The organism is Streptomyces sp. ALB3 (genome assembly GCF_044385685.1).
GTDB lineage: Bacteria > Actinomycetota > Actinomycetes > Streptomycetales > Streptomycetaceae > Streptomyces.
This window is the reverse complement of the sequence record NZ_JBISCE010000034.1, coordinates 1-169,549: the sequence shown is the minus strand read 5'-3', so window position 1 is coordinate 169,549 and position 169,549 is coordinate 1. Positions and strand designations below refer to the sequence as shown.

Genomic DNA, 169,549 nt, shown 5'->3' with positions numbered 1-169,549 from the left:
TGGCAGCTCCGGTGGCGGCTTCCGCCGCGATGACAGCCGGGGTGGCAGCTCCGGTGGCGGCTTCCGCCGTGACGACCGGGACCGTGGGCCGCGTCGTGACAACGACCGGGGCAACGACCGCGGTGGATACCGGGGCCGCGACGACCGTGGCGGCTACCAGGGACGCGACGAGCGTGACCGTGAGCCCATCAAGCGGCTTCCGATCCCCGACGACGTCACCGGCGACGAGATCGACAAGGACGTCCGGCAGGAGCTGATGAGCCTGCCGAAGACCCTCGCTGAGGACGTCGCACGGAACCTCGTCATGGTCGCCCGACTGATCGACGAGGACCCTGAGCAGGCCTACGCCTACTCGCGCATCGCTCTGCGCCTGGCTTCGAGGGTCGCCGCCGTGCGCGAGGCGGCCGGCTTCGCCGCGTACGCCACCCAGAGGTACGCCGAGGCGCTGGCGGAGTTCCGGGCGTCGCGTCGTATGACCGGCTCCGTGGAACTGTGGCCCGTCATGGCTGACTGCGAGCGCGGACTGGGCCGGCCCGAGCGGGCCATGGCCATGGCCGGCGAGCCCGAGGTGCAGAAGCTGGACAAGGCCGGGCAGGTCGAGATGCGCCTGGTCGCCGCCGGCGCACGCAGGGACATGGGGCAGATCGACGCCGCCATCGTCACGCTGCAGAGCCCGGAGCTCGCGTCCAGCGCCGTCCACTCGTGGACGCCGCGCCTGCGGTACGCCTACGCCGACGCGCTTCTGGAAGCAGGACGCGAGGACGAGGCCCGTGAGTGGTTCGGGAAGGCCATGGAGGCCGACAAGGACGGTGCGACCGACGCGTCCGACCGGCTGGCCGAACTCGACGGTGTCGAGTTCGTCGACGTGCTCGGCGACGACGAAGAGCACATCGGCGCACCGGCCGACGTCGCAAGCCACGGGACGGACGGCCATGACGTGGACGGTCATGACGTGGACGGTCATGACGAGGACGACTCGGACGACCAGGACGTGGACGGGCTGGACGGCGAGGACGGCGACGAGGACGCGGGCGACGCGGGCGGTTCCGCGAGGGCCTGAGCTTCGCTGAGTCAAGGAACGTGAAAAGGGGCGGCACCCTCATCGGGTGCCGCCCCTTTCTGCGTCGTGCGTCCCGGGCGGAACCCGGGTCAGCCGGTGCCCAGGCTCCGCAGGACCAGGCCGGTGGCCGGCTTGGGGCCGAACGACGTCGACTTGCGGGGCATCGTGACGCCCTGCCTGGCGAGTTCACGGACGACTTCCTCGCGCACCGGACGCATCAGGACCGCCGTGGCGCCGTGTCGCTCGGCCTGTTCGACCGCCGCCGCGGTGTCGTGGATGTAGGCGATGTGCGCGGGGTCGTCGGGGATGCGCCACACGTCGTCGAGGAGCGTGGAGTGCAGCACGGTCGCGTCCAGGGAGCGCCAGGCGGCCGGGCGGTCGGCGCGGACCGTCCGGGACAGCAGGTGCTCGTCGGGCCGGTCGACCAGATGGAAGCGGCCGTCACCGGCGAGGAGGAAGGCGTTGCCTTCCGTGGTGGTGTTCCCGAGGACGTCCAGTGCCTGCTGGAGGGGGCCGTCGAGGGTGCGGACGCGGAACAGGCCGTCCAGGGCGCGGAGCGCGTCGCCGGCCGGCAGGCGGTGCAGCAGGCGATGGATGCCACGCACCCGCAGCGGATAGCGCGCGGTGTCGACGAGGAGGACCAGACCGAAGTCCCAGGGGCCGGGTCCTGACTGCTCCTGCTGGAGCCTGAGGTAGGTGGCCCAGCGGTGGTGGCCGTCCGCGATCAGAGCCTGGCGGTGGGACAGGTCCGACTCGATCTCCGCCCGCTCCGCGGGATCGGTGACGGCCCACAGACGGTGGCCGACACCGTCCTCGGTCGTCGTGGTGAGAAGAGGGAGCCTTTCCACCGTCCGCTCGATGACGGCCGTCGCACCGCGCGGCCCGCCGTCCCCCGCGTAGCTGAGGAGCAGGGGTTCGAAGTGCGCGGCGGCGGTGCGCATCAGGTCGGCGCGGTCCTCCACGACATCGGCCATCACGTCCTCGTGGGGCAGCACGACGCCCTCCGACGCGGGTGTGAGCGCCAGGGCCCCGATCACACCGCGCTGCAGGGCGTCGCCGGCCCGTTGCTCGTAGACGTAGAGGACGGGCTCCGGATCCGGGGCGAGCACGCCCTCGGCGAGCCAGCGCCGCAGGGTCTCGGCCGCCTGCTGGTGGCGCGCGGCGGCCGTGGCCCCCTGCGGCAGGATCAGCCGGACGATGTTGTGCGGGTCCGCGGACTCGAGGTGGTGCAGGCCGTCGGGCCGGACCACGACGTCGTACGGGGGTGAGGTCACCGCCGCCAGGCTGCCGACCCGGTCGGGGACATAGCGCAGTCCGCGGAAGGGGATCAGTCGCAGTCCCCCGCCGGCGGCGGGCCCGGAAGTGTTCATCGGGGCATGGTATGCGGGCTGTCGCGATGCGCGATGATCGGGGGAGAGGCATGGAAAGAGGAGCGCAGGCATATGAGTCAGCAGTACAGGTCCCGGCCGCTCGGGAGCAGCGAGGCGCTGAGCGAGGCGTACGACACGGCGCTGCTCGATCTCGACGGGGTGGTGTACGCGGGCGGGCATGCGATCGTCCACGCCGTCGAGTCGCTGGGCAGCGCACGCGCGGGCGGCATGCGTCTGGCGTACGTGACGAACAACGCGTTGCGGACCCCGGACGCGGTGGCCGAGCACCTGACGGAGCTGGGGGTGCCGGCCGATCCTGCTGATGTGATCACGTCGGCGCAGGCGGTGGCCCGGCTGATGGCCGATCAGCTTCCCTCCGGGGCGAGGGTGCTCGTGGTCGGCGGGGAGGGTCTGCGGGTCGCGCTGCGCGAGCGCGGACTGGTGCCGGTGGAGTCGGCGGACGACGAACCCGTCGCCGTGGCGCAGGGGTTCGGCGGACCCGATCTCCCATGGGGCCGGTTCGCCGAGGCGGCGTACGCGATCTCGCGGGGGGCGGTGTGGTTCGCGTCGAACACGGACCTGACGATTCCGGGCGCCCGGGGCATCGCGCCGGGCAACGGCGCGGCCGTGGAGGTCGTACGGATCGCGACCGGTGCCGAGCCCCAGGTCGCGGGCAAGCCACTGCCGCCGATGCACCGCGAGACCGTTCTGCGGACCGGGGCGAAGCGGCCGCTGGTCGTCGGGGACCGGCTGGACACGGACATCGAGGGCGCGTTCAACGGGGGCGTGGACTCGCTGCTGGTCCTCACCGGGGTGACCGACGCCGAGCAGCTGATCGCGGCGGAACCGAAGTACCGCCCGACGTATGTGGACCGGGACCTGAGGGGGCTGCTCACCGGTCAGCCCGAGGTGCCGGAGGAGGACGGCGGGGTCCGCTGCGGCGGCTGGACGGCCGTGGTCCGTGGGGACGCACTCGTGCTGGAGGGCGGCGGCGACGGGATCGACGGGCTGCGTGCTCTGTGCGGGGCGGCGTGGACGTACGCCGGTGAGGGCTCCTGCCGGCTCGACGCCAGGAAGGCCGTGGCCGGCCTGGAGCTGTGAGGGGGCGAGGCGGGTGCGCAGGGGGCCGGATCACCGGCGGTACGCGGAAGTTGAGAAGATAGGAGGATAGGCTAACCTAACCAGGTGTTGACAGAGAGTCCTCCCTCATCGAGTTCCGGCCCCCCCGCCGCGCCGGAGACGGGCACGCGCTCCGGGCGCCACGCGGTGCGAGCCGCGGGCCTGGCCCTCGCGGTCGGTGCGTTGGTGCTGGTGTGCCTCGCGAGTATCGCGATCGGTGCCAAGGCCCTCCCGCTCTCCGAGGTGTGGCACGGACTGTTCCACCACTCGGGCACCGGCGGCGACGTCCTCGTACGGGAGGTGCGTGTACCTCGCACCGTGCTCGGGCTCATCGTCGGGTCCGCCCTGGGGCTGGCAGGTGCCGTGATGCAGGCGCTGACCCGCAACCCGCTCGCCGAGCCCGGACTGCTGGGCGTCAACGCGGGCGCGGCGGCGGCCGTCGTGTCGGCCATCACCTTCCTGGGAGTCACCTCGCTGACCGGGTACGTGTGGTTCGCGTTCGGCGGCGCGGCGATCGTGTCCGTGGCGGTCTACCTGCTCGGCGGCAGCCGGTCCGCGAATCCCGTCCGGCTCGCGCTCGCGGGCACGGCGGTCACCGCCGCGCTGTTCGGCTACGTCAACGCCGTCCAGCTGCTCGACTCGGCGGCGCTGGACCGGCTGCGCTTCTGGACCGTGGGATCGCTGGCCTCGGCGACCCCGGAGACCGTCGGCAAGGTGTGGCCGTTCATCGCTCTCGGTGTGCTGCTGGCCCTGTGCATCGCCCGGCCGCTCAACGCGCTGGAGATGGGCGACGACACGGCCAGGGCCCTCGGCGCACACCTGACCCGCACCCGTGTCCTCGCGATGGTCGCCGTCACCCTGCTCTGCGGGGCGGCGACCGCCGCCTGCGGACCGATCGTCTTCATCGGGCTGATGATCCCGCACCTGGTCCGCACCATCACGGGCCCGGACCTGCGCTGGATCCTGCCGTACGCGGCCGTGCTCGCGCCCGTGCTGCTGCTGGGGGCCGACGTGGTGGGCAGGGTCGTCGCCCGCCCCTCCGAGCTCCAGGTCGGCATCGTCACGGCGCTGCTCGGCGGACCCGTCTTCATCCATCTCGTACGCCGGAAGAGGATGGCCCAGCTGTGAAGGCCGCACAGGACACCACGAGGACCGTCCGCGCCGTACGGACGGCGGGCGGACTGTCGTTCCGCGTGGACGCGCGGGCGTTCGCCGTGATCGCGCTGCTCCTCGCCGCGGCGGCCTTCGCCGCAGTGGTGCTGATCGGCAGCGGCGACTACTCGATGTCACCCCGCCAGGTCGTCAGCACCCTGCTCGGTGACGGAACCTTCCAGCAGGAGTTCATCGTCACGGACCTTCGGCTGCCCAGGGTCCTGGTCGGACTGCTCGTCGGCGCGGCGCTCGGGGTCGGCGGCGCCGTCTTCCAGAGCGTCTCACGCAACCCGCTCGGCAGCCCCGACGTCCTCGGCTTCGGCCAGGGCTCCGCGGTCGGCGCCCTCACCGTGATCGTGCTCTTCGGCGGGGGACCCACCGAGGTCGCGGCGGGCGCCGTCGGCGGCGGTCTGCTCACGGGGGCGGCGGTCTACCTGCTGGCGTGGAAGCGCGGGGTGCACGGCTACCGGCTCGTCCTCGTCGGCATCGGCGCCGCGGCCATGCTCACCGCCGCGATCCACTACCTGATCACCAAGGCCGACCTCGTCGACGCGACGCGCGCCGTCGTCTGGATGACCGGCTCGCTCGACGGCCGGGACTGGGCCCAGGTCTGGCCTCTCCTCGCGGTCTGCTGCGTGCTGGTCCCGCTGATCCTCGGCCACGGGCGGGCGCTGCGCATGATCGAGATGGGCGACGACGCCGCCCACGCCCTGGGCGTGCAGGTGGAACGCACCCGGCTCGTCCTGCTGAGCTGTGCGGTGCTGCTCGTCGCCGTCGCCACCGCCGCCGCGGGCCCCATCGTCTTCGTCTCCCTCAGCGCGCCCCAGGTCGCCCGCCGCCTCACCCGCGCACCCGGCCCCAACCTGGCCGCCGCGGCCGGCACGGGCGCGGTCCTGCTGCTCGTCGCCGACTGGACCGCCATGAACGCCTTCGGCGACCGCCAGCTGCCGGTGGGCGTCGTCACCGGCGTGCTCGGCGGCTGCTACCTGCTGTGGCTCCTCGTGTCCGAGCGCAGGGCAGGACGCATATGAGGCCGGGCACGCAGGGCACCTCGCAGACCATCTCCACAGACTCCGGGAGTACGACCATGCAGCGCCTCACCGCGGACTCGGTGACCCTCGGCTACGACCAGCGGATCATCGCCGAGGACCTGTCGGTGGAGATCCCCGACAACTCCTTCACGGTCATCGTCGGCCCCAACGCCTGCGGCAAGTCGACCCTGCTGCGCGCCCTCTCCCGGATGCTGAAGCCGAACGCCGGGGACGTCCTGCTGGACGGGCAGTCCATCCACCGGATGCCCGCCAAGAAGGTCGCGCGGACGCTGGGGCTGCTGCCCCAGTCCTCCACGGCTCCCGACGGCATCACCGTCGCCGATCTCGTCTCACGCGGCCGCTACCCCCATCAGGGACTCCTGCGCCAGTGGTCACCCGAGGACGAGCGGATCGTGCAGGAGTCCATGGAGTCGACCGGCGTCGCGAGGCTGGGCGACCGCTACGTCGACGAACTGTCCGGGGGCCAGCGCCAGCGCGTGTGGATCGCGATGGCCCTCGCCCAGCAGACCCCGCTGCTGCTGCTGGACGAGCCGACGACGTACCTCGACATCCAGCACCAGATCGACGTGCTCGACCTCTGCGCGGAACTGCACGAGACGCAGGGCCGCACGCTGGTCGCCGTACTGCACGACCTCAATCACGCCGCCCGGTACGCCACGCACCTCATCGCCATGCGCGACGGCGCGGTCATCGCCGAGGGCGCGCCCGGCGACATCGTCACCGCGCAGCTCGTCGAGGACGTCTTCGGCATGCGGTGCCAGGTCATCGACGACCCCGAGACGGGAACGCCGCTCGTCGTCCCCGCCGCCCGCAGGAAGCGCGTGGAGGCCTCCGCCTGAGGCCGCCGGTCACAGGAGTGACTTGAGCTTCATGAGATCGCGGAAGCCCGCCTCCAGCCGCACCCGGCCCGATGCCCAGGCCTTCGCGAACTTCAGCTCGCCGTCGACCATGGCCACCAGGTCGTCCCCGGTCATCGCCAGCCGGATCTCGGCCTTCTCCCGGGGCGGGCCCTCGTGCGTGTCCAGCACCTGGATCCGGCCGTTCGCCAGCCGCCCGGTGAACGTCACGTCGAGATCCCTGATGTGGCAGCTCAACGAGCGGTCGAGGTCGGCGGCGCGGCGCACGTCGCCGTCCGCCCCCGCCAGATTGTCGGAAAGTGTGTCGAGTGCGCTGCGGCACTCCGCCATGGTCGCCATCGTCACCGACGGTACACCGGCCCTTCGGGGTAGCGTTCCCGCATGAGCGACTGGATGCCGGAGCCGGAGCCGGCGCGGCGGGACGAGGCGGACGAGGCCGCAGCAGCGCCCGCCGTGCCTCCCGCGCCCTCCTTCGACCCCGTACCGCCGGCGCCCCTCGGCGTCGCGCGCACCCCCACCGGGCACGCCGGTGTCGACACGCGTCTCGAGCGGCTGGCCGACGCGGACCACCTCGCGACGGACGGCCACACCGAGGTGTACGAGGATGTACACCGTGGGCTGCGCGAGGAACTGACCTCGCTGGACGCGCGGCCCGCACCCGCACCGACGCCCGCGCACGACCACAGGAGCTGAACCGAACGTGGCAGGAGTGGCACGTCGCCGCCTCGACGCCGAGCTGGTACGCCGCAAGCTCGCCCGCTCGCGCGAGCACGCGAGCCAGCTGATCGCAGCGGGGCGGGTGACCGTCGGGGGGAACACCGCGACGAAGTCCGCCACCCAGGTCGAGACCAGCGCCGCCGTCGTCGTCGTCGAGGACGACAGCGATCCCGAGTACGTCTCGCGCGGCGGGCACAAACTCGCGGGCGCCCTCGCCGCCTTCGGACCCCTGGGGCTGAAGGTCGAGGGGCGGCGGGCGCTGGACGCCGGGGCCTCGACCGGTGGCTTCACCGACGTGCTGCTGCGCGCCGGCGCCGGCCACGTCGTGGCCGTGGACGTCGGCTACGGACAGCTCGCCTGGTCCCTGCAGTCCGATGAACGCGTCACCGTCAAGGACCGTACCAACGTACGGGAGCTGACGCCGGAGCAGATTGACGGCAAGGAGGTGGACCTGGTGGTGGGCGACCTGTCGTTCATCCCGCTCGGCCTGGTGCTGCCGGCCCTGGCGCGCTGCGCGGCCCCCGACGCCGACCTGGTGCTGATGGTCAAACCGCAGTTCGAGGTGGGCAAGGAGCGCCTCGGCAGCGGTGGAGTGGTCCGCAGTCCCGAGTTGAGGGCCGAAGCGGTACGGGAGGTGGCGCGCCGGGCCGGTCTGCTGGGCCTGGGCGTCCAAGGGGTCACGGCGAGCCCGCTGCCCGGTCCGTCGGGGAACGTCGAGTACTTTCTGTGGCTGCGGGCCGGCGCACCTGAGCTGGATCCCGCCGATGTCGACCGTGCAGTGGCGGAGGGGCCCCGTTGACGACGCATGCGGTACAACCCGGGAACGCGGAACGCATCGTCTTCCTGCTGGCACACACCGGCCGGCCTGCCGCGATCCGCAGCGCCGAGCTCGTCGTCCAGGGCCTGCTGCGCAACGGCCTCGGCGTCCGGGTGCTCGCCGTGGAGGCGGAGGACCTTCCGCTGCCGCCGTCCGTCGTGACGGTCACCGACGCGACCCCCGCGGCCGTGGACGGCTGCGAACTGCTGATCGTCCTCGGAGGGGACGGGACGCTGCTGCGCGGCGCAGAGATCTCCCGGGCCTCCGGCGTCCCGATGCTCGGCGTCAACCTCGGACGGGTCGGCTTCCTCGCCGAGGCCGAGCGCGACGACCTGGACCAGGTCGTGGACCGGGTCGTCACCCGGGCGTACCAGGTCGAGGAGCGGATGACGCTCGACGTCATCGTGCACAGCAACGGTGACATCGTGCACACCGACTGGGCGCTCAACGAGGCCGCCGTCCAGAAGGTGTCGCCCGAGCGGATGCTCGAGGTCGTCCTGGAGATCGACGGCCGCCCGGTGACCGGCTTCGGGTGCGACGGGATCGTGTGCGCCACCCCGACCGGTTCGACCGCGTACGCCTTCTCGGCGGGCGGACCCGTCGTCTGGCCTGAGGTCGAGGCACTGCTCATGGTGCCGATCAGCGCCCACGCGCTCTTCGCGAAGCCGCTGGTGACCTCGCCCGACTCCGTCCTGGCCGTGGAGGTCCAGCCGCACACCCCGCACGGGGTGCTGTGGTGCGACGGGCGCCGGACCGTGGAGCTGCCCGCAGGGGCCAGGGTCGAGGTGCGGCGCGGCGCCGTGCCCGTCCGGCTCGCGCGGCTGCACCAGGCGTCGTTCACCGACCGGCTGGTGGCCAAGTTCGCGCTGCCCGTACAGGGCTGGCGGGGCGCTCCGCACTGAGTCCGGGGCCGCTGCGCACACCCGCGCGGGTGAACCCGGCACCGGGGTCCGTCGCACACCGGGTCCGGGACCTCGTAAGGTCATGTCCGTGTTGGAGGAGATGCGGATACGGTCGCTCGGAGTCATCGACGACGCGGTGGTGGAGCTGTCACCCGGTTTCACCGCGGTGACGGGTGAGACCGGCGCGGGGAAGACCATGGTCGTCACCAGCCTCGGGCTGCTGCTCGGCGGGCGCGCCGATCCCGCCCTGGTGCGGGTCGGCGCCAAGGCCGCGGTCGTCGAGGGGCGGATCACCGTGTCCCCCGGTGACCCGGCCGCGGTACGCGCCGAGGAGGCCGGGGGCGAGATCGAGGACGGCGCGCTGATCATCAGCCGTACCGTCTCGGCGGAAGGGCGGTCGCGCGCCCACCTCGGGGGCAGATCCGTGCCCGTGGGAGTGCTCACCGAGCTCGCCGACGAACTCGTCGCCGTGCACGGCCAGACCGACCAGCAGGGACTGCTCAAGCCCGCACGTCAGCGCCAGGCCCTCGACCGCTACGCCGGTGACGGCGTCGAGGTCCCGCATGCCAAGTACGCGGCGGCCTACCGGCGGCTGCGCGCCGTCGTCACGGAGCTCGACGAGCTGACCACCCGGGCCAGGGAGCGCGCCCAGGAAGCGGATCTGCTGCGCTTCGGCCTCGAAGAGGTCGCCGCCGTGGAGCCGCTGCCCGGGGAGGACACCGAACTCGCCGCGGAGGCCGAGCGGCTCGGTCACGCCGAGGCGCTCGCCTCCGCGGCCGCCCTCGCCCACGCGGCGCTCGCGGGCGATCCGGAGGACCAGGAGGGCGTGGACGCCACCACGGTCGTCGCGGCCGCCGGACGCTCCCTGGACGCCGTACGGGCGCACGACCCCGCGCTGGCCGCGCTCGCCGACCGGATCGGCGAGATCTCGATCCTGCTCGCCGACGTCGCCGGGGAGCTCGCCGGTTACGCCGACCAGCTGGACGCCGACCCGCTGCGGCTCGCCGCCGTGGAGGAGCGGCGCGCCGCACTCACCGCGCTCACCCGCAAGTACGGCGAGGACATCACCTCCGTGCTCGCCTGGGCCGAGGAGGGTGCCTCCCGGCTGACCGAGCTGGAGGGTGACGACGACCGCATCGGCGAGCTCACGGCGGAACGCGACGCGCTGCGCGCCGAGCTCTCCGTCCTCGGGCAGGAGCTGACCGACGCGCGCACCGAGGCGGCCGCGCGCTTCGCCGCGGCCGTCACCGAGGAGCTGGCGTCGCTCGCCATGCCCCACGCCCGGGTCTCCTTCGCCATCAGGCAGAGCGAGGCGCCGGACGAGGCGTCCGGTATCGACATCGGCGGCCGGAGCGTGCTCTACGGGCCGTCCGGCGCCGACGAGGTGGAGCTGCTGCTGGCGCCGCACCCGGGCGCCCAGCCCCGGCCGATCGCCAAGGGCGCCTCCGGCGGTGAGCTGTCCCGGGTGATGCTCGCCGTCGAGGTCGTCTTCGCCGGGTCCGACCCCGTACCGACGTACCTCTTCGACGAGGTCGACGCGGGGGTCGGCGGCAAGGCGGCCGTGGAGGTCGGCCGGCGGCTGGCGAAGCTCGCCAGGTCCGCCCAGGTCGTCGTGGTCACCCACCTGCCGCAGGTCGCCGCCTTCGCGGACCGGCAACTGCTGGTCGAGAAGACCGTGGACGGATCGGTGACCAGGAGCGGTGTCACGGTCCTGGAGGGCGAGGACAGGGTCCGGGAACTCTCCCGGATGCTCGCCGGGCAGGAGGACTCCGAGACCGCACGCGCCCACGCCGAGGAGCTGCTGGCGACGGCGCGGGCCGACGGATAGCGGTCGGCGGCGTCAATTTCGGACCGCCCGCTTCACTCGTACGGGTGGGCGGGCCGTCCCGCTGCCGACGCGGGGAGGGGAACAACGTTTCGTCAGTCCCGGAACGTGCGTACGGACTGGCATCCTTGGCGTTGTTCATACCGCCGACTCGGGAGCCCCGGGAGCCGATCAACGTGTCACAGCTGCGTACGGTCCAAGTGCTCGGCGGCGGTGCCGGAAGCAGCGCTCATGTCAGCTCGCTCGCCGCGGGCCTGGTCGCCCGAGGCGTACAGGTCACCGTCTGCGCCCCGGCCGGCACCGGCCGCGCCCACGGCCTTCCCGCCACGGGGGCCCGCTTCGTCGCGGTGCCCCGGCGCAGTGACCCGGCGGCCGTCGCCGCGCTCCGTACCGCCTGCGCCGGGGCGGACATCGTCCACGCCCACGGACTGCACGCCGCCGTACGCGCCGGCATCGCGCTCAGCGGCCGGGGCACCCCGCTGGTCGTGACCTGGCACACCCGCGCCCACGCCGAGGGAGCCCGCGGCCGGCTGCTGCGCGTGCTGGAGCGCAGGGCCGCCCGCGCGGCCGCCGTCCTGCTGGGCACGTCGTGGGACCTGGTCGACAGGGCCCGCCGCCGGGGCGCCAGGGATGCCCGGCTCGCGCCGGCCGCGATCCCGGCGAGCCGCTTCCCCCGGGGCCCGGGCGACGGCAAGGTGCGCGCCGAACTGGGTGCGGTCGGAAGGCCGTTGCTGGTCTCGGTGGCTCAGCAGGGCCACGACACGCTGCTGGACGCGGCGCGTGAGTGGCGGGGGCTCGAACCGCTGCCCCTGCTGGCCGTCGTGGGGGAGGGGCCCCGGGCAGGTGCCCTGCGGCGCCGGATCTCCGCGGAAGGGCTGCCCGTCGTCCTCACCGGCGGCTCGGACGACGTCGGCGAACTCCTCGCCGCCGCCGACATCGCCGTGCTGTCCGGACGCGGGGAGGGCGGGCCGCTGCTGGCCCAGGAGGCCCTGCGGCTCGGCGTCCCACTGGTCGCCGCCCGGGCCGACGGGCTGCCCGAACTGGTCGGCGACGCGGCCGAGCTCGTCCCGTACGGCGACGCGGAGGCGCTGGCCGGCGCCGTCGCACGGCTCCTCGGCGACCCCGCGCGCCGGGAACGGCTCACCCGCTCCGGGCGCGCGCAGGCGGCGGGCTGGCCGACGGAGGACGACACGATCGCCCATGTGCTCTCCGTCTACGACGAGTTGGCGCAGCCCCTGGCGGCCGCCGGCGCGTGAGCGCTCACCGCGTGTGGCGGCGGGCCCGCAGGGCCAGACTCAGCGCCAGTACCGACTGCGGGTCGTCCAGGTCGGTGCCGAGCAGCTCACCGATGCGTGCCAGCCGGTTGTAGAGCGTCTGCCTGTTCAGATGAAGGTCGCGTGCGGCCTCCGCCTTGCGGCCCGCGTGAGCCAGATAGGCCTCCAGCGTGGGCAGCAGGGCGGGGCGCGACGTCCGGTCGTGCTCCCGCAGCGGCCCGATCGCCCGGTCCACGAAGGACGCCAGATCCGCATGGTCCCGCAGCCGCCACAGCAGCAGATCGATGTCCAGGCGGCGCGCGTCGTACCAGGGCTGCTCCCCCAGCCCCTGTGCGGCCGTCGCCGCGTCCGCCGCGTGCTTCAGCCCCGTACCGGCCGTGGCCCAGCCGCCCGTGGCCCCGACCACCACCACGACCGGCGCCCGGTCTCCCGCCCGCTCCAGGCCCGCCCGTCCGGCCCCCGCTCGCAGAGCCGCCGCCACCCGGTCCGCGAGTACCGTGCGGGTGGTCCCGGGGCGCAGGGCCAGCAGCAGCGGGACCCGCCCCTCCACCGGGCGGACCCCCACGAGCACCGGCGCGCCCACCGCCGCGACCTCCTCCGTCACGGCCCTGGCCAGGAGGGCCCAGCTGCCCGGGGGCGCCGACTCGGGGGCGAGCCGCATCACCACCGGCAGCAGCGGATCCCCGCCCGGCCTGAACCCGAGCACCCCGGCCTGCGCGGGAGCGTCCCCGGGAGCGATCCGGCCCTCGGCGAGATCCGTGAGGAAGTCACCGCGCCCCCGTGCCGCGACCTCCTCCTCCTGGCGGGCCTGCATCAGCACGACCGCCAGGATGCCCGCCGCCCGCTCGGCCGCCATCCTGTGCACCGTGACCAACGGGCCGGACACCGCGAGCAGCACCAGCCTGGCCCGCACGGACCCGGCCCCGGGCCCTCCTCCCGGCACCTCCACCAGGACCGCTCCGGCCGGGGGCGCCTCACGGGCCGCGCGTGCCCCGCGCAGCCCCTCCCAGACCTGCAGCGGATCCGCGCCCACCGGTCCGGTCCCGGTCCCCGCGGCGAACAGCAGCCGGCCGTCCGGAGTCTCCAGGAACACCGGGTTCGCGGCGAAGTCGGCCAGGATCCCGAGGACCTGCGGCACCCCGCCGCCGCCGAGCACCGCCTGCGTGCACCGGCGGTGGACCTCCTCCGCACGCTGGAGCAGGGCGTAGTGGCCGTTCACGATCTCGGTGTGGATCTCCTCGGTCACCGCGACGAACGGCACCTCGCGGTGCAGCTGCACGAGCGGCAGCCCCGCGGTCCGCGCCGCCTCCACGATGGCGGCGGGCAGCCGGCTGAAACGGGGGCCGAGCTCCACCACGAGGGCGGCGATCCCGCGGTCGGCCAGCCTGCGGACGAAGGCCCGCTGGTCGGCGGGCCGGGACCCCAGGCCGAGACCCGTCGTCAGCAACAGTTCCCCGCCCTTGAGGAGGGCGGGGATGTTCGGCGCCTCCCCGGCGTGCACCCAGCGCACGGTACGGTCCAGCCGGTTCTCACAGGTCAGCACCTCCGGAACTCCGCCGCGCAGCCCGGGCAGCTCCAGCGCCCGCCGCACGGTGATCCCGCCCTCTGTCTCCACTGGCTCCGGCCTCGTGCTTCCACTCGTGCGCTCGCGCGCTCGTGTACGTGAGGCGCGAACGCCCCGGTCAGGAAGCTACCGGGCCCCGCCGTGGCTCGTCACACCACGGCCACCGCGGGCTTGACGTTGTGATTGAGGTGGAAGACGTTGTCCGGGTCGTAACGGGCCTTGACGCGCGACAACCGTTCATAGGCCCGCTCGCCGAACCCGGCGACGACCCGCTCCTGCCCCTCGCGCCCGATGAAGTTGAGGTAGACCGCGCCGCTCGCCCACGGGTTCATCGCCGCGCGCACCCCGCGCACCCACCGCCTGGCCCGTTCGTCGTCCGCCTCGCTCTCCCAGACACCGAACGGGTGCACCGCCCAGGGGGAGGCGCGCCAGGGCAGCGGATAGTCGTCCGGCCCCCTCGCCACCGCCCCGCCCATCGGGAACAGCACGTGCTGCGAGTTCGAGGGGACGGGCAACGTGGCCGCGCCCGCGCAGAACGCCGCCGCGGCCTCGTCGGGGAATCCGTCCAGGTACTCCGCCGACCAGTAGTTCCGCATACCGGGCGGGTCGTCGAGCATGCACTGCAGGTCCGCGTACGGGATCGCGGTGACGACCTCCGCCTCGCGCTCCAGCGCCAGCACGGGCGCCGCCACGTCACGGAGCTCCGCCTCCGACCCGGCGTAGGTGACCAGCACCGCGCACACGAGCCGGTCCACCAGGGCTTCGGGCACCCACTCCTCGGGCGGCCCGGTGATGTAGAGGCAGGCGCCGCCCGCCGCGTCCGGGGCGGACTCCATGACGTCCCGGTACGTACGGACCGCTTCCGGGCCGTTCTCCGGGCGGAACAGCAGCAGCGCCATGCTCATCGCCGGCAGGTCGTGCAGGCGCAGCGTCAGGGCGGTCACCACGCCGAAGTTGCCACCGCCGCCGTGCAGGGCCCAGAAGAGCTCCGGGTTCTCCTCCGCACTCGCGTGCACGGTGCCGCCGTCCGCCGTCACCAGGTCGGCGGCCAGAAGGTTGTCGCAGGCCAGCCCGAACCTGCGCTCCAGCCACCCCGAGCCCCCGCCCAGGGTGAACCCGCCGACGCCGGTGGTGGAGACGCGCCCGCCCGTGGTCGCCAGGGCGTACGGCTGGGCGGCCCGGTCCAGGTCGCTCATGACCGCGCCGCCGCCGACCCGGACGGACGGGGCGTCCCGGTCGACCTCCACCGCGCGCAGACGGCGCAGGTCGACCACCAGACCGCCCTCGCTCAGGGCCATGCCCGCCACGCTGTGGCCGCCTCCGCGAACGGCGACCTCCAGGCCCTCGTCGCGTGCGAAACGCAGGGCCCGCGCGACGTCCTCCTCGCAGGCGCACTGCGCCACCACCGCGGGTCTGCGGTCGATCATGCTGTTGAAGACGGTGCGGGCCTCGTCGTAGCCGGGATCGCCCGGTACGTGGATCCCGCCGGTGAAACCAGGGCGGAGGCCGGCCGGAACGGCGTCCGGAGGGGAGGTGCGGGGCGTCATGCTGTGCCCCCTTCGCAGGGCGTGACAGGACCCTTCCATCGTAGGTCCGGCCGCGGACTCCGGCCGTTCCGCGGGAGTCCCGCCACGCCCTCCGGGTCAGCCGACGTACGCCCCGCTGGCCGTCAGCCGCAGCGCCGTGTCGATCAGCGGCACATGGCTGAACGCCTGGGGGAAGTTCCCCACCTGGCGCTGGAGCCCCGAGTCCCATTCCTCCGCCAGCAGACCGAGGTCGTTGCGGAGGGACAGCAGCTTCTCGAAGAGCCGGCGGGCCTCGTCGACGCGGCCGATCATCGCCAGGTCGTCCGCCAGCCAGAACGAGCACGCCAGGAACGCGCCCTCGTCCCCCTCCAGGCCGTCGACACCGGCGTCGTCGCCCTCGGTGGGGTAACGCAGGACGAAGCCGTCCTCCGTGGACAGTTCCCGCTGGATCGCCTCGATCGTGCCGATGACGCGCTTGTCGTCCGGGGGGAGGAAGCCCATCTGAGGGATCAGCAGCAGGGACGCGTCCAGCTCCCGGGAACCGTAGGACTGGGTGAACGTGTTGCGTTCCGGGTCGTAGCCCCGCTCGCAGACGTCGCGGTGGATGTCGTCACGCAGCTGGAGCCACCGCTCCAGCGGGCCCTCCGCGTCCCCAGACTCGATCAGCTTGATCGTCCGGTCGACGGCGACCCAGGCCATCACCTTGGAGTGCACGAAGTGCCGGCGCGGCCCGCGCACCTCCCAGATGCCCTCGTCCGGTTCCTCCCAGTGCTTCTCCAGGTAGGTGATCAGCTTGAGCTGGAGCCCCATCGCGTAGTCGTTGCGGGTCAGACCCGTCATGTGCGCCAGGTGCAACGCCTCGGTGACCTCGCCGTACACGTCGAGCTGGAGCTGGTTCGCCGCGCCGTTGCCGACCCGGACCGGGCCGGAGTTCTCGTAACCGGGCAGCCAGTCCAGCTCCGCCTCGCCGAGCTCCCGCTCGCCCGCGATGCCGTACATGATCTGCAGGTTCTCCGGGTCGCCCGCGACGGCCCGCAGCAGCCACTCGCGCCAGGCGCGGGCCTCCTCGCGGTACCCCGTGCGCAGGAGGGACGAGAGCGTGATCGCCGCGTCCCGCAGCCAGGTGTAGCGGTAGTCCCAGTTCCGCGAGCCGCCGATGTCCTCCGGCAGCGACGTGGTCGGAGCCGCGACGATGCCGCCGGTGGGCGCGTAGGTGAGCGCCTTCAGCGTGATCAGGGAACGGACGACCGCCTCCCTGTAGGGACCGTGGTACGTGCACTGCTCGACCCACTCGCGCCAGAAGTTCTCCGTCGCCTCCAGGGAGGCCTCCGGTTCCGGGACACCGGGCGGCTCGTGGTGGGAGGGCTGCCAGCTGATCGTGAAGGCGATCCGGTCACCCGGGGCCACGGTGAAGTCCGAGTACGTCGTCAGATTCTGGCCGTACGTCTCCGCGTCCGTGTCCAGCCAGACCGAGTCGGGCCCGGCGACGGCGACCGTACGGCCGTCGACCTTGTGGACCCAGGGGGTGACCCGTCCGTAACTGAAACGCATCCGCAGTTCGGAGCGCATCGGCACGCGGCCGCTCACGCCCTCCACGATGCGGATCAGCTGCGGGGCACCTTCACGCGGCGGCATGAAATCGGTCACGCGGACCGTGCCGCGGGGGGTGTCCCACTCCGATTCGAGGACGAGGGAGTCGCCCCGGTAGCGGCGCCGGTCCGCCGCCGCGGGTTCCGCCCCCTCGGGGCGGGCGGGGCCAAGCCGCCAGAAGCCGTTCTCCTCGGTGCCGAGAAGTCCGGCGAAAATTGCGTGTGAATCGAAACGGGGCAGGCACAGCCAGTCCGCCGTGCCGTCCCGGCAGACCAGGGCTGCGGTCTGCATGTCTCCGATGAGTGCGTAATCCTCGATGCGCCCGGCCACGTGCGTCTCCAGTCGAACGGCCATGTCGCCCCGGAGGGCGCTTACTGCTGGTCAAGGGGTCGTTGTAGTAGAACCGACGAGCTCTTGCGCGGGTGAGCGGGCTGGGGTGGAGCCGCTGGGCCGGCCAACTCGGCAGCGAGTGTCCGAGCAGGATACGACGCACCCGGGAGATCCGCGCGACTGTCCACAAGTTGTCCGCCCCTGTCCCCGGCGAATGGGTGGGACCTGAAACGGACGTGGCGATCCCGTGCCCACACCCGTGCCCACGGCGGCGTCCCGGCGACGGGGGCATGGCCGGAAGCGGCCTCCCTCCGTCGCTGATACCCTGGTAGCCCGTGGACCGGTGGTCGTCCCGACAGTGGACGAGGCCCCCGAACCGCAGCGACGGCACCTCCGGAAATCTCCGTACGGACGCCGGCACGCACCTCACTATCGCGACCACGGGAGCCCCCTTTGGCTATGCAGCCCACATCCACGACGACCAAGCACATCTTCGTCACCGGGGGTGTCGCCTCCTCCCTCGGCAAGGGTCTGACTGCCTCCAGCCTGGGTGCCCTGCTCAAGGCTCGTGGCCTGCGGGTCACCATGCAGAAGCTCGACCCTTATCTCAACGTCGACCCCGGCACGATGAATCCCTTCCAGCACGGTGAGGTGTTCGTCACCAACGACGGCGCCGAGACCGACCTGGACATCGGCCACTACGAGCGCTTCCTCGACGTCGACCTCGACGGCTCGGCCAACGTCACCACGGGCCAGGTCTACAACACGGTGATCGCCAAGGAGCGGCGCGGCGAGTACCTCGGCGACACCGTCCAGGTCATCCCGCACATCACCAACGAGATCAAGCACCGTATCCGCCGCATGGCGACCGACGACGTGGACGTCGTCATCACCGAGGTCGGCGGCACGGTCGGCGACATCGAGTCCCTGCCCTTCCTGGAGACCGTCCGCCAGGTACGCCACGAGGTCGGCCGCGACAACGTCTTCGTCGTGCACATCTCGCTGCTGCCCTACATCGGCCCGTCAGGAGAGCTGAAGACCAAGCCCACCCAGCACTCCGTCGCCGCCCTGCGCAACATCGGCATCCAGCCGGACGCCATCGTGCTGCGCGCCGACCGCGACGTCCCGACCGCCATCAAGCGCAAGATCTCGCTGATGTGCGACGTCGACGAGACCGCCGTGGTGGCCTGCAAGGACGCCCGGTCGATCTACGACATCCCCAAGGTGCTGCACACCGAGGGCCTGGACGCCTACGTGGTCCGCAAGCTGGACCTGCCGTTCCGCGACGTCGACTGGACCACCTGGGACGACCTGCTGGACCGCGTCCACAACCCCGACCACGAGGTCACCGTCGCCCTGGTCGGCAAGTACATCGACCTGCCGGACGCCTACCTCTCGGTCACCGAGGCCATCCGGGCCGGAGGATTCGCCAACAAGGCCCGCGTCAAGGTCAAGTGGGTCGCGTCCGACGACTGCAAGACCCCGGCCGGCGCCCAGAAGCAGCTCGGTGACGTCGACGCCGTCTGCATCCCCGGCGGCTTCGGCGAGCGCGGTGTCGTCGGCAAGGTCGGCGCCATCCAGTACGCGCGCGAGAACAAGGTGCCGCTGCTCGGCCTCTGCCTCGGCCTCCAGTGCATCGTGATCGAGGCCGCGCGGAACCTCGCCGGCATCCCGGACGCCAACTCCACCGAGTTCGACGCCGCCACCGCCCACCCCGTCATCTCGACGATGGAGGAGCAGCTGGCCTACGTCGAGGGCGCGGGCGACCTGGGGGGCACCATGCGGCTCGGCCTGTACCCGGCCAAGCTCGCCGAGGGCTCCCTGGTCCGCGAGGCCTACGCCGGCGAGCCGTACGTCGAGGAGCGCCACCGCCACCGCTACGAGGTCAACAACGGCTACCGCGCCGAGCTGGAGAAGAAGGCCGGACTGGCCTTCTCCGGCACCTCCCCGGACAACAAGCTCGTCGAGTACGTCGAATACCCGCGTGAGGTCCACCCCTACCTGGTCGCCACCCAGGCGCACCCGGAGCTGCGCTCCCGCCCGACCCGCCCCCACCCGCTCTTCGCCGGTCTGGTGAAGGCCGCGGTGGAGCGCAAGGTCGCGGCGCGGGGGACGGGCACCGACGCGTAAGGCGATACGGTTGACCGGGGTACGGATCCTTGAGGGGATGCGTGCCCCGGTTTCTGTTTGTTCGTGGGAGGACGTACATGGGTTTCCAGGACACGCCCGAGGAATGGCAGGTCACCGCGACGGTGACCCCCTTCACCGGTAGCAAGACCAGCGTCCGCACCGACAACGTCGTGATGCCCGACGGCAGCGTCCACAGCCGCGACTACCAGGTCCACCCCGGTTCCGTGGCCGTGCTCGCCCTCGACTCGGAGGGCCGGGTACTCGTCCTGCGGCAGTACCGGCATCCGGTGCGCCACAAGCTGTGGGAGATCCCGGCGGGGCTGCTCGACGTCCCCGGGGAGAACCCGCTGCACGCCGCGCAGCGCGAGCTGTACGAGGAGGCACACGTCAAGGCCGGGGACTGGCGGGTGCTGACCGACGTCTACACCACGCCCGGTGGCTGTGACGAGGCCGTGCGCATCTTCCTCGCCCAGGACCTCTCGGAGGCGGAGGGCGCGCGCTTCGAGGTCTCCGAGGAGGAGGCCGACATGGAGCAGGCGCGGGTTCCGCTCCAGGAGCTCGTGCGAGGTGTCCTGGCCGGGGATCTTCACAACAACTGCCTGGTCGTGGGAGTCCTGTCGCTCACCGCGGTACTGGCGGGCGACGGCGTGGACTCGCTGCGCCCGGCCGAGGCGCCCTGGCCGGCCCGGCCGTTCGAGGCCTGACCCGGCCGGTCCGGCCCGGCCGTCCGGCGTTCACCGGGCCGGTCCGGCGCCGGACCGGCCGAAGGCTGATCGTATGAAACGTTGATCCGGTCGAGGGATGTGTCCGCCGCGCTCGGCCGTGATCGCCCGCACCACTGAACTACGCTCGAAAGGCCCCGACCGGACTTCCGGCGGGCAACCGCGTGCAGCGAAGTGGAGCGTGGCCCGTGACCGATCAGGCGGTGGACACCAACGGCCCGGCCGAAGCGGCGGGGACGGCGGGAGCCAAGGAACCGCCGGATGTCACGACGCGTCAGTTCTTCGGCCGCGAACGTGAGTTGAGGGCCCTTCAGGAGGACATCGAGCGCGCGGGCCTGGACACACTGGCGGGCCGCAAAGCGGCCCGCGCCCGGGTGCTGCTGATCGCCGGACGCCCCGGATCCGGACGCACCGCCCTCGCCGCCGAACTGGCCCGACGGCTCGCGGAACCAGGTGACTACCCCGACGGGGTGTTCCGGGTCTCGCTCACCGAACCGGAGGGTGAGCGCGTCCCCGGCGAACGCACCGCGCGCGCGCTCCTGGACCTGCTCTCCGTCAGCGCCCCGCCCGGAGCCGGCGAGGACCAACTCGCCGAGATGGTACGCGCGGCGTTCGCCGACCGCCGGGCCCTGATCCTGCTCGACGACGCCGTGGACGCCGAGCAGGTCGATCCACTGCTGCCGGACAACCCGGAGTGCCTGGTCGTCGCCACCGCCACCGGCCCCCTCACCGGAATCCCCGGCGTCCGCCCCTGCACCCTCGGAGGGCTGGACGCGGGCTCCGCGGTGCAGCTTCTCGCCCGCACCATCGGCCAGGTCCGCATCACGGTCGACCCGCGGACCGCCGAGACGCTCACGGAGGAGTGCGGGGGACAGCCCGCCGCCCTCACCCTGATCGCCGGCTGGCTCGCCGCCCGCCCCGGCGCCTCGGTCGCCGATGTGGCCAGGCAGCTGCGTGACCAGCCGGACGACCCGGAACAGCCCGCCGGGGCGCAGCCGCTGGCCCGTGCCCTCCGGCTGGTCCACGACTCGCTGCCACCGGCGGCCGCCCGGGTGCTGCGGCTGCTCGCCCTCGCGCCCGCCGGTCTGGCCGACGCCCACACCGCCTCCGCGCTGGCGGGGTGCTCGGTGTCGGCCGCCCAGGCGGTCCTGGAGGACTTCGTCCGCTACGGGCTGCTCAGGACCAACGGCGCCGACCTGCCGCAGTACGAGGTGCCCGGCTGCGTCGCGCCGCTGCTGCGCTCGGTGCTGGAGGAGCGGGAGCGGCCCGCCGAGATCCAGCTGGCCAGGGCCAGGATGCTGGAGCGGACCGTGCGCCGGCTCCAGGCCTGCCGTGCGGTCACCGACCCCGAGGACTCCCCGGCCCGCCGCAGGCTCGCCGGACTGCCGCGCTCGCTGCGTTTCCCGAATCCGGAGTCCGCCGCCGAGTGGCTGCGGATCCGCCAGCCGGCACTGCTGGCCTCCGCCCGTGCCGCCGTGCGCGACGGGGAACTGGACACCCTCGCCCGCCGGCTGGTGGCCGCGCTCGTCCGCGCCCTCGCCGCGCACCGGGGTACGGAAGAGGCCGCGCCCGTGCTGTACGGGCTGCACGGGCTGGTCCTCGATGTGGCGGAGCGCCGTGGCCTGCACCGGGAGAAGGCCGCCGCACTGCTCAACCTCGCCGACCTGGACGCCAGGACAGGCCGTACGACGGAGGCGCTGGCCCGCTACCGGGCCGCGCTGGACGCCGGACGCGCGGCGAACGACCTCTACGCGACCGGCAGGGCGATGGAATCCGCAGGCGGCGCGTACGCGGAGCTGGGGGACTTCAACCGGGCCTCCGACTGGTACGGCAGGGCGCTCGCGCAGAGGCTCTCCCAGGGGGAGCGGGCCGACGAGGCCCGGTTGTACGGGCGGCTCGCAGCGGTCCACACGTACGCCGGGCGCTACGGCGAGGCCCTGCGCAACTGGCGGGCGGCGGCCGCGGGCCACCGCAGGCTCGGGGACCTCCCGGCCCAGGCGCGGGCTCTCAGCGAGGCCGCGCGGGTGCAGGAGTACGCGGGCAGGCCGCAGGAGTCGCTGCACACCTGCCGGGAGGCGGTCGGACTGGCCCGCCGGGCGGGGGATGTCCGCCTTCAGGCCGCGCTGGAGCTCAGGCTGGCCGACACCCTGGACCGGCTCGGGGATCCCGCCGCCGCCCGGCTGCACCGTGCGACGGCCGACAAGCTGCTGGGCGAGGACGGCCAGGCCGATGGTCAGGACGGGCTGGGCCTACGAAATCCGTAGTGCTTCGATCAAAACTTAATGCTTTGTAAGGCTGGACAGCGAGAAGCCCTTCATTAATGATGGCTCTGCCGCACATCTCTGCGGTGTCTCCCTCTATGCTTGGTTCATGCGGGTACGTCCCGCTATGCCCGAGCTACTCTCCGAGCCAAGGACCGTGATCGACGTGAAGGTCGGCATCCCCCGCGAAGTCAAGAACAACGAGTTCCGGGTGGCGATCACCCCTGCCGGAGTGCATGAGCTCGTCCGTCACGGCCACCAGGTCCTCGTCGAGCAGCACGCCGGCGAGGGGTCCTCCATCCCGGACGCCGAGTACGTCGCCGCGGGTGCGCGGATCCTGCCCACCGCGGACGAGGTCTGGGCCGCCGCCGACCTGCTGCTCAAGGTGAAGGAGCCGGTCGCCGAGGAGTACCACCGCCTGCGCAAGGGTCAGACGCTCTTCACGTACCTGCACCTCGCCGCATCCCGCGCGTGCACGGACGCCCTGCTCGAGTCGGGCACGACCGCCATCGCCTACGAGACCGTCGAGACCGCCAACCGGGCGCTGCCGCTGCTCGCCCCGATGTCGGAGGTCGCGGGCCGCCTCGCCCCGCAGGTCGGCGCGTACCACCTGATGCGTTCGGTCGGCGGGCGCGGTGTGCTCCCCGGCGGTGTCCCCGGCACCGGGTCGGCCAGGGCCGTCGTCATCGGCGGCGGGGTCTCCGGGTGGAACGCCACCCAGATCGCCGTCGGGCTCGGCTTCCAGGTCACGCTGCTCGACAGGGACATCAACAAGCTGCGCGAGGCCGACAAGATCTTCGGCACCAAGGTGCGGACCGTCGTCTCCAACGCCTTCGAGCTCGAGAAGGCCGTCGTGGAGGCCGACCTCGTCGTGGGCGCCGTGCTGATCCCCGGGGCCAAGGCGCCGAAGCTGGTCACCAACGAGCTCGTCGCCAAGATGAAGCCCGGAAGTGTTCTTGTCGACATCGCGATCGACCAGGGCGGCTGCTTCGAGGACTCGCATCCGACCACGCACGCCGAGCCGACCTTCACGGTCCACGACTCCGTCTTCTACTGCGTGGCCAACATGCCGGGGGCGGTGCCCAACACCTCCACCTACGCGCTCACGAACGCCACGCTTCCCTACATCCTGGAGCTCGCGAACCGGGGCTGGGCCGACGCGCTGCGCCGGGACGCCGCGCTGGCCAAGGGTCTCAACACCCATGACGGCCAGGTGGTTTACCGGGAGGTGGCCGAGGCGCACGGCCTCGACCACGTCGAACTGAGCACGCTTCTCGGCTGAGCGGGTCAACCCGCCCCGTCAACCTCACACGTCCGGCCGGACCTTGCCCAGCAAGGTCCGGCCGGACGTGTGAGAGGCCCCGGCCCAACTGGCCGGAGACGTGACCCTCTACCCTTTTTGCACCCCCGCGAAAGGTGTGTCCCGGGCGCTCCGCGCTCTTGACAGCGGGGTGTTCGATTGCCGACACATCGGGCCGGGTCCGGCGGATTGTGTTGCTGCGAACCGGTGACACGCCATAGAGTCGCCAATCGTCGGCATGGTGCCACGCTGACCTATCGATAAGTTTCCTGGTCACATCCAAGGAGGTAAGACGACTTGTGAATGAGTCGACAATTACTCCCGGGGGTGGTCAACCAGGGATGCCTGCACGGGGTCTGAGCCCGATCGGGCTCGAAGCTGTCGGCTCCGTCGCTGTCCGCACCTTCGCCACCCACCAGCACATGACGACAGCCCCCCAGATGATGGACGGCCTACACGTGAACGCCATGGCCGGCAACGAGAGTGGCCGGGAGACCGCCCACTTCGCCGACTTCGCCGAGGTGCCCGAGGGGCACTTCTACGACCCCGATGCCGAATACGAGCCCGACCCGGAGTACGCGGCCACGCTCGCGCCCGACGCCGCCCGTCAGCGCCGTGAGCGGATCGGCCCGACCGGCCGGCCCCTGCCGTACTTCCCGATTCCCGGTCCGCTGACCGATCACGGTCCCGCGAAGATCATCGCGATGTGCAACCAGAAGGGCGGCGTCGGCAAGACCACGTCGACCATCAACCTGGGTGCCGCACTCGCGGAGTACGGCCGGCGCGTCCTGCTCGTCGACTTCGACCCGCAGGGAGCCCTGTCCGTCGGCCTCGGGGTCAACCCGATGGAGCTCGACCTCACCGTCTACAACCTGCTCATGGAGCGGGGCATGGCAGCCGACGAGGTCCTGCTGAAGACGGCCGTGCCCAACATGGACCTGCTCCCCAGCAACATCGACCTCTCCGCCGCCGAGGTGCAGTTGGTGAGCGAGGTGGCCCGGGAGTCGACGCTGCAGCGCGCCCTCAAGCCGCTGATGGCCGACTACGACTACATCGTGATCGACTGTCAGCCCTCGCTCGGCCTGCTCACCGTGAACGCCCTGACGGCGGCTCACAAGGTGATAGTCCCGCTCGAGTGCGAATTCTTCGCGCTGCGCGGTGTGGCGCTGCTCACCGAGACCATCGAGAAGGTCCAGGAGAGGCTCAACCCCGAGCTGGAGCTCGACGGCATCCTCGCCACCATGTACGACTCCCGCACGGTGCACAGCCGTGAGGTGCTCGCGCGCGTCGTCGAGGCCTTCGACGACCACGTCTACCACACCGTGATCGGGCGCACGGTGCGCTTCCCGGAGACCACCGTCGCCGGCGAGCCCATCACCACGTACGCGTCGAACTCGGTCGGTGCCGCCGCCTATCGCCAGCTCGCCAGGGAGGTGCTCGCCCGGTGTCCCGCCGAGTGAGTCTGCCGGGGGCCGACGAGCTGTTCCGTACCACCGGGGGCATGGGCCTGCAGGCCTCGTCCCCCGCCGAGCGGCGACGCAAGGCGAACGGCGAGGCGCGGGTCCCCGCACCCGCCGGAGGAAGCGACGCGGCGGCGGACGCCGGCCAGGGCGGCGCCGGCACGCCCGCGGGGCCGTCCCGCGAGGAGCACTCCGCGGCGGACGCCGACGGCGGCGGCTCGCGCGGCCGCACCGACGTGGACGCCCGTGGGGCGGCCGCCCCGCCCAAGGCCCGTACCGCGCCCGCCCAGGAGGCGGGGGCTCCCGCCGTCCAGCCGCAGCGCGGACGCGGCGGCGGCGGGCGGGGGGCGAACCGCAGGCCCAGCGGCCGGGAGCGCCACGACGAGAAGATCACCGTCTACGTGTCGGCCGAGGAACTGATGGACCTCGAGCACGCGCGCCTCGTGCTGCGCGGCGAGCACGGGCTGGCCGTCGACCGCGGGCGCATCGTCCGGGAGGCGGTCGCCGTGGTGCTGGCCGACCTGGAGTCCCGCGGCGACGCGAGCATCCTGGTACGCAGGCTGCGGGGCCGCTGAGCGGTGCGGCGCCGGTAGCCTGCCGGGGGAGGGCCGCCGCACGGGCGGCCCCGCCCCGGGGCCACCGCCCGCCTCCCGCCGCACCCCTGGACCCCAGCACATGCCGACTGCCGACGACACGCCACGCCCGACCCGCCGTGCCCTCGGCCGCGGACCGGGCGTACGGCCTGCGGCGGCCCCTGCGACTCCTGCGGCCCCCGCAGGCCCGCCCCGGGCCCAGGCGGCACCGCCCGGCCCCTCGGCGCCCACGGAGGCCGTGGGGGCCCTGCCGGACACCGCCGGGCCCGTCGGGAGCCCTTCCGTCGCGGCCCCGGTCCCCGAGGTGCCGGGACCCCGCGAGGCCGCCGTCGCGTCCGGGACCGGGGCCGGGGCGCCTGCCCGGCCCGCGGCGGCCGGGGAGGCGGCCGGCGACGACCGGCGGTTCACCGTGCGGCTGGTCAACTTCGAGGGCCCCTTCGATCTGCTCCTCCAGCTGATCTCCAAGCACAAGCTCGATGTGACCGAGGTCGCGCTGTCCAGGGTCACCGACGAGTTCATGGCACACATCCGGGCCATGGGACCGGACTGGGACCTCGACCAGACCACCGAGTTCCTCGTCGTCGCGGCGACCCTCCTCGACCTGAAGGCCGCCCGGCTCCTGCCCACCGCCGAGGTGGAGGACGAGGCGGACCTCGCCCTCCTCGAGGCGCGGGACCTGCTCTTCGCCCGGCTGCTGCAGTACCGCGCGTACAAACGGATCGCGGAGATCTTCAGCGACCGGCTGGAGTCCGAGTCCCGGCGGTACCCCCGTACCGTCGGGCTCGAACCCCGGCACGCGGAGCTGCTGCCCGAGGTCGTGATCAGCATCGGCCCCGAGGGGTTCGCCCGGCTCGCGGTGAAGGCGATGCGGCCCAGGCCCGAGCCGCAGGTGTACGTCGACCACATCCACGCGCCGCTGGTCAGTGTGCGCGAGCAGGCCGAGATCGTCGTGGCCCGGCTGCGGGCGGAGGGCGAGATCAGCTTCCGGGCGCTCACCGAGGACGCGGAGGACACCCTCACGGTGGTCGCCCGCTTCCTGGCGCTCCTGGAGCTCTACCGGGAGAAAGCGGTCGCCCTCGACCAGGAGGAGGCGCTCGGTGACCTCCTCGTGCGCTGGGCCGGAGGCGAAGGCGCCGGACCGGTGGTCACGGACGAGTTCGACCAAGAGGTGCACGAGCCGCAGGAGGACGTACAGGCATGAGCACGGACGACGGGCGTGGATCCCGGATCGCCGGCCTCGACCTCAGGCCCGCGCTGGAGGCGGTCCTCATGGTCGTCGACGAACCCGCCACCGAGGAACACCTCGCCAAGGTCCTCCAGCGCCCCCGCAGGGCCGTCGCGGACGCCCTGCGGGAGCTGGCCGACGAGTACACCGTCCAGCGCCGGGGATTCGACCTGAGGCTCGTCGCGGGGGGCTGGCGCTTCTACACCCGCCCGGAGTACGCGGAGGCCGTCGAGGGCTTCGTCCTGGACGGCCAGCATGCCCGGCTCACCCAGGCGGCGCTGGAGACGCTCGCGGTGGTCGCGTACCGCCAGCCGGTCAGCCGGTCGAGGGTCTCCGCCGTACGCGGAGTGAACTGCGACGGCGTCATGCGGACCCTGCTCCAGAGGGGTCTCGTGGAGGAGGCGGGCGCGGAACCCGAAACAGGTGCGATCCTGTACAGGACGACGAACTACTTTCTGGAGCGCATGGGCCTGCGAGGCCTGGACGAGCTCCCGGAGCTCGCGCCCTTCCTCCCGGAGGCGGACGCGATCGAGGCTGAGACGCTAGAGGGTGTGCCGTCGTTCGATCCGGACGCACCGGACACCCCGGAAACTCACGCAGACGACAAGACGGAATTTTGATGCGAAGCAGTGGCAGGAACAGCGGCAGCGGCGGCAGCGGCAGCGGCGGCGGCAGGAACAGCAGCGGCGGCGGCAGGAACAGCAGCGGCGGCAGGAGCGGCGGCGCAGGCGGCAGGAGTGGCGGCGCGGGAAGCAGGAACAACAGCGGCAGCGGCAGGAGCAGCAACCCGAACCCCCGGGTCTCCGGCTCCGGACGCGACGACAAGCAGGAGCAGCGCCCCCGCCGGCCCCGTCCCGAGGAGCGCCGCTACGACGTGGGCTCCGACAAGCCGGGCGGCGACGGCGGCCCCCGCAAGGGCCGCGGCGCCGCGGCCCGCGGCGGAGCCAAGGGCGGCCCCAAGCCCGCGCAGAACGTGAGCAAGGGCGGCCGGCGCCAGGGCGCGCCCGCCCGTCCCCGCGAGCTCGACGCCAAGATCGAGCAGCGCAACCGCGACCGTTACGCGGAGAAGCCCGAGATCAGGACGCCGAAGACGCACCCCGGAGCCGAGCAGGAGGGCGAGCGTCTGCAGAAGATCCTCGCCAGGGCCGGCATGGGCTCGCGCCGGGCGTGCGAGGAGCTGATCGAGCAGGCCCGTGTGGAGGTCAACGGCGAGATCGTCCTCGAGCAGGGCAAGCGCGTCGACCCGCAGAAGGACGAGATCAAGGTCGACGGCCTGACCGTCGCCACCCAGTCGTACCTCTTCTTCGCGCTGAACAAGCCCGTCGGCGTCGTCTCCACCATGGGCGACCCGGACGGCCGCCAGAACCTCGGTGACTACGTCAACAACCGGGAGACGCGGCTGTTCCACGTCGGCCGGCTCGACACCGAGACCGAGGGCATCATCCTCCTCACCAACCACGGTGAGCTGGCCCACCGCCTGACGCACCCCAAGTACGGCGTGAAGAAGACCTACCTCGCCGCCATCCAGGGGCCCCTGCCGCGCGACCTCGGCAAGCGGCTCAAAGACGGCATCCAGCTGGAGGACGGGTACGCCCGCGCCGACCACTTCCGGGTCGTCGAGAACACCGGCAAGAACTACCTGGTCGAGGTCACCCTCCACGAGGGCCGCAAGCACATCGTCCGCCGGATGCTGGCCGAGGCCGGCTTCCCGGTCGACCGCCTCGTGCGGACGTCCTTCGGGCCGATCCCGCTGGGCGACCAGAAGTCGGGCTGGCTGCGCCGCCTGACCAACACCGAGGTGGGCATGCTGATGCGCGAGGTCGGCCTGTAGCCCGGCCCCACCCCCGATCGGCCCGCGGCCGCCGTTTCTTCTTTATAGTCATGGTGACCATAAAAGAAGGAGTGCGGCGTGACGCTCGCGGACATACTCGATCCCCTGCAGCAGCCCCTGGTGACGGTCCTCGACACCCCGGTCAGCTGGACCGAGGTGCTGGGCTTCGGCAGCGGTGCGCTGTGCGTCTGGCTCGTGGCCCGCCAGCACCTCGCCAACTGGCCGATCGGCATCGCCAACAACCTGTTCTTCGTCCTGCTGTTCGCCCAGTCCGGTCTGTACGCCGACGCCGGCCTGCAGATCGTCTTCATCTCCCTCGCCGCGTACGGCTGGTGGACCTGGACCCACGGGGGTGGACCGGGTACTTCCGTCCTGCCGGTGCGGAGCACCACCCGCACCGAATGGACCTGGCTGCTCGCGGCGGGGGCGGCGGGAACCCTCGGCCTCACCCTGCTGCTCTCCCGGGCCACGGATTCGACCGTGCCGTTCTGGGACGCCCTGACCACCTCGCTTTCGCTGATGGCCACGTACGGGCAGTGCCGCAAGCGCGTCGAGTCCTGGTGGCTGTGGATCGCCGCCGACGTCGTCTACATCCCGCTGTACGCCTACAAGGAGCTCTACCTGACCTCGCTGCTGTACGCGGGGTTCCTCGCGCTCTGCGTCGCCGGGCTCCGCAACTGGAAGCGCGACCTCGTCCCGGCGCGGCGCCAGGACGTGGTGGTACCGGCATGAAGCGCCACGGGCACGGTCTGGTCCTCGGCAAGTTCTATCCGCCGCACGCCGGCCACCACCACCTCGTCCGCACCGCGCGGGACCGCTGCGAACGGCTCACCGTCCTGGTCTGCGCCGCGTCCGTCGAATCGGTGCCGCTCGCCGACCGGGTCGCCTGGATGCGGGAGGCCCATCCCGACGTCCGGGTGGTGGGAACCGTCGACGACATCCCCATGGACGTCACCGACGCGGCCGTCTGGGACGCCCACATGGAGGTGTTCACCACGGCGGTGCCCGAACAGGTCGACGCCGTCTTCACCTCGGAGGAGTACGGCGAGGAACTGGCCCGCCGCTTCGGCGCGGAATCCGTCCTCGTCGACCCGGGGCGCAGCCTCTTCCCCGTGTCGGGCACCGCGGTCCGCGCCGACCCCGTCCGCTGCTGGGACTACCTGGAGCCGCCCGTCCGCGCCGCGCTCGCCCGCCGGGTCGTCGTCCTGGGCGCCGAATCCACCGGCACCACGACCCTGGCCCGCGCCCTGGCCGACCACTACCGCGGGCGCGGAGGCGTATGGGCGCGGACACGGTACGTCGCCGAGTACGGCCGGGAGTTCAGCGAGGCCAAACTCGCCGCCCTGCGCGACCGGTGGCCGGGCGCCCAGTGGGAGGACGTCACCTTCACGACCGACGACTTCCCCCACATCGCGGAGACCCAGAACGCCAGGGAGGAGGCCGCCGCCCGGGTGGGAGCCCCGGTCCTCTTCTGCGACACCGACTCGTTCGCCACCACCGTCTGGCACGAGCGCTACGTCGGCGGACGCAACCCGCTCGTCGAGAAGACCGCCGACCGGGCCGTCCACCACCTGTGGCTGCTCACGGACCACGAAGGTGTCGCCTTCGAGGACGACGGGCTGCGCGACGGCGAGGAGCTGCGGCCCTGGATGACGGACCGCTTCCGCGCCGAACTCACCCGCACCGGGCGGCCGTTCATCGAAGTCACCGGCACTCGCGCCGAGCGGCTGCGCACCGCGGTCGCCGCCGTGGACGAGCTGCTCGCCGCAGGCTGGAACTTCACCGCGCCCCTCCCGGAGCGCCGATGAGCAGCGCCCCCGACGGGTACGACCCCCACGCCTTCTTCCCGTTCGCCGTCACCGTCGATCTCGCCGTCTTCACGGTCCGCGAGGCACGGCTCCACGTGCTGCTCGTGGAACGCGGCCAGGAACCCTTCAAAGGCCGGTGGGCCCTGCCCGGCGGCTTCGTCCTGCCCCGCGAATCCGCCGAGACGGCGGCCCGCCGTGAGCTCGCCGAGGAGACCGGCCTCACCCAGAAGTCCGTGTGCGCCTTCCACCTCGAACAGCTGCGGACCTACAGCGATCCGGACCGCGATCCCAGGATGCGGGTCGTCTCCGTCGCCTACGCGGCTCTCGTGCCCGACCTCCCCGAACCACGGGGCGGCGGGGACGCGGCTCACGCCCGCTGGTGGGACACGGGCGCCACCGGGCCGCTCGCCTTCGACCACGACCGCATCCTGGCCGACGCGCACGACCGGATCGGCGCGAGGCTCGAGTACTCCTGCCTGGCCACCGCGTTCTGCCCCGCCGAGTTCACCCTCGGCGAGCTCCAGCAGGTCTACGAGACCGTCTGGGGCGTCGAGCTGGACCGGCCCAACTTCCGGCGCAAGGTCCTCACCACGCCCGGCTTCGTCCAGGCCGTGGACGGACCGCCGCGCCGCACCGGCGGACGGGGAAAACCGGCCGCCCTCTACCGCGCGGGTGCCGCCACCGCTCTGCACCCTCCACTGCTGCGCCCGGAAGGACGCCCCGAAGGACGGACATCATGATCCCCACAAGGATTCTCACCAAGCAGGCGGCCACGGGCACGCTGACCGGGCTCGCCCTCGGTGACGCGCTGGGCTACCCCACCGAGTTCGACGACGTCCCCTCGATCCTCGCCACGTGCGGGCCCTGGCGCCGGATGCGACTGCCGAAGCCCGCGTTCGTGACCGACGACACCCAGATGACGATCGCGCTCGGGCGCGGCGTCCGCACCGCCATGGACCAGGGACTGCTCACCCCGGAACGGATGGTGGCCCGGTCCGGGAGGAGTTCGTCCGGTGGAACCGCTCGCCCGACAACAACCGCGCCCCGGGCCGCACCTGTCTGGAGGCGTGTGAGCTGCTGGAGGGCGACCGCCTCTGGCAGGAGGCCAGCCGGACCGGCTCCAAGGGCTGCGGTGCCAACATGCGCGTCGCCCCCATCGGCCTCGTGCCGGGGCTCAGTGACGAACAGCGTGCCGGGGCCGCCCAGCTCCAGGCCGCACTCACCCACGGCCACCCCACCGCCCTCGCCGCCTCCGACCTGACGGCCCGTGCGGTGTTCCTCCTCGCCCAGGGGGCCGAACCGCTCGGCCTGGTCGGCCAGTTGCGCTCGTACGCCTACGAGAACCGCGGCCGCTACCTCACCCGGTGGCTCGGAGACCTGTGGCGGTACACCCACGACGCCTCACCCGAGGCGTTCATCAACCGGGGCTGGGACGAGTGCCTGACCGCGCTGGGCAACGTCCAGGACGCCCTGCGCGCCCCGTCGCCGGAGACCGACCCCTGCGAACGGACCGGCGACGGCTGGGTGGCGGAGGAGGCCCTCGCGACGGCGCTGCACTGCTTCCTGCTGTTCCCCGACGAACCCGTCACCGCCCTGCGCCGGGCCGCCTGCACACGCGGCGACTCCGACTCCCTGGGATGCCTCACGGGCGCGTTCGCGGGGGCGCACCTGGGGGCGGAGGCCTGGCCGAAGGAGTGGTCGGAACGCATCGAGTACCGCAGCGACCTGCTGTCGCTGGCCGCGCTCTGGGACGCGTGATCCATCTGCGTCGAGGGGGTGCGACGCCCGCCCGGTCCCGTCGTCCGCGCGGCCGGGGCGGACCGTCCGGCCCCTGAGAGCGCTCAGCCGCCCGCCGACGCCCGCCGGGTCCGCACCAGGAACGCCTCCACGCGCTCCCGGTCGGGCTCCGGCGGCAGCGGGGACCGGGAAAGGGCCTCGTCGTTCTCCTCGGCCAGGCGCGTGATCCGGCGTTCCACCTCGATCCACGGGACCTCGCCCCGCTTCACCGCGAGCAGGTCCTCGCGGGCGTCCCCCACATCGACCCGCAGCTCACCCGTCCTCAGCAGGTCCCGGCAGGACGCCAGCAGCCGCAGCAGGTGCATGGCGTGCTTCCAGCGCGGAGCGCCGTGCACGCGGACATCGGCCTCCAGCTTCCGCCGCTGGCTCAGCGCATAGCGTACGAACGTCCCGTGGGCCTGCCGGGACAGGAAGGCCCCGCGCAGGGCGAGAAGCTCCCGGCCCGTGGCGTCGATCCGCTCCACGAGGGGGGAGTGCAGGCACTCCAGCACATTGGGGTTCGCCCGCAGTGCCAGCTCGCAGAAGCGCTCCAGCTCCCAGGAGAACTGCTCGTCGGCCGGACCCTCGACATGGGTCGGCGGTTTCGTGAAGCCCCAGAACAGGGGAGTGGGCGCCAGGAACACCCCGCGCCGGTCCGTGTCGCTGCCGGCGGTGGCCAGCCCGAAGGCGCGGGAGCCCGTCACACAGGAGTAGACGGTGTGCTCCCGCACGAGCCGCGTGCCTTCAGGGGTGATCATGCGCGCGAGGGTACGCGCTCTACGCGAGCCGGATGCTCTCGCCTTCGACAGTGATCCGCTCGGCGGGCAGCGGGCGCGTCGCGGGACCCCGCTCGACCGCCCCGTCCTCGATGCTGAAACGGCTGCCGTGACACGCGCAGTCGATGGTGCCGTCGGCGACCGCGGAGACGACGCAGCCCGCGTGGGTGCACACCGCGGAAAAGGCCCTGAACTCGCCGGCGGCGGGCTGGGTCACCACGATCCTCCGGTCCTTGAAGATCGTTCCGCCGCCTTCCGGGATGTCCGGGGTCCTGGTCAGCTCCGTGTTCCCGGAGGCCGGCGGGGAGCTCTCTCCGCCCCCGCCCCCCTCGGAGGAGCCACAGCCGGCCGCGAGTGCCGCGGCCCCCGCCGTCAGGACCGTCCTTCGCCGTACGTTCATGGCTCTCCTCGCAGGGTGACCGGTACACGGGCCGATGACAGGCATCGTGACCCCGCCGGCCTCCCGCGCCGCGCAACCCGGCGGTGCGTGCGCCCGGCCGGGTGCCCCGGGAGGCCGGACGGCGCGCGCCGCCGCGTCTCACGGACAGAGCACCGTGACCGGTGCCCGCGCCGCACCTCTAGGCTGAAAGGGCACACAGCACGAGGCGAGGGGTACGACGTGGCGGTACGAGCAGTCCGGGGAGCCGTCCAGCTGGAGCGGGACGAGGCCGGTCACATGGACGAGCGGGTGAGCGAACTCCTCACCGCGGTCCTCGAGCGCAACCAGCTCGTCGCCGACGACCTGATCAGCGTCTGGTTCACCGCGACCCCCGACCTGCACAGCGACTTCCCCGCAGCCGCCGCCCGCGGTCTCGGCATCGTCGACGTACCGCTGATCTGCGCCCAGGAGCTCGACGTCGAGGGGGCCATGCCCCGGGTGGTCCGCATCCTCGCGCACGTGGAGTCCTACCTCTCCAAGTCCGAGATCAGTCACGTCTACCTCGGCGCCACCGGCGCCCTCCGCAAGGACATCGCCCAGTGAGAACAGCCCTCGTCATCGGAACCGGCCTGGTCGGCACCTCCGCCGCCCTCGCCCTCGCGGGGCGCGGCGTCCAGGTGCACCTCGTCGACCGGGACCCGGCCTCCGCGCAGACCGCGGCCGCCCTGGGCGCCGGTACGGACGAGCCGCCCGGCGGACCCGTCGACCTGGCCGTCATCGCCGTACCGCCCGCTCACACGGCGTCCGTGCTCGCCACGGCCATGCGTGACGGCGTCGCCCGCGCCTACCTCGACGTCGCCAGCGTCAAGGGCGGCCCGCGCCGCGAGCTGGAGGCGCTCGGCGTCGACCTCACCCCGTACATCGGCACGCACCCCATGGCCGGCAAGGAACGCTCGGGGCCGCTCGCGGCCACCGCCGACCTCTTCGAGGGCCGTCCCTGGGTCCTCACCCCGACCCGGGAGACCGACACCGAGGTCCTGAACCTCGCCCTGGAACTGGTGGCGCTCTGCCGCGCCGTCCCCGTCGTCATGGACGCCGACGCACATGACCGTGCCGTCGCCCTGGTCTCCCACACCCCGCAGCTGATCTCCTCGATGGTCGCGGCCCGCCTGGAGCAGGCCGACGAGACCGCCGTGCGTCTGTGCGGACAGGGGATCAGGGACGTCACCCGCATCGCGGCCTCCGACCCCCGGATGTGGGTCGAGATCCTCTCCGCCAACCCCGGCCCCGTGGCCGACGTGCTGGCGGGCGTCGCCGCCGACCTGGACGAGACGGTCCGGGCGCTGCGGGGCCTGCAGTCCGCCGACGAGGACAAGCGCCGCACGGGCACCGAGGGCATCGAGGACGTCCTTCGCCGCGGCAACGCGGGCCGGGTGAGGGTCCCCGGCAAGCACGGGGCCGCCCCGGCCTCGTACGAGGTCGTCGCCGTGCTCATCAGCGACCGGCCCGGTGAGCTGGCGGCGATCTTCGCCGACGCGGGGCGGGCCGGCGTCAACATCGAGGACGTCCGGATCGAGCACGCCACCGGCCAGCAGGCCGGACTGGTCCAGCTGATGGTCGAGCCGAGCGCCGCGGCCGCGCTGAGCGCCGCTCTCGGCGAACGCGGCTGGTCGATCCGGCCGTAGCGGGCCCGGCCGGGCCCGGAGGCAGGGGTGCGAAGCCGCTTCGCGCACTCGGTAACCTTGGGGGAGGCCGTCCCGTGGCCACGCTCCGCCCACCCCGCGTACCAGGAAGGTGTCCACCACCGTGGAAACCGTAAGCGCCGCCGCCCGGACCGCCCCGGCCGCAGTGATCGTCGCCATCGACGGCCCCTCCGGCACGGGCAAGTCGAGCGCCTCCAAGGCGGTCGCCGCCCAGCTCGGCCTCAGCTACCTGGACACCGGCGCCCAGTACCGGGCGATCACGTGGTGGATGCTCAACAACGGCATCGACGTGCAGAACCCCGCCGAGATCGCCACGGCAGCCGCCAAGCCGGTCATCGTCTCCGGCACGGACCCGTCCGCCCCGACGATCACCGTCGACGGCGAGGACGCGTCCGGCCCGATCCGCACCCAGGAGGTCACCTCCGCGGTCAGCGCGGTCAGCGCCGTCCCCGAGGTCCGCTCCCTCATCACCGAGCTGCAGCGCTCGATCGCCGAGGAGGCGGAGCGGGGGATCGTCGTCGAGGGCCGTGACATCGGCACGACCGTGCTGCCCGACGCCGACATCAAGATCTTCCTGACCGCCTCCCCGGAGGCGCGTGCCGCCCGCCGCAGCGGTGAGCTCAAGGGCTCCGACCTCGCCGCCACCAAGGAGGCGCTGATCAAGCGGGACGCCGCCGACTCCGGCCGCAGGACCTCGCCGCTGGCCAAGGCCGCCGACGCCGTCGAGGTGGACACCACCGACCTGACCCTCACACAGGTCATCGAGTGCGTCGTCACCCTCGTCGGGGAGAAGCAGGCCGCGAAGTGACCGAAGCCACCGCCGCGCCGGCACCGCGCGGAGCGGCCGTGGGGCGCGGCATCGGCATCGGGCTCATGTACGGCCTGTTCAGGCCCCGCGTGCTCGGCGCGTGGCGCGTTCCCACCAAGGGACCCGTCATACTCGCGGTGAACCACGCGCACAATCTCGACGGACCGATGCTGATGGGCACCGCGCCCCGGCCCGTCCACTTCCTGATCAAGAAAGAGGCGTTCGTCGGCCCCCTCGACCCGTTCCTGCGTGGGATCGGGCAGCTGAAGGTGGACCGTACGACCGTCGACCGCAACGCCATCACGCAGGCACTCGGCGTGCTGGACGACGGCGGGGTACTCGGGATCTTCCCCGAGGGCACCAGGGGCGAAGGCGATTTCGCCTCCCTGCGTGCCGGGCTCGCGTACTTCGCGGTGCGCGGCGGGGCGCCGATCGTCCCCGTCGCGGTCCTGGGAAGCACCGAGCGCCGCGGACGGCTGATATCGGCGCTGCCTCCACTGCGCAGCCGGGTCGACGTCGTCTTCGGGGAGGCCTTCCAGGCCGGTGACGGCAGCGGGCGGCGGACCAGGAAGGCGCTGGACGAGGCGACGCTGCGGATCCAGGGCAAGCTGACCGCGCACCTGGAGAACGCCAGGCGTCTCACCGGACGCCTGTGACACTTGAGTAGTGGGCCGCGCGACTCGTGGCCCATCGATGATGATGCAAAGAGGAACGGACTTCATGAACGACCAGATTCACTCCGGCGGCTCGGACCACGAGCACGGAGCACTTGGCGATGCCGAGTACGCGGAGTTCATGGAGCTCGCCGCGCAGGAGGGGTTCGACCCCGAGGACGTCGAGGGCGCGATCGGTGAGGCCGGTCACGGACCGCTTCCCGTGCTCGCCGTCGTCGGCCGCCCGAACGTCGGCAAGTCGACCCTGGTGAACCGGATCATCGGCCGCCGTGAGGCCGTCGTCCAGGACAAGCCCGGTGTCACCCGCGACCGCGTCAGCTACGAGGCCGAGTGGGCCGGACGCCGTTTCAAGGTCGTCGACACCGGAGGCTGGGAGCAGGACGTGCTGGGCCTCGACGCGTCCGTCGCCGCCCAGGCCGAATACGCCATCGAGACGGCCGACGCGGTCGTCTTCGTGGTCGACGCCACCGTCGGCGCCACCGACACCGACGAGGCAGTCGTCAAGCTGCTGCGCCGGGCCGGCAAGCCCGTGGTCCTCTGCGCCAACAAGGTCGACGGACAGAGCGGCGAGGCCGACGCCACCGCGCTGTGGTCACTCGGACTCGGCGAGCCCCACCCGGTCTCCTCCCTGCACGGCCGTGGCACCGGTGACATGCTGGACGCCGTCCTGGAGGCCCTGCCCGAGGCCCCGGCCCAGACCTTCGGCACCACGCTCGGCGGCCCCCGCCGCATCGCGCTCATCGGCCGCCCCAACGTCGGCAAGTCCTCCCTCCTGAACAAGGTCGCCGGTGAGGACCGCGTCGTCGTCAACGCCCTGGCGGGCACCACCCGCGACCCGGTCGACGAGCTGATCCAGCTCGGCGGCACCACCTGGAAGTTCATCGACACGGCGGGCATCAGGCGCAAGGTCCACCTTCAGGAAGGCGCCGACTACTACGCGTCGCTGCGTACGGCCGCCGCCGTCGAGAAGGCCGAGGTCGCCGTCATCCTGATCGACGCCAGCGAGTCGATCAGCGTGCAGGACCAGCGCATCGTCACCATGGCCGTGGAAGCGGGCCGTGCCATCGTGGTGGCCTTCAACAAGTGGGACACGCTCGACGAGGAGCGCCGCTACTACCTCGAGCGCGAGATCGAGACGGAGCTCGCCCAGGTGGCGTGGGCTCCGCGCGTCAACGTCTCGGCCGTCACCGGCCGCCACATGGAGAAGCTGGTCCCGGCGATCGAGACAGCGATCGAGGGCTGGGAGACCCGCGTCCCCACCGGCAGGCTGAACGCCTTCCTCGGTGAGATCGTCGCCTCCCACCCGCACCCGGTGCGCGGCGGCAAGCAGCCCCGCATCCTCTTCGGCACCCAGGCGGGCATCAAGCCGCCGCGGTTCGTGCTCTTCGCCTCCGGCTTCCTGGAGCACGGCTACCGCCGCTTCGTCGAGCGCCGCCTGCGCGAGGAGTTCGGCTTCGAGGGCACGCCGCTGCACATCTCGGTGCGCGTGCGCGAGAAGCGCGGACGCAAGAAGTGAGCTAGCGACACGGCGAAGCCCCGGACCACCCGCACGGAGCGGGGGGCCCGGGGCTCCGTCGTGTCCCTCAGGCGTCCGTGGACCCGGGCGGCAGCGCCGCGGGCCGCGCGCGCCCGGCGTGCCGTCCCACCCGCTGCCAGGAACCGGGATTGCCACCGGCCGCGCTGTGGCTGCCCTGGGCGTTCGCCGCAGGACGGCCGCCCAGCGGTGCACGGCTGCCGAACATCCCGATCCCGAACGTCTTGAAGCCGAGGTTCTCCTCACCGGTGCGGTCCCCGGGAAGTGCCCTGAACGACCGCCTGTACTCGGAATACAGCGCGTCGTAGATGGGGGTGGGGGACGTGCCGCCCGGGGGGTCCTGCGACGGGCGCATGGCCGGGATGGGGGTCTGCTGCTGGCGAGGAGGGTCGTATGAGTGCACGTAGGTGCCAACGACCTCACCGCCCGTCGGATGCGGGCCGGACGGAGGAAACGCTGTCCGACGGGCAGGGGAGGGCGGTACGGACATGCTCAGGTCCCGGCGAGCGGCATCGTCGCGGCGACCAGGAGGCCGTTGACGGCGGCCTTGTCCAGCGCGTCCCGGAGCAGGTCCTCACGCGGCTGCTGGCCGATGGAACCGGCGGGCGCCGCGAAGACCAGCACGCTCTGCGACTTGTTGGCGGCCGTGCGCCAGCCCTCGGTGACCTGGAGCGGCTGATGGGCCTGCCACCACGCCACCGGGTTGCCGCCGCCCGCTCCCGGCTGCAGGACCGCGTGGAGCTGGCCCATGGCGAGGAGCACCGACCAGCCGGGGAGGACACCGGGCAGCCGGCTCAGGTGGGGCGTGGGCATGAAGCCCTGTTCGAGCAGGAGCTGGAGGAACTGGTCACCGCCGCTGCCGTCCGTGCCGGGCCGGGCGATCGGCCCGGTCGGTTCGACGACCAGGGCCGGGCGGAGGTCGTCCTCGATCAGGACGAGACCGCTGGTGATGCCGAGGACGGCCTGTTCGGGCATGAGGCCCTCCGGGTTCTGTGGCTCGCTGCCGGTGATGGACCGCACGGCGCCCTGGAGCTGGTCCTCCGCGACCTGGACGACCTGCGAGGGGATGCAGGTCGCGTGGGCGAAGGCGAGCACGGCGGTCTCCTCGCCCACGAACAGCACCGTGCTGGTGCGTTCCTGGTCGGAGTCGCCGGGGGTGCGGCACGAGGTGCAGTCGTAACTGCCTGGTGCACTGTCGCCGATGAGCAGCCGGTCGGCTTCGGCATCGCCGATCTCGGCGCGTACGTCCTCGCTGACGTCGAGCATGCGCGGCACGGGTGGCTCCTCGAACTCGGTGCGTGGGCCGGGCGGTTCCCGGCTCATGAAGAGACAACGGAAGACCCGGGGCCGGGGTCACGCGTGAATACGCAGATTCGGACCGGCCTGCGTCCTGGGGACGGCCGGTCTTCAGTGCCGGGGCCCACCGGCCGATGAGGAACGAGAGCGCACGGAAGATCCGGAGCTGAATGTTCCGCGTATTTCCCTACGCCGCGCGGGTGTCCGTTCGAAACGTCACGGCTGTGTGCGACTCCTGTGCGAATGCTGTGCCCGTACCTGACGCCACGTAAGGTCCGTTGCAGACCAGTCGAACAGGGGAAACGACTACGTAATGCACATTTCATTTCTGCTTCACAACGCGTACGGCATCGGGGGAACGATCCGTACCACCTTCACCCTCGCCAGGACCCTGGCGGAGCAGCACGACGTCGAGATCGTCTCCGTCTTCCGGCACCGCGACGACCCGAAGCTCGGCGCGCCGGCCGGGGTCCGGATGAGCCACCTCGTGGACCTGCGCAAGTCGGGCCCCGGGTACGAGGGGGAGGACGCCGACCACGCCCGTCCCGCGTCCGTGTTCCCGCGGGGCGACACCCGGCACGGGCAGTACAGCAGGCTCACCGACAGCCGTATCGCCTCCCACCTGGGCGCGCTGGAGGCCGATGTCGTCGTCGGTACCCGCCCCGGCCTCAACGTGCACATCAGCAGGCAGGCGCGGCGCGGCCCCGTGCGGGTCGGCCAGGAGCACCTCACCCTGGAGAGCCACGGCTACCGGCTCCGCCGGGAGATAAGCCACCGGTACGGGCTGCTCGACGCCGTCACGACCGTCACCGAGGCCGACGCCCGGGACTACCGGACCAGGCTGCGGCTGCCCGGTGTGCGGATCGAGGCCATCCCGAACAGCGTGCCCGAGCCCGCCGGGCCGCCCGCGGACTGCGACGCCAAGTGGATCGTGGCGGCAGGGCGGCTGCACCGGGTCAAGCGCTACGACGTACTGATCCGGGCCTTCGCCGAGATCGCGGCGGTACGCCCGGAGTGGCGGCTGCGGATCTACGGGGCCGGTGACGCCTCGGGCAACGAGCAGCGGCCGCTCCGGGCGCTGGTCGACGAGCTCGGACTGCGAGAGCGGGTCCTCCTCATGGGCTCGGTCGACCCGATGGAGGCGGAGTGGCCGAAGAGCTCCATCGCCGCCGTCACCTCCGAGCGGGAGTCGTTCGGCATGACCATCGTGGAGGCGATGCGCTGCGGAGTGCCGGTCGTGGCGACCGACTGCCCGCACGGCCCCGCCGAGATCATCGACGACGGGACGGACGGGCGGCTGGTGCCGCTCGGCGACACCGGCGCGTTCGCCAAGGCCCTGCTCGGCCTGATCGACGACGACGGGCTGCGGCACCGTATGGGCCGTGCGGCGCGGGCCTCGGCCGCGCGGTTCGATCCGGCACCGATCGCGGAGCGGCACGAGAAGCTGTTCACCGAACTCGCGGCGCGGGGTGGAGGGCTGAGGTCGCAGGGCGCGCTGCGCGACGCGGTCCAGCGTTCCAGGGGCGGTGTGCTGGACGGAGCGTACGCGCTGCGCTACAAGGCCGCGGAGGTGATCCGCAGGGGGCGGAGCTGAGACGGGGCGCCCGGACCGCGTCGTCACGGGCCCCTATCCCGGACCGTTGCATTCCGGATGGAGTGGCGGTCCGGGACTCTTCGGCCACGCCCCGGAGGCGGCGGGCCGTGGGAAAGTAAGGCCGGCGTAAGGGCGGGTGAATTGCAGGTGGCGTGCTCGTGCATTCCCCTTTCCGGGACCGGCGGAAAAGAGGCCCGCCCGCTTCCCCGGCCCTTCCGAATTCACCCCTGCAGTACCTGGAAGGGGCTTTGCGCGGGCGGCGTCCAATTCCGTCCCCACGCACTCCGGCTGCCCGTTCGGGTGAAGTGGCCCGGAGTGCACGCCTGTGGGGATCCTGTGACACAAGCGTGACCGCCGGGGTACACGGGGACGCGTCGGCGCCCGCGCCCGCCACGGCTTCCGCCACGGCGCGGGGAGGCCTACGGTGAGGGGTATGGCACCTGTACCCACCCCTCCCGCCCAGCCGGACGACACCCCCGACTCCTACGTGGGCCTCGACGCCGAGGCCGCCGAACGGCGGGCCAGAGAGCGGGGCTGGAGCACGGTCCGGGCCCTCCCGCCGGGCACCGTCATCACCATGGAGTTCCGTGGCGGGCGGATCAACTTCGAGGTGGACGCCTCGACGGTGACCCGCTGCTGGGTCGGCTGAACCCGCCCGGCCGGCGGACGTGCGGACGCCCCGACGTGCGAAGGCCCCGACCGGAATCGGTCGGGGCCTTCGCACGTCACGCCACAGCGGGGATGCGTACCGTCCCCGCGGGTCAGGGGAGGGCGGGCTCAGGGAGCGACCGGACCGCCCGTCACCGGGCGGGACGGGCCCGCGCTGCTCCGCGGCGAGCGGTCGGGATGAGACGGGCGGCGTGCACCGGCCGGGGTCAGCGGCGTCCGCTCCGCACGCACGGGATGCGCCCGTGCCCTGGCCGTCGCGCCCGGATGACCTGCGGTTCCCGCCGTCCCGGGTACGGAGCTCCTGCTCGCGGCCTCCTGCGCGCCGTCGGCCGCCGCCCCGCCGCCGAGTGTCTGCGGCAGCAGGACCGGCTCGGGCGCCATGGGAACGGCGGGAACGGGCTCCCGGCGCCTGCGGCGTTCCCGCCACTGCTCACGCACCGAGAGGATCCAGACCTCGGTCCGCGTGACCAGGGGCTCGAACCAGGGCAGTGCGAGCAGGATCAGCAGGCCGGCCGCCCAGCCCAGCAGGACGTCGCTGAGCCAGTGCGTGCCGATGTAGACGGTGGTGAGCCCCACGCCCAGGGAGACGAACGCCGACAGGGCCGACAGGTAGCGCCTGGCGCGGGGCGTGGTAGCCAGGTAGGCGAGGATTCCCCAGGTCACGACGGCGTTGGCGGTGTGTCCTGAAGGAAATATATCGCCGCCGGCGTAGAGCTCGGCCGAGCCGATCTGGGTGGCGTAGTGCGGGCCGAGCCGCCCCAGGCCGAGCTTGACCGCGCCCACCGACAGGTTGAGGAGCAGCAGCGAGGCACCCAGGGTGAGCAGCGGACGCAGCGTGTGCTGGCGCCAGGAGCGCCAGCCCAGCCAGGAGGCGACCATCACGGCCGTGGGGCCACGCTGGCCGAGCACGACGTAGTAGTCGAGGAAGGCGTGGAGTTCCGGCCACTGCTGATACGGCCGGAACAGCATGACCTTCCAGTCGAGAGCCACCAGCCAGGACGAGACGAGCACGGCAACGACGATGGCGAGATAGAACGCCAAAGTCCCGCCGAAGAGAGCGATGCGGTGACGGCTCATCCGCGGGGTCTCTATCTTCGGCGGTTCCGGCTCCCGGTCCAGGCGGGCGAAGATGTCGGTACGCACGCAATGGACGTTACAGCGAGTGAGTGTGTGATCCGGCCGATCCCGCGTCTTTGTGATGACGATGTGATGTGGACTTTGTCTCAGTCCGGTATCCATTACCGACACCGCGGGGAATCGCTTCCGCCGGGACCGCTATTCGTTCCGTGCGTTATTCGCGGAAATGTTTGAGTGTCGATCGAATGGGCGCGACTCGATCCCGGGGTGCGCGCGCGGAGCCATTCGGAGCAGCCGCCCGGGCGTCGCCCGAAGGCGTCCCGGCGCGCCGTGGCCGTCGCGTTGCGGCAGCCGGAGCGGTGTCCGGCACGTCCGATGTCATGTGGTGTACGCCACACTCGGTGGCCGACGAACGTATGAGCTGCACCACGCGTGACCACGCGGAACTCGCGTACGCTGACGGCTCACTCGCCCGTCGATGCCGGGCCCGGGGGCTTCCGTGAGCCGGATCCCCAGCAGGTCTGCCGAGCGCGAGGGACTCATTGTGGGAGGTACTGCATGACTGGGACGTCCACGACCGTGAGCAGACTGCGCGCTGCGGCCGGCGATGCCGACCGCTGGGTCGTCCTGGTCGTCCTCTGCCTCAGTCTGCTGGTGGTCGCTCTCGACGCCACCGTGCTGCACGTCGCCGTTCCCGCCGTCACCGAGGACCTGCGTCCCAGTGCCGTCGGTCTGCTGTGGATCGTGGACTCCTACCCGCTGGTCTGCGCCTCGCTGCTGATCCTCTTCGGCACGCTCGGTGACCGGATCGGCAGACGGCGCGTCCTCCTCTTCGGTTACGCGCTCTTCGGGATCGCCTCGGCGCTCGCGGCGACGGCCGACTCGGCAGGCATGCTGATCGCGGCGCGCGCGCTGCTCGGTGTGGGCGGCGCGATGATCATGCCCGCGACGCTCTCGATACTCCGGCAGGTCTTTCCCGACCGCCGTGAGCGCGCGCTGGCCATCGGCGTGTGGACGGCCGTCGCCGCGGTGGGTGCCGCGACGGGACCGGTCATCGGCGGCTTCCTCGTCGAGCACTACTGGTGGGGCTCCGTCTTCCTGATCAACATCCCGCTCATGGCACTGATCCTCCCCGCCGGGCGGTGGCTGCTGCCCGAGTCCCGTGGCGGGGACGACGGCCCCTGGGACGTGCTCGGTGCCCTGACGGCCGCCGCCGGGGTGCTCGGCGTCGTGCTGGGGATCAAGCGGATCGGGGGCGGCGAGGGGCTGCTGGACCCCGCGACCCTCGTCCCGCTGCTCGCCGGTGCCGGGCTGCTCGTCCTCTTCGTGCGCAGGCAGAAACGGCGTACGCATCCGCTGATCGACATCGCGATGTTCTCCCGGCCCGCCTTCACCACCGCGGTCGGCTGCATCGTGCTCGCCATGCTGGCTCTCGTCGGCCTCGAACTGATCGCGGTCCAGTACCTCCAGCTGGTCCTGGACCTGAGCCCGCTGGAGACCGGCCTCCGGCTGCTTCCGCTGACCTTCGCGGCGATGGCGGCCGGTGCCACGGGATCCTGGACCCTGAGCCGTCTCGGCCCCCGCCGGATGGTCGGCTGGGGCTTCGTGCTCACGGCCGCCGCGGTGCTCCTGCTGACCCTGATGGGCCAGCACGACCGGCCCGTGCTGCTCACCGCCGGCTTCGTGCTGCTGGGCTTCGGGCTGCAGTCCACGCTGTTCGGGGCCTACGAGTCGATGCTGAGCGAGGTGCCCGCCGAGCGCGCCGGCGGCGCGGCCGCGATCGGTGAGACCTCGTACCAGCTGGGCGCGGGCATGGGAATCGCCCTGCTCGGCAGCGTCATGAACGCGGCCTACGCGCCCGGGCTGTCCCGGCTGCACGAGGAGGGCGTGCCCGCCGCCGCCGGATCGGCGGCGTCGCATTCGCTGGGCGAGGCCTACCAGGTGGCCGGCCGGCTGGGCGGCCCCCTGGGCGACCTGCTGCGGGACACGGCCCGGCGGGCCTTCGTCGACGGTCTTCACGTCACGCTCCTGGTGAGTGCGGGCCTGCTGCTGCTCGGGGCGCTGGCGGCGCTGCGGCTGCCGCGCGCCATGGACTGTCCTGCGGTCGAGGCCGCCTGCCGGGAGGCGGTGGCCACCGTGCCGGAGCAGGTGGCAGGGTGGGAGTCGTCCGGTTCCGCCGCCCGTCGTGCCCCCCGTGAGCTCCCGCCGCCGGGCGGTCAGGGGCGCCCGGTTCCCCGCCCCGCCCGGCGGCAACCCGCCGAGGCCACGGGCTCTGGACGGGCGGCGCGCTGAGCCGTAACGTCGGCACGGCGTCCTGACTACCACTGCTAGTTTCAGTACCGTGGCGCGTTTCTGTACGTGCGAGCCGCCGGAGGCACCGATGTCCACCACCGAGTCCGCGAAGCCGTCGGGGCCGTCGAAGGGGCAGCGGTTCGATCCGGGTGACCCCCTGGGCATCGACGACCTCCTCGGTCCGGAGGACCTCGCGATCCGCGACACGGTACGGACCTGGGCCGCCGACCGGGTCCTCCCGTACATCGCCGAGTGGTACGAGAAGGGAGAGCTCCCGGGAATCCGGGAGCTGGCCCGCGAGCTGGGCTCGCTCGGCGCCCTGGGCATGTCCCTGAACGGGTACGGCTGCGCCGGGGCGAGCGCCGTCCAGTACGGCCTGGCCTGCCTGGAGCTGGAGGCCGCCGACTCCGGCATCCGCTCCCTGGTCTCCGTCCAGGGTTCCCTCGCCATGTACGCCATCCACCGCTTCGGCTCCGAGGAGCAGAAGCAGCGGTGGCTGCCCGGCATGGCGGCCGGCGAGACCATCGGCTGTTTCGGCCTCACCGAACCGGACCACGGATCGGATCCCGCCGGTATGCGGACGTACGCCGGGCGTGACGGTTCCGACTGGGTCCTCACCGGCCGCAAGATGTGGATCACCAACGGATCGGTGGCCGGGGTCGCCGTCGTATGGGCGCAGACCGACGAGGCGGGCGGTGGCCAGGGGATCCGCGGCTTCGTCGTCCCGACGGACACCCCCGGCTTCTCGGCGCCCGAGATCACGCACAAGTGGTCCCTGCGCGCCTCGGTCACCAGCGAGCTCGTCCTGGACGGTGTGCGGCTGCCCGCCGACGCCGTCCTGCCCGGGGCGACCGGGCTGCGCGGCCCGCTCAGCTGCCTCAGCCATGCCCGCTACGGGATCGTCTGGGGAGCTATGGGCGCCGCGCGGGCGTGCTTCGAGGCGGCTCTGGACTACGCGAAGTCCCGCGAGCAGTTCGGCAGGCCCATCGGCGGGTTCCAGCTCACCCAGGCCAAGCTCGCGGACATGGCGCTGGAGCTCCACAAGGGCATCCTGCTCGCCCACCACCTGGGCCGCCGTATGGACGCGGGCAGGATCCGTCCGGAGCAGATCAGCTTCGGGAAGCTCAACAACGTGCGGGAGGCGATCGAGATCTGCCGCACCTCGCGCACCGTCCTCGGGGCCAACGGGATCTCGCTGGAGTACCCGGTGATGCGGCACGCGACGAACCTGGAATCGGTGCTCACCTACGAGGGCACCGTGGAGATGCACCAGTTGGTGCTGGGCAAGGCGCTCACCGGCCTGGACGCTTTCCGGTAGGACCCTCCGGCGAGCGCCCCGCTCAGCTCTGGTTGAAGAAGCCGTCGGCCGGCCGGCCGACGGCTTCGCCGTTGACCACCCGGGTGTGGGCGGGCGTCAGCAGGAAGACCCGGGTCGCCACGCGCTCGATCGATCCGCGCAGCCCGAAGGTCAGTCCCGCGGCGAAGTCGACGACGCGCTTCGCGTCGGCGGGGTCCATCGCCGTGAGATTGACGATCACCGGCACACCGTCCCGGAAGAGCTCACCGATCCCGCGTGCGTCCCGGAAGCTGTCCGGGGTGACGGTGGCGATCCGGCGTCCCGTGTCCTCGGCCTTCTCGGAGGCCACCTGGACGCGGGGATCGGTCACCCATGGCTGGTTCGTGCCGGTCTCCGCATCCTCGGAGTACTCGTCGTCGTAGTACCGCTCGTCGTTGTCCTCCACGAGGCCCAGCCAGGCGCTCGCCTTGCGCACCGATCCCATGGACGCCTCCTCTCACCGCGGTTCGTTGGTGTCCCGTATCTCTTTCCTATCCCCATGGTCGTCCATGATGCGGATACAGCGCCAAGGGGATAGTCGCCACATAGGCGATTCGTGACGCTACTGGTGCAGAAGATGTGGCGATTCGTCAGGGTTCATACCGCATAGGGGGGCTTGCGGAATGAAAATATGATGCTCCGTCCGTACGGGTGAGACGGCGGGCGTACGGGTGAACCCGCTCGCTCGGTACGATGCACGCCGCGCAGGTGCGCGAGCACGCGGCTCGCGCAGATGAACGTCTCCCGGGGGATCGTCATGTTCGGAATCGTGAGGCCGTGCACCCATCGGCTGTCCGAGGGGCTCAAGGCGGACTGGATGGCTCATCTCTGCGGTCTCTGTCTCGCCCTGCGGGCGGACCACGGACAGTTCGCCCGGGTCGTCACCAACTACGACGGCCTGATCGTCTCGGTCCTGACGGAGGCTCAGTCCGCGCCCTCGGCCGGACAGCGGCGCACCGCGGGGCCCTGTCCGCTGCGCTCGATGCGGACGGCTCCCGTCGCCCGGGGCGAGGGGGCCCGTCTCGCCGCCGCGGTGTCGCTCGTCCTGGCGTCCGCGAAGGTGCGCGACCATGTGGCCGACCGCGACGGCCTGTTGAAGCGGCGCCCCGTGGCCGCCGCCGCGCGCCGCGTCGCCGCGGGCTGGGACAGGGCGGGGGCGCGCACCGGAGCCGAGCTCGGCTTCGACACCGCGGTCCTGGTCGACGCCGTCGACCGGCAGACCGGTATCGAGTCCCTCGCCGGACCGGGTACCCCGCTGCTGACGGTCACCGAACCCACCGAGACGGCGACGGCAGCGGCCTTCGCGCACACCGCCGTGCTCGCCGGCCGGCCGGAGAACGCCGAGCCGCTCGCCGAGGCCGGGCGGCTCTTCGGGCGGCTGGCCCATCTGCTGGACGCCGTGGAGGACCTGGAGGCCGACGCCGCTTCGGGTGCCTGGAACCCGCTCACCGCGACCGGCACCCCGCTCGCCGAGGCCCGCCGCCTGTGCGACGACGCTTTGCACGGTGTGCGCCTCGCGATGCGGGACGCCCGGTTCACCGACGGCGCGCTCGCCCACGTCCTCCTGGTGCACGAACTGCGGCGCTCCGTGGACCGGGCCTTCGGGCCTGCCGCGTGCGCGCACCAGCGGGGCGCTCACCCCTCAGGGGCCTTCGGTCCGCCGCCCGGCAACCCGTACGCCCCCACCCCCGGAGGCCCGCCCGGACCTCCGCTCCCGCCCGAGCCGCCCCGCAACCGGCGTGGACTCATCGCCGGCTGCCTGGTCTGGGCGGGCCTCGCCTGCACCTGCCAGCTGTGCTGCGCCGGCAGCTTCAACGACCCGTGGAGCGGACAGGAGCGCGAAGGGCTCTGCCACAAGTGCGACTGCGGGGACTGCTGCGAGGGCTGCGACTGCTGCAGCAACTGCTGCAGCTGCGGCGAGGGCTGCGACTGCGGCTGCGACTGCTGATCCGGCGTCAGGCGGGCCCGCCCGCCTGGCTCACCTGATCTCGGGCGGGGAGATCCGCGACGTCTCGATCGCCGACTTGCCGGTGCCCCACTTCTCGAGGATGCGGTCGTAGGTCCCCTCCGCCTTGAGACTGTTGACCGCCGCCTGGAAGGCGGGTGCCAGGGGGGTCCCCTTCTTGAAGGCGAAGCCGACGTCGAGCCGCTTGTACTCGTTCAGGAAGCGCAGCCCGTCCATCTGGGAGACCGCGTAGCGCAGTCCGTTGATCGTGGACATCAGGACGTCACTGCGGCCCTGCTCGAGCGACATCCAGACCGCGGCCTGGTCGGCGTACGTCCGCACCTCGTACGGCTTCCTGCCCGTCTCGGCGCACAGGTGCCGGTTCTCCTCCAGTGTCGCCTCGAAGGTGGTCCCCGCTCCGGTGCCGACGGTCAGGCCGCACAGCTGGGTGAGGTCGGTGACCTTCGTCAGCTCGCTGTCGTCGCGGACCGCGAAGCCTTGCCCGTCGTTGATGTACGTAACGAAGTCGATCGTCCTGCGGCGTTCGTCCGTCACCCCGAAGTTGCCGGTGCCGAGGTCGTACTTCCCGCTCGTGAGGGCCGGCAGGATCGCCTCGAAGGAGGCGACCTCGCGCTTCAGTTCCAGCCCGAGCGTCCTGGCCACCGCGTCCGCGAAGTCGATGTCGGCGCCCGCGAGCGTCCTGCCGTCCTCCTCGTAGAACGCACCGGGCGGGGCGCCGACGCTCGACGCGAGGGAGAGGGTGCCCGAGGCGCGGACGCCGTCGGGCAGCAGCTTCGCCGCCGCCTCGTTCCTCGTCACCGACGAGACCACGTCGGTCGTCGGAGTCCTCGCCCGGCCCGCCGGGCCTGCCTGTGAGGCCGCCGGGTCCCCCGGCCCGCACGCGGTGAGCAGGAGTGCGGCCACGGTGATCAGTGTGAAGGCAGCGGTGTGCCGGGTTCGGGGCATGACGGGGTTTCTCCGGGTTCGTCGACCGGGCTCCGGTGCCTGGGCGGCGCGGAGCGTCGGGGCGGGAGATCAGCTGTGCGAGGGGAGGGCCCAGCGACGTCGTGTGCGTGAAGGAACGCGGGGAATACCGCTCCGGCGCCGACGGGGGCGCGAGCGGGAAGAGCGGAAACGCAGGGGGGTCAGCTCAACAGGAACAGGACCACACACGACCGAAGTCGATGTGGGAGCGGGTGACCAGCCACTGCTGCGGATGCATGGCCCAAGTGGAGCAGGCATCCGGTTGCGCGTCAACCGAGGTGAGACGTACGGCTCACACTGTGGACACGCTTGACAACAGCACCGGGTGGCGCTTTTCTCGGAGGCGGACCGGCGCTGAGGGGCCCGGTCCACGTCGTTCCACGCGCTGAAGGCACGCCCCGTGTTCGATCTCTGCATCCACGGAGCCTTCGTATGTCCGCGCAGACACAGACCCATGCCCCGTCACTTCCCGCCCCACCGGGCGGACACGCGGGTGACGACATCCCGCGCATCGTCCCCGTACGCCGGACCGGCCGGTGGACGGCGGCCGTTGCCGTCCTCGTCCTTCTCGCGGGCGCCCTGCTCTCCGTCGTCCGGAACGACGCCTTCCAGTGGGATGTCGTAGGCGAGTACCTCACGACCGGATCCGTACTGCGGGGCCTCGGCCTCACCCTGTGGCTCACCGGCCTCGTGATGGTGCTCGGCTTCGCCCTCGGCACCCTGCTGGCGGTGCTCAGGCTCTCCGGCAACCCGGTTCTGCGGGCCGTCGGCTGGGGCTACGTCTGGCTGTTCAGGTCGACACCGATCCTGGTCCAGCTGCTCTTCTGGTTCAACATCGGCGCCCTCTACCCGCAGATCCTCGGCGTCGACACGGTCAACCTCCTCGGCCCGGTCGCCGTCGCCGTCATCGGGCTCACGCTCCACGAGGCCGCGTACGCCGCCGAAGTGGTCCGCGGCGGCATCCTCTCCGTCGAACGCGGCCAGCTGGAGGCCGCCCAGTCGCTCGGCCTCGGACCCTGGCGCCGGCTCCGGCGGATCGTGCTGCCGCAGGCCATGCGCTCCATCGTGCCGCCCGCGGGGAACATGCTGATCGGGACGCTGAAGGGCACGTCGATCGTCAGCATCATCGCCGTCCAGGACCTGCTGTACTCCGCGCAGCTCGTCTACCACCGCACCTACGAGGTCATCCCGCTCCTGCTGGTCGCCACCCTCTGGTACGTGGCGGTCACCTCGCTCCTGTCCATCGGCCAGTTCTACGTCGAACGCCACTACGCACGCGGCACGGCGGGTACCCGGTGAGCACCCCGGCACTCGTCGTCATAGGCGCCGGGCCGCGCGGCACCGGCGTCATCGAGCGCATAGCCGCCAACGCCGCCGAGCTGTACGGCGACCGGCCCCTGGACCTCCATCTCGTCGACCCCTACCCGCCGGGCGGCGGCCGGATCTGGCGACAGGACCAGTCCCCGCTGCTCCGGATGAACTCCATGGCCGAGGACGTCACCATGTACACCGACGACACGGTCCGGCTGGACGGCCCCGTGACCCCGGGCCCCGCCCTGCACACCTGGGCCGCGGACGTCCGCGAGGGACGGACCGCTGTGGCCGCCGGCCCCGGGGTCCTGGAGGAGATCCACCGCCTCCGCGACCAGGACTTCCCCAGCCGGCAGCTTCAGGGCGCCTATCTGCGCTGGGTGTACGAGCGGACGCTCGCCGCGCTCCCGCCCGGCATCACCGTGCACGAACACACCGGCTGCGCCCTGGGCGTCCTGGGCACCCGTGGCGACCGGCAGCGCGTCCGGATCCAGGGGCGCGCCGAGCCGCTCGTCGCCGACCTCGTCGTCCTCACCGTCGGCCACCTCGACGCGGAACCCGGCCCGGAGCAGCAGGAGCTGACCGCGTTCGCCACACGCCACGGTCTGGTCCATCTGCCGCCCGACTTCACGGCGGACACCGATCTGTCGGTCCTGCCGGCCGGCGAACCCGTCCTCGTGCGCGGCTTCGGCCTCGCCTTCACCGACCTGATGGTCCTGCTCACCGAAGGGCGCGGCGGGCGCCACGAGAACGGGGCCTACATCCCCTCGGGCAGGGAGCCCGTCCTGTACGTCGGATCGCGGCGCGGTGTCCCGTACCACTCGAAGATCGGCTACACCTGGCAGGGTGAACGGCCACCGCTGCCGCACCACTTCGGCGACGCCGAGGTCCAGGAGATCCTGGACCGCCCCGGCCCCGTGGACTTCCGGCGCGACCTGTGGCCCCTGGTGTCCAAGGAGCTGGGCCACGCCCATTACCACCGGCTGTTCGCCGCCCATCCCGAGCGCACCGCCATGGACCGGGCCGGCTTCGCGGAGAAGTACGCCCTCGCCGCTCCCGGCAGCGCCGAGCTCGCCGCACTGGTCGCCTCAGCCGTCCCCGACCCGGCCGACCGGCTCGACCTCGACGCCCTCGACCACCCGCTCGACGGGGTGCGCCACGCCTCGTACGACGCCCTCCAGGACGGGCTGCGCGCCTACATCACCGCCGACCTCGAACGCCGGCACGACCCACGGCACAGTCCCGACCTCGCCGTGTTCCTCGGACTGCTCTCCGTCTACGGGCAGTTGATCCGCCTCGGTGACACCGGCGAGTGGTGGCACGGCTTCTTCAGCCATCTCGCCTCCGGGCCGCCCGGCCCCAGGCTGCGCCAGCTCCTCGCCCTGTCGCGGGCCGGGGTCGTCCGCTTCCTCGGCGCGGGGATGACCGTCGAGTCCGACGAGGAGCGGGGCCTCTTCCGCGCCCGCAGCGCCACCGTGCCCGGCGCGTGCACCGAGGCCCGCGCCCTGGTCGAGGCCCGCCTGCCGGACCCGTCGCTGCGTACCGCCCGCAGTCCCCTGCTGCGCGGACTGTACGCGGACGGCGCAGCCGGCACCGACACGGGGCTGCTCCGCGTCGACCCCGCGGACGGCCGGATCCTGGACCGGGACGGCCGCCCCCACCCTCGCCGTTTCTCGCTCGGCCCCGGCACCACCGCACGCTCCAGCGGCGCCTTCACCCGGCCGCGCACCGGCGGCCCGGCCTTCCGGCAGAACGACGCGACCGCCCGCGCGGCGCTCGCGTTCCTGCGCGACCTCTCCTGTCGGGACCGCCTCACCGCGTGAGCCCGCGCCCTCTTCGTCCTCCCGTCGCAGAAGGAACTCCACCATGTCGCTGACCAGCGATCCACCCCTGCGCCCACCGGCCGCGACCAGCCCCGGGCACGATCCGGCCCTCGACGACCACGCGGCCCTGAAGGTCGTCCCCGTACGCCATCCCTGGCGCTGGGCGGCCGTCGCGGCCACCGCCGTGCTGCTCACCCAGTTCCTGTACGGACTGGTCACCAACCCCGGCTGGGAATGGGATGTCTTCGCCCGCTACGTCACCACCGGGACCATCCTCCGGGCCGTCCGGGTCACCCTCGAGCTGACCTTCTACGGCACGGTGGCCGGCTTCGCGCTCGGCATCGTCCTGGCCTTCATGCGGCTGTCCGCCAGCCCGTTCCTCAGGGCCGTCTCGTACGCGTACGTCTGGGCGTTCCGCTCGATCCCGCTCATCGTCCAGCTGCTGTTCTGGTTCAACCTGGCGTACCTCTACGAGGAGCTCCAGCTGGGCATCCCGTTCGGACCCGGCTTCGTCTCCTTCGACACCATGAACCTCGTCGGCGCGATGAGCGCCGCAGTCCTCGGACTCGCCCTGCACCAAGCGGCGTACGCGGCGGAGATCGTCCGCGGCGGCGTACTGGCCGTGGACAGCGGCCAGTCGGAGGCGGCCGCCGCACTCGGCATCCCACGGCTGAGGCAGCTGCGGCGCATCGTGCTGCCGCAGGCGATGCGCTCCATCCTGCCGAACGCCGCCAACGAGATCGTCTCGCTCTTCAAGGGCACCTCGATCGTCTCCGTGATGGCGATCGGCGAACTCTTCTACCAGGTCCAGGTCGTCTACGGACGCAACGGCCGGGTGGTGCCCCTGCTCATGGTCGCCACCGTCTGGTACGTCCTCCTGACCACCGTGCTCTCCGTCCTCCAGCACTACGTCGAACGCCACTACGCCAAGGGAGCCGTGCGATGAGCACACCCACGGAAGAAGCCGGCGGATCCGACCCCATGGTCGAGATCCGGTCCGTGCACAAGAGCTTCGGACCGATCGAGGTGCTCCGCGGCATCGACCTGTCCGTACGCGCGGGAGAGGTGACCGTCGTCCTCGGCCCCTCCGGGTCGGGGAAGTCCACCCTGCTGCGCACCATCAACCACCTGGAGAAGGTCGACCGGGGCTGGATCAGCGTCGACGGGACCCTGGTCGGCTACCGCAGGTCCGGCGACAAGCTGTACGAGCTGCGTGAGCGGGAGGTCCTTCGCCAGCGCACCAGGATCGGTTTCGTCTTCCAGAACTTCAACCTCTTCCCGCACCTCACCGTCCTCGAGAACGTCATCGAGGCCCCGGTGGCGGCCCTCGGCCGCCCCCGCAAGGACGCCGTCGCCGCCGCGCGGGGGCTGCTGGCCCGCGTCGGGCTCGCCGACAGGACCGGGGCCTACCCCAAGCAGCTCTCCGGAGGCCAGCAGCAGCGCGTCGCGATCGCCCGCGCCCTCGCGCTGGAGCCGAGACTGCTGCTCTTCGACGAGCCGACGTCGGCGCTCGACCCCGAGCTCGTCGGTGAGGTCCTCGACGTGATCAAGGACCTGGCCCACGGGGGCACCACGATGATCGTCGTCACGCACGAGATCGGCTTCGCGCGCGAGGTCGCCGACACCGTCGTCTTCATGGACGAGGGACGGATCGTCGAACAGGGTCCGCCCGCCGACGTACTCGACCACCCCGTCCAGGAGCGCACCCGCGCCTTCCTCTCCAAGGTCCTCTGAGCCATGTCCCCGCAGTCGAGGAGCAGCCACATGCCCGTCCGCCGTACCTTCACCACCGCCCTTGCCGCTCTCGCCGCCGCCGGCCTGCTCACCGCCTGCGGGGCGAGCGACGCCACCGAGGACGTGATCCGGGCCGAGGGCGGCAAGGACACCGGTATCGACATCGGACCCGGGCAGAACCGGATCAGGGGCACGAAGGTGGACGCCATCGCGGCCGAGGTGCCGGCCGCCGTCCGCGAGCGCGGCACGCTCCGGCTGGGCGCGAGCGCCGACGCCTCGCCACCGCTCGGCTTCTACGCCACCGACGACAGGACCCGGATCGGCAGCGAGATCGACCTCGCGACCCTGATCGCCGACACGCTGGGACTCAAGCCGGAGTTCGAGGAGGTCTCCTGGGAGAACCTCTTCGTCGGCCTCGACAGCTCCAAGTTCGACGGGGTCCTCTCCAACGTCACCGTGACCGAGGAGCGCAAGGAGAAGTACGACTTCGCGACCTACCGGCTCGACAACATCGCCTTCGAGGCCAGGAAGGGCTCCGGCTGGAAGGTGAAGGGCCCGGCCGACGTGGCGGGCAGGACGGTCTCCGTCGCGTCCGGCACCAACCAGGAGAAGATCCTCGTCGACTGGAGCGAGGAGAACGCCGCGGCCGGACGGAAGCCGGTGGACATCAAGTACTTCCAGAAGGACACCGACTACTACCTGGCCCTCCAGTCGGGCCGTATCGACGCCCACCTCGGCCCGAGCCCCTCGGCCAACTACCACGTGGCGTCGGCCGGACAGACCGAGATCATCGGCACGCTCTCCGGTGGGGGCGACGGCGTCCAGGGGAAGATCGCCGCCACCACCAGGAAGGGCAGCGGCCTGGCCGAGGCGTACGCCGCCGCGATCGACCACATCATCCAGGACGGCTCCTACGCCAAGGTGCTGAAGCGCTGGGGCCTGTCCGACGAGGCCGTCGAGAAGTCGGAGATCAACCCGCCCGGCCTCCCCAAGACCGAGAACTGACCCGAGAGGTCCCCATGTCCGCCACCAGGCCCCTCCACCTCGCCGCCGAGATCGGCGGCCCGCCGCGCTACGACGCCGGGTCACACATCGCGCTCGCGCGCCTCGCCGAAGAGGGCGCGCTCGACTTCGTCACCCTGAGCGATTCCTTCGCCCGCCCCGGTCCCGACGCGCTCGCCGTACTGGCCCGCGTCGCCCCGGCCACCACCCGGATCGGCCTCGTGCCGACCGTCACCACCACCCACACCGAGCCCTTCCACGTCTCGTCCGCCGTCGCCACCCTCGACTGGGTCAGCAAGGGCAGGGCCGGCTGGCACGCCGACGTGTCGACGACCGAGGCCGAGGCCCGGCTGTTCGGCCGTCGCCCGGCCGCACCCGCCACCGCTCTGTGGCAGGAGGCGGGTGAGGCCGCCGACGTGGCGGCGCGGCTGTGGGACAGCTGGGAGGACGACGCGGAGATCCGGGACGCCGCCACCGGCCGCTTCATCGACCGCGACAAGCTGCACCACGTCGACTTCGAGGGCAGCACCTTCTCCGTCCGGGGCCCCTCCGTCGTGCCCCGCCCACCACAGGGCCGCCCCGTCACGGTCATCGACGGCACCAGCGGCCCGGCCCGGGAACCCGCCGCGCGGCACGCCGACGTCGTGTACGTGCGGGCGGCGTCCCCGGAACAGGCGGCCTCGCTCCGCGACGACCTGCGCCGCGCCGCGGCCGCCCACGGCCGGGACCCCGACAGCCTGCGGGTCCTGGCCGCCCTCACCGTCGACCTCGGGGACGCGGAGACGGCACCCGAACCCGGACTGCGGAGCGGCCCCCGGCCCGCCGGCCGGGCGGCCCACTTCCGAGGCGGCCCGGTGGACCTCGCCGAACTCATCACCCGGTGGCACGGGGTAGGGGCGGTGGACGGATTCCACCTCATCCCCATCACACCGGAGCGCGACCTCGAAAGGATCGTCAACGGAACGGTGGCGCTGCTCCAGCACCGCAGTCTATTCCGCACCTTCTACCCGGGCGGCACACTCCGCGAGCACCTCGGCCTGGGCCGGCCGGCCAACCGCTACGCGCTCGCGAGGACCTCGGAGGGGACGTCATGAAGCAGATGCACCTCGCCGCCCACTTCCCGGGCGTCAACAGCACCACCGTGTGGTCCGATCCGCGTTCGCGGAGCCAGATCGACTTCACGTCCTTCGAGCACCTGGCCAGGACCGCCGAACGCGGGAAGTTCGACTTCTTCTTCCTCGCGGAAGGGCTGCGGCTGCGCGAGCACAACGGCCGGATCCACGACCTGGACGTGGTGGGGCGTCCGGAATCCCTGACCGTCCTCAACGCCCTGGCCGCTGTCACCGAGCGCCTCGGGCTCGCCGCCACGGTCAACGCGACCTTCAACGAACCGTACGAACTCGCCCGCCGGCTCGCCACACTCGACCACCTCAGCGAGGGCCGCGCCGCATGGAACGTGGTGACCTCCTCGGACGCCTTCACCGGCGAGAACTTCCGCCGGGGCGGCTACCTCGACCGGGCCGACCGGTACACCAGGGCGGCGGAATCCGTCACGCTCGCGCGTGAGTTGTGGGACTCCTGGACGCCGGACGGCACCTCGCGCCCGGTGACGCACACCGGTCGGCACTTCGACGTCTCGGGGGAGTTCACCGTCCCGCGCCCACCCCAGGGGCACCCCGTCGTCATCCAGGCGGGGGACTCGGACGAGGGCAGGGAGTTCGCCGCGTCCGCCGCCGACGTCATCTTCACCCGGCACGGCTCCCTGGAGGCCGGACGCGTCTTCTACGCCGACGTCAAGGCACGCCTCGCGAAGTACGGCAGACAGCCCGAGGACCTGAAGATCATGCCCGGGGTCACCGTCGTCCTGGGTGAGACGGACGCGGAGGCCCGGGACAACGCCGCCGGGATCCGCCGCCGGCAGGTCTCCCCGCAGAACGCGATCCTCGCCCTCGAACAGGTGTGGGGCCGCGACCTCTCCTCGTACGACCCCGACGGGCCGCTCCCCGCCATCGACCCGGACCCCGGATCGAGCATGGTCCAGGGCAGGGTCCGGGTCGCCGACCCGCAGGCCGTGGCCGCGAAGTGGCGGGCGCTCTCCGAGGCCGAGGGGCTGTCCATCCGCGAGACGGTCATCGAGGCCACGGCGCGGCAGTCCTTCATCGGCTCCCCGGAGACGGTCGCCGCCGAACTGGAGGAGTTCGTGGCCACGGAGGCGGCCGACGGGTTCATCCTCGTGCCGCAGCTCACCCCCGGAGGCCTCGACGACTTCGTCGACCGGGTCGTCCCGCTCCTCCAGAAACACGGAACCTTCCGCTCCGAATACGCCGGCTCCACACTGAGGTCGCACCTCGGCCTGGCGCAGCCGGTATGGAAGGGTTGACCGCATGAGCACGGACGCACAGCAGGACAGCGAGGAGTTCCACGCCTGGCAGCGCTGGCACGAGGGCCGCATCGTCGCCGTGGCCGCTCCGCACGGCCCCCTCTCCCTCACCGGCACGCACTGGCTCGCCGACCATCCGGAGGGGCGAATTCCGGCCGTACCTGGGCTGTGGCGCGAGGACGGCGACGAGGTGGTGCTCACCGCCGGTCCCGAGGACGGGCTGACCGTCGACACGGAGCCGCTGGCCGGTGAGATCCGCCTCGGCGCCGACCGGGGTCCCGTCGACACGTCCAGGGTGGCGCAGGGCGAACGCCGACTGGTCGTGCTGAGCCGCGAAGGCCTCTGGGCGGTAAGGGACTTCGACCCCCGGTCCCCGGCCCGCCACTCCTTCCGCACCATCGACGCGACCCCCTACGACCCCGCGTGGTCGCTGGAGGGCACCTTCCGGCCCTACGACTCCGGCCGGACCGTCCGCGTCGAGAACGCCGACGGGCGCGAGCGGGGGCTGGGGCTGGCGGGCGAGATCGCCTTCACCGTGGACGGCACCGAGCACACACTGCGGGTGGCGGTCGAGCCCGACGGTTCGCTCTGGGCCGTCTTCGCCGACGCCACCAGCGGGGACAGCAGCTACCGCTTCCGTTTCCTGCGGCCTCCGGCGCCCGACGGGGACGGCAGGGTGCGGGTCGACTTCAACCGCGCCCTGCTGCCGCCGTGCGCCTTCGCCGACCACTTCATCTGCCCCTTCCCGCCCCCGGGCAACACCCTCACGGTGGCCGTCCCGGCAGGGGAGAGGAACCGCATCGACGGCTGACCCGCCACGCTCCGGACGCAGGGATCCGGCACACCGGTCTCAGCAGCCACAGAGCTGCCGAGGCCGGTGCCGTCGTGCGCCGATAAGGCCGAAAAGGCCCCCTTGCATGGCATATCGGTGCCCCCCGATACTCCCGAACAGCGTCCGTCAGCGGAACGCCGTATCCGGAATTCGAACACTTCTCGGGATACGGCCGCGCCCCATGACCGCGCCTCACGGGTCCGGCCACCCCACAGGCGGGCCCCCGACTCCCCTCGGGAGGAATGAAGTGAGGATCAAGCACACCGACCCCCGCACCGGCAGCACGGCGAGACGCGACCGCGTCGCGGCCGTGTCCGCGGGCCTCGTCGCCGTCGCCGCGCTCATCGTGCCCCCGGCCGTCGCCGACCAGGCCGGGACGTACACCGCGGGTCAGCTCGCCGCGGCAGGAGAAGCCGTACTGGAAGCCGACGTCGCCGGCACGGCCTGGAACGTCGACCCGGCGACCGGACGGCTCCTCGTCACCGTGGACAGCACCGTCTCGCAGGCGGAGATCGACAGGATCGAGGACTCCGCCGGCGCCGACGCGGGGGCGCTGCGTATCGAACGCACTCCCGGAAAATTCAGCAAGCTGATCTCGGGCGGTGACGCGGTCCACGCCACGAGCTGGCGGTGTTCCCTCGGCTTCAACGTCCGCAGCGGCAGCACCTACTACTTCCTGACGGCCGGTCACTGCACCGACGGTGCCGGCACCTGGTGGTCCGACCCGGCCCGCACCATCGTGCTGGGCACCACCACGGGATCCAGCTTCCCGGTCGACGACTACGGCATCGTCCGCTACACCAACACCTCGGTCACCAAGTCCGGCACCGTCGGAAGTCAGGACATCACCAGCGCGGCCGGCGCCACGGTCGGCATGTCCGTCACGCGCCGGGGCTCCACCACAGGAACCCACAGCGGTACCGTCACCGGCCTCGACGCCACCGTCAACTACGGCGGCGGCGACATCGTGAGCGGCATGATCCGCACCAATGTGTGCGCGGAGCCCGGCGACTCCGGCGGCCCCCTCTACTCGGGCACCCGGGCGATCGGTCTCACCTCGGGCGGCAGCGGCAACTGCACATTCGGCGGTACGACCTTCTTCCAGCCGGTGACCGAAGCGCTGAGCGCGTACGGCGTCAGCGTGTTCTGACCCGTCGGGCACCGTCGCGCTCCCGTGAGCCCCCGCCGATTCCCGGCGGGGGCTCCCGTCAGGCCCGCGGCTCTTGAGAGGATGTCGCGACGGCCGGACGCAGGGGCACCGACGGGGGGCGGACGCCGTGCCCGTCCGGAGGGGTGCCCTCCGGGAGCCCCCGGCAGACACCAGGGGGTACCAGGTCCGTGAAACGCATCGGAGTGACCGGTCACCGCTCCATCCCCCAGGAGGTCCACGCGCACGTGCTGGAGGGGCTGCGGGCGGCGCTGTGCGGGCACGAAGGATCCCTGGAGGCGCTCTCCAGCCTGGCGGTCGGCGCGGACCAGCTCTTCGCCGACCTCGCCCTCGCCCACGGCGCGGAGCTGACCGTGGTCATCCCCAGCGGGGACTACGAGTCCGGCTTCACCGACGAGGTGGAGCTCCGTCGCTACCGGACACTCAAGGCCCGGGCCGCCCGTGAGGTCAGGATGGACTTCCCGCATTCCACCGACGAGGCCTACTACGCGGCGGGCGCCTACATCGCCGACCACTGCGACCGGCTGCTCGCGGTCTGGGACGGCCGGCCCGCACGAGGTCTCGGGGGCACCGGTGACATCGTGACGTACGCCCGCAGGCTCGGGCGGCCGGTCACCGTCATCTGGCGCGACGGAGTGGAGCGCGGCTGAGCCCGCGGGCGGCTCGCAGCCGAGCCCCGACCGCACTCACATCCGGTGCCTGACCAGCCAGTCCGTGTGCTCGGGGGAGACGATCCGCTCGGTCTCGAAGACGGCGGCCGCCCACTGCCGCTCGGTGAGGGTGGTCTCCATCGCCGCCTGCATGTTCTCCAGGTCCTCCTCCACCAGGGAGTGGGCGGTCACCAGGGGGTGGTGGCGGCGCGTCTCGTTCCAGGCGAGGCAGGCCGCGGCGGCGGCGGAGAACGTCCCCGTCAGCGCGAACGAACCGGCGCCGCCGAAGGTCTGCAGCACCGCGAGCACCAGTGCCGGAAGCGTCAGCACGGCGATGGTGCTCGACCAGACGAGCGCGCCGCGCCGCGACACCAGCCTGCGCCTGCGGTACCAGCGCCGCTGCTCGATCAGCCTGTCCCGGACGTACGTCTCCTTGCGCACGGTGAACGCCTTGTCCCGCAGCTCCCGCATGGACGCGGTGATGAGACCGCCACCCGAGTCCGCCATCTCCTCCCTCGGGTCGTCCCAGCCGACCTTCCGCAGTTCCTGGAGCCCTTCCTCGAGCCGGCTGACGAACACCGCCTCGGGATGCTGGACCGATGAGTCGAAGGGGGAGCCGTGGACCGCGTACCGCCAGCAGTTGGACTTGATGAACTCCGCGGCGGATCGGTTGAGTTGCCAATGCGACTTTGCTTTCCGCCGGGAGCCGAGGTAGGTCGTGATCAGGACACCCAGGTAGGCCAACACCGCGATACCATCAAGGAGTTGGAGGCCCGGCCCGACCTCGGCGTGCCAGGGCAGGGCGGCGGGCACGGTACCCACGACGAGCAGGGCCAGCTGCCCGCGGGTGGTGTTGACCGCCTCACGCTGGCGTGCGACGGCGACGGCGTCCGTGTGGTGGAAGAGTGCGGGCAGATCAGCGCTCCTGAAGACCATGCTCTGCAGCGGTCCTGGAATCGCCGTCATGATCACTCCCGTATTCGGTGTAGTGGCCACCGGGGGCCTCGGAAGAATGGGGTTCCAGCCATTTGGAGCAGTCCTGCAAATCCCTCGGGTCACGGTGGTAGGAGTCGAGTTGCACACCGGGTCCATGAGAGTAAAGTCGTGCCGCCGGACACTGCAATGGTGCAGGTGCCGGTGCTGTTTCCGTGTCCGGAACGAGCCCATCAAGGACGGCCGTGAAGACCAACGAATCCATCCCGAACTTCGCTGTCGCGAAGCGTCGTGTGCCGCTTGCGAAGATCGAGGTATCCGGCAGTGCAGCAGCCAGGAAGATGGGCCGGGTGCTCGCGACGGCAGGCGGCCGCCCGACGCAGATCTCCACATTCAACTCCTCGCTGTAAGGACAGCGGGTAAGCCGTCGCTCCGACGCCTTAAATGCATCACCCGCACGGCCGTTCGGCTCCTGTCGCCATCGGCCGGATCCAGGACGCGGCTGGACTAGAGTGGTGGAATGACAGGCCCCGCGGTCCCGTTCCGCGAAATTGTTCTGAAGGTGCACAGCAGGTGCGACCTCGCCTGCGATCATTGCTATGTCTATGAACATGCGGATCAGAGCTGGAGAACCCGGCCCAAGACTATTTCTGATCACGTCATCGCCAGAACGGCTCAGCGCCTGGCTGAACACGCAAAGACACACGCACTGCCCTCCGTGTCAGTGATCCTGCACGGAGGGGAGCCTCTGCTCGCGGGGCCCGGCCGCCTGCGGCGCGTCTGTGAGGAGTTCGGTTCCGCCCTGTCGGGTGTCGCCGGCCTCGACCTCCGGATCCACACCAACGGCCTGCAGCTCAGCCCCCGGTACCTGGACCTCTTCGACGAGTTCGGCGTCAAGGTGGGTATCTCCCTGGACGGCGACCGTGCGGCCAACGACCGGCACCGCCGCTTCGCCGACGGGCGCAGCAGTCACCCCCTCGTGCTGAAGGCGGTCGAACTGCTCCGGCAGGACCGCTACCGCCATCTCGACCTCGGGCTCCTGTGCACCGTCGACATCGAGAACGACCCGCATGCGGTGCTCGACGCCCTGGTCGCGCTCGACCCCCCTCTCATCGACTTCCTCCTGCCGCACGCCACCTGGGACGAGCCGCCGCCCCGTCCGGACGGCTCGCCCACCGCCTACGCCGAGTGGCTCCTCGCGGTCTTCGACCGCTGGCGGACGCAGGGCGCCCCCGTGCCGGTGCGCCTGTTCTCCTCGGTGCTCTCCACGCTGAGCGGCGGCCCCAGCCTCACCGAGTCCCTCGGGCTCGCCCCCACGGATCTGGTGGTCGTCGAGACGGACGGCCAACTGGAGCAGGTCGACTCCCTGAAGAGTGCCTACGAGGGTGCGGCGGCCACCGGGTTCGACGTGTTCTCGCATTCCTTCGACGACGTCGCCGCCCATCCCGGCGTCCGGGCGCGGCAGCTCGGACTGGCAGGCGTCAGTGAGACGTGCCGCCGCTGCCCCGTCGTGCGGTCCTGCGGCGGCGGGCTCTACACACACCGGTACCGCTCGGCCAACGCGTTCGACAACCCCTCCGTCTACTGTGCCGACCTGGAGGCGCTGGTCCGGGGGATCGAGGCACGCACGAGCGCGGCCACGGCGCCCCCGGCCCTGGCCGGTCACCGCGAACTGGCCGCCGAGCAGCATGACCTCACCCGCACCCTGCTGGCCGGCCTCCACGACGCGCTGGACGGGCGCGGCGGCGCCCGGTGGGACGAGGCGTGGGGAATCGCGGGCGACCTGGAGTCCTCCGCCGACGGCGCCGCCGGGCTGGACCGCGTGCTGGCGCACCCGTACACGCGTACCTGGCTGCTGGACGTCCTGGAAGGGCTGCACGCCGGCCGGCCCGACGCCGTGGGGCTTGCCCTGCGGCTGCCCTCGTACCTGGCGGCCGCCGCGGTGCTGTCCGGTGCCGGCCCCGAGGTGCCGGCGGACTACCGGGACGGCAGGATCCTCCTCCCCACGCTCGGCGAGCTGCGCGTCGCGGGGCCCGGCGAGGCGGGGCGGGCCCTGGTGCGAGCCGTCGACGGGGGGTTCTCGGTCCGGTGCGAGGGCGGTCGTGAGCGTGTCGTCCCCAGGGGGGCGGACAGCCCGGACTGGCAGCCGGTGCGGCACTTCTCGGTGGGGGGCGCGCACGGGTTCGCGCTCGATGACCTCGACCCCTACCGCGACTGCTTCGAGGCTCCGGCCGCGCCCCGCCTGGGCCGGGCGGACGCGGAGGCCTGGGCCGCGTCCGTCGGCAGGGCGTGGGATCTGCTGGAGAGGGCCGCGCCCCGGCAGGCGGCTGACGCCGCGGAGGCCCTGACCACGCTGACTCCCCTCGTCACCGGCTCCCACGCGCGGCGGCCGCACGGCTACGGGACCGTCGGACTCGTGATGACGGGGGACACCCAGGAGCTCGCCGTCGATCTGCTGCGCGGTGTCCGACGCGCCAGGCTGCGGGCCCTTCTGGACGTCACGGATCTTTACGCGCTGGACGGGGCCTGGGAGTATGCACTGCCCTGGGAACGGAATGCGAGGGTTCCTTTTTCCCTGCTGCTGGCAGGCACCTACGAACGTGTGGGACTTTCCTTCCTTGTTCCAGGATTCATGGACGGCGTACCCGAGGCACTCGACATGATGGAAGCGGCGGCCGAGCCGACTGTCGGAGGAATGCGGTTGCTGAGGTCGCTCCGGGAAGAGGTGAGAGGGGTACGTGGGACAAGTGGGGCGAACACCGTCATGAATGCCGCGGTGCACGAACCCGTTCGATGAATCCTGGGTATGTCCTGGGTATGGATGACTGAAAAGCGGCGTAGATCGACCGAACGCCATGGGGGTGGAGCAGGGTCCGCTCCGGAATGATGAATTCGCTCGCACCCTCTCCACAGTCCTGGGATGCGGGTGCTCACACAGGACGGGGGTCGTGTGCACGCATGACGCAACAGCGAGCGGACCATCGGCCGTACTTCTTTCTCAGCTACGCGCATACACCGGGGTACGGCGGTGGATCGGACCCGGACATGTGGGTCGAACGGCTTTTCCAGGATCTCTGCGGTCACGTGATGGCCATGACCAACCTGCCCGCCGGTGCGCAGGCCGGTTTCATGGACCGGGAGATACGCTCCGGCGAGGGCTGGTCCGAGCGGCTGGGCAGTGTGCTCGCGAACTGCCGGGTCTTCGTCCCGCTGTTCTCGCCGCGCTACTTCGCCAGCGAGATGTGCGGCAAGGAGTGGTACGCCTTCGAACAGCGCGCCATCCACCACCGGGCGCGGTCGAACCAGCCCGCCGAGGCGATCGTGCCCGCGCTGTGGGTGCCGGTCCCGCCCAGCCAACTACCGGGTCCGGCCGAGCGGTTACAGTTCAACCACCGGGATTTCGGAGACCGCTACGTCAGCGACGGGCTCTACGGGCTGATCAAACTCACGCTGTTCGCCCAGGACTACGAGCAAGCCGTCTACCACCTGGCCAAACGCATCGTCCACGTCGCCGACACCGTCCAGCTGGGCTCGGGCAGACCCCTCGACTTCCGGCTCGCCCCCAGCGCCTTCGGCGCGCCGGGCAGCGGGGCGGGCGCCCCGAGGCCCATGCGGATCACCATCGCCGCACCCACCCGGCACGACCTGCCGGAAGGCCGCAACCCGGAGTACTACGGCGACAATCCCCAGGAGTGGAACCCCTACCATCCGGCCGCGGCCAGACCGCTGGCCTACGTCGCCGAAGAGCTCGTGCGCTCCCTCAACTACCAGGCCGTCGTCACGTCGTTCGACGAGGAGATCGGGCAACGCGAGGGCAAGCAGCCGCCCAGCACCCCCGAGATCCTCCTCGTCGACCGCTGGGCCCTGCAGGACGAGGATCTGAGACGGCGGCTCGCAGCCTTCGACAGGGAGAACCGGCCCTGGGTGACGATGGTCGTCCCCTGGTGCAGGGAGGACCACCAGAGCAGGGCGGCCGAGGCCGAACTGACCGAGAAGCTCGAACAGACGATGCCGGTCAAGATGCGGCAGGGGCGGGCCTTCTGCCGTGTCGCGGCCAAAGGGGTTCCCAGTATGGAAGCGTTCGGCCAGATCCTTCCCCAAGTGGTCGAGGTGGCTGCCCAGCAGTACCTCAGGCACGCCACGGTCTACCCACCGGCCGGTGGACGCCACAGTGAACGGACCCGACTCATGGGACCCATGGGCAACACCCAGTTCATACCCGACATGCACGACCCTGCGACGGATGCGGAGGACGTATGACAGCCGGTCGTGACGGGCGCATCGTCACTTTCTACTCGTACAAGGGCGGTACGGGACGCACCATGGCCCTGGCCAACACCGCCTGGATTCTCGCCGCCAACGGCAAACGGGTGCTGGCCGTCGACTGGGACCTGGAAGCCCCCGGGCTCCACCGGTTCTTCCACCCCTTCCTCGACCCCTCGACGCTCGGGGCCACCACCGGTGTGATCGACCTGATCACCGAATACGCCTGGGCCGCGACCAACCCCGCGCAGCGGGCCGACGACTGGCACCGCGACTACGCCCGCATCCAGCCGCACGCGGTCTCGCTCACCCCCGAGGCCCTCGGCTGGGAGTTCCCCCGGGGCGGCACCCTGGACTTCGTCTCGGCCGGCCGGCAGAACCGCGAGTACTCCGCCACCGTCTCCACCTTCGACTGGGACAACTTCTACGACCGGCTCGGCGGCGGCCACTTCTTCGACGCCCTGCGGGACGACATGAAGGCCAACTACGACTACGTCCTCATCGACAGCCGCACGGGTCTCAGCGACATCGCCGACATCTGCACCGTCCACCTTCCGGACGTGCTCGTCGACTGCTTCACCCTCAGCGACCAGTCCATCGACGGCGCGGCCTCGGTCGCCCGGCAGATCTCCGAGCGCTACACCGGCCGGCCCATCTCCATCTTCCCCGTACCGATGCGGATCGACGAGGGCGAGAAGGAGAAGGCCGACGCCGGCCGGGCCCTGGCCCGGCTCAAGTTCGACCGGCTGCCCCGTGATCTCTCGGGTGACGAACTCACCGCCTACTGGGGCGCGGTGGAGATCCCCTACCGCCCCTACTACGCGTACGAGGAGACCCTCGCGACCTTCGGCGACGAGGCCGGGCTGAGCAACTCGCTCCTGTCCGCCTTCGAACGCCTCACCGCGGTCGTCACGCAGCAGGACGTCACCTCGATGCCGTCGGTGGGCGAGGAGGTGCGGCTGCGCATCCGCGACGCGTTCACCCGGCGCAGGCCCGCGCTGCCCGCTGATCTCTTCCTCAGCTATGTGGCGGAGAACCGCATGTGGGCGGACTGGGTCGAGTCGGTCCTGACCCGGGCGGGTTTCCGCGTGGTCCCGCGCGACGTCTCCGCCGACCCCGGCCCGGGGGACGCCGCGCACGCGGCCGAGACCGCGGCCCGCACGGTCGTCCTCCTCTCCAGCGCCTACCTGAAATCCCAGCGCGCCGTGGACCTGTGGGAGCGGGCCGTGTCCGACGACCCCGGTGGGGGCCGGCGTCAGCTGCTGCCGCTCCGGGTCAGTGACGTCCGGCTGTCCGCGCCGTACATCGACCGCAACCCGGTCGACCTGTTCCGGCTGGACGAGGTGCACGCCACGACCGCGCTGATGCGCGCCCTGGACCGGCCGGTGCTCCTCGGCGACGGGATGTCGCCCGGTCCCCGCTTCCCCGGCACCGTGCCCCGGATCTGGAACGCGCCGCCGCGCAACCCGGGCTTCACCGGTCGCTCCCTCGTCCTGGAGCGGATGCGTGACCAGCTCGGCGGCGGCATGGCCGTCGTGCTGCCGCAGCCGCAGACCCTCTACGGCCTCGGCGGTGTCGGCAAGACCCAGGTGGCCCTGGAGTACGTGCACCGCTTCATGGCCGACTACGACCTGGTGTGGTGGATATCGTCCGAACAGATCGACGACGTCGTCGCCAGCCTCGCCGAACTCGCCGTGCGGCTCGGCGCCCAGGGCGGCGACGACATGGCAGCGGCCTCCCAGGAAGCCGTGGACCTGCTGCGGCGGGGCGTGCCCTCGGAACGCTGGCTGCTGGTGTTCGACAACGCCGACGATCCCGAACGCCTCAGCCGCTACTTCCCGCAGGGCGGCTCGGGCCACATCCTCGTCACGTCCAGGAACCAGACATGGTCCCAGCACGGTGACGCGCTGCCCGTCGACGTGTTCCTCCGGGAGGAGTCGATCGAGCATCTGAAGCGCCGTGCGCCGGGGCTCAGCGACGAGGACGCCGACCAGGTCGCCACGGCCGTCGGGGATCTGCCCCTGGCAGTCGAACAGGCCGCGGCCTGGATCGCGGAGACCGCCACTCCCATCGACGCCTATCTGGAGCAACTGGCCCGCCAGGCGCCCCAGGTCCTCGCGCTGAACCAGCCGGCGGGTTACCCGCAACCCGTCGCGGCCACCTGGAACATCTCCATCGAGCGCCTCAAGGAGCGGTCACCCGCAGCGGTGCGGCTGCTCCAGCTCTGTGCGTTCTTCGCGCCCGAACCGATCTCGGCCAACCTGCTCTACAGCAAGGAGATGATCGAGGCACTGAAGCCGTACGACGCCTCGCTCCAGGAGAAGCTGGTGCTGGGCCGGGTCATCCGGGAGATCGGCCGCTTCGCCCTCGCCAAGGTCGACCAGGTGTCGAACTCCATCCAGGTCCACCGTCTGGTGCAGGCGGTGATCAGGGCCCAGCTCGACGAGGAGGAGCAGCGCGAGGCCCGGCACGTCGTCCACCGCATCCTGGCGGGCGCCCGGCCCGACGACGACGAGCCGATCGACAATCCGGAGACCTGGCCGCGCTTCGCCACCATCTGGCCGCACCTCGGCCCGTCGGACGCGCGCAACTGCAGGGAACCGGAGACCCGCAGGCTGCTGATCGACCGGGTGCGCTACCTGTGGAAGCGGGGCGACGTCCGGACGGCAGGCCGCCTCGGGGAGGAACTCCGCGACACCTGGCGGGAGATGCTGGGCAACCAGGACCTCCAGTACCTCTACCTCTGCTTCCACATCTCCAACATCCTGCGCACCCGGGGCCGTTACGTGGAGGCCAAGGAGCTCGACGAGGTGACCCTCTCCCGGCAGCGGGAGGTGCTCGGGCCGGAGCATCCGCACACGTACATGACCACGAGCAGCCTGGCCATCGACCTGGGGCTGCTCGGTGACTACGGCAAGGCGATCGAGCTGGCGACCGCGGCGCACGAGGGGTTCAGCCAGATCTTCCACGACAGGCACCCCCGCACGCTGGCCGCGGCCAACAACCTGGCGCTGAACCTGCGGAGCGTCGGACAGTACGCGCGCGCCAGGGAGATCGACCAGGACGTCTACGACCTGCGCTCCGAGGTCCTGGGGCCCGAGCACCCCTACAGCCTGTCCTCCGCGATGTGTCTGGCACGTGACCTGCGTGAGGTCGGACGGTACGAGGACTCGGTCGGACTGCTCAGCCGCACGTACGACAGTTTCAAGGCGACTCTCGGCCGGACCTACCCGACCACGCTCAGCGCCGCCAAGAGCCTGGCGGTCTCGCTGCGCAGGGCGGGGCAGCTGGAGGACGCGCGCAGGCTGACGGTGGCCACCCGGGCCAGGTACCGGGCGAAGTACACCTCGGCGAACCCCGAGTCGCTCGCCTGTGACCTCAACATGGCGGCGGACCTGTTCGCGGCGGGGGAGGCCGCCGAGGCGAGGGACGCCGCGCAGGAGGTCGTGGACCAGTACATGAAGGTGCCGGGCGAGCAGCACCCGTACACCCTGGCCGCGCAGAACAACCTCGGCGTCTACCTCTCGGGGGCGGGCGCGCCCCAGGAGGCGGAGAAGCTGCTGACACGGGTGGTCGCCTCGATGCGCGAGGTGTTCGGCCGGGAGCACCCGAACACGCTGTTCTCCGTGATGAACCTGGCCAACGCCACGGCGGACAGGGGCGGGTTCGAGATCGTGCTCCGGACGGAGCGCACGGTGGCCGGTCAGCTCAGGGAGGTCCTCGGGGCTCACCACCCGGAGACCCTGGCCATGACCTCGAACATCGCGGTCACCCTCGACGCGATGGGACGCACGGAGGAGGCGCTGCGGCTGCGGGCGGAGACGGGCGACGAGCTGGCGCGGCAGCTCGGCGACGATCACCCGCTGACCCGGATAGCGAGGGACGAGCGCAGGTTCCGGCGGGAGCTGGAGCCGATGTCGGTGTAACCGTGTTCAGGGCTCCGGGTTCCCGGAGCCCTGAACGTCCTCGGTGATCAGCAGACCACCGCCTCCCGTTCGTCCAGCAGCCAGTTGAGCACGTCGGGCAGCACGGAGAGGGCGTCGAAGTGCGCCGCCGCCGGTTCGAGCACGGTGGTGGCGCCGGGGATCTGCGCGGCCAGCCAGCGGGAGTGCCCCACGGGGGAGAACACGTCCTTGACGCCGTGCCACAGCATCACCGGGCACGTGATGCCGGCGGGGTCGAATCCCCACGGGCTGCAGAAGGCGATCGCGTCGTCGATCCAGCCGTACGCCGAAGTCCGCAGCCCCTCACGGTAGTTGGCGAGCAGCATGGTGCGGATGCCGGCGTCGTTGACGACGGTGCGGTCGGAGTCGGTCAGCTCCCGGCGCAGGTCGTCCAGGAGCCGGACCGGGTTCTGCCGGATCTCCTCCGAGCGGCTGATGAAGGACTCCGCCAGCCCGTCCGGGTCCGCCGCCGCCCGCGAGTAGGCGAGCACGTTCGACGCGGCCATCCCGTCGAACCAGTCGAGCCCTTCGGCGTCCCAGGGAGCCAGGCTGACCAGAGCGGCGCTACGGGTGACCCGCTCGGGCATGAGCGCGGCACAGGCCAGGGCGTGCGGGGCACCGCCCGAGCGGCCGACCACGGCGAAGCGCTCCAGGCCGAGGGAGTCGGCTATCGCCCGCACGTCCTCGGCGACGTCCCTCACCCGCCTGCCCGGAAGCCGGTCGGAGCCGCCGTATCCCGGACGGTCGTAGGTGATCAGCTGCATGTTCCGCTGGTAGAGGACCATCCCGCGCGGAGCGGGACCCAGCCGGCTGCCCGGCATGCCGTGCAGGAGGAACACCGGTCTGCCTCGGGGGTCCCCCTGCCGCTCGATCATCAGATGCCGTCCGTCCGCCACGCGCACCCGACTCCGCACGCCGCCCCTCCGCTCGGTCACCCCGCTCGGCCCGGACACCAAGTGCCCGGCGTGTACCGCCTGTTCGATGATGACCCATGGGAAGCGATACCGGCACTCCCTGTCGGGATGAGCCGGTGGTGTTCGCGACGTTCGGGAGCATTCGGAGGTGTTCGGCTTCAGGAGTGCCCTCCACGGCATCCGGACTCCGAGGACCACTACAGGACAGGACTAGTCCTCACCCGCTGCCGCCGGACCGTTGCACCGGGTGTTCGCAATCGGAACCGACGTGGTGTGACGTCCGGCTTGTGAACACGCCGGGGGTGAACGGTCGCTGTCGTGTGTGCGTCCGGAAGTCGACCTTGTGTGCTATCGGCCGCATCGGAATAGTGGGCGCCCCATCCTCCGTGTTCCGGACACCCCACTTGTCCGAGCGCGGCCCCACAGGAGGTCGAAGTTGAAGCACCGACGCATATCCAGGAAGCGTGTGGCCCTGGCCGGATCGGCCGTCCTCGGCCTGGTCGCGGCAGGAGTCACGTTCCAGACCGCGAACGCCAGTGACGACGTGCCCCAGTTCACCCCGCGTACCCTCAGCGCGCACGCGGCCGGAAATCTCGCCACCACCCTGGACAGGACCCTGGGCGCCGACACGGCGGGCGCGTACTACGACGCCGCGACGAAGAACCTCGTCGTGAACGTCCTCGACGACGCGGCCGCCGAGCAGGTGCGTCAGTCGGGCGGCAAGGCCAGACTCGTACAGAACACGCTCGCCGAGCTGACGGACGCCCGGCAGACCCTCGCCGACAAGGCCACCGTTCCCGGCACCTCCTGGGCCGTCGACCCGGTCAGCAACAAGGTGGTCGTCACCGCCGACCGCACGGTCGACGGCGCGGCCTGGGACAAGCTCAGCAAGGTGGTCGACGGTCTCGGCTCCAAGGCCGAACTGAAGAAGACCGCCGGGGAGTTCAAGCCCCTCATCGCGGGCGGCGACGCCATCTGGGGCGGCACGGGACGCTGCTCGCTCGGCTTCAACGTGGTCAAGGACGGCGAACCGTACTTCCTGACCGCCGGCCACTGCACCGAGGGCATCACCAGCTGGTCCGACTCGCAGGGCGGCGCGGAGATCGGCGCCAACGAGGGCTCCAGCTTCCCCGACAACGACTACGGCCTGGTCAAGTACACGGCCGACGTGGAACACCCCAGCGAGGTGGACCTCTACAACGGCTCCACCCAGGCGATCACCAAGGCGGGCGAAGCGACCGTCGGCATGTCGGTGACCCGCAGCGGCTCCACCACCCAGGTCCACGACGGTGAGGTCACCGCGCTGGACGCCACGGTCAACTACGGGAACGGCGACATCGTCAACGGCCTCATCCAGACCACGGTCTGCGCGGAGCCGGGCGACAGCGGCGGCTCGCTGTTCTCGGGCGACACCGCGATCGGCCTGACCTCGGGCGGCAGCGGCGACTGCTCCTCGGGCGGCGAGACGTTCTTCCAGCCGGTGCCCGAGGCACTGGCGGCGTACGGCGCCGAGATCGGCTGACCTGCGATCGATCCGCACGCGGGCGAGCCCGTTCCCACGGGAGTGCCCAGCCCCGTGCGAGCGGCACGAGCGCCGACCCGAGCGCCGTACAGGTCCCCGGAGTCCCAGGTGGCCGGCCGTCGACAACAGAGCCGGTCCGGCCGTCAGAACCATGAAGACCCGAGCCGTCGGGAAGGGGACGCGTCTTCCTCGCCGTGCGGATCGAGGTGAGGACACCCGCCCGGACGCCTCCTGCCGGCCGCGTCATCCACTGCCGGGGACTCAGCATCGGGCTGGGGCCTCCTGATCGTCGACGCCCGCGCGGACCGCTGGGGCCGCGCGGTCCACGACGGGTACACCACGACGGTCTGCGACGGGATGGCGACTGCGACTCGGCTGACGCGGCGAGCTCGGCCGGTACCCTCCCCGGGGAGTCCCTGGCGTCAGAGGGCGCCGGCCGGTCCGGGAGACGGTCAGGCCGCCTGGGCCAGTCTGTCGGGCTTCGCCCCGGCCGGGGCCACGCCGAAGATGTCCACGGCGTGGTAGTAGGTCCACGCCGTGCTGTTGCACGAGGTCAGTTTGGCGCCGGAGTAGGCGGCACACACGCGTTTGAGGTCCGAGTAGAACGCGGAGTCGATCCGGGACTTGTTCGCGGAGAACGTGCCGGCCGCCTTGTAGTTGCGGTAGCCGAAGTCATGCCGGGCGCAGGCGGTCTGGAAGGGGAAGCCGAACGGGTTGTCGGGAGAGGTGCTGCAGTAGTCCGTCGACCAGTTGAAGCCGTATGCCGCCCAGGCTCCCTGGTTGTTGCGGGCGGCGTTCCACGCGTTGTAGCTGGAGGCGCTCGTCTGGGTCCAGGAGCTGAGGACCTGCGGCTTGTCCGCCGGGGCGGCCGAGGCGGATGTCGCGGGTATCAGGGCGAGCGGGAGCGACACGGCTACTGCGGCGAGCGGGACGGTGAATCGGCGACGCATGAGCAACCTCCGGTGAGTGAAGGGGGGTTGGGACGGCTGTGCTCCTCGCGGGTCGCGCGGGGCCGCTCCAGAATGACGTCATGTACCTGCCATGACTAGTGTCTTCGCCAATCGGTCGCCAAGAGTTCGGCCGCTGCTCGGGCGGCGGTCGGCGACGCCGTGCCGCCCGGGGTCTCCGCGCGTAGCGTGGGCGGGCCCGGGTCTGGTGATCCAGGGCGGGGCCGGGCTAGGGTTCTGGCATGCACCTCCACCAGATCTACGGCTGACACGGACGGGGCCGCGCCCCCGCTTCCGTCCCGCGACCCGTGCGCGCTCCCCGGCAGTCAGTTGCCCGGGCGGCGGCGCACCGGTCCGGTGTGTCCGTCTCGCCGTAGACCTGAAACGAGTGATTCCGTATGTCCCGTCGCCGTGCCCATATCGCGATGATCGGCATTCCCGCCGTCAGCCACGTCCTGCCCAGCCTCGAGATCGTGCGTGAGCTGGTCGCGCGTGGTCATCGGGTGACCTATGCCAACGACCCGGCGGTGGCCGGGCCGATCACCGCGACCGGCGCCGAATTCGTCCCGTACGGTTCGGTCCTGCCGGTCGCCGACAACGCCTGGCCGGACGACCCGATCGCCGCGATGGACCTCTTCCTCGACGACGCCGTCCAGGCCCTGCCGCAGCTCCGAGCCGCGTACGGCCGGGACAGGGCGGATCTCTACCTGTACGACATCGGCGCCTACGCGGCGCGCGCCCTCGCCGAGTCGCAGGGCCGGCCCGTCCTTCAGCTCTCCCCGACCTTCGTGGCCTGGGACGGCTACGACGAGGGCGTGGCGGCGGCGCTTTGGGAGCTGCCGGGCGCCGAGGAGTACCGCGCGAAGTTCGCGCGGTGGCTCACCGTGTCCGGGGCGACCACCACGGACGTCGACACCTTCTCCGGCCGGCCCGGGAGGGCTCTGGCGATGATCCCGAGGGCCATGCAGCCGCACGCGGACCGGGTCGACTCCGGCGTGGTGACGTTCGTCGGTCCCTGCTTCGGCTCGCGTGCCGACCGGGACACCTGGACCCGGCCCGCCGACGCCGGGAACGTACTGCTGATCTCCCTCGGCTCCGCGTACACCAAGCAGCCGGAGTTCTACCGCCGGTGCCTGGAGGCCTACGGTGACCTGGCGGGCTGGCACGTCGTGCTCCAGATCGGGAAGCACACGGACCCGGGCGAACTCGGCGACATCCCCGGGAACGTGGAGGTGCACTCCTGGGTGCCCCAGTTGGCGATCCTGGAACAGGCCGACGCGTTCGTCACGCACGCGGGGATGGGTGGCAGCAGTGAAGGGCTGTACTGCGGCGTTCCCATGATCGCCGTCCCGCAGGGGGCGGAGCAGTTCATGAACGCGGACCGGCTGGTCGAGCTGGGTGTGGCCCGTCGCCTCGACACGGCGGACGCCACCGCCGTGGCCCTGCGCACCGCCCTCACGGGACTCGTGGCCGACGCCGGGGTCGCCCGCCGCTCGGCGCGGCTCCGCGCCGAGGTCCGGGCCGAGGGCGGTACGGCCCGGGCCGCCGCCCTCGTCGAGGAGATGCTGGGCTGATCCCCGGTCTCAGGCGAGGCTGGAGCTGCTCCCGGGGGAGGCCTCCGGGTCCCCGGGGGCAGCCTCCTGCCGGGTCTCCTGCGTGCCCCGGCGGCGCATCGACAGCAGCAGGGTGAGAGCGGTGCCGACGACCGCCCAGGCGGAGAGCACCAGTAGGGGGCCGGTGACCGCGTTGCCGCCGAAGTACGCGATCGAGCGGGCCACCCAGGTGCCCGCGCCGGGTGGCAGGGCGGGGCCGATCGCCCGCCAGAAGTCCGGCAGCATCGGCAGCGGGAAGGCGCCGCCCGCGCTCGGATTGCCCGCGATCACGATGAGCAGGACGGCCAGGCCGATGCCGATGATGCCGGTGAGCGCCTCCAGGGCGAGCGTGATCATGCCGACCGCGAAGACGACCAGGGCGCCCAGGCCGGCCAGGGCCCACACGCTGCCCGGGAGCGCTCCGAGCACCGGCCCGATGATGACCGCGCCACCGATCCCGCCCGCGATCGAGTACAGCGCCATGACCCCCGTACGGATCACCGCGCGCTGGCGGTTCGCGGGCTTGGTCCCCGCACTGATCGCCAGGATCGAGGCGCAGAGGTAGCCGCCGACGCACCAGCCCACGACCAGGTAGAACGACGAGAGGCCGTCGAAGTCGTCCGGCGAGGCGGGGGCCACGTCCACGGTCCGTACCGTGCGCTGCCTGGGTCCCTCCGCCCGCTCGATGATCCTGGTCAGGGAGGTGGCCAGCACGGTGCCGCCGCCGGAGGCGACGAGCACGGTGTCGGTCGCACCGGTGGGGCTGACGATCAGGGCGCCGTCGATGTCGCGGTTCTGGATCTGCCGGCGGGCCTCGGCCTGGTCCGGTACCGCGCGCGGGTCGAGCGGACCGCCCGGCAGGCCGTCGAGCTGGGCGACGAGCTGTCCGGAGACCTGCTGCGGGGCGACGACCCCGAAGGGGACGTCCGTCGGGTCGGGCCTGTGCAGCGCGCCGACGTAGGAGGCGATGAACAGCAGCTGCAGCGCCAGGACGCCGATGACCAGCAGTGCGGCCCGTGCGGTGACGGCGTTCTTCACCTCGTCAGCGAAAGTCATGCCCCCACCGTCCGTGCGGGGCCCTGTGCGCGCAGGTGGGGGCGGCCGAATGGCGGAGAGTGGCCACGCCCTCGGTTATCGTACGAACGTTCGAAACTTGGTCTATGGTGGAGAGCGAGGGGGGTGGTGGTGAGTACGGATCGGTCCAGGAGGTGCGGATGCCCGGGTTCACGCATCTGCATACCGTTTCCGGGTTCTCGCTGCGGTACGGGGCGTCGCACCCGGAGCGGCTGGCCGAGCGTGCAGCCGAGCGGGGGATGGACGCCCTCGCGCTGACCGACCGCGACAGCCTCGCGGGCACGGTCCGCTTCGCCAGGGCCTGCGAGAAAGCCGGGATCCGGCCGCTCTTCGGCGCGGAGCTCGCGGTGGCTCCGCAGGCCGGCGCGGGAGGGCGTACGCGCAGACCTCGCACGCCGGTCCGCGGGGGCGCCTTCGTCGATGAATCCGCACCCCGGGTCACCTTCCTCGCCCGGGACGGCGCCCTGGGCTGGGCCGGACTGTGCCGGCTGGTCACCGCCGCCCACATGCCCGGTGCCGGGGGCCCGGAGGCCGGACAGCCCCTGGTCGGCCGGGACGTGCTGCCCGCCGAAGGACTGACCGTGCTGCTCGGACCCGCCTCCGACGTGGGCGCCGCACTGGCCGCGGGCCGGCCCGACCGGGCCGCCGCGCTGCTCGCCCCCTGGCGGGAGGTCTTCGGCGACGACCTGCGGCTCGAAGCCGTCCACCACGGACGCGAGGGCACCGGCCCGGGGTCGCTGCGGCTCGCCGCCCGTACCGTCGGCTTCGCCGCCGAGCAGGGGGTGCGGGCCGTGCTGACCAACGCCGTCCGGTACGCCGACCCCGGGCAGGGGCCCGTCGCCGACGTACTCGACTCGGCACGCCGGCTCGTCCCCGTGGACCCCCGGCGTTCCCCCCTCGACAGCGGGGAGCGCTGGCTCAAGGACGCCCGCGCGATGGAGGAGACCGCCGAGCGGATCACCGCAGCCGCAGGGCTCGGGCCGGAGGCGGGGCGGCGGCTGCTCGCGGAGACCCGGCACACCGCCGACGCCTGTCTCGTCGACCCGGCGGACGACCTGGGGCTGGGCAGTGTCCACTTCCCCGAGCCGCATCTCGTCGGAGCCGGGCGGCGCACCGCCCAGCGGGTGCTGGCCTCCCGTGCCGCCGCGGGCATGGTCCGGCGCGGCTACGACCGCAGGCGTGACTACTGGGAGCGGATGCACCACGAGCTGGACATCATCGCCCACCACGGTTTCGCGTCCTACTTCCTGACGGTCGCCCAGGTCGTGGACGACGTGAAGGGGATGGGCATCCGGGTCGCGGCGCGCGGCTCCGGGGCCGGTTCCCTGGTCAACCACCTGCTCGGGATCGCCCACGCCGACCCGGTCGAGCACGGGCTGCTCATGGAGCGCTTCCTGTCCAAGCGGCGCTTCGTACTGCCCGACATCGACATCGACGTCGAGTCGGCCCGCCGCCTGGACGTCTACCGCTCGATCATCGGGCGCTTCGGCGCGGAGCGGGTCGCTACCGTCTCCATGCCCGAGACCTACCGGGTCCGCCACGCCATCCGCGATGTCGGTGCCGCGCTCTCCATGGACCCGGCCGAGACCGACCGGCTCGCCAAGGCCTTCCCGCACGTCCGGGCCAGGGACGCCCGCGCCGCGATGGAGGAACTGCCCGAACTGCGTGCCGTGGCCGGACAGAAGGAGAAGTACGGCCGGCTGTGGGACCTGGTGGAGTCGCTGGACGCGCTGCCGCGCGGCATCGCCATGCACCCGTGCGGGGTGCTCCTCTCGGACGACTCGCTGCTGCGGCGCACTCCGGTCATGCCCACCAGCGGTGAGGGCTTCCCGATGGCGCAGTTCGACAAGGACGACGTGGAGCACCTCGGGCTGCTCAAGCTCGATGTGCTCGGCGTGCGGATGCAGTCGGCGATGGCGCACGCGGTGACCGAGGTGAAGCGGGCCTCGGGCCGGAAGATCGACCTGGACGACGTGGAGCAGGGCGATCCCGAGACGTACCGGCTGATCAGGAGCGCCGAGACGCTGGGCTGCTTCCAGATCGAGTCGCCGGGCCAGCGCGACCTGGTCGGCCGGCTCCAGCCCGCCACCTTCCACGACCTGGTGGTCGACATCTCGCTGTTCCGGCCGGGCCCGGTGGCCGCCGACATGGTGCGCCCGTTCATCGAGGCCAGGCACGGCCGCGCACCCGTGCGCTATCCGCACCCCGACCTGGAGGAGGCGCTGCGCGACACGTACGGGGTGGTCGTCTTCCACGAGCAGATCATCGAGATGGTGAACATCATGACCGGCTGCGGACGAGGCGAGGCCGACCGGGTGCGGCGAGGGCTCTCCGACCCCGAGTCGCAGGCCAGGATCAGGGTGTGGTTCGCGCAGCGGGCGGCACGCAGGAAGTACGGCGCCGAGGTGATCGCCCGCGCCTGGGAGATCATCGAGGCGTTCGGAAGTTACGGCTTCTGCAAGGCGCACGCCGTCGCCTTCGCCGTGCCGACCTACCAGTCGGCCTGGCTCAAGGCGCACCACCCGGCCGCCTTCTACGCCGGGCTGCTCACGCACGACCCCGGGATGTACCCGAAGCGGCTGCTGCTCGCGGACGCGCGGCGGCGCGGGGTGCCGGTGCTGCCACTGGACGTGAACCGGTCGGCGGCCGCCCATCGGATCGAACTGGTGTCTGGCGACAACGGTGATAAATGGGGATTGCGGCTGGCGCTCTCGGACGTCCACGGCATCAGTGAGGCCGAGGTCGCCCGGATCGAGGCCGGGCAGCCCTACACCTCGCTGCTGGACTTCTGGCAGCGGGCCAGGCCAGGGAAACCGGCCGCCGAACGGCTGGCCCAGGTCGGCGCGCTGGACGCCTTCGGCGCCAACCGGCGGGATCTGCTGCTGCACCTGTCCGAACTCCACCGCGCCCAGCGGGGCTCCGGTGCGGCGGGCGCGCAGCTCCCGCTCGGCGGCGGAGACCGGACCGGTACCGTCGGGCTGCCCGACCTCAACGAGGCCGAACGTCTCAGCGCCGAGCTCGGCGTCCTCAGCATGGACGTGTCCCGCCACCTGATGGACGACCACCACGCCTTCCTGGAGGAGCTGGGCGCGGTCTCCGCCAAGCGTCTGCGGGAGGCCGGGCACGGGGAGACCGTGCTGGTCGCGGGCGCCAAGGCGGCCACCCAGACCCCGCCGGTCCGCTCCGGGCGCCGGGTCATCTTCACCACCCTGGACGACGGGACGGGCCTGGTCGACCTCGCCTTCTTCGACGACAGCCACGCCGCCTGCGCACACACCGTCTTCCACTCCTGGCTGCTGCTGGTGCGCGGAGTGGTGCAGCGGCGCGGCGCGCGCAGCATGAGCGTGGTCGCCTCGGCGGCCTGGAATCTGGCGGAGCTGGCCGAACTCCGGCGCACCGGCGGCCTCGACGCGGTCGCGGCACGGCTGGCGGAAGTGCCCGCCGACGGGGTCCCGGGGGAGGAGCCCTCCGACGGCGGCCGTCGCATCCAGCTGCCGACCGGCTACGAGATGAACCCCTGGTCCGATCTCCAGCCGGCCGGTGAAGGGACGCCCACCGGACGGAAGCTGTGGCACCAGAGCCAGGGGAGCGCGGGATGAACGACCGGCCGGCCGTCCTGTGCCTGCGGTTCCGCCGGATCGGCGGCGGACTGCCGGACGGTGCGGAGTACGAGGGGCTGCTCGCCCTCCTCGGGGCGTTCACCCCGGTCGTCGAGGCGGCCCCGCCCGGTGCCGCGCTCGCCGATGTGGGCGGCGCCCTGCGCTACTTCGGCCAGGACGCGACGGGCCTGGCCTCCGTGATCCGGGTGCGGGCCCTCGCCCTGCACGGCGTGGACTGCGCGATCGGCGCGGCCTCCAACCCCATGCTGGCCAGGATGGCCGCCCGGCAGGCGACGGCCGGGACGACCTTCGTGGTGCCCCCGGGTGAGCACGCGGACTTCCTCGCGTCCATGCCCGCCGCCGCGCTGGACGGTGTCGGGGCGGCGACCGCGCGCACCCTGTGCGGGTACGGGCTCGACTCCGTCGGCCGGATAGCCGCCGCACCGCTCGCCACCCTGCAGCGCATCACCGGCGTGCGGACCGGGCGCGAGCTGTGGGAGCGGGCCAACGGCATCGACCGTACGCGGGTCGTGCCCAATGCCGCCGCCCGGTCGATCGCCGCCGAACGCTCCTTCCCCCGCGACGAACTGGACCCGGAGCAGCACCGCCGCGCGCTCCTGTCGCTCACCGAGGAACTGGGTGCCAGACTGCGCTCCGACGGGCAGGTGTGCCGCTCCCTCGCGGTCTCCGTGCGCTACGCCGACCGGACCGGTTACGCGACGCTGACCCGCAGCCGTACGCTCCAGGAGCCCACCGCGCACTCCGCGGACCTCACCTCGCTCGCCTACCGGATCCAGGACTCGTTCGCTCTCCAGCGGGCGCGGGTCCGGGGGATCGGGCTGCGGGCCGAAGGGCTCCAGGACGCGGAGCGCGCTGCCCACCAGCTCACCTTCGACCCGGTCGACGAGCGGGCGCGGCGGATCGAGGCGGTGTCCGACAGGCTGCGGGCCAGATTCGGCCCGCAGGCGGTGAAGCCGGGGCGGCTCGCGGCCTGACCCCGGGACACCGGAATCTTTTTACCGACGCGTAACTTCCCCCGCTACCTTACCCATGCGTAATTTGGCATGAGCACGTTGAAAAAGAGTCATTCGCTGTGGTCCGGACCGCAGGGCGCACCGACATCGCAACTCCCTTGAGCCGCAAGGAGATCACCCGATGCTGCCCTGGACCCGTCCCCGGCGCACCCCACGCGCGCGCCGCACCCTCGCCGCACTGCTCCTCACCGTCGCCGCACTCCTCGCCCCCACGGCGACCGCGACCGCGGCGGAGGCCGCCGCTCCGTCCCGTGGCTGGAACGACTACTCCTGCAAGCCCTCCGCAGCCCACCCCAGGCCGGTCGTCCTCGTCCACGGAACCTTCGGGAACTCGGTCGACAACTGGCTGGTCCTCGCGCCGTACCTCGTCAACCGGGGCTACTGCGTCTTCTCGCTCGACTACGGACAGCTCCCGGGTGTGCCGTTCTTCAACGGCCTCGGCCCGATCGACAAGTCGGCCGGACAGCTCGACGTGTTCGTCGACAAGGTGCTCGGCGCCACCGGTGCCCCGGAGGCCGACCTCGTCGGCCATTCCCAGGGCGGCATGATGCCCCACCACTACCTGAAGTTCCTCGGCGGCGCCGGCAAGGTCAACGCCCTCGTCGGGATCGCCCCCGACAACCACGGCACCACGCTCCTCGGCCTCACCCGGCTGCTGCCGTACTTCCCCGGAGTCGAGGACCTCCTCACCCTGAAGACACCGGGCCTGGCCGACCAGGTCGCCGGCTCCGCCTTCCTCACGAAGCTCAACGCGGGTGGCGACACCGTGCCAGGGGTCCGCTACACCGTCATAGCCACCCGGTACGACGAGGTCGTGACCCCGTACCGCACGCAGTACCTGAACGGCCCGAACGTGCGCAACGTCCTGCTCCAGGACCTGTGCCCGGTCGACCTGTCCGAGCACGTCGCGATCGGGACCATCGACAGGATCGCCTTCCACGAGGTGGCGAACGCCCTCGACCCGGCGCACGCCACCCCGACCACCTGCGCCTCGGTCATCACCTGAACCGCACTGCCGGGCCCCGCGATCCGGGGCCCGGCAGTCACCGGGTCAGGCGCGGTGCGCGCCGCCCGCCCGGCGGCGGACCGAGACGAACAGGGCGCTCGCGCCCACGGCCAGCGCGGCGGCTCCGCCGATCGCGAGGTACGGGGTGCTGCCGCTGCCGCCGGTCTCGGCGAGTGCCTCCCCCGCGGGAGCCGGGTCCGCCGGTGAGGCGGCGACGTTGTTCGGCTCGGGGGCGTTCGCCGCGGTGTCCTCGGCAGGCGCCGCCTCCGTCACCTCCGCGGAGGTCGCCGCGTCGTCGTCGCCGTGGCCGTCGTGCTCGACGGACGACTTGCCGGCGCCCTCGTCGATGTCCTCCTCGGAGGGTGCGGACGCGACCGGCGCCGGAGCGGCCCCGGCGGAGCCGCCTGCGGCGCTCTCACCACCGAAGACCACGTCGGAGCAGGCGTAGAAGGCCTCGGGGGAGTCCGACCGCTGCCAGACCGTGTAGATCAGCTGACGTCCCGACGCCTGCGGCACGGTGGCGTCGAAGACGTACGACCCGTTCTCCAGCGCCGGGTCGGTGGCGGTGGCGAACGGCTTCTCCTCGAGGTCCGACCACGTGAGCGGCTGCGTCGGGTCGTAGCCCGCCTTGGTCAGGTACAGCTCGAACGACCCCTTGTGCGGAGCGGTGGCGCGGAACCGGAAGGTGTGGCTGCCCGCCTTCATGGGCGTCGAGGGCCAGTCGGCGCGCGGCAGGTCGAGCCCCTTGAACTTGTCGTTGCCCGCGCTGCACAGCTTGCCGTCCGGGATCAGCTCACGGTGCTTTCCCGCCGCGGCGGCGATGTTCACGCCGTTCCAGTCGTACAGCGCCTGGGTACCGCCCGCCGCCACAGCCGCCCGGCAGGCCGCCGACCGCGGGCTCTCCGGCCCCTCGGCGAAGCAGGCCGAGACCCGGCTGACCGGATCGCTCAGCGAACCGTGGGCGGCGGCCGGAGCGGCGGCCGGTCCGGTCAGCGCCAGCGGTACGCCGCCGAGCGCGACGATGCCTGCGGCGAGCCTGCGACGGGCGGTGGTGATGACGGCCATGGTGGTGGTTCTCCTTCGGCGGACACGTCTTGAGGGACGCGGCACAGGGCCCGTACGGCGGCGCGGCCCCCCGTGCGGGACGGCGCCGACGGGACGGACCCCGCCCCGGTGATCAGCAAGCTAGCCTCCGCCGAGGGCTGATCCGGGCGTGGGAAGGCGCAGGTGGCGATCGTTATGGCGCGCTTAAGGAAGGGTTAGGCGAGGGCTCAGGAAGACCGGCCGGCAAGTCCTCGCACGCGGCTCACCGTGGGGCAGTCGTACGGCGGACGGCTCAGACCACCGCGCGGTAGCGGCGTTCCGGCCGGCCCGTCCCGCCGTACCGCAGGGACACCTCGGCCCGTCCCGTCTCCGCGAAGTACTCCAGGTAGCGGCGCGCGCTGACCCGGGACAGGGCGCCCGCCTCGGCGCACTCGGAGGCCGACAGCCCCGCCGGGTGGTCGCGCAGGACGCGTTCGACCAGGTCCGCGGTGTGGGCCGCCAGGCCCTTGGGGAGCTCGCGGGAGCCCGGAGGGCGGGTGCCGAAGATGCGGTCCACGTCCTCCTGGCGTGCTTCCCGGCGGGCCTCGTCCAGCGCGTTCAGACGGTTGCGCAGCGACGCCACGTGCTGGAGCTGCTCCTGCAGCGCGGAGCGGTGGAACGGCTTGATCAGGTAGTGCAGGGCGCCCGCCCGCAGGGCGGCCCTGACCACACCTGCGTCGCGTGCCGCGGTGATGAAGAGCGCGTCCGCACTGTCGGTCCCTCCGTCCCGCTCCTCGGCGGCGCGCAGCTCCCGCAGTACCTGGATCCCGTCCATGTCGGGGAGGAAGATGTCGAGCAGGACCAGGTCGGGACGCAGCCGGCGGGCCGCGCGCAGCGCCTCCTCGCCCGTGTGGGCCACGCCGACGACCGTAAAACCGTCCAATGCGGACACATAGCGGCTGTGCAGCTTCGCGACCATGAAGTCGTCGTCCACCACCAGCACTTTCGTCACGCCGACACGGTAGGGCGCGACCACAACGACCACAACGTCCATTGGTTCCGGAACGGCGACAGCTCGTTAACGCGCAGGCAACATGTGGGCCACCTCACACGCGTACGACGAATGGCTCGAAAGGCGGCTTCCGGTGCGACTGCGCACTCCACTCGCCCTGTTCGGGGCAGCGCTGCTGGTGGTCGTCGGGCCGCCGCTGCTGTCCACCGGCAGCGGCTCCGACACCGGCACGCAGATCCCCGGACTGCGCTTCATGGTTCCCAACACACCCGGCGGCGGCTACGACATCACGGCACGCACCGCGGCGAAGAACGCCGAGGACGCCGGACTCACCCACGGCATCGAGGTGTTCAACCTGCCCGGCGCGGGCGGCACCGTCGGCGTGACCCGGCTGGCCGCCGAGCACGGCAACGGCAAGCTCGCCATGTCCATGGGCCTCGGCGTGGTGGGCGCCGTGCACACCAACAAGTCACCCACGACCCTGGCCGACACCACCCCGATCGCCCGGCTCACGGAGGAGCAGGACATCGTCGTCGTCGCCAAGGACTCCCCCTACGAGACGATCGGCCAGCTGCTCACCGCCTGGAAGAAGGACCCGGGGAAGATTCCGGTCGGCGGTGGGTCCTCGCCCGGCGGGCCCGACCACCTGGCACCGATGCTGATGGCGAAGGCCGCCGGCATCGCCCCCAAGCAGGTCAACTACATCCCCTTCGACGGCGGCGGCGAACTGCTCGCCTCGATCCTCGGCAACAAGGTCGGCTTCGGCGTCTCCGGCGTCGGTGAGTACCTCGACCAGATCGAGGCCGGTGAGCTCCGCCTTCTCGCCGTCACCGGGCCGAAGCGGGTACCGGGCCTCGACGCGCCGACGCTCCGCGAGGCCGGCCTCGACACCGACTTCACCAACTGGCGCGGCATCGTGGCCCCGCCCGGACTCTCCGACGCGGAACGCGACAAGCTGATCGGGCTGGTGCGCGAACTGCACGACTCGCAGCAGTGGCGTGACTCCATGGAGAAGAACGGCTGGGACGACGCCTTCCTCACGGGCGACGCCTTCGGCGCATTCCTGGACGGCCAGGACCGCCGTGTCGCCACCGTCCTCAAGGAGCTGGGACTGTGAGCGACAAGACCACGCCCTCCCGCCCCGCGACCACGCGCGCCTGGCTGCGCGAGCACTCCGAACTCGGTGTCTGCGTCCTGCTGCTCGTGCTCGGCGTCCTCGTCCTGACCGACGCCCTGACGATGAGCGTGGACATCACCCAGCGCGGGCCCGTCGGCCCCAGGACCGTCCCCTTCGCCGTCGGCGCCGGACTGCTGGCCGTCGCCGTGCTGCTGGCCGTCGACGTCCTGCGCGGTGGCCGCGGCGAGGCGGAGGGCGGTGAGGACGTCGACCTCGACGAACCCGCCGACCGGCGCGCCGTCGCCCTGCTCACCGGGGTCTTCCTCGCCTTCGCCGCCCTCATCGGCCCCCTCGGCTTCCCCGTCTCCGGCGCCCTGCTCTTCTGGGGTTCGGCCTACGCGCTGGGCAGCCGCCACCACGACCGCGATCCGCTCATCGCGGCCGGGCTCTCCCTCGCGACCTACTTCGTCTTCGACAACCTGCTCGGGGTGCCCCTGCCGGGCGGCCCGTTGATGGGGGTGCTCTGACCGATGGATTCCCTCAACTCCCTCATCGACGGCTTCGGCACCGCGCTCACGCCGGTCAACCTCCTGTGGGCCGCACTCGGCGTCCTGCTGGGCACGGCCATCGGCGTCCTCCCCGGCATCGGACCCGCCATGGCCGTGGCCCTGCTGCTGCCGGTGACGTACGGGCTCGAACCGACCGGCGCGTTCATCATGTTCGCCGGGATCTACTACGGCGCCATGTTCGGCGGTTCCACCACCTCGATCCTCCTCAACACCCCGGGGGAGAGCGCGGCCGTCGTCGCCGCGATCGAGGGCAACCCGATGGCGAAGGCGGGGCGCGGGGCGCAGGCCCTCGCCGCCGCCGCCATCGGGCACTTCGCGGGCGGCATGATCGGCACGATCCTGCTGGTCGTCCTCGCCCCGACCGTCGCCTCGCTCGCCGTGGGCATCGGCGCCCCCGACTACTTCGCCATCATGGTGCTGGCCTTCATCGCCGTCACCTCCGTCCTCGGATCCTCACGGATCCGCGGCCTCGCGTCACTGCTCATCGGCCTCACCATCGGCCTGGTCGGCCTCGACCAGATGACCGGCCAGCAGCGGCTGACCTTCGGATCGCTCCAACTGGCCGACGGCGTCGACGTGGTGATCGTGGCGGTGGGGCTCTTCGCCATCGGGGAGGCCCTCTGGGTCGCCGCGCACCTGCGCCGTTCCTCCGGGAAGCCGATCCCCGTCGGCCGGCCCTGGCTCGGCAGGGCCGACGTGCGGCGCACCTGGAAGTCCTGGCTGCGCGGGCCCTTCATCGGCTTCCCGTTCGGCGCGATCCCGGCCGGCGGTGCGGAGATCCCCACCTTCCTCTCGTACGTCACCGAGAAGCGGCTCTCCAAGCACCGCGACGAGTTCGGAAAGGGCGCCATCGAGGGCGTCGCCGGGCCGGAGTCGGCGGCGTCCGCCTCCGCCGCGGGGACACTGGTCTCCATGCTCACGCTCGGGCTGCCCACCACGGCTGTCGCCGCCGTCATGCTGGCCGCCTTCCAGCAGTACGGCATCCAGCCCGGCCCGCTCCTGTTCGAACGTGAACCCGAGCTCGTCTGGGGCCTGATCGCCTCGCTCTTCGTCGGCATGGTGCTGCTGCTCGCGCTGAACCTGCCGCTCGCGCCGCTCTGGGCGAAACTGCTGAGGATCCCACGCCCCTATCTCTACGCGGGCATCCTGTTCTTCGCCGCGGTCGGGGCGTACGCGGTCGGCGGCGAGGCCGTCGACCTCGTGATCCTGCTGGTGATCGGCCTCATCGGCTTCGGGATGCGGCGGTACGGGCTGCCGGTGCTGCCCGCGATCATCGCCGTCATCCTCGGCCCGTCCGCCGAACAGCAGCTGCGGCGCGCCCTCCAGATCAGCGACGGCAGTGTCACCGGCCTGGTCGACACCCCCTTCTCCGTGACCGTGTACGTCATCGTGGCCCTGATCCTGCTGTGGCCGCTGGTGAGGAAGGTGTCCGGCAGGAACAGGACGTGACGCGTTGTCGGTGGCGGCTGGGAGGATAGGCCTCATGGTCACGACCGACTGGGACGCAGCCGCCGGCACCTTCGACGAGGAGCCCGACCACGGGCTCCTCGATCCGGTGGTCCGCAGCGCCTGGGCGCGGCGGATGGAGACCTGGCTGCCCGCCACCCGCTCCGAGGTCCTCGACCTCGGATGCGGCACGGGCAGTCTGGCCCTCCTCGCCGCCGGCCAGGGACACCGGGTCACCGCCGTCGACCGGTCACCGCGCATGGCGGAGCGGGCGCGGGCCAAGCTCGCAGGGACCGGCGCCGAGGTGCTCGTCGGCGACGCGGGACGTCCTCCCGTGGGCACTCAGCGGTTCGACGTGGTCCTCGCCCGGCACACGGTGTGGCTGCTCCCCGATCCCGAGGCCGCTCTGCGGCACTGGTTCTCGCTGCTGCGGCCGGGCGGCCGGCTGGTGCTCGTCGAAGGCGTGTGGAACGGCGCCGGCATCCCGGCGGCCCGTCTCACGGAGCTCCTCACCGCACACACGGAGCGCGTCCACCACGAGCCGCTCTCCGGGGACTCCCGGCTCTGGGGCAGAGAGGTCGACGACGAGAGGTACGTCCTGGTGGCCCGCGCCGAACCGCCCCGTCGGCACCGCGAGGTCGTCGACGTCCACCTCGTCCTGCGCAGGGGCCCCGACGTGCTGCTCGCCCGGCGGGCGGGCACGGGCTACGCCGACGGACTCCTCCACGTGCCTTCCGGCCACGCGGAGGACGGCGAGGACGTCCGGGCGGCGGTCATCAGGGAGACGGCCGAGGAGATCGGTGTCGAGCTGGATCCCGACGAGCTCCGGGTGGCCCTGGTCATGCAGCACAGGGGGCCGGGCGGCAATCCCAGGATGGGCTGGTTCTTCGAGGCCGACCACGATCCCGCGCGCCCGCCCCGCAACGCGGAGCCGGACAAGTGCTCCGAGCTGGGCTGGTTCCCCCTGGACGCGCTGCCCGACGACATGGTGGCGTACTGCCGTGCGGGCCTCGACGGATACCGCGCCGAGCAGCGCTTCCTGATCCACTGGCACGAGGACACCGACACCGTCGCCTACGCACCGCGGGCGCCCCGGCGCGTCGTCCCGCTGCCCGCGACGACGACCGCCACCGGCCGGCTGCACCACATCGAGCTGTGGGTACCCGACCTGGCCGAGGCCGAAGCGGAGTGGGGCTGGCTGCTCGGCAGGCTCGGTCATGTCCCGTACCAGAGCTGGGCGCACGGCCGGAGCTGGCGGCGCGGTGACAGCCACGTGGTGGCCGGTCACACGCCCGGTCCGCCCGGAGGCGAGCACGAGGGCCTGCGGCCAGGCGTCAGCCGCCTGGCATTCCACGTCCGGGACCGCGCGACGCTGGACGCCCTGGTGGCGCACGCCCCGGAACACGGCTGGCGGCCGCTGCCGGCCGGCCCCCACGCGTACACCGGCGAAAGCGGGCCCCGCGCGGTCCGTCTGGCGAACACGGCGGGCCACCGGGTGGAACTGGTGGCTCCCTGACCGGTCCGGGTGTCCACGCCTGCGCGGAGCTGCCGTGTCACCGGCAGGACCGTGCCGGAGCCACGCCGCGCCACGGCTTCCCGGACGGCCGTCAGCAGGAGGCCGGCCCTTACGCGACCAGCCCCGCCAGCCCCTCGGTGCGGGCGAGGAGCTCCAGCTCGTCCAGGGCCCGTACGGCGGCCTCCGCCGCCGAGGAGTCGCGGCCCGCGAGCCCGCTCCGCGCGAACTCCTCCTCGTCAAGCCGCAGCACGGACGCCCCGTCCGCCGACACCCACAGATCCAGGTCCAGGTCCTCGACCAGGAGTTCGTCGCCCCGCAGCACGGCGGGCCGGGTGATGTCGCAGTACCAGCCCTTCAGCCGCCCGTCACCGGTGCGGACCTCCTTCACCGCGTACCAGCGGTCGCGCCAGTAGTGCTCGGTGAGGACATCGCCCGGCTCGAAGCGCACGAAGCCGAAGTCCCGGACCCCGGGGGCCGCCCACGGGGCGCGGACGGTGAGCCGGGTCCCGTCGTCACGGACCGGCGCGGCCGGGTAACGGATCTTGGTGCGGCCCGCCTTGGTCAGGGTGACGGTGAGCGGGGGCCCGGTCTCAGACGAGTTCGCGGACATGACGCACCTCCGTGGCGCAGACCTCGTAACCGAACCAGCGGTTGACCGCGAGCATCGGGTCGTTGCCGGCGTCGTTGCCGGTGTACGCGTCCGTGTATCCGGCGGCCCGCGCCCGGTGCAGCGAGTCGTTCTTGGCGAGCTTCGCCAGGCCCCTGCCCCGGAAGGCGCGCAGAGTGCCGGTCATGGCCGACCCGTAGCGGGTCCGGCCGTCGGTGTCCGCGGCGCTGAACGCCGCGACCCGCCCGTCCACCGTCACCACCGTGGTGAGCGCGTGGTCGAAGCCGGGCCGTCGCCAGGTCGTGGCCAGCCAGTGCTCGTAGTCGGAGAACTCCACCGGGGTGTCGCTCGGTTCGTCCGCGGTGGTCTCCCTGTCCGCCTCGAACAGCGGGCGCGGATCGTCCTCGAAGTCGGCGGCGGTGAGCAACTCGACGCCGGTGGGGAGCTCCTGGAGCGGCGGAAGTCCCTCCGTCAGGTCGAGACGGAGGAAGTGCGCCGGCCGGCGCGCCGCATATCCGCGTTTCCCGGCGAACGCGCGGTTCGCCGGCTCGTCGAGCACCCAGGTGTACACGGCGGTCGCTCCCACCCGGCTCAGATGCTCCTCACCGGCCCTCAGCAGCAGCGATCCCGCGCCCCGGCCTCTGCTGTCCGGATGCACGTACGGATTGCAGAAGCCCCGGCCCGGCGCCGTGCCCTCGTGGGACACGCCCACCTGCGCGGTGCCGGTCACCTCACCGTCCTCCTCGGCGACCAGCAGCCGGTAGTGCCGGTCGGGATGGGAACCGGCCAGATCGCTCAAGACCTGCTCCGGAGTCGTCACCATGTACGGCAGCGCGGCACGACGCACCCGTACCCAGGCGTCCGCGTCGGCAGGCCGGAAGTCACGCACGAGTACCGTCATGCGCGGACGGTAGCGCGGGGGCCCGCCCGGGCGCCCCCGGTTTTCCGGCGGCCGGGCCGGTGCCGGGACCCCCGGTGGGAGAGAATCGGCGCGTGACCCTGAAGATCGCCGTTGACCCGGACTCCGCCACCGCCCCGTACGAGCAGCTGCGCGCCCAGCTGTCCGAACAGGCACGCTCCGGTGCCCTGCCCGTCGGCTACCGGCTCCCGACCGTACGCGGCCTCGCCGGCGAGCTGGGCCTCGCCGCCAACACCGTGGCCAAGGCCTACCGCGCGCTGGAGACCGACGGGGTGATCGAGACCCGGGGCCGCAACGGGACGTTCGTCGCGGCGGCGGGCGACGCGGCGACCCGCCACGCGGCGGCGGCCGCGCGGGAGTACGCCGAGCAGGCCCGGCGCCTGGGCCTGTCCCGGGCCGACGCGCTGGCCCTCGCCGAGGACGCCCTACGGGCGGCGTACGCGCGGTAGGAGTAAGGGGCGGGCCCCGGTTTCCGGGGGCCTGGGCCGGGGCGCACGCTCAGAGGTAGAGCCCGGCGTCGGCCCCGGCGTCCTGCTTCGGCACGGACGCGGGGCCGCTGCCACGCCGCAGGGCGTAGAGCTCGGCGAGCGTCGCGCCCTCGCGTCCCAGCCCCTTCTCCGTGCCCAGCCACGACACCGACTCCGCACGGGTCAGTGAGCCCACCTCGATGCGTGCCAGACAGCGGCCCGGTCTCACGACCGCCGGGTGCAGCCGCTCCAGGTCCTCGTTGGTCGTCACCCCCACCAGTACGTTGCGGCCCTGGCCCAGGAGGCCGTCGGTCAGGTTGAGCAGCCTGGACAGCGCCTGACCTGCCGTGTGCTTCGCCTCGCCCCGGATCAGCTCGTCGCAGTCCTCCAGCAGCAGCAGCCGCCACCGGCCCTTCGCGGAACCGTCGTCCTCACCGATGGCGATGTCCATCAGATAGCCGACATCGTTGAAGAGCCGCTCCGGATCCAGGACGCAGTCGACCTGGCACCAGTCGCGCCAGGACCGGGCGAGGGTGCGGAGCGCGGACGTCTTGCCGGTGCCCGGCGGTCCGTGCAGCAGCAGCAGCCGGCCGGCGATGTCGTCGGGGGTGACCTTCATCAGCCGGTCCATGGCATCCGCCACCGGGGCCGTGTAGTTGGCCCGGACCTCGTCCCACGTGCCCGCGGCGATCTGCCGGGTGGTGCGGTGCGGGCCACGGCGCGGGGAGACGTACCAGAAGCCCATGGTCACGTTCTCGGGCTGCGGCTCCGGCTCGTCCCTGGCCCCGTCGGTCGCCTCGGACAGGATCTTTTCGGCCAGCTCCGCGGAGGTGGCGGTGACCGTGACGTCGGCCCCCCGGTTCCACCGCGAGACCAGCAGCGTCCATCCGTCGCCCTCGGCGAGGGTCGCGCTGCGGTCGTCGTCACGGGCCGCCCTCAGGACCGTTGCCGCCGGGGGCAGAAGAGTCGCGCCCGACCTGACCCGGTCCAGGGAGGAACTGTGCGAGTACGGCTGCTCGCCCGTCGCGAAGCGGCCCAGGAAGAGCGCGTCCACGACGTCGGACGGCGCATCGCTGTCGTCGACATTCAGCCGGATCGGCAGGGCGGACTCGGGGTTGGCAGACATGCGCCCATGATCCGGCACGGCGGTATCCCGCGCACCCGGGTTTCGTGAGCTGGCACCGGGTTCCACGGGCGGCGGGGACCCGTCCGCCTCGACCGCCCCCGTGCGGTGGTGGCCGACGATCCGGACCGGCCGTTTCACCCCCGGTGCGCCGGATGCCCGGCTTTCGTCTGACGCTCCGTCAGCAGCGTTCCGGGGCGCTCGCGTCCCAGCATTTTTGGCATGCACACTTCCGAAGTGCGGGCTCGTACTGCTACCACGGAGTAGGCAGAGATCCTGCCCAAGGAGGTTCCATGAAAATGTCCAGACTCGTGGCGTTCTCGTCCTCTCTCCTGCTCGGCACCGTTCTCGCCCTGACCGGCGTGGGCGTCGCCCAGGCCCAGGGATCCGCACAGTCCGCGGCCGTCGACTACGTCGCCCTGGGTGACTCGTACTCGTCCGGTGTCGGCGCCGGCAGCTATGACAGTGCGAGCGGTGGATGCAAGCGCAGCACCCGCGCGTACCCCGTCCTCTGGAAGGCGGCCAACAACCCCGCCTCGTTCGCCTTCACGGCCTGCTCGGGGGCCAGGACCGGGGATGTGACGGCCGGCCAGCTCGGTCCCCTCAGTTCCGCCACCGACCTCGTCTCGATCTCCATCGGTGGCAACGACGCGGGCTTCGCCGACGTGATGACCACCTGTGTCCTGCAGTCCGAGGCCACCTGTCTGAACCGGATCACCACCGCCCGCGCCTACGTCGACTCGACCCTCCCGGGCAAGCTGGACTCCGTGTACGAGGCGATCAGCGCCAGAGCCCCCTCCGCCCACGTCGTCGTCCTCGGCTATCCGCGCTTCTACAAGCTCGGCGGCAACTGCGTCGCCGGCCTGAGCGAGAGGGAGCGTGCCGCCATCAACGGCGCCGCCGACTACCTCAACACCGCGACCGCCAAGCGCGCGGCGGACCACGGCTTCACCTTCGGCGACGTCACCCCCACCTTCACCGGGCACGAGATCTGCTCGGGCAGCGCCTGGCTGCACAGCGTGAACTGGCTCAACATCGGTGAGTCCTACCACCCCACCGCCGCCGGGCAGTCAGGCGGCTATCTGCCGGTCCTCACCGCGAAGGACTGACCCCGCGGCTCCGGCCCGAGATGACGGCCCAGCCGTCCGGCGAGAGGGGGCCCCGTCCTGCGGAGTCCCCTCCTCGCACCTCAGGTGGACACCGTCACGTCCTCCGGCGTCCGTCCCGCGCCGGCCGCCGGCGTGACGTCGGCGACCGCCGGACGCCGGCTCTCACCGCCGCCCTGGGACCTCCCCTCCGGTCCGCCGTCCCCGGCCAGCGCCCAGGCGAGGCCTCCGGCGACGAGGAGCACGACGAGTGCCACGACGGCCACCAGGACGCCGGTGCGACGCGTGAGGACGGCGGCCCCGGGCGGCTCCACCACGGTCCCGGACTCCCCGGCCGCCGCAGCGGTCCCGTCCACCGTCGGCTGGAGCGGCGGGCCGGCCGTCCCGCCGCCGGGTGCTCCGGTCCCGCCCGCGGCCAGGACCCTCAGCCGGCGTTCCGCGTCGCCGGCGGCGAGCCGGCCGGCCGGATCCTTGTGCAGCAGCCCCTCGATGACGGGGGCGAGCGCACCCGCCCGCCGGAGGGGCGGCGGCTCCTCACCGCCCACCGCCCGCAGGGTGTCCGCCGGAGTCCCGCGGCCGAACGGGGTCCTCCCCTCGGTGGCGGCGTACAGAAGCACTCCGAGCGACCAGAGGTCGGATTCGGGCCCCGGTGCTGGCCCCCTCGCACACTCGGGCGCACGGTACTCCGGCGTTCCGGCCGGTTCACCCGACCCGGTGGGAGCGGGCGGTCCGTCGGCGGTGGTGACGCCGAAACCCTTCAGCATCACCCGTCCGTCATTGGCCAGCATCACGTTCCCCGGCCGTACGTCACCGTGCAGCACACCGGCTTCGTGTCCGCCGCGCAGGGCCGTGAGCACCTCCGCGCCGATCCGGGCCGCACGCCGGGGAGGAAGCGGGCCGTCGGCCTCCAGGACATCGGACAGGGAGAGCCCGCGGATCAGCTCCATCACGATCCAGGGCCGGGAATCCTGGGTCACCACATCATGGACGGCGACGACGTTGCGGTGCGAGACACGGGCCGCCGCCCAGGCCTCCTCCACCAGGCGGGAGTGCCGCCGCTCGGCGTCGGCGGCGGGCAGGCCCCCGGGGGTGCGCACCTCCTTCACGGCCACCTCGCGCCCCAGCACCTCGTCGCGGGCCCGCCACACGATGCTCGCGACGCCCTCGCCCAGCGGGTCCAGGAGGCGGTATCGATCCGCGACCACACGTCCGGTGTCAGGGACTTCGCTCATCGGTGACCCTCCATCAGCAGCGGTGCGCAGTACGGACGAATCACCTCCAAGCTAACCCAACTCGTCCAGGAACCGACAGGAGGCGGTAACGGGACGTCAACACCCGTGTACGGGCGTGCAATCCTGCGGCCGGGATACACGAGTGTGACCGCGGGGCGATAGGGTTAACCTGCCCGGGCCGGGTGCCCTCGTACGGGTGGGGAGTGACATGGAACAGATAACGGTGCGCAGCAGGCCGCGTGTGCCTGCCATCACATGTGGGAGCGGAGCGACCAGTTCGCGCCTCGACCGCCATCTCGCAGTGCTGGGCGGCCCCGCCGTTCCGCAGCGCGAGTCGGCCGAAGCGACGCTGCTGATGCTCGAACTCACCTCGCGCGACGCCGCGCACACCCGCAGGAGCAGGAGCGCGCGCGTCTCGCTCTTCGCCCCGCTGCGGCGACTGCGGCGCTCGCTCTTCGGCAGCCGCCGCTGACCGACGGCTGTCACGACCGGTCCGGCCCTCCGCGAGGGCCGTGTCCACGATCACTCCGTCCCGGCGCAGTGCTGCTGTCCGCCCGTCCGGCTTCCCCGGGGGCCGGCAGCGTTGCGCCGGTGTGCTCCCCGGCGCCGGTACGGCACCCATCGGCGTCGGTGTCCCGTCCTGCGGCGGGACAAGGGCGGTGGCGCCCCGTGCAAGGGCAGCACGGCCGCATGACGGCATGCCGGCTCAGAGGAGCGCGAACTGCCCCTCCGGCCCCTCCTCCTGGTGGTCCAGTACGGACGCGGGGCGCCGGACCGACGCGGGTGCGGGCAGTACGCCGGCCGTGCGCAGTGTCTCCCGGGCCACGACGCCCACCTCCTCCAGCCGGTCGCGCAGCGCCTCCTGACGGGGCCGCAGTCCGGCGAGCAGCGCCAGGACGGTGATCAGTTCCAGCAGCTCCGAGGTGCGTTCCTGCGGCCAGCCGCGCGGTCCCACAGCCGCCAGGCCCTCCCCGGGGGTCATGCGGCGCTCGCACCAGAGCTCCAGCACCCGGACCCCGCTCACCCGGAAGTCCCAGGCTCCGGCGGGAACCGGCGAGACACGCCCCTCGCCGAGCAGGATCGCCTCCTCCTCGGCGTCGTAGCGCAGGCCGGCAGGCCGGGGCGGGACCGCGGCCCGGACGTACGGGCGGCGGCCGCCGGGCAGGCGCGGGCGCTCCCCGCCGCGCGCCCCGCGCAGCTGGAGCCGCAGCAGCTCCTGGCCGAGCTCCACGCCCTCGGCCCATACGGCGCCGTCGGCGGGGAGTGGCACGCGCGGCCCCGCGGGGGAGGGGAGGGCGCTCGCGAGGGACCACGCCAGGACGGAGACGGGGCTGACCGGCGTCCCGTACCGGGCGGCCAGCAGGGCGGCCAGACCCGGCGCGAGATTGGGCTCCCGGCCACCGGGCCGCCGGTAGAGGGGACGGATACGGCCGGGCCGCCCGGCGGGGGAGTGCCCGTCGGGCAGCAGTGCGGTGGCGGACAGGGCGGGTCCGCCGTCCCCGGGTACGTATCCGTGCTCGACGGCGAACAGCTGGTGTCCGTCCGCGACCCGCCACAGCTCCGGGCGGGCCGCGTCGAGCAGTCGTTGGTCGGGGAGCAGCCACTGCTCGTCGAAGGGGCCGTGCATGATCCGTACCGGTTCCGGACAGGGGCCCGGATCCCGCGCGAACGCGCTCGTCCCGGTGGACCTGCCCGGCAGCGCCGCGGCCGGGGTCAGCGGCGTCCGGGAACGGCTGGGACGGAACAGCCTTTCCTGCTCGGCGCCCTCGGCCCCCGCCAGCAGGTCCCAGCGGGCCCGGAGCGAGGCGGCCTCGGGGGCCGTCACCCAGGCGCGCCCGGTTCTCAGAGGTCGTACCGACCAGGGCATGAGGTCGTCCAGCAGCGGGTGCGCGTCGTTCCCGCCGGTTCCGGCCGCCACCCGTGCTGCCACCGTGTCGTCCTCCCCGTCGCCACGTCCGCCGCTCCCGGCATCGTAACGACCACCGGTCCCCGTCACGACCGCCCGTTCGCGGGGGCCGCCGCCCTCAGTGCGCGTCGACCGTCACCGAGAAGGAGAAGCGGTCCCCCCGGTAGCGGATGCGCGCCACGTCCACCACGGTGCCGTCCTCGTCATAGGTGACGCCGGTGTAGTGCAGGATCGGACTGAGCAGCGGGACCTGGAGCAGCTCGGCCGTCCCGGGGTCGGCGAGGCGCGCCTCCACGGTGTCGGTGATCCGGGAGATCCGTACGCCGACGGCGTCGCGCAGCACCTTGGTCATCGGCCATCGCTCCAGATCGGCCACGTCGAGCCTGGCCGCGATCTCCGGGCGCACCGCGTTCTCGGCCCAGTTGGTGGGCTCGCCGGTCCCCTCGTCGCAGCGGAGCCGCCGGTAGCTGACGACCTCGGGGCAGTCCGGGAAGAACTCCGCGAGGTCACCGGGGACCGGTGCCCGGCCGTGGCCGAGAACCGTCGTCCGCTCGCCCGACTGCTGGGCGACGATCGCGTCGATCGAACCCAGCAGCCGGACCGGCGAGACCCGGCGGGCGCGCGGCTCGATGAACGTGCCGCGCCGCCGGTGCCTGCTGATCAGCCCCTCGCTCTCCAGCTCCTTGAGGGCCTGGCGCATGGTGAGGACGCTGACGCCGTAGTGCGCGGCGAGCTGCTCCTCGGTCGGCAGCCGTGTCGAGGCGTCCTGGGGGCGGCCCAGTATGGAGGCCCTCAGGGACTGCGAGACCTGGTACCAGAGGGGCAGCTTCCGGTTCAGCACCAGGGAGTCGGGGGCGAACCCGGGCGTCCGTCTCGCCTCGTTCACCTGATTCATCCGGTTCTCCTGAGCTTTCCGCGGTCCGGCCGGCGGTGCGGTCTCACGGCCGGAAGTTGCGGCTCAGACCCTGCCACACGTCGTCGTATCCGCGCTGGAGATGGACCGCGCCCGCCGCCTGAGCGGTAGCCGTGACCGGCCAGCGGGTCTCGAACATGAAGGCCAGGCCGTCGTCGATCTTCTGTGGCCTCAGCTCCGCCTCGCTCGCCCGGTCGAAGGTCTCGCGGTCCGGTCCGTGCGCCGACATCATGTTGTGCAGCGAGCCGCCGCCCGGTACGAAACCGCCCGCCTTGGCGTCGTACGCGCCCTCGATCAGCCCCATGTACTCGCTCATCACGTTGCGGTGGAAGTAGGGCGGGCGGAAGGTGTCCTCACCGACCAGCCAGCGGGGGGCGAAGACGACGAAGTCGACGCCCGCGAGCCCCGGTGTGTCGGACGGCGAGGTCAGCACGGTGAAGATCGACGGGTCGGGGTGGTCGTAGCTGATCGTGCCGAGGACGTTGAAGCGGCGCAGGTCGTAGACGTACGGCGTGTGGTTGCCGTGCCAGGCGACCACGTCGAGCGGCGAGTGTCCGTACGTCGCCGACCAGAGGTTCCCGCAGAACTTGTTGACCACCTCGACCGGGCCCTCATGGTCCTCGTACGCCGCGACGGGCGCCAGGAAGTCCCGCGCGTTCGCCAGCCCGTTGGCGCCGATCGGGCCCAGGTCGGGCAGGACGAAGGGCTGCCCGTAGTTCTCGCAGACGTAGCCCCGGGCCGTCGGGTCCAGCAGCTCGACACGGAAACGGACGCCCCGGGGGATGAGCGCGATCTCGCCCGGCCCGGCAGCCAGCAGGCCCAGTTCGGTGCGGAGCAGCAGACCGCCGCGCTCGGGGACGATCAGGAGCTCGCCGTCGGAGTCGCTGAACACCCGGTCGGTCATGGAGGCGTTCGCGCTGTAGAGGTGCACGGCCATGCCGGTGCGCTGCCCGGCGTCGCCGTTGCCGCCCAGCGTCCACAGGCCGTCCAGGAAGTCCGTACCGGGCGCGGGGTCGGGGAGGGGGTCCCAGCGCAGCCGGTTGGGATCGGGAACGGTCTCCGTGAAGGGCGCGGTGCGCAGGGCCCCGTTGTCGACGCGGGAGAAGGCGGGATGGGCGGCCGAGGGACGGATCCGGTAGAGCCAGGACCGCCGGTTGCGGGCGCGGGGCTCGGTGAAGGCCGAACCGCTGAGCTGCTCGGCGTACAGCCCGAGGGGAGCACGCTGGGGCGAGTTGCGTCCGTGCGGCAGGGCACCCGGGACGGCCTCCGAGCTGTGTTCGTTGCCGAAACCGGAACTGTGGCCGAGATCCTCCGCCGCTTTCCTCGCCTGGTCGATGCCGCTCATTCATGCGCTCCCGTGGATGGATGAGGAATCCCGTGGATCCCCTGACGAAGAATCCTATGCATCACCGTAGGAATCGAATCGTGGCCCGTCAACGGCATACGGGCATGATGGAGGCGTGTCCCACGCTCATACGAACCTCCGACGCGTCCCCGTGCAGCAACGCAGCGCCGACCGTCTCGCCCGTATCCTCGACGCCGGCGCCGTGCTGCTCGACGAGACCGGTTACGAGCAGCTCTCCACCCGGGCGGTGGCCGACCGGGCCGGCGTGCCCATCGGCTCCGTCTACCGCTTCTTCCCCAACAAGAGGGCCCTGGTCGACGCCCTGGCCGAGCGCAACCTCGAGGTCTACGCCCAGCGGGTCGTCGCCCGGCTCGAACCGATACCGGAGCGGGAGTGGCGTGCGGCCATCGACGCGGTGCTCGACGAGTACCTGGCGATGAAACGCTCCGTCCCCGGCTTCGCCCTCGTCGACTTCGGCCCGCCCGTACCGGCCGCCGGTCCGCTCGACGAGGAGGTGAACCGGCTCGTCGCCGGGCGCCTGGCGGAGCTGCTCTCGGGCCACCTCGGCCGGGGGCGCGAGGGTGCCCCCGCCGACGCGGACCTCCTCCGCACCGTCCTGGTCTGCGTCCAGGCCGCGGACGCCCTGCTCCAGCTCGCCTTCCGCGCGGACCCGGCGGGCGACCCGGCCCTCATAGCGGAGACCCGGCTCCTGCTCCGGGCCTATCTGGCGCACATCCTCGACTGAGCGGCTGCCCCGCCCCGCGCGGCGGGGTACTCCGGGACAACCTGTGGTGACAGCACCTCGCCAGCATCCGTACCGGTCGGTATGCTCGGTCCGCCGGGAGCCCGCGCCCGCCGAGCGCGCCGTGGGACGCCGGATCACGCCCGCGTGCACCGCTGCCGCCCCGGGGAGGGCCCATGTCCCACGCATCCCGTACCGCTCTGCGCGTCTGCCCGCTCTGTGAAGCGACCTGCGGACTCACCCTCACCATCGAGGGGACCGAGGTCACCGGAGCCCGCGGTGACCGAGAGGACGTCTTCAGCCAGGGCTTCATCTGCCCCAAGGGCGCCTCCTTCGGGGGCCTCGACGCCGACCCGGACCGGCTGCGCGCGCCCCTCGTCCGCATGGACGGGGTCCTGCGCGAGGCCACCTGGGACGAGGCCTTCGACGCGATCGCCGCCAGGATCCCGGCCCTGATCCAGGAGCACGGCAAGCAGGCCGTCGGGGTCTTCCTCGGCAACCCCAACGTGCACACGGTGGCCGGCGGGCTCTACCCGCCGCTGCTGCTCGCCGCACTCGGCACCCGCAACGTCTTCACCGCCAGCACCCTGGACCAGATGCCCAAGCACGTCTCCAGCGGACTGCTCTTCGGCGACGCGCACGCCATCCCCGTGCCGGACCTCGACCGCACCGCTCATCTGCTGCTGATCGGCGCCAACCCGCTGGAGTCGAACGGCAGCCTGTGCACCGCCCCCGACTTCCCGGGCAAGCTCAAGGCGCTCCGCCGGCGCGGAGGAACCCTCACCGTCATCGACCCGCGCCGCACCCGCACCGCGCGACTGGCCGACCGGCACGCCGCCATCAGGCCCGGCACCGACGCCCTGCTGCTCGCCGCACTGACCCAGGTCGTCGTCGAGGAGAAGCTCGCCGACCCCGGCGAACTCGCCGGACACCTGGAGGGGTACGACGAACTGACCGCCGCCATAGCGGACTTCACTCCCGAGGCCGTGGCCGGGGCCTGCGACCTGGACGCGTCCACCATCCGGGAGATCGCCCGTGAGCTGGCCGCCGCCCCCGCCGCTGCGGTCTACGGACGCATCGGCAGCTGTACCGTCGAGCACGGAACCCTGGCCAGCTGGCTCGTCGACGTACTCAACATCCTGACCGGCAACCTCGACAGGCCCGGCGGCGCGCTCTTCCCCCTCTCCGCCACCGCCCGCGCCCCGCGCGCCGCCGCACCGGGGAAGGGCTTCGCCCTCGGCCGCTGGACGAGCAGGGTCTCCGGACACCCCGAGGCCAAGGGCGAACTGCCGGTCGCCGCCCTCGCCGAGGAGATCGAGACCCCGGGGGAGGGCCGGGTCCGGGCGCTGATCGTCATCGCCGGGAACCCCGTGCTCTCCGCCCCCGACGGAGACCGCCTGGACCGGGCACTCGCCGACGGACTCGACTTCATGGTCAGCGTCGATCCGTACCTCAACGAGACCGCGCGGCACGCGGACGTCGTCCTGCCCCCGCCGCCACCCTCCCAGAGCGCCCACTTCGACTTCGCGTTCAACGGCTTCGCCGTCCGCAACCAGGTCCGCTACAGCCGCCCCGCCGTGCCGCTGGAGGACGGCCGCATGGACGAGAGCGAGATCCTGGCCCGGCTCGTGCTCGCCGTCAGCGGCAATCACGGCGCACCGCCCGGCGCCGTCGACGACATGGCCATCACGACGGCGCTGGCCAGGGCGGGCGCGCCCGAGGACCTGGCCGGCAGCCTGACCGGCCGCACCGGCGCCGAACGCCGCCTCGACCTCATGCTGCGCCTCGGCCCGTACGGGCTCACGCTCGACCAGCTCCTCGCGCACCCCCACGGGATCGACCTCGGCCCGCTGGAGCCGCGCCTGCCGCAGGTCCTCAGGACCCGCAGCGGTCGCATCGAGCTGCTCCCGGCACCGATCGCGGCCGATCTGCCCCGGCTCCGCGCGTCGCTCGGCGCGCGGCCCGCCGGACTCGTCCTCGTCGGCCGCCGCCATCTGCGGTCGAACAACAGCTGGATGCACAACGTCGCCTCGCTGCGCGGCGGCTCGAACGTCTGCACCCTGCAGATCCACCCCGATGACGCGGCGAGGATCGGCCTCGCCGCAGGCGACACGGCCAGGATCACCGCCGCGGGCGGCGAGGTCGAGGCGCCCGCGGAGATCACCGACTCGGTGCGGCCGGGGGTCGTGAGCCTCCCGCACGGGTGGGGCCACAGCCGTCCTGGCACCCGCATGTCGGTCGCAGGGGCGGAGCCGGGCGTCAACGTCAACCAGCTCCTGGACGGCAGCCTCCTGGACCCGCTGTCCGGCACCGCGGTGCTCAACGCCGTCCCCGTCTCCGTAGCACCGGCTCGCTGACCTGGGGTTTTGCTCGTATTGCTCACAGGTCGACATCTTGTTAACGCTGCTTCAGGGCCCCTAACGTCGTCCGGACCGCCGCACCGGTGAAGTTCAAAGGTGAACGTTAGGTAGCCCATATGTTGACAATCCTCGGCTTCGCCATGATCGCGACCTTCCTGGTCCTGATCATGACGAAGAAGATGTCGCCGATCGCGGCGCTGGTCCTGATCCCCGCCCTGTTCTGCGTGGCCGTCGGACAGGGCGCGAAACTCGGCGACTACGTCATCGAAGGGGTCGGCACCCTCGCGCCGACCGCGGCGATGCTGATGTTCGCCATCGTCTACTTCGGCGTGATGATCGACGTCGGCCTCTTCGACCCGATAGTCCGGGCGATCCTGCGCTTCTGCAAGGCCGACCCGATGCGGATCGTCATCGGCACGGCGCTGCTCGCCGCGGTCGTCTCCCTGGACGGCGACGGGTCCACCACCTTCATGATCACCGTCTCGGCGATGTACCCGCTCTACAAGCGGCTCAAGATGAGCCTGGTCGTGATGACCGGGGTCGCGGCCACCGCGAACGGGGTCATGAACACCCTGCCGTGGGGCGGTCCCACCGCCCGCGCGGCCACCGCGCTCAAGGTGGACGCCGCCGACATCTTCGTCCCGATGATCCCGGCTCTCGCCGTCGGGCTGCTCGCCGTCATCCTCCTCGCCTGCGTCCTGGGCCGCCGCGAGCGCAAGCGGCTCGGCACGCTCACCCTCGACGAGGTGCTGGTGGCCGAGCCCGAGACCGTCCTCGTCGGCGCGGGCGGCGGCGACCGGCTCACCAAGGCTCCGAAGGGCACCGGCAAGGGCCCCGACACCGGCACCGGTGCCGGGGGCGCGCAGGCGGCCGAGGGCGGCGACGAGGAGGAGTTCAAGGGGCTCGATCCCGCCCGGTCCACGCTGCGCCCCAGGCTCTACTGGTTCAACGCCGGCCTCACCGTCGCCCTGCTGGCCGCGATGATCATGGAACTCATGCCGATCCCGGTCCTGTTCCTGCTCGGTGCGGCACTCGCCCTCACCGTCAACTTCCCGCACATGCCCGACCAGCGGGCCAGGATCGCGGCCCACGCAGACAACGTGCTCAACGTCTCCGGCATGGTCTTCGCCGCAGCCGTCTTCACGGGCGTTCTCACCGGCACCGGTATGGTCGAGCACATGGCGGACTGGCTCGTCGGGGCGATTCCCGACGCGATGGGCCCGCACATGGCCGTCGTCACCGGTCTGCTGAGCCTCCCCCTCACCTACTTCATGTCCAACGACGGCTTCTACTTCGGAGTGCTGCCCGTGCTCGCCGAAGCCGGCGCCGCCCACGGCGTCTCCCCCCTCGAGATCGCCCGTGCCTCCATCGCGGGCCAGCCGCTGCACATGTCGTCCCCGCTCGTGCCCGCGGTCTACGTCCTGGTCGGCATGGCCAAGGTGGAGTTCGGCGACCACACCCGCTTCACGGTCAAGTGGGCCGTGCTCACCTCGCTGGTCGTCCTCGGCGCCGCAGTCCTCTTCGGAATCGTCTGATGCCTCCGGAACCCCGGCCCGGCAGGGGCTGGCTGCTGCGCCTCGTCATCGCCTTCGCCTTCGCGCAGGGGGCGGTGTCGATGGCGCGGCCCGCCGTCTCCTACCGGGCTCTCTCGCTGGGCGCCGACGAGCGCGCGATCGGCGTCATCGCCGGTGTGTACGCGCTCCTGCCGCTCTTCGCCGCCGTCCCGCTGGGCCGTCGGACCGACCACGGCCGCTGCGCACCGCTGCTGCCCGTCGGGGTCGTCCTGATCGGCGGCGGCTGCGCGCTCAGCGGCACCTCAGGCTCCCTGCCCGTGCTGGCCGCCTGGAGCGGGGTCATGGGCCTCGGTCACCTCTGCTTCGTCATCGGCGCGCAGTCGCTCGTCGCCCGCCAGTCGGCTCCCGCCGAACAGGACCGCAATTTCGGCCACTTCACCATCGGCGCCTCCCTCGGCCAGCTCGTCGGGCCGATCGCCGCGGGCTACCTCATCTCCGAGCGGAACGGCGAGATGGCCCGTACGAGCGCCGTCGCCCTGATCGTCTCGGCGGCCGTCGCCGCCGTCTCCCTCACCTCCCTGTGGCGCGTCGAACACCGCGGGGCGGGCGGTCCGGCCCGGCAGGCGGTCGGCAAGGTGCCCGTGGGCGGCATCCTGCGCACCCGGGGGGTCCCGGCCGGAATCTTCATCAGCCTGGCCGTGCTCAGCGCCACCGACATCCTCACCGCCTACCTGCCGGTGGTCGGCGAGCACCGCGGCATCGCCCCCGCCACCGTCGGGCTGCTGCTCAGCCTGCGGGCCGCCGCGACCATCGCCTGCCGGCTCGTCATGACGCCGATGCTGCGCGCCGTCGGCAGGACCGCCCTGCTCTCCACGACCTGCCTGCTCGGCGGCCTCCTCTGCGCGGCCGTCGCCCTGCCCGTGCCGGTGTGGGCGCTCGCCGTGATGCTCGCGGTGCTGGGCTTCTGCCTGGGGGTCGGCCAGCCGCTCTCGATGACCACCGTCGTACAGGCGGCTCCCGCGGCGGCCCGCTCCACCGCACTCGCCCTCAGGCTCACCGGCAACCGGCTCGGCCAGGTCGCGGCCCCCGCCTCGGCCGGGCTGATCGCGGGGGTCGCGGGCACCGCCGCGCCGTTCGTGATGCTGGGCGTCCTGCTCGTAGGGGCGGCGGTGCTCGGGCTGCGGGGCGGCCGGGGTGCGGTGGCGCACGCGGACCCGGCTCCCCGTCCGGCGGCTTCGCCCCGCGCCGGACGCTCCCGCGCCGGGCGGGAATCCACCTGACGCGGCGGCGTTCCCCGGCCACTTCCGGAGTCCTCCACGGCCCGGCCGGGGCCTTTCCCGGCCCGGCATGCGAGTGTGGCCACCGGCCGTGCGTGACCTGTGTCTCCAGCGGTTCCCTGGCGCCGAAAAACTAACAGCGCTAGTTTGGGCGGGAACGGCGTCCGTCCGTACGACGCACGGCTTCGGCGGCAGGCACAGCGAGCCCGGGAGGAACAGCCATGAAGGCGCATGACGGGATGTACATCGGCGGGGAGTGGCGGCCCGCCTCGGGCCGGGACACGATCGCGGTCGTGAACCCCGCGGACGAGCAGGTCATCGGGCACGTGCCGGCGGGCACGGCCGAGGACGTCGACGCCGCGGTACGCGCCGCACGCGCCGCGTTCCCCGGCTGGGCGGCCACCCCGCCCGCCGAGCGCGCCGCCGGGATCGCCGCGCTGCGCGACGTGCTCGCCGCCCGCAAGGACGAGATCGCCGAGACGGTCACCGCCGAGCTCGGCTCCCCCCTGCCGCTGTCCCAGGCGGTGCACGCGGGCGTACCGGTACTGGTCGCCGGTTCGTACGCCGAACTGGCCGCCTCCTACTCCTTCGAGGAGAGGCTCGGCAACTCCACCGTCCTGCTGGAGCCCGTCGGGGTCGTCGGCGCGATCACACCGTGGAACTACCCGCTCCACCAGATCGTCGCCAAGGTCGCCCCGGCGCTGGCCGCGGGCTGCACCGTGGTCCTGAAGCCCGCCGAGGACACCCCGCTCACCGCGCAGCTCTTCGCCGAGGCCACCCAGGAGGCGGGTCTGCCGGCCGGCGTCTTCAACCTGGTCACCGGCATCGGGGCGGTCGCGGGCCAGGCACTCGCCGGGCACGAGGACGTCGACCTCGTCTCCTTCACCGGTTCCACGGCCGTGGGCAGGCAGATCGGAGCCACCGCGGGAGCGGCGGTCAAGCGGGTCGCGCTGGAGCTCGGCGGCAAGTCCGCCAACGTGATCCTGCCCGGCGCCGACCTCGCCAAGGCGGTCAACGTCGGCGTCGCCAACGTGATGTCCAACTCGGGCCAGACGTGCAGCGCCTGGACCCGGATGCTGGTCGACGCCGAGCGGTACGAGGAGGCGGTGGGTCTCGCCGCCACGGCCGTCGCCAAGTACGTGCCCGGGGAGCGGGTCGGCCCCGTCGTCAACGCCAAGCAGCAGGCCCGCGTGCGGGGTTACATCGAGAAGGGCATCGAGGAGGGCGCGCGCCTCGTCGCGGGGGGCCCCGACGCGCCCAAGGACCAGGGCTACTACGTCAGCCCCACCGTGTTCGCCGACGTGACGCCCGGCATGACCATCGCCCGGGAGGAGATCTTCGGTCCGGTCCTCTCGATCCTGCGGTACGAGGACGTGGACGACGCCCTGCGCATAGCCAACGACACCGTGTACGGGCTGGCCGGCGCCGTCTGGGGTGCGGACGACGAGGAGGCCGTGGCCTTCGCCCGCCGCATGGACACCGGCCAGGTCGACATCAACGGCGGACGCTTCAACCCGCTCGCCCCCTTCGGCGGTTACAAGCAGTCGGGTGTCGGCCGCGAGCTCGGCCCGCACGGCCTCGCCGAGTACCTCCAGACCAAGTCCCTCCAGTTCTGATCCCCACGCCGATCCACCGAGGAGTCTGTTCGTGGTCCGCGCCGCTGTACTGCCCGCCGTCGGAGCTCCACTGGAGATCGCCGACATCGAACTCCCGGAGCCCGGCCCCGGCCAGGTGAGCATCTCCCTCGCCGCCGCCGGTGTCTGCCACTCCGACCTGTCCCTGTCCAACGGCACCATGCGGCTGCCCGTCCCCGCCGTCCTCGGCCACGAGGGCGCCGGAACGGTGCTCGCCGTCGGCGAGGGCGTCACCCACGTCGCCGCGGGCGACCCGGTCGTCCTCAACTGGGCGCCGTCCTGCGGGGCGTGCTTCCACTGCGGGATCGGCGAGGTCTGGCTCTGCGCCGACGCCCTCAAGGGTGCGGCGAACATCCATGCCCGTACGGCCGACGGCACCGAACTCCACCCGGGCCTGAACGTCGCGGCCTTCGCCCAGGAGACCGTCGTCGCCGCGAACTGCGTGCTGCCCGCCCCGGCGGGCATCCCGCTCGACGACGCCGCCCTGCTCGGCTGCGCGGTCCTGACCGGCTACGGCGCGGTCCACCACTCCGCCCGGGTGCGCGAGGGCGAGAGCGTCGTCGTCTTCGGCATCGGCGGGGTGGGCCTCGCGGTCCTGCAGTCCGCCCGCATCGCCGGGGCGTCGAAGATCATCGCCGTGGACGTGTCACCGGAGAAGGAGGAACTGGCCCGCCGGGCCGGTGCCACCGACTACGTGGTCGCGTCCGACACCACGCCGCGCGCCATCCGCAAGCTCACCGGAGGCCAGGGCGCCGACGTGGCCGTGGAGTGCGTGGGCCGGCCCGCCACGATCCGCGGGGCCTGGGAGTCGACCCGCCGCGGCGGCCGCACCACCGTCGTCGGCATCGGCGGCAAGGACCAGCAGGTGACCTTCAACGCACTGGAGATCTTCCACTGGGGCCGCTCACTGACCGGCTGCGTCTACGGAAACAGCGACCCGGCCCGCGACCTGCCGGTGCTCGCCGACCACATCCGCGCCGGACGGTTCGACCTCTCCATGCTGGTGACGGAGCGGATCTCGCTGGACGGCATCCCGGCGGCCTTCGAGAACATGGTCGCGGGCAAGGGAGGGCGCGCCCTCGTGGTGTTCCCGCCGAGGTGAGGCGAGGTCCCGCCGTCCGCCGGAGAGGTGAGCGGAGCGGGACCTCGCGGGTACGCCGGCGCGCGGCCAGGCCTGCGTGCCTCCCGGCGGCGGTCCTCAGGAGCGGTCGGCCGTCCCCTGCCCGGGCCCGGCCGGCGGCTCCGTGTCCACCGCCGGGCCCTCGGGTGCCCCGCGGCCGCGCGCACGGGTCCGCGACACCGCGACCCCGGCCAGGCAGAGCAGTCCGCCCGCGACGGTGAGCAGCGCGGGCACCTCGTCCAGCAGCAGCCAGGACATCAGCACCACCAGCGCGGGCACCGCGTACGTCGTCGCGCCCATCCGGCCGGCGGTGGTGCGGGCCAGCGCGTAGGCCCAGGTGGTGAAGGCCAGAGCGGTGGGGAAGACCCCGAGATAGATCATGTTGAGCGTGGCGGAGAGGGGGGCGTCGGCCGCCTCGGAGACCAGTACGCCGGTGAACGGCAGGCAGGCGACCGTGCCGACCAGGCACCCGAACGTGGTGATCTGCAACGGCGACCCGTGCCGCAGAGCGGGCTTCTGGATGACCACCCCGCCCGCGTACGACAGCGCGGCCAGCAGGCACAGGAGCACGCCGAGCACGGACGAGGTCCCGTGGCCGGACATCGAGAGGCCGACGACGACGGCGCCCGCGAACGAGACCGCCATGCCCGTCAGGAGCCTGCGCGGCAGTTCCTCGTGGAGGAGCCAGGCGCCCAGCAGCGCCATCAGGATCGGTCCCACGTTCACGACCATGGCCGCCGTGCCCGCGTCGACCTGCTGCTCGCCCCAGTTGAGCACGACCATGTAGAGGCCGAACCAGAGCAGTCCGGAACCGATGATGCCCGGCCACGCGGCTCGGGACGGCAGGCCCTCGCGGCGCACCAGGAGGATCACGCCGAGGGTCAGGGCGCCCGCGAGCAACCGTCCCAGCGCCAGGGCCCCCGGCGAGTACGCCTCGCCCGCGCTGCGGATGGAGACGAACGCGGAGGCCCACAGGATGACCGTGGTGCAGGCGGCGGCCGGGGCGCGCCAGTCGCGCCCGGAGGTGTCCGGCGCGGCGGGGCGCGCTGTCGGTGTCGTCGTCATGACCACGACGTTAAGCCGGGAACCCTTCGGGACCCACCGAATTGTCACTCCGTGTCGATCGTGGCGGGTTCGAGGCCCAGGTGCCGCGACAGGGCGCGCAGCCCGGCAGGGGTCGCCCGGACCGCCCGCCCCGTTCCCACCCGTTCGCACCAGCCGGCGTCCAGCGCGTGACGGCACAGGGCGGCACCCGAGGTGCCCGCCAGGTGCGGCCGCCGCTCGGTCCAGTCCAGGCAGCCGCGCGCCAGGGGCCTGCGTGAGCCGGTGTCGAGGGGGATGCCGAGCGCTCCGAACCATCGCAGGCCCTCGTCGGTCAGCGCGAAGCCGGTGTCCTGCCGCAGGAGTCCGCGCCCGGTCATGGCGTCGGTGATGCCGGTGCCGAGCCGCCCGGCGAGATGGTCGTAGCAGGTGCGTCCCCGGGCCAGCGCGTGACGCGTGCTCGCCTCGCGCAGGGTCCGCGGGGGTGTCCGGGCGCCGGGGTGGGCGTGTGCGGCGAGTTCCTCGACCAGCTGCGCGACGCGCCCGTCGGCGAGCCGCAGGTAGCGGTGGCGGCCCTGGCGCTCCTCGGCCAGCAGCCCGCCCGCGACCAGCTTGCCCAGATGCTCGCTGGCCGTCGACGCGGCCACCCCGGCGGCCCGGGCCAGCTCACCCGCCGTCCACGCCCGGCCGTCGAGCAGGGCCAGGCAGAAGGAGGCGCGGGTCTCGTCGGCGAGCAGCGCCGCCAGGGCGGCGAGCCGGGGCGCGGCGGGATCGTGCGGTGTCATGCGGGACATGCGTCCAGGATGCGTCAGGCACCGTTCGGCGCCGGCCGTACCGTGCGGCCGGCGACCGTCTGCTCGTACTGCAGCGTGAGGCCGTCGAGCAGGGCGCGCAGCCCGGTCTCGAAGGCTCCCTCGTCGACCTGCTGGCGGCGGTCGGCCAGCAGGTGGGCCTGGCCGAGGTGCGGGTAGTCGGCGGGGTCGTACGCCGTCTCGTCGTCGACGAATCCGCGGGCGAAGGAACCCAGGGCCGATCCGGTGATGAAGTAGCGCATCAGGGCGCCGATGTAGGTGGCCTGGGCGGGCGGCCAGCCGGCCCGGACCATGGCGCCGAAGACCGCGTCGGCGACCCGCAGGCCGGCCGGACGGCGGCCGGGCCCCTGGGCGAGCACCGGCACGATGTGCGGGTGCGCGGCGAGCGCCGCGCGGTAGGAGACGGCCCAGTCGTGCAGGGCGGCGGGCCAGTCGTGCGGCCCGGGCTCCTCGAACATCGACAGGTCGACCTGGGCGGACACGGCGTCGGCGACCGCGTCGAGGATCTCGTCCTTGTTCCGGAAGTGGTTGTAGAGCGACGGCCCGCTGACGCCCAGCTCGGCGGCGAGACGCCGGGTCGAGACCGCGTCGAGCCCTTCGGCGTCGACGAGCGCGCTCGCCGCGTCGACGATGCGGTCTCTGCTGAGGAGGGGCTTGCGCGGTCGGGCCATGCGGCACATAGTAGGGCCTGCAAGCTTAAAACTAGCAGTGCTAATTAAAAGTGGGGTGTCGCAGGATGAACCTGGAGCTGAGCGAGGAGCAGGACGCCGTCCGGCAGCTCGCCGAGGACTTCGTCGCACGGGAGATCACCCCGCACGTCGTCGAGTGGGACCGGGCCGAGAGTGTCGACAAGTCGATCGTGAAGAAACTGGGAGCGCTCGGCTTCCTCGGGCTGACGATCCCGGAGGAGTACGGCGGTTCCGGCGGGGACCACCTCGCGTACTGCCTGGTGACCGAGGAACTCGGCCGCGGTGACTCGTCGGTGCGCGGCATCGTGTCCGTCTCGCTCGGCCTGGTCGCCAAGACGATCGCGTCCTGGGGGAGCGAGGAGCAGAAGCGCCGGTGGCTGCCGAAGCTCACCTCCGGTGAGGCCGTGGGCTGCTTCGGCCTCACCGAGCCGGGCACCGGGTCCGACGCCGGGAACCTGACCACCAGGGCCGTCCGGGACGGTGACGACTACGTCATCAGCGGCTCCAAGATGTTCATCACCAACGGGACGTGGGCCGATGTCGTCCTGCTCTTCGCCCGCACCGGCGACGCTCCCGGACACCGGGGCGTCTCCGCGTTCCTGGTGCCCGCCGACGCCCCGGGCCTGACCCGGCGCACCGTCCACGGCAAGCTCGGCCTGCGTGGCCAGGCCACGGCCGAACTGGTGCTGGAGGACGTCCGCGTCCCCGCCTCCACCCTCATGGGCCCCGAGGGCAAGGGCTTCTCCGTCGCCATGTCCGCGCTGGCCAAGGGCCGCATGTCGGTCGCGGCCGGCTGTGTCGGCATCGCGCAGGCCGCCCTCGACGCCGCCGTGCGCTACGCGGGCGAGCGCGAGCAGTTCGGCAAGTCCATCGCGAGCTACCAGCTCGTCCAGGAGCTCATCAGCGACATCTCCGTGGACGTCGACGCCGCCCGCATGCTGACCTGGCGCGTCGCCGACCTCATCGACCGCGGGCAGGATTTCGCCACCGCCGCCTCGACGGCGAAACTCTTCGCCTCCGAGGCCGCGGTCCGTGCCGCGAACAACGCCCTCCAGGTGTTCGGCGGGTACGGCTACATCGACGAGTACCCCGTCGGGAAGCTGGTCAGGGACGCCCGCGTGATGACGCTGTACGAGGGCACCAGTCAGATCCAGAAGCTGATCATCGGACGCGCCCTGACGGGGGTCTCCGCCTTCTGAGGCGGCCGGGCCCGCCCGCCGGGCCGGCCCGGAGCCCGCTTCTGAGTACGGACTGAGTACGCCGACGGATGGTGGGGTACGCCACCGCGCCGGATGCTGTGCGACATGAGTGAGACAACATCGGTCAAGCAGCAGGGCACCGCCGCCTTCTACGGACAGGCCGTCCTCTCCTTCGGGGTGGCGATGGGCGCGGTGGCCCTCGGCATCTTCTTCCTCGACGCCGACGCCTGGGTGCGGGCCTTCCTCGCCATCGGGGTGCTCTATCTCGTCACCTCGTGCTTCACCCTCGCCAAGGTCATCAGGGACCGCCACGAGGCGGGGCAGATCGTGAGCCGGGTCGACCAGGCGAGGCTGGAGAAGATCCTCGCGGAGCACGATCCCTTCCAGAAGCTCTGACGCCCTCCTCCCGCCAGAGCTCTAAGCGCTTGCTCAGGTTCGCGGTATGGTGTTCGTCCTGCCAGCGGAAAGGGGCACGTGGCGATGAGCACGGCGGAGGAGACCGACGGCGACAGCGCGCCGTGGAGCGAGGTCACGCCCGAGGCGGCGAGGCGGCTGCTCGTGGCGGCGGTCGAGGCCTTCGCCGAGCGCGGCTACCACGCGACCACCACCCGGGACATCGCCGGCCGGGCCGGGATGAGCCCGGCCGCGCTCTACATCCACTACAAGACCAAGGAAGAGCTGCTCCACAGGATCAGCAGGATCGGCCACGACCGGGCCCTGCTGCTCCTGGAGACGGCGGCCGGCAAGGACGGCACGGCGGCCGAGCGGCTCGCCGACGCGGTCCGGTCCTTCGTCAGCTGGCATGCCGAGCGGCACACCACGGCCCGGGTCGTGCAGTACGAGCTGGAGGCACTCGGCGACGAGCACCGCGCCGAGATCGTCGCCCTGCGCAGGCGGACCGACGCCGTGGTGCGCCGGATCATCGGCGAGGGCGTCCGGGCGGGCGAATTCGACGTCCCGGACGTCCCGGGCACCACACTCGCCGTGCTCTCCCTCTGCATCGACGTGGCGCGCTGGTTCAACGCGCAGGGCAGCCGGACGCCCGAGCAGGTCGGCACCCTCTACGCGGACCTCGTCCTGCGCATGGTGGGCGCCCAGAAGTGACGCCGGGCACCCCGGGCGCCCGGCGCACTCCCGCACCGGCCGGGAGGCGGCGACGGGTCAGAAGTAGTAGCGCGACACCGACTCCGCGACGCAGGCCGGCTTGTCGCCGCCCTCACGTTCGATCGTGACGAGCGCGGTCACCTGCACGCCGCCGCCCGCCTCCTCGACGCTCTTGAGCACGGCGCCGGCGCGCAGCCGCGAGCCCACCGGGACGGTCGAGGGGAAGCGGACCTTGTTGGTCCCGTAGTTGATGCCCATCGTGGCGCCCTCCACCCGGAGGATCTGGGGCACGAGCACCGGCAGCAGCGACAGCGTCAGATAGCCGTGCGCGATCGTCGTCCCGAAGGGGCCGTTCGCGGAGCGCTCCGGGTCCACGTGGATCCACTGGTGGTCGCCCGTGGCCTCGGCGAACTGGTCGATCCTCTTCTGCTCGATCTCCAGCCAGTCGCTGTACCCGAGCTCCTGGCCGACCCCGTCCCGCAGCTCCTGTGCGGACGTGAAGATCTTCGGCTCTGCCATGGTGGTGGTCCTGCCTTCCGGCTGTCGGTCACCCTCTCCGGGGCGATGTCTAAGCGCTTGCTCAGCATGGTTGGGCCGCGCGTCCCTGTCAACGACGGACCGGCCGGGTTCTCGAAGTGGCGGGCGGAGGCCGAGGTGCGGCCACTAGGGTTGCGGGGGTGCCACAGATCCCGCAGACCTACCAAGAACTCACCGTCGGCCAGCTCTCCGCCCGAAGCGGCGCCGCGGTGTCCGCCCTGCACTTCTACGAGTCCAAGGGCCTGATCAGCAGCAGCCGTACCAGTGGCAACCAGCGCCGCTACACCAGGGACGCCCTGCGCCGGGTCGCGTTCGTGCGCGCCGCCCAACGGGTGGGCATCCCGCTCGCCACCATCCGGGACGCGCTGGCCGAGCTCCCGGAGGAGCGCACCCCGAACCACGAGGACTGGGCCCGGCTCTCCCGGGCGTGGCGCTCGGAACTGGACGAGCGGATCAAGCAGCTGGGCCGGCTGCGTGACCACCTCACCGACTGCATCGGCTGCGGCTGTCTGTCACTGGAGACCTGTGTGCTGTCCAACCCCGACGACGTCTTCGGCGACCGGATGGCCGGCTCACGTCTGATGCCCGAGCGGGGCGCGGCGGACAGCTCCTGAGCGCGCCCCGGCTCCGCCGGTCCTCCGGTGGCCTCCCCGCCTCAGGCGGCCGACGCCGTCAGCCCCCTCGTCGTGCGTGAGCCCCTGGCCCTGGCCAGCGCGCCCGCCGTCAGGACGGGCCGGGGGACCACGATGCCGCACCTCGTGCAGACCGGGCCGGCCCACGGTTCGCGGTCCAGGTCCTGCCGCCAGACGATCCCGGTCCCCGCGCAGACCGGGCAGGCGGCGCCGGGCTTGCCGCCCAGGGCCGCGATCAGCCGTCCCAGGACCTCGGCGAGGGGCGCGCTGGGGTGCACCCCCGGATCCCCGCAGTGGGCGATCCCGTTGCCGCCCCAGGTCCGCCGGTGCCAGTCGTCGAACGCGCCGGGCCGCCGCAGCCCGTCGTGTTTCTCACGGCGCCGCCGCTCGGCGAAACCCGCCTCGTACGCGAGCCAGACGGCCCGCGCCTCCTCCAGTTCGTCCAGCGCGCGGATCAGGCGCACCGGTTCGGGGGCCCTGTCCTCGGGCTCGATCCCGTGCCGGGCGCACAGATGATCCCAGGTCGCCCGGTGGCCGTACGGGGCGAATCTCTCCAGGCATTTGCGCAGCGAATACCGCCGCAAAGCCAGATCGCCCCGCGGGTCGCGGACCTGTCTCGCAAGACTCCGGAAACCGGCCATGGCACTGCCACCTCCGTCGCTCGTACTTCGGCGTCAAGGGATGGACGTACGAGTGCCCTGTTCGGCTCCATCGAAAGGCGAAAGCGTCCACGGATCGAGACGGTCCACGTGGGACCGCCCGTACGGGGCGTGGGGATTCGGAAAAAGTGACTGGTGTTCACCTTACCGGCGGGGTGTACCGCCAGTAACCTCCGGCGCATCGGCCACCTGGAGGAGCACGCATGCCCCCACGCACCCGCACGCTCGGAGCCGCCGCAGTCGCGGCCGTTCTCGCTCTCGGTACATCCCTGCTCGCCTCGGCTCCCACCGCCGGAGCCGCGGAGCCGGAACCCGTCGCCGTCACCGACCACTGCCACAACCAGTGCGCGGACATCCTGCCGCCCGGTGAGAACGGCAACGCCACGCTCGTGGAGATCCTCGGGAACAAGGCGTTCGGCACGCACCCCGCGCACAGCGACGACCAGCTGGACCGCTACAACGGCCTGGTCGCGGGCCATACGGGCCTCACCGACCAGAAGCTGACCGACTTCTTCAACGACGCCTCCTTCGGGGTCGCCGCCGATCAGGTCGAGTCCGTGACGAAGCCACGCGAGGACGTCACGATCACCCGCGACAAGAAGAGCGGGGTCCCGCACATCAAGGGCACCACCCGCTACGGCACCGAGTTCGGCGCCGGGTACGCCGCCGGCCAGGACCGGCTGTGGCTGATGGACCTCTTCCGGCACATCGGACGCGGCGAGCTGACCTCCTTCGCCGGGGGAGCGCTGGCCAACCAAGGGCTCGAGCAGCAGTTCTGGCCGCAGGCCCCGTACACCGAGGCGGACCTCGAGGCCCAGGTCGAATGGATCAGGAACACCGAGGGCGCGCGTGGCGAGCAGGCGATGGCCGACGCGCAGGCCTACATCGACGGGATCAACGCCTACCGGGTGAAGTCCAAGAAGGGCCGCTACTTCCCGGGCGAGTACGTCCTCACCGGGAAGATCGACTCCATCACCAACATCGGCGAGATCCAGCCCTTCGAGCTGACCGACCTCATATCGATCGCCTCGGTCGTCGGCGGGCAGTTCGGCGGGGGAGGCGGCGGCGAGGTCCAGGCCGCGCTCTCGCTGCTCGCGGCCCAGCAGAAGTACGGCGTCGAGGAGGGCACCCGCGTCTGGGAGTCCTTCCGCCAGCGCAACGACCCGGAGGCGGTCCTCACCGTCCACGACGGCACCTCGTTCCCGTACGCCGACAAGCCCGACAAGGCCCGGGGCACCGCCCTCCCCGACCCGGGCTCCGTCACACCCGAGCCCCTGATACACGACCGCACGGGCTCGGCCGGCACGAACAGGAAGGACCCGGTGCGGGCGCCGGCCGCGCTCGAGCCGCTGCAGGGCATGTACGACGACGGGGTGATCCCGGGGGGTTCGCTGCCGGGTTCCGGCGACGGCGCGCAGAAGCGCGGTATGTCCAACGCGCTCCTGGTCTCCGGCAAGCACACCGCGAGCGGCAACCCCATCGCCGTCATGGGCCCCCAGACCGGCTACTTCGCCCCGCAGCTGATGATGCTCCAGGAACTCCAGGGTCCCGGCATCAGCGCCCGCGGCGTCTCCTTCGCCGGAGTGGGCATGTACATCCAGATGGGCCGGGGCCAGGACTACGCGTGGAGCGCCACCTCGGCGGCCCAGGACATCACCGACACCTACGCCGTCGAGCTCTGCGAGCCCGACGGCTCGGCGCCCACCAAGGACTCCACCCACTACCGCCACGACGGGGCCTGCACGGCCATGGAGAAGCTGGAGCGCGCCAACTCCTGGAAGCCCACCGTCGCCGACTCCACCGCGAAGGGCTCCTACCGGATGCGGGTGTGGCGGACCGGCTACGGCATCGTCACCCACCGCGCCACGGTGGACGGCAAGCCCGTCGCCTACACCTCGCTGCGCACCACCTACCGGCACGAGGCCGACTCGATCATCGGCTTCCAGCTGCTCAACGACCCGGCGTACGTGACGGACGCGGCGTCCTTCCAGCAGGCGGCGAGCCACATCGACTACGCCTTCAACTGGTTCTACGCGGACTCGCGCACCACGGCCTACTACAACAGCGGGATGAACCCCGTGCGCGCGGCCGGGGTCGACGCCGCGCTGCCGGTGAAGGCCGAGAAGGCGTACGAGTGGAAGGGCTACGACCCGGCGGCCAACACCGCCGACTACACCCCGTTCGCCGAACACCCGCACTCCATCGGCCAGGACTACTACATCTCCTGGAACAACCGCCAGGCCGAGGACTACTCCACCGCCGCGTTCGGCTTCGGCGCGGTGCACCGGGGCGACCTGCTCGACGACCGCGTCTCCGCACTCGTCGAGGAGGGCGGCGTGACCCGGGCCTCCCTGACCCGCGCCATGGAGGAGGCGGCACTCACCGACCTCCGGGGTGAGCAACTGCTTCCGGAACTCCTGAAGGTGCTGCGCTCCCAGCCGGTCACCGACCCGGCCGTCAGCGCGGCGGTCCAGCAACTGGACTCCTGGCGGGCGGCCGGCGCGCAACGCAAGGAGACCGCGCCCGGATCGCGCGGCTACACGCACGCGGGCGCGGTACGGCTCATGGACGCCTGGTGGCCGAAGCTGGTCGAGGCCGAATTCCGCCCGGGTCTCGGTGACGGCCTCTACACGGCCCTCACCGCCGGCCTGGCCACCGACGAGTCCCCGGCCGCGAGCCACGGGCCGAGCGGGGCGCACAGCGGTTCGGCGTTCCAGTACGGCTGGTGGGGTTTCGCCGACAAGGACCTGCGCCAGGTGCTCGGGCAGCCCGTCGAGGGGCCGCTGGCGAGGACCTACTGCGGAAACGGTGACCTGAGTGCCTGCCGCTCCGCGCTGCTGACCACCCTGAAGGAGGCGGCGGCGGTACCCGCCTCCGAGGTGTACCCGGGGGACGACAGCTGCAAGGCCGGTGAACAGTGGTGCACCGACGCGATCATCCACCGCCCGCTGGGCGGGATCTCGCAGAAGTCGATCCACTGGCAGAACCGGCCGACCTACCAGCTGGTCGCGGAGTTCCCCTCGCACCGCTGAGCCGCCCGGCGGACCGTGACCGAGCCTGTTCCCCGTCCCGCCGGACGGGGAACAGGCTCACCGGAACCGGCCCTCACCGGTACAGCAGGTACTCCCGCCGCATCCTCCGGAAGGCGGCGAGGTCGTCCTCCCAGGCACCCACCACCTCGTCCGTGTCCGCACCCGCGTCGATCATCGTGCGGACCCGGGTGTTGCCCGTGAGCTTGTCGATCCAGTTGTCGGACCGCCACGCGAACCCGCTCCACGTCCGCTTCGCCGTGACCAGCAGCGCGATACCCGCGCGGACGGGGTCGAAGACGTCCCGGTCCTGGACGTGCACCTGCACCCCGCCCACCGTCTTCCCCTGGAACTTGGAGAACGTCGGTGCGAAGTACGCCTCTCGGAAGGCGACTCCGGGCAGCTCCAGGGCGTTGGCGGCCGCCGCCCAGCGGTGGTCCACCCCCTCCGCCCCGAGCAGTTCGAACGGCCGTGTCGTTCCCCGGCCCTCGGAGAGGTTCGTCCCCTCGAACAGACAGGTCCCGGAATAGACCACAGCCGTCTCGGGCGTCGGCATGTTGGGGCTCGGGGGCACCCACGGCAGGCCCGTGTCGTCGAAGAAGTCCCTGCGGCGCCACCCGGACATCTTCACCACGTCCAGCTCCACCGGCCGGGCCCCGAGGAACTCCTCGTTGAAGAGCAGCGCGAGTTCCGCCACCGTCATCCCGTGCGCCTGGGAGATCTCCCTGCGTCCCACGAAGGTCGCGAAGGCCGGGTCGAGCACGGGCCCGAGCGCCGCCCTGCCGGTGACCGGATTCGGCCGGTCCAGGACCACCAGCCGCTTGCCCGCGAGCGCGGCCGCCTCCATGCAGTCGTACAGGGTCCAGATGTACGTGTAGAAGCGGGCGCCCGCGTCCTGGATGTCGTAGACCACCGTGTCGACGCCCGACGCGGTGAAGACGTCGGCCAGCGGCTGCCCGCTCTTGAGGTACGTGTCGTAGACCGGCAGTCCGGTCGCCGGGTCGTCGTACCGGCCCTCCGAGCCCCCCGCCTGCGCGGTCCCACGGAAACCGTGCTCGGGCCCGAAGACGGCCGTCAGGTTCACCCGGTCGTCGGGGTGCATCACGTCGACGATGTGCTGGACGCCTGCGGTGATACCGGTCGGGTTGGTGACGATCCCCACCTTCTGCCCGGCCAGCAGCCGGTACCCGTCGGCGGCCAGCCGCTCGAAGCCGGTGCGGACCCGGGGGTGCCAGGCCCCGGACTCCCGGCCGGCGGCCACGGCCGTACCCGGCCCGGCCCCGGTCGTCGCGAGGGCCCCCATCACACCGCCGGCAGCCAGCAAACCACGCCTGGACAGGGTCATCGGGCTACCTCCATGATCGCGTCGACTGTCATGGTCACGCACGCTAGCGCGGGTGGGGGCCGCACGGAACGGCCGCGACTGGGCAGATTCCCAGTCCTGCCCCGAACCTCTTCCCCGATCACATACCGACTGGTTAGTCTGCCGGGGAAGACGGCTGAGAGAGGCGGGACCGATGAGTACGGTGCAGGGCGCTGGCGTAGTGGTGACGGGAGCCGGAGGCGGCATCGGAGCGGCCCTGGCCCGCAGATTCGCCGCGGAGGGCGCGCGGGTCGTCGTCAACGACCTCGACGGCGACCGGATCAAGGCGCTGGCCGAGGAGATCGGCGGCACCGTGGTGGCGGGCGACGCCTCCACCGTCGTGGACGCCGCGCGCGACGCACTCGACGGCACGGTGGACGTCTACTGTGCCAACGCCGGCCTCGCCTCGGGCGGAGACGCCTTCGCCGAGGAGGACGTCTGGGCCAGGGCCTGGGACGTGAACGTCATGGCGCACGTCCGCGCGGCCAGGGCGCTGCTGCCGGACTGGCTGGAGCGGGGCAGCGGCCGATTCGTCTCCACCGCGTCGGCCGCAGGCCTGCTGACGATGATCGGCGCCGCCCCGTACAGCGTGACCAAGCACGGCGCGGTCGCGTTCGCCGAGTGGCTCTCCCTGACCTACCGGCACCGGGGGATCAAGGTCCACACGATCTGCCCCCAGGGTGTCCGCACGGACATGCTCACGTCGGCCGGATCGGCGGGCGACCTGGTCCTCGCCCCTACGGCGATCGAGCCGGAGGCCGTCGCCGACGCCCTGTTCGACGCCATGGAGCAGGACCGCTTCCTTGTCCTGCCCCACCCGGAGGTGGCCGGCTACTACCGCGCCCGGGCCAAGGACCCCGACCAGTGGATCGGCAGCATGAACCGCCTGCAGCAGAAGTGGGAGGAGGCCGGCGCATGACCGAGTCGATCTACGCGGCGAAGCCCTGGACCGCCCTGCTCAGCGAGGCCCAGCTCGCCCCCGTCCACCCCGCCGAGACCATGGTCCACGCCTTTCGCGCGGCCGTGGACAGGGCTCCTGAGCGCACCGCTCTCGCCTACTTCGACGGACGCCTCAGCTACCGGGAGACCGACGGGCTCTCCGACTCCGTGGCGGCCCACCTCGCCGCCGAGGGGCTGGAGCGCGGCGACCGGGTCGCGATCATGCTGCAGAACACCCCGCACTTCGTGCTCGCGCTGCTCGGGGCCTGGAAGGCCGGCGCGACCGTCGTCCCGCTCAACCCGATGTACAAGGCCGGTGAGGTCGGCCACGTACTGAAGGACGCCGAGGTGACCGCGCTGATCTGCTCGGACCGGGCCTGGGACTCCTATCTGCGTGCCACCGCCGAGGCCGCCCCGAGCGTGCGGATCGCCGTCACGGCCTGCGAGCTCGACCTCCAGTCGGCCGACGACCCGCGGGTGCTCGGCTTCGAGCGGCTCCCGGCCCCGGGTGCCGACGACTGGGCGTCCGACCTGGTGGCGGTGGCCCGCCGGGGCCTCGCCGCCCCCGACGGCCGCGAGCTCACCGCCGCGGACACCGCCCTGATCAGCTACACCTCCGGGACGAGCGGCACCCCCAAGGGGGCCATGAACTCCCAGGGCAACATCATGATCAACGCCGAACGGCAGCGGGCCGGCCACCCCATCGAAGAGGGCTCGTCCTACTTCGCGCTCGCCCCGCTCTTCCACATCACCGGCATGGTGTGCCAGCTCGCCGCCTGCGTCGCCAACGCGGGCACCCTGGTCCTCGCCTACCGCTTCGAGGCGAGCGTGGTCCTCGAAGCCTTCGCGGAGCACCGCCCCGCCTACACCGTGGGCCCGTCGACCGCCTTCATGGCGCTGGCCGCGCACCCGCAGGTCACCCGGGAGCACTTCTCCTCGTTCAAGGTGATCTCCTCGGGCGGCGCTCCGCTGCCGCCCGCGCTGGTCGAGAAGTTCCGCGACGGCTTCGGCCCGTACATCCGCAACGGCTACGGGCTCACCGAGTGCACCGCGCCCTGCGCGTCCGTACCGCCGGAGCACGAGGCACCCGTCGACCCCGTCTCGGGCACCCTCTCGGTCGGCGTCCCGGGCCCCGACACCCTGGTGCGGATCATCGACGAGAAGGGCTGCGACGTCCCCTTCGGCGAGCAGGGCGAGATCGCCGTACGCGGACCGCAGGTCGTCTCCGGATACTGGAAGCTGCCCGAGGCGACCGAGGCGGCCTTCCCCGGCGGGGAGCTGCGCACCGGCGACATCGGCTTCATGGACGCGGCGGGCTGGCTCTACGTCGTGGACCGCAAGAAGGACATGATCAACGCCTCCGGCTTCAAGGTGTGGCCCCGGGAGGTGGAGGACGTCCTCTACACCCATCCCGCGGTCCGCGAGGCGGCCGTCGTGGGCGTTCCCGACAGCTACCGCGGGGAGACCGTCCGGGCCTACGTCAGTCTGCGGCCGGGCGCCGAGACGCAACCGGGCGAGCTCAGCGCGTACTGCAAGGAGCGGCTGGCCGCCTACAAGTACCCGCGCGAAGTGGAGATCCTGACCGAACTCCCGAAGACGGCGAGTGGGAAGATCCTCAGGCGGGAACTGCGTTCCCCCCGTTAGAACAGTTCACGCGCGGTACGAGAGGGCAGGTGGCGGCAATGGCCAAGGCGACGGACGGGAACGGTACGCCCGTCCCCCAGAGGCTGCTGGCCGCCGCCACCCGGCTCTTCGCGGAGCGCGGCTACGACCGCACCTCCGTCCAGGAGATCGTCGAGGCCGCGGGCGTCACCAAGGGGGCGCTCTACCACTACTTCGGCTCCAAGGAGGACCTCCTCCAGGAGGTCTACGCCCGGGTGCTGAGGCTCCAGCAGGAGCGGCTCGACGCCTTCGCGAACGCCGAGGCGCCCATCGAGGAGCGGCTTCGTGACGCGGCGGCGGACGTGGTCGTCACGACCATCGACAACCTCGACGACGCCTCGATCTTCTTCCGCTCCATGCACCACCTGAGCCCGGAGAAGAACAAGCAGGTGCGCATCGAGCGCCGCCGGTACCACGAGCGTTTCCGGGCCCTGGTCGAGGAGGGCCAGAAGAGCGGGGTGTTCTCCTCGGCGACGCCGGCCGACCTGGTCGTCGACTACCACTTCGGCTCGGTCCACCACCTGTCCACGTGGTACAGCCCGGAAGGGCCGCTCAGCCAGCAGGAGGTCGCGGACCATCTGGCCGACCTGCTGCTGAGGGCCCTGCGCCCCTGACGGCGCCCCGTCGTCCGTGCCGTCGGTGCCCCGCCGTCGTCCCACGCGCTCCGGAAGACGCGCGCCGGCGCCGGCAGGCCCGGTGCGTCCGGGGTCAGGAGGTGGGCGGGCAGAGCACCAGCAGGCAGCTGCGGACCCGGACGTCGTCGATGACAGGGCCGCCGACCCCGGGGCTGGTGGAGGCGAAGGTGAGGGTGACGGAGTTCTTCAGCAGGTTGGTGAAGACGGCGCTCTGCCGGATGTAGCCCATGTCGCGGAACCCCCGGCCGGTGATGTCGAAGCCGAAGGTCCTGACCGGTGTGCCGTCGACCCTCAGTTCGCCCGTCTTCAGGGCGGGCGCCCAGGCCGGGTTGCCGGCCAGCTCGAAGCTGACGACGTACGAGGTCAGGGGCAGGACGGGTATCTGCTGCGAGACGCTGCCGGACGAGCTCCCGTTGAGGTCGAGTGACTGGTGGCCCTCGGCGGCGTCCCACAGGCGGTCGGACGTCAGGTCGACGCTGTCACCGCCGGCCGTCCAGGGGCCGACGGGCTGCCCGCCGGGGTAGGTGGTGAAGGGGGACGGCGCGGGGACGGCCGGTGTCTCGAATCCGCCGTCGACGGCCGTGACGGGGGTGTGCGTCGTCGTGTCGTGCGGATGGGCCCGGGCGGAGACGGGGGCGGCCGTCAGCAGGAGGACCGCGAGGGGCAGGGCGGCGGCGGACAGGTGGAGCGGGCGCATGGAAGGCCTCTCGGTTCACGCGACGCCGGCGGCGGGGCTTCCCGGCGGGGAGCCCACTCGGAGTGTGCGGATCCCGGCCCACCCCGCCAAGAGGCCGGACGGCGGCGCCCGAGGCGCGCTGAGCAGGCGGAACACGCGGGACGAGCGCCCCCGGCGTGTGGACGGCCGCGCCGCGCTCCGGCACGCGCGGTAGCCCGGTCCGGCGATCCCGTAGCCCGCGCCCGGCGGGGACGGCGGCTGCGGACCGGGCCGGGCTCCCTTCCCGGGTGTCCGCTGAGCGAACGCGCCTGTCCGGATTCCACCCTTGACGGTACTCGGTCACCTCGCCGAACATCGGGGGCGCACTTCCAGCCCCATCGCTCCAGGCCCCGGTCGCACTCGGCCGGGGACCCCCGCACGTTCCGTCAGTCCCCGAACGGAATCCGGAGCCCCTCGATGAGACCTGCCCGACGCAGATCCCTCTCCGCCGCCGCGCTCGCGGTCGCCGCCCTGCTGGCGACCGGAGCCCCGACCGCCCAAGCGGCGCCCGAAGCCGTCACCGCGGCCCCCGACATCCCGCTCGCCAACGTCAAGGCGCACCTCACCCAGCTCCAGTCGATCGCCACCGCCAACGGCGGCAACCGGGCCCACGGAAGGGCCGGTTACAAGGCGTCCGTCGACTACGTGAAGGCCAAGCTGGACGCCGCCGGATACACCACCTCGCTCCAGCAGTTCACCTCCGGCGGCGCGACCGGGTACAACCTGATCGCCGACTGGCCGGGCGGCGACCCGAACCAGGTCCTCATGGCCGGCTCCCACCTCGACTCGGTGAGCTCCGGCGCCGGCATCAACGACAACGGATCGGGCTCGGCCGCCGTGCTGGAGACCGCCCTCGCGGTCTCCCGGGCCCAGCTCGCGCCGGACAAGCACCTGCGCTTCGCCTGGTGGGGCGCCGAGGAGCTGGGACTCGTCGGCTCGAAGTACTACGTCAACAACCTGGCCACGGCCGAGCGTTCCAAGCTCGCCGGGTACCTCAACTTCGACATGATCGGCTCGCCCAACGCCGGCTACTTCGTCTACGACGACGACCCCGTCATCGAGCAGACCTTCAAGAGCTACTTCGCGGGTCTGTCGGTACCCACCGAGATAGAGACCGAGGGGGACGGCCGCTCCGACCACGCCCCCTTCAAGAGCGCGGGCGTGCCCGTCGGAGGCCTGTTCACCGGGGCGAGCAACACCAAGTCCAGCGCCCAGGCCCAGAAGTGGGGCGGTACGGCGGGCCAGTCCTTCGACCGCTGCTACCACTCGTCGTGCGACACGACGACGAACATCAACGACACGGCCCTGGACCGCAACAGCGACGCCGTCGCCCACGCCGTGTGGACGCTCTCCTCCGGAACGGTCACCCCGCCGACCGGGACCGTCTTCAGCAACGCCACCAACGTCTCCGTGCCCGACAACGGTGCCGCGGTGACCTCCCCGGTCCCGGTCACCGGCCGCACGGGCAACGCGCCGTCGGCGCTCAAGGTGGAGGTCGACATCAAGCACACCTACCGGGGCGACCTCGTGGTCGACCTGCTCGCGCCCGACGGCACCGCCTACCGCCTCAAGAACTCCAGCGGCAGCGACTCCGCGGACAACGTGATCGCGAGCTACACGGTCAACGCGTCGAGTGAGACCGCCAACGGCACCTGGAGGCTCCAGGTGCGGGACGTCGCCGCACAGGACACCGGCTACATCGACAGCTGGCAGCTCACCTTCTGACCCCGCCGGGGAGGCGCGCGGTTGCCGCGCCTCCCCGCACCGGGCTCAGAGGTACTTCTTGATCTCCCGCCGCGCCAGTGAGCGCTGGTGCACCTCGTCCGGTCCGTCCGCGAGCCGCAGCGTCCGCGCCGACGACCAGAGCTCGGCCAGCGGGAAGTCCTGGCTGACGCCCCCGGCGCCGTACAGCTGCACCGCCTGGTCGAGGATGCCGACGACCGCGCGCGGGGTGGCGATCTTGATCGACTGGATCTCGGTGTGCGCCCCGCGGTTGCCCACCGTGTCCATCAGCCAGGCCGTCTTCAGCACCAGCAGACGCAGCTGCTCCACCGTCACCCGGGCGTCCGCGATCCAGTTCTGGACGACGCCCTGCTGGGCCAGCGGCTTGCCGAAGGCCGTACGGGCCACGGCCCGCCTGCACATCAGCTCGATCGCCCGCTCGGCCATCCCGATCAGCCGCATGCAGTGGTGGATCCGGCCCGGTCCCAGCCGCGCCTGCGCGATGGCGAAGCCGCCGCCCTCCTCGCCGATCAGATGGGCGGCGGGCACACGCACGTCGTGGAAGACGACCTCGGCGTGGCCGCCGTGGGAGTGGTCCTCGTAGCCGTACACCCGCATCGCCCGGCGCACCTCCACACCGGGGGTGTCGCGCGGCACGAGGATCATGGACTGCTGGCGGCGGATGTCCTCTCCGTCCGGGTCCGTCTTGCCCATCACGATGAACACCGCGCAGTCCGGGTTCATGGCCCCGGAGATGTACCACTTGCGCCCGTTGACGACGTAGGAGTCGCCGTCCTTCGCGATCCGGGTCTCGATGTTCGTCGCGTCCGAGGAGGCCACCTCGGGCTCCGTCATGGCGAAGGCCGAACGGATCTCCCCGGCGAGCAGCGGCTCCAGCCACTGCTTCTTCTGCTCGTCCGAGCCGAACTGCGAGAGCACCTCCATGTTCCCGGTGTCCGGGGCCGCGCAGTTCAGCGCGGTCGGCGCCAGGTGCGGGCTGCGGCCGGTGATCTCGGCCAGCGGGGCGTACTGGAGGTTGGTCAGCCCCGCGCCGTACTCGGCGTCCGGGAGGAAGAGGTTCCACAGGCCCTGCCTGCGTGCCTCCGCCTTGAGGTCCTCGACGACCTGCGGGGTGTCCCAGGGTGAGGCCAGCCGCGCGCGCTGCTCCTCGGCGGCCTCCTCGGCGGGGTACACGTGCTCGTCCATGAACGTGAGCAGCCTGGTGCGCAGCTCTTCGGTACGGGCGTCGAATGCGAAGTCCACGGGTTGGTCAGCCTTCCTGGAGGGTGGTGAGGCCGTGCGAGATGAAGACGGGGACCAGGTCGCCGATGCGGTCGAAGCCGGCGCCGACCGTCTGGCCCAGGGTGTAGCGGTAGTGGATGCCCTCGAGGATCACGGCGAGCTTGAACCAGGCGAAGGCCGTGTACCAGGAGATGGCGGAGGTGTCGCGGCCCGAGCGGGCGGCATAGCGCTCGATGAGCTCGGCGGGGCCGGGGTGGCCCGGGGCGCCGCTGGTCGTGGAGACGGGGGAGCCGGGAAGGCCGAGGTCGGAGCTGTACATCACGAGCAGGCCGAGGTCCGTGAGCGGGTCGCCGAGCGTGGACATCTCCCAGTCCAGGACCGCCTTGATCCGGTCGTCACGGCCGATCAGCACGTTGTCCAGGCGGTAGTCGCCGTGGACCACGGTGGGCGCGGGGGAGACGGGGAGCTCCCGGCCCAGGGCGGCGTGCAGTTCGTCGATACCGGCGAGCTCACGGTTGCGGGAGGCGTCCAGTTGCTTGCCCCAGCGCCGCAGCTGCCGGTCCAGGAAGCCCTCCGGACGGCCGAAGTCACCCAGGCCGACGCTCGCGGGGTCAACGGCGTGCAGGTCCACCAGGGTGTCCACGAGACCCAGGACGGCGGCCCGGGTGCGCTCGGCACCGAGCGGGGCGAGCTGACCGGCGGTGCGGTAGGGCGTGCCCTCGACGTACTCCATGACGTAGAAGGGAGAGCCGATGACCGAGTCGTCCTCGCAGAGCAGGACGGTCTCCGGTACCGGCACCGCTGTGGAGTGAAGGGCGCTGATCACCCGGTGCTCGCGCTTCATGTCGTGCGCGGTGGCCAGTACGTGGCCCAGCGGAGGCCTGCGCACGACCCACTGACCGGAGCCGTCGGTGACGATGTAGGTGAGGTTCGAGCGGCCGCCCTCGATCACCCGGGCGTCGAGCGGTCCGTTCACCAGCCCCGGCCGCTCGCGGTCGAGATGGCCGCGCAGCAGGTCGAGATCGAGACCTGGCGGGTGGACTGGGCTCATGGTGTGCACCTCCGGGGCGGTTGGACGGTCGGCACCATGATGCCGACCAGTCGGTATGTCGTCCAGTGTCCACCCGGAATCCGATGAGTGATCCCCGGCTCCCCGCCTCACCGCAGGTGCCGGGGCCGCCCCCGACCGGGGCGGCCCCGGCCTGAGTTGCGGGAGCCCCGGTCCGCGCCGATCGTCGGAAGATGAAGGCGATCAGCTACAGCAGGTACGGCTCGGCCGACGTACTGGAGTACGGCGAGAGGCCCGACCCCAAGGTCGGGCCCGACTCGGTCCTCGTGAAGGTGCGGGCCGCGGCCGTCAATCCCGTCGACTGGAAGGCCCGTGAGGGCTACCTCCAGGCCGGACTCGAGGCCGTGTTCCCCGTCATCCCCGGCTGGGACGTCTCCGGTGTGGTGGTCCAGCCGGGCGCCGCCGTGGACGAGTTCGCGGTGGGGGACGAGGTCATCGGCTACGTGCGCGAGGACTTCCTCTCGCGCGGCACCTTCGCCGAGTACGTCGCCGCCCCCGTGCGCACCCTCGCCCGCAAGCCGCTGAGCCTGAGCTTCGAGGAGGCGGCCGGCCTGCCGCTGTGCGGCCTCACCGCGCACCAGGTGCTGTACCGCACCCTGAAGGTGCAGGAGGGCGAGACCGTCCTCGTCCACGCGGCCGCCGGAGGTGTCGGTTCACTCGCCGTCCAGCTCGCCCGGCACGCGGGCTGCCGGGTCGTCGGCACGGCGGGACCCCACAACCACGACTACGTACGCCGGCTCGGCGGCGAACCCGTCGAACACGGCGACGGGCTGGGTGCCCGGCTCCGGTCCCTCGTCCCCGACGGCTTCGACGCGGCGTTCGACACGGTCGGCGGGGAAGCGCTCCGGGTCTCCGCCGACACCCTCGCGCCCGACGGCAGGCTCGCCTCCATCGCCGACGCGGAGGTCTTCTCCTACGGCGGGCGCTACGCCTTCGTGCGGCCCGACGCGGCGGACCTCGCCCACCTCGCCGGACTCGCCGAGCAGGGCATCGTCTCCGTCCACGTGGACCGGGTCTTCCCCCTGGAGCAGGCCGCCGACGCCTACCGGCTCAACCAGGAGGGGCGCACCAGGGGCAAGATCGTCGTCACCGTGGACTGGCAGGACTGACGTCGTACGGCCGGTTCAGAACAGGGTCACGGCGGCGAACACCGCCAGCGCCACCGTGCACGCCGCCGCCGTCAGGGCGTGGCGCGGCGACAGCGGGGCGGGCCGCGCGGTGCCCATGCCCGTGACCCGGCGGTGGGCCACCGCGAGGAACCCCACCCAGGCAAGCAGGCTCAGGGCCACAGCGAGCACGCCCGTCCCCGCCGACTCGCTGTGGAGCGCCTGCCGGACCGCGAGCAGGGCCACCACCGTGCACGCCAGGGTCGTACGGCGCCACGCCAGCCGTGTGCGCTCGGGCTGGAGGCCGGGATCGCGCGTGCCGGTGGTGGTCACCGCCCCTCCCAGCCGAAGAGGACCACCACGACCATCGCCAGCGCCACCACGGCGACCACCACGCCGAGCAGCGCGGGGAAGCGCGACACGGGCAGGTCCTCCCCACGGCGCATCGCGCGCTCGCACCGCACCCAGTGGTTGACGGCCCGCAGCGCGCACAGCACCCCGGCCGCCAGGAGTCCGAGCGCCAGGCCGGCGCGGATGCCCCAGGCCAGCTCCGGCAGGAACTGGTCGACGGCGAACCCGCCGCCGATGAGGGCGAGAGCCGTCCGGACCCAGGCCAGGAAGGTGCGCTCGTTGGCCAGCGAGAAGCGGTAGTCCGGGGTGTCGCCCTCCTCGCGGATCCGCTCCGGGGCGAACCACAGCCGCAGCCCGCGCACGAACTCGCTCACGCGCCGCCGCCCGCCCGGAACTCCCGCAACCGGTGGTACGCCTCCAGACCGTCCGGCACCCACGTCCAGTCGCCCAGACGCCCTTCGAGCTCGGCGCCGGTCAGGAAGGCGTACCAGTCGACCTCCTCCGCCTGCGGCCGGACGGGGAGCTCGCAGCGCACCTCGTAGACGTACGACCACCAGCTGTGCTCAGGACTCTCGTAGAGGTACTTGAACAGCGGTGTGGGGCGGGGCAGGCCCGAGACGCCCAGCTCCTCCTCGGCCTCCCGCAGCGCGGCCTCGTCGTACGACTCGCCGGCACCCACGACGCCGCCGACGAACATGTCGTGGTGCGAGGGGAACACGAGCTTCGTGGCCGTCCTGCGGTGCACGAACACCCGGCCCGCCGCGTCCCTGGCCTCGATGAAGACGCAGCGGTGGCGCAGACCGCGCGCGATCGCCTCCCCGCGGGGCGCCCGCCCGACGACCACGTCGTTCTCGTCGACAATGTCCAGGATCTCGTCAGCCGGAGTCATGGGGCCCATCCAACATCAACCGGTCCGCGGCCGTGGATCCGTGCCGCTCCTTGCCCTCCGGCATCGCCGGGTGCAGCCCCAGCAGCACGATGCCGGCCACGATCGCCGCCAGCCCCGCGGCCTGCCAGGCCAGGGCGGCCGTGTCGGTGCGCACCTGGTCGCCGAGGAAGCCGATCCCGCACAGGATCCCCGCCAGCGGCTGCGCGGCCGTCAGCGCCGGCAGGGACATCCGCAGCGGTCCCGCCTCGAAGGCGCTCTGGACCAGGAGCAGCCCGGTCACCCCCAGGACGAGGACCGCGTACGGCTGCCACGTCGTGAGCAGCGACGCCCAGCCGCCGTCGGCCAGCCGCTCGCCGCTGAGCCGGGTCAGGGCGTCCTGCAGTCCGTAGAGCAGCCCCGCCGCCAGACCGAGCAGGACGGGGGTGCCCCGGGTCCTGGGGTGCCGGGCGGAGGCGGTCAGCACCACGGCGAGGCCGGCCACCACACCGATCACCAGCCAGTGCCGCAGGGGCGCCGTGACCGTCTCCCCTCCGCGGGGCTCACCGGCCAGCAGGAAGGCGGTGACACCACCCGCCAGCAGGCAGAGGCCTCCCCAGCCCTGCCGGCCCAGCGCCTGTCCGGTCCGGTGGCGGGACAGAGCCATCGCGAACAGCAGATTGGTCGCCAGGAGCGGCTCCACGACCGACACCTCGCCCTGGCCGAGCGCCAGGGCCCCGAGAGCCATGCCGCAGACCATCAGGCCGAGTCCGGCCAGCCAGCTCGGCACCCGCATCAGGTCGAGGAGCAACCGGAACGAGAGGAAATCGCTCAGAGGGGCGCGGCGGGCAGCGTCCTGCTGGAGGACGAAGCCGAAGCCCAGGCAGCAGGCGGCGCCCACGGACAACAGGAGTACCAGCACCGACACGGTCCGACGATAGCCCGGCAGCCCCGCGGGATCGGTCAGGGCGCCACCGACCGGACGGTTGACGTGGGAGCGGCCCGTACCCAAGATCTGACCGACAAGTAACTTTGTCCGCCCGGGCCCGCCGCTGCCCGCACCGCCCCGAAGGATGGAACCCATGGCGTACGACGCTGATGTGATCGTGATCGGGGCGGGACTCGCGGGGCTCGTGGCCACCGCCGAGCTCGTCGACGCGGGACGGACGGTGCTCCTGCTCGACCAGGAACCCGAACAGTCCATCGGCGGGCAGGCGCACTGGTCCTTCGGCGGGCTCTTCCTCGTCGACTCGCCCGAGCAGCGCCGGATGCGGATCAAGGACAGCCACGACCTGGCCCTCCAGGACTGGTACGGGACGGCGGGCTTCGACCGCGACGAGGACCACTGGCCACGGCGGTGGGCCGAGGCGTACGTCGACTTCGCGGCGGGGGAGAAGCGGTCCTGGCTGCGCGCCCAGGGGGTGCGGTTCTTCCCCGTCGTCGGCTGGGCCGAACGCGGAGGCTACGACGCGAACGGACACGGCAACTCCGTCCCCCGCTTCCACATCACCTGGGGCACCGGCCCCGGCGTCGTCGCCCCCTTCGAGCGCCGGGTCCGCGAAGGGATGGCGAAGGGACTCGTCCGCACGCGCTTCCGCCACCGGGTGACCGGGCTGGCCCGCTCGGCCGGAGCGGTCGACACGGTCACCGGCGAGATCCTCGAGGAGAGCGGCGCGGAGCGCGGCACCGCGAGCAGCCGCGAGGTCACCGGCGCCTTCGAGCTCAGGGCGCAGGCGGTGATCGTCACGTCCGGCGGCATCGGGGGCAACCACGACCTCGTGCGCTCCCAGTGGCCCGAGCGCCTGGGCACGCCGCCCGAGAAGCTGCTCTCCGGGGTCCCCGCGCACGTCGACGGACTGATGCTGGGCATCGCCGAGAAGGCGGGCGCCCACCACATCAACCGCGACCGGATGTGGCACTACACCGAGGGCATCGAGAACTGGGACCCGATCTGGGACAAGCACGGCATCCGCATCCTGCCCGGCCCGTCCTCCCTCTGGCTGGACGCCCGCGGCAAGCGGCTGCCGGTCCCGCTGTTCCCGGGTTTCGACACCCTGGGCACCCTCGAACACATCATGCGGTCCGGCTACGGCTACACCTGGTTCGTCCTCGACCGGAAGATCATCGGCAAGGAGTTCGCGCTCTCGGGTTCCGAGCAGAACCCGGACCTGACCGGGAAGTCCGTGCGCGACGTGATCGGCAGGGCGCGCGCCGACGTCCCCGGACCCGTCAAGGCGTTCATGGACAAGGGTGTGGACTTCGTCGTCGAGAAGGACCTCGGCGCGCTCGTACGGGGGATGAACGCGCTCACCGGCGAACCGCTCATCGACGAGGAGGCCCTGCGCCGGGAGATCACGGCCCGCGACCGTGAGGTCGCCAACCCCTTCACCAAGGACCTCCAGATGACGGCGGTCAACGGCGCCCGGTCCTACCTGGGCGACAAGCTGATCCGCACGGCCAAGCCGCACCGCATACTCGACCCGGCGGCGGGCCCGCTCATCGCCGTACGGCTGAACATCCTGACCCGCAAGTCCCTCGGAGGGCTGGAGACGGACCTGTCCTCCCGCGTACTGACCGAGGGCGGCGCTCCGCTGCCCGGCGTGTACGCGGCGGGGGAGGCGGCGGGCTTCGGGGGCGGCGGGGTCCACGGATACCGGTCCCTGGAGGGAACGTTCCTCGGAGGCTGCATCTTCTCCGGGCGGACGGCGGGACGCGCGGCGGCGGAGGCGATCGGCTGAGAGCGGGCCGCCGCCCCGCCGGGTGTCCCGGGGCGGCCGGGCGCGGGCCGGCGCCGGGCACCCGTCCGGTGACCGGCGGGGCGGCGGGCGCCCGACGGGGCAGGGGGTGGCAGCGCGCGCCCGGCGGGCAGCGGCCGGGCGTCAGACGAGCCGTTCCACGACCCGGAAGCGCTCCGCCACGATCATCGTGTCGTCGTCCACGGTGAACGACGCGTCCCCCAGCGCCTCCCGCATCTCCTCGCTGTGCCAGAACGCCTCGTGCCCCGCCCGCCACTCGGCGACGGACGCGTACCCCTCGCCCTCGTCGAGCACGTGCTGGAGCCCCACCGATCCCAGTGGCAGCACCCGCACCTCCGTCAGCTCGACCACCGCGACCTCCCGGCCGTCGGAGTCGATGAGCGCGGACCGTTCACCCACGGGCGGGAGTTCCTCCCGCTCCACCTCGTACTCCACGAGCAGTCCGGAGGTGCTGACCTTCCCGCCCGACAGGACGGCCGCCACCAGCCGGTCGCGCAGCGGTCCCGGGAACGCGAGAAGGAAGGGCTTGAGCGGCTCGGAGGTCTCCATGGCGGCAGTGTGGCACGCGTCACCCCTCTCACGCCCGTCACCTCCACAGCCGGCTCACGAGCTGCGCGAATGGTTCAGTCCATACGCTGTACAGGAGTAACTGTGTGTGGAATGAACCCAGTTGGGAAAGGTGCGCCCTTGACTGGAAGCGTTGCCTACCGCTTTGCTGTGCGCGGTCAACTGATCGCACACAGCAGCGACGACGTGCTGCTGCCCTGCCGAAGCCGAAAGGGAAACCGCGGATGTCTCCGCCTCCGCCGCCCTTGGGCCGAGCCCGCCGCAAGGCCGGTCGCACGGACCACGTCTTCGACCCGGCACTCGACGACAGCGAACTCATCGCGGTACGTGCTCAGTTCACCCAGGGGCGATGGAGCCGGGCCCGCGCCCTGCTCGTCGCGACAGGCAGCGACTGGGACCGGCGCGGCCATCGCCTCCTGGCCCTCGCCGCCGTCCCCTCCGCCGCCGGCTGGGCACGCGACTGGCTGCTCGCCGAACCGGACAGCTCCGACGCCACGGCTCTGCTCGCCTGCGCCACGGTCGCGCGCGCCCGGCGCCCCAAGGCCGACGCGGGGGAGACCGGCAGGGCGCGCGAGGCCTGTCTGGCCGCGGCGGCACTCGACCCGGCGGACCCCACCCCCTGGCTCGGTCTGATGGCCCTGGAGCGCGCGCACGGGACCCACGAGGAGGCCGCCAGGTACTTCGAGGAGATCCGCGCACGCCATCCCGAGCACCACCACGCCCACCACCTCATGACGGCGCAACTCGCCGAGGCCCACCCCGAGAGCGACCCGCTCCACGAGGTCTACGACTTCGCCGCGTGGGCAGCCGAACAGGCACCGGCCGACTCGCCGCTCGCCGTGCTCCCCGTCGTCGCCCACGCGGAGCGCTACCGCGTGCTGGTGGCGGCCGGCGCCGTACCCGACGACCCGGCCGCATCGGGCCACTGGTCGGGGCGCCGGGCCAGACAGGTCATGAAGGCCGCGTTCGACTGGTGGCTCGAGTGGGAACGCGAGGACCACCCCCGCCACCGGGCCGACCTCAACTTCCTCGCCCACGCGAAGTTCTGCGAGGGCCGCCCCGCCGAGGCCGCCGCGCTCTTCCACCGCATCGGGACCCACGCCACCGAGGCCCCGTGGTCGTACGCGGGCCGCGACGCCTACCCCGCGTTCCTCGCCGCGCGCACCCTCGCGCTCGGCGCCCCCTGACGCACGTGAACATCGACGAAGGGACCACCCCCGCCATGTCGACGGGCAGAACAGACACGAGCCGGACCGGCAGCACCAGGCCGGCCGGCGGCACCGGCGGGATCAACACCTACAAGGGGGAGGAACGCGCCCTGCGCGCCGACCGGCTCGGCACCCCCGGACTGCTCCTGTCCGTCCTCGCCGCGAGCGCCCCCCTCATGGTCGTCGCCGGGGTGATGCCCACGGTCTTCGGCGTGATGGGCATCACCGGGCAGCCGCTGCTCTACGTCATCCTGGGCATCGTGCTGATGCTGTTCGGCGTCGGCTACGCGGAGATGAGCCGCCACGTCCACAACGCCGGTGCTTTCTACGCCTACATCGCCCGCGGCCTCGGCCCCACGGCCGGCGCGGGCGCCTCGCTCGTCGCGCTGGTCGCCTACAGCGCCATGCAGGTCGGCATCTACGGCATCCTCGGCTTCGAGGTCTCGGGACTCTTCGCCACCTACCTCGGAATCGACCTCCGGTGGTGGATCCCCGCCCTGATCGCCGTGGCTCTCGTCGGCGTACTGGGCTGGCTGAAGATCGACCTCAACGCCAAGGTCCTCGGCGTCCTGCTCGTCATCGAGTGCGCCCTCGTCGTGATCTTCGACATCGCCGCCGTCGCCGATCCCGGCCCCGAGGGCCTCTCTCTGCACGCCTTCGACCCCGGAACCCTCACCGGAGCCGGCCTCGGCACCGCGCTCTGCTTCTGCATCGCCGCCTTCGTCGGCTTCGAGCAGGCACCGGTGTACGCGGAGGAGACCAGCCGCCCGCAGGTCGTCGTGTCCCGCGTGATGTTCCTGGCCGTCGGCTACGCCGCGCTGTTCCTCGCCGTCAGCTCCTGGGCCCTGACCGTCGCCGCGGGCCCCTCCTCCATCGCGGACACCTCTCTCAAGGAGGGCCCGGGGATGCTCTTCGGCCTCACCGAGGAGCGGCTCGGGGCCGCGTTCACCGACGTCCTGCACGTCCTGTTCGTCACCGGCATGTTCGCCGCGCTGCTCAGCTTCCACAACGTGGTCGCCCGCTACGCCTTCGCCATGGGGCGCGAAGGGCTGCTCCCCGCCGGGTTCGGCCGCACCCACAAGGCGAGCGGAGCCCCCGCCAGCGGCTCCGTGCTGCAGTCCACGGTATCCGTCGTGATCGTGCTCGCCTTCGCCGTCACCGACGACAACCCGGTCGGCGACCCCACGGCACCCGTCCTGCACCTGTTCACCTGGATGGGCAACGTCGGAGCGCTCGGCGTCATCGTGCTGATGGCCGCCGCCTCCTTCGCCGTGATCGCCTTCTTCGTGCGGCGCGGCGCCGGCCGCGCCCAGGCGCCCCGGCTCGTCGCCTCCGCACTCGCCGGCCTCGCCCTGCTGGCCATCGCGGTCCTGACCATCCGGGACTTCGACGTCCTGGTCGGGTCAGGACCGGGCTCGACGCTGAACTGGCTGCTGCCCGGCGTCATCGTCCTGGCCCTCGCCGGCGGGCTGGTCCACGGCGCTGTCCTGCGCCGGACCAAGCCCGCGGTGCACGCGGGGATCGGTCTCGGGAACGAGGCCTTCCAACTGGAGAAGGCGGCTGGGAGCGGTCACGGCCCACGCTGATCCCGCGCTCCTTACGGAACAGTGACGCGCACCCGCGGCCCCTGGTGGAGGACGGCCGCGGGTGTTCGAATGTGCGGGTGAACAGTCCCCCTCCCGACGGCGGCGGCACACCCGTCGGACGCCGTCTGGTCCTGGCCATGCTCGGCCTCGGCGCCGCCGGGGTGGCGGCCGGCCCCGTCCTCCAGCGTGCGCTGGAGAGCGGGCTGGGAGCCGTCGCCGACAAGGACCCGACCGGAATCACCGGCATGCTCCCCAACGGCGGGGGCTTCCGCTACTACTCCGTCGCCTCCTCGGTCACGCCGAAGACGGCCGCCGACTACCGCCTGCGCGTGGACGGCCTGGTGGAGCGCCCGGCGACGTACACCCTGGACGCGCTCAGGGCCCTCCCGCAGACGCGCATCGTGCGCGACGTCCAGTGCGTCACCGGCTGGCGGGTGCCCCGGACCCCGTTCGAGGGCGTCCGGCTGTCGGTACTGCTCGACGCGGCCGGCGTGGGAGAGGGCGCCGGGGCGGTCCGCTTCACCTGCTTCGACGGTGCCTACAGCGAGAGTCTCACGCTGGACCAGGCCCGCCGGGACGACGTCGTCGTCGCCCTGCGCATGCGGAACGAACCGCTGGCCCACGCCCACGGCGGCCCGGCCCGGCTGTACGTCGCCCCCATGTACTTCTACAAATCCGCCAAATGGCTCTCCGGGATCACCGTCACCGACTCCGTGCGCCCCGGCTACTGGGAGGAGCTCGGCTATGACGTCGACGCCTGGGTCGGCCGGTCCAACGGCCGCGACGACGCCCCCACCGTCTGAACCCGCATCCCGGATCCGCCGCTTCACCGCGGCCGAGCGCTGGGTGCACCGCACCACGGCCTGGCTGGTGCTGCTCTGCGTGGCCACGGCCGCCTTCCTCTACGTCCCCCAGCTCGCACAGCTCGCCGGCCGCCGTCACCTCGTGGTGACCGTCCACCAATGGTCCGGGCTCCTCATTCCGGTACCGCTCCTGGCCGGACTGTTCTCCAGGGCCCTGCGCGCCGACCTCTCCGGCATCAACAGGTTCGGCCCGCACGACCGGCAGTGGCTACGGGCGGTCGTGCGCCGCGACCACGCCTCCGGTTCGCGGCCGGCGGGGAAGTTCAACGCGGGCCAGAAGCTGTACGCGTCCTGGATCGCGGGCGCCGTACTCGTGATGCTCGGCACCGGGCTGCTCATGTGGTTCACCGGACTCGCCCCGCTGGTGTGGCGCACGGGTGCGACGTTCGTCCACGACTGGCTGGCGCTCGCGACCGGCATCGTCCTCGCCGGACACATGGCGAAGGCGCTCGCCGACCCGGAGGCACGCCGTGGCATGCGCACCGGGTCGGTCGAGCGCCTGTGGGCCCGTTCCGCCCACCCGTTGTGGCGGGAACCGGAGGAGTAGCGCCGGCTACAACACCAGTGAGAGCAGCATGATGAAGCCGAGCGCCACGACCGAGATGATCGTCTCCATCACCGACCAGGTCTTGACCGTCTGCGGGACGTCCATGCCGAAGTACTCCTTCACCAGCCAGAACCCGGCGTCGTTCACATGGCTGAAGAAGAGGGAGCCCGCTCCGACCGCGAGGACGAGGAGCGCGACGTGGGACGTCGACAGGCCGGCGGCGAGCGGGGCGACCAGACCGGCCGCCGAGATGGTGGCCACGGTCGCCGAACCCGTCGCCAGCCGTATCGCGACGGCGATCAGCCAGCCGAGCAGCAGGGCGGGGATCGACCAGTTCTCGGAGAACTCCAGGATCATCTGACCCACGCCGGCGTCGATGAGGGTCTGCTTGAACCCGCCGCCGGCGCCCACGATCAGCAGGATGCCCGCGATCGGGACGAGCGACTTCTCGACGGTGCCGGAGAGCCGCTCCTTGGTGAATCCGGCCGCGCGGCCCAGGGTGAACATGCCGACGAGCACGGCGGCGAGCAGGGCGATCAGCGGTGAGCCGATCACGTCGGTGACCCGCTGCACGTGGTTCTCGGGGTCGTCCACCACGATGTCCACGAGTGCCTTGACCAGCATCAGCACGACGGGCAGCAGGATCGTCGCGAGGGTCGCGCCGAAAGCGGGACGGCGGTCCAGGTCCTCGGAGGGGCGCTGCGGGATCATCTTCTCCGGCGCCTCGATGTCCACCCAGCGGGCGGCGTAGCGGGAGAAGACCGGCCCGGCGATGATCACCGTCGGGATGGCGACCAGCACACCGAGGGCGAGCGTGACACCGAGGTTGGCGCCGAGGGCGTCGATCGCCACCAGCGGGCCGGGGTGCGGGGGGATCAGCCCGTGCATCACGGACAGCCCGGCGAGCGCGGGGATCCCGATCCGCATCAGGGAGTAGTTGCCGCGCTTGGCGACCAGGAGCACCACCGGAATCATCAGCACGATTCCGACCTCGAAGAACAGCGGGAGTCCGATGATCGAGGCGATGAGAACCATCGCCCACGGCATCGCACGCCCGCTCGCCCGGGCGAGGATCGTGTCGACGATCTGGTCGGCGCCGCCGGAGTCGGCCAGCAGCTTGCCCAGGATGGCGCCCAGGGCGATGAGGACCCCCACACTCGCGACGGTCGAGCCGAGCCCGGCCGTGAAGCTGGCGATCGTCTTCGCCGGGTTGGCCCCGGCGAAGGACCCCAGGGCGAGCGAGCCGATGGTCAACGCGAGGAACGCGTGCATCTTGAGCTTGGTGATGAGCAGGACGATGACGGCGATGCCCGCCAGGACGGCGATGCCCAGCTGTGCGTTGCCGGCCGAAGTGATGGGTTCGACGGCGTCCGCTGCCAGCATCTCGACGCTGAGACTGGTCACGGTGGTGATCCTTAGTTCGCGAGCCGGCGCAGCGCGGCGACGGCCCGGTCGGTGATTTCCTCGGGGGTGCCGGACACGTCGACGGCGACGCCCGCCTCGTCGTCCTGCAACGGCTGCAGGGTCGCGAACTGGGAGTCGAGCAACGCGGTCGGCATGAAGTGGCCCTTGCGGTCCGCCATGCGGCGCTCGATGAGAGCGCGGTCGCCGGTCAGATGCAGGAAGACGACACCGGGGGCCCCGGCCCGCAGCCGGTCGCGGTAGACGCGCTTGAGGGCCGAGCTGCTCACGACGCCGCCGAGTCCCGCCCGGCCGTGTGCCCACTGCCCGATCGCGTCCAGCCACGGCCGGCGGTCGTCGTCGTCCAGGGGCGTGCCCGCGGACATCTTCGCGATGTTGGCCGGCGGGTGGAAGTCGTCGCCCTCGGCGTAGGGGACGCCGAGGGCGTCGGCGAGCAGGGGGCCGATCGTGGTCTTGCCGGTCCCTGCTACGCCCATCACCACGACGACGTGGGGGGTGCTCATTGGTGCCTCGCTGTCTTCATCGACATCGGTCCGTGGACATCGGTCCGTCGCGCTACTGAAACCCATTACATACGACTTATTCAAGAGGCTGTGACATAAACGTCGTACTTTTTGTTCCCGTGAGCCGCCCCGTAGGCTTGTGCGCATGACCACACCTGCCCGGGGCCTCCATACGCATGTGCTGGACGCCCTGGGCATGGAGATCGCGGCCGGGGACTTCCCGCCCGGCCTGGTCCTGCGCACCGACGAGCTCGCCCAGCGCTTCGACGTGTCACGCACCGTCGTGCGCGAGGTGATCCGGGTCCTGGAATCCATGCACCTGGTCGAGTCCCGGCGCCGGGTCGGTGTGACCGTGCGGCCCACCGAGGAGTGGAACGTCTACGACCCCCAGGTCATCCGCTGGCGGCTGGCCGGATCCGACCGGCCCCGGCAGCTGCGCTCCCTCACCGTGCTGCGGTCCGCCGTCGAACCCGTCGCCGCGGGCCTCGCCGCCCTCCACGCCACCGCCGAGCAGTGCGCCGCGCTCACGGAATGCGCCCTCGGCATGGTCGCCACCTCGCGCGGCCAGCAGCTGGAGGGCTATCTCCGTCACGACGTCGCCTTCCACCGCATCGTGCTCGACGCCTCCGGCAACGAGATGTTCGCGCGGCTCGGCGACGTCGTCGCCGAGGTCCTCGCCGGCCGTACCCATCACCAGGTCATGTTCGAGGACCCCGACCCCGCCGCCGTCACGCTCCACGTCCGGCTCGCCGAAGCCGTACGTGAGGGGGACGCCCAGGGAGCCGAACGGCTGACCAAGGAGATCGCGGTCGGCGCGCTGCACGAACTGGACGTACTCGCTCCGTGAGCGGGCCCCCGCCCGGGTACGGTGAGCGGGTTCGATCTCTGGGATGACGGCAGTCGGGATGGGAGACCACGGCATGGCGCAGCAGGTACAAGGGGTCATCGCACCGGGGCGGAACGAGCCCGTACGCGTGGAGACGATCCTCGTGCCGGACCCCGGCCCCGGTGAGGCCGTGGTCAAGGTCCAGGCATGCGGCGTGTGCCACACCGACCTGCACTACAAGCAGGGCGGCATCAACGACGAGTTCCCGTTCCTGCTCGGTCACGAGGCCGCGGGGGTCGTCGAGTCCGTCGGCGAGGGCGTCACCGACGTCGAGCCGGGCGACTTCGTCGTCCTCAACTGGCGCGCCGTGTGCGGCCAGTGCCGTGCCTGTCTGCGCGGACGCCCCTGGTACTGCTTCGACACCCACAACGCCCGGCAGAAGATGACCCTCCTGGACGGCACGGAGCTCTCCCCGGCGCTCGGCATCGGCGCGTTCGCGGAGAAGACCCTCGTCGCCGCCGGCCAGTGCACCAAGGTCGACCCCGAGGTCTCCCCGGCCGTCGCCGGACTGCTCGGCTGCGGGGTCATGGCGGGCATCGGAGCCGCCATCAACACCGGCCAGGTCGGACGCGGCGACTCCGTCGCCGTCATCGGCTGCGGGGGCGTCGGCGACGCCGCCGTCGCCGGAGCCCGGCTCGCGGGAGCGGCGAAGATCATCGCCGTCGACATCGACGACCGCAAGCTGGAGACGGCGAAGAAGATGGGTGCCACGCACACCGTCAACTCCCGCTCCGCCGACCCGGTCGAGGCGATCCGCGGTCTGACCGGCGGCCACGGCGCCGACGTGGTGATCGAGGCGGTCGGCCGTCCGGAGACCTACAAGCAGGCCTTCTACGCCCGGGACCTCGCCGGTACCGTCGTCCTCGTCGGCGTCCCCACCCCCGAGATGCAGCTCGAACTCCCGCTCCTCGACGTGTTCGGACGCGGCGGTTCGCTCAAGTCCTCCTGGTACGGCGACTGTCTGCCCTCGCGTGACTTCCCGATGCTGATCGACCTGCACCAGCAGGGGCGCCTGGACCTGGGTGCCTTCGTGACCGAGACCATCCAGCTCGGCGAGATCGAACAGGCCTTCGCCCGGATGGGCGACGGCGACGTCCTGCGCTCGGTGGTGGTCCTCTGATGGCCGCCCGCATCGACCACCTGGTCACCTCCGGCACCTTCGCCCTCGACGGCGGCGAGTGGGACGTCGACAACAACGTCTGGATCGTCGGCGACGACACCGAGGCCGTCGTCATCGACGCCGCCCACGACGCCGCCGCGATCGAGGCCGCGCTCGGAGGCCGGACGCTGCGCGCGATCATCTGCACCCACGCGCACAACGACCACATCGACGCGGCCCCGGCCCTCGCCGACGCCACCGGGGCCCCGATCCTGCTCCACCCCGACGACCTGCCACTGTGGGAGCAGACCCACCCGCACCGGGCCCCCGACGCCGAACTGGCCGACGGCCAGGAACTGGAGGTCGCCGGGACCCGCCTGGTGGTCCTGCACACCCCGGGCCACGCTCCCGGTGCGGTCTGCCTCCATGCCCCCGGGCTGGGCACGGTCTTCACCGGCGACACGCTCTTCCAGGGCGGGCCCGGCGCCACCGGACGGTCCTTCTCGCACTTCCCCACGATCATCGACTCGATCAGGGACCGGCTGCTCACCCTCCCCCCGGAGACCGGCGTCCGCACCGGGCACGGCGACCCCACCACCATCGGCGCGGAGGCCCCGCAGCTGGAGGACTGGATCAGCCGCGGTCACTGACCGCGGCGCGTCTCACCGGTCCGGCCACGCGGAGAGCCGCAACCCGCTCTCGAAGCGGTGCGGCTCGCCCGTGACCGGGTCGGTGAACTCCAGTACTCGCGCCAGCAGTTGCAGCGGGTTTCCGTAGTCCTCGTGCTCCGGATCGGGCCGCACCACCGGATAGACCGGATCGTTCACCAGCGGCAGCCCCAGTGCGTTCATGTGGACCCGCAGCTGGTGGGTGCGCCCGGTCGCGGGCAGCAGCCGGTAGCGGCCGAGGGGGCCGCGGTGCCCGAACAGTTCGACATGGCTCTCGCTGTTCGGGGCCCCCGGCTCCTCACGCGCCGCGATGACCCCGCGCTCCTTGACGATCCGGCTCCGCACGGTGCGGGGGAACATGAGCGCCGGGTCGTACGGGGCCACCGCCTCGTACTCCTTGCGCACCAGCCGGTCCCGGAACAGTGTCTGGTACGCGCCCCGGTCCCCGGCCCGTACGACGCAGAGCACCAGACCGGCCGTCAACCGGTCCAGCCGGTGTGCGGGCTGGAGCTCCGGCAGGTCCAGCTCCCTGCGCAGCCGGGCCACCACCGTCTCGGTGACGTGCCGGCCGCGCGGGGTGGTCGCCAGGAAGTGCGGCTTGTCGGCGATCACGAGGTGTTCGTCGCGGTACACCACCCCGACCGGGAAGGGCACCCGTTCCTCCGGCGCGAAGTCCCGGTGGAACCAGAGATACCGCCCGGCCGTGTACGGCTCGCCCGGCCGCACCGCACCGCCGTCCGCCCCGACGAACCTGCCCTCGGCGAGCATGGTGTCCACCCGCGCGGCGCCGACCGCCGTGGCGAACCGGTCCAGCAGATGGTCCCGGACGGTGTGCCAGGCCCCGGACGGGTCCGGTGGCAAGCGCAGCCGCACCGGGTCGACGCCGGCGTGCTGGGGAAGCGGGGAGGGGGGAGGCTTCGCCCGTCCTCTCATCGATACGGGTCCTTGTCGCCGGAGGGGGCCCGGCACGGACGGGCGGGCGGCTTCATCATCCCATCGCGCGGGCCCCCGGCAGCCGCTCGTACTCCTGTCGCCCGACCGGCGGCAACGTGCCGTGCCGGGTGCCCGGGAAGTTGTTCGAAATATCGTACTACGTTCGTCCCGTCGGACTGCCGAACCGACGTTAGAGCCGTCGACCTCGCCCGTCAAGGGAGTCGGGCAAAGCTGTCCGCCCTGTAGAAAGCGCTTGCCCGGAGGCGTAGGGTCTGGCCCCGCTGAATCCATTCAACTCCAGGAGTCCCGCCATGCGCAGAGCCGGAACCGCGTTACTGGCCGCATGCACCGCCGCTGCCGCCCTGACCACCCTGACCGCCGTTCCGGCGACGGCCTCGGACCGGCGAGGAGCCGCGCCGGGTCACTGCGCCGGAAGCGCCCCCGTGGTCTGCCACTTCGACGTCGATCCAGGCACCTACCGGGTGCGGGTCGTCCTCGGGGGCGGCGCGGAGGCCGGCTCGACCGCGGTGACCGCGGAGGCCCGCAGGGCCGTGCTCGCCGAGACCGCGAACACCGCCGGTGGGACCGTCCGCCGCGCCTTCACCGTGGACGTACGCGACCCGGAGGGCGAACCCACCGGTGCCACCGGCAGCCCCGGACTCGATCTCGCCTTCGGCGGCGCGGCGCCCCGGCTCGCCTCGCTCCACGTCGAACGCGTCCGGGTGCCGCAGATCCTGCTCGCGGGCGACTCCACCGTCTGCGACCAGGCCGGTGGGCCCTACACGGGCTGGGGGCAGCAACTCCCGCAGTACCTCACCGACCGGCTGTCCGTCGCCAACTACGCCGACTCCGGCGAGGGCTCACAGTCCTTCCGGGACGACCCCGCGCTCTTTCCCGCGCTCAGGGCCCGCATCCACCACGGCGACCTCGTCCTCGTCCAGCTCGCCCACAACGACAAGCAGACCGACCGCGACACCTATCGGGCCAACCTCACCGCCATGATCGAGGACGTACGTGCCGAGGGGGGCCGGCCCGTGCTCGTCACTCCGATCGTCCGCCGCTGGTTCCACACCGACGGAACGCTCGACAACGGCACCGCGCTGATCGTCAACGGGCTGGGTGTCGACCTGCCCGCCGAGGTGCGCACCCTGGCCGCCGAGCAGGGCACCCCGCTCATCGACCTCACCGCCCTGACCAAGGCGCGAGTCGAGGAGCTGGGTCCTGAGGCGTCCAAGGGCCTCTACCTCCACGACGAGAAGCGCGACAACACCCACACGTCGGTGCGCGGAGCCACCGAGTACGCCGCGCTCGTCCTCGGCGAGCTGCGGGCGCAGAACCTGGTCCCGTCACGCGCGGTCCGGTGAGCCCGTCCGCCGCACGCGACTTCCTGACGAGTCCCCACGCCGAACTCCCCTGTGAAAGGCGATACCCATGAGCCGAGCCGAAGTGCCCAGCCGCAGGACCGTGCTGAGGGGAGCCCTGGCCGCCGGCGCCCTCACCGCCGTACCCGGTGCCGCCGATGCCGCGCAGACGCAGGCTCCGTACCGCAACCCGCTGGCCGAGCGGCGCGCCGACCCGCACATCACGCGGCACACCGACGGCCGCTACTACTTCACCGCCAGCGTCCCCGAGTACGACCGGATCGTCCTGCGCTCCTCCCGCACCCTGCGCGGCCTGATCACCGCCGAGGAGGCGGTGATCTGGACCAGGCACGCCACCGGGGACATGGCCGCCCACATCTGGGCCCCGGAACTCCACCGCGCCGACGGCAGGTGGTACGTCTACTTCGCCGCCGCTCCGGCGGACGACATCTGGAAGATCCGGATCTGGGTGCTGGAGAACGCGAGCCCCGACCCCTTCCGCGGCTCGTGGACCGAGAAGGGGCAGCTCACCACGGCCTGGGACACCTTCTCCCTCGACGCGCACACCTTCACCCACCGTGGCCACCGCTACCTCGCGTGGGCCCAGCACGAACCCGGACTGGACAACAACACCGGGCTCTTCCTCTCGCGGATGGCCGACCCGTGGACGCTGACGGGTCCCCAGATCCGGCTCAGCACGCCCGAGTACGACTGGGAGTGCGTCGGCTTCAAGGTCAACGAAGGGGCTGCCGTCATCAAGCGGAACGGCCGTGTCTTCATGACGTACTCCGCGAGCGCGACGGACGCCAACTACTGCATGGGTCTGCTCACCGCCGACGCCCGCGGCGACCTGATGGACCCGGCCTCCTGGAGCAAGTCCCCGGAGCCCGTCTTCGCGAGCAGCGAGGAGACGGGCCAGTACGGGCCCGGCCACAACTCCTTCACCGTCGCCGAGGACGGCCGTACGGACGTGCTGGTCTACCACGCCCGGCCGTACAGGGAGATCACCGGCGATCCGCTGCACGACCCCAACCGCCACACCCGGATCCAGCGGTTCGGCTGGCGCGCGGACGGCACCCCGGACTTCGGAATCCCCGTGCGCTCCTGACGGCGCCCGTCCCGGCCGGATCCGACGAAGCCGTTGACCCTCCGCAGCGCTCTGCCTATCTTGCGTTCGAAGTGCTGGTCAACGTCCGATATATCGAACAATGATCTCTGGAGCCTCCATGCCGCACCCGCACCTGTGGGCGAGACTCACCGTCCCGGTCATCGCCCTCCTGCTAGGCACCCTGGTGGCAGCGCCCACCCGCGCCGACGACGGCCCGCCCGTGGCGGCGGTGACCGACTACGCGCTCGACGTCCACCCCGAGCGCCCGGGCCCCGCCATCGGCGACTCGATGTACGGAGTCTTCTTCGAGGACATCAACCACGCCGCCGACGGCGGTCTCTACGCCGAGCTCGTCCAGAACCGCTCCTTCGAGTACGACCGCGCCGACAACGCCTCGTACTCACCGATGACCGCCTGGAGCGAAACCTCGGTGTCCGGCGGTACGGGGCGCGCCGCGACCGTGGACGACGATGAGCGGCTGGACGAGCGTAACCGCCGCTACCTGCGCCTCGACCTCGACGGGGCAGGAGGCCGCGGGGCCGGCTTCGGAGTCACCAACTCCGGCTACAACCAGGGCCTGACCCTGCGCAGGGGCGAGCGCTACGACTTCTCCGTCTGGGCGCGCACCGACCGTCCGACGGGAAGCGTGCTGACCGTCCGAGCCGCCACGGCCGACGGCGCGGCGCTCGCCGGCCCCCTGCGCGTCACCGCCCGCGGCGACCGGTGGACGAAGTACACCGGCACCTTCACCGCCCGGGCCTCGGCGACGGACGGCCGGCTCACCGTCACCGCGGGCGGCAGCGGAACCGTACGGCTCGACATGATCTCGCTCTTCCCCCGCGACACCTACAAGGGCCGGGCGAACGGCCTGCGCAAGGACCTCGCGGAGAAGACCGCCGCACTGGATCCCGGCTTCCTGAGATTCCCCGGCGGCTGCATCGTCAACACCGGGAGCCACGAGGCCTACGAGGCGCCCGACTGGGAGCGGAAGCGTTCCTACCAGTGGAAGGACACCATCGGCCCGGTCGAGCGGCGTCCCGTCAACGCCAACTTCTGGGGTTACAACCAGACGTACGGCCTGGGCTACTACGAGTACTTCCAGTTCGCCGAGGACATCGGCGCCATGCCCCTGCCCGTCGTGCCCGCCCTCGTCACCGGCTGCGGCCAGAACCAGGCGACCGACGACCCGGCCCTGCTGCGCCGGCACATCCAGGACACCCTCGACCTGATCGAGTTCGCCAACGGTCCGGCCGACTCCACCTGGGGCGCCGAGCGCGCGGCGATGGGTCACCCCGCGCCGTTCGGCCTCACCCACCTGGCGGTCGGCAACGAGGAGAACCTGCCGGACGAGTTCTTCGCCCGGTTCACCGCGTTCCGCGAGGCGGTCGAGGCCACATATCCCGACATCACCGTGGTCGGCAACTCCGGCCCCGACGACAGCGGTACGACCTTCGACCGCGCCTGGCAGCTCCAACGGGAGGCGGGGGTCGCCATGGTCGACGAGCACTACTACAACAGCCCGCAGTGGTTCCTGGAGAACAACGGGCGCTACGACACCTACGACCGCAAGGGCCCGAAGGTGTTCCTCGGCGAATACGCCTCGCTCGACAACCGCTTCTCCAACGCCCTCGCCGAAGCGGCCTTCATGACGGGCCTGGAACGCAACGCCGACGTCGTGGAGCTGGCCTCCTACGCCCCGCTCCTCGCGGACACCCACGACGCCCAGTGGCGGCCGGACATGATCTGGTTCGACAACGAGAAGTCGTGGGGGTCGGCCAACTACGAGGTGCAGAAGCTGTTCATGAACAACGTCGGGGACCGCGTCGTGCCGAGCACCGCCTCCCCGACACCCGCCACCACCGCACCGATCACCGGCGCCGTCGGACTCTCGACCTGGGCGACCAGCGCCGCGTACGACGACGTCGAGGTCACCGGGGCGGACGGCCGCCGGCTGCTGGGCGACGACTTCACCGCCGGCGACGCACAGTGGACCGAGGCGACGGGACGCGGCGCCTGGGCCGTGGAGGACGGCGCGTACGTCCAGTCCGACGAGAGCGCGGAGGACACCCTGGTCACGGCGGGGGACACCGGCTGGCAGAACTACGACATGAAGGTCGAGGCCACCAAGAAGGCCGGCAGGGAAGGCTTCCTCGTCGCCTTCGGGGTCAAGGACACCGGGAACACGTACTGGTGGAACCTCGGCGGCTGGGGCAACACCCGGTCCGCCGTCGAGAAGACGGTGGACGGCGCCAGGCAGACGATGACCGAGAAGGCCACGACCATCGAGACCGGCCGTGCCTACGACATCCACGTCCAGGTGCGCGGCCGGCAGGTCACCCTCTTCCTCGACGGCGAGCAGTGGGGCACCTTCACCGACGACAAGCCGGCGGAGCCCTTCCGGCAGGTGGTCACCCGGGACGACGCCACCGGTGAACTCGTGGTCAAGGTGGTCAACGCGCAGCCGGCGGACGCCAGGACCCGGATCGACCTGGGGGTGGAGCCGGCCTCACGCACCGCCCGGCTCACCACCCTCCAGGCGGCCCCGGACGCGGTGAACACCGCCGGGGACCGTCAGGTGGCACCACGGAGATCGGCCCTGCGCGTGGACGGGCGCCTGCTCACCCACACGTTCCCGGCGCACTCCGTGACCTTCCTGCGCGTCAAGGAGGGGGCAGGTAGCGGCCAGTAGTACGGGACAAGCGAAAACCCCCAGGGTGACCTGGGGGTTTTCCGCTGGTGTCCGAGGGGGGACTTGAACCCCCACGCCCGATAAAGGGCACTAGCACCTCAAGCTAGCGCGTCTGCCATTCCGCCACCCGGACCGGGTGTGTCTTCCGGGGCGTGCCCGTTCCGACGTGGAAAACCATAGCAAACATTTAGGGGTGCTCGATCACGCCCCCGGCCCCCCGGGGGCCATGTGAAAGGGGCATGACGGGGCCCGGGTGGTCTTGGGTGCGCGGGGGCGGGCGCGCGAGGATGAGGGGGAGCACCACCGTGCCAGTGGAAGGAAGCAGCGTGAGCGAGACCAACACGGCCCCGGCCGGCATCGGCGAGACAGCCGAGAACGAGGTCGTCGACCTCTGTCGTGACCTGATCCGGATCGACACCAGCAACTACGGCGACCACTCGGGCCCCGGGGAGAGGGCCGCCGCCGAGTACATCGCCGAGAAGCTCGCCGAGGTCGGCCTGGAGCCGCAGATCATCGAGTCCCACAAGGGCCGCGCCTCCACCGTGGCCCGGATCGAGGGCGAGGACCCCTCCAAGCCGGCCCTGCTGATCCACGGGCACACCGACGTCGTGCCGGCGAACGCGGCGGACTGGACCCACGACCCCTTCTCCGGTGAGATCGCGGACGGGTGCGTGTGGGGGCGCGGCGCGGTCGACATGAAGGACATGGACGCGATGACCCTCGCGGTCGTCCGCGACCGCATGCGCAGCGGCCGCAAACCCCCGCGCGACATCGTGCTGGCCTTCCTCGCCGACGAGGAGGCGGGCGGCACGTACGGGGCACGCCACCTCGTCGACCACCACCGGGACCTCTTCGACGGTGTCACCGAGGCGATCGGCGAGGTCGGCGGCTTCTCCTTCACCGTCAACGAGAACCTGCGCCTCTACCTGGTGGAGACCGCGCAGAAGGGCATGCACTGGATGCGTCTCACCGTGGACGGCACCGCCGGGCACGGCTCGATGACCAACAACGACAACGCGATCACCGAGCTCTGCGAGGCCGTCGGCCGGCTGGGGCGCCACACGTGGCCGGTCCGGGTGACCAAGACCGTGCGCTCCTTCCTGGACGAGCTGTCCGACGCGCTGGGCACGCCGCTCGACCCCGAGGACATGGAGGCGACGCTCGCCAAGCTCGGCGGGATCGCCAAGATGGTCGGCGCCACCCTGCGGAACTCCGCCGCCCCCACCATGCTCGGCGCCGGCTACAAGGTGAACGTGATCCCCGGACAGGCCACCGCACACGTGGACGGGCGCTTCCTGCCGGGCTACGAGGAGGAGTTCCTGGCGGACCTCGACCGCATCCTCGGTCCGCGCGTGAAGCGCGAGGACGTGCACGGTGACAAGGCGCTGGAGACCGACTTCGACGGCTCCCTGGTGGACGCGATCCAGCTCGCGCTCAAGGCCGAGGACCCGATCGCGCGCGCCGTGCCCTACATGCTCTCCGGCGGTACCGACGCGAAGTCCTTCGACGACCTCGGCATCCGGTGCTTCGGCTTCGCCCCGCTGAAGCTGCCGCCGGAACTGGACTTCGCCGGCATGTTCCACGGTGTCGACGAGCGCGTACCGGTGGACGGCCTGAAGTTCGGCGCCCGGGTGCTCGACCGGTTCATCGACCACTCCTGACCCCTCGGCACCCCGGAATCGCCAGCCTGTACGCACCTCACCGGAAAGGGTGAAAGGGATCGTCCGCTCGTAGCCCCCTCACTCCCTCCTCGTTACACGTGATGCGGTCCGCGGCTGGGACCGCACTTGTCAATCAGGAGGAATAATGATCAAGAAGGTCGTCGCAATCGCGGCTGCTACCGGTGGTCTCGTGCTCGCGGGTGCGGGTATGGCTTCCGCCGACGCCGGTGCCCAGGCTGCCGCCATCGGTAGCCCCGGCGTGCTCTCGGGCAACGTCGTCCAGGTGCCGGTCCACGTTCCGGTGAACGTCTGCGGCAACACGATCAACGTGATCGGGCTGCTGAACCCCGCCTTCGGCAACACCTGCGTCAACGCGTGACGATGCGCGTCAACCCGTGAGGGTGTGAGTCCGGCCGGCCCCGGAGTGCGCGCCATGCACTCCGGGGCCGCTGGGCATTCGGCCCCCCGCACGGCTGTGCCGGGGGCGTTTCGGTAGGCAGAAGGCAGGAAGACAACCTATGCGACAGGTCACACGTAAAGGCCTGATCACCATGGCGGCGGCGGGCGGAGTCCTCGCGCTCGGCGGCGGATACGCGCACGCCGACGCGGGTGCGGCCGGCGCCGCGTCGAGTTCACCGGGAGTGCTCTCGGGGAACTCCGTCCAGGTCCCGGTCGACGTACCCGTCAACGTCTGCGGCAACTCCGTGGACGTCGGCGGTCTGCTCAACCCCACGAGCGGGAACGACTGCGGAAACGGATCTTCGGACTCCGCTCACGCGTACGCCCCGGACGGTGGCTCCTCGGCCGGTCAGGACTCCGGAAGCCGGGCGTCCGGACACGAGGAGACGCGCGACAGCGGGGCGGGGAGCGGCAGGCACCGCGCACCCGGCACCTCGGCCCAGGCCGAGACGACGGGCTCCCCGGGAATCCTCTCCGGGAACCAGGTGCAGGTGCCGGTCGAGATCGCCCTGAACGTCTGCGGAAACAGCGTCACCGTCGGCGGACTGCTCAACCCGGTCTTCGGCAACGACTGCGAGAACGACCCGGGGACGGTCCCGCCTCCGGTCGTGCCGCAGACGCCGCACACCCCGGAGAGGCCGGCCACGCCGCACGCGCCCCCGGCGCCCGAGACCCAGCTCGTGGCGGGCGAGCAGCTCGCACACACCGGCGGGGGCGGGCTCGACCTGCTCATCCCGGCGAGCGCGGGACTGCTGCTCGCAGGTGCCGGCACGGTCCTGTACCGGCGTTCGCGCGGCGCCGGCCAGCGGTAGCGCGACGGCGGTACGACGAGCGGGTTCCGCGCACGCGGGACCCGCTCCGTCCTACCAGGTGGGCCGGAGCTGGCGGATGATGCGGCGGCGCAGCCGCACCCGGCGGCTGCCGTCACGCCGCAGCGTCAGCCGGTCCAACTCCCAGTGCCCGTACTCGGCATGGTCGGTCAGCAGTCGGGCCGCCTCCTTGCGGGAGACCCCGCGCGGCACGTACACGTCGATAAATTCGTATTCCGGCATCGCATCTATTGTGCGGGCAGACCCCCGGTACGGATAGCGTCTGTCCCATGTCTGATGCTGCGCAGCCCACCGCTGCCGAGGTACGCGCCGCCGCCGATGCAGTCAAAACCGCGCTCGACCGCCACCTCCAGGCAGTCGAACGCCGTACCGGGGACGACGACCCCGCTGTCCACGACGCGTTCAACGCACTGGCCGCCGCGTCCGAGGCCTACGACGAACTGCTCTACGACCGCTACGACGAGGTCACCCCCTTCGAGATCCCGGCGGCGCAGGACGCCCTCCCGCCCTACGCCGGCCCGGAGGAGCCGCACGCGGTCAGTGTGCTGATCAGGCGCGACTACGCGGTGGCCGAACCGGCGCGGCTGCTCGCCCAGGCACGGCGGCTCGCCGACCTCGATCCGGACGGGCAGGACGCCCTGCCGGCGGCCGGTGCCGGTGTGCACGCCGCGCTCGGCGTGGTGTTCGGCGAGTACGAGGCGGACGAGATCGCCTCCCGCCACAAGGAGTTCGGCCTGGAGGAGGGGGACTCAACCCTCTGGATCTCCGCCGTGGACGAGCTCCCCGACCCGGGGGAGTGGCTCGCGGCGCCGTTCGACGAGGCCGACCCCGCCCTGGTGGTCTGCCGCTTCGACGTGAGCTCGGTCTTCGACGAGGAGGACGAGCTGGACGGGGACCCGGAGGACACCCTCCCGGGGCGCTCCTGAGCCCACCGCCCGACGGCCCCGGCGCGCAGCGCACCGGGGCCGTCGGCCTGCCCCGGCCGGGCCGGGACACGCCGGGGCCCTGAGGTCCTACGAGGCGTCCGGAGCGGGCAGCGCCTCCAGCAGGGGGCGCAGGCGGGTCGTACGCTCCTGGGCCGGGACCTCCGCGACCGCCCGCGGCAGGGCCTGGTCCACGCCGTGCACCACGGACAGGTGCTGCTCGCCACGGCTGAACGCCGTGTAGACCCACGGCCTGCTGAGGAGGTGCGCCGCGTCGCCGGGCAGCACGACGACGGCCGCGGGCCAGCGCATCCCGGCCGCCTGGTGGGCGCTGACCGCCCAGCCGTGGCGCACCGAGCCCTCCACCCGGTCGGGCCGTACGACGACGGGTGTGCCCGAGCAGTCCAGGTGCAGGCCCTCCGCGTCGGCCGACACGACCGTGCCGGGCGCCGCCCTGCCGGGGGCGGGGACGTGGACCACGCGGTCACCGGGGTCGAAGCCGCCGAACCGGCCGGGCCCCGGGTTGAGCCGCTGCTTGAGCGCCGCGTTGAGCGCGGTCGTGCCCGCCGGACCGCCGTGCCCGACCGTGATGACCTGGGTGTCGGACGAGGGCACGCCGATGGCACGCGGCACCGAGTCCGCCACCAGCTGCACCGTGCGGTGGACGGCCTCACCCGCGTCGCGGACGGGCACGATCACCACCTCCTTGCCGGGCGCCTCGACCTGCGTGAGCTCACCGACCGAGATGCCCGAGACCAGCTCGCCGACCGGTCCGGGATCGGGCGTGCGCGAGACCACGTGCGGGCACGCGCGCGCCGCGATCACGTCGGCGAACACCCGGCCCGCGCCGGCCGATCCGAGCACCCCGGGGTCGCCGCTCAGCACCAGCCGCGTCCCGTCGGCGAGGGACTCCACCAGCATGGCGGCCGTCTCGACGTCGAGCTGCGGGGCGTCCAGGACGACCAGCACGTCGAGGGCGAACGCGCCGTCCGCGTCCCGGCCCGGCCCGGCCTCACCGGACAGCAGGGCGGAGAGCGTGACGGCGGACCTCTGGTCACCGGCCGCCGCCGCCAGCCTGCGCCGGCCGTCCTCGCTGTGGGTGGCGCCCACGGCCCGGAGACCGAGGCCGTGGGCGGCGGCGATCAGAGCGGCGGGTTCGGCCCGGGCGGCCTCGCCGCCGCTGTGGGCCACGAGGCCCGAGGCGGCGGCCGCACGGATCAGCTCGCCCGCCGACGGCGACGGTGCGGCGGCAGCGGCCTCCGACCAGTCGGCGCCCTTCTCGCAGGAGTTGACCAGCCGGGCCAGGCCGTCCGCGAGGCTCTCCTCGGCCAGCGCGTACCGGTCGAGACCGAGCAGGACACGCACCGGCTCCTGCTCACCCTCCGTCCCGTCCTCGGACGTCTCCCCGGCCTCTTCCGTCGCCTCGGGCGCCATGGCGTCGACGCCGTCCTGGAACACCAGCACGACGCCCTCGGCCACGGCGTGCTGGACGGCCGCCCCGGGGTCGGCCACCGCGAACCCCGCCAGCGCCGTCCGCACCTCGTCGGCGTCGAGCGCGGTGTGGCCGCGCAGCGCCGCCCGCTCCAGCAGCCAGCCCACCAGGGCCGCCGTGCGCCGCTCGTCGTCGGGCCCGCACTCCGCGCCCAGCAGGGCCCGCGCGAAGCCGTCCGCCTGCTCGGGTTGCACGCCCGGTACGGACAGCAGCTGCCAGGGGTCCTCCCGGAGCACACGGGCGGCCCCCTCGCCGAGCGTCGCCGCCGCCGGGCGGGCCAGGGCCTCCGGAGCCCCTCCCTCGGCGAGCACCGCCGCGACCGATGCGGCGGCCTCCGGGGACGCGGTCCTCGATACCGGCTGTCCGGCGGGTCCCGGGGAACGGGCGGGCACGGCAGGGGCGGCAGGGGCCGCGCGGCGGGGGGCGGGTGCCGACGCGGGGGAGTCGAAGAAGGCGGTGCCCGGCTTCTCGCCGCTCTCGACCGCACGGACCGCCGCCAGCAGATCCGCGGCGGGGCCGCTCAGTTTCGTCCCCGCGGCGATGGGCCCCTCCTTCTCCGCCTTCCGCTGTTCGATCCGCTCACGCAGCTCGCGCTGGGCGGCCAGCTCCGCCTCGGCCTCGGACAGCGCGGGAACGTCGGACACCCCGGGAGCCTGGTCCGCCTCCTGAGGGCCTTCCGCGCCCTCCGTGCCCTCCGCGCCGTCGTCCGGCACCTCCGCGCCCCCCGCAGCACCCTCGTCGGGCACGCCGGGCGTGTCGGCGGCCCGGGGGCCGGCGTCCTCGCCGGCCTCGTGGTCCTCGGCCGCGGGGTCCGGGGCTTCTCCCCGGGGATGCGCAGTCACAGCGTGCTCCAGTCCTGGTCGGGATAGCGGTGCACGGGCGCCGACACGTCGTCGAGCGCCTGGCAGATCTCGTCAGGAAGACTAAGCGCCTCCACTGACAGAGCCTGCGTCAGCTGCTGCGCGTTGCGTGCCCCCACGACCGGTGCCACCACCCCCGGCCGGTCCCGCACCCAGGCGAGCGCGACCTGGAGGGGTGTCGTGGCGAGACCGTCGGCGGCCGTGGCGACCGCGTCCACGATCCTGCTCGCCGCCTCGTCGAGGTACGGCTCGACGAACGGGGCCAGCTGCTCGGAGGCGCCACGCGAGTCGGAGGGCGTGCCGGTGCGGTACTTGCCGGTCAGCACTCCGCGACCGAGCGGGGAGGAGGGCAGGAGCCCCACCCCGAGGTCCAGCGCCGCCGGCAGCACCTCCCGCTCGACGCCCCGCTGGAGCAGCGAGTACTCCATCTGCGTGGAGGCCAGCCGGGTGCGCAGCCCGGGAGCGGAGAGCTGCCAGGTGGCAGCCTTGGCCAGCTGCCAGCCACTGAAGTTCGACACCCCCGCATACCGGACCCGCCCCGAGGACACGGCCAGGTCCAGCGCCTGGAGGGTCTCGTCCAGCGGCGTCAGGGGATCGAAGGCGTGGACCTGCCACAGATCGACGTGGTCCGTCCCGAGCCGCCGCAGCGACGCGTCGAGCGCGGCGAGCAGATGCCCGCGCGATCCGTCGAAGCGGCGGTAGGGATCGGGCACGCTGCCGGCCTTGGTCGCGATGACCAGGTCCCGCCGTGGCACCAGGCTGTCCAGGAAGCGCCCCAGCAGGTGTTCGGCCTCGCCGCCGGCGTAGACGTCGGCGGTGTCGACGAGGGTCCCGCCCGCGTCCCAGAAGGCCTTGAGCTGGTCGGCGGCGTCGTGTTCGTCGGTGTCCCGGCCCCAGGTGAGGGTCCCCAGCCCGATCCGGGACACACGAAGGCCGGTACGGCCGAGATGCCTCTGCTCCATGGGCGCTGAGATTACTGGCCAGGGCACCACGAGATGGAAGCCTGTGGACGACGGCCGTCCCCGGGCGAGCCTGCCGGATCACGGCGCCCCGCGCTAGAGTCCCGGGCACAGGAACGTTACTGATCAGTAGAGGAGCGTGGGTATGCGGCTCGGTATCAATCTCGGTTACTGGGGTGCGGGGATGGACGGCGACAACCTCGCCGTCGCCCAGGAGGCCGACCGGCTCGGCTACGACGTCTGCTGGGCGGCCGAGGCCTACGGCTCCGACGTACCGACGGTGCTGGCCTGGGTCGCGGCCCGGACCGAGTCCATCGACGTGGGTTCCGCGATCATGCAGATCCCGGCCCGCCAGCCCGCCATGACGGCCATGACGGCGGCCACCCTCGACTCGCTCTCCGGGGGCCGCTTCCGCCTCGGTCTCGGCGTCTCGGGGCCGCAGGTCTCCGAGGGCTGGTACGGCGTCAAGTTCGACAAGCCACTGGCCCGCACGCGCGAGTACGTCGAGATCGTGCGCCGGGCGATGTCCCGCGAACGGCTGTCCTACGAGGGCGAGCACTGGACGCTCCCGCTGCCGGACGGCCCGGGGAAGCCCATCAAGCTGACCGTCCACCCGCAGCGCGAGCACATCCCGCTCTACATCGCCGCGATCGGCCCGAAGAACCTCGAGCAGACCGGCGAGATCGCCGACGGCGCCCTGCTGATCTTCCCGTCCGCCGAGCACATCGAGGAGACGGCGGTGAGGCACCTGCGGGCAGGGCGGGAGAAGGCCGGCAGGACCATGGAAGGCTTCGACGTCTGTCCGACCCTGCCCCTGGCGATCGGCGAGGACATCAACGGCCTCGCGGACATGTTCCGCCCGTACACCGCGCTCTACGTGGGCGGCATGGGCAGCCGCAAGCAGAACTTCTACAACCAGCTCGCCCAGCGCATGGGATACGAGAAGGAGGCCGCCGAGATCCAGGACAAGTACCTGGCCGGCGACAAGGCCGGCGCGGCCGCCGCCGTGCCGCACCAGCTGATCGACCAGACCACGCTGCTCGGCTCGGTGGACCGGATCGCCGACCGGATGCAGGCGTACGCGGCCGCCGGTGTCACGACCCTCACCCTCGCCCCGGCGGGCTTCACGCTCGACGAGCGGCTCGCGGCCCTGCGCGCGGGCACCGACGCCCTGGAGCGCTCCGGCCTCGCCGCCTGACCGACGGGCGCAGCACTACGGCCGTGGTGGGGGCTCGGGGGTCCTCCCCGCCACGGCCGTCGCACGGAACAACGCCCCGCACTGCTCCCGGGTTACGCCCCGTACTCCCCCAGGGGAGCCCGGGCAGGTCCGGGCGCCGTGCGGCGCCCGTTCGGCCCTGTCCCGCCCCGCTCGTGTTGCCTACCGGTCCGTACCGGATTTGACTGTGCCTCTGCGGACACCGGTGCGAAAGGTGGCATTGATGCTCTCGGCGAAGAGTCTGTTCCAGGAGATCCTCGACGACGACGAGTCGTTCCGGCTGTTCTGCTCGATCGCCGCCGGTGGGGAGTCGCAGGGCGGCTGGGAGAACGGGCGCATCGCCGCCCTCGTCCCTCCCGGCCTGCGCGAGCTGGCGCCCAAGGCCGCCCGGCACGGCGCCGACGAGGACAAGCACGGCCGGATCTTCAACGCCCTGCTGAAGCAGCGCGGACTCCAGCCCGTCGCGGTGCCGTACGAGACGGACTACACCCTCCTGCTGGAGCGCCGGGGGATCGGCCTCGCCCACGACCGGCTCAGCCGTGAGGAGCCGCTCACCGAGCGGGACGTCATCGTCTACCTGGCCCACAGCCGGGTCACCGAACAACGGGCCTCCGAACAGATGCGGCTCCTGCTCAGGCACTTCGCCGGGCACCCCGTCATCGGCCGCGCCGTGAAGATGATCTCGCGGGACGAGGACAACCACCTCGCCTACTGCCACGAGGAACTCCTCCGCCTCGCCCGGGCCGGACACGGCCGGACGATCCAGCACGTCCTGAGGGAGTGCGCCCGCGCCGAGATCAGGGTGTACCGGGACGTCAGCCTCGCCGTGATGGGCCACATGGGCCGCGTACTGCGCTGGCCCCGCCCCAAGGCCGCCGCACTGGCCGCGGGCATCCACGCGGTGTACGCCTACGAGCGGCTCGTCGGCTGGCGGCGCATGGTGAGCCTCGCACAGCCCGCCCGGCTGGACGCCCTGAGCGGCCCGGCCGTTCCCGAGACCGAGTACGCCTGAGCCGTGGTGGCCGGCTACATCCACCCGCGCCGCTTGAACAGGCGGTACAGCCCGGCGACCGCGAACCCCATCAGCACGATCACCGCCGGATAGGTCCAGGCCCAGTCGAGCTCGGGCATGTGCTCGAAGTTCATGCCGTAGACACCGGCCACCATCGTCGGTACGGCCGCCATGGCGGCCCACGCCGAGATCTTCCGCATGTCGTCGTTCTGCCGCACGCCCACCTGCGCCAGATGCGCCGACAGGATGTCCGAGAGCAGCCGGTCCAGCCCTTCGACCTGCTCGACCGCCCGCGTCAGGTGGTCGTTCACGTCCCGGAAGAAAGGCTGCGACTCCGTGTCGACGAACGGCACGCCCGCGCTCGACAGCCGCGCCATCGGCGCGCTCAGCGGATTCGTCGCCCGGCGGAACTCGAGCACCTGGCGCTTGAAGGTGTAGATGCTCGCCGCCGTGTTCGAGGAGTCCCTGGAACCGGTCGGGGCGAAGACCTGGGCCTCCAGCTCCTCGAGGTCGACCTGGAGCTCCGCCGCGACCTCTATGTAGTGGTCCACCACGGCGTCGCTGACGGCGTAGAGCACCGACGTGGGCCCGTGCCTGAGGACCTCGGGCTCGGCCTCCAGCCGGCGCCGCACCGCGGCGAGCGGCGCGCCCTCACCGTGCCGCACCGTCACCACGAAGGAGTCGCCTATGAACAGCATCAGCTCACCGGCGCTCACGGTGTCGCTCTCCGGCTCGTAGACCACCGGCTTGATGACCACGAACAACGAGTCGTCGTAGATCTCCAGCTTGGGCCGCTGATGGGCGCGCAGGGCGTCCTCCACGGCCAGCGGATGCAACGAGAACTCGCTGGTGACCAGGTCGAACTCCTTCTCCGTCGGCTCGTGCAGCCCGATCCACAGAAAGGCGTCCCCGCTGGAGCGTGCCTCGTCGAGGGCATCGGAGAAGTCGGCGGGACCTTCGGTCCGACGCCCGTCCCGGTAAATTCCGCAGTCGACGATCACCCGCGCATTCTTCCCTGCCGCGAGGCGTTCACGCACCTCTACGCTGGCAGGTATGCCCACGCTCATCCTTGTACGCCACGGACGCTCGACCGCCAACACCTCCGGAGTGCTCGCGGGCCGGACCCCCGGTGTCGCCCTCGACGAACGCGGCGCCGAACAGGCCGCCGCGCTGCCCGGCCGGCTGTCCGCCCTCACCCTCGTGGCGGCGGTCAGCAGCCCTCTGCAGCGCTGCCGCGAGACACTGCGGCCGCTGCTCGACGCCCGCCCCGGCCTCGTACTGCACACGGAGGACCGGATCAGCGAGTGCGACTACGGGGACTGGTCGGGCCGCAAGCTCGCCGAGCTCTCCGACGAACCACTGATGAAGGTCGTCCAGCAGCACCCCTCCGCCGCCGCCTTTCCCGGCGGCGAGTCCATGCGGGCCATGCAGGCCCGGGCCGTGGACGCCGTGCGGGACTGGAACGCCCGCGTCGAGGCGGACCACGGCGAGGACGCCACCTACCTGATGTGCTCGCACGGCGACATCATCAAGGCCCTCGTCGCCGACGCGCTCGGCATGCACCTGGACCTCTTCCAGCGCGTCCAGGCCGACCCGTGCTCCGTCACCGCGATCCGCTACACCCGGCTGCGCCCGTTCCTCCTCCGCCTCGGCGACACCGGTGACCTGGCCTCCCTGGCCCCGCGTGAACAGGCCATCGGCGCCGACGCGGCGGGGGAGACGGCGACGGATGCGGCCGTCGGGGGCGGCGCTGGGGCGCCGTGATCTCTCCGCGCAGTAGGGTGGACGCGCCGTAGAGGCCCGGCGGGACGTCCCGCCGGGCCCCGGGGCCGCCCCCATCCGCCATCACATTCTCAAGGGAGACAGGACGTGTCCCGTCAGGTGTTCCTCTACGACCCACCGGACCGTTTCGTGGCCGGTACGGTCGGGCTGCCTGGCCGCCGTACGTTTTTCCTGCAGGCGTCCTCGCGGGGACGGGTCACGAGTGTGGCCCTGGAGAAGGCCCAGGTCGCCGCGTTGGCCGAACGGATCGACGAACTCCTCGACGAGGTCGTCCGGCGGACCGGCGGCAATTCACCGGTGCCCGCCGTGGCACCCATGGACGTCACCGACACCGCTCCGCTCGACGCCCCCGTCGAGGAGGAGTTCAGGGTCGGCACGATGGCGCTCGCCTGGGACGGCGAGGAGCAGCGGATGATCGTCGAGGCTCAGGCCCTGGTCGAGCTGGACGCCGACTCCGAGGACGACCTCGCGGAGGCCGAGGAAAGGCTCCTGCAGGACGAGGAGAACGGGCCTCCGATGCTGCGCGTCCGCCTGAGCGGCGCTCAGGCGCGGGCGTTCGCCAAGCGCGCGCTGGACGTCGTCAACGCCGGCCGCCCGCCCTGCCCGCTGTGCAGCCTCCCCCTCGACCCGGAAGGACACGTATGCCCGCGCCAGAACGGATACCGTCGCGGGGCCTGACCGAGGCGGGGCTGCTCACCCTCCTCACCGAGGGGGAGCTCACGGTCCTCGGCCGGGTCCGGGGCGCGTCGAACGCGGTGCTGTACTGCACGGTCACCCTTGAGGGCGAGGAACGCCACTGCGTCTACAAGCCGGTCGCCGGCGAGCAGCCGCTGTGGGACTTCCCCGACGGCACACTCGCCCAGCGCGAGGTCGCGGCGTACGAGATCTCCGAGGCCACCGGCTGGGGACTCGTGCCGCCCACGGTGCTGCGGGAGGGCCCCTACGGCAGGGGGATGTGCCAGCTGTGGATCGATGCGGAGCACGCCGCCGAGGACGGCGACCGGCCCTCCGGCGGGCTGCCGCCCCTGCTGGCGCTCGTCGAGGACGAGGAGCCGGAGGACGGCTGGAAGGCCGTAGGACTCGCCGAGGTGGGGGAGGGCAGGACGGCCCTGCTCGTGCACGCCGACGATCCCCGTCTGCGAAGGCTCGCGGTCCTGGACGCGGTGATCAACAACGGGGACCGCAAGGGCGGGCACCTGCTGCCCGCGCCCGGCGGACGGCTGTACGGGATCGACCACGGCGTCACCTTCAACGCGGACGACAAGCTGCGGACGCTGCTCTGGGGGTGGGCGGGCGAGCCGCTGACGGCGGAGGCCACCGAGGTGCTCGACCGGCTGTCGGCCGGCCTGGAGCCGGGAGGGGCGCTCGCCACCCGGTTGGGGGAACTGATCACCGCCGCGGAGACCGAGGCCCTGCGGGGCAGGGTCGAGAGCCTCCGCAAGTCCGGCCGTCACCCCCAGCCGAGCGGGGACTGGCCACCGATCCCGTGGCCGCCCGTGTGACGTCGCCGGCCTTGCCGGCAGCGTGGCCCGCCGGACCTCCGGAGGAGACGTCCCACGCGCAAGACCGCCTCTTCGGCCGAGATCTGCCATCCGGTTCGTATCCGGAAGCATCGTCCGGTTACGCTCATGACATGCATGCCTGGCCCGCTTCTGAGGTCCCCGCCCTGCCTGGCAAGGGCCGCGACCTTCGGATCCACGACACCGCGACCGGCGGACGGATCACCCTTGACCCCGGTCCCGTCGCCCGCATATACGTCTGCGGCATCACGCCGTACGACGCGACCCACATGGGTCATGCGGCGACCTACAACGCGTTCGACCTCGTCCAGCGCGTGTGGCTCGACACCAAGCGGCAGGTCCACTACGTCCAGAACGTGACCGACGTGGACGATCCGCTGCTGGAGCGGGCCGTGCGCGACGGCGAGGACTGGACCGAGCTGGCGGAGCGCGAGACCGCCCTCTTCCGGGAGGACATGACCGCGCTGCGCATGCTCCCCCCGAAGCACTACATCGGGGCGGTCGAGGCGATACCCGGCATCGTCCCGCTGGTGGAACGCCTCCGTGACGCCGGTGCCGCCTACGAACTCGACGGCGACATCTACTTCTCCGTCGACTGCGACCCGCACTTCGGGGAGGTCTCGGGCCTCGACGCCGAGACCATGCGGCTGCTCTCCGCGGAGCGCGGCGGCGACCCGGAGCGCCCCGGCAAGAAGAACGCGCTCGACCCGATGCTCTGGATGGCCGCCCGCGAGGGCGAGCCGAGCTGGGACGGCGGGAGCCTCGGCCGTGGCAGGCCCGGCTGGCACATCGAGTGCGTCGCCATCGCGCTGGACCACCTGGGCATGGGGTTCGACGTCCAGGGAGGCGGTTCCGACCTCGCCTTCCCGCACCACGAGATGGGCGCCTCGCACGCCCAGGCGCTGACCGGTGAGCACCCGTTCGCCCGCGCCTACGTCCACGCCGGAATGGTCGCCCTGAACGGCGAGAAGATGTCCAAGTCCAAGGGCAACCTCGTCTTCGTGTCCGCGCTGCGCCGGGACGACGTGGATCCCGCCGCGATCAGGCTCGCGCTGCTCTCGCACCACTACAGGGCCGACTGGGAGTGGACCGACCAGGTGCTCGCCGACGCCGTGGAGCGCCTCGCCCGGTGGCGTGCCGCCGTGTCCCGGCCCGACGGGCTCCCCGCCGACGCCCTGGTCGAGGAGGTCCGGGAGGCCCTGGCCGACGACCTGGACGCCCCGGCCGCACTCGCCGCCGTGGACCGCTGGGCCGCGCGGCAGAGCGCCGGCGGCGGCTCCGACGAGGGCGCGCCCGGCCTCGTCTCGCGCACCGTCGACGCCCTGCTGGGCGTCGCCCTGTAGCCCGTCCTTCCCGGACGCCGGACGGCCCCGGACCTCGTCGACGTCGACGAGGTCCGGGGCCGTCCGGCGTCCGGGAAGCGGGAGGTCAGTCGTCCGAGGCGCCTTCGTCCGGTCCGCCGGGCGGCGGGTCCTCGGGACCGGCGCCGCCGTCGGAGTCCTTCGGGCGGCCCTTCTCCGGGCGCTGCGGCTTCGGAGGCCTCGTACGGCCGCCCGAGGTGTCCCGCAGATAGGGCACGTCACCGCTCTCCGTGGCGTGGCCGCCCGGCGCCTGGCCGGGACCGCCGACGTCCCTGCGCCGCAGGTACCGCTCGAATTCACGCGCGATGGCCTCGCCGGACGCCTCGGGGAGCTCAGCGGTGTCCCGCGCCTCCTCCAGCGTCTGCACGTACTCCGCGACCTCGCTGTCCTCCGCGGCCAGCTGGTCCACGCCGAGCTGCCAGGCACGGGCGTCCTCGGGCAGCTCGCCCAGCGGGATCCGCAGCCCGAGCAGGTCCTCGAGGCGGTTCAGGAGCGCCAGCGTCGCCTTCGGGTTCGGCGGCTGCGACACGTAGTGCGGCACCGCCGCCCACAGACTCACCGCGGGCACCCCCGCGTGGGTGCAGGCCTCCTGGAGGATGCCCACGATGCCGGTCGGCCCCTCGTAACGCGTCTCCTCCAGATCCATGGTCCTCGCCAGGTCCGGGTCCGAGGTGACCCCGCTGACGGGCACCGGCCTGGTGTGCGGGGTGTCGCCGAGCAGGGCGCCCAGGATGACCACCATCTCGACGCCCAGTTCGTGAGCGAAGCCCAGGATCTCGTTGCAGTACGAGCGCCAGCGCATGGAGGGCTCGATGCCGCGGATCAGCACCAGGTCGCGAGGCTTCTCGCCGCCGACCCGGACCACGGAGAGCCGCGTGGTCGGCCAGGTGATCTTGCGCGTCCCCCCGTCCAGCCACACGGTGGGCCGGTTGACCTGGAAGTCGTAGTAGTCCTCGGCGTCGAGCGCCGCGAAGACCTCGCCCTTCCACTCCCGGTCCAGATGTGCCACCGCTGTGGAGGCGGCGTCACCGGCGTCGTTCCAGCCCTCGAACGCGGCCACCATGACCGGGTCGACCAGCTCGGGTACCCCCTCGAGCTCGATCACCCAGGCCTCCTTCCGAAGTTCCCTTGTGTACGGACCAACCTTACGGCTTCCGCCCTGGTCCGCCGCAGCCCGTTTGCGCGTGAGGACGAAGCGTGCCACCCCCGCAGTCATCCGAGCTGTACCGACCGAAACGGTGACGAACCAGGCCCCGGTCTGGACTTCGCGGCCGGTGGGAGGCTATACATCGGATGTCCGGCAAGAGATCCGATGTTATTCCCCTGGGGGCGCAATGAGTCTGACCGTCACGGATCTCGAGGTCGACGACATCCGGTTCCCCACCTCGGAACAGCTGGACGGCTCGGACGCCATGAACCCCGACCCGGACTACTCCGCCGCCTACGTCGTCCTGCGCACGGAAGGCACGGACGGCACCGGCGAGGAGGGGCACGGCTTCTGCTTCACCATCGGCCGTGGCAACGATGTCATGGCCGCGGCCATCGAGGCACTCCGGTCGTACGTGGTGGGGCGCCCCGCCCCGCGTACCGCCGCCGACCTCGCCGACCTGTACCTCGGACTCACCCACGACTCCCAGCTGCGCTGGCTCGGCCCCGAGAAGGGCGTGATGCACATGGCGGCCGGAGCCGTCGTGAACGCGGCCTGGGACCTCGCCGCGAGACTGGCGGGGAAGCCCGTGTGGCGGTTCCTCGCGGAGATGACCCCGGAGGAGCTCGTCTCCCTCGTCGACTTCCGCTACCTCACGGACGCCCTCACCCCGCAGGAGGCCCTGGGCATCCTGAGTGCCGCGGAGCCGGGCCGGGCCGCGCGCACCGGGCGTCTGCTCGCCGAGGGGTATCCCGCGTACACGACGTCGCCGGGCTGGCTCGGCTACGACGACGACAAGCTCGTGCGCCTGGCCGAGGAGGCCGTCGCCGACGGGTTCACCCAGATCAAGCTGAAGGTCGGCGCGGATCTGGACGACGACGTCCGCAGACTCGCGCTCGCCCGCCGGGCCGTGGGCCCCGGCATCCGGATCGCCGTCGACGCGAACCAGCGCTGGGACGTGGCCGGCGCGGTGGAGTGGATGAACGCCCTCGCCCCGTACGACCCGTACTGGATCGAGGAACCGACGAGCCCCGACGACGTGCTGGGCCACGCCGCCGTGCGCGCCGGGCAGCCGGTCAAGGTCGCCACCGGCGAGCACGCCGCCAACCGGGTCGTGTTCAAGCAGTTGCTCCAGGCCGGCGCGGTCGACTTCGTCCAGATCGACGCCGCACGCGTCGCGGGCGTCAACGAGAACCTCGCGGTCCTGCTGCTCGCCGCCAAGTACGGGGTCCCGGTCTGCCCGCACGCCGGCGGTGTCGGGCTGTGCGAACTGGTCCAGCACCTCGCCATGTTCGACTACGTCGCGGTCTCCGGCAGCTGGGAGGACCGCGTCATCGAGTACGTCGACCATCTCCACGAACACTTCGCCGACCCGGCCGTCGTCCAGGACGGCCGCTACGTCGCTCCACGGGAACCCGGCTTCTCGTCCCGCATGCTCCCCGAATCGATCGCGGCACACCGGTATCCGCAGGGCCCCGTCCAGCAGGCCCGCCACACGCCCGAGGAGACCTCCCGATGACCGTCACGCAGGACTTCGAGGGGATGTCGGCCCTGGTGACAGGCGGCGCGTCCGGAATCGGCGCAGCCGTGGCGGCCCTGCTGCTCGCCCGTGGGGCGCGCGTCGCGGTGCTCGACCTCGACACGGAAGGCGCTCCGGAGGGGGCACTCGCCCTCATGGCCGACGTGACGGACGACGACGCCGTACGGAACGCCGTCGACCGGGCCGCCGCGGAGCTCGGCGGACTCCACACCCTGGTGTCGAACGCCGGAATCGGCTCGATCGGCACCGTAGAGGACAACACCGACGCCGAATGGGCGCGCGTCCTGGACGTCAACGTGCTCGGGATGGTCCGCACCGCCCGCCACGCCCTGCCCCATCTGCGCCGTGCCGCCGCCGGGCGGCCCGGCGCCGTGTCGGTCACCCATACCTGCTCCGTCGCCGCGACCGCCGGTCTGCCGCAGCGCGCGCTCTACAGCGCGAGCAAAGGGGCCGTACTCTCCCTCACCCTCGCGATGGCCGCCGACCACGTCCGCGAGGGAATCCGGGTCAACTGTGTGAATCCCGGCACCGCGGACACACCGTGGGTCGGGCGGCTGCTCGGCCGGGCCGAGGACCCGGCCGCTGAGCGCACCGCCCTCGAGGCCCGTCAGCCACTGGGGCGGCTGGTGTCCGCGGACGAGGTGGCCGCCGCCGTCCTCTACCTGGCGAGCCCGGCCGCCGCGTCCGTCACCGGGACCGCCCTCGCCGTCGACGGCGGGATGCAGGGCCTCCGTCTGCGGCCCGCCGCGTCCTGACGGGGCCGCCCGCCTCACTCGGCGGCGCCCACCCGCCGCGCCTCACAGGGTGGAACGCAGCCACTGCTCCACGCTCGCCACGTGGACCGTCGCCCAGGACCGGGCCGCCTCCGCGTCGCGGTCACGCAGGGCGCCGAGGATCGCCCGGTGCTCGTGCAGGGTGCGGCTGACCGCGTCCTCCTGGGTCAGCCCGCGCCACACCCTGGCCCGGGTGGTCGGGCCCGAGAGGCCGTCCAGCAGTGAGCACAGCACCGAGTTGCCGGACGCCTGGACGATGCCGCGGTGGAACTCGAGGTCGCCCGCGACCAGCTCCTCCACCGAGGGGTCAGGCCCCAGCGCGTCCAACTGCGCGCTCAGCGCGTCCAGTCGCTCCTCCTCGATGCGTGACGCCGCCATCGCCGTGGCCGCCGGCTCCAGGATCCGGCGGACCGCGAGGAACTCCAGTACCGTGTCGTCGCGGTGGAAGTCCACCACGAAGCTGAGCGCCTCCAGGAGCAGTTGCGGGTCCAGACTGGTGACGTAGGTGCCGTCGCCCTGACGGACGTCGAGGATCCGGATCAGCGACAGCGCGCGCACCGCCTCGCGCAGCGAGTTCCGTGACAGCCCGAGCCCGGCCGCGAGTTCGCTCTCCTTGGGGAGCCGGTCCCCCGGGGCCAGCGCACCTGAGACGATCATTCCCTTGATCTTCTCGATCGCTTCGTCGGTGACGGCCATACAGGGCCTCCTCGCGCAAGACATCCGATGTATGGACCCCATTATGCGGCCAGGTCCCGAGGCGCGGGCCCGCCGGACCGTGAGGGGCCCGCGCGGGAAGAGGCGGCCTCCCTTCCGGGAGACCGCCTCTTCCCGGGCCGCCCTCAGCGCCCGTCGGCCAGCATGTCCTCGACCCGGGCACGGATGCCGTCCGTCGCCAGGCCGCGGATCGTCAGCGTCGTCCGGCGGCGCAGCACGTCGTCCGCCGTCTCCGCCCACTCGCGGTCGCGCGCGTACGCGACCTGGGCCCAGATCTCCGGGGCGTCGGGATGGATGCGCTCGGCCAGCGCCGGGTCCTCGTTCGCCATCCGCGCGATGTCGAAGGACAGCGAGCCGTAGTGGGTGGCCAGGTGCCGGGCCGTGTCGGCGGGCATCAGCGCGCCGCCGTCGGCCAGCAGCCGGTGCGCGACCGCGTTCGGGTTGGCGATCCCGGGCAGCGGCAGCTTCCTCGGCAGCCGCGCCATCGGCTCCATGCCCTCGCCCAGGGGGTGTCCGGGCAGCTCGGCCAGCTTGTTCATCACCGTGCGGCCGATGTGCCGGAACGTCGTCCACTTGCCGCCCGCCACGGAGAGCATGCCACCGCGTCCCTCGGTCACCACCGTCTCGCGCTTGGCCTTGGACGTGTCACCGGGACCGCCGGGCAGCACGCGCAGCCCCGCGAAGGAGTAGGTGATCAGGTCGCGGGACAGCTGCTGGTCCCGGACGGAGAACGCGGCCTCGTCGAGGATCTGCGCCGTGTCCTTCTCGGTGACCGCGACGTCCGCCGGGTCGCCCTCGTACTCCTCGTCGGTCGTGCCGAGCAGCAGCATGTCCTCCCAGGGCAGGGCGAACGTGATCCGGTACTTGTCGATCGGAGTCGCCAGCGCGGCCTTCCACGGGCGGGTGCGCTTGAGTACCAGGTGCGCGCCCTTCGACAGACGTATGGAGGGTGCCGCGCCCGGGTCCTCCAGCTTCCGCAGGTGGTCGACCCACGGGCCGGTGGCGTTCAGCACGAGACGCGCGTCGACACCGAACTCCGTACCGTCCTGGCGGTCCTCCAGCTCGGCCCCCGTCACGCGGCCCCTGGTGAACCGCAGACCGGTCACCGCGGCGTGGTTGAGGACGACGGCGCCCGCCTCGACCGCCGCGCGGACCGTCATCAGCGCCATCCGGGCGTCGTTCATCTGGTCGTCGCCGTATACCGCGACCGCCTTCAGATTGTCCGTACGCAGTTCGGGCACGTCGCGCTGCGCCCGGGCCGGGCTGATCACATGGCCGACGCCGTCCCCGAACGCGGACAGGGCCGAGTAGGCGAAGACGCCCGCGCCGAGCTTGGCGGCGCCGTGCGGCCCGCCCTTGTAGACCGGCAGGTAGAAGGTGAGCGGGTTGGCCAGGTGCGGGGCGACCTGACGGGACACCGCGCGCCGCTCGAAGTGGTTCTCCGCGACCAGCTTCACCGCGCCGGTCTGGAGGTAGCGCAGACCGCCGTGGAGCAGCTTGGACGAGGCGGAGGAGGTGGCGCCGGCGAAGTCACCGGCGTCCACCAGGGCCACCCGCAGTCCGGACTGCGCCGCATGCCAGGCGGTGGAGATGCCCAGGATGCCGCCGCCGATCACCAGGAGGTCGTACGTCGCCTTGGAAAGCTGCTCCCGGGTCTCGGCGCGGCTCGGGAGGGAGCCGGAGGCCGGATGCGTCCCGAGGGCGGGGACGCTCTGCAGGGTGGTCATGTCGATTGCTCCTCAGCTCTCTTCGTCCTCGATCCAGCCCATGGTCCGTTCGACGGCCTTGAGCCAGCTCTTGTACTCGCGGTCACGGGTGGCCGCGTCCATGCGGGGTGTCCACTCGGCGGCGCGGCGCCAGTTGGCGCGCAGCGCGTCGGTGTCCGGCCAGAAGCCGACGGCGAGACCGGCGGCGTAGGCGGCGCCGAGGCAGGTCGTCTCGGCGACCATGGGACGCACCACGGGGGCGTCCAGGAAGTCCGAGAGCGTCTGCATCAGCAGGTTGTTGGAGGTCATACCGCCGTCGACCTTGAGCGCGGTCAGCTCGACGCCGGAGTCCTTCGTCATGGCGTCGCTGATCTCGCGGGTCTGCCAGGCGGTCGCCTCGAGCACGGCCCGGGCGATGTGCGCCTTGGTCACGTAACGGGTGAGGCCCGCGATGACACCGCGGGCGTCGGGGCGCCAGTACGGGGCGAACAGGCCGGAGAACGCGGGCACGAAGTACGCGCCGCCGTTGTCCTCGACGGAGGAGGCGAGCGTCTCGATCTCGGCCGCCGACTTGATCAGGCCCATCTGGTCGCGCATCCACTGGACCAGCGATCCGGTGACGGCGATGGAGCCCTCGAGGGCGTAGACCGCCTTCTGCTCGCCGATCCGGTAACCGACGGTGGTGAGCAGGCCGTTGTACGAGTTCACCGGGGTGTGGCCGGTGTTGATCAGCATGAAGGTGCCGGTGCCGTACGTGGACTTCGCCTCACCCTGGGCGAAACAGGTCTGGCCGAACAGCGCCGCCTGCTGGTCGCCGAGCGCCGAGGCCACGGGGACGCCGTCGAGGACGCCGCCCTTGGCCGCGCCGTACACCTCGGCGGAGGAACGGATCTCCGGCAGTACGGCGGAGGGGATGTCCATCGACTGGAGGATCTTGTCGTCCCACTGCATCGAGTGCAGGTTCATCAGCATGGTGCGGGAGGCGTTGGTGACGTCGGTGACGTGCACGCCGCCGTCGGTGCCGCCGGTCAGGTTCCAGATGACCCAGGAGTCCATGGTGCCGAAGAGGATGTCGCCCCGCTCGGCACGCTCGCGCAGCCCTTCGACGTTGTCGAGCAGCCAGCGGACCTTGGGCCCCGCGAAGTACGACGCGAGCGGCAGGCCGGTCTCGCGGCGGAAGCGGTCCTGGCCCACGTTGCGGCCGAGCTCCCTGCAGAGCGCGTCGGTACGGGTGTCCTGCCAGACGAGGGCGTTGTGGACGGGCTCACCGGTGTTCCTGTCCCAGAGCAGAGTGGTCTCGCGCTGGTTGGTGATGCCGATCGCCTTGACGTCGGCCGAGGTGATGCCCGCCTTGACGATCGCCCCGGCGACGACTTCCTGGACGTTCTCCCAGATCTCCTTCGCGTCATGTTCGACCCACCCCGGCTTGGGGAAGATCTGCTCGTGTTCCTTCTGGTCGACGGAGACGATCCGTCCGTCCTTGTCGAAGACGATGCACCGGCTGGACGTGGTGCCCTGGTCGATGGCCGCGATGAACGGTCCGGTGGTGTGTGCGTCGGTCACGGTTGGCTCCCGGAGGTCTGTGTGGTGTGGAGTGTGCGGCTCAGGCGAAGGCGAGGTTGTAGAGCCCGCCGGCCAGTGCGGCCCCGATGAGCGGTCCTACCACCGGTACCCATGCGTAGCCCCAGTCCGACCCGCCCTTGTTCGGCAGCGGCAGCAGCGCGTGCACGATCCGCGGCCCGAGGTCGCGTACCGGGTTGATCGCGTATCCGGTCGGGCCGCCGAGCGACAGACCGATACCGACGACCACCAGTGAGGTGATCAGGGCACCGAGGACGCCGAGGCCGTTGCCCTCGTCGTTGAGGCCCTGGGTGAGGATCGCCAGGACCAGTACGAAGGTGGCGATGACCTCCGTGACCACGTTCTGCACCGAGTGCCGGATCTCCGGGCCCGTGGCGAAGACGCCGAGTACGGGGCCGGCCTTCGGCGCCGACGACTGGTCGACCATGCCCTCCTCGGCCGGCTGGTCCTTGACGATCCCGGGATCCGTCAGGTGCGCCTGGAACTGTCCGTAGTAGACGGCCCAGACGAGCACGGCGCCGATCATCGCGCCCAGCAGCTCGGAGGCGAGGTACAGGGGTACGTCGCTCCAGGCGGTGCCACCCTGGATCGCGAGGCCGATCGTGACCGCCGGATTGAGGTGGGCGCCGGACACGCCGGAGGCTATGTAGGCGCCGGTCAGTACGGCGAACCCCCACCCGAAGGTGATGGCGAGCCACCCGGCGTTCTGCGCCTTGGAGCGCTTGAGAGTGACGGCGGCACAGACACCGCCGCCGAGCAGAATGAGTACGGCGGTACCGATGGTCTCGCCGATGAAGATGTCGGAGCTGGACACCCGCGACTCCTTTGTCCTTCGTCCAGGGGAAGGCGAAACACCGGGTCCCTCCGGTGGATCGCGCCCCAGGTGGGTACTCGTCAGGACGGGTACGCCACCTGTAGGGCTTGACCGGCCCTCGGCACTGTCACACCCTAACGCGTATTGCCGTTAGGTGTTCGGCAATGCCGACCGGTGAGCGGCAATGTTTCTCCCCGACGGGGGGTGCGTCAAGAGGTCTGTGACGCGCGACTCGATCGTTACCGGCGCCGTGGGTGCCCACGGGCTTGATCGTCACCGGCGCCGTGGGTCCGCGCGGGCGTGATCGCCGACGGTGCCGTGCGGGCGTCCGGGCAGGCCTGGGACCCGCACGGCGCGTCTCCCGGCCCCGGACCGCCGGGCCAGGTGCGTCAGCCGCACCACGGGGTGCGCGGGCCTCTCAGAAGCGTCCGGCGCCCAGGTCGCGGGAGACGGCCCGGGCGCAGTCCCGCACGGCCGCCACGAGCTCGGGCCGCAGCTCGCCGCCCGCGCAGACGCGCTCCACGGCGCCCGTCACGGCCACGGCGCCGACGGGCATCCTGCGCCGGTCGTGGATGGGGGCGGCGACCGCCGCCACGCCCTCCCAGGTCTCCTCCACGTCGGCCGCCCAGCCCTGCGCCCGTGCCAGGTCCAGGAGGGACTCGAACTCCTCCTCGCCCGTGACCGTGCGCTGGGTGAAGGGCTGCCGTTCCATCTCCGTCGCCTCGCTGTGCGCGACCGGGTCGTAGGCGGCCAGCACCTTGCCCAGGGCCGTGGAGTGCAGCGGCTGCATGGCGCCGACCTCGAGCACCTGACGGCTGTCGTCGGGCCGGAAGACGTGGTGGACGATCAGGACCCCGTGCTGGTGCAGCACGCCCAGGTGGACGCTCTCGCCGCTGGAGCGCGCCAGGTCGTCGGTCCACACCAGCGCGCGGGCGCGCAGCTCGTGCACGTCGAGGTAGCTGTTGCCCAGCCGCAGCAGTTCCGCGCCGAGCTGGTAGCGGCCCGACGCGGTGTCCTGCTCGACGAAGCCCTCGTGCTGGAGCGTGCGCAGAATGCCGTGCGCGGTACCTTTGGCCAGGCCCAGCGACGACGAGATGTCGGACAGGCCGAGCCGGCGCTCGCCGCCTGCCAGTAGACGTAGCATCGCCGCCGCCCGCTCGAGCGACTGGATGTTCTTCGCCATCGCGCCGTACTCCTCCACCTCGGTTCGACAATGCTGAACACTATCGGTCGATGCCGACCTCTGTCCGGTGGCGCGAAGATTATGCGTCATCTCGTGAGGGGCCCGTTCCCCGCTCAGCATGCAGTCCGCCCCGTGGGACGCGACGACCGCCCCGGGTGGCTCCCGGCTACGCTGGCCGCGTGCCCCCTCCGCAGAAGGGCGCAAAGCCGACAGCCGTCGCATCCCAGGGAGAACATCCATGGCCTCGTTGCCGACCCCCTCAGCTGACAGCCGGAACCGAGCCGCAGCGCTCCGTGAGGCGCTCGCCACCCGGGTGGTGGTGGCCGACGGTGCCATGGGCACCATGCTCCAGGCCCAGGACCCCACCCTCGAGGACTTCGAGAACCTCGAAGGCTGCAACGAGATCCTGAACGTCACTCGCCCCGACATCGTCCGCTCGGTCCAC

Annotated in this window: 150 protein-coding genes, 1 tRNA gene and 1 pseudogene; 99 read left to right on the top strand and 53 right to left on the bottom strand. The window is 72.1% G+C overall.

Annotated features, from left to right (window positions below; genetic code table 11):
* Positions 1 to 256 precede the first annotated feature (256 nt).
* A complete protein-coding gene (locus tag ACHFIV_RS21710) occupies positions 257 to 1,060 on the top strand; it encodes a hypothetical protein (RefSeq protein WP_398971543.1) in 804 nt (267 codons plus the stop codon).
* Positions 1,061 to 1,149: 89 nt separating this feature from the next.
* On the opposite strand, the gene ACHFIV_RS21705 is transcribed toward ACHFIV_RS21710, so the two are convergent.
* Complete coding sequence (locus ACHFIV_RS21705; RefSeq protein WP_398971522.1) at positions 1,150 to 2,430, bottom strand: DUF1015 family protein; 1,281 nt, start codon at positions 2,428 to 2,430, stop codon at positions 1,150 to 1,152.
* Positions 2,431 to 2,502: 72 nt separating this feature from the next.
* Here ACHFIV_RS21705 and ACHFIV_RS21700 point away from each other — a divergent pair, with 72 nt between their 5' ends.
* The 4 genes from ACHFIV_RS21700 to ACHFIV_RS21685 all read left to right on the top strand — a co-directional run bounded on the left by ACHFIV_RS21700 (position 2,503) and on the right by ACHFIV_RS21685 (position 6,592).
* Positions 2,503 to 3,531, top strand: a complete 1,029-nt coding sequence (locus ACHFIV_RS21700) for an HAD hydrolase-like protein (RefSeq protein ID WP_398971519.1) — start codon at positions 2,503 to 2,505, stop codon at positions 3,529 to 3,531.
* Positions 3,532 to 3,615: 84 nt separating this feature from the next.
* The gene (locus tag ACHFIV_RS21695; RefSeq protein WP_398971516.1) at positions 3,616 to 4,677 is read left to right on the top strand and encodes a FecCD family ABC transporter permease; all 1,062 of its coding nucleotides are present in this window, start codon (positions 3,616 to 3,618) and stop codon (positions 4,675 to 4,677) included.
* Positions 4,674 to 5,732, top strand: coding sequence for a FecCD family ABC transporter permease (locus ACHFIV_RS21690; protein WP_398971515.1), 1,059 nt, complete (start codon positions 4,674 to 4,676; stop codon positions 5,730 to 5,732). Before ACHFIV_RS21695 ends, ACHFIV_RS21690 begins: the two co-directional genes overlap by 4 nt.
* A 56-nt stretch (positions 5,733 to 5,788) precedes the next feature.
* Positions 5,789 to 6,592, top strand: a complete 804-nt coding sequence (locus ACHFIV_RS21685) for an ABC transporter ATP-binding protein (protein ID WP_398971512.1) — start codon at positions 5,789 to 5,791, stop codon at positions 6,590 to 6,592.
* A 9-nt stretch (positions 6,593 to 6,601) separates the two neighbouring features.
* On the opposite strand, the gene ACHFIV_RS21680 is transcribed toward ACHFIV_RS21685, so the two are convergent.
* Positions 6,602 to 6,949 carry an alkyl sulfatase C-terminal domain-containing protein gene (locus ACHFIV_RS21680; RefSeq protein WP_398971509.1) on the bottom strand — a complete coding sequence of 116 codons (348 nt, stop codon included), beginning with the start codon at positions 6,947 to 6,949 and terminating at the stop codon, positions 6,602 to 6,604.
* Positions 6,950 to 6,991: 42 nt separating this feature from the next.
* On the opposite strand from ACHFIV_RS21680, the gene ACHFIV_RS21675 reads away from it, so the two are divergent.
* The 5 genes from ACHFIV_RS21675 to ACHFIV_RS21655 all read left to right on the top strand — a co-directional run bounded on the left by ACHFIV_RS21675 (position 6,992) and on the right by ACHFIV_RS21655 (position 12,127).
* Positions 6,992 to 7,303 (top strand): hypothetical protein, encoded by a 312-nt coding sequence (locus ACHFIV_RS21675; protein WP_398971506.1) that lies wholly within the window; start codon positions 6,992 to 6,994, stop codon positions 7,301 to 7,303.
* Positions 7,304 to 7,310: 7 nt separating this feature from the next.
* Entirely contained in the window at positions 7,311 to 8,126 is an 816-nt protein-coding gene (locus tag ACHFIV_RS21670) for a TlyA family RNA methyltransferase (RefSeq protein ID WP_398971503.1), read from the top strand.
* Complete coding sequence (locus ACHFIV_RS21665; protein ID WP_398971500.1) at positions 8,123 to 9,046, top strand: NAD kinase; 924 nt, start codon at positions 8,123 to 8,125, stop codon at positions 9,044 to 9,046. Before ACHFIV_RS21670 ends, ACHFIV_RS21665 begins: the two co-directional genes overlap by 4 nt.
* Before the next feature lie 82 nt (positions 9,047 to 9,128).
* Positions 9,129 to 10,874, top strand: a complete 1,746-nt coding sequence (gene recN, locus ACHFIV_RS21660; protein WP_398971497.1) for a DNA repair protein RecN — start codon at positions 9,129 to 9,131, stop codon at positions 10,872 to 10,874.
* 173 nt (positions 10,875 to 11,047) lie between these two features.
* Positions 11,048 to 12,127 carry a glycosyltransferase family 4 protein gene (locus tag ACHFIV_RS21655; RefSeq protein WP_398971495.1) on the top strand — a complete coding sequence of 360 codons (1,080 nt, stop codon included), beginning with the start codon at positions 11,048 to 11,050 and terminating at the stop codon, positions 12,125 to 12,127.
* A gap of 4 nt (positions 12,128 to 12,131) precedes the next feature.
* Here ACHFIV_RS21655 and ACHFIV_RS21650 read toward each other — a convergent pair whose 3' ends face one another.
* The 3 genes from ACHFIV_RS21650 to ACHFIV_RS21640 form a co-directional block, all read right to left on the bottom strand.
* Positions 12,132 to 13,760 carry a PucR family transcriptional regulator gene (locus ACHFIV_RS21650; RefSeq protein ID WP_398971492.1) on the bottom strand — a complete coding sequence of 543 codons (1,629 nt, stop codon included), beginning with the start codon at positions 13,758 to 13,760 and terminating at the stop codon, positions 12,132 to 12,134.
* A 98-nt stretch (positions 13,761 to 13,858) separates the two neighbouring features.
* Positions 13,859 to 15,256, bottom strand: coding sequence for an FAD-binding oxidoreductase (locus tag ACHFIV_RS21645; protein ID WP_398971490.1), 1,398 nt, complete (start codon positions 15,254 to 15,256; stop codon positions 13,859 to 13,861).
* A 96-nt stretch (positions 15,257 to 15,352) separates the two neighbouring features.
* A complete protein-coding gene (locus tag ACHFIV_RS21640; RefSeq protein WP_398971541.1) occupies positions 15,353 to 17,155 on the bottom strand; it encodes a glycoside hydrolase family 15 protein in 1,803 nt (600 codons plus the stop codon).
* A 459-nt stretch (positions 17,156 to 17,614) separates the two neighbouring features.
* On the opposite strand from ACHFIV_RS21640, the gene ACHFIV_RS21635 reads away from it, so the two are divergent.
* From ACHFIV_RS21635 to ACHFIV_RS21575, 13 genes and pseudogenes are all read left to right on the top strand, one after another.
* A complete protein-coding gene (locus ACHFIV_RS21635) occupies positions 17,615 to 19,285 on the top strand; it encodes a CTP synthase (protein ID WP_398971487.1) in 1,671 nt (556 codons plus the stop codon).
* Between the two features lie 77 nt (positions 19,286 to 19,362).
* Entirely contained in the window at positions 19,363 to 19,989 is a 627-nt protein-coding gene (locus ACHFIV_RS21630) for an NUDIX domain-containing protein (protein WP_398971484.1), read from the top strand.
* Positions 19,990 to 20,195: 206 nt separating this feature from the next.
* Positions 20,196 to 22,271, top strand: coding sequence for a tetratricopeptide repeat protein (locus ACHFIV_RS21625; RefSeq protein WP_398971481.1), 2,076 nt, complete (start codon positions 20,196 to 20,198; stop codon positions 22,269 to 22,271).
* A 163-nt stretch (positions 22,272 to 22,434) separates the two neighbouring features.
* Positions 22,435 to 23,550 carry an alanine dehydrogenase gene (gene ald / locus ACHFIV_RS21620; RefSeq protein ID WP_398971539.1) on the top strand — a complete coding sequence of 372 codons (1,116 nt, stop codon included), beginning with the start codon at positions 22,435 to 22,437 and terminating at the stop codon, positions 23,548 to 23,550.
* 359 nt (positions 23,551 to 23,909) lie between these two features.
* On the top strand, positions 23,910 to 25,028 hold the full coding sequence (locus tag ACHFIV_RS21615) for a ParA family protein (protein ID WP_398971478.1): 1,119 nt from the start codon (positions 23,910 to 23,912) through the stop codon (positions 25,026 to 25,028).
* Positions 25,013 to 25,603, top strand: a complete 591-nt coding sequence (locus ACHFIV_RS21610; RefSeq protein ID WP_398971475.1) for a hypothetical protein — start codon at positions 25,013 to 25,015, stop codon at positions 25,601 to 25,603. The genes ACHFIV_RS21615 and ACHFIV_RS21610 overlap by 16 nt, the downstream gene beginning before the upstream one ends.
* A gap of 100 nt (positions 25,604 to 25,703) precedes the next feature.
* Complete coding sequence (locus ACHFIV_RS21605) at positions 25,704 to 26,822, top strand: segregation and condensation protein A (protein WP_398971472.1); 1,119 nt, start codon at positions 25,704 to 25,706, stop codon at positions 26,820 to 26,822.
* Entirely contained in the window at positions 26,819 to 27,466 is a 648-nt protein-coding gene (gene scpB, locus ACHFIV_RS21600; RefSeq protein ID WP_398971470.1) for an SMC-Scp complex subunit ScpB, read from the top strand. The genes ACHFIV_RS21605 and scpB overlap by 4 nt, the downstream gene beginning before the upstream one ends.
* Positions 27,466 to 28,677, top strand: a complete 1,212-nt coding sequence (locus ACHFIV_RS21595; protein ID WP_398971467.1) for a pseudouridine synthase — start codon at positions 27,466 to 27,468, stop codon at positions 28,675 to 28,677. Before scpB ends, ACHFIV_RS21595 begins: the two co-directional genes overlap by 1 nt.
* A 78-nt stretch (positions 28,678 to 28,755) precedes the next feature.
* Entirely contained in the window at positions 28,756 to 29,409 is a 654-nt protein-coding gene (pnuC, locus tag ACHFIV_RS21590; RefSeq protein WP_398971465.1) for a nicotinamide riboside transporter PnuC, read from the top strand.
* Positions 29,406 to 30,485: an AAA family ATPase gene (locus ACHFIV_RS21585; protein ID WP_398971463.1), complete on the top strand. Its 1,080-nt coding sequence runs from the start codon at positions 29,406 to 29,408 to the stop codon at positions 30,483 to 30,485. The genes pnuC and ACHFIV_RS21585 overlap by 4 nt, the downstream gene beginning before the upstream one ends.
* Entirely contained in the window at positions 30,482 to 31,225 is a 744-nt protein-coding gene (locus ACHFIV_RS21580; RefSeq protein WP_398971460.1) for an NUDIX hydrolase, read from the top strand. The genes ACHFIV_RS21585 and ACHFIV_RS21580 overlap by 4 nt, the downstream gene beginning before the upstream one ends.
* A pseudogene (locus ACHFIV_RS21575) lies at positions 31,222 to 32,120 on the top strand (ADP-ribosylglycohydrolase family protein); the annotation flags it as partial. The gene ACHFIV_RS21580 and the pseudogene ACHFIV_RS21575, both read left to right, overlap by 4 nt.
* Positions 32,121 to 32,326: 206 nt before the next feature.
* On the opposite strand, the gene ACHFIV_RS21570 reads toward ACHFIV_RS21575, so the two are convergent.
* Positions 32,327 to 33,019 (bottom strand): nucleotidyltransferase domain-containing protein, encoded by a 693-nt coding sequence (locus ACHFIV_RS21570; protein ID WP_398971457.1) that lies wholly within the window; start codon positions 33,017 to 33,019, stop codon positions 32,327 to 32,329.
* 19 nt (positions 33,020 to 33,038) lie between these two features.
* Complete coding sequence (locus ACHFIV_RS21565) at positions 33,039 to 33,437, bottom strand: Rieske (2Fe-2S) protein (RefSeq protein ID WP_398971454.1); 399 nt, start codon at positions 33,435 to 33,437, stop codon at positions 33,039 to 33,041.
* Between the two features lie 219 nt (positions 33,438 to 33,656).
* On the opposite strand from ACHFIV_RS21565, the gene aroH reads away from it, so the two are divergent.
* From aroH to der, 5 genes are all read left to right on the top strand, one after another.
* Positions 33,657 to 34,019, top strand: a complete 363-nt coding sequence (aroH, locus tag ACHFIV_RS21560) for a chorismate mutase (RefSeq protein ID WP_398971452.1) — start codon at positions 33,657 to 33,659, stop codon at positions 34,017 to 34,019.
* Entirely contained in the window at positions 34,016 to 35,101 is a 1,086-nt protein-coding gene (locus tag ACHFIV_RS21555) for a prephenate dehydrogenase (RefSeq protein WP_398971449.1), read from the top strand. Before aroH ends, ACHFIV_RS21555 begins: the two co-directional genes overlap by 4 nt.
* 109 nt (positions 35,102 to 35,210) lie before the next feature.
* On the top strand, positions 35,211 to 35,927 hold the full coding sequence (gene cmk / locus ACHFIV_RS21550) for a (d)CMP kinase (RefSeq protein ID WP_398971446.1): 717 nt from the start codon (positions 35,211 to 35,213) through the stop codon (positions 35,925 to 35,927).
* A complete protein-coding gene (locus ACHFIV_RS21545; RefSeq protein WP_398971443.1) occupies positions 35,924 to 36,583 on the top strand; it encodes a lysophospholipid acyltransferase family protein in 660 nt (219 codons plus the stop codon). The genes cmk and ACHFIV_RS21545 overlap by 4 nt, the downstream gene beginning before the upstream one ends.
* A gap of 64 nt (positions 36,584 to 36,647) precedes the next feature.
* Positions 36,648 to 38,117, top strand: coding sequence for a ribosome biogenesis GTPase Der (gene der / locus ACHFIV_RS21540; RefSeq protein ID WP_398971441.1), 1,470 nt, complete (start codon positions 36,648 to 36,650; stop codon positions 38,115 to 38,117).
* A gap of 67 nt (positions 38,118 to 38,184) precedes the next feature.
* On the opposite strand, the gene ACHFIV_RS21535 is transcribed toward der, so the two are convergent.
* Together ACHFIV_RS21535 and ACHFIV_RS21530 are read right to left on the bottom strand one after the other, a co-directional pair.
* On the bottom strand, positions 38,185 to 38,490 hold the full coding sequence (locus tag ACHFIV_RS21535; RefSeq protein ID WP_398971439.1) for a hypothetical protein: 306 nt from the start codon (positions 38,488 to 38,490) through the stop codon (positions 38,185 to 38,187).
* A gap of 137 nt (positions 38,491 to 38,627) precedes the next feature.
* Positions 38,628 to 39,410: a hypothetical protein gene (locus ACHFIV_RS21530; RefSeq protein WP_398971437.1), complete on the bottom strand. Its 783-nt coding sequence runs from the start codon at positions 39,408 to 39,410 to the stop codon at positions 38,628 to 38,630.
* Positions 39,411 to 39,744: 334 nt separating this feature from the next.
* Between ACHFIV_RS21530 and ACHFIV_RS21525 the strand changes: the two genes are divergently transcribed.
* Entirely contained in the window at positions 39,745 to 41,025 is a 1,281-nt protein-coding gene (locus ACHFIV_RS21525; protein WP_398971435.1) for a glycosyltransferase family 4 protein, read from the top strand.
* A gap of 433 nt (positions 41,026 to 41,458) precedes the next feature.
* On the top strand, positions 41,459 to 41,674 hold the full coding sequence (locus ACHFIV_RS21520; protein WP_398971433.1) for an I78 family peptidase inhibitor: 216 nt from the start codon (positions 41,459 to 41,461) through the stop codon (positions 41,672 to 41,674).
* A 128-nt stretch (positions 41,675 to 41,802) separates the two neighbouring features.
* Here ACHFIV_RS21520 and ACHFIV_RS21515 read toward each other — a convergent pair whose 3' ends face one another.
* Positions 41,803 to 42,837, bottom strand: a complete 1,035-nt coding sequence (locus tag ACHFIV_RS21515) for a phosphatase PAP2 family protein (RefSeq protein WP_398971430.1) — start codon at positions 42,835 to 42,837, stop codon at positions 41,803 to 41,805.
* Positions 42,838 to 43,329: 492 nt separating this feature from the next.
* Between ACHFIV_RS21515 and ACHFIV_RS21510 the strand changes: the two genes are divergently transcribed.
* On the top strand, positions 43,330 to 45,063 hold the full coding sequence (locus tag ACHFIV_RS21510) for an MFS transporter (protein ID WP_398971427.1): 1,734 nt from the start codon (positions 43,330 to 43,332) through the stop codon (positions 45,061 to 45,063).
* 88 nt (positions 45,064 to 45,151) lie between these two features.
* Positions 45,152 to 46,381, top strand: a complete 1,230-nt coding sequence (locus tag ACHFIV_RS21505) for an acyl-CoA dehydrogenase family protein (RefSeq protein WP_398971424.1) — start codon at positions 45,152 to 45,154, stop codon at positions 46,379 to 46,381.
* 22 nt (positions 46,382 to 46,403) lie between these two features.
* Here the strand turns inward: ACHFIV_RS21505 and ACHFIV_RS21500 are convergent, their stop codons facing one another.
* A complete protein-coding gene (locus tag ACHFIV_RS21500; RefSeq protein WP_398971422.1) occupies positions 46,404 to 46,844 on the bottom strand; it encodes a cell division protein SepF in 441 nt (146 codons plus the stop codon).
* A gap of 312 nt (positions 46,845 to 47,156) precedes the next feature.
* Between ACHFIV_RS21500 and ACHFIV_RS21495 the strand changes: the two genes are divergently transcribed.
* Entirely contained in the window at positions 47,157 to 48,347 is a 1,191-nt protein-coding gene (locus tag ACHFIV_RS21495) for a DUF5685 family protein (RefSeq protein WP_398971419.1), read from the top strand.
* 30 nt (positions 48,348 to 48,377) lie between these two features.
* Here the strand turns inward: ACHFIV_RS21495 and ACHFIV_RS21490 are convergent, their stop codons facing one another.
* Entirely contained in the window at positions 48,378 to 49,310 is a 933-nt protein-coding gene (locus tag ACHFIV_RS21490; protein ID WP_398971417.1) for an ABC transporter substrate-binding protein, read from the bottom strand.
* Between the two features lie 450 nt (positions 49,311 to 49,760).
* Here ACHFIV_RS21490 and ACHFIV_RS21485 point away from each other — a divergent pair, with 450 nt between their 5' ends.
* From ACHFIV_RS21485 to ACHFIV_RS21440, 10 genes are all read left to right on the top strand, one after another.
* Complete coding sequence (locus tag ACHFIV_RS21485) at positions 49,761 to 50,627, top strand: amino acid ABC transporter permease (RefSeq protein WP_398971415.1); 867 nt, start codon at positions 49,761 to 49,763, stop codon at positions 50,625 to 50,627.
* Complete coding sequence (locus tag ACHFIV_RS21480; protein ID WP_398971412.1) at positions 50,624 to 52,462, top strand: FAD/NAD(P)-binding protein; 1,839 nt, start codon at positions 50,624 to 50,626, stop codon at positions 52,460 to 52,462. Before ACHFIV_RS21485 ends, ACHFIV_RS21480 begins: the two co-directional genes overlap by 4 nt.
* Before the next feature lie 43 nt (positions 52,463 to 52,505).
* Entirely contained in the window at positions 52,506 to 53,408 is a 903-nt protein-coding gene (locus ACHFIV_RS21475) for an amino acid ABC transporter permease (RefSeq protein ID WP_398971410.1), read from the top strand.
* 35 nt (positions 53,409 to 53,443) lie between these two features.
* A complete protein-coding gene (locus tag ACHFIV_RS21470; protein WP_398971536.1) occupies positions 53,444 to 54,196 on the top strand; it encodes an amino acid ABC transporter ATP-binding protein in 753 nt (250 codons plus the stop codon).
* 30 nt (positions 54,197 to 54,226) lie between these two features.
* The gene (locus ACHFIV_RS21465) at positions 54,227 to 55,201 is read left to right on the top strand and encodes an ABC transporter substrate-binding protein (RefSeq protein ID WP_398971408.1); all 975 of its coding nucleotides are present in this window, start codon (positions 54,227 to 54,229) and stop codon (positions 55,199 to 55,201) included.
* Between the two features lie 14 nt (positions 55,202 to 55,215).
* Positions 55,216 to 56,292: an LLM class flavin-dependent oxidoreductase gene (locus ACHFIV_RS21460; protein WP_398971406.1), complete on the top strand. Its 1,077-nt coding sequence runs from the start codon at positions 55,216 to 55,218 to the stop codon at positions 56,290 to 56,292.
* Complete coding sequence (locus tag ACHFIV_RS21455; protein WP_398971403.1) at positions 56,289 to 57,578, top strand: NtaA/DmoA family FMN-dependent monooxygenase; 1,290 nt, start codon at positions 56,289 to 56,291, stop codon at positions 57,576 to 57,578. The genes ACHFIV_RS21460 and ACHFIV_RS21455 overlap by 4 nt, the downstream gene beginning before the upstream one ends.
* A 4-nt stretch (positions 57,579 to 57,582) precedes the next feature.
* A complete protein-coding gene (locus ACHFIV_RS21450) occupies positions 57,583 to 58,389 on the top strand; it encodes a DUF1684 domain-containing protein (protein WP_398971401.1) in 807 nt (268 codons plus the stop codon).
* Between the two features lie 268 nt (positions 58,390 to 58,657).
* The gene (locus ACHFIV_RS21445) at positions 58,658 to 59,560 is read left to right on the top strand and encodes a S1 family peptidase (RefSeq protein WP_398971398.1); all 903 of its coding nucleotides are present in this window, start codon (positions 58,658 to 58,660) and stop codon (positions 59,558 to 59,560) included.
* A gap of 188 nt (positions 59,561 to 59,748) precedes the next feature.
* The gene (locus ACHFIV_RS21440; protein ID WP_398971395.1) at positions 59,749 to 60,228 is read left to right on the top strand and encodes a hypothetical protein; all 480 of its coding nucleotides are present in this window, start codon (positions 59,749 to 59,751) and stop codon (positions 60,226 to 60,228) included.
* 36 nt (positions 60,229 to 60,264) lie between these two features.
* Here the strand turns inward: ACHFIV_RS21440 and ACHFIV_RS21435 are convergent, their stop codons facing one another.
* Entirely contained in the window at positions 60,265 to 61,194 is a 930-nt protein-coding gene (locus tag ACHFIV_RS21435) for a DUF4231 domain-containing protein (RefSeq protein WP_398971392.1), read from the bottom strand.
* A gap of 212 nt (positions 61,195 to 61,406) precedes the next feature.
* Between ACHFIV_RS21435 and fxsA the strand changes: the two genes are divergently transcribed.
* From fxsA to fxsT, 4 genes are all read left to right on the top strand, one after another.
* Positions 61,407 to 61,571, top strand: coding sequence for an FxSxx-COOH cyclophane-containing RiPP peptide (gene fxsA / locus ACHFIV_RS21430; RefSeq protein WP_398971389.1), 165 nt, complete (start codon positions 61,407 to 61,409; stop codon positions 61,569 to 61,571).
* A gap of 110 nt (positions 61,572 to 61,681) precedes the next feature.
* The gene (gene fxsBH / locus ACHFIV_RS21425) at positions 61,682 to 63,958 is read left to right on the top strand and encodes a radical SAM/SPASM protein FxsBH, inactivated beta-hydroxylase extension form (RefSeq protein WP_398971386.1); all 2,277 of its coding nucleotides are present in this window, start codon (positions 61,682 to 61,684) and stop codon (positions 63,956 to 63,958) included.
* Between the two features lie 161 nt (positions 63,959 to 64,119).
* Entirely contained in the window at positions 64,120 to 65,421 is a 1,302-nt protein-coding gene (gene fsxC, locus ACHFIV_RS21420; RefSeq protein ID WP_398971382.1) for an FxsC protein, read from the top strand.
* Positions 65,418 to 69,350 carry an FxSxx-COOH system tetratricopeptide repeat protein gene (fxsT, locus tag ACHFIV_RS21415; protein ID WP_398971380.1) on the top strand — a complete coding sequence of 1,311 codons (3,933 nt, stop codon included), beginning with the start codon at positions 65,418 to 65,420 and terminating at the stop codon, positions 69,348 to 69,350. The genes fsxC and fxsT overlap by 4 nt, the downstream gene beginning before the upstream one ends.
* A gap of 47 nt (positions 69,351 to 69,397) precedes the next feature.
* Here the strand turns inward: fxsT and ACHFIV_RS21410 are convergent, their stop codons facing one another.
* The gene (locus ACHFIV_RS21410) at positions 69,398 to 70,282 is read right to left on the bottom strand and encodes an alpha/beta fold hydrolase (protein WP_398971377.1); all 885 of its coding nucleotides are present in this window, start codon (positions 70,280 to 70,282) and stop codon (positions 69,398 to 69,400) included.
* Positions 70,283 to 70,718: 436 nt separating this feature from the next.
* On the opposite strand from ACHFIV_RS21410, the gene ACHFIV_RS21405 reads away from it, so the two are divergent.
* A complete protein-coding gene (locus ACHFIV_RS21405; RefSeq protein WP_398971374.1) occupies positions 70,719 to 71,804 on the top strand; it encodes a S1 family peptidase in 1,086 nt (361 codons plus the stop codon).
* A gap of 452 nt (positions 71,805 to 72,256) precedes the next feature.
* Here ACHFIV_RS21405 and ACHFIV_RS21400 read toward each other — a convergent pair whose 3' ends face one another.
* A complete protein-coding gene (locus tag ACHFIV_RS21400; protein WP_398971372.1) occupies positions 72,257 to 72,754 on the bottom strand; it encodes a phospholipase in 498 nt (165 codons plus the stop codon).
* Positions 72,755 to 73,149: 395 nt separating this feature from the next.
* Here ACHFIV_RS21400 and ACHFIV_RS21395 point away from each other — a divergent pair, with 395 nt between their 5' ends.
* The gene (locus tag ACHFIV_RS21395) at positions 73,150 to 74,325 is read left to right on the top strand and encodes a macrolide family glycosyltransferase (protein WP_398971369.1); all 1,176 of its coding nucleotides are present in this window, start codon (positions 73,150 to 73,152) and stop codon (positions 74,323 to 74,325) included.
* 9 nt (positions 74,326 to 74,334) lie between these two features.
* On the opposite strand, the gene ACHFIV_RS21390 is transcribed toward ACHFIV_RS21395, so the two are convergent.
* Positions 74,335 to 75,399 carry a DUF3533 domain-containing protein gene (locus ACHFIV_RS21390; RefSeq protein ID WP_398971367.1) on the bottom strand — a complete coding sequence of 355 codons (1,065 nt, stop codon included), beginning with the start codon at positions 75,397 to 75,399 and terminating at the stop codon, positions 74,335 to 74,337.
* A gap of 158 nt (positions 75,400 to 75,557) precedes the next feature.
* Here ACHFIV_RS21390 and ACHFIV_RS21385 point away from each other — a divergent pair, with 158 nt between their 5' ends.
* From ACHFIV_RS21385 to ACHFIV_RS21375, 3 genes are all read left to right on the top strand, one after another.
* Positions 75,558 to 79,016, top strand: a complete 3,459-nt coding sequence (locus ACHFIV_RS21385) for a DNA polymerase III subunit alpha (RefSeq protein ID WP_398971534.1) — start codon at positions 75,558 to 75,560, stop codon at positions 79,014 to 79,016.
* A complete protein-coding gene (locus tag ACHFIV_RS21380; protein WP_398971365.1) occupies positions 79,013 to 80,011 on the top strand; it encodes a DNA polymerase Y family protein in 999 nt (332 codons plus the stop codon). Before ACHFIV_RS21385 ends, ACHFIV_RS21380 begins: the two co-directional genes overlap by 4 nt.
* Positions 80,012 to 80,171: 160 nt before the next feature.
* Entirely contained in the window at positions 80,172 to 81,056 is an 885-nt protein-coding gene (locus ACHFIV_RS21375) for an esterase/lipase family protein (RefSeq protein ID WP_398971363.1), read from the top strand.
* Positions 81,057 to 81,101: 45 nt separating this feature from the next.
* On the opposite strand, the gene ACHFIV_RS21370 is transcribed toward ACHFIV_RS21375, so the two are convergent.
* On the bottom strand, positions 81,102 to 82,121 hold the full coding sequence (locus ACHFIV_RS21370; protein WP_398971360.1) for a lytic polysaccharide monooxygenase auxiliary activity family 9 protein: 1,020 nt from the start codon (positions 82,119 to 82,121) through the stop codon (positions 81,102 to 81,104).
* Positions 82,122 to 82,392: 271 nt separating this feature from the next.
* Positions 82,393 to 83,133, bottom strand: a complete 741-nt coding sequence (locus tag ACHFIV_RS21365) for a response regulator (RefSeq protein WP_398971357.1) — start codon at positions 83,131 to 83,133, stop codon at positions 82,393 to 82,395.
* A 91-nt stretch (positions 83,134 to 83,224) separates the two neighbouring features.
* Between ACHFIV_RS21365 and ACHFIV_RS21360 the strand changes: the two genes are divergently transcribed.
* From ACHFIV_RS21360 to ACHFIV_RS21345, 4 genes are read left to right on the top strand one after another with little or no spacing between them, the layout of a single operon-like run.
* Complete coding sequence (locus ACHFIV_RS21360) at positions 83,225 to 84,208, top strand: Bug family tripartite tricarboxylate transporter substrate binding protein (RefSeq protein ID WP_398971354.1); 984 nt, start codon at positions 83,225 to 83,227, stop codon at positions 84,206 to 84,208.
* A complete protein-coding gene (locus tag ACHFIV_RS21355) occupies positions 84,205 to 84,735 on the top strand; it encodes a tripartite tricarboxylate transporter TctB family protein (RefSeq protein ID WP_398971352.1) in 531 nt (176 codons plus the stop codon). Before ACHFIV_RS21360 ends, ACHFIV_RS21355 begins: the two co-directional genes overlap by 4 nt.
* Positions 84,736 to 84,738: 3 nt before the next feature.
* Positions 84,739 to 86,226 carry a tripartite tricarboxylate transporter permease gene (locus ACHFIV_RS21350; RefSeq protein ID WP_398971349.1) on the top strand — a complete coding sequence of 496 codons (1,488 nt, stop codon included), beginning with the start codon at positions 84,739 to 84,741 and terminating at the stop codon, positions 86,224 to 86,226.
* A 34-nt stretch (positions 86,227 to 86,260) separates the two neighbouring features.
* The gene (locus ACHFIV_RS21345; protein ID WP_398971347.1) at positions 86,261 to 87,739 is read left to right on the top strand and encodes a trifunctional class I SAM-dependent methyltransferase/NUDIX hydrolase/VOC family protein; all 1,479 of its coding nucleotides are present in this window, start codon (positions 86,261 to 86,263) and stop codon (positions 87,737 to 87,739) included.
* 109 nt (positions 87,740 to 87,848) lie between these two features.
* Here ACHFIV_RS21345 and ACHFIV_RS21340 read toward each other — a convergent pair whose 3' ends face one another.
* Positions 87,849 to 88,349: a DUF402 domain-containing protein gene (locus ACHFIV_RS21340; RefSeq protein WP_398971345.1), complete on the bottom strand. Its 501-nt coding sequence runs from the start codon at positions 88,347 to 88,349 to the stop codon at positions 87,849 to 87,851.
* Positions 88,330 to 89,247, bottom strand: coding sequence for a GNAT family N-acetyltransferase (locus tag ACHFIV_RS21335; protein ID WP_398971343.1), 918 nt, complete (start codon positions 89,245 to 89,247; stop codon positions 88,330 to 88,332). Before ACHFIV_RS21335 ends, ACHFIV_RS21340 begins: the two co-directional genes overlap by 20 nt.
* Before the next feature lie 92 nt (positions 89,248 to 89,339).
* On the opposite strand from ACHFIV_RS21335, the gene ACHFIV_RS21330 reads away from it, so the two are divergent.
* Entirely contained in the window at positions 89,340 to 89,714 is a 375-nt protein-coding gene (locus ACHFIV_RS21330) for a GntR family transcriptional regulator (RefSeq protein ID WP_398971340.1), read from the top strand.
* 49 nt (positions 89,715 to 89,763) lie between these two features.
* On the opposite strand, the gene ACHFIV_RS21325 is transcribed toward ACHFIV_RS21330, so the two are convergent.
* The gene (locus tag ACHFIV_RS21325; protein ID WP_398971337.1) at positions 89,764 to 90,858 is read right to left on the bottom strand and encodes a DUF5925 domain-containing protein; all 1,095 of its coding nucleotides are present in this window, start codon (positions 90,856 to 90,858) and stop codon (positions 89,764 to 89,766) included.
* A gap of 290 nt (positions 90,859 to 91,148) precedes the next feature.
* Here ACHFIV_RS21325 and ACHFIV_RS21320 point away from each other — a divergent pair, with 290 nt between their 5' ends.
* Positions 91,149 to 91,964, top strand: a complete 816-nt coding sequence (locus ACHFIV_RS21320; protein ID WP_398971334.1) for an SGNH/GDSL hydrolase family protein — start codon at positions 91,149 to 91,151, stop codon at positions 91,962 to 91,964.
* An 80-nt stretch (positions 91,965 to 92,044) separates the two neighbouring features.
* Here the strand turns inward: ACHFIV_RS21320 and ACHFIV_RS21315 are convergent, their stop codons facing one another.
* The gene (locus ACHFIV_RS21315) at positions 92,045 to 93,193 is read right to left on the bottom strand and encodes a serine/threonine-protein kinase (protein ID WP_398971331.1); all 1,149 of its coding nucleotides are present in this window, start codon (positions 93,191 to 93,193) and stop codon (positions 92,045 to 92,047) included.
* A gap of 208 nt (positions 93,194 to 93,401) precedes the next feature.
* On the opposite strand from ACHFIV_RS21315, the gene ACHFIV_RS21310 reads away from it, so the two are divergent.
* Positions 93,402 to 93,665, top strand: coding sequence for a hypothetical protein (locus ACHFIV_RS21310; RefSeq protein ID WP_104790182.1), 264 nt, complete (start codon positions 93,402 to 93,404; stop codon positions 93,663 to 93,665).
* 234 nt (positions 93,666 to 93,899) lie between these two features.
* On the opposite strand, the gene ACHFIV_RS21305 is transcribed toward ACHFIV_RS21310, so the two are convergent.
* The 3 genes from ACHFIV_RS21305 to hmgA form a co-directional block, all read right to left on the bottom strand.
* Positions 93,900 to 95,123, bottom strand: coding sequence for a type ISP restriction/modification enzyme (locus ACHFIV_RS21305; RefSeq protein WP_398971329.1), 1,224 nt, complete (start codon positions 95,121 to 95,123; stop codon positions 93,900 to 93,902).
* Positions 95,124 to 95,217: 94 nt separating this feature from the next.
* Positions 95,218 to 95,994 (bottom strand): GntR family transcriptional regulator, encoded by a 777-nt coding sequence (locus tag ACHFIV_RS21300; protein ID WP_398971326.1) that lies wholly within the window; start codon positions 95,992 to 95,994, stop codon positions 95,218 to 95,220.
* A 43-nt stretch (positions 95,995 to 96,037) separates the two neighbouring features.
* Positions 96,038 to 97,357, bottom strand: coding sequence for a homogentisate 1,2-dioxygenase (gene hmgA, locus ACHFIV_RS21295; RefSeq protein WP_398971323.1), 1,320 nt, complete (start codon positions 97,355 to 97,357; stop codon positions 96,038 to 96,040).
* A 115-nt stretch (positions 97,358 to 97,472) separates the two neighbouring features.
* Between hmgA and ACHFIV_RS21290 the strand changes: the two genes are divergently transcribed.
* The 6 genes from ACHFIV_RS21290 (at position 97,473) to ACHFIV_RS21265 (ending at position 105,986) form a co-directional block, all read left to right on the top strand.
* On the top strand, positions 97,473 to 98,102 hold the full coding sequence (locus ACHFIV_RS21290; protein WP_398971320.1) for a TetR/AcrR family transcriptional regulator: 630 nt from the start codon (positions 97,473 to 97,475) through the stop codon (positions 98,100 to 98,102).
* Positions 98,103 to 98,275: 173 nt separating this feature from the next.
* Positions 98,276 to 100,456 (top strand): molybdopterin oxidoreductase family protein, encoded by a 2,181-nt coding sequence (locus tag ACHFIV_RS21285; RefSeq protein ID WP_398971317.1) that lies wholly within the window; start codon positions 98,276 to 98,278, stop codon positions 100,454 to 100,456.
* A gap of 119 nt (positions 100,457 to 100,575) precedes the next feature.
* Positions 100,576 to 101,994, top strand: a complete 1,419-nt coding sequence (locus ACHFIV_RS21280; RefSeq protein ID WP_398971315.1) for a CitMHS family transporter — start codon at positions 100,576 to 100,578, stop codon at positions 101,992 to 101,994.
* Entirely contained in the window at positions 101,994 to 103,253 is a 1,260-nt protein-coding gene (locus tag ACHFIV_RS21275; RefSeq protein ID WP_398971311.1) for an MFS transporter, read from the top strand. Before ACHFIV_RS21280 ends, ACHFIV_RS21275 begins: the two co-directional genes overlap by 1 nt.
* 218 nt (positions 103,254 to 103,471) lie before the next feature.
* Positions 103,472 to 104,866 (top strand): aldehyde dehydrogenase family protein, encoded by a 1,395-nt coding sequence (locus tag ACHFIV_RS21270; protein ID WP_398971308.1) that lies wholly within the window; start codon positions 103,472 to 103,474, stop codon positions 104,864 to 104,866.
* A gap of 31 nt (positions 104,867 to 104,897) precedes the next feature.
* Positions 104,898 to 105,986 carry a Zn-dependent alcohol dehydrogenase gene (locus ACHFIV_RS21265; RefSeq protein WP_398971305.1) on the top strand — a complete coding sequence of 363 codons (1,089 nt, stop codon included), beginning with the start codon at positions 104,898 to 104,900 and terminating at the stop codon, positions 105,984 to 105,986.
* A 96-nt stretch (positions 105,987 to 106,082) separates the two neighbouring features.
* On the opposite strand, the gene ACHFIV_RS21260 is transcribed toward ACHFIV_RS21265, so the two are convergent.
* The 3 genes from ACHFIV_RS21260 to ACHFIV_RS21250 are packed head-to-tail and all read right to left on the bottom strand — an operon-like array spanning position 106,083 to position 108,528.
* Entirely contained in the window at positions 106,083 to 107,069 is a 987-nt protein-coding gene (locus ACHFIV_RS21260; protein WP_398971302.1) for a DMT family transporter, read from the bottom strand.
* Between the two features lie 44 nt (positions 107,070 to 107,113).
* Entirely contained in the window at positions 107,114 to 107,830 is a 717-nt protein-coding gene (locus ACHFIV_RS21255) for an ArsR/SmtB family transcription factor (protein ID WP_398971531.1), read from the bottom strand.
* A 23-nt stretch (positions 107,831 to 107,853) separates the two neighbouring features.
* Complete coding sequence (locus tag ACHFIV_RS21250) at positions 107,854 to 108,528, bottom strand: TetR/AcrR family transcriptional regulator (protein WP_398971300.1); 675 nt, start codon at positions 108,526 to 108,528, stop codon at positions 107,854 to 107,856.
* A gap of 65 nt (positions 108,529 to 108,593) precedes the next feature.
* Here ACHFIV_RS21250 and ACHFIV_RS21245 point away from each other — a divergent pair, with 65 nt between their 5' ends.
* From ACHFIV_RS21245 to ACHFIV_RS21235, 3 genes are all read left to right on the top strand, one after another.
* The gene (locus tag ACHFIV_RS21245; RefSeq protein ID WP_398971298.1) at positions 108,594 to 109,745 is read left to right on the top strand and encodes an acyl-CoA dehydrogenase family protein; all 1,152 of its coding nucleotides are present in this window, start codon (positions 108,594 to 108,596) and stop codon (positions 109,743 to 109,745) included.
* A gap of 105 nt (positions 109,746 to 109,850) precedes the next feature.
* The gene (locus ACHFIV_RS21240; RefSeq protein ID WP_398971295.1) at positions 109,851 to 110,141 is read left to right on the top strand and encodes a YiaA/YiaB family inner membrane protein; all 291 of its coding nucleotides are present in this window, start codon (positions 109,851 to 109,853) and stop codon (positions 110,139 to 110,141) included.
* 84 nt (positions 110,142 to 110,225) lie between these two features.
* Positions 110,226 to 110,849, top strand: a complete 624-nt coding sequence (locus tag ACHFIV_RS21235; protein WP_398971292.1) for a TetR/AcrR family transcriptional regulator — start codon at positions 110,226 to 110,228, stop codon at positions 110,847 to 110,849.
* A gap of 57 nt (positions 110,850 to 110,906) precedes the next feature.
* Here ACHFIV_RS21235 and ACHFIV_RS21230 read toward each other — a convergent pair whose 3' ends face one another.
* A complete protein-coding gene (locus ACHFIV_RS21230) occupies positions 110,907 to 111,368 on the bottom strand; it encodes a MaoC family dehydratase (RefSeq protein WP_398971289.1) in 462 nt (153 codons plus the stop codon).
* 158 nt (positions 111,369 to 111,526) lie between these two features.
* On the opposite strand from ACHFIV_RS21230, the gene soxR reads away from it, so the two are divergent.
* Entirely contained in the window at positions 111,527 to 112,000 is a 474-nt protein-coding gene (gene soxR / locus ACHFIV_RS21225; RefSeq protein WP_398971287.1) for a redox-sensitive transcriptional activator SoxR, read from the top strand.
* 41 nt (positions 112,001 to 112,041) lie between these two features.
* Here the strand turns inward: soxR and ACHFIV_RS21220 are convergent, their stop codons facing one another.
* Positions 112,042 to 112,659 carry a hypothetical protein gene (locus ACHFIV_RS21220; RefSeq protein ID WP_398971285.1) on the bottom strand — a complete coding sequence of 206 codons (618 nt, stop codon included), beginning with the start codon at positions 112,657 to 112,659 and terminating at the stop codon, positions 112,042 to 112,044.
* 221 nt (positions 112,660 to 112,880) lie between these two features.
* On the opposite strand from ACHFIV_RS21220, the gene ACHFIV_RS21215 reads away from it, so the two are divergent.
* On the top strand, positions 112,881 to 115,709 hold the full coding sequence (locus ACHFIV_RS21215; protein WP_398971282.1) for a penicillin acylase family protein: 2,829 nt from the start codon (positions 112,881 to 112,883) through the stop codon (positions 115,707 to 115,709).
* A 73-nt stretch (positions 115,710 to 115,782) separates the two neighbouring features.
* On the opposite strand, the gene ACHFIV_RS21210 is transcribed toward ACHFIV_RS21215, so the two are convergent.
* Complete coding sequence (locus ACHFIV_RS21210; protein ID WP_398971279.1) at positions 115,783 to 117,051, bottom strand: exo-beta-N-acetylmuramidase NamZ family protein; 1,269 nt, start codon at positions 117,049 to 117,051, stop codon at positions 115,783 to 115,785.
* A gap of 172 nt (positions 117,052 to 117,223) precedes the next feature.
* Here ACHFIV_RS21210 and ACHFIV_RS21205 point away from each other — a divergent pair, with 172 nt between their 5' ends.
* The 3 genes from ACHFIV_RS21205 to ACHFIV_RS21195 are packed head-to-tail and all read left to right on the top strand — an operon-like array spanning position 117,224 to position 120,284.
* On the top strand, positions 117,224 to 117,988 hold the full coding sequence (locus ACHFIV_RS21205; RefSeq protein WP_398971277.1) for an SDR family oxidoreductase: 765 nt from the start codon (positions 117,224 to 117,226) through the stop codon (positions 117,986 to 117,988).
* Positions 117,985 to 119,652 carry a class I adenylate-forming enzyme family protein gene (locus ACHFIV_RS21200; protein WP_398971274.1) on the top strand — a complete coding sequence of 556 codons (1,668 nt, stop codon included), beginning with the start codon at positions 117,985 to 117,987 and terminating at the stop codon, positions 119,650 to 119,652. Before ACHFIV_RS21205 ends, ACHFIV_RS21200 begins: the two co-directional genes overlap by 4 nt.
* Before the next feature lie 38 nt (positions 119,653 to 119,690).
* A complete protein-coding gene (locus tag ACHFIV_RS21195; RefSeq protein ID WP_398971273.1) occupies positions 119,691 to 120,284 on the top strand; it encodes a TetR/AcrR family transcriptional regulator in 594 nt (197 codons plus the stop codon).
* A 94-nt stretch (positions 120,285 to 120,378) separates the two neighbouring features.
* On the opposite strand, the gene ACHFIV_RS21190 is transcribed toward ACHFIV_RS21195, so the two are convergent.
* A complete protein-coding gene (locus tag ACHFIV_RS21190; protein ID WP_398971270.1) occupies positions 120,379 to 121,002 on the bottom strand; it encodes a DUF642 domain-containing protein in 624 nt (207 codons plus the stop codon).
* Positions 121,003 to 121,437: 435 nt separating this feature from the next.
* On the opposite strand from ACHFIV_RS21190, the gene ACHFIV_RS21185 reads away from it, so the two are divergent.
* Positions 121,438 to 122,745 carry a M28 family metallopeptidase gene (locus tag ACHFIV_RS21185; protein ID WP_398971267.1) on the top strand — a complete coding sequence of 436 codons (1,308 nt, stop codon included), beginning with the start codon at positions 121,438 to 121,440 and terminating at the stop codon, positions 122,743 to 122,745.
* A gap of 45 nt (positions 122,746 to 122,790) precedes the next feature.
* Here ACHFIV_RS21185 and ACHFIV_RS21180 read toward each other — a convergent pair whose 3' ends face one another.
* Together ACHFIV_RS21180 and ACHFIV_RS21175 are read right to left on the bottom strand one after the other, a co-directional pair.
* A complete protein-coding gene (locus ACHFIV_RS21180) occupies positions 122,791 to 124,005 on the bottom strand; it encodes an acyl-CoA dehydrogenase family protein (protein WP_398971264.1) in 1,215 nt (404 codons plus the stop codon).
* Positions 124,006 to 124,012: 7 nt separating this feature from the next.
* Complete coding sequence (locus tag ACHFIV_RS21175; protein ID WP_398971261.1) at positions 124,013 to 125,035, bottom strand: phosphotransferase family protein; 1,023 nt, start codon at positions 125,033 to 125,035, stop codon at positions 124,013 to 124,015.
* Positions 125,036 to 125,226: 191 nt separating this feature from the next.
* On the opposite strand from ACHFIV_RS21175, the gene ACHFIV_RS21170 reads away from it, so the two are divergent.
* The gene (locus tag ACHFIV_RS21170) at positions 125,227 to 126,162 is read left to right on the top strand and encodes an NADP-dependent oxidoreductase (RefSeq protein WP_398971259.1); all 936 of its coding nucleotides are present in this window, start codon (positions 125,227 to 125,229) and stop codon (positions 126,160 to 126,162) included.
* A 15-nt stretch (positions 126,163 to 126,177) separates the two neighbouring features.
* On the opposite strand, the gene ACHFIV_RS21165 is transcribed toward ACHFIV_RS21170, so the two are convergent.
* The 4 genes from ACHFIV_RS21165 to ACHFIV_RS21150 are packed head-to-tail and all read right to left on the bottom strand — an operon-like array spanning position 126,178 to position 128,303.
* Complete coding sequence (locus ACHFIV_RS21165; protein ID WP_398971257.1) at positions 126,178 to 126,492, bottom strand: DUF202 domain-containing protein; 315 nt, start codon at positions 126,490 to 126,492, stop codon at positions 126,178 to 126,180.
* The gene (locus ACHFIV_RS21160) at positions 126,489 to 126,884 is read right to left on the bottom strand and encodes a YidH family protein (protein ID WP_398971254.1); all 396 of its coding nucleotides are present in this window, start codon (positions 126,882 to 126,884) and stop codon (positions 126,489 to 126,491) included. Before ACHFIV_RS21160 ends, ACHFIV_RS21165 begins: the two co-directional genes overlap by 4 nt.
* Positions 126,881 to 127,399, bottom strand: coding sequence for an NUDIX domain-containing protein (locus tag ACHFIV_RS21155; RefSeq protein ID WP_398971251.1), 519 nt, complete (start codon positions 127,397 to 127,399; stop codon positions 126,881 to 126,883). Before ACHFIV_RS21155 ends, ACHFIV_RS21160 begins: the two co-directional genes overlap by 4 nt.
* A complete protein-coding gene (locus tag ACHFIV_RS21150) occupies positions 127,386 to 128,303 on the bottom strand; it encodes a DMT family transporter (RefSeq protein ID WP_398971249.1) in 918 nt (305 codons plus the stop codon). The genes ACHFIV_RS21155 and ACHFIV_RS21150 overlap by 14 nt, the downstream gene beginning before the upstream one ends.
* A gap of 154 nt (positions 128,304 to 128,457) precedes the next feature.
* On the opposite strand from ACHFIV_RS21150, the gene ACHFIV_RS21145 reads away from it, so the two are divergent.
* The gene (locus ACHFIV_RS21145; protein WP_398971246.1) at positions 128,458 to 130,113 is read left to right on the top strand and encodes an FAD-binding dehydrogenase; all 1,656 of its coding nucleotides are present in this window, start codon (positions 128,458 to 128,460) and stop codon (positions 130,111 to 130,113) included.
* Positions 130,114 to 130,254: 141 nt separating this feature from the next.
* Here ACHFIV_RS21145 and ACHFIV_RS21140 read toward each other — a convergent pair whose 3' ends face one another.
* A complete protein-coding gene (locus tag ACHFIV_RS21140) occupies positions 130,255 to 130,680 on the bottom strand; it encodes an ASCH domain-containing protein (protein WP_398971243.1) in 426 nt (141 codons plus the stop codon).
* A gap of 242 nt (positions 130,681 to 130,922) precedes the next feature.
* Between ACHFIV_RS21140 and ACHFIV_RS21135 the strand changes: the two genes are divergently transcribed.
* The 4 genes from ACHFIV_RS21135 (at position 130,923) to ACHFIV_RS21120 (ending at position 134,902) form a co-directional block, all read left to right on the top strand.
* Positions 130,923 to 131,885 carry a hypothetical protein gene (locus ACHFIV_RS21135; protein ID WP_398971241.1) on the top strand — a complete coding sequence of 321 codons (963 nt, stop codon included), beginning with the start codon at positions 130,923 to 130,925 and terminating at the stop codon, positions 131,883 to 131,885.
* A 35-nt stretch (positions 131,886 to 131,920) separates the two neighbouring features.
* Positions 131,921 to 133,492 (top strand): APC family permease, encoded by a 1,572-nt coding sequence (locus tag ACHFIV_RS21130; protein WP_398971529.1) that lies wholly within the window; start codon positions 131,921 to 131,923, stop codon positions 133,490 to 133,492.
* Positions 133,493 to 133,629: 137 nt separating this feature from the next.
* Complete coding sequence (locus ACHFIV_RS21125) at positions 133,630 to 134,295, top strand: molybdopterin-dependent oxidoreductase (RefSeq protein ID WP_398971526.1); 666 nt, start codon at positions 133,630 to 133,632, stop codon at positions 134,293 to 134,295.
* Positions 134,237 to 134,902: a cytochrome b/b6 domain-containing protein gene (locus ACHFIV_RS21120; protein WP_398971238.1), complete on the top strand. Its 666-nt coding sequence runs from the start codon at positions 134,237 to 134,239 to the stop codon at positions 134,900 to 134,902. The genes ACHFIV_RS21125 and ACHFIV_RS21120 overlap by 59 nt, the downstream gene beginning before the upstream one ends.
* Positions 134,903 to 134,908: 6 nt before the next feature.
* Here the strand turns inward: ACHFIV_RS21120 and ACHFIV_RS21115 are convergent, their stop codons facing one another.
* Positions 134,909 to 136,306, bottom strand: coding sequence for a GntP family permease (locus ACHFIV_RS21115; protein ID WP_398971236.1), 1,398 nt, complete (start codon positions 136,304 to 136,306; stop codon positions 134,909 to 134,911).
* Positions 136,307 to 136,317: 11 nt separating this feature from the next.
* Positions 136,318 to 136,827 (bottom strand): gluconokinase, encoded by a 510-nt coding sequence (locus ACHFIV_RS21110; protein ID WP_398971233.1) that lies wholly within the window; start codon positions 136,825 to 136,827, stop codon positions 136,318 to 136,320.
* 145 nt (positions 136,828 to 136,972) lie between these two features.
* Here ACHFIV_RS21110 and ACHFIV_RS21105 point away from each other — a divergent pair, with 145 nt between their 5' ends.
* From ACHFIV_RS21105 to ACHFIV_RS21095, 3 genes are all read left to right on the top strand, one after another.
* Positions 136,973 to 137,674: a FadR/GntR family transcriptional regulator gene (locus tag ACHFIV_RS21105; protein ID WP_398971230.1), complete on the top strand. Its 702-nt coding sequence runs from the start codon at positions 136,973 to 136,975 to the stop codon at positions 137,672 to 137,674.
* A gap of 73 nt (positions 137,675 to 137,747) precedes the next feature.
* Entirely contained in the window at positions 137,748 to 138,833 is a 1,086-nt protein-coding gene (locus ACHFIV_RS21100) for an S-(hydroxymethyl)mycothiol dehydrogenase (protein WP_398971524.1), read from the top strand.
* A complete protein-coding gene (locus tag ACHFIV_RS21095) occupies positions 138,833 to 139,462 on the top strand; it encodes an MBL fold metallo-hydrolase (RefSeq protein ID WP_398971228.1) in 630 nt (209 codons plus the stop codon). Before ACHFIV_RS21100 ends, ACHFIV_RS21095 begins: the two co-directional genes overlap by 1 nt.
* A gap of 12 nt (positions 139,463 to 139,474) precedes the next feature.
* On the opposite strand, the gene ACHFIV_RS21090 is transcribed toward ACHFIV_RS21095, so the two are convergent.
* On the bottom strand, positions 139,475 to 140,413 hold the full coding sequence (locus tag ACHFIV_RS21090) for a pseudouridine synthase (protein WP_398971225.1): 939 nt from the start codon (positions 140,411 to 140,413) through the stop codon (positions 139,475 to 139,477).
* Positions 140,414 to 140,724: 311 nt separating this feature from the next.
* Here ACHFIV_RS21090 and ACHFIV_RS21085 point away from each other — a divergent pair, with 311 nt between their 5' ends.
* From ACHFIV_RS21085 to ACHFIV_RS21075, 3 genes are all read left to right on the top strand, one after another.
* Positions 140,725 to 141,777: a rhamnogalacturonan acetylesterase gene (locus ACHFIV_RS21085; protein WP_398971223.1), complete on the top strand. Its 1,053-nt coding sequence runs from the start codon at positions 140,725 to 140,727 to the stop codon at positions 141,775 to 141,777.
* A gap of 67 nt (positions 141,778 to 141,844) precedes the next feature.
* Positions 141,845 to 142,882, top strand: coding sequence for a glycoside hydrolase family 43 protein (locus tag ACHFIV_RS21080; RefSeq protein ID WP_398971220.1), 1,038 nt, complete (start codon positions 141,845 to 141,847; stop codon positions 142,880 to 142,882).
* 118 nt (positions 142,883 to 143,000) lie between these two features.
* The gene (locus tag ACHFIV_RS21075) at positions 143,001 to 145,571 is read left to right on the top strand and encodes an alpha-L-arabinofuranosidase C-terminal domain-containing protein (RefSeq protein ID WP_398971217.1); all 2,571 of its coding nucleotides are present in this window, start codon (positions 143,001 to 143,003) and stop codon (positions 145,569 to 145,571) included.
* A 45-nt stretch (positions 145,572 to 145,616) separates the two neighbouring features.
* Here ACHFIV_RS21075 and ACHFIV_RS21070 read toward each other — a convergent pair.
* A tRNA-Leu gene (locus ACHFIV_RS21070) sits at positions 145,617 to 145,704 on the bottom strand.
* Between the two features lie 193 nt (positions 145,705 to 145,897).
* On the opposite strand from ACHFIV_RS21070, the gene ACHFIV_RS21065 reads away from it, so the two are divergent.
* The 3 genes from ACHFIV_RS21065 (at position 145,898) to ACHFIV_RS21055 (ending at position 148,503) form a co-directional block, all read left to right on the top strand.
* Positions 145,898 to 147,232: a M20/M25/M40 family metallo-hydrolase gene (locus ACHFIV_RS21065; protein ID WP_398971214.1), complete on the top strand. Its 1,335-nt coding sequence runs from the start codon at positions 145,898 to 145,900 to the stop codon at positions 147,230 to 147,232.
* Positions 147,233 to 147,377: 145 nt separating this feature from the next.
* Positions 147,378 to 147,611, top strand: a complete 234-nt coding sequence (gene chpH, locus ACHFIV_RS21060) for a chaplin ChpH (RefSeq protein WP_356714637.1) — start codon at positions 147,378 to 147,380, stop codon at positions 147,609 to 147,611.
* Between the two features lie 139 nt (positions 147,612 to 147,750).
* Positions 147,751 to 148,503, top strand: a complete 753-nt coding sequence (locus ACHFIV_RS21055) for a chaplin (RefSeq protein ID WP_398971212.1) — start codon at positions 147,751 to 147,753, stop codon at positions 148,501 to 148,503.
* Positions 148,504 to 148,554: 51 nt separating this feature from the next.
* Here the strand turns inward: ACHFIV_RS21055 and ACHFIV_RS21050 are convergent, their stop codons facing one another.
* Positions 148,555 to 148,743 carry a DUF5703 family protein gene (locus tag ACHFIV_RS21050; protein ID WP_053930948.1) on the bottom strand — a complete coding sequence of 63 codons (189 nt, stop codon included), beginning with the start codon at positions 148,741 to 148,743 and terminating at the stop codon, positions 148,555 to 148,557.
* A gap of 47 nt (positions 148,744 to 148,790) precedes the next feature.
* On the opposite strand from ACHFIV_RS21050, the gene ACHFIV_RS21045 reads away from it, so the two are divergent.
* Positions 148,791 to 149,447 (top strand): hypothetical protein, encoded by a 657-nt coding sequence (locus tag ACHFIV_RS21045; protein ID WP_398971210.1) that lies wholly within the window; start codon positions 148,791 to 148,793, stop codon positions 149,445 to 149,447.
* 87 nt (positions 149,448 to 149,534) lie between these two features.
* Here the strand turns inward: ACHFIV_RS21045 and ACHFIV_RS21040 are convergent, their stop codons facing one another.
* Both ACHFIV_RS21040 and ACHFIV_RS21035 read right to left on the bottom strand, forming a co-directional pair.
* Complete coding sequence (locus ACHFIV_RS21040) at positions 149,535 to 151,778, bottom strand: helix-hairpin-helix domain-containing protein (RefSeq protein WP_398971207.1); 2,244 nt, start codon at positions 151,776 to 151,778, stop codon at positions 149,535 to 149,537.
* Positions 151,775 to 152,758: an aldo/keto reductase gene (locus ACHFIV_RS21035; RefSeq protein ID WP_398971205.1), complete on the bottom strand. Its 984-nt coding sequence runs from the start codon at positions 152,756 to 152,758 to the stop codon at positions 151,775 to 151,777. The genes ACHFIV_RS21040 and ACHFIV_RS21035 overlap by 4 nt, the downstream gene beginning before the upstream one ends.
* A 142-nt stretch (positions 152,759 to 152,900) precedes the next feature.
* Between ACHFIV_RS21035 and ACHFIV_RS21030 the strand changes: the two genes are divergently transcribed.
* Both ACHFIV_RS21030 and ACHFIV_RS21025 read left to right on the top strand, forming a co-directional pair.
* Positions 152,901 to 153,953: an LLM class F420-dependent oxidoreductase gene (locus ACHFIV_RS21030; RefSeq protein WP_398971202.1), complete on the top strand. Its 1,053-nt coding sequence runs from the start codon at positions 152,901 to 152,903 to the stop codon at positions 153,951 to 153,953.
* 241 nt (positions 153,954 to 154,194) lie between these two features.
* The gene (locus tag ACHFIV_RS21025) at positions 154,195 to 154,983 is read left to right on the top strand and encodes a ferritin-like domain-containing protein (RefSeq protein ID WP_398971199.1); all 789 of its coding nucleotides are present in this window, start codon (positions 154,195 to 154,197) and stop codon (positions 154,981 to 154,983) included.
* A gap of 14 nt (positions 154,984 to 154,997) precedes the next feature.
* On the opposite strand, the gene corA is transcribed toward ACHFIV_RS21025, so the two are convergent.
* Positions 154,998 to 155,984 (bottom strand): magnesium/cobalt transporter CorA, encoded by a 987-nt coding sequence (gene corA, locus ACHFIV_RS21020; RefSeq protein ID WP_398971197.1) that lies wholly within the window; start codon positions 155,982 to 155,984, stop codon positions 154,998 to 155,000.
* Positions 155,985 to 156,036: 52 nt separating this feature from the next.
* On the opposite strand from corA, the gene ACHFIV_RS21015 reads away from it, so the two are divergent.
* The 4 genes from ACHFIV_RS21015 to mshC all read left to right on the top strand — a co-directional run bounded on the left by ACHFIV_RS21015 (position 156,037) and on the right by mshC (position 159,628).
* Positions 156,037 to 156,747: a histidine phosphatase family protein gene (locus ACHFIV_RS21015; protein ID WP_398971194.1), complete on the top strand. Its 711-nt coding sequence runs from the start codon at positions 156,037 to 156,039 to the stop codon at positions 156,745 to 156,747.
* Between the two features lie 105 nt (positions 156,748 to 156,852).
* Positions 156,853 to 157,443: a DUF3090 domain-containing protein gene (locus tag ACHFIV_RS21010; RefSeq protein WP_398971192.1), complete on the top strand. Its 591-nt coding sequence runs from the start codon at positions 156,853 to 156,855 to the stop codon at positions 157,441 to 157,443.
* Entirely contained in the window at positions 157,407 to 158,267 is an 861-nt protein-coding gene (locus ACHFIV_RS21005) for an SCO1664 family protein (protein ID WP_398971189.1), read from the top strand. Before ACHFIV_RS21010 ends, ACHFIV_RS21005 begins: the two co-directional genes overlap by 37 nt.
* Before the next feature lie 131 nt (positions 158,268 to 158,398).
* A complete protein-coding gene (gene mshC, locus ACHFIV_RS21000) occupies positions 158,399 to 159,628 on the top strand; it encodes a cysteine--1-D-myo-inosityl 2-amino-2-deoxy-alpha-D-glucopyranoside ligase (protein WP_398971186.1) in 1,230 nt (409 codons plus the stop codon).
* 85 nt (positions 159,629 to 159,713) lie between these two features.
* Here the strand turns inward: mshC and ACHFIV_RS20995 are convergent, their stop codons facing one another.
* Positions 159,714 to 160,751 carry a PAC2 family protein gene (locus ACHFIV_RS20995; RefSeq protein WP_398971184.1) on the bottom strand — a complete coding sequence of 346 codons (1,038 nt, stop codon included), beginning with the start codon at positions 160,749 to 160,751 and terminating at the stop codon, positions 159,714 to 159,716.
* A 229-nt stretch (positions 160,752 to 160,980) separates the two neighbouring features.
* Between ACHFIV_RS20995 and ACHFIV_RS20990 the strand changes: the two genes are divergently transcribed.
* Entirely contained in the window at positions 160,981 to 162,312 is a 1,332-nt protein-coding gene (locus ACHFIV_RS20990; protein ID WP_398971181.1) for an enolase C-terminal domain-like protein, read from the top strand.
* Positions 162,309 to 163,088, top strand: coding sequence for an SDR family NAD(P)-dependent oxidoreductase (locus ACHFIV_RS20985; RefSeq protein ID WP_398971178.1), 780 nt, complete (start codon positions 162,309 to 162,311; stop codon positions 163,086 to 163,088). Before ACHFIV_RS20990 ends, ACHFIV_RS20985 begins: the two co-directional genes overlap by 4 nt.
* 42 nt (positions 163,089 to 163,130) lie before the next feature.
* Here the strand turns inward: ACHFIV_RS20985 and ACHFIV_RS20980 are convergent, their stop codons facing one another.
* The 5 genes from ACHFIV_RS20980 to ACHFIV_RS20960 form a co-directional block, all read right to left on the bottom strand.
* Positions 163,131 to 163,802: a FadR/GntR family transcriptional regulator gene (locus ACHFIV_RS20980; RefSeq protein ID WP_398971176.1), complete on the bottom strand. Its 672-nt coding sequence runs from the start codon at positions 163,800 to 163,802 to the stop codon at positions 163,131 to 163,133.
* A gap of 143 nt (positions 163,803 to 163,945) precedes the next feature.
* Positions 163,946 to 165,547 carry a glycerol-3-phosphate dehydrogenase/oxidase gene (locus ACHFIV_RS20975; RefSeq protein ID WP_398971173.1) on the bottom strand — a complete coding sequence of 534 codons (1,602 nt, stop codon included), beginning with the start codon at positions 165,545 to 165,547 and terminating at the stop codon, positions 163,946 to 163,948.
* 12 nt (positions 165,548 to 165,559) lie between these two features.
* The gene (gene glpK / locus ACHFIV_RS20970) at positions 165,560 to 167,089 is read right to left on the bottom strand and encodes a glycerol kinase GlpK (RefSeq protein WP_398971170.1); all 1,530 of its coding nucleotides are present in this window, start codon (positions 167,087 to 167,089) and stop codon (positions 165,560 to 165,562) included.
* Between the two features lie 40 nt (positions 167,090 to 167,129).
* Entirely contained in the window at positions 167,130 to 167,921 is a 792-nt protein-coding gene (locus ACHFIV_RS20965) for an MIP/aquaporin family protein (protein WP_398971167.1), read from the bottom strand.
* Between the two features lie 418 nt (positions 167,922 to 168,339).
* On the bottom strand, positions 168,340 to 169,104 hold the full coding sequence (locus ACHFIV_RS20960; RefSeq protein WP_398971164.1) for an IclR family transcriptional regulator: 765 nt from the start codon (positions 169,102 to 169,104) through the stop codon (positions 168,340 to 168,342).
* A 238-nt stretch (positions 169,105 to 169,342) separates the two neighbouring features.
* On the opposite strand from ACHFIV_RS20960, the gene ACHFIV_RS20955 reads away from it, so the two are divergent.
* On the top strand, positions 169,343 to 169,549 hold a 207-nt coding region (locus ACHFIV_RS20955), incomplete at its 3' end, for a homocysteine S-methyltransferase family protein (RefSeq protein WP_398971161.1).

What these genes read in the sequence shown, in the direction of transcription:
- ACHFIV_RS21095 (WP_398971228.1), top strand. Translation starts at nt 138,833, where the DNA reads ATGGCCGCCCGCATCGACCACCTGGTCACCTCCGGCACCTTCGCCCTC.
- ACHFIV_RS20960 (WP_398971164.1), bottom strand. Translation starts at nt 169,104, where the DNA reads ATGGCGAAGAACATCCAGTCGCTCGAGCGGGCGGCGGCGATGCTACGT.
- scpB (WP_398971470.1), top strand. Translation starts at nt 26,819, where the DNA reads ATGAGCACGGACGACGGGCGTGGATCCCGGATCGCCGGCCTCGACCTC.
- ACHFIV_RS20975 (WP_398971173.1), bottom strand. Translation starts at nt 165,547, where the DNA reads ATGACCACCCTGCAGAGCGTCCCCGCCCTCGGGACGCATCCGGCCTCC.
- ACHFIV_RS21125 (WP_398971526.1), top strand. Translation starts at nt 133,630, where the DNA reads ATGCTCGGCCTCGGCGCCGCCGGGGTGGCGGCCGGCCCCGTCCTCCAG.
- ACHFIV_RS21275 (WP_398971311.1), top strand. Translation starts at nt 101,994, where the DNA reads ATGCCTCCGGAACCCCGGCCCGGCAGGGGCTGGCTGCTGCGCCTCGTC.
- ACHFIV_RS21470 (WP_398971536.1), top strand. Translation starts at nt 53,444, where the DNA reads ATGGTCGAGATCCGGTCCGTGCACAAGAGCTTCGGACCGATCGAGGTG.
- ACHFIV_RS21370 (WP_398971360.1), bottom strand. Translation starts at nt 82,121, where the DNA reads ATGGCCGTCATCACCACCGCCCGTCGCAGGCTCGCCGCAGGCATCGTC.
- ACHFIV_RS21485 (WP_398971415.1), top strand. Translation starts at nt 49,761, where the DNA reads ATGTCCGCGCAGACACAGACCCATGCCCCGTCACTTCCCGCCCCACCG.
- ACHFIV_RS21110 (WP_398971233.1), bottom strand. Translation starts at nt 136,827, where the DNA reads ATGAGCACCCCCCACGTCGTCGTGGTGATGGGCGTAGCAGGGACCGGC.
- ACHFIV_RS21045 (WP_398971210.1), top strand. Translation starts at nt 148,791, where the DNA reads ATGTCTGATGCTGCGCAGCCCACCGCTGCCGAGGTACGCGCCGCCGCC.
- ACHFIV_RS21235 (WP_398971292.1), top strand. Translation starts at nt 110,226, where the DNA reads ATGAGCACGGCGGAGGAGACCGACGGCGACAGCGCGCCGTGGAGCGAG.
- ACHFIV_RS21175 (WP_398971261.1), bottom strand. Translation starts at nt 125,035, where the DNA reads ATGAGCCCAGTCCACCCGCCAGGTCTCGATCTCGACCTGCTGCGCGGC.
- ACHFIV_RS21595 (WP_398971467.1), top strand. Translation starts at nt 27,466, where the DNA reads ATGCGAAGCAGTGGCAGGAACAGCGGCAGCGGCGGCAGCGGCAGCGGC.
- ACHFIV_RS21300 (WP_398971326.1), bottom strand. Translation starts at nt 95,994, where the DNA reads ATGAATCAGGTGAACGAGGCGAGACGGACGCCCGGGTTCGCCCCCGAC.
- ACHFIV_RS21055 (WP_398971212.1), top strand. Translation starts at nt 147,751, where the DNA reads ATGCGACAGGTCACACGTAAAGGCCTGATCACCATGGCGGCGGCGGGC.
- mshC (WP_398971186.1), top strand. Translation starts at nt 158,399, where the DNA reads ATGCATGCCTGGCCCGCTTCTGAGGTCCCCGCCCTGCCTGGCAAGGGC.
- ACHFIV_RS21155 (WP_398971251.1), bottom strand. Translation starts at nt 127,399, where the DNA reads ATGACTCCGGCTGACGAGATCCTGGACATTGTCGACGAGAACGACGTG.
- ACHFIV_RS21195 (WP_398971273.1), top strand. Translation starts at nt 119,691, where the DNA reads ATGGCCAAGGCGACGGACGGGAACGGTACGCCCGTCCCCCAGAGGCTG.
- ACHFIV_RS21080 (WP_398971220.1), top strand. Translation starts at nt 141,845, where the DNA reads ATGAGCCGAGCCGAAGTGCCCAGCCGCAGGACCGTGCTGAGGGGAGCC.
- ACHFIV_RS21090 (WP_398971225.1), bottom strand. Translation starts at nt 140,413, where the DNA reads ATGAGAGGACGGGCGAAGCCTCCCCCCTCCCCGCTTCCCCAGCACGCC.
- ACHFIV_RS21205 (WP_398971277.1), top strand. Translation starts at nt 117,224, where the DNA reads ATGAGTACGGTGCAGGGCGCTGGCGTAGTGGTGACGGGAGCCGGAGGC.
- ACHFIV_RS21345 (WP_398971347.1), top strand. Translation starts at nt 86,261, where the DNA reads ATGGTCACGACCGACTGGGACGCAGCCGCCGGCACCTTCGACGAGGAG.
- ACHFIV_RS21280 (WP_398971315.1), top strand. Translation starts at nt 100,576, where the DNA reads ATGTTGACAATCCTCGGCTTCGCCATGATCGCGACCTTCCTGGTCCTG.
- ACHFIV_RS21460 (WP_398971406.1), top strand. Translation starts at nt 55,216, where the DNA reads ATGTCCGCCACCAGGCCCCTCCACCTCGCCGCCGAGATCGGCGGCCCG.
- ACHFIV_RS21605 (WP_398971472.1), top strand. Translation starts at nt 25,704, where the DNA reads ATGCCGACTGCCGACGACACGCCACGCCCGACCCGCCGTGCCCTCGGC.
- ACHFIV_RS21525 (WP_398971435.1), top strand. Translation starts at nt 39,745, where the DNA reads ATGCACATTTCATTTCTGCTTCACAACGCGTACGGCATCGGGGGAACG.
- ACHFIV_RS21710 (WP_398971543.1), top strand. Translation starts at nt 257, where the DNA reads ATGAGCCTGCCGAAGACCCTCGCTGAGGACGTCGCACGGAACCTCGTC.
- ACHFIV_RS21505 (WP_398971424.1), top strand. Translation starts at nt 45,152, where the DNA reads ATGTCCACCACCGAGTCCGCGAAGCCGTCGGGGCCGTCGAAGGGGCAG.
- ACHFIV_RS21310 (WP_104790182.1), top strand. Translation starts at nt 93,402, where the DNA reads ATGGAACAGATAACGGTGCGCAGCAGGCCGCGTGTGCCTGCCATCACA.
- ACHFIV_RS21075 (WP_398971217.1), top strand. Translation starts at nt 143,001, where the DNA reads ATGCCGCACCCGCACCTGTGGGCGAGACTCACCGTCCCGGTCATCGCC.
- ACHFIV_RS21145 (WP_398971246.1), top strand. Translation starts at nt 128,458, where the DNA reads ATGGCGTACGACGCTGATGTGATCGTGATCGGGGCGGGACTCGCGGGG.
- ACHFIV_RS21335 (WP_398971343.1), bottom strand. Translation starts at nt 89,247, where the DNA reads ATGACGGTACTCGTGCGTGACTTCCGGCCTGCCGACGCGGACGCCTGG.
- ACHFIV_RS21340 (WP_398971345.1), bottom strand. Translation starts at nt 88,349, where the DNA reads ATGTCCGCGAACTCGTCTGAGACCGGGCCCCCGCTCACCGTCACCCTG.
- ACHFIV_RS21570 (WP_398971457.1), bottom strand. Translation starts at nt 33,019, where the DNA reads ATGATCACCCCTGAAGGCACGCGGCTCGTGCGGGAGCACACCGTCTAC.
- ACHFIV_RS21140 (WP_398971243.1), bottom strand. Translation starts at nt 130,680, where the DNA reads ATGGAGACCTCCGAGCCGCTCAAGCCCTTCCTTCTCGCGTTCCCGGGA.
- fxsT (WP_398971380.1), top strand. Translation starts at nt 65,418, where the DNA reads ATGACAGCCGGTCGTGACGGGCGCATCGTCACTTTCTACTCGTACAAG.
- ACHFIV_RS21220 (WP_398971285.1), bottom strand. Translation starts at nt 112,659, where the DNA reads ATGGCCGGTTTCCGGAGTCTTGCGAGACAGGTCCGCGACCCGCGGGGC.
- ACHFIV_RS21635 (WP_398971487.1), top strand. Translation starts at nt 17,615, where the DNA reads ATGCAGCCCACATCCACGACGACCAAGCACATCTTCGTCACCGGGGGT.
- ACHFIV_RS21385 (WP_398971534.1), top strand. Translation starts at nt 75,558, where the DNA reads ATGCCCGGGTTCACGCATCTGCATACCGTTTCCGGGTTCTCGCTGCGG.
- ACHFIV_RS21565 (WP_398971454.1), bottom strand. Translation starts at nt 33,437, where the DNA reads ATGAACGTACGGCGAAGGACGGTCCTGACGGCGGGGGCCGCGGCACTC.
- ACHFIV_RS21030 (WP_398971202.1), top strand. Translation starts at nt 152,901, where the DNA reads ATGCGGCTCGGTATCAATCTCGGTTACTGGGGTGCGGGGATGGACGGC.
- ACHFIV_RS21210 (WP_398971279.1), bottom strand. Translation starts at nt 117,051, where the DNA reads ATGACCCTGTCCAGGCGTGGTTTGCTGGCTGCCGGCGGTGTGATGGGG.
- ACHFIV_RS21315 (WP_398971331.1), bottom strand. Translation starts at nt 93,193, where the DNA reads ATGAGCGAAGTCCCTGACACCGGACGTGTGGTCGCGGATCGATACCGC.
- ACHFIV_RS21500 (WP_398971422.1), bottom strand. Translation starts at nt 46,844, where the DNA reads ATGGGATCGGTGCGCAAGGCGAGCGCCTGGCTGGGCCTCGTGGAGGAC.
- hmgA (WP_398971323.1), bottom strand. Translation starts at nt 97,357, where the DNA reads ATGAGCGGCATCGACCAGGCGAGGAAAGCGGCGGAGGATCTCGGCCAC.
- ACHFIV_RS21215 (WP_398971282.1), top strand. Translation starts at nt 112,881, where the DNA reads ATGCCCCCACGCACCCGCACGCTCGGAGCCGCCGCAGTCGCGGCCGTT.
- ACHFIV_RS21245 (WP_398971298.1), top strand. Translation starts at nt 108,594, where the DNA reads ATGAACCTGGAGCTGAGCGAGGAGCAGGACGCCGTCCGGCAGCTCGCC.
- ACHFIV_RS21510 (WP_398971427.1), top strand. Translation starts at nt 43,330, where the DNA reads ATGACTGGGACGTCCACGACCGTGAGCAGACTGCGCGCTGCGGCCGGC.
- ACHFIV_RS21520 (WP_398971433.1), top strand. Translation starts at nt 41,459, where the DNA reads ATGGCACCTGTACCCACCCCTCCCGCCCAGCCGGACGACACCCCCGAC.
- ACHFIV_RS21035 (WP_398971205.1), bottom strand. Translation starts at nt 152,758, where the DNA reads ATGGAGCAGAGGCATCTCGGCCGTACCGGCCTTCGTGTGTCCCGGATC.
- ACHFIV_RS21465 (WP_398971408.1), top strand. Translation starts at nt 54,227, where the DNA reads ATGCCCGTCCGCCGTACCTTCACCACCGCCCTTGCCGCTCTCGCCGCC.
- ACHFIV_RS21685 (WP_398971512.1), top strand. Translation starts at nt 5,789, where the DNA reads ATGCAGCGCCTCACCGCGGACTCGGTGACCCTCGGCTACGACCAGCGG.
- ACHFIV_RS21490 (WP_398971417.1), bottom strand. Translation starts at nt 49,310, where the DNA reads ATGCCCCGAACCCGGCACACCGCTGCCTTCACACTGATCACCGTGGCC.
- ACHFIV_RS21675 (WP_398971506.1), top strand. Translation starts at nt 6,992, where the DNA reads ATGAGCGACTGGATGCCGGAGCCGGAGCCGGCGCGGCGGGACGAGGCG.
- ACHFIV_RS21100 (WP_398971524.1), top strand. Translation starts at nt 137,748, where the DNA reads ATGGCGCAGCAGGTACAAGGGGTCATCGCACCGGGGCGGAACGAGCCC.
- ACHFIV_RS21380 (WP_398971365.1), top strand. Translation starts at nt 79,013, where the DNA reads ATGAACGACCGGCCGGCCGTCCTGTGCCTGCGGTTCCGCCGGATCGGC.
- ACHFIV_RS21680 (WP_398971509.1), bottom strand. Translation starts at nt 6,949, where the DNA reads ATGGCGACCATGGCGGAGTGCCGCAGCGCACTCGACACACTTTCCGAC.
- ACHFIV_RS20990 (WP_398971181.1), top strand. Translation starts at nt 160,981, where the DNA reads ATGAGTCTGACCGTCACGGATCTCGAGGTCGACGACATCCGGTTCCCC.
- der (WP_398971441.1), top strand. Translation starts at nt 36,648, where the DNA reads ATGAACGACCAGATTCACTCCGGCGGCTCGGACCACGAGCACGGAGCA.
- ACHFIV_RS21495 (WP_398971419.1), top strand. Translation starts at nt 47,157, where the DNA reads ATGTTCGGAATCGTGAGGCCGTGCACCCATCGGCTGTCCGAGGGGCTC.
- ACHFIV_RS21615 (WP_398971478.1), top strand. Translation starts at nt 23,910, where the DNA reads ATGCCTGCACGGGGTCTGAGCCCGATCGGGCTCGAAGCTGTCGGCTCC.
- ACHFIV_RS21535 (WP_398971439.1), bottom strand. Translation starts at nt 38,490, where the DNA reads ATGCGCCCGTCGCAGGACCCCCCGGGCGGCACGTCCCCCACCCCCATC.
- ACHFIV_RS21705 (WP_398971522.1), bottom strand. Translation starts at nt 2,430, where the DNA reads ATGAACACTTCCGGGCCCGCCGCCGGCGGGGGACTGCGACTGATCCCC.
- ACHFIV_RS21190 (WP_398971270.1), bottom strand. Translation starts at nt 121,002, where the DNA reads ATGCGCCCGCTCCACCTGTCCGCCGCCGCCCTGCCCCTCGCGGTCCTC.
- ACHFIV_RS21375 (WP_398971363.1), top strand. Translation starts at nt 80,172, where the DNA reads ATGCTGCCCTGGACCCGTCCCCGGCGCACCCCACGCGCGCGCCGCACC.
- ACHFIV_RS21105 (WP_398971230.1), top strand. Translation starts at nt 136,973, where the DNA reads ATGACCACACCTGCCCGGGGCCTCCATACGCATGTGCTGGACGCCCTG.
- ACHFIV_RS21120 (WP_398971238.1), top strand. Translation starts at nt 134,237, where the DNA reads ATGACGTCGACGCCTGGGTCGGCCGGTCCAACGGCCGCGACGACGCCC.
- ACHFIV_RS21170 (WP_398971259.1), top strand. Translation starts at nt 125,227, where the DNA reads ATGAAGGCGATCAGCTACAGCAGGTACGGCTCGGCCGACGTACTGGAG.
- ACHFIV_RS21435 (WP_398971392.1), bottom strand. Translation starts at nt 61,194, where the DNA reads ATGACGGCGATTCCAGGACCGCTGCAGAGCATGGTCTTCAGGAGCGCT.
- ACHFIV_RS21450 (WP_398971401.1), top strand. Translation starts at nt 57,583, where the DNA reads ATGAGCACGGACGCACAGCAGGACAGCGAGGAGTTCCACGCCTGGCAG.
- ACHFIV_RS21475 (WP_398971410.1), top strand. Translation starts at nt 52,506, where the DNA reads ATGTCGCTGACCAGCGATCCACCCCTGCGCCCACCGGCCGCGACCAGC.
- ACHFIV_RS21270 (WP_398971308.1), top strand. Translation starts at nt 103,472, where the DNA reads ATGAAGGCGCATGACGGGATGTACATCGGCGGGGAGTGGCGGCCCGCC.
- ACHFIV_RS21005 (WP_398971189.1), top strand. Translation starts at nt 157,407, where the DNA reads ATGCCCGCGCCAGAACGGATACCGTCGCGGGGCCTGACCGAGGCGGGG.
- ACHFIV_RS21580 (WP_398971460.1), top strand. Translation starts at nt 30,482, where the DNA reads ATGAGCAGCGCCCCCGACGGGTACGACCCCCACGCCTTCTTCCCGTTC.
- ACHFIV_RS21320 (WP_398971334.1), top strand. Translation starts at nt 91,149, where the DNA reads ATGAAAATGTCCAGACTCGTGGCGTTCTCGTCCTCTCTCCTGCTCGGC.
- ACHFIV_RS20985 (WP_398971178.1), top strand. Translation starts at nt 162,309, where the DNA reads ATGACCGTCACGCAGGACTTCGAGGGGATGTCGGCCCTGGTGACAGGC.
- fsxC (WP_398971382.1), top strand. Translation starts at nt 64,120, where the DNA reads ATGACGCAACAGCGAGCGGACCATCGGCCGTACTTCTTTCTCAGCTAC.
- ACHFIV_RS21630 (WP_398971484.1), top strand. Translation starts at nt 19,363, where the DNA reads ATGGGTTTCCAGGACACGCCCGAGGAATGGCAGGTCACCGCGACGGTG.
- ACHFIV_RS21700 (WP_398971519.1), top strand. Translation starts at nt 2,503, where the DNA reads ATGAGTCAGCAGTACAGGTCCCGGCCGCTCGGGAGCAGCGAGGCGCTG.
- ACHFIV_RS21025 (WP_398971199.1), top strand. Translation starts at nt 154,195, where the DNA reads ATGCTCTCGGCGAAGAGTCTGTTCCAGGAGATCCTCGACGACGACGAG.
- ACHFIV_RS21325 (WP_398971337.1), bottom strand. Translation starts at nt 90,858, where the DNA reads ATGTCTGCCAACCCCGAGTCCGCCCTGCCGATCCGGCTGAATGTCGAC.
- ACHFIV_RS21255 (WP_398971531.1), bottom strand. Translation starts at nt 107,830, where the DNA reads ATGACACCGCACGATCCCGCCGCGCCCCGGCTCGCCGCCCTGGCGGCG.
- ACHFIV_RS21185 (WP_398971267.1), top strand. Translation starts at nt 121,438, where the DNA reads ATGAGACCTGCCCGACGCAGATCCCTCTCCGCCGCCGCGCTCGCGGTC.
- ACHFIV_RS21130 (WP_398971529.1), top strand. Translation starts at nt 131,921, where the DNA reads ATGTCGACGGGCAGAACAGACACGAGCCGGACCGGCAGCACCAGGCCG.
- ACHFIV_RS21135 (WP_398971241.1), top strand. Translation starts at nt 130,923, where the DNA reads ATGTCTCCGCCTCCGCCGCCCTTGGGCCGAGCCCGCCGCAAGGCCGGT.
- ACHFIV_RS21230 (WP_398971289.1), bottom strand. Translation starts at nt 111,368, where the DNA reads ATGGCAGAGCCGAAGATCTTCACGTCCGCACAGGAGCTGCGGGACGGG.
- ACHFIV_RS21400 (WP_398971372.1), bottom strand. Translation starts at nt 72,754, where the DNA reads ATGCGTCGCCGATTCACCGTCCCGCTCGCCGCAGTAGCCGTGTCGCTC.
- chpH (WP_356714637.1), top strand. Translation starts at nt 147,378, where the DNA reads ATGATCAAGAAGGTCGTCGCAATCGCGGCTGCTACCGGTGGTCTCGTG.
- ACHFIV_RS21050 (WP_053930948.1), bottom strand. Translation starts at nt 148,743, where the DNA reads ATGCCGGAATACGAATTTATCGACGTGTACGTGCCGCGCGGGGTCTCC.
- ACHFIV_RS21365 (WP_398971357.1), bottom strand. Translation starts at nt 83,133, where the DNA reads ATGGACGTTGTGGTCGTTGTGGTCGCGCCCTACCGTGTCGGCGTGACG.
- ACHFIV_RS21350 (WP_398971349.1), top strand. Translation starts at nt 84,739, where the DNA reads ATGGATTCCCTCAACTCCCTCATCGACGGCTTCGGCACCGCGCTCACG.
- ACHFIV_RS21455 (WP_398971403.1), top strand. Translation starts at nt 56,289, where the DNA reads ATGAAGCAGATGCACCTCGCCGCCCACTTCCCGGGCGTCAACAGCACC.
- fxsBH (WP_398971386.1), top strand. Translation starts at nt 61,682, where the DNA reads ATGACAGGCCCCGCGGTCCCGTTCCGCGAAATTGTTCTGAAGGTGCAC.
- ACHFIV_RS21250 (WP_398971300.1), bottom strand. Translation starts at nt 108,528, where the DNA reads ATGGCCCGACCGCGCAAGCCCCTCCTCAGCAGAGACCGCATCGTCGAC.
- ACHFIV_RS21015 (WP_398971194.1), top strand. Translation starts at nt 156,037, where the DNA reads ATGCCCACGCTCATCCTTGTACGCCACGGACGCTCGACCGCCAACACC.
- recN (WP_398971497.1), top strand. Translation starts at nt 9,129, where the DNA reads ATGTCCGTGTTGGAGGAGATGCGGATACGGTCGCTCGGAGTCATCGAC.
- ACHFIV_RS21585 (WP_398971463.1), top strand. Translation starts at nt 29,406, where the DNA reads ATGAAGCGCCACGGGCACGGTCTGGTCCTCGGCAAGTTCTATCCGCCG.
- ACHFIV_RS21085 (WP_398971223.1), top strand. Translation starts at nt 140,725, where the DNA reads ATGCGCAGAGCCGGAACCGCGTTACTGGCCGCATGCACCGCCGCTGCC.
- ACHFIV_RS21200 (WP_398971274.1), top strand. Translation starts at nt 117,985, where the DNA reads ATGACCGAGTCGATCTACGCGGCGAAGCCCTGGACCGCCCTGCTCAGC.
- ACHFIV_RS20980 (WP_398971176.1), bottom strand. Translation starts at nt 163,802, where the DNA reads ATGGCCGTCACCGACGAAGCGATCGAGAAGATCAAGGGAATGATCGTC.
- ACHFIV_RS21240 (WP_398971295.1), top strand. Translation starts at nt 109,851, where the DNA reads ATGAGTGAGACAACATCGGTCAAGCAGCAGGGCACCGCCGCCTTCTAC.
- ACHFIV_RS21390 (WP_398971367.1), bottom strand. Translation starts at nt 75,399, where the DNA reads ATGACTTTCGCTGACGAGGTGAAGAACGCCGTCACCGCACGGGCCGCA.
- ACHFIV_RS21285 (WP_398971317.1), top strand. Translation starts at nt 98,276, where the DNA reads ATGTCCCACGCATCCCGTACCGCTCTGCGCGTCTGCCCGCTCTGTGAA.
- ACHFIV_RS21645 (WP_398971490.1), bottom strand. Translation starts at nt 15,256, where the DNA reads ATGACGCCCCGCACCTCCCCTCCGGACGCCGTTCCGGCCGGCCTCCGC.
- ACHFIV_RS21395 (WP_398971369.1), top strand. Translation starts at nt 73,150, where the DNA reads ATGTCCCGTCGCCGTGCCCATATCGCGATGATCGGCATTCCCGCCGTC.
- ACHFIV_RS21260 (WP_398971302.1), bottom strand. Translation starts at nt 107,069, where the DNA reads ATGACGACGACACCGACAGCGCGCCCCGCCGCGCCGGACACCTCCGGG.